The sequence below is a fragment of the Nocardia sp. PE-7 genome (genome assembly GCF_030486425.1).
Taxonomy (GTDB): domain Bacteria; phylum Actinomycetota; class Actinomycetes; order Mycobacteriales; family Mycobacteriaceae; genus Nocardia; species Nocardia salmonicida_A.
This window is the reverse complement of the sequence record NZ_CP129614.1, coordinates 1665081-1894741: the sequence shown is the minus strand read 5'-3', so window position 1 is coordinate 1894741 and position 229661 is coordinate 1665081. Positions and strand designations below refer to the sequence as shown.

The 229661-nt window shown below is 67.5% G+C and carries 218 protein-coding genes, 1 tRNA gene, 5 rRNA genes and 2 pseudogenes (1 of these 226 only partly in view); 85 read left to right on the top strand and 141 right to left on the bottom strand.

What is annotated here, in order from left to right; genetic code table 11:
- Window positions 1-1235 precede the first annotated feature (1235 nt).
- The 9 genes from rrf (QX204_RS08900) to QX204_RS08860 form a co-directional block, all read right to left on the bottom strand.
- A 5S ribosomal RNA gene (gene rrf, locus QX204_RS08900) occupies window positions 1236-1352 on the bottom strand.
- A gap of 137 nt (window positions 1353-1489) precedes the next feature.
- Window positions 1490-4626: ribosomal RNA gene (locus QX204_RS08895) — 23S ribosomal RNA — on the bottom strand.
- A 333-nt stretch (window positions 4627-4959) separates the two neighbouring features.
- Window positions 4960-6476, bottom strand: a 16S ribosomal RNA gene (locus QX204_RS08890).
- Together the 16S, 23S and 5S rRNA genes form the textbook arrangement of a ribosomal RNA operon.
- A gap of 554 nt (window positions 6477-7030) precedes the next feature.
- Window positions 7031-8317: a tyrosine--tRNA ligase gene (tyrS, locus tag QX204_RS08885; RefSeq protein ID WP_301906107.1), complete on the bottom strand. Its 1287-nt coding sequence runs from the start codon at window positions 8315-8317 to the stop codon at window positions 7031-7033.
- A 28-nt stretch (window positions 8318-8345) separates the two neighbouring features.
- A complete protein-coding gene (locus QX204_RS08880; RefSeq protein WP_301906106.1) occupies window positions 8346-9194 on the bottom strand; it encodes an alpha/beta hydrolase in 849 nt (282 codons plus the stop codon).
- Between the two features lie 203 nt (window positions 9195-9397).
- On the bottom strand, window positions 9398-9823 hold the full coding sequence (locus QX204_RS08875) for a DoxX family protein (protein WP_301906105.1): 426 nt from the start codon (window positions 9821-9823) through the stop codon (window positions 9398-9400).
- A gap of 108 nt (window positions 9824-9931) precedes the next feature.
- Window positions 9932-10546 carry a DNA-3-methyladenine glycosylase gene (locus QX204_RS08870; RefSeq protein WP_301906104.1) on the bottom strand — a complete coding sequence of 205 codons (615 nt, stop codon included), beginning with the start codon at window positions 10544-10546 and terminating at the stop codon, window positions 9932-9934.
- 338 nt (window positions 10547-10884) lie between these two features.
- The gene (locus tag QX204_RS08865) at window positions 10885-11763 is read right to left on the bottom strand and encodes an RNA polymerase sigma-70 factor (protein WP_301906103.1); all 879 of its coding nucleotides are present in this window, start codon (window positions 11761-11763) and stop codon (window positions 10885-10887) included.
- 14 nt (window positions 11764-11777) lie between these two features.
- Entirely contained in the window at window positions 11778-12953 is a 1176-nt protein-coding gene (locus QX204_RS08860) for an NAD(P)/FAD-dependent oxidoreductase (protein ID WP_301906102.1), read from the bottom strand.
- A gap of 165 nt (window positions 12954-13118) precedes the next feature.
- Between QX204_RS08860 and QX204_RS08855 the strand changes: the two genes are divergently transcribed.
- The 4 genes from QX204_RS08855 (at window position 13119) to QX204_RS08840 (ending at window position 16861) form a co-directional block, all read left to right on the top strand.
- Window positions 13119-14630 (top strand): multicopper oxidase family protein, encoded by a 1512-nt coding sequence (locus QX204_RS08855; protein ID WP_301906101.1) that lies wholly within the window; start codon window positions 13119-13121, stop codon window positions 14628-14630.
- A gap of 72 nt (window positions 14631-14702) precedes the next feature.
- On the top strand, window positions 14703-15437 hold the full coding sequence (locus tag QX204_RS08850) for an ABC transporter ATP-binding protein (protein ID WP_301906100.1): 735 nt from the start codon (window positions 14703-14705) through the stop codon (window positions 15435-15437).
- Window positions 15434-16195, top strand: a complete 762-nt coding sequence (locus QX204_RS08845) for an ABC transporter permease (RefSeq protein ID WP_301906098.1) — start codon at window positions 15434-15436, stop codon at window positions 16193-16195. Before QX204_RS08850 ends, QX204_RS08845 begins: the two co-directional genes overlap by 4 nt.
- A gap of 30 nt (window positions 16196-16225) precedes the next feature.
- Window positions 16226-16861 carry a TetR/AcrR family transcriptional regulator gene (locus QX204_RS08840; protein WP_301906096.1) on the top strand — a complete coding sequence of 212 codons (636 nt, stop codon included), beginning with the start codon at window positions 16226-16228 and terminating at the stop codon, window positions 16859-16861.
- Window positions 16862-16867: 6 nt separating this feature from the next.
- Here the strand turns inward: QX204_RS08840 and QX204_RS08835 are convergent, their stop codons facing one another.
- Genes QX204_RS08835 through QX204_RS08825 form a run of 3 tightly spaced genes read right to left on the bottom strand, consistent with a single transcriptional unit; the run spans window position 16868 to window position 19747 of the window.
- Window positions 16868-17092 carry a Trm112 family protein gene (locus tag QX204_RS08835; protein WP_301906095.1) on the bottom strand — a complete coding sequence of 75 codons (225 nt, stop codon included), beginning with the start codon at window positions 17090-17092 and terminating at the stop codon, window positions 16868-16870.
- Between the two features lie 10 nt (window positions 17093-17102).
- Entirely contained in the window at window positions 17103-17570 is a 468-nt protein-coding gene (locus QX204_RS08830; RefSeq protein ID WP_301906094.1) for a GtrA family protein, read from the bottom strand.
- On the bottom strand, window positions 17567-19747 hold the full coding sequence (locus QX204_RS08825) for a hypothetical protein (protein ID WP_301907952.1): 2181 nt from the start codon (window positions 19745-19747) through the stop codon (window positions 17567-17569). Before QX204_RS08825 ends, QX204_RS08830 begins: the two co-directional genes overlap by 4 nt.
- Before the next feature lie 259 nt (window positions 19748-20006).
- Between QX204_RS08825 and QX204_RS08820 the strand changes: the two genes are divergently transcribed.
- Window positions 20007-21095 (top strand): glycosyltransferase, encoded by a 1089-nt coding sequence (locus tag QX204_RS08820; protein ID WP_301906093.1) that lies wholly within the window; start codon window positions 20007-20009, stop codon window positions 21093-21095.
- Window positions 21085-22224 (top strand): dTDP-4-amino-4,6-dideoxygalactose transaminase, encoded by a 1140-nt coding sequence (gene rffA, locus QX204_RS08815; protein WP_301906092.1) that lies wholly within the window; start codon window positions 21085-21087, stop codon window positions 22222-22224. Before QX204_RS08820 ends, rffA begins: the two co-directional genes overlap by 11 nt.
- 1 nt (window position 22225) lies before the next feature.
- Here rffA and QX204_RS08810 read toward each other — a convergent pair whose 3' ends face one another.
- Window positions 22226-22825 carry a class I SAM-dependent methyltransferase gene (locus QX204_RS08810; RefSeq protein ID WP_301906091.1) on the bottom strand — a complete coding sequence of 200 codons (600 nt, stop codon included), beginning with the start codon at window positions 22823-22825 and terminating at the stop codon, window positions 22226-22228.
- A 99-nt stretch (window positions 22826-22924) separates the two neighbouring features.
- The gene (locus QX204_RS08805) at window positions 22925-25876 is read right to left on the bottom strand and encodes an AMP-binding protein (protein ID WP_301906090.1); all 2952 of its coding nucleotides are present in this window, start codon (window positions 25874-25876) and stop codon (window positions 22925-22927) included.
- Between the two features lie 576 nt (window positions 25877-26452).
- Here QX204_RS08805 and QX204_RS08800 point away from each other — a divergent pair.
- The 3 genes from QX204_RS08800 to QX204_RS08790 all read left to right on the top strand — a co-directional run bounded on the left by QX204_RS08800 (window position 26453) and on the right by QX204_RS08790 (window position 27704).
- The gene (locus QX204_RS08800; protein WP_301906089.1) at window positions 26453-26605 is read left to right on the top strand and encodes a hypothetical protein; all 153 of its coding nucleotides are present in this window, start codon (window positions 26453-26455) and stop codon (window positions 26603-26605) included.
- Window positions 26602-27162, top strand: a complete 561-nt coding sequence (gene idi, locus QX204_RS08795) for an isopentenyl-diphosphate Delta-isomerase (protein ID WP_301906088.1) — start codon at window positions 26602-26604, stop codon at window positions 27160-27162. The genes QX204_RS08800 and idi overlap by 4 nt, the downstream gene beginning before the upstream one ends.
- A 170-nt stretch (window positions 27163-27332) precedes the next feature.
- Window positions 27333-27704, top strand: a complete 372-nt coding sequence (locus QX204_RS08790; RefSeq protein ID WP_301906087.1) for a hypothetical protein — start codon at window positions 27333-27335, stop codon at window positions 27702-27704.
- Between the two features lie 8 nt (window positions 27705-27712).
- Here the strand turns inward: QX204_RS08790 and QX204_RS08785 are convergent, their stop codons facing one another.
- The 3 genes from QX204_RS08785 to QX204_RS08775 all read right to left on the bottom strand — a co-directional run bounded on the left by QX204_RS08785 (window position 27713) and on the right by QX204_RS08775 (window position 30734).
- A complete protein-coding gene (locus QX204_RS08785) occupies window positions 27713-28441 on the bottom strand; it encodes an aspartate/glutamate racemase family protein (RefSeq protein ID WP_301906086.1) in 729 nt (242 codons plus the stop codon).
- Window positions 28441-29928 (bottom strand): NCS1 family nucleobase:cation symporter-1, encoded by a 1488-nt coding sequence (locus QX204_RS08780; protein ID WP_301906085.1) that lies wholly within the window; start codon window positions 29926-29928, stop codon window positions 28441-28443. The genes QX204_RS08785 and QX204_RS08780 overlap by 1 nt, the downstream gene beginning before the upstream one ends.
- Before the next feature lie 83 nt (window positions 29929-30011).
- A complete protein-coding gene (locus QX204_RS08775; RefSeq protein WP_301906084.1) occupies window positions 30012-30734 on the bottom strand; it encodes a GntR family transcriptional regulator in 723 nt (240 codons plus the stop codon).
- 106 nt (window positions 30735-30840) lie between these two features.
- On the opposite strand from QX204_RS08775, the gene QX204_RS08770 reads away from it, so the two are divergent.
- A complete protein-coding gene (locus QX204_RS08770; RefSeq protein ID WP_301906083.1) occupies window positions 30841-32019 on the top strand; it encodes a serine hydrolase domain-containing protein in 1179 nt (392 codons plus the stop codon).
- A 61-nt stretch (window positions 32020-32080) separates the two neighbouring features.
- Window positions 32081-33304, top strand: coding sequence for a threonine ammonia-lyase (gene ilvA, locus QX204_RS08765; protein ID WP_301906082.1), 1224 nt, complete (start codon window positions 32081-32083; stop codon window positions 33302-33304).
- Between the two features lie 33 nt (window positions 33305-33337).
- On the opposite strand, the gene QX204_RS08760 is transcribed toward ilvA, so the two are convergent.
- Window positions 33338-33961 carry a TetR-like C-terminal domain-containing protein gene (locus QX204_RS08760; RefSeq protein WP_301906081.1) on the bottom strand — a complete coding sequence of 208 codons (624 nt, stop codon included), beginning with the start codon at window positions 33959-33961 and terminating at the stop codon, window positions 33338-33340.
- Window positions 33962-34010: 49 nt separating this feature from the next.
- Between QX204_RS08760 and QX204_RS08755 the strand changes: the two genes are divergently transcribed.
- Genes QX204_RS08755 through QX204_RS08745 form a run of 3 tightly spaced genes read left to right on the top strand, consistent with a single transcriptional unit; the run spans window position 34011 to window position 38495 of the window.
- Entirely contained in the window at window positions 34011-35126 is a 1116-nt protein-coding gene (locus tag QX204_RS08755) for an Rv3169 family protein (protein WP_301906080.1), read from the top strand.
- A 10-nt stretch (window positions 35127-35136) separates the two neighbouring features.
- A complete protein-coding gene (locus QX204_RS08750; protein ID WP_301906079.1) occupies window positions 35137-36129 on the top strand; it encodes a TIGR03617 family F420-dependent LLM class oxidoreductase in 993 nt (330 codons plus the stop codon).
- The gene (locus QX204_RS08745; RefSeq protein WP_301906078.1) at window positions 36120-38495 is read left to right on the top strand and encodes a PEP/pyruvate-binding domain-containing protein; all 2376 of its coding nucleotides are present in this window, start codon (window positions 36120-36122) and stop codon (window positions 38493-38495) included. The genes QX204_RS08750 and QX204_RS08745 overlap by 10 nt, the downstream gene beginning before the upstream one ends.
- A 3-nt stretch (window positions 38496-38498) precedes the next feature.
- Here QX204_RS08745 and argH read toward each other — a convergent pair whose 3' ends face one another.
- The gene (gene argH, locus QX204_RS08740; protein ID WP_301906077.1) at window positions 38499-39917 is read right to left on the bottom strand and encodes an argininosuccinate lyase; all 1419 of its coding nucleotides are present in this window, start codon (window positions 39915-39917) and stop codon (window positions 38499-38501) included.
- A 105-nt stretch (window positions 39918-40022) separates the two neighbouring features.
- Window positions 40023-41225 carry an argininosuccinate synthase gene (locus tag QX204_RS08735; protein ID WP_056824327.1) on the bottom strand — a complete coding sequence of 401 codons (1203 nt, stop codon included), beginning with the start codon at window positions 41223-41225 and terminating at the stop codon, window positions 40023-40025.
- A 270-nt stretch (window positions 41226-41495) separates the two neighbouring features.
- Here QX204_RS08735 and QX204_RS08730 point away from each other — a divergent pair, with 270 nt between their 5' ends.
- The 5 genes from QX204_RS08730 (at window position 41496) to QX204_RS08710 (ending at window position 43756) form a co-directional block, all read left to right on the top strand.
- The gene (locus QX204_RS08730) at window positions 41496-41636 is read left to right on the top strand and encodes a hypothetical protein (protein WP_165610251.1); all 141 of its coding nucleotides are present in this window, start codon (window positions 41496-41498) and stop codon (window positions 41634-41636) included.
- Between the two features lie 30 nt (window positions 41637-41666).
- Window positions 41667-41798 (top strand): hypothetical protein, encoded by a 132-nt coding sequence (locus QX204_RS08725; protein WP_301906076.1) that lies wholly within the window; start codon window positions 41667-41669, stop codon window positions 41796-41798.
- A gap of 62 nt (window positions 41799-41860) precedes the next feature.
- Complete coding sequence (locus tag QX204_RS08720) at window positions 41861-42016, top strand: hypothetical protein (protein WP_301906075.1); 156 nt, start codon at window positions 41861-41863, stop codon at window positions 42014-42016.
- A gap of 66 nt (window positions 42017-42082) precedes the next feature.
- Window positions 42083-42874: an aldose epimerase family protein gene (locus QX204_RS08715; protein WP_301906074.1), complete on the top strand. Its 792-nt coding sequence runs from the start codon at window positions 42083-42085 to the stop codon at window positions 42872-42874.
- Window positions 42875-42934: 60 nt separating this feature from the next.
- The gene (locus tag QX204_RS08710; RefSeq protein ID WP_301906073.1) at window positions 42935-43756 is read left to right on the top strand and encodes a DUF4184 family protein; all 822 of its coding nucleotides are present in this window, start codon (window positions 42935-42937) and stop codon (window positions 43754-43756) included.
- Here the strand turns inward: QX204_RS08710 and QX204_RS08705 are convergent.
- A complete protein-coding gene (locus QX204_RS08705; RefSeq protein WP_301906072.1) occupies window positions 43640-45055 on the bottom strand; it encodes an MFS transporter in 1416 nt (471 codons plus the stop codon). The two genes, QX204_RS08710 and QX204_RS08705, sit on opposite strands and share 117 nt — an antisense overlap.
- Window positions 45056-45181: 126 nt before the next feature.
- Here QX204_RS08705 and QX204_RS08700 point away from each other — a divergent pair, with 126 nt between their 5' ends.
- Window positions 45182-45745 carry a TetR/AcrR family transcriptional regulator gene (locus QX204_RS08700; protein ID WP_301906070.1) on the top strand — a complete coding sequence of 188 codons (564 nt, stop codon included), beginning with the start codon at window positions 45182-45184 and terminating at the stop codon, window positions 45743-45745.
- Between the two features lie 6 nt (window positions 45746-45751).
- Here the strand turns inward: QX204_RS08700 and QX204_RS08695 are convergent, their stop codons facing one another.
- From QX204_RS08695 to QX204_RS08660, 8 genes are all read right to left on the bottom strand, one after another.
- Window positions 45752-46255 carry an arginine repressor gene (locus QX204_RS08695; RefSeq protein WP_056824335.1) on the bottom strand — a complete coding sequence of 168 codons (504 nt, stop codon included), beginning with the start codon at window positions 46253-46255 and terminating at the stop codon, window positions 45752-45754.
- Window positions 46256-46369: 114 nt separating this feature from the next.
- Window positions 46370-47302 carry an ornithine carbamoyltransferase gene (argF, locus tag QX204_RS08690; RefSeq protein ID WP_301906069.1) on the bottom strand — a complete coding sequence of 311 codons (933 nt, stop codon included), beginning with the start codon at window positions 47300-47302 and terminating at the stop codon, window positions 46370-46372.
- Window positions 47299-48501 (bottom strand): acetylornithine transaminase, encoded by a 1203-nt coding sequence (locus tag QX204_RS08685; RefSeq protein WP_062985613.1) that lies wholly within the window; start codon window positions 48499-48501, stop codon window positions 47299-47301. The genes argF and QX204_RS08685 overlap by 4 nt, the downstream gene beginning before the upstream one ends.
- A complete protein-coding gene (argB, locus tag QX204_RS08680; RefSeq protein ID WP_301906067.1) occupies window positions 48498-49406 on the bottom strand; it encodes an acetylglutamate kinase in 909 nt (302 codons plus the stop codon). Before argB ends, QX204_RS08685 begins: the two co-directional genes overlap by 4 nt.
- Window positions 49403-50629: a bifunctional glutamate N-acetyltransferase/amino-acid acetyltransferase ArgJ gene (gene argJ / locus QX204_RS08675; protein ID WP_301906065.1), complete on the bottom strand. Its 1227-nt coding sequence runs from the start codon at window positions 50627-50629 to the stop codon at window positions 49403-49405. Before argJ ends, argB begins: the two co-directional genes overlap by 4 nt.
- A complete protein-coding gene (argC, locus tag QX204_RS08670; RefSeq protein WP_301906064.1) occupies window positions 50626-51684 on the bottom strand; it encodes an N-acetyl-gamma-glutamyl-phosphate reductase in 1059 nt (352 codons plus the stop codon). Before argC ends, argJ begins: the two co-directional genes overlap by 4 nt.
- Window positions 51685-51711: 27 nt before the next feature.
- Window positions 51712-52935, bottom strand: coding sequence for a cation:proton antiporter (locus tag QX204_RS08665; RefSeq protein WP_301906063.1), 1224 nt, complete (start codon window positions 52933-52935; stop codon window positions 51712-51714).
- A gap of 164 nt (window positions 52936-53099) precedes the next feature.
- Entirely contained in the window at window positions 53100-53588 is a 489-nt protein-coding gene (locus tag QX204_RS08660) for a pyridoxamine 5'-phosphate oxidase family protein (protein ID WP_301906062.1), read from the bottom strand.
- Between the two features lie 63 nt (window positions 53589-53651).
- On the opposite strand from QX204_RS08660, the gene QX204_RS08655 reads away from it, so the two are divergent.
- Window positions 53652-54650 (top strand): helix-turn-helix transcriptional regulator, encoded by a 999-nt coding sequence (locus QX204_RS08655; RefSeq protein ID WP_301906061.1) that lies wholly within the window; start codon window positions 53652-53654, stop codon window positions 54648-54650.
- On the opposite strand, the gene QX204_RS08650 is transcribed toward QX204_RS08655, so the two are convergent.
- Complete coding sequence (locus tag QX204_RS08650; RefSeq protein ID WP_301906060.1) at window positions 54628-55026, bottom strand: MerR family transcriptional regulator; 399 nt, start codon at window positions 55024-55026, stop codon at window positions 54628-54630. The two genes, QX204_RS08655 and QX204_RS08650, sit on opposite strands and share 23 nt — an antisense overlap.
- A gap of 47 nt (window positions 55027-55073) precedes the next feature.
- Between QX204_RS08650 and QX204_RS08645 the strand changes: the two genes are divergently transcribed.
- A complete protein-coding gene (locus QX204_RS08645) occupies window positions 55074-56060 on the top strand; it encodes an MBL fold metallo-hydrolase (RefSeq protein WP_301906059.1) in 987 nt (328 codons plus the stop codon).
- Between the two features lie 32 nt (window positions 56061-56092).
- Here QX204_RS08645 and QX204_RS08640 read toward each other — a convergent pair whose 3' ends face one another.
- Complete coding sequence (locus tag QX204_RS08640) at window positions 56093-57190, bottom strand: FAD-dependent monooxygenase (protein ID WP_301906058.1); 1098 nt, start codon at window positions 57188-57190, stop codon at window positions 56093-56095.
- Window positions 57191-57289: 99 nt separating this feature from the next.
- Here QX204_RS08640 and QX204_RS08635 point away from each other — a divergent pair, with 99 nt between their 5' ends.
- Window positions 57290-57838 (top strand): TetR/AcrR family transcriptional regulator, encoded by a 549-nt coding sequence (locus QX204_RS08635; protein ID WP_301906057.1) that lies wholly within the window; start codon window positions 57290-57292, stop codon window positions 57836-57838.
- A 39-nt stretch (window positions 57839-57877) separates the two neighbouring features.
- On the opposite strand, the gene QX204_RS08630 is transcribed toward QX204_RS08635, so the two are convergent.
- From QX204_RS08630 to QX204_RS08615, 4 genes are read right to left on the bottom strand one after another with little or no spacing between them, the layout of a single operon-like run.
- Complete coding sequence (locus QX204_RS08630) at window positions 57878-59305, bottom strand: GntP family permease (RefSeq protein WP_301906056.1); 1428 nt, start codon at window positions 59303-59305, stop codon at window positions 57878-57880.
- 11 nt (window positions 59306-59316) lie between these two features.
- Window positions 59317-59958 carry a bifunctional 4-hydroxy-2-oxoglutarate aldolase/2-dehydro-3-deoxy-phosphogluconate aldolase gene (locus QX204_RS08625; protein WP_301906055.1) on the bottom strand — a complete coding sequence of 214 codons (642 nt, stop codon included), beginning with the start codon at window positions 59956-59958 and terminating at the stop codon, window positions 59317-59319.
- The gene (locus QX204_RS08620; protein ID WP_301906054.1) at window positions 59955-61568 is read right to left on the bottom strand and encodes an N-acyl-D-amino-acid deacylase family protein; all 1614 of its coding nucleotides are present in this window, start codon (window positions 61566-61568) and stop codon (window positions 59955-59957) included. Before QX204_RS08620 ends, QX204_RS08625 begins: the two co-directional genes overlap by 4 nt.
- Window positions 61569-61577: 9 nt before the next feature.
- Window positions 61578-62873 (bottom strand): type III PLP-dependent enzyme domain-containing protein, encoded by a 1296-nt coding sequence (locus tag QX204_RS08615; RefSeq protein WP_301906053.1) that lies wholly within the window; start codon window positions 62871-62873, stop codon window positions 61578-61580.
- 154 nt (window positions 62874-63027) lie between these two features.
- Between QX204_RS08615 and QX204_RS08610 the strand changes: the two genes are divergently transcribed.
- From QX204_RS08610 to QX204_RS08595, 4 genes are all read left to right on the top strand, one after another.
- Window positions 63028-64062 (top strand): sugar kinase, encoded by a 1035-nt coding sequence (locus QX204_RS08610; protein ID WP_301906052.1) that lies wholly within the window; start codon window positions 63028-63030, stop codon window positions 64060-64062.
- Entirely contained in the window at window positions 64059-64829 is a 771-nt protein-coding gene (locus QX204_RS08605) for an IclR family transcriptional regulator (RefSeq protein ID WP_301906050.1), read from the top strand. The genes QX204_RS08610 and QX204_RS08605 overlap by 4 nt, the downstream gene beginning before the upstream one ends.
- Before the next feature lie 3 nt (window positions 64830-64832).
- On the top strand, window positions 64833-65240 hold the full coding sequence (locus QX204_RS08600) for a RidA family protein (RefSeq protein ID WP_301906049.1): 408 nt from the start codon (window positions 64833-64835) through the stop codon (window positions 65238-65240).
- Between the two features lie 107 nt (window positions 65241-65347).
- Window positions 65348-65515 carry a hypothetical protein gene (locus tag QX204_RS08595; protein ID WP_301906048.1) on the top strand — a complete coding sequence of 56 codons (168 nt, stop codon included), beginning with the start codon at window positions 65348-65350 and terminating at the stop codon, window positions 65513-65515.
- A 3-nt stretch (window positions 65516-65518) separates the two neighbouring features.
- Here the strand turns inward: QX204_RS08595 and ppc are convergent, their stop codons facing one another.
- The 4 genes from ppc to QX204_RS08575 all read right to left on the bottom strand — a co-directional run bounded on the left by ppc (window position 65519) and on the right by QX204_RS08575 (window position 70533).
- Window positions 65519-68290: a phosphoenolpyruvate carboxylase gene (gene ppc, locus QX204_RS08590; protein WP_301906047.1), complete on the bottom strand. Its 2772-nt coding sequence runs from the start codon at window positions 68288-68290 to the stop codon at window positions 65519-65521.
- A 66-nt stretch (window positions 68291-68356) separates the two neighbouring features.
- Window positions 68357-68779, bottom strand: coding sequence for a VOC family protein (locus tag QX204_RS08585; protein WP_301906046.1), 423 nt, complete (start codon window positions 68777-68779; stop codon window positions 68357-68359).
- Window positions 68780-68853: 74 nt separating this feature from the next.
- Window positions 68854-69411 carry a sugar O-acetyltransferase gene (locus QX204_RS08580; protein WP_301906045.1) on the bottom strand — a complete coding sequence of 186 codons (558 nt, stop codon included), beginning with the start codon at window positions 69409-69411 and terminating at the stop codon, window positions 68854-68856.
- A 54-nt stretch (window positions 69412-69465) separates the two neighbouring features.
- Window positions 69466-70533 carry an ABC transporter substrate-binding protein gene (locus tag QX204_RS08575; protein WP_301906044.1) on the bottom strand — a complete coding sequence of 356 codons (1068 nt, stop codon included), beginning with the start codon at window positions 70531-70533 and terminating at the stop codon, window positions 69466-69468.
- 83 nt (window positions 70534-70616) lie between these two features.
- Here QX204_RS08575 and QX204_RS08570 point away from each other — a divergent pair, with 83 nt between their 5' ends.
- The 7 genes from QX204_RS08570 to QX204_RS08540 all read left to right on the top strand — a co-directional run bounded on the left by QX204_RS08570 (window position 70617) and on the right by QX204_RS08540 (window position 77900).
- Complete coding sequence (locus QX204_RS08570; protein WP_301906043.1) at window positions 70617-71648, top strand: FecCD family ABC transporter permease; 1032 nt, start codon at window positions 70617-70619, stop codon at window positions 71646-71648.
- The gene (locus QX204_RS08565; RefSeq protein WP_301906042.1) at window positions 71645-72727 is read left to right on the top strand and encodes a FecCD family ABC transporter permease; all 1083 of its coding nucleotides are present in this window, start codon (window positions 71645-71647) and stop codon (window positions 72725-72727) included. Before QX204_RS08570 ends, QX204_RS08565 begins: the two co-directional genes overlap by 4 nt.
- A complete protein-coding gene (locus tag QX204_RS08560) occupies window positions 72727-73536 on the top strand; it encodes an ABC transporter ATP-binding protein (protein ID WP_301906040.1) in 810 nt (269 codons plus the stop codon). The genes QX204_RS08565 and QX204_RS08560 overlap by 1 nt, the downstream gene beginning before the upstream one ends.
- A 16-nt stretch (window positions 73537-73552) precedes the next feature.
- Window positions 73553-74194, top strand: coding sequence for a TetR/AcrR family transcriptional regulator (locus QX204_RS08555; protein WP_301906039.1), 642 nt, complete (start codon window positions 73553-73555; stop codon window positions 74192-74194).
- A 79-nt stretch (window positions 74195-74273) separates the two neighbouring features.
- Window positions 74274-75659, top strand: coding sequence for a lipase family protein (locus QX204_RS08550; protein WP_301906038.1), 1386 nt, complete (start codon window positions 74274-74276; stop codon window positions 75657-75659).
- An 88-nt stretch (window positions 75660-75747) separates the two neighbouring features.
- Window positions 75748-76374, top strand: coding sequence for an AF_1327 family membrane protein (locus tag QX204_RS08545; protein WP_301906037.1), 627 nt, complete (start codon window positions 75748-75750; stop codon window positions 76372-76374).
- Window positions 76371-77900 (top strand): hypothetical protein, encoded by a 1530-nt coding sequence (locus tag QX204_RS08540; RefSeq protein WP_301906036.1) that lies wholly within the window; start codon window positions 76371-76373, stop codon window positions 77898-77900. The genes QX204_RS08545 and QX204_RS08540 overlap by 4 nt, the downstream gene beginning before the upstream one ends.
- Window positions 77901-77918: 18 nt before the next feature.
- Here the strand turns inward: QX204_RS08540 and QX204_RS08535 are convergent, their stop codons facing one another.
- The 10 genes from QX204_RS08535 to pheS form a co-directional block, all read right to left on the bottom strand.
- A complete protein-coding gene (locus QX204_RS08535; RefSeq protein WP_301906035.1) occupies window positions 77919-78485 on the bottom strand; it encodes a GTP-binding protein in 567 nt (188 codons plus the stop codon).
- 10 nt (window positions 78486-78495) lie between these two features.
- Window positions 78496-78936, bottom strand: a complete 441-nt coding sequence (locus QX204_RS08530) for a DUF742 domain-containing protein (protein WP_301906034.1) — start codon at window positions 78934-78936, stop codon at window positions 78496-78498.
- Window positions 78933-79361, bottom strand: a complete 429-nt coding sequence (locus QX204_RS08525; RefSeq protein WP_056824424.1) for a roadblock/LC7 domain-containing protein — start codon at window positions 79359-79361, stop codon at window positions 78933-78935. Before QX204_RS08525 ends, QX204_RS08530 begins: the two co-directional genes overlap by 4 nt.
- 27 nt (window positions 79362-79388) lie before the next feature.
- Window positions 79389-82178: a nitrate- and nitrite sensing domain-containing protein gene (locus QX204_RS08520; RefSeq protein WP_301906033.1), complete on the bottom strand. Its 2790-nt coding sequence runs from the start codon at window positions 82176-82178 to the stop codon at window positions 79389-79391.
- Window positions 82179-82555: 377 nt separating this feature from the next.
- The gene (locus QX204_RS08515) at window positions 82556-83581 is read right to left on the bottom strand and encodes a hypothetical protein (RefSeq protein ID WP_301906032.1); all 1026 of its coding nucleotides are present in this window, start codon (window positions 83579-83581) and stop codon (window positions 82556-82558) included.
- Window positions 83582-83628: 47 nt separating this feature from the next.
- Window positions 83629-84129, bottom strand: coding sequence for a PspA/IM30 family protein (locus QX204_RS08510; RefSeq protein WP_301906031.1), 501 nt, complete (start codon window positions 84127-84129; stop codon window positions 83629-83631).
- Between the two features lie 39 nt (window positions 84130-84168).
- Complete coding sequence (locus QX204_RS08505; RefSeq protein ID WP_301906030.1) at window positions 84169-84927, bottom strand: alpha/beta hydrolase; 759 nt, start codon at window positions 84925-84927, stop codon at window positions 84169-84171.
- Window positions 84924-86318, bottom strand: a complete 1395-nt coding sequence (locus tag QX204_RS08500) for a TerD family protein (protein WP_301907951.1) — start codon at window positions 86316-86318, stop codon at window positions 84924-84926. The genes QX204_RS08505 and QX204_RS08500 overlap by 4 nt, the downstream gene beginning before the upstream one ends.
- A 130-nt stretch (window positions 86319-86448) precedes the next feature.
- Window positions 86449-88950 (bottom strand): phenylalanine--tRNA ligase subunit beta, encoded by a 2502-nt coding sequence (pheT, locus tag QX204_RS08495; protein WP_301906029.1) that lies wholly within the window; start codon window positions 88948-88950, stop codon window positions 86449-86451.
- 19 nt (window positions 88951-88969) lie between these two features.
- Window positions 88970-90076 carry a phenylalanine--tRNA ligase subunit alpha gene (pheS, locus tag QX204_RS08490; RefSeq protein ID WP_301906028.1) on the bottom strand — a complete coding sequence of 369 codons (1107 nt, stop codon included), beginning with the start codon at window positions 90074-90076 and terminating at the stop codon, window positions 88970-88972.
- A gap of 779 nt (window positions 90077-90855) precedes the next feature.
- Between pheS and QX204_RS08485 the strand changes: the two genes are divergently transcribed.
- Window positions 90856-91284 carry a hypothetical protein gene (locus QX204_RS08485; protein WP_301906027.1) on the top strand — a complete coding sequence of 143 codons (429 nt, stop codon included), beginning with the start codon at window positions 90856-90858 and terminating at the stop codon, window positions 91282-91284.
- On the opposite strand, the gene QX204_RS08480 is transcribed toward QX204_RS08485, so the two are convergent.
- Window positions 91263-92696 carry a DHA2 family efflux MFS transporter permease subunit gene (locus QX204_RS08480; protein ID WP_301906026.1) on the bottom strand — a complete coding sequence of 478 codons (1434 nt, stop codon included), beginning with the start codon at window positions 92694-92696 and terminating at the stop codon, window positions 91263-91265. The genes QX204_RS08485 and QX204_RS08480 overlap by 22 nt on opposite strands.
- Window positions 92697-92796: 100 nt before the next feature.
- Between QX204_RS08480 and QX204_RS08475 the strand changes: the two genes are divergently transcribed.
- Window positions 92797-93369 carry a TetR/AcrR family transcriptional regulator gene (locus QX204_RS08475; RefSeq protein ID WP_301906025.1) on the top strand — a complete coding sequence of 191 codons (573 nt, stop codon included), beginning with the start codon at window positions 92797-92799 and terminating at the stop codon, window positions 93367-93369.
- Between the two features lie 31 nt (window positions 93370-93400).
- Here the strand turns inward: QX204_RS08475 and QX204_RS08470 are convergent, their stop codons facing one another.
- The 5 genes from QX204_RS08470 to infC all read right to left on the bottom strand — a co-directional run bounded on the left by QX204_RS08470 (window position 93401) and on the right by infC (window position 96378).
- A complete protein-coding gene (locus tag QX204_RS08470; protein WP_301906024.1) occupies window positions 93401-93991 on the bottom strand; it encodes a DUF1707 SHOCT-like domain-containing protein in 591 nt (196 codons plus the stop codon).
- A gap of 92 nt (window positions 93992-94083) precedes the next feature.
- A complete protein-coding gene (locus tag QX204_RS08465) occupies window positions 94084-94881 on the bottom strand; it encodes a TrmH family RNA methyltransferase (RefSeq protein WP_301906023.1) in 798 nt (265 codons plus the stop codon).
- A 35-nt stretch (window positions 94882-94916) separates the two neighbouring features.
- The gene (gene rplT / locus QX204_RS08460) at window positions 94917-95303 is read right to left on the bottom strand and encodes a 50S ribosomal protein L20 (RefSeq protein WP_019046423.1); all 387 of its coding nucleotides are present in this window, start codon (window positions 95301-95303) and stop codon (window positions 94917-94919) included.
- A gap of 116 nt (window positions 95304-95419) precedes the next feature.
- Window positions 95420-95617 (bottom strand): 50S ribosomal protein L35, encoded by a 198-nt coding sequence (gene rpmI, locus QX204_RS08455; RefSeq protein ID WP_056824456.1) that lies wholly within the window; start codon window positions 95615-95617, stop codon window positions 95420-95422.
- Between the two features lie 29 nt (window positions 95618-95646).
- Complete coding sequence (gene infC, locus QX204_RS08450; protein WP_056824840.1) at window positions 95647-96378, bottom strand: translation initiation factor IF-3; 732 nt, start codon at window positions 96376-96378, stop codon at window positions 95647-95649.
- 335 nt (window positions 96379-96713) lie between these two features.
- Here infC and QX204_RS08445 point away from each other — a divergent pair, with 335 nt between their 5' ends.
- Window positions 96714-97055, top strand: coding sequence for a DUF1844 domain-containing protein (locus tag QX204_RS08445; protein WP_301906022.1), 342 nt, complete (start codon window positions 96714-96716; stop codon window positions 97053-97055).
- A gap of 464 nt (window positions 97056-97519) precedes the next feature.
- Here QX204_RS08445 and uvrA read toward each other — a convergent pair whose 3' ends face one another.
- Complete coding sequence (uvrA, locus tag QX204_RS08440; protein ID WP_301906021.1) at window positions 97520-100510, bottom strand: excinuclease ABC subunit UvrA; 2991 nt, start codon at window positions 100508-100510, stop codon at window positions 97520-97522.
- Between the two features lie 320 nt (window positions 100511-100830).
- Here uvrA and QX204_RS08435 point away from each other — a divergent pair, with 320 nt between their 5' ends.
- Window positions 100831-101463 carry a response regulator transcription factor gene (locus QX204_RS08435; protein ID WP_056824462.1) on the top strand — a complete coding sequence of 211 codons (633 nt, stop codon included), beginning with the start codon at window positions 100831-100833 and terminating at the stop codon, window positions 101461-101463.
- Window positions 101464-101467: 4 nt separating this feature from the next.
- On the opposite strand, the gene QX204_RS08430 is transcribed toward QX204_RS08435, so the two are convergent.
- Window positions 101468-102250, bottom strand: a complete 783-nt coding sequence (locus tag QX204_RS08430; protein WP_062985545.1) for a sigma 54 modulation/S30EA ribosomal C-terminal domain-containing protein — start codon at window positions 102248-102250, stop codon at window positions 101468-101470.
- 139 nt (window positions 102251-102389) lie between these two features.
- Here QX204_RS08430 and QX204_RS08425 point away from each other — a divergent pair, with 139 nt between their 5' ends.
- A complete protein-coding gene (locus QX204_RS08425; protein WP_301906018.1) occupies window positions 102390-104213 on the top strand; it encodes a sensor histidine kinase in 1824 nt (607 codons plus the stop codon).
- Window position 104214: 1 nt separating this feature from the next.
- Here the strand turns inward: QX204_RS08425 and QX204_RS08420 are convergent, their stop codons facing one another.
- A complete protein-coding gene (locus QX204_RS08420) occupies window positions 104215-105360 on the bottom strand; it encodes a beta-ketoacyl synthase N-terminal-like domain-containing protein (protein WP_301906017.1) in 1146 nt (381 codons plus the stop codon).
- A gap of 94 nt (window positions 105361-105454) precedes the next feature.
- On the opposite strand from QX204_RS08420, the gene QX204_RS08415 reads away from it, so the two are divergent.
- Genes QX204_RS08415 through QX204_RS08405 form a run of 3 tightly spaced genes read left to right on the top strand, consistent with a single transcriptional unit; the run spans window position 105455 to window position 109510 of the window.
- Complete coding sequence (locus QX204_RS08415; RefSeq protein WP_301906016.1) at window positions 105455-106831, top strand: diguanylate cyclase domain-containing protein; 1377 nt, start codon at window positions 105455-105457, stop codon at window positions 106829-106831.
- A gap of 13 nt (window positions 106832-106844) precedes the next feature.
- A complete protein-coding gene (locus QX204_RS08410) occupies window positions 106845-107180 on the top strand; it encodes an antibiotic biosynthesis monooxygenase family protein (protein WP_301906015.1) in 336 nt (111 codons plus the stop codon).
- A gap of 44 nt (window positions 107181-107224) precedes the next feature.
- A complete protein-coding gene (locus QX204_RS08405; protein ID WP_301906014.1) occupies window positions 107225-109510 on the top strand; it encodes a HelD family protein in 2286 nt (761 codons plus the stop codon).
- 3 nt (window positions 109511-109513) lie between these two features.
- Here the strand turns inward: QX204_RS08405 and QX204_RS08400 are convergent, their stop codons facing one another.
- The gene (locus QX204_RS08400; RefSeq protein WP_301906013.1) at window positions 109514-110137 is read right to left on the bottom strand and encodes a TetR/AcrR family transcriptional regulator; all 624 of its coding nucleotides are present in this window, start codon (window positions 110135-110137) and stop codon (window positions 109514-109516) included.
- Between the two features lie 117 nt (window positions 110138-110254).
- Here QX204_RS08400 and QX204_RS08395 point away from each other — a divergent pair, with 117 nt between their 5' ends.
- Both QX204_RS08395 and QX204_RS08390 read left to right on the top strand, forming a co-directional pair.
- Entirely contained in the window at window positions 110255-111691 is a 1437-nt protein-coding gene (locus QX204_RS08395) for an MFS transporter (RefSeq protein ID WP_301906012.1), read from the top strand.
- Between the two features lie 11 nt (window positions 111692-111702).
- Window positions 111703-112083, top strand: a complete 381-nt coding sequence (locus tag QX204_RS08390) for a cupin domain-containing protein (RefSeq protein WP_301906011.1) — start codon at window positions 111703-111705, stop codon at window positions 112081-112083.
- 76 nt (window positions 112084-112159) lie between these two features.
- Here QX204_RS08390 and QX204_RS08385 read toward each other — a convergent pair whose 3' ends face one another.
- The 3 genes from QX204_RS08385 to QX204_RS08375 all read right to left on the bottom strand — a co-directional run bounded on the left by QX204_RS08385 (window position 112160) and on the right by QX204_RS08375 (window position 114281).
- Window positions 112160-112612: a universal stress protein gene (locus tag QX204_RS08385; protein ID WP_062985536.1), complete on the bottom strand. Its 453-nt coding sequence runs from the start codon at window positions 112610-112612 to the stop codon at window positions 112160-112162.
- 268 nt (window positions 112613-112880) lie between these two features.
- Window positions 112881-113312 carry a hypothetical protein gene (locus QX204_RS08380; protein ID WP_301906010.1) on the bottom strand — a complete coding sequence of 144 codons (432 nt, stop codon included), beginning with the start codon at window positions 113310-113312 and terminating at the stop codon, window positions 112881-112883.
- A gap of 129 nt (window positions 113313-113441) precedes the next feature.
- On the bottom strand, window positions 113442-114281 hold the full coding sequence (locus QX204_RS08375; protein ID WP_301906009.1) for a helix-turn-helix domain-containing protein: 840 nt from the start codon (window positions 114279-114281) through the stop codon (window positions 113442-113444).
- 62 nt (window positions 114282-114343) lie between these two features.
- On the opposite strand from QX204_RS08375, the gene QX204_RS08370 reads away from it, so the two are divergent.
- Entirely contained in the window at window positions 114344-114811 is a 468-nt protein-coding gene (locus QX204_RS08370) for a VOC family protein (protein WP_301906008.1), read from the top strand.
- Between the two features lie 107 nt (window positions 114812-114918).
- Here the strand turns inward: QX204_RS08370 and uvrB are convergent, their stop codons facing one another.
- On the bottom strand, window positions 114919-117096 hold the full coding sequence (uvrB, locus tag QX204_RS08365; protein WP_301906006.1) for an excinuclease ABC subunit UvrB: 2178 nt from the start codon (window positions 117094-117096) through the stop codon (window positions 114919-114921).
- Between the two features lie 373 nt (window positions 117097-117469).
- Between uvrB and QX204_RS08360 the strand changes: the two genes are divergently transcribed.
- Together QX204_RS08360 and QX204_RS08355 are read left to right on the top strand one after the other, a co-directional pair.
- Window positions 117470-118090, top strand: coding sequence for a ribonuclease FAU-1 family protein (locus QX204_RS08360; protein ID WP_301906005.1), 621 nt, complete (start codon window positions 117470-117472; stop codon window positions 118088-118090).
- A 46-nt stretch (window positions 118091-118136) separates the two neighbouring features.
- On the top strand, window positions 118137-118688 hold the full coding sequence (locus tag QX204_RS08355) for a ribonuclease FAU-1 family protein (protein WP_301906004.1): 552 nt from the start codon (window positions 118137-118139) through the stop codon (window positions 118686-118688).
- A 26-nt stretch (window positions 118689-118714) separates the two neighbouring features.
- On the opposite strand, the gene QX204_RS08350 is transcribed toward QX204_RS08355, so the two are convergent.
- Together QX204_RS08350 and coaE are read right to left on the bottom strand one after the other, a co-directional pair.
- Window positions 118715-119146 carry a hypothetical protein gene (locus QX204_RS08350; RefSeq protein ID WP_301906003.1) on the bottom strand — a complete coding sequence of 144 codons (432 nt, stop codon included), beginning with the start codon at window positions 119144-119146 and terminating at the stop codon, window positions 118715-118717.
- 120 nt (window positions 119147-119266) lie between these two features.
- Window positions 119267-120469 (bottom strand): dephospho-CoA kinase, encoded by a 1203-nt coding sequence (gene coaE / locus QX204_RS08345; protein ID WP_301906002.1) that lies wholly within the window; start codon window positions 120467-120469, stop codon window positions 119267-119269.
- 149 nt (window positions 120470-120618) lie between these two features.
- On the opposite strand from coaE, the gene QX204_RS08340 reads away from it, so the two are divergent.
- Window positions 120619-120834 (top strand): hypothetical protein, encoded by a 216-nt coding sequence (locus QX204_RS08340; protein WP_062985677.1) that lies wholly within the window; start codon window positions 120619-120621, stop codon window positions 120832-120834.
- A gap of 37 nt (window positions 120835-120871) precedes the next feature.
- On the opposite strand, the gene QX204_RS08335 is transcribed toward QX204_RS08340, so the two are convergent.
- The 3 genes from QX204_RS08335 to QX204_RS08325 form a co-directional block, all read right to left on the bottom strand.
- A complete protein-coding gene (locus tag QX204_RS08335; RefSeq protein ID WP_301906001.1) occupies window positions 120872-122413 on the bottom strand; it encodes a phospholipase C in 1542 nt (513 codons plus the stop codon).
- 138 nt (window positions 122414-122551) lie between these two features.
- On the bottom strand, window positions 122552-124030 hold the full coding sequence (gene rpsA, locus QX204_RS08330; protein ID WP_056824523.1) for a 30S ribosomal protein S1: 1479 nt from the start codon (window positions 124028-124030) through the stop codon (window positions 122552-122554).
- Between the two features lie 216 nt (window positions 124031-124246).
- Window positions 124247-125041, bottom strand: a complete 795-nt coding sequence (locus QX204_RS08325; RefSeq protein ID WP_301905999.1) for a DUF6585 family protein — start codon at window positions 125039-125041, stop codon at window positions 124247-124249.
- 103 nt (window positions 125042-125144) lie between these two features.
- Between QX204_RS08325 and QX204_RS08320 the strand changes: the two genes are divergently transcribed.
- On the top strand, window positions 125145-125993 hold the full coding sequence (locus QX204_RS08320; RefSeq protein WP_301905998.1) for a class I SAM-dependent methyltransferase: 849 nt from the start codon (window positions 125145-125147) through the stop codon (window positions 125991-125993).
- Here QX204_RS08320 and QX204_RS08315 read toward each other — a convergent pair.
- Both QX204_RS08315 and QX204_RS08310 read right to left on the bottom strand, forming a co-directional pair.
- On the bottom strand, window positions 125990-126544 hold the full coding sequence (locus QX204_RS08315) for a hypothetical protein (RefSeq protein ID WP_301905997.1): 555 nt from the start codon (window positions 126542-126544) through the stop codon (window positions 125990-125992). The genes QX204_RS08320 and QX204_RS08315 overlap by 4 nt on opposite strands.
- A gap of 87 nt (window positions 126545-126631) precedes the next feature.
- Window positions 126632-126925, bottom strand: a complete 294-nt coding sequence (locus QX204_RS08310; RefSeq protein WP_301905996.1) for a hypothetical protein — start codon at window positions 126923-126925, stop codon at window positions 126632-126634.
- Window positions 126926-127029: 104 nt separating this feature from the next.
- Between QX204_RS08310 and QX204_RS08305 the strand changes: the two genes are divergently transcribed.
- On the top strand, window positions 127030-128061 hold the full coding sequence (locus QX204_RS08305; RefSeq protein WP_301905995.1) for a helix-turn-helix transcriptional regulator: 1032 nt from the start codon (window positions 127030-127032) through the stop codon (window positions 128059-128061).
- A 20-nt stretch (window positions 128062-128081) separates the two neighbouring features.
- On the opposite strand, the gene QX204_RS08300 is transcribed toward QX204_RS08305, so the two are convergent.
- From QX204_RS08300 to QX204_RS08290, 3 genes are all read right to left on the bottom strand, one after another.
- Entirely contained in the window at window positions 128082-128252 is a 171-nt protein-coding gene (locus QX204_RS08300) for a type II toxin-antitoxin system antitoxin (RefSeq protein ID WP_131816700.1), read from the bottom strand.
- Between the two features lie 8 nt (window positions 128253-128260).
- Window positions 128261-129148 (bottom strand): SPFH domain-containing protein, encoded by an 888-nt coding sequence (locus QX204_RS08295; protein ID WP_301905994.1) that lies wholly within the window; start codon window positions 129146-129148, stop codon window positions 128261-128263.
- Between the two features lie 66 nt (window positions 129149-129214).
- The gene (locus tag QX204_RS08290; RefSeq protein WP_301905993.1) at window positions 129215-130558 is read right to left on the bottom strand and encodes an FAD-binding oxidoreductase; all 1344 of its coding nucleotides are present in this window, start codon (window positions 130556-130558) and stop codon (window positions 129215-129217) included.
- 71 nt (window positions 130559-130629) lie between these two features.
- On the opposite strand from QX204_RS08290, the gene QX204_RS08285 reads away from it, so the two are divergent.
- Window positions 130630-131541, top strand: coding sequence for a LysR family transcriptional regulator (locus QX204_RS08285; RefSeq protein WP_301905992.1), 912 nt, complete (start codon window positions 130630-130632; stop codon window positions 131539-131541).
- A gap of 25 nt (window positions 131542-131566) precedes the next feature.
- On the opposite strand, the gene QX204_RS08280 is transcribed toward QX204_RS08285, so the two are convergent.
- Window positions 131567-132238 carry a pyridoxamine 5'-phosphate oxidase family protein gene (locus QX204_RS08280; protein ID WP_301905991.1) on the bottom strand — a complete coding sequence of 224 codons (672 nt, stop codon included), beginning with the start codon at window positions 132236-132238 and terminating at the stop codon, window positions 131567-131569.
- A gap of 132 nt (window positions 132239-132370) precedes the next feature.
- On the opposite strand from QX204_RS08280, the gene QX204_RS08275 reads away from it, so the two are divergent.
- Complete coding sequence (locus tag QX204_RS08275) at window positions 132371-133918, top strand: acyl-CoA carboxylase subunit beta (RefSeq protein WP_301907950.1); 1548 nt, start codon at window positions 132371-132373, stop codon at window positions 133916-133918.
- A 39-nt stretch (window positions 133919-133957) separates the two neighbouring features.
- On the opposite strand, the gene QX204_RS08270 is transcribed toward QX204_RS08275, so the two are convergent.
- Together QX204_RS08270 and QX204_RS08265 are read right to left on the bottom strand one after the other, a co-directional pair.
- Window positions 133958-134419, bottom strand: a complete 462-nt coding sequence (locus QX204_RS08270) for an ABA4-like family protein (RefSeq protein WP_301905990.1) — start codon at window positions 134417-134419, stop codon at window positions 133958-133960.
- Window positions 134416-135363 carry a hypothetical protein gene (locus tag QX204_RS08265; RefSeq protein ID WP_301905988.1) on the bottom strand — a complete coding sequence of 316 codons (948 nt, stop codon included), beginning with the start codon at window positions 135361-135363 and terminating at the stop codon, window positions 134416-134418. The genes QX204_RS08270 and QX204_RS08265 overlap by 4 nt, the downstream gene beginning before the upstream one ends.
- Before the next feature lie 101 nt (window positions 135364-135464).
- Here QX204_RS08265 and QX204_RS08260 point away from each other — a divergent pair, with 101 nt between their 5' ends.
- Window positions 135465-136106, top strand: a complete 642-nt coding sequence (locus QX204_RS08260) for a MerR family transcriptional regulator (RefSeq protein WP_301905987.1) — start codon at window positions 135465-135467, stop codon at window positions 136104-136106.
- Between the two features lie 53 nt (window positions 136107-136159).
- Here the strand turns inward: QX204_RS08260 and QX204_RS08255 are convergent, their stop codons facing one another.
- The 4 genes from QX204_RS08255 to QX204_RS08240 all read right to left on the bottom strand — a co-directional run bounded on the left by QX204_RS08255 (window position 136160) and on the right by QX204_RS08240 (window position 139990).
- On the bottom strand, window positions 136160-136912 hold the full coding sequence (locus QX204_RS08255) for an amino acid ABC transporter ATP-binding protein (protein WP_056824568.1): 753 nt from the start codon (window positions 136910-136912) through the stop codon (window positions 136160-136162).
- Between the two features lie 26 nt (window positions 136913-136938).
- A complete protein-coding gene (locus QX204_RS08250; RefSeq protein ID WP_301905986.1) occupies window positions 136939-137877 on the bottom strand; it encodes an amino acid ABC transporter permease in 939 nt (312 codons plus the stop codon).
- A gap of 1 nt (window position 137878) precedes the next feature.
- A complete protein-coding gene (locus QX204_RS08245; RefSeq protein WP_301905985.1) occupies window positions 137879-138784 on the bottom strand; it encodes an ABC transporter substrate-binding protein in 906 nt (301 codons plus the stop codon).
- 126 nt (window positions 138785-138910) lie between these two features.
- Window positions 138911-139990 carry an isocitrate/isopropylmalate dehydrogenase family protein gene (locus QX204_RS08240; protein WP_301905984.1) on the bottom strand — a complete coding sequence of 360 codons (1080 nt, stop codon included), beginning with the start codon at window positions 139988-139990 and terminating at the stop codon, window positions 138911-138913.
- A gap of 197 nt (window positions 139991-140187) precedes the next feature.
- On the opposite strand from QX204_RS08240, the gene trxA reads away from it, so the two are divergent.
- Entirely contained in the window at window positions 140188-140565 is a 378-nt protein-coding gene (gene trxA, locus QX204_RS08235) for a thioredoxin (protein WP_056824580.1), read from the top strand.
- A gap of 82 nt (window positions 140566-140647) precedes the next feature.
- On the opposite strand, the gene QX204_RS08230 is transcribed toward trxA, so the two are convergent.
- On the bottom strand, window positions 140648-141067 hold the full coding sequence (locus QX204_RS08230; RefSeq protein ID WP_301905983.1) for a 2-keto-3-deoxygluconate kinase: 420 nt from the start codon (window positions 141065-141067) through the stop codon (window positions 140648-140650).
- A gap of 356 nt (window positions 141068-141423) precedes the next feature.
- Between QX204_RS08230 and QX204_RS08225 the strand changes: the two genes are divergently transcribed.
- Window positions 141424-141735 (top strand): DUF6191 domain-containing protein, encoded by a 312-nt coding sequence (locus QX204_RS08225; RefSeq protein WP_301905982.1) that lies wholly within the window; start codon window positions 141424-141426, stop codon window positions 141733-141735.
- Between the two features lie 77 nt (window positions 141736-141812).
- On the opposite strand, the gene QX204_RS08220 is transcribed toward QX204_RS08225, so the two are convergent.
- Window positions 141813-142577 (bottom strand): acyl-[acyl-carrier-protein] thioesterase, encoded by a 765-nt coding sequence (locus tag QX204_RS08220; protein ID WP_301905981.1) that lies wholly within the window; start codon window positions 142575-142577, stop codon window positions 141813-141815.
- A 193-nt stretch (window positions 142578-142770) separates the two neighbouring features.
- On the opposite strand from QX204_RS08220, the gene QX204_RS08215 reads away from it, so the two are divergent.
- Together QX204_RS08215 and QX204_RS08210 are read left to right on the top strand one after the other, a co-directional pair.
- Window positions 142771-143631, top strand: a complete 861-nt coding sequence (locus QX204_RS08215) for a haloalkane dehalogenase (RefSeq protein ID WP_301905980.1) — start codon at window positions 142771-142773, stop codon at window positions 143629-143631.
- 170 nt (window positions 143632-143801) lie between these two features.
- Entirely contained in the window at window positions 143802-144140 is a 339-nt protein-coding gene (locus QX204_RS08210) for an LGFP repeat-containing protein (protein WP_056824593.1), read from the top strand.
- Between the two features lie 66 nt (window positions 144141-144206).
- Here QX204_RS08210 and polA read toward each other — a convergent pair whose 3' ends face one another.
- The 8 genes and pseudogenes from polA to QX204_RS08170 all read right to left on the bottom strand — a co-directional run bounded on the left by polA (window position 144207) and on the right by QX204_RS08170 (window position 153657).
- Window positions 144207-146945 carry a DNA polymerase I gene (gene polA, locus QX204_RS08205; protein WP_301905979.1) on the bottom strand — a complete coding sequence of 913 codons (2739 nt, stop codon included), beginning with the start codon at window positions 146943-146945 and terminating at the stop codon, window positions 144207-144209.
- An 81-nt stretch (window positions 146946-147026) separates the two neighbouring features.
- On the bottom strand, window positions 147027-147722 hold the full coding sequence (locus QX204_RS08200) for an ABC transporter ATP-binding protein (protein WP_255284566.1): 696 nt from the start codon (window positions 147720-147722) through the stop codon (window positions 147027-147029).
- A gap of 192 nt (window positions 147723-147914) precedes the next feature.
- Window positions 147915-148778: pseudogene (locus QX204_RS08195) on the bottom strand (ABC transporter ATP-binding protein); the annotation flags it as partial.
- Window positions 148779-148819: 41 nt separating this feature from the next.
- Window positions 148820-150256: a branched-chain amino acid ABC transporter permease gene (locus QX204_RS08190; RefSeq protein WP_301905978.1), complete on the bottom strand. Its 1437-nt coding sequence runs from the start codon at window positions 150254-150256 to the stop codon at window positions 148820-148822.
- Window positions 150253-151290, bottom strand: a complete 1038-nt coding sequence (locus tag QX204_RS08185) for a branched-chain amino acid ABC transporter permease (protein WP_056824606.1) — start codon at window positions 151288-151290, stop codon at window positions 150253-150255. The genes QX204_RS08190 and QX204_RS08185 overlap by 4 nt, the downstream gene beginning before the upstream one ends.
- 73 nt (window positions 151291-151363) lie before the next feature.
- Window positions 151364-152521, bottom strand: coding sequence for a branched-chain amino acid ABC transporter substrate-binding protein (locus QX204_RS08180; RefSeq protein ID WP_301905976.1), 1158 nt, complete (start codon window positions 152519-152521; stop codon window positions 151364-151366).
- Between the two features lie 272 nt (window positions 152522-152793).
- The gene (locus QX204_RS08175; protein WP_056824610.1) at window positions 152794-153405 is read right to left on the bottom strand and encodes a two-component system response regulator PdtaR; all 612 of its coding nucleotides are present in this window, start codon (window positions 153403-153405) and stop codon (window positions 152794-152796) included.
- A gap of 165 nt (window positions 153406-153570) precedes the next feature.
- Window positions 153571-153657, bottom strand: a tRNA-Leu gene (locus tag QX204_RS08170).
- 112 nt (window positions 153658-153769) lie between these two features.
- Between QX204_RS08170 and QX204_RS08165 the strand changes: the two genes are divergently transcribed.
- From QX204_RS08165 to QX204_RS08155, 3 genes are all read left to right on the top strand, one after another.
- Entirely contained in the window at window positions 153770-154279 is a 510-nt protein-coding gene (locus tag QX204_RS08165) for a monooxygenase family protein (RefSeq protein ID WP_056824613.1), read from the top strand.
- 185 nt (window positions 154280-154464) lie between these two features.
- Window positions 154465-155088: an arsenate reductase/protein-tyrosine-phosphatase family protein gene (locus QX204_RS08160; RefSeq protein ID WP_301905972.1), complete on the top strand. Its 624-nt coding sequence runs from the start codon at window positions 154465-154467 to the stop codon at window positions 155086-155088.
- Window positions 155089-155228: 140 nt separating this feature from the next.
- Complete coding sequence (locus QX204_RS08155; RefSeq protein ID WP_301905970.1) at window positions 155229-155585, top strand: hypothetical protein; 357 nt, start codon at window positions 155229-155231, stop codon at window positions 155583-155585.
- Window positions 155586-155616: 31 nt separating this feature from the next.
- Here the strand turns inward: QX204_RS08155 and QX204_RS08150 are convergent, their stop codons facing one another.
- From QX204_RS08150 to QX204_RS08100, 11 genes are all read right to left on the bottom strand, one after another.
- Complete coding sequence (locus QX204_RS08150; RefSeq protein ID WP_235569919.1) at window positions 155617-156513, bottom strand: acyl-CoA thioesterase; 897 nt, start codon at window positions 156511-156513, stop codon at window positions 155617-155619.
- A 2-nt stretch (window positions 156514-156515) separates the two neighbouring features.
- Complete coding sequence (pyk, locus tag QX204_RS08145; RefSeq protein ID WP_301905966.1) at window positions 156516-157934, bottom strand: pyruvate kinase; 1419 nt, start codon at window positions 157932-157934, stop codon at window positions 156516-156518.
- A gap of 88 nt (window positions 157935-158022) precedes the next feature.
- The gene (locus QX204_RS08140; protein ID WP_301905964.1) at window positions 158023-158694 is read right to left on the bottom strand and encodes an amino acid ABC transporter permease; all 672 of its coding nucleotides are present in this window, start codon (window positions 158692-158694) and stop codon (window positions 158023-158025) included.
- Between the two features lie 3 nt (window positions 158695-158697).
- The gene (locus QX204_RS08135; RefSeq protein ID WP_367620198.1) at window positions 158698-159450 is read right to left on the bottom strand and encodes an amino acid ABC transporter substrate-binding protein; all 753 of its coding nucleotides are present in this window, start codon (window positions 159448-159450) and stop codon (window positions 158698-158700) included.
- A 177-nt stretch (window positions 159451-159627) separates the two neighbouring features.
- Window positions 159628-160155 (bottom strand): TM2 domain-containing protein, encoded by a 528-nt coding sequence (locus QX204_RS08130; protein ID WP_301905960.1) that lies wholly within the window; start codon window positions 160153-160155, stop codon window positions 159628-159630.
- Window positions 160156-160379: 224 nt separating this feature from the next.
- Window positions 160380-161489 (bottom strand): prolipoprotein diacylglyceryl transferase, encoded by a 1110-nt coding sequence (gene lgt, locus QX204_RS08125; protein WP_301905958.1) that lies wholly within the window; start codon window positions 161487-161489, stop codon window positions 160380-160382.
- Between the two features lie 122 nt (window positions 161490-161611).
- Entirely contained in the window at window positions 161612-162412 is an 801-nt protein-coding gene (gene trpA, locus QX204_RS08120) for a tryptophan synthase subunit alpha (protein WP_301905956.1), read from the bottom strand.
- A 73-nt stretch (window positions 162413-162485) separates the two neighbouring features.
- On the bottom strand, window positions 162486-163754 hold the full coding sequence (gene trpB / locus QX204_RS08115) for a tryptophan synthase subunit beta (RefSeq protein ID WP_301905954.1): 1269 nt from the start codon (window positions 163752-163754) through the stop codon (window positions 162486-162488).
- Window positions 163751-164572: an indole-3-glycerol phosphate synthase TrpC gene (gene trpC / locus QX204_RS08110; RefSeq protein WP_056824640.1), complete on the bottom strand. Its 822-nt coding sequence runs from the start codon at window positions 164570-164572 to the stop codon at window positions 163751-163753. The genes trpB and trpC overlap by 4 nt, the downstream gene beginning before the upstream one ends.
- A 124-nt stretch (window positions 164573-164696) precedes the next feature.
- Window positions 164697-165446: a TIGR02234 family membrane protein gene (locus QX204_RS08105; RefSeq protein WP_301905949.1), complete on the bottom strand. Its 750-nt coding sequence runs from the start codon at window positions 165444-165446 to the stop codon at window positions 164697-164699.
- Window positions 165443-166981 (bottom strand): anthranilate synthase component I, encoded by a 1539-nt coding sequence (locus tag QX204_RS08100; RefSeq protein ID WP_301905948.1) that lies wholly within the window; start codon window positions 166979-166981, stop codon window positions 165443-165445. The genes QX204_RS08105 and QX204_RS08100 overlap by 4 nt, the downstream gene beginning before the upstream one ends.
- A 133-nt stretch (window positions 166982-167114) precedes the next feature.
- On the opposite strand from QX204_RS08100, the gene QX204_RS08095 reads away from it, so the two are divergent.
- The 4 genes from QX204_RS08095 to QX204_RS08080 all read left to right on the top strand — a co-directional run bounded on the left by QX204_RS08095 (window position 167115) and on the right by QX204_RS08080 (window position 169189).
- Window positions 167115-167393: a hypothetical protein gene (locus QX204_RS08095; RefSeq protein WP_301905946.1), complete on the top strand. Its 279-nt coding sequence runs from the start codon at window positions 167115-167117 to the stop codon at window positions 167391-167393.
- A gap of 73 nt (window positions 167394-167466) precedes the next feature.
- Window positions 167467-167937: a peroxiredoxin gene (locus tag QX204_RS08090; protein ID WP_301905944.1), complete on the top strand. Its 471-nt coding sequence runs from the start codon at window positions 167467-167469 to the stop codon at window positions 167935-167937.
- 67 nt (window positions 167938-168004) lie between these two features.
- Entirely contained in the window at window positions 168005-168577 is a 573-nt protein-coding gene (locus tag QX204_RS08085; RefSeq protein ID WP_301905942.1) for a permease, read from the top strand.
- Between the two features lie 144 nt (window positions 168578-168721).
- Window positions 168722-169189, top strand: coding sequence for a MarR family winged helix-turn-helix transcriptional regulator (locus QX204_RS08080; RefSeq protein ID WP_301905941.1), 468 nt, complete (start codon window positions 168722-168724; stop codon window positions 169187-169189).
- Here QX204_RS08080 and hisI read toward each other — a convergent pair.
- On the bottom strand, window positions 169186-169530 hold the full coding sequence (gene hisI / locus QX204_RS08075) for a phosphoribosyl-AMP cyclohydrolase (protein ID WP_301905940.1): 345 nt from the start codon (window positions 169528-169530) through the stop codon (window positions 169186-169188). The two genes, QX204_RS08080 and hisI, sit on opposite strands and share 4 nt — an antisense overlap.
- On the bottom strand, window positions 169527-170816 hold the full coding sequence (locus tag QX204_RS08070; RefSeq protein WP_301905939.1) for a PucR family transcriptional regulator: 1290 nt from the start codon (window positions 170814-170816) through the stop codon (window positions 169527-169529). Before QX204_RS08070 ends, hisI begins: the two co-directional genes overlap by 4 nt.
- A gap of 134 nt (window positions 170817-170950) precedes the next feature.
- Here QX204_RS08070 and QX204_RS08065 point away from each other — a divergent pair, with 134 nt between their 5' ends.
- The 7 genes from QX204_RS08065 (at window position 170951) to QX204_RS08035 (ending at window position 177689) form a co-directional block, all read left to right on the top strand.
- Entirely contained in the window at window positions 170951-171709 is a 759-nt protein-coding gene (locus QX204_RS08065; protein WP_301905938.1) for an ABC transporter ATP-binding protein, read from the top strand.
- Window positions 171706-172455 (top strand): ABC transporter ATP-binding protein, encoded by a 750-nt coding sequence (locus QX204_RS08060; RefSeq protein WP_301905937.1) that lies wholly within the window; start codon window positions 171706-171708, stop codon window positions 172453-172455. Before QX204_RS08065 ends, QX204_RS08060 begins: the two co-directional genes overlap by 4 nt.
- On the top strand, window positions 172452-173330 hold the full coding sequence (locus tag QX204_RS08055; RefSeq protein ID WP_301905936.1) for a branched-chain amino acid ABC transporter permease: 879 nt from the start codon (window positions 172452-172454) through the stop codon (window positions 173328-173330). Before QX204_RS08060 ends, QX204_RS08055 begins: the two co-directional genes overlap by 4 nt.
- Entirely contained in the window at window positions 173327-174379 is a 1053-nt protein-coding gene (locus QX204_RS08050) for a branched-chain amino acid ABC transporter permease (RefSeq protein WP_301905935.1), read from the top strand. The genes QX204_RS08055 and QX204_RS08050 overlap by 4 nt, the downstream gene beginning before the upstream one ends.
- The gene (locus tag QX204_RS08045) at window positions 174369-175625 is read left to right on the top strand and encodes an ABC transporter substrate-binding protein (protein ID WP_301905934.1); all 1257 of its coding nucleotides are present in this window, start codon (window positions 174369-174371) and stop codon (window positions 175623-175625) included. The genes QX204_RS08050 and QX204_RS08045 overlap by 11 nt, the downstream gene beginning before the upstream one ends.
- A gap of 74 nt (window positions 175626-175699) precedes the next feature.
- The gene (locus tag QX204_RS08040; protein ID WP_301905933.1) at window positions 175700-176446 is read left to right on the top strand and encodes a DUF8020 domain-containing protein; all 747 of its coding nucleotides are present in this window, start codon (window positions 175700-175702) and stop codon (window positions 176444-176446) included.
- Window positions 176447-176531: 85 nt separating this feature from the next.
- Window positions 176532-177689 (top strand): acyl-CoA dehydrogenase family protein, encoded by a 1158-nt coding sequence (locus tag QX204_RS08035; protein ID WP_301905932.1) that lies wholly within the window; start codon window positions 176532-176534, stop codon window positions 177687-177689.
- Window positions 177690-177696: 7 nt separating this feature from the next.
- Here QX204_RS08035 and QX204_RS08030 read toward each other — a convergent pair whose 3' ends face one another.
- The 4 genes from QX204_RS08030 to priA all read right to left on the bottom strand — a co-directional run bounded on the left by QX204_RS08030 (window position 177697) and on the right by priA (window position 181159).
- Window positions 177697-178635: a TIGR03564 family F420-dependent LLM class oxidoreductase gene (locus QX204_RS08030; RefSeq protein WP_301905931.1), complete on the bottom strand. Its 939-nt coding sequence runs from the start codon at window positions 178633-178635 to the stop codon at window positions 177697-177699.
- Between the two features lie 141 nt (window positions 178636-178776).
- Window positions 178777-179592 (bottom strand): imidazole glycerol phosphate synthase subunit HisF, encoded by an 816-nt coding sequence (hisF, locus tag QX204_RS08025; RefSeq protein ID WP_301905930.1) that lies wholly within the window; start codon window positions 179590-179592, stop codon window positions 178777-178779.
- Between the two features lie 5 nt (window positions 179593-179597).
- On the bottom strand, window positions 179598-180419 hold the full coding sequence (locus QX204_RS08020; RefSeq protein WP_301905929.1) for an inositol monophosphatase family protein: 822 nt from the start codon (window positions 180417-180419) through the stop codon (window positions 179598-179600).
- Window positions 180420-180427: 8 nt separating this feature from the next.
- Window positions 180428-181159, bottom strand: a complete 732-nt coding sequence (gene priA, locus QX204_RS08015) for a bifunctional 1-(5-phosphoribosyl)-5-((5-phosphoribosylamino)methylideneamino)imidazole-4-carboxamide isomerase/phosphoribosylanthranilate isomerase PriA (protein WP_056824696.1) — start codon at window positions 181157-181159, stop codon at window positions 180428-180430.
- Between the two features lie 384 nt (window positions 181160-181543).
- On the opposite strand from priA, the gene QX204_RS08010 reads away from it, so the two are divergent.
- The gene (locus tag QX204_RS08010) at window positions 181544-182080 is read left to right on the top strand and encodes a hypothetical protein (protein WP_301905928.1); all 537 of its coding nucleotides are present in this window, start codon (window positions 181544-181546) and stop codon (window positions 182078-182080) included.
- Here the strand turns inward: QX204_RS08010 and QX204_RS08005 are convergent, their stop codons facing one another.
- Complete coding sequence (locus tag QX204_RS08005) at window positions 182081-182683, bottom strand: maleylpyruvate isomerase family mycothiol-dependent enzyme (RefSeq protein WP_301905927.1); 603 nt, start codon at window positions 182681-182683, stop codon at window positions 182081-182083.
- Between the two features lie 144 nt (window positions 182684-182827).
- On the opposite strand from QX204_RS08005, the gene QX204_RS08000 reads away from it, so the two are divergent.
- Window positions 182828-184129 carry a DUF2786 domain-containing protein gene (locus tag QX204_RS08000; protein WP_301905926.1) on the top strand — a complete coding sequence of 434 codons (1302 nt, stop codon included), beginning with the start codon at window positions 182828-182830 and terminating at the stop codon, window positions 184127-184129.
- Between the two features lie 30 nt (window positions 184130-184159).
- Here QX204_RS08000 and hisH read toward each other — a convergent pair whose 3' ends face one another.
- The 11 genes and pseudogenes from hisH to QX204_RS07945 form a co-directional block, all read right to left on the bottom strand.
- Entirely contained in the window at window positions 184160-184789 is a 630-nt protein-coding gene (hisH, locus tag QX204_RS07995; protein ID WP_301905925.1) for an imidazole glycerol phosphate synthase subunit HisH, read from the bottom strand.
- Window positions 184786-185400: an imidazoleglycerol-phosphate dehydratase HisB gene (hisB, locus tag QX204_RS07990; protein ID WP_056824871.1), complete on the bottom strand. Its 615-nt coding sequence runs from the start codon at window positions 185398-185400 to the stop codon at window positions 184786-184788. Before hisB ends, hisH begins: the two co-directional genes overlap by 4 nt.
- A 23-nt stretch (window positions 185401-185423) precedes the next feature.
- Window positions 185424-186551 (bottom strand): histidinol-phosphate transaminase, encoded by a 1128-nt coding sequence (locus tag QX204_RS07985; protein ID WP_301905924.1) that lies wholly within the window; start codon window positions 186549-186551, stop codon window positions 185424-185426.
- Entirely contained in the window at window positions 186548-187885 is a 1338-nt protein-coding gene (gene hisD, locus QX204_RS07980) for a histidinol dehydrogenase (protein WP_301905923.1), read from the bottom strand. Before hisD ends, QX204_RS07985 begins: the two co-directional genes overlap by 4 nt.
- 130 nt (window positions 187886-188015) lie before the next feature.
- Window positions 188016-189614 carry a serine/threonine-protein kinase gene (locus tag QX204_RS07975; RefSeq protein WP_301905921.1) on the bottom strand — a complete coding sequence of 533 codons (1599 nt, stop codon included), beginning with the start codon at window positions 189612-189614 and terminating at the stop codon, window positions 188016-188018.
- 89 nt (window positions 189615-189703) lie between these two features.
- Window positions 189704-191444: pseudogene (locus QX204_RS07970) on the bottom strand (penicillin-binding transpeptidase domain-containing protein).
- Between the two features lie 67 nt (window positions 191445-191511).
- Entirely contained in the window at window positions 191512-193569 is a 2058-nt protein-coding gene (locus QX204_RS07965; protein WP_301905920.1) for an acyltransferase family protein, read from the bottom strand.
- A gap of 111 nt (window positions 193570-193680) precedes the next feature.
- Window positions 193681-194541, bottom strand: a complete 861-nt coding sequence (locus QX204_RS07960) for an arylamine N-acetyltransferase family protein (protein ID WP_301905919.1) — start codon at window positions 194539-194541, stop codon at window positions 193681-193683.
- A 66-nt stretch (window positions 194542-194607) separates the two neighbouring features.
- Complete coding sequence (locus QX204_RS07955) at window positions 194608-195600, bottom strand: alpha/beta hydrolase family protein (protein ID WP_301905918.1); 993 nt, start codon at window positions 195598-195600, stop codon at window positions 194608-194610.
- 151 nt (window positions 195601-195751) lie between these two features.
- Window positions 195752-196732: a TAXI family TRAP transporter solute-binding subunit gene (locus QX204_RS07950; RefSeq protein WP_301905917.1), complete on the bottom strand. Its 981-nt coding sequence runs from the start codon at window positions 196730-196732 to the stop codon at window positions 195752-195754.
- Between the two features lie 47 nt (window positions 196733-196779).
- Window positions 196780-198960, bottom strand: a complete 2181-nt coding sequence (locus QX204_RS07945) for a TRAP transporter permease (protein ID WP_301905916.1) — start codon at window positions 198958-198960, stop codon at window positions 196780-196782.
- 204 nt (window positions 198961-199164) lie between these two features.
- Here QX204_RS07945 and QX204_RS07940 point away from each other — a divergent pair, with 204 nt between their 5' ends.
- Both QX204_RS07940 and QX204_RS07935 read left to right on the top strand, forming a co-directional pair.
- A complete protein-coding gene (locus QX204_RS07940; RefSeq protein WP_301905915.1) occupies window positions 199165-199716 on the top strand; it encodes a P-loop NTPase family protein in 552 nt (183 codons plus the stop codon).
- Window positions 199717-199799: 83 nt separating this feature from the next.
- A complete protein-coding gene (locus tag QX204_RS07935; protein ID WP_301905914.1) occupies window positions 199800-200978 on the top strand; it encodes a winged helix DNA-binding domain-containing protein in 1179 nt (392 codons plus the stop codon).
- Window positions 200979-201025: 47 nt separating this feature from the next.
- Here the strand turns inward: QX204_RS07935 and QX204_RS07930 are convergent, their stop codons facing one another.
- A complete protein-coding gene (locus QX204_RS07930) occupies window positions 201026-201385 on the bottom strand; it encodes an Rv2640c family ArsR-like transcriptional regulator (protein ID WP_301905913.1) in 360 nt (119 codons plus the stop codon).
- A gap of 99 nt (window positions 201386-201484) precedes the next feature.
- Here QX204_RS07930 and QX204_RS07925 point away from each other — a divergent pair, with 99 nt between their 5' ends.
- The 4 genes from QX204_RS07925 (at window position 201485) to QX204_RS07910 (ending at window position 203957) form a co-directional block, all read left to right on the top strand.
- The gene (locus QX204_RS07925; RefSeq protein ID WP_301905912.1) at window positions 201485-202003 is read left to right on the top strand and encodes an ArsI/CadI family heavy metal resistance metalloenzyme; all 519 of its coding nucleotides are present in this window, start codon (window positions 201485-201487) and stop codon (window positions 202001-202003) included.
- 146 nt (window positions 202004-202149) lie between these two features.
- Entirely contained in the window at window positions 202150-202449 is a 300-nt protein-coding gene (locus QX204_RS07920) for an ArsR/SmtB family transcription factor (RefSeq protein WP_301907949.1), read from the top strand.
- The gene (gene arsB, locus QX204_RS07915) at window positions 202446-203531 is read left to right on the top strand and encodes an ACR3 family arsenite efflux transporter (RefSeq protein ID WP_301905911.1); all 1086 of its coding nucleotides are present in this window, start codon (window positions 202446-202448) and stop codon (window positions 203529-203531) included. Before QX204_RS07920 ends, arsB begins: the two co-directional genes overlap by 4 nt.
- A gap of 15 nt (window positions 203532-203546) precedes the next feature.
- On the top strand, window positions 203547-203957 hold the full coding sequence (locus QX204_RS07910; protein ID WP_301905910.1) for an arsenate reductase ArsC: 411 nt from the start codon (window positions 203547-203549) through the stop codon (window positions 203955-203957).
- A gap of 9 nt (window positions 203958-203966) precedes the next feature.
- Here the strand turns inward: QX204_RS07910 and QX204_RS07905 are convergent, their stop codons facing one another.
- The gene (locus QX204_RS07905; RefSeq protein WP_301905909.1) at window positions 203967-204683 is read right to left on the bottom strand and encodes an NUDIX hydrolase; all 717 of its coding nucleotides are present in this window, start codon (window positions 204681-204683) and stop codon (window positions 203967-203969) included.
- Window positions 204684-204761: 78 nt separating this feature from the next.
- Here QX204_RS07905 and nadA point away from each other — a divergent pair, with 78 nt between their 5' ends.
- The 4 genes from nadA (at window position 204762) to QX204_RS07885 (ending at window position 208828) form a co-directional block, all read left to right on the top strand.
- Window positions 204762-205799: a quinolinate synthase NadA gene (gene nadA, locus QX204_RS07900; RefSeq protein ID WP_301905908.1), complete on the top strand. Its 1038-nt coding sequence runs from the start codon at window positions 204762-204764 to the stop codon at window positions 205797-205799.
- A gap of 31 nt (window positions 205800-205830) precedes the next feature.
- Window positions 205831-207444 carry an L-aspartate oxidase gene (locus QX204_RS07895; RefSeq protein ID WP_301905907.1) on the top strand — a complete coding sequence of 538 codons (1614 nt, stop codon included), beginning with the start codon at window positions 205831-205833 and terminating at the stop codon, window positions 207442-207444.
- 101 nt (window positions 207445-207545) lie between these two features.
- Window positions 207546-208406 (top strand): carboxylating nicotinate-nucleotide diphosphorylase, encoded by an 861-nt coding sequence (gene nadC, locus QX204_RS07890; protein WP_301905906.1) that lies wholly within the window; start codon window positions 207546-207548, stop codon window positions 208404-208406.
- 38 nt (window positions 208407-208444) lie between these two features.
- On the top strand, window positions 208445-208828 hold the full coding sequence (locus tag QX204_RS07885) for a hypothetical protein (RefSeq protein ID WP_301905905.1): 384 nt from the start codon (window positions 208445-208447) through the stop codon (window positions 208826-208828).
- 39 nt (window positions 208829-208867) lie between these two features.
- Here QX204_RS07885 and QX204_RS07880 read toward each other — a convergent pair whose 3' ends face one another.
- The 6 genes from QX204_RS07880 to bioB form a co-directional block, all read right to left on the bottom strand.
- Window positions 208868-209035, bottom strand: a complete 168-nt coding sequence (locus tag QX204_RS07880; protein ID WP_301905904.1) for a hypothetical protein — start codon at window positions 209033-209035, stop codon at window positions 208868-208870.
- Between the two features lie 97 nt (window positions 209036-209132).
- Entirely contained in the window at window positions 209133-210272 is a 1140-nt protein-coding gene (locus tag QX204_RS07875) for an AI-2E family transporter (RefSeq protein WP_301905903.1), read from the bottom strand.
- 61 nt (window positions 210273-210333) lie between these two features.
- Window positions 210334-210867 (bottom strand): DUF1353 domain-containing protein, encoded by a 534-nt coding sequence (locus QX204_RS07870; protein WP_301905902.1) that lies wholly within the window; start codon window positions 210865-210867, stop codon window positions 210334-210336.
- Between the two features lie 71 nt (window positions 210868-210938).
- Window positions 210939-211562 carry a DUF2567 domain-containing protein gene (locus tag QX204_RS07865; RefSeq protein WP_301905901.1) on the bottom strand — a complete coding sequence of 208 codons (624 nt, stop codon included), beginning with the start codon at window positions 211560-211562 and terminating at the stop codon, window positions 210939-210941.
- A gap of 26 nt (window positions 211563-211588) precedes the next feature.
- A complete protein-coding gene (locus QX204_RS07860) occupies window positions 211589-211864 on the bottom strand; it encodes a biotin synthase auxiliary protein BsaP (RefSeq protein WP_301908240.1) in 276 nt (91 codons plus the stop codon).
- 6 nt (window positions 211865-211870) lie between these two features.
- Window positions 211871-212884 (bottom strand): biotin synthase BioB, encoded by a 1014-nt coding sequence (gene bioB, locus QX204_RS07855; protein ID WP_301905900.1) that lies wholly within the window; start codon window positions 212882-212884, stop codon window positions 211871-211873.
- 150 nt (window positions 212885-213034) lie between these two features.
- Here bioB and QX204_RS07850 point away from each other — a divergent pair, with 150 nt between their 5' ends.
- Window positions 213035-213619 carry a TetR/AcrR family transcriptional regulator C-terminal domain-containing protein gene (locus QX204_RS07850; RefSeq protein WP_063005105.1) on the top strand — a complete coding sequence of 195 codons (585 nt, stop codon included), beginning with the start codon at window positions 213035-213037 and terminating at the stop codon, window positions 213617-213619.
- Here the strand turns inward: QX204_RS07850 and QX204_RS07845 are convergent, their stop codons facing one another.
- Together QX204_RS07845 and QX204_RS07840 are read right to left on the bottom strand one after the other, a co-directional pair.
- Window positions 213620-214765, bottom strand: coding sequence for an alpha/beta fold hydrolase (locus QX204_RS07845; RefSeq protein ID WP_301905899.1), 1146 nt, complete (start codon window positions 214763-214765; stop codon window positions 213620-213622). It lies immediately after the preceding gene.
- 52 nt (window positions 214766-214817) lie between these two features.
- Window positions 214818-215567, bottom strand: a complete 750-nt coding sequence (locus QX204_RS07840; RefSeq protein WP_301905898.1) for a helix-turn-helix domain-containing protein — start codon at window positions 215565-215567, stop codon at window positions 214818-214820.
- Between the two features lie 61 nt (window positions 215568-215628).
- Here QX204_RS07840 and QX204_RS07835 point away from each other — a divergent pair, with 61 nt between their 5' ends.
- Entirely contained in the window at window positions 215629-216207 is a 579-nt protein-coding gene (locus tag QX204_RS07835) for a TIGR03086 family metal-binding protein (protein ID WP_301905897.1), read from the top strand.
- A 10-nt stretch (window positions 216208-216217) separates the two neighbouring features.
- Here the strand turns inward: QX204_RS07835 and QX204_RS07830 are convergent, their stop codons facing one another.
- The 12 genes from QX204_RS07830 to QX204_RS07775 form a co-directional block, all read right to left on the bottom strand.
- Window positions 216218-217441 (bottom strand): MFS transporter, encoded by a 1224-nt coding sequence (locus tag QX204_RS07830; RefSeq protein ID WP_301905896.1) that lies wholly within the window; start codon window positions 217439-217441, stop codon window positions 216218-216220.
- A gap of 49 nt (window positions 217442-217490) precedes the next feature.
- Window positions 217491-218840 carry an LLM class flavin-dependent oxidoreductase gene (locus QX204_RS07825; protein ID WP_301905895.1) on the bottom strand — a complete coding sequence of 450 codons (1350 nt, stop codon included), beginning with the start codon at window positions 218838-218840 and terminating at the stop codon, window positions 217491-217493.
- The gene (locus tag QX204_RS07820; RefSeq protein WP_301905893.1) at window positions 218837-219601 is read right to left on the bottom strand and encodes an ABC transporter ATP-binding protein; all 765 of its coding nucleotides are present in this window, start codon (window positions 219599-219601) and stop codon (window positions 218837-218839) included. Before QX204_RS07820 ends, QX204_RS07825 begins: the two co-directional genes overlap by 4 nt.
- The gene (locus QX204_RS07815; protein ID WP_301905892.1) at window positions 219577-220437 is read right to left on the bottom strand and encodes an ABC transporter permease; all 861 of its coding nucleotides are present in this window, start codon (window positions 220435-220437) and stop codon (window positions 219577-219579) included. Before QX204_RS07815 ends, QX204_RS07820 begins: the two co-directional genes overlap by 25 nt.
- Window positions 220437-221528, bottom strand: a complete 1092-nt coding sequence (locus tag QX204_RS07810; RefSeq protein ID WP_301905891.1) for an ABC transporter substrate-binding protein — start codon at window positions 221526-221528, stop codon at window positions 220437-220439. The genes QX204_RS07815 and QX204_RS07810 overlap by 1 nt, the downstream gene beginning before the upstream one ends.
- Window positions 221529-221653: 125 nt before the next feature.
- A complete protein-coding gene (locus QX204_RS07805) occupies window positions 221654-222121 on the bottom strand; it encodes an SRPBCC domain-containing protein (RefSeq protein WP_301905890.1) in 468 nt (155 codons plus the stop codon).
- A 35-nt stretch (window positions 222122-222156) separates the two neighbouring features.
- Window positions 222157-223353 (bottom strand): ROK family transcriptional regulator, encoded by a 1197-nt coding sequence (locus tag QX204_RS07800; protein ID WP_301905889.1) that lies wholly within the window; start codon window positions 223351-223353, stop codon window positions 222157-222159.
- A 25-nt stretch (window positions 223354-223378) separates the two neighbouring features.
- The gene (locus QX204_RS07795) at window positions 223379-224620 is read right to left on the bottom strand and encodes a sugar ABC transporter permease (RefSeq protein ID WP_301905888.1); all 1242 of its coding nucleotides are present in this window, start codon (window positions 224618-224620) and stop codon (window positions 223379-223381) included.
- Window positions 224617-225381, bottom strand: a complete 765-nt coding sequence (locus tag QX204_RS07790; RefSeq protein WP_301905887.1) for an ATP-binding cassette domain-containing protein — start codon at window positions 225379-225381, stop codon at window positions 224617-224619. Before QX204_RS07790 ends, QX204_RS07795 begins: the two co-directional genes overlap by 4 nt.
- Complete coding sequence (locus QX204_RS07785) at window positions 225381-226463, bottom strand: sugar ABC transporter substrate-binding protein (RefSeq protein WP_301905886.1); 1083 nt, start codon at window positions 226461-226463, stop codon at window positions 225381-225383. Before QX204_RS07785 ends, QX204_RS07790 begins: the two co-directional genes overlap by 1 nt.
- Window positions 226464-226644: 181 nt before the next feature.
- Window positions 226645-226761, bottom strand: a 5S ribosomal RNA gene (gene rrf, locus QX204_RS07780).
- 136 nt (window positions 226762-226897) lie between these two features.
- Window positions 226898-229661: ribosomal RNA gene (locus tag QX204_RS07775) — 23S ribosomal RNA — on the bottom strand; it runs 374 nt beyond the window's last position.

Here is a 229661-nt window from a genome sequence, read left to right as displayed (position 1 = left end):
CGTCATCGCGGCGCTGGTAGCCGCCGCGGTCGCCACTGTCACTGCGCTTGAATCCACCGCGATCGTTGTCGTCTCGCTTGGAGTAGCCCCCACGACCTGTGTCATCGCGCTTGGGGTAGCCGCCACGACCGGCGTCGTCGCGCTTGGGGTAGCCGCCCTTGTTGCTGTCGTCCCGGCGCTGGTAGCCACCGCGATCGGAGGAGCCGCCGCGATCCGAGCCGCCACGGGGGCGGTCGTCGTTGTTGCCGCGGTATCCACCACGGTCACCGCCGCGATCGTATCCACCGGACGGACGGTCGCTGCCGCCTTCATTCCGCTTGAATCCACCACGATCGCTCGAGCCGCCACGACCGGCGTCATCGCGACGCGGATAGCCCCCACGGTCGCCACTGTCACTGCGCTTGAAACCACCACGGTCACTGCTGCCACCGCGATCGTCACGGTTGTATCCGCCACGATCGTTGTCGTCGCGCCGCTGGTAACCGCCGCTACGACCGGCGTCGTCGCGCTTGGGGTAGCCGCCCTTGTTGCCGTCGTCGCGTCGCTGGTAACCACCGCGATCCGAACTGGCACCACGATCGGAACCACCACGGGGACGGTCGTCGTTGTTGCCGCGGTATCCACCACGGTCACCGCCGCGATCAGCGGAGCCGCTCCGACCGGCGTCATCGCGGCGCGGATAGCCGCCACGGTCGCCACTGTCACTGCGCTTGAAGCCGCCACGGTCGCTGCTGCCACCGCGATCATCGCGGTTGTATCCGCCGCGCTGGCCCTCGGGACGACCGGAGCCGCGATTGTCGTCATTGCGACCGGAGCCGCGATTGTCGTCATTGCGACGGAATCCACCCCGATCGGAGCTGCCACGATCGGAACCACCACGCCCGGCGCTGCTTCCCCGGCTGCCGGCGTCGTCACGGCGGAATCCGCCGCCTTCGCCACGGCCCGAGCCGCGAGTTTCACCGTGTCCGCCGCGGGGGCGATCGGTCGGTTCGCCTCGCCGGCCGAAACCGGGGGCGTCTCCGTCCCGGCGGAAAGGCTTCCGTCCGTCGTTGTGTTCCGACACGGCGATCCCTCTCTAGGTTCCCCGGCCTCCGGGGAGTGTTGTCATGGCCCCGCCACTAAGAATTCAACCACGGACGAAGGACGGGGCATCGTCCGCCTGGCGTACCGAACTCGCATCGAGCCCACAAACGCCGATAGGGGACCCAAATAAGGGTCCCCTATCGCGAAGGATGTTCCGGCAGTGTCCTACTCTCCCACACCCTGTCGAGTGCAGTACCATCGGCGCAGGTGGCCTTAGCTTCCGGGTTCGGAATGGGACCGGGCGTTTCCCCACCGCTATAACTACCGTAACTCTATGAAACTGTCACACAGAGAGCCACCACCAGAAAATCCAAACCCTCCCTCACGGGAAAGCATGAACAACTGGTCGTTGTCTCCATGATCTGTGTGCTGTTTCAGAAACCGCACAGTGGACGCGTAACACCTTTGTAGTAAGCCCTCGGCCTATTAGTACCAGTCACCTACACCAGTTACCTGGCTTCCAATTCTGGCCTATCAACCCCATGGTCTGTAGGGGGCCTTAACCCATCAAGTGGGAGAGAAACCTCATCTTGGAACAGGCTTCCCGCTTAGATGCTTTCAGCGGTTATCCCTTCCGAACGTAGCCAACCAGCAGTGCTCCTGGCGGAACAACTGGCACACCAGAGGTTCGTCCGTCCCGGTCCTCTCGTACTAGGGACAGCCTTCCTCAAGTTTCTTACGCGCGCGGCGGATAGAGACCGAACTGTCTCACGACGTTCTAAACCCAGCTCGCGTGCCGCTTTAATGGGCGAACAGCCCAACCCTTGGGACCTACTCCAGCCCCAGGATGCGACGAGCCGACATCGAGGTGCCAAACCATCCCGTCGATATGGACTCTTGGGGAAGATCAGCCTGTTATCCCCGGGGTACCTTTTATCCGTTGAGCGACACCGCTTCCACTTGCCGGTGCCGGATCACTAGTCCCGACTTTCGTCCCTGCTCGACCTGTCAGTCTCACAGTCAAGCTCCCTTGTGCACTTGCACTCAACACCTGATTGCCAACCAGGCTGAGGGAACCTTTGGGCGCCTCCGTTACATTTTGGGAGGCAACCGCCCCAGTTAAACTACCCACCAGGCACTGTCCCTGAACCAGATCATGGTCCGAGGTTAGAAGTCCAATACGATCAGAGTGGTATTTCAACGACGACTCCACAAACACTAGCGTGCCCGCTTCACAGTCTCCCACCTATCCTACACAAACCGTACCGAACACCAATACCAAGCTATAGTGAAGGTCCCGGGGTCTTTTCGTCCTGCCGCGCGTAACGAGCATCTTTACTCGTAATGCAATTTCGCCGAGTCTGTGGTTGAGACAGCAGAGAAGTCGTTACGCCATTCGTGCAGGTCGGAACTTACCCGACAAGGAATTTCGCTACCTTAGGATGGTTATAGTTACCACCGCCGTTTACCGGGGCTTAAATTCTCAGCTTCGCGGATAAATCCGCTAACCGGTCCTCTTAACCTTCCGGCACCGGGCAGGCGTCAGTCCGTATACATCGTCTTACGACTTCGCACGGACCTGTGTTTTTAGTAAACAGTCGCTTCTCTCTGGTCTCTGCGACCCCACCCAGCTCCAACCGCAAGGGTTATCACCGGGCGTGGTCCCCCTTCTCCCGAAGTTACGGGGGCATTTTGCCGAGTTCCTTAACCACAGTTCTCTCGATCGCCTTAGTATTCTCTACCTGACCACCTGTGTCGGTTTGGGGTACGGGCCGTGTACCAGCTCGCTAGAGGCTTTTCTCGGCAGCATAGGATCACTGAATTCCCCTCAACGGGTACGCATCACCTCTCAGGCTATATGAGACACGGATTTGCCTATGTCTCGCCCTACAGGCTTACACCAGGACTTCCATCACCTGGCCCAGCTACCTTCCTGCGTCACCCCATCGCTTACCTACTACAGCCAGGGTCGTATGCAGCCGTCCCTCTTCTCACCCGAAGGCTCGATAGAGAAACATTTGGATACTTAGCACAACTGATTCAGCATTGGGCGCGGATACACGGGTACGGGAATATCAACCCGTTGTCCATCGACTACGCCTGTCGGCCTCGCCTTAGGTCCCGACTCACCCTGGGCGGATTAACCTGGCCCAGGAACCCTTGGTCATTCGGCGGACGAGTTTCTCACTCGTCTTTCGCTACTCATGCCTGCATTCTCACTCCCGTGGCCTCCACAGCTAGTTCACACTGCTGCTTCCACGGCCACAGGACGCTCCCCTACCCATCCACACACCTGGCCTGAATCCGAAGAAACAGACGGGCTATTGTGTGAATGCCGCGGCTTCGGCGGTGTACTTGAGCCCCGCTACATTGTCGGCGCAGGATCACTTGACCAGTGAGCTATTACGCACTCTTTCAAGGGTGGCTGCTTCTAAGCCAACCTCCTGGTTGTCTAAGCGACCCCACATCCTTTTCCACTTAGTACACGCTTAGGGGCCTTAGCCGGCGATCTGGGCTGTTTCCCTCTCGACTACGAAGCTTATCCCCCGCAGTCTCACTGCCACGCTCTCACACACCGGCATTCGGAGTTTGGCTGACTTCGGTAAGCTTGTAGGCCCCCTAGGCCATCCAGTAGCTCTACCTCCGATGTGAAACACGTGACGCTGCACCTAAATGCATTTCGGGGAGAACCAGCTATCACGGAGTTTGATTGGCCTTTCACCCCTACCCACAGCTCATCCCCTCAGTTTTCAACCTAAGTGGGTTCGGGCCTCCACGACGTCTTACCGTCGCTTCACCCTGGCCATGGGTAGATCACTCCGCTTCGGGTCCATAATGTGCGACTAAAATTTCGCCCTATTCAGACTCGCTTTCGCTACGGCTACCCCTCGACGGGTTAACCTCGCCACACACCGATGACTCGCAGGCTCATTCTTCAAAAGGCACGCCATCACCCCACACATCCGAAGATGGAAGGCTTTGACGGATTGTAAGCGCACGGTTTCAGGTACTATTTCACTCCCCTCCCGGGGTACTTTTCACCTTTCCCTCACGGTACTAGTCCGCTATCGGTCACCAGGGAGTATTCAGGCTTACCGGGTGGTCCCGGCAGATTCACAGCAGATTTCACGGGCCCGCTGCTACTCGGGAGACATCCACAACAGCCAAGAAGTTTTCGTTTACCGGACTATCACCGTCTATGGCAGGCCGTTCCAGACCACTTCAACTAACCACTTGGTTTCTTACTGTTGCCCTGATCGGCAGATCAGAGAAGAATGTTCCCACTACCCCAGCTAGACAACGACTGCCGTCTATCACATCTAACTGGTTTAGCCTCATCCGCTTTCGCTCGCCACTACTCACGGAATCACTGTTGTTTTCTCTTCCTGTGGGTACTGAGATGTTTCACTTCCCCACGTTCCCTCCACACACCCTATATATTCAGATGCGGGTAACACGACATCACTCGTGCTGGGTTTCCCCATTCGGAAATCCTCGGATCTCAGCTCGGTTGACAGCTCCCCGAGGCTTATCGCAGCCTCCTACGTCCTTCATCGGCTCCTGGTGCCAAGGCATCCACCGTACGCTCTTAAACACTTACTAACAAAGATGCTCGCGTCCACTGTGCAGTTCTCAAACAACACACCCCAGAAAGTTCCGTACCCAGACCTACCCAACCCTCGCGGGCCGGCGGTTTCGAGGAAAACTCTCTCGGATCGTTTGTTTTGCCATGAAAAAACACTTCGCGTGTTCTTTCAGGACCCAATAGTGTGTCGGTATACCCATCGCGGATGATCACTGAGGACCATCCGTATGCGATGAAAGTTGTCAGCGTTCCACCCATGAGCTCCAGCCGGACCACGAATGGGTCCGAAACTGTCTCTGCCAGCAGCGATCTCGACTCTTCGAGACACTCACTGGAGAATTGCTCCTTAGAAAGGAGGTGATCCAGCCGCACCTTCCGGTACGGCTACCTTGTTACGACTTCGTCCCAATCGCCGATCCCACCTTCGACGGCTCCCTCCACAAGGGTTAGGCCACCGGCTTCGGGTGTTACCGACTTTCATGACGTGACGGGCGGTGTGTACAAGGCCCGGGAACGTATTCACCGCAGCGTTGCTGATCTGCGATTACTAGCGACTCCAACTTCACGGGGTCGAGTTGCAGACCCCGATCCGAACTGAGACCGGCTTTAAGGGATTCGCTCCACCTCGCGGTATCGCAGCCCTCTGTACCGGCCATTGTAGCATGTGTGAAGCCCTGGACATAAGGGGCATGATGACTTGACGTCGTCCCCACCTTCCTCCGAGTTGACCCCGGCAGTCTCTCACGAGTCCCCGCCATTACGCGCTGGCAACATAAGATAAGGGTTGCGCTCGTTGCGGGACTTAACCCAACATCTCACGACACGAGCTGACGACAGCCATGCACCACCTGTACACCGACCACAAGGGGGCCTACATCTCTGCAGGTTTCCGGTGTATGTCAAACCCAGGTAAGGTTCTTCGCGTTGCATCGAATTAATCCACATGCTCCGCCGCTTGTGCGGGCCCCCGTCAATTTCTTTGAGTTTTAGCCTTGCGGCCGTACTCCCCAGGCGGGGTACTTAATGCGTTAGCTACGGCACGGAGTCCGTGGAAGGAGCCCCACACCTAGTACCCACCGTTTACGGCATGGACTACCAGGGTATCTAATCCTGTTTGCTACCCATGCTTTCGCTTCTCAGCGTCAGTTACTTCCCAGAGACCCGCCTTCGCCACCGGTGTTCCTCCTGATATCTGCGCATTTCACCGCTACACCAGGAATTCCAGTCTCCCCTGAAGTACTCTAGTCCGCCCGTATCGCCTGCAAGCTTAAGGTTGAGCCCCAAGTTTTCACAAACGACGCGACGAACCGCCTACAAGCTCTTTACGCCCAGTAATTCCGGACAACGCTCGGACCCTACGTATTACCGCGGCTGCTGGCACGTAGTTGGCCGGTCCTTATTCTACAGGTACAGTCACTTGCGCTTCGTCCCTGTCAAAAGCGGTTTACAACCCGAAGGCCGTCATCCCGCACGCGGCGTCGCTGCATCAGGCTTGCGCCCATTGTGCAATATTCCCCACTGCTGCCTCCCGTAGGAGTCTGGGCCGTGTCTCAGTCCCAGTGTGGCCGGTCACCCTCTCAGGTCGGCTACCCGTCGTCGCCTTGGTGAGCCGTTACCTCACCAACAAGCTGATAGGCCGCGGGCCCATCTCGCACCGATAAATCTTTCCACCACCGAACATGCATTCAGAGGTCATATCCGGTATTAGACCCAGTTTCCCAGGCTTATCCCGAAGTGCAAGGTAGATCACCCACGTGTTACTCACCCGTTCGCCGCTCGTGTACCCCGAAGGGCCTTACCGCTCGACTTGCATGTGTTAAGCACGCCGCTAGCGTTCGTCCTGAGCCAGAATCAAACTCTCCGTTGAAGACTCTCGAAACAACCCTCCCAAAGGGAGAGCGAATCAAAATTATCTAACTAGAGTCCGAAAACCTAGCAAATGCGAACACCAGCAAAAAAATTCGCTGTTGTTCAATGTCCAACCTCCCACGACCGGGGGGTACATGAAAGATTGGAACCAATAATAATTATTGGCACTGACATTCATCGACACACTATTGAGTTCTCAAAGAACACACGCACAAACGGAATGACCGGATCTTTCCGGATCTTCCGAAGGGCAACTGTTCCAGCCTAACCTCACGTCCAGACGATGTCAATCGTAAGCCTGGTCACAAGATCTTCAGCTCCGTCAGGCGCTTTCCCCGTACTACCGCGTTTCCCTTGGCCCGCCAGCCTCTCGGGCTAGCGTCTCGGCTCCGGGTTGGTGTCCGTGTCGCTCTGACTTCCAATAAGTTACGCGCCGGATAACGCCGCGTCAAATCGCCTGGACAACACCGGATCTCCGCAGGTCACGGCAGTGCGCTCAGCCGCTGCGCCGGCCTGAATCACACGCATGTGACTCAGGCCTCCGCAACGACGTCAGGCTATCCGATGCACGCCCGCCATGTTCTTCTTTCCGCGCCGCAGCACCAGCCACTCACCGTGCAGGTAGTCGGCATCGGACGGAGTCCATTCGACGTCGCTCACCCGCTGGTTGTTCACCGACGCGCCGCCTTCGTTGACCACCCGGCGGGCCGCTCCCTTGCTCTCGCACAGCCCGGACGCGACGAGCAGATCGACGATCGTGTTCGGTTCACCGGGCACGACCTCGGCCACCTTGCCGTCCACCGCGGTTTCGCGCAGTGCCGCACCGAGCGTGGACAGCGGAAGTTCACCCAGCTCACCGCGACCGAACAGCGCCCCGCTGGCCAGTTCCACCGCGCGGGTCTCGTCCGCGCCGTGCACCAACGTGGTCATCTCCGCCGCCAGGCGCTTCTGTGCCTCGCGGGCGAACGGACGTTCCGCCGTCGCCTGCTCGAGTTCGTCGAGTTCTTCGCGGCTCAGGAAGGTGAACCAGCGCAGGTAGCGCACGACGTCGGCGTCAGCGGTGTTCACGAAGTACTGGTACCAGGCGTAGGGGCTGGTCAGTTCCGGGTCGAGCCACAGGCTGCCGCCACCGGTGGACTTGCCGAACTTCTTGCCGTCGGCCGAGGTCACCAGCGGCACGGTAAGCGCGTGCACATGCGCGCCGTCGACTCGCCGGTTCAGCTCGACGCCGGCGATGATGTTGCCCCACTGATCGGAGCCACCGACCTGCAACGTGCAGCCGTGCTCGCGCCGCAACTGCAGGTAGTCGTTGGCCTGCAGCAGCATGTAGCTGAACTCGGTGTAGGAGATGCCGTCGCCTTCGAGGCGCCGCTTGACGGTGTCGCGGGCGAGCATGACGTTCACCGAGAAGTGCTTGCCGATGTCGCGCAGGAAGTCGACGGTCGACAGCGGGCCCGTCCAGTCCATGTTGTTGACGATGACCGCCCCGGTCGGCGATTCGTCGAGGTCGACGAAACGCTCGAGCTGGCCCCTGATCCGCTGTGCCCACTCGGCCACGGTGTCGGTCGAGTTCATGGTGCGTTCGCCCACGTCACGCGGGTCACCGATCATGCCGGTCGCGCCGCCGGCGAGCACGATCGGCCGATGTCCGGCCAGCTGGAAGCGCTTGAGCGCGAGCAGCGGGACGAGGTGGCCGGCGTGCAGGCTGGCGGCGGTCGGGTCGAAGCCGGCATAGAGCGTCAGGGGTGCGGCGGCTGCGGCAGCGCGCAGCTCGTCCAGGTCGGTGGACTGCGCGATCAGGCCGCGCCAGGTCAGTTCGTCGAAGATGTCGCCGGTCACGCTGACCTATCTTTCCGCATGCGGTTCGTCAGTCGCGTGCGCGGGTGATCCAGGCGAGCAGATCCGCTTCGACCTCGTCGCGGTTGGTTTCGTTGAGGACTTCGTGGCGGGCATCCGGGTAGACCTGGTAGGTGAGGTCGTCCAGGCCCGCGTCGCGGTACCGCTGCACGAGCAGATCGGACAGCCGCAGCTTGTTGTTGAGCGGGTCCTTGTCGCCCACCATCACATAGATCGGCAGGTCGGAGCGCACGGTGCTCGGGTTCGAGAGCCGAGTCTGGGCGTTGGCCGCGAGCAGACCCATGTTGGTGTCGTCGATAGCGAAACCACACCAGGGGTCGGCGTTGTAGGCGTCGACCTGGGCTTCGTCGCGGCTGATCCAGTCGGCCTCGGTGCGGGTGGGCTGGAATTCGGCGTTGAAGAAGCCGATGAGGTCACCGCCTGCGGCCGCGATCTCGCCGAACAGCCCGTCGACGGCGGTCGTGCCGCTCAGGACGACCTCGTCGACGAGGTCGGAGTGGTCGAGCAGGTACTGCTGCACGGCGAACGAGCCGAGGCTGTGGCCGATCAGGGTGACGGGCAGACCGGGGTGACGTTCGCGCAGGATCTCGGTGAGCGCGACCTCGTCGGCGACGAGCAGGTTCCAGCCGTCGGGGCCGAGCTCACCGGGGACCGGGCCCATGCTGAGACCGTGGCCGCGATGATCGTCGGCGTAGACGGCGAATCCGAGGCCGGCGAGTCGTTCGGCGAGATGGCCGTAACGGTCGGAGTGCTCGCCCATGCCGTGCGCGATCTGCACGACACCGCGCGGCTCGGCATCCGTGGGGACCCAGCTCCGCACATGGATGGCGGTGCCGTCGCTGCTGGGGAAAGTGAACACGGGCGCTCCTGCTCGTACGGTCTTTCGACGTGGTCTTCGATCGTCGCATTCCGGCCCGGTTCGCCCAATTGGATTCGCCGACGAGATCGGTGGGGCGATCTTGGCTCCGCGACCGAACTCCTCGTCGGCCGAAACTCCTCGGCACGCCGATAATCGCCGGAACCCCGTGGGCTCCGGCGATCGTCAGCGTGTCGAGTCGCGGATCAGCGCACCAGCGCGGTGATGGTGGCGCGACGTTCGTAGGCGATCCAGGCGAAGATCGCGGCCAGCACCAGCGGGAAGATTCCCATCGCGGGCTTGTCGGCGATGAAGGCCTGCGTCGCGGCGGCGAGCACGGTGAGTACGGACAGACCCGCGGCGGCCAGACCGCTGAGTCGCGGCACCATCAGGCCGATACCGCCCGCTACCTCGACGACTCCGATGAAGATCAGCAGCCCGAGGGGGATTGTCAGGTTCTCGGGGGCGTTCTCCATCAAGGTGTTCGGAATGACGAGCTTCGGACCGCCCGAAGCGATGATGAAGAACAGGCCGAGCACTACCTGCAGGGTCCACAGGACGCGGTTGCGGATCTTGCCGGGGCGGTAGGAGGCGGCGTCGGAGAAGTTCGCGGAGGGGGTTGCGGTGGTCATTTCGTGTCCTTCGGGTCGGTCGCGCTCGGTCGGTAGCGCGTTCACCAGATAAGACGGACCATCGCCCACGAACTCATCGCTGTCGGCGAAGGATTTTCACCACGGGTGCTAAGCCCTCGGTTCGGGCGCGCGTGGGCTGCGCCGATAGACCGAGACGGCGGGCGAGGCCGGAAGCCAGAACCGCCATGGCACCTCGGCCGCGACGCTGACCCCGACGCGCGGACCCGAAGAGATATCTTCTTGTGGCACAGGCAGTTTCAGTTCGAGGTGCAGGGCGGAGAAGGGATCGAACAGTTCGGTTCCGTAGTCGGACATGCTGACGCCGAGCGCGCTACCGACATTGCCCGGTCCCCTGGCCAGATCGGCGTCTTTGCGGGCAGCGGGCCTGCGCTCGCGCGCGAGATCGATGCCGTCGACCACTTCCGCCGCTCGAACGAGCACCGCACCGGCCGCACCGTCGTAGCCACCGGTCACGTTCACACACAGGTGAATTCCGTACGAGCGATAGACGTAGAGCCGCCCGGCCGGACCGAACATCACCGCGTTGCGGGCTGTCGGTCCTGGCCAGGAGTGGGCGGCCGGATCCGGCCACGGACCGCCGGGATCGCTGCCGTAGGCCTCGACCTCCACGATCCGCAGCGCTACCGGACCCGCTCGCAGGATCGCGCCGAGCAAACGGTGCGCGGCGGCGGGCGGATCGACGGCCAGTTCCTGGGCGGACACACCGTCATTCTCGCCCGAACCGTCGCGCCCGAGGCTGCCGGGTCAGGCGTAGGCGCTGTGCCTGCCCTCCCGCAGAATGCGCCGGTCGTCGACGATCACCACTGTGTAGGCGAGCGCGGCGAGTTGCCCCCGAACGAGCCGATACACCCCGGGGCTCAGGACCTATAGGGCGAAAGCCGCTGCCCAGAGTAGGTACTGCGGCGGCAGGTGGGTGAATCCGCCGACGACGACCATGGTGGCCTATCCGCGTTGAGCGGGCAGATCCGCCGGATCGCCAGGGCCAGCCGCCCGTTCCCGCGAACCCAGCGCGAGGAGCGAATCCGCCCGGTGTCAGCCTGTCAGCCGAGGAGGTCGGTGCCGCGGTACAGACCAGCGAGTTTGCCGGGGTTGACCTGGAACCGCAGGTTCTGGATGTGTCCGTCGACGAGATCGAAAGTGAAGGCTGCGCCGGGGTTTCCGGCGAAGGACGCCAGGGCGCCGAGCTCGCCGTTGATCTCGGCCGCGGTGAGTTCGAAGCCGGTGGAGGACGGTTTGGCGAGGACACCGAGGATCCAGCGGGCGACATGGTCGGGACCGTGCAGCGGGCGACGCGCGGCGGTGACCACGCCGCCGCCGTCGGACCAACACGTGACATCGGGGGCGAGTAGGTCCATCAGGGCATTGAGGTCACCACCGGCGCAGGCGGCCATGAATCGGTCGGTGACCCGGGCGCGAGCGGATTTGTCGGTATCGAATCGTGGGCGGCGCGACTGGACGTGACGCTTCGCGCGATGCGCGATCTGGCGCACACTCGCTTCGGAACGGTCAAGGGCTTCGGCGATCTCGGCGTGCGAGTAGCCGAACACCTCGCGCAGCAGGAACACCGCGCGTTCGACGGGGGTGAGGGTTTCCAGCACGACGAGCATGGCGGTGGAGACGGTATCGGCCAATTCGGTGTCCTCGGCGATATCGGGCGAGGTCAGCACCGGCTCGGGAAGCCAAGGGCCGACGTAGCTTTCGCGGGTCGCGCGGGCGGAGGTGAGCCGGTTGAGCGAGAGATTGGTGACCGTGCGGACCAGGTAGGCCCTGGGGTGGGTGACCGCGGCGCGGTCGGTGTCGTTCCACTCGAGCCAGGTGTCCTGCAGGACGTCCTCGGCATCGGTGACGGTGCCGAGCATGCGATAGGCGGTCGCGAACAACAGGCGACGGTGTTCGAGGAACGGATCCTGGTCAGCCACGGCGTCAACCTACTTCACGCGGCGGCGCGGGTTGCGCTACCGCCCTTGGACAATTGCACGGTCATGGTCATCCTCTTGCTGGCCTTGAAGGTCGGCACGGGACTGCTGCTGACCATCTCCTTGTAGGTGCGCGCGGCCCAGCCGGTCAGGTAGAAGCGGCGCGGACTGTCGTCGGCCTTGGTGAACTGGATGACCGCGTCGCGGCGGCCCAGACTGACCGGCTGGTGGAAGTAGCCGAAACGGAACGGACGGATCTTCTTGCCGCGCAGTTCGGCGGCGATCACGTCGGCGGTGTAGGCGGCGGTGGGCAGTCCGCTCTGGCAGGTGCCGTGTACCCGACCCCACGCCTGACGGACGGCGGCGGCGTCACCGATCGCGTGAACCTCGGGGTGCGACACCGACTTCAGTGTGGGGTCGACGACGATCAGTCCACGCGCGTCGGTCTCGATGCCCGCCTCGGTGGCCAGCGGCGAGACCCGCACGCCGGTGGTCCAGAGGGTGAGGTCGGCGTCGATCACCGTGCCGTCCGCGAGCTCGACCGCGTCGGGCCGCACTTCGGCGGCCCGCGCGCCGATCTCACGGACGACACCGAGCCGATCCAGCGTCTTGTTCAGATGCGCGCGGGCCTTGTCGCCCATCATCGCGCCCGGCTCGCCCGAGCTGATCAGCGTGACGCGCAGGCCGGGGTGGCTCTCGGCGATCTCGGAGGCGGCTTCGATACCGGTGAGACCGCCACCGCAGACGGCGACGGAACCGCCCTCGGTAGCGAGAGTGGCCAGCTTGCCTGCGAATTCATGGGCGCGACGCGGGTCGTCGAGGGTCATGGCGTGCTCGGCGACGCCGGGCACCAGGGTCGTCTCGGCGGTGCTGCCGAGGGCGTAGACCAGTTTGTCGTAGGCGAGTTCGCCGATGCTGTCGACCTGGACGCGCTTTGCGGCGGGGTCGATCGCGGTGACCCAGCCCTGGACGAATTCGATGCCGGTACCGTCGATGATTTCCGGGATGTCGTGGTGCGCGAGTTCCTGACCTGCGGCGATCTGGTGCATCCGCAGCCGCTCGGTGAAGCGGGCCGACGGGTTGACCAAGGTGATCGCCACATCCAGCTTCCTGGTGCGCCGCGCCAGGCGGATCGCGGCCAGCATGCCGGTGTAGCCGGCGCCGAGAACGACGATGCGGTGCGTGGTGGTCATTGCGGTGCTCCTTGTCGATGGGATGTGCATAGGACAAGTGAGCCGTGCCGAACGTGACAGCCTTGAATGTGACCTGCATCACCCCCCTGCCTCGGGGTGCTTCCAGGGTGAAGATGGGGGCGCTTCCCGATGTGCGGGGAGGGTCTGAATTCCTACCGTCGGTGCATGTCTTCTCGTGCTCGCCCGCGACGCATTCTGCTCGGTGTCGCCGTTGTCGCCCTCGCCCTGATCACCGCGATCGCAGGCGCGGTGAGCTGGACATGGGCCTCCGCCGATGTCTCCACCGTGGGGACAACGGAATTCACTCGGCCACTGGCCATTCCACCGCTGGCCGAGTCGTCCCTCGACGCCGACGGCGCCCGGACGTTCTCTCTCGATATGCAGTCCGGGACAACGACCTTCGAGCCCGGGCGCGCCACCGAGACCTGGGGTTTCAACGGCAGCTATCTCGGCCCGACACTGCGCGCGGCCCGCGGCGAGCGCGTGCGGGTCCAGGTGCGCAACCAGTTGCCCGAGGCATCGACGGTGCACTGGCACGGCATGCACCTACCCGCCGCCATGGACGGCGGGCCACACCAGATGGTCGATCCCGGTGGGTCATGGACGCCGGAATGGACTGTCGACCAACCTGCTTCGACTCTCTGGTATCACCCACACCCCCACGGTGCGACCGAGGACCACGTGCGGCGCGGCCTGGCGGGGATGTTCCTGATCGACGACCTCCCTAGCGCGCACCTGCCGCTGCCGAGCACCTACGGCGTCGACGACATCCCGGTGATCGTGCAGGACATGCGCCTGCGCGGGCGCCGTCTCGACGGCGCGCACGCGATCTTCCGCGATACCGGGTTTCTCGGCGATCGCACCATGGTGAACGGCACCCTGGCTCCCTATCAGGAGGTCGGCGACGAATCGGTGCGGCTGCGCCTGCTCAATGCCTCGACCGCGCGGATCTACACCTTCGCCTTCGACGACGCCCGCCCGTTCACCATGATCGGTTCCGACGGCGGTCTGCTCGAACGGCCCGCCACGCTGGATCGGATCCGCCTCTCCCCTGGTGAACGCGCGGAGATCGTGGTGCGGATGCTGCCCGGCGAACGCACCGTGTTGCGCAGCGAGAAGCTCGACGCGGGCCTCGGCTTCTGGTCGAACCGTTTCTCCGGTGGCGACGACACCTTCGATGTCCTCGAACTGCGCGCCGCCGCCACCTTGCGACCCTCCCCCGCACTACCGGATGCCCTTGTGCCGCCGTCGATTCCCGACAGCGCGGACTCGGTCGTGCAGCGTCGCTTCGACCTGACCCTCGGCGGCATCAACGGTGAGCGCATGGACATGAGCCGCATCGACACCACCGTCACCCGGGGCACCACCGAGACCTGGGTGGTGCACAACATCGACGGCATGGCACACAACTTTCACGTCCACGATGTGCAGTTCCGGGTGCTCGACTACGACGGCGCACCGCCCCCGCCCGAGCTGACCGGCGCCAAAGACACGATTTTCCTGCCGCCCGACACGGCCGCGACTCTGGTTCTGCGCTTCGACGGACCGGCCGATCCGACGACGCCGTACATGTATCACTGCCACCTCCTGTGGCACGAAGATGTCGGAATGATGGGCCAGTTCACCGTCGTCGAACCTGGTCAGCAGGCCGAAACACCCACGGGACACGCCCACTGACCTTGCCACACCGACACCATCGCGCTAAATTCATCGCGTAGTGAATTCAACACTCGATGAATTGAGGCGACCATGTCGCACACCGCACCGCCACCGATCGCCGTCCAGGTCGCGGGCCTGACCGTTCAGCGCGGAAAACGCCCCGTCCTGCGGGGTCTGACCCTGGACATTCCGCGCGGCTCGATCACCGGCTTGCTCGGTCCTTCCGGCTGCGGGAAGACCACCCTGCTGCGCAGCATCGTGGGAACGCAGCTGGTGGAGTCGGGCACTGTCACCGTGCTCGGGGAGCCGGCCGGCAGCGCCGGGTTACGCCGTCGGGTCGGCTATGTCACCCAGGCGCCGAGCATCTACGCCGACATCAGCGTCCGCGACAACGTGGCCTACTACGCCGCGCTCTACGGGCGCGGCCGCGACGACACCGAATCCGCGCTCGGCGCAGTCGGTCTGGCCGATCACGCCGATCAGCTCGGCGATCAGCTCTCGGGCGGGCAGAAGACCAGGGCGTCGCTGGCGTGCGCGCTCGTCGGCAAGCCCGAGCTGCTCGTACTCGACGAACCGACGGTGGGCCTGGATCCGGTGTTGCGCGTGGAGCTGTGGAAGCAGTTCCGCGAATTGGCCGCGGCGGGAACGACTTTGCTGGTGTCGAGTCACGTGATGGACGAGGCCGAACACTGCGACAAGCTGCTGCTGATGCGCGAGGGCGAACTGCTCGCCCAGCTCAGCCCCGACGAACTGCGCGAGCGTACCGACGAACAGAACCTCGAGGCCGCTTTCCTGACCTTGATCACGATGGGAGAGCACCGATGACCACCCTGCGCCCCTACACCGCGACCACCGGCCGGATTCTGCGACAACTACGCAACGATCACCGCACCGTGGCGATGATCCTGGTCGTTCCCGCCCTGCTCATGACCCTGCTGTACTTCATCTATCAGGACGCACCCCGCGCGCCGCACTCCCCGCTCACGATGTTCGACCGGGTGGGCATCACCATGCTGGGGATCCTGCCGTTCATCGTGATGTTCCTGATCACCGCGATCGCGATGCAGCGCGAACGCACATCGGGCACCCTCGAACGGCTGCTCACCACTCCGCTGAGCAAGCTCGATCTGCTCGCCGGGTACGGCAGCGCGTTCTCCTTGGCCGCGGGCGCACAGGCCGCGGTCGCCTGCGTGGTCGCGTTCTGGCTGCTCGGGCTCGATGCCGCGGGCAGCCCCGGGTGGGTCATGCTGATCGCGATGGTCGACGCGATCTGCGGGGTCGGGCTCGGACTGCTGGCGAGCGCCTTCGCGCGCACCGAGTTCCAGGCCGTGCAGTTCATGCCGGTGATCGTCGCGCCGCAGATCTTCCTGTGCGGGCTGTTGGTTCCGCGCGATCGGCTACCCGAATGGCTCGAGGCGATCAGCAATGTGATGCCGTTGAGCTACGCGGTGGACGCGCTGCAGCAGGTGTCGGTGCACGCCGAGCCGACGGGCGCGATGTGGCGCGATATCGCTGTCGTCGCCGGGTTCGCGGTGGTGGCGCTCGGCCTCGCCGCGGCTACTCTGCGTCGACGCACCCCCTAGCGATGCCAGGCAACGACGAGAGGATCACTCATGAGTGACGGCGAATCCGGTTCCGGCACAGCGAAATCCGGTCGCACGGGGCGCAGGCCGGGTAATGCCGACACCCGGCTGGCGATTCTCGACGCGGCGCGGGTGCGGTTCGCGGGCACCGGGTTCGACAAGACATCGATCCGCGCGATCGCGGCCGACGCCGATGTCGACCCGGCGCTGGTGCATCACTATTTCGGCAACAAGCAACAACTGTTCGCCGCCGCGGTGGACTTCCCGGTCGACCCGGACACGACGCTGCTCGCCGTCGACGCCGCACCGCTCGACGAGCTCGGGCAGACCATCGTGCGCGCGGTCGTCACGGTGTGGGATTCCCCCGCCGGACCCGGCATCGTGGCCATGGTGCGCAGCATTTTCGCGGGCGGCGATCAGAATCTCGCGCGGTCTTTCCTGCTCCAAGTGGTGCTGGAACGGGTTCGCGTGCGGATCGCTACCCCCGCTGACGACGGACGCGCCAGGGTCTCGCTGGCCGCTGCCCAGATGGTGGGGGTATTGACCGCCCGCAAGATCATCGCACTGGAACCGCTGGCCTCGATGCCGATCGATCTCGTGGTCGATGCTGTGGGCCCGGTTGTCCAGCGCTATCTGACGGGCGATCTCGACACCGGCAGGTGGTGAGGCCGGTCAGGATTCGGCGACGAAGAATTCGTGTTCGGCGGCGGTGACGTCGCGGGCCTCGTCGACCAGCAGCACCGGGATGCCGTTGTCGATCGGGTAGGCCCGGCGCAGCCGGGGGTTGTAGAGCACACTCACATCGGCTTCGGTACGCACCAGCTGCAGCGGGCCCTTGTCCTGGGGGCAGGCCAGCAGGCCGAGCAGGGTTGCGTCGATGGTGGATTCGTGCGCCATAACCGACAACCTACCCCGCCGTCGCCGACGCCGGAGAATCCGTGCCACGGCGGAACGAGATGTGGCGGTGTCCGAAGTAGCTGCCGACCGCGACCAGGCCGAGCACGACGACCGCCGACGGCATTCGCGGCAACCCGAACACCGAGACCGCGAGCGAGAGCAGCGCCATATTCAGCACGAGTCCGCCCGAGTTCACGACGACGAACCCGAGGAAGTCGCGCAGCACGTGACCGCGCACCCGGAACACCAGCGTCCGGTGCAGCACGAACGCGCTGACGAGGCCGATGCTGTAGGCCAGCGCCACCGCGACCGCGGGCGGCACGGAATCTCCGAGGACGGCCATCCACGCCACGGTGAGCACGATGCCGAGGACGGTGTTGAAGCCGCCGATCAGCGCGAACGCGAGTTCCTGGCGACGCACGACACGCAACAGCAGGCCGGTCGGCGCGTCGGCTACCTCTGGCGAGTCGGCTGTCACGAGCGCACGTCCACCATTTCGGGTTCAACGGGTTCGGCGGGATCGGCACTCGGTTCGGGGGTATCGGTCTCGACACCGCGACGACGTCCACGCACGTGAACCCACTGCGCGACACCGAGTCCGGCCAACCCGGCGAGGGCCGCCGCGATGCCGATCTTCCACCCCGGCGGACGCCAGGTGACGTCGAGTTCAGCCTTGTCGGTGCCCGCCGGAATGTCCACCGCGACGATCGACTTCGCGATCTGCGTCATCGGAATCGGGGCGCCGTTCAGGGTGGCCCGGTAGCCGGGCCACGCCAGGCGCCCGAGCACGATCCGGCCGCCGGTCGGCGAACTGACCTGCATCCGGCTGTTCGTGTAGCTCTCCGACAGCGAGGTCGCGGTGACGCCGGCGGCATCGGTGATCCGACCGTTCTCGCTCGAGATCGGCCCGTCGACCCGCTCGAGCACACCGATGTAGGCCTCGTGGCCCGGGTAGTCGACCCACTTCCACCCGGCGGGCGGTTCCTGGTTGACCACGTCGGGGAACAACGCCTTCTGCACGACGACCCGGTCCAGGTTCATCAGATCCACCAACGGCCGCCCGGTGGTGGCCTCCGGCGCGAACATCCGCCGATAGGCGTCGGGGCAGACGCTGCTGTCCCAGCGCATGCAGAGCAGTTCGCCGAAATAGAAGTGCCCGGTCGGGGTGTAGCCGTTCACGTAGTTCAGGCCGAGGCCTTTGGCCGAGTTGCCGAAGACGAGCGACCCGTACGCTCCGTCGACGCTCTTGTCTTTCGGCTGGAGCAGCCCACGGTCACCGAGCTGGATGGTGTTGCCGGTGAAATCCGGGAACTTCGCCGCGGCCTCGGACCGCGAGGCGGGCAGGTTCCACGACATCGGCGTCGGCTGCGCGTCCCGCACCTGCAAGTAGACGATCGGGAACATCGCGGTGATGGCGAGCAGGCACGCGACGGCGACGCCACGGGTCTTGTCCAGCCAGATCAGGCCGGCGCCGAGCGCACCGATCGCGGCTGCCGACAGCAGGTGCCAGTACCAGTCGTCGGGCGCGGCCGAGAACGACCGAACCCACAGCAACAGGATCAGCACACCGGCGGCGATACCACGATTCTTCAGGTCCTTGGTCGTGCCGTAGCGACCGAGCAGCACACAGACCAGCACGAGCAGACCGATCGCGAGCATCGGCAGCACCCGCACCGGCCAACGCAGCGGCCCGACTGTGCCGGGCCCGGCCGTCCACATCAGCATCATGATCGCGAAGATCCCGACGGCGCTGAGTTCACGCCAGCAGTCCTTCGCCCTGCGCCAGTCGATGAAGGCGAGCGCCGGCACCAGGAACCACGCGATATAGGTGACCGGCATCGGCTGGATGTAGCCCCACCACGACGTGAACGCGGGCAGCGTGCTCGGCAGGCTCGCGTTCAGCGACTCCGACCACGGCACGGTGAGGAACTGGTCGTTGATGATCTGCGCGGTACCACGCCAGGTCACCTTCGCCGAGAGCATGCTCGGCAGGTACGTCAGCAGACCGGCGAGTCCGGCACACAGCGACACCAGCGCCAACCGCAGCACCGGCCGCCATGCGCGCTGGTAGATGATCTCGCCGACGGCGACAGCGAACAGCATCAACGCCGCTTCGACGGCCGGGAAGATGTATTGCACCGAAATCGTCAGATACAAGAAGACGAAAACCGGGATCGGACCGCCGGTCCCCCGCGCGTAGCGCACCGACGACGCCCACGCGTGCACCATCCACGCGGTGCCGGTGAGCGCGGTCATCCAGCTCGCCGTATCGAAGAACAGGAAGAAGCCGGAGAGCGGGAACGCGACGCCCGCCACCGCCGACCATGCCGGTCGACCGCCATAGGCCAGGCAGATCCGGTACACACCGAGGCCCGCGATGATCGAGAAGATCAATTTCACCACGGTCGCGTAGAGCGCGATGTTGTCCACCGACGGCGCGATCAGGTCGATCAGCAGCTGCGGCGGATTGAACAGCCCCGCGTCGTCCATCGTGTTGTTGCCCGACATCCACTGTTCGGGAACCATCGTCGGGAACCGGCCCGCGCGCAGCTCGCGACCCAGCGTCACCCACAGCGAGGTGTACTGCGACTCGGTGTCGTCGGTGAAGAAATGGCGTGCGTTGGCCAACAGCACGGCGACGTACCCGAGGATCACCCCGATCGTCGTGACGAGCCCCCATCGCACGACATCGCGTCGCGAATCGGGGTCTCTACGCGCATCGAGTACAGCACTGTCGGTCACGAGTCCCAGACCCTACATCGACCGGCCCTTCATGGTGCAGTGGGTCGGGCGAGTTTCCCTCGGCGCAGCACCGAGAACGCCACGCTGTACCGTGTTAAAGTTCACCGGCTCGGACTCTGCTGTCACGCCAGGGAGTACCGGCACGCACCGTCTTCGAAAGTCGATCCAGCTGATGCCGATTCCCACCCCGCCGACCTACCGCTCCGCTCCTCCGACGCCGAACGGTCATGCCGACGCGTCCGGCGGCCCTCGGCCGCACCGGGTTTCGGTCGTCGTGCCGATCTACCGCGGCGAGGACACCATCAGCGCCCTGGTCGGTGAACTGCACAAGCTGAACCAACCGACCGAAACACCCGGTGGCGTCACATTCGTTGTCGACGAGGTCGTCCTCGTCCACGATCACGGCCCCGACCACTCCGATGTGGTGCTCCAGGAACTGGAACACATCTTCGACGAGGTTCGTACCGTGTGGTTGAGCCGCAACTTCGGCCAGGACGCGGCGACCATCGCGGGCATGTCGGCGGCGAGCGGTGACTGGATCATCACCATGGATGAAGACGGTCAGCACGATCCCGCCTTCATCGGCCGGTTCCTCGACGCGGCGCTCACCGAGCGGGCCGACCTCGTGTACTCGAAGCCGGTGAACACCCGCCCGCACGGTTTCCTGCGCAACATCACCTCGCGCGGGGCGAAGATCGTCTTGGCGACACTGTTCGCCTTCCCCGACTCCAGCCGATTCGAGAGCTACCGACTCATCCGCGGCGATATCGGTCGCCAGCTCGCCGGGGTCGCGTCCAACGGCGTGTACCTCGACGTCGCGCTCACCTGGGTGGTCGGCACGGTCGCGCAGGTGCCGGTCGAGCTGCGGGCCGAGGGCCGAGACGAGTCCGGGTACAACTACCGTCGACTGTTCTCGCTGTTCTGGAAGATGGTGTTGTGCAGCGGCACCCGTGGCCTGCGGCTGGTCAGCATGCTCGGCGTGACCCTCGCGCTCGGTGGGCTCGTGTTCGCCGCGGTGATCGTCGGCCAGCATCTCACCGGGGACGGTGCGCCCGAAGGGTGGGCGTCGATCATCGTCGTGCTGCTGCTGTGCTCGGGTGCGACCTTGTTCTCGCTCGGGTTGATCGCCGAATACCTCGGCGTCGCGCTGCATGTCCTCGTGGGTAAACCGTTGTACCTCACCGTCGATTCACCGACTCCGCGTCCCGGTCAGCGGGAAGCGACCACCGCAAAGAGAGAGACCGACCGGGTTGAGCAGTGACCGCATCATCTTCAGTCGACCGTTTCGGGCGCGCCAGGAATTGGCCAACCTCGAGGCGGTGCTGAACTCTGATCACAGTCACGGCGACGGCGCGTTCACCGCGTCGGCCACTGCGAAGATCAAGGCCATCACCGAGGCTCCCCACGCGCTGCTGACCACCTCGTGCACCTCCGCGCTCGAAATGGCGGGCCTGCTGCTCGAATTGGGCCCCGACGACGAAGTGATCGTGCCGAGCTTCGCGTTCACCTCGACCGCCACGTCGATGGCCTTGCGCGGAGTGACCTGCGTTTTCGCCGATATCGATCTCTCGACCGGCAACCTCGATCCCGCTTCGGTCGCCGCCGCGCTCACGCCGCGCACCAAGGCAGTGGTCGTCATCCACTACGGCGGCGTCGCCGCGGACATGGCCGAGCTGCTCGCGCTCGCCGACACACACGGCTTCGCGATCATCGAGGACAACGCGCACGGCCTCGGCGGTCGCTGGCGTGGGCAGTCCCTCGGCACCATCGGCACACTCGGCACACTGAGCTTCCACGACACCAAGAACGTGCATTGCGGTGAAGGTGGCGCGCTGCTGCTCACCGACGAGATCTTGATGGCACGCGCCGAGATCATCCGGGAGAAGGGCACCGACCGGGCCCGTTTCCTACGCGGCGCGGTCGACAAATACTCCTGGCAGGACATCGGTTCCAGCTACCTGCCGAGCGAACTCAACGCGGCGGTCCTCGACGCGCAGCTCGCGGAATTCGACGTCATCCAGGCCGGCCGTCACCGGGTGTGGAACGGCTACGCGAGCGCGCTGCCGGACTGGGCCGCGCGCAACGATATTCGCCTGATGACGGTCCCCGACGACCGTGAGCACACCGCGCACCTGTACTACCTGCGCACCCCGACCGAGGCCCGACGCGACGATCTGATCAGCCACCTCGGCGCTCTCGGGATCTCCGCGCCGTTCCACTACGTACCGCTCGATTCGAGCCCGGCCGGGTTCAAACTCGGCCGGACCCCGAATCCGTGCGTGCGCAGTGCCGAGTTCTCCGGCACGGTCGTCCGGCTCCCGCTGTGGCCCGATCTGAGCGACGCGCAGGTCGCTCGGGTCGTCGACGCGGTCACCGCGTTCACCGTCTGACTCAGACGTCGAGAACGTAGAGCTTCTCCCGACCGCCCGCGATCAACGCGCGGTAGGACACCCGTGACCCGTACCGACGGAAGAAGGCGTCCAGACTCGGCTCGGTGAAGCGGGCTTCCTGGGCGCCGTCGCCCGCGTTGGTGAACCGCCTACCGATCGTGGCCAGCACTCGATTGTCGCTGGTCGCGAGGTTGCGCACCGGCTCGGCGATGATCACCTGGGTTCGGGCCGCCGCGAGCATGCGATCGATGACCGGCCCCGGGTCGGGCAGGAAGTGGTAGAGGCTGGCCTGCATGATCAGGTAGTCGGCGGGCGGCAGCGGGTCGTCGGCGTGCACATTCCAGACCTCGCCGCGTCCGCCGGCTCTGGCCAGTTCGGCGACGAAACCCTCGTTGAGATCGAGCCCGCGATAGTCGACGGATTTTTCCTGCAAATGTTTGGTGAACAGGGTCGCCGGGCCGCAACAGACATCGACGACGCTGGCCCCCACTGGTATCAGGGCGGAAATCGGTTGAAAACGCCCGTCGTAGTGACGTCCGTACAACCCCCGCATCAGGACTTCGTAGACGGTTCCGCTGCGATAGATCAGGCTGGTGCTCACGAAAAGATCCTCTGGAACATCGGTGAAACGACTAGCCCACGCGATGTTACGGAAGATTCGGTGTCCCCGCCGATCGAGTGATGGCCGGCGGGGACTCGCTCAGCTCAGCAACCGCGCCGCGTCCGACGCGGTGAGCACCTCGTAGGCCTCGGTTTCCCGGTTGTAGATCCAGGTGCCCGGGCCCGCCTCGGGCAGACCCGCGGCCTGTACCGCCGACGCCGAGGGGCGGAAGCTGGCGCTACGCGGGATCTCGTCGACGACGTAGACCAGGTCGGGACGCTGGGAATCCTCCAGCCCGCGCATCGCCTCGGTGATATCGCTCGGTTCGATCCGGAACCCGTGACGCACGCTCAGCGCGGCCGCGGCGATGACCCCGACCGAGGTCTTCAGTCCGAACGCGACCTCCATGTCGACCGGGGTGATGTCGTTGAGCATGTCCACGATCGGCTGGGTGAACACCGGGCCGCGCGCGGTGCGGATCACCGTGTCGCGGCGGTCGACCAGCCAGTAGTCACCGTCGCTGTCGCGCCGGAACAGATTCTCCGTCGGCCACCAGGCGTCACCGGCCCGGAATACGCCGCGCAGCCCGCCGTCGGAGATGTCGCCACCGTCGACGGCCTTGCCGAGCAGCAGGCCGGGTTCGTTATCGGCGCAGCGGCGCGCGAATCCGTCGTCGCCGACGAGGATCTGCTCGCTGATCGGGTCGTAGGCGACCAGTTCCACGCGTGCGGTGCCGGGCACGGGCCTGCCCTTGGAGCCGATCTTGGCGCCGGTGACATTCGCCAGCACCACATCACCGTCGATCGAGGCGTAGAACTCGAGCACCCTGGCCGGGACGAACTGTTCGACGGTGCGCCGCCAGAGTCCAGCGGGCATACCGGAGCCGATGAACAAGCGGATCGGGTGGTTGTGGCCCGCGGGGAAGACCTTGGCATCGAGCAGATCGCGCAGCATGGTCCAGGTGTAGGTGACGACCGTGACGCCGTAGCGATGCACCTCTTCGGCGAAGCGGTTCGGGTCCATGTCCACCGGCCTGGCCAGCGCGATCCTGCTGCCACCGGCGATCGCCCCACCGAGGCTCACCAACAGCCCCGACGAATGATGCAGTGGCGCAAGGCAGTACACGGTGTCGCGACGGTCCAGATCGGCCGCGCTCGCGGTGCCGAACGCCGACAGCGCCCAGCGATGGTTGGTGATGTACTTCGCCTCGAGGCGCTCGCCCGAGCCGAGCACGAGGACGAACGCGAGTTCGCGCGCCAGCCCCGGGTTCGGCCGGTACCACGCGGGCACCCTGACCTTCGCCGGGTCGATCTGCTCCAGGTCGACCACCCGGTCGCTGGTGGCCACCGCGAGCGAACGACTGTCGCCGCCGCCGAGCACGAGCACCCTGGCGGCGGTCGCGGCGGCCGAGCGCAGGTTCTCCGGGTCGGTGATCAGCGTCTGCACGCCGGTCAGTTCGATGGCGCGGTCGAGTTCGGCGCCGGGCGCGAGCAGCACCGCGACAGCGCCGATCCGCGACAGCGCGGCCACCGAGGCCAGCGCGCTCGGTCGCGTCTCCATCATCACGCCGACCCGCATCGCGGGCCGGATGCCGACGGAGATCAGGCCGCGCACCACATTGTCGACGCGCTCCTCGACCGCGGCGTTGGTGTGCACCCGGTCGTCGAAGAGCACCAGGTCCTTCTGCGGCGCGCGGGAGGCGTGCTCGCTGAGCAGTTTGCCGAGCGAGATACGGGTGTGCGGCTGGATCATCCCGAGCCGCGTCAGCCGAGGCAACGCACGCGCGGCCTCGCCCGCCATCTCGATCGATCCTCGAATCGTGTTGCCCGCGATGCCTTCCAGCGCCTTGCCGACGCCCGCGCCCGCCTCGGCCAACCCGGCGGCGGTGTGCACCATCCGGGTGGCGGCGGTGCGCGGCGCGTTGCTGGAGACGTGTTCCTGCATGGGCACGATCTGTTCGGGCAACGCGCCGTTGCCGTCCATCCACGTGATCCAGTCGCGCACCATCGGCCACGTGTGATTGGTGGCCGTCGAACCGGCGACGAGCCCGAAGTGGCCTGCCACCAAACTGGCTTCGTACACCTCGGCATTGGGCGCGGCCCGGACGATGCCACGCACGGCGGCGGGCTGACCGATGTCGTCGACCTCGCCGACGAACGCGAGGATCGGGCACTTCAGCTCGGCGAGCGACACCGGATGGTCGCGAATCACGAAGCCGCCGAGCATCATCCGGTTGTGGGCGACGAACTGCTTGAGCAGATCGGCCACCGCCGGGCCCGCATAGCCCACCCAGCCGTCGCTGTTGAGGAATCGGCGCTGTCGTTCCTTGGGCAGCAACGCTTCCCGATCGTGCAGTTGCAGCAGGAAGTCGATGCGCGACTTGGCGGTCTTCATCGGGTCGAGCATCTGGAAGCCGATGCGCACCATCGATTCGGTGATCGGCAGCCGGTGCATCACGTGGTCGGCGAGGAAATCGGCGACTTCGGAAACCAGACCGTAGGGCAGGCCGAACGGCATCCCGTTGACGATGTCGACGGGGCTACCGAAGGTGACGATGGAGGCCACGCCCTTGCCGAAGCGGTAGGCGGCGGTCTGGTAGGCGAACATGCCGCCCTGGGAGTACCCCATCAGGTGCACCTGCGCGCCGGTGGCCTCACAGACGGAGTCGATGGCGGAGTTCACCGCGAGTACATGGTCGGCCAGGTCGCGTTCCCAGCCGCCCTCCTCGGTCGCGGGAGAGCCGAAATCGATGACCCAGCAGTCGATTCCGCTGGCGTGCAAAATGCCGACCGCACCGCCCTCGGCGTTCACGTCCCAGATGTCGGCGTTCACCATCAACGGCGGCACCAGCAGCGCCACCGGACGGCCCGGCGTCGAATCATCGGGGAAGTAGTGCCGTAGCCGATACATGCGGCGACGCTCGACGACCTCGAAGGGCGAGGACTCGACATCGTGTGACAATCCGCCGAAGCGGATCACCTCCAGCCCGTTCTGCGCGGTAGCCAGCAACCGCTGCACCGAACCGACCACACCTTTTGGACTGATATCCACCGTTCCCACCTGGCCCTACTGCTTAAAGTGACACACCTCACACACCCCGATGTGCTCATATGAGCTAACCACATCGGACCTCCATTATGTGTCGGCTGTGACAGGCCGCATGTTCCGGCGATTCGAATCACATGCCCCGCTCCACGGTCGATCACGCCGAGGTCACAACTCTCCTACGGTTCGCTGTCACGTCGCGACGAGGCCGAGCAGCGGCCCAACGGACACCGCCGATCCCGCACAGCATTCGATGCCGACGACTTCGGCCGGCTCGTCGTGTCGCCCGTGGACCGACCCCGGACAGCACTGTGTCCGCAATCTCCTCCCGTACAAGGGATCTCCCGGTCAGCACCACGTTTTACCGAATACCCGACGGACGGTCACTTCGAGCACCTACCATCGTCGACGTCCGGAACGTACTGACGCACATCAGATTTCGTGTAACACCGTTTCACCAGCCCGGTTGCCGGGCGGGACCGTTCGCTTCGCACTGTTACCCACCCCCAGCCTGTCGCGCGCTTCTCGAGCCGTACAGGCCGATTCGCCGTGCCGAATTCCACCCAGGTGAGGACACATGCCATGACTCTCGGATCCGAACCACAGATGCGGGCCACCGGCTCGCGCCGCCCGGCAGTCGAACGCGCCGTCGACGTACGCCGAGCGATCACCCAGCAACCGCGCGGGGGCAGCTTCGCGTGCCTCATGATCGTCGCCGATAGGGTGGCCAGGTGACCGAACAGCTCGCCGACCCGTCGACCGACCGTGAAGCACTGCCCGTGGAGTTGGTCGACGACGCAGGTGTGGCGATCGGGGCGTGCTCGGTGGCCGACGCTCATCGGCCACCGGGCACGCTGCACCGCGCCTTCTCCGTGCTGCTGTTCGACCGGCACGGGCACGTCCTGCTCCAGCAGCGCGCAGCGGTGAAGACCAGGTTCCCACTGCAGTGGGCCAACACCTGCTGCGGGCATCCGACGCCAGGTCAGGCGGTGACGGAGGCGGCCGCGATCCGGTTGCGCGAGGAGTTCGGGATGGCGGCCGAGCTCACCGAAGTCGGCACGTTCACCTACCGGGCCGGCGACGAGACGACCGGCCGGGTCGAATACGAATACGACCACGTCCTGATCGGTGCCGTCGGCGATCCGGCCCCGCGGCCGGACCCGACCGAGATCGCGCACTGGGCGTGGCTCGCTCCGCAGGCTGTGCGTGCCGATCTGGCGGCGAACCCCGGCAAGTTCACGCCGTGGCTGGCACAGGTGCTCGAGATCGCCGGACAGGCCCACCGCCCCTGACCGGGCCCGTCCGTGCGATCTCTTTTTCGTTTCCGCTCGTCATCGCGGCAGACCAGATAGATGCGCATATCTACATCAGTCCATGTTTTCAATTCCTTGGCTAACTCACAGGCTCACCACAGTCCGCGAACAGGCCGCCCGACAAAGCTGAACAGCGAACGGTCCGCACGATGGCGAGTGAGGTAACGATGGTCGAGGTCGAGATCAACGACGACACGGTGACGGTCAATGTGCTCGGTGGGCATCGCCTGCTCGCCCTACGCCAGCAGGTCGTGATCGACCGCGCCGCGATCACCGAGATCGTCAGCGCCGAAGTGGACCTTCGGCCGCCGTGGGTCCGCGCCCCCGGCACCTTCATTCCCGGCGTGATCGCCGCGGGCGTCTACCGCGGCAAGGGCCGCAAAGAGTTCTGGGACACCACTTTCGGCGGCAGCGCGGTGCGCATCGACCTGGACGGGCCCGATTTCACCCGCCTGGTGGTCGACGTCGACGATCTCGACGCGGTGCTGAACGCACTGGCCACCGAGACCGCCGGCGTCTGAAACGGCCTTCACGAACCGAAGGATTCCAGCAGGCCCACATAGGTCTTCGCGGGCGGTGTCGCGAACTCTCCCCTACCCGACTTGCGCAGTCCCATCGTCAGCAGCGACTGCACGGTCAACGTCGCCGCCGCGACACCGTCGATCACCGGCACCCCGATCTCGGCACGAATGTGCGCGCACAGATCGGCCATGCCCGCGCACCCGAGCACCACAGCGTCGGACCCGTCCTGTGCGACGGCCACCCGGCACGCCTCGGTGACTATCTTGCGCGCGTCCGGGTCGGTATCGAGTGCGAGTACCGGTATCTCACACGCGTGTATCCCCCGGCAGAACCGCTGCATCCCATAGTGTTCGGCAAGATCCGCCGCCCGCCCGATGGTGCGGTCGAGCGTCGTGACGACACTGAATCCGCGACCCAGGTGACTCGCGGTGCGCATGGCCGCCTCGGCGATCCCGATCACCGGTCCCGCGGCCAGTTCCCGTGCCGCGTCCAATCCCGGATCACCGAAGCAGGCGATGACATAGCCGTCCACGCCGTCGGTCTCACCCTGCCGGATCGCGGCGAGCAGGCCGGGCACGCTCATCGCCTCGTCGTAGTGGCTCTCGATCGAGGTGGGCCCGATCTCGGAGGTGACCGCGTCGAGCAGTGTGCCCCGGCCCGCGACGGCCAGCGCGCACTGCTCGATCGTGTCGGTCATCGCCCGCGTGGTGTTCGGGTTGACGACCCTGATGCGCATCAGACACCGACCTCCTCGGCAGCGGCCGCGCGCCTGGCGCCGGTCAGCAGGTAGTAGACGACGAAGCCGATGCCGCAGCCGATGAACCAGCTGTACTGGGCGGCGGTGTGCATGCCGGGCAGGCTGTTGGCCAGCACCGGGAACACCGCGACAACGGCGGCGACGGCGGTCGCGATGATCGCGGCCGGGTGGTAGCCCTTCGTGTAGTAGTAGCTCCCGGCCTCCGACATCGTGAACAGATCGTCGACGATCACCTTCTGCTTGCGCACCAGGTAGTAATCGCAGATCAGGACCCCGAACAGCGGGCCGATGAAGGCGCCGAGCACCTCGAGGGTGTAGTGGATGACGTCGGGATTGTTGTACAGATTCCAGGGTGTGATCAGCACCGAACCGACCGCCGCGATCATGCCGCCCGCTCGCCAGCTGATCCGCTGCGGACTCACGTTCGAGAAGTCGAAAGCCGGTGAGATGAAGTTGGCGACGATATTGATCCCGATGGTGGCGATGGTGAAGGTGAGCGCGCCGAGCACGATCGCGAAGGTGGAATCGATCTCGGCGACGGTGGCGACCGGATCGGTGATGAGTTCGCCGTACACCGGCAAGGTCAGGGAGGCGGTGACCACGACCAGCACCGAGAAGAGCAGGAAATTCACCGGAAGCCCGAGGAAGTTGCCTTTCTTCACCGCGGCGAAACTCTTGCCGTATCGGGAGAAGTCGCCGAAGTTGAGCATCGGACCCGAGAAATACGAGACGACGAGCGCGATCGCGCCGAGCATCACCGGCACCGAGGCCCAGCCGGTGTATTTCACATCGCCGAGATTCAGGTCGATGGCACTCCAGCCCGCCTTCGCGATGAGGTAGCCGCAGAGCAGGAACATGACGACATACACAGCGGGACCGCAGAAGTCGATGAACTTGCGGATCGATTCCATGCCGCGCCAGAACACGCACGCCTGCACCACCCACAGCAGCAGAAAGCTGCCCCAGCCCAGGGCCGACAGGCCGAGGAACCCGTAGTCGGCGGTGACGGCATAGGGCGCCAATCCTGGAAACAGTTTCACCAGAACGACATCCAAGGCCGCCGACGCGAGGAACGTCTGAATGCCGTACCAGGCCACCGCGATCAACCCGCGGATGATCGCGGGAATGTTCGCGCCGAGCACGCCGAACGCGCTGCGGCAGATCACCGGATAGGGCACACCGGTGATCTGACTCGGTTTCGCCACCAGATTGCAGAAGAAATACACGATGGTGATGCCGAGGAGCAGCGCGGCGAGTACCTGCCAACTGGCCAGACCGAGCGCGAAAAGGCTTCCCGCCGTGACATATCCACCTACGCTGTGCACGTCCGACATCCAGAACGCGAAGATGTTGTACGTGCCCCAACTCTGCTTGCGCAGCGGCGCCAGATCATCGTTGGTCAGCCGCGGATCATAAGTGGGAGGTTCGTCGGCGAGAGCCGCCGAGGACGTAATGGTGTCGGTCATGATCGTTCCCGTCCGAAGGGTACATCTGCTGAGCTGACGGTAGGTTTCAGCAGTTGCCCTGCGGTTTCCCGGGAATTTCGCGGCTATTGCACTGAAGATATATCTTCCGGCGCGAGCAGCCCGGTATCGGTCGGCAGGGTCGCGACCACCGTCTCCAACCTGCGGTGGTGCTCGTCGGCGGCCGCGAGCAGACGGTCGATATCGCGCGCGAGGAACGCGTCGAGCATGGCGATGTGGTCGCTGTGCAGCCGCTCGCGATCGAGCCGGTCGATATGGACCATCGACTGCACCGGCTCGGTGACATTCCACGCGGCTTCGAGCATCTGCAGCAGCCGGAACATCCGCGACGGCCGCGTCAGCGCCACATGGAAGCTGCGGGACTGCCGCTGGTAAGCCTCGGGATCGTCGTCGAGGATGGCGCGTTCGAGTAGGTCGTTCACCGCGAGCAGGTGCGCGCGTTCGGGCTCGTCGGCGTGCATCGCGGCCGCGGCGAGCGACGCCGTCTCCAACGTGTCACGCACGATGTACATTTCGCGCAGTTCACGGGCGGTGAGTTGGGCCACCTGATAACCGCGCTGCGGGCGGTGGGTGACCAGCCCCTCTCCGATCAGCGTCTTGAGCGCCTCACGGACCGGGATATGACTCACCCCGAACAGCTCGGCGACTTCACGCAGCGGGATCACGGTGCACGGCGGTATGGCGCCGTCGAGGATCACCCGGCGCAATTCGCCGAGGATCACCTGCGGTCGGCCTGGCTCATCGACCACAAGCCTTGCGAGCAGCGCCGATCGTCGTCTCGAGGACATGCGGACATGCTATGGCCGGAGTATTGCGCGCGGGCTGCCCGATGTGACGGTTGGGAAACGATCACCGTACCGACCGGTCCCCAGTGTGCGATGGCATGCTCGAGTCATGGGAGTTACCACAACACAGACGGTGGATCGCCGTTTCGTCCGCTTGGTCGCCGTCTTCGACCATCTGTTCCGCAAACCCGCACACGGTGGCGGCGCACTGTGTGTCTATCTGCACGGCGAGCCGGTCGTGGACGTGTGGGCGGGCTACGCGAGTCCGGGTGTGCCGTGGACGGCGGAGTCGGTGGCCTTGGGTTTCTCCACCGGGAAAGGCGTGGCCTCCACGGTGATCCACCAGCTGGCCGATCGCGGGCAGCTCGACTACGACAGCCCCGTCGCCGAGTACTGGCCGGAGTTCGCCGCCGCGGGCAAGGCCGACATCACCGTGCGCGATGTGCTCACCCACCGCGCAGGCCTGCACCGTCTGCGCGGTCTGCTGCCCGGTCCGATCGAGAGTTTCCTCGATGACGAAGCCGTCACCGCCGCGCTGGCCGCGGCCACTCCCGACCCTCGGCACCGGATCACCAGCGGCTATCACGGAATCAGCTACGGGCACTTGGCCGCCGAGATCGTCCAGCGGGTCACCGGCCGCGATTTCGTCGATGTGGTGCGCACCGAACTCGCCGAACCCCTCGACGCCGAAGAGCTCTGGTTCCGGGTGCCGCACGACCAGCGCCACCGCATCGCCACCACCTTCCCGCGCCTGCGCGCCGCGGGCATGGACTGGGACACCGGCTCCGACCTGCTCACCCGCACCCGCTTCAGCGCCGCCGCCGAAACCACCCCGCGCGGTTTCGCCGACCTGATCGTCGATGCGCGCGTGCATGATTCGGTGATGCCCGGGGTGAACGGCGTCTTCTCCGCGCGCGCCCTGGCCCGCCTCTACGCCGCCCTCGCCAACGGCGGCGAACTCGAGGGCACCCGCATCCTGTCCCCCGACTCGATTCCGCGCTTGGCCACCCGCCAGGTCTTCACCCCCGACTATGTCCTGGCGTTTCGTATCCCGTGGGCCCTCGGCTTCCACGGCGTCCCCATGAAACCCTCCAAGGCCGACCCCATCTCCGCCTTCGGCCACTTCGGCCTCGGCGGCTCCGGCGCCTTCGCCGACCCCGCGACCGGCCTGTCCCTCGCCTTCGTCACCAACCGTCTCGGCGGCAGACTCACCCCGTTGGGCGATGCCCGCCTCACCCGCCTCGGCGCCATCGCCCACAACATCGCCAAGACCGAGCCTGGCACCTGACACTGCCCGGATCCGAGGCGGTCCCGGAACCTACGCCTGGCACCCGGTCGGGCCTGGCACTATGTGGCGGATGGAGACCGTTGGGCTGGAACGGATCGAGGAAGCCGCGCATCTGTTGGAGCCGGTGATCCGGCGGACGCCGATCGTGGGATCGCGAGTGTTGTCGGAGCGGGCAGGCACGCAGGTCCTGCTCAAATGTGAGAACTTGCAGCGGACCGGGTCGTTCAAGCCGCGCGGCGCCTACAACCGGATCGCGCACCTTCCCGCGGCCGATCGGGCGCGGGGAGTGGTGGCGGCCAGCGCGGGCAACCACGCGCAAGGGGTGGCGTGGGCGGCGAGCGAGCTCGGAATCGCCTCGACGGTGTTCATGCCGGTCGGGGCCTCGCTGCCGAAGCTGGTCGCTACGCGCGCCTACGGTGCCGACGTGCATCTGGTGGGCGACACGATCGATGAATCCCTGGTCGCCGCACAGGAATTCGCCGATCGGACGGGCGCGACTCTGATCCATCCCTTCGACCATCCCGACATCGTCGCCGGTCAGGCGACGGTCGCGCTGGAGATTCTCGAACAGGTCCCCGACGTGGGCACGGTCGTCGTGCCGACCGGTGGCGGTGGGCTGCTCGCGGGGGTCGCGGTGGCATTGCACGCGTTGGCGCCGAAGGTCCGGGTGATCGGCGTGCAGGCGGCCGAGGCGGCGGCATGGCCGGATTCGCTGGCGGCGGGCCGACCGGTTCGCGTGCCGAGGATGTCGACGATGGCCGACGGTATCGCGGTCGGGCTGCCCGGCGCGGTGCCGTTCGTCCATATCGCCGAGCTGGTGTCCGAGATCGTGACCGTCGACGAGGACACCCTGTCGAGAGCACTGCTGCTCTGCCTCGAACGGGCCAAACTCGTCGTCGAGCCCGCGGGCGCGGCGGGCGTCGCCGCCGTGCTCGCCTCCGCGCTCCAGGATCTGCCCGGCCCCGTGGTGACCATCTTGTCGGGCGGAAATATCGACCCACTGTTGCTCACGCGCGTGATCGGCCACGGTCTCAGCGCCGCGGGCCGCTACCTGGCTATGCACGTCACGATCGATGACCGCCCGGGAGCCCTGTCCGCACTGCTCGCCGTGGTCGGGCGCGCGGGCGCGAGCGTGGTGGACGTCGTGCACTCGCGGACGGGTCCGTGGCTGGCCGTCGACGAGGTCGAGGTGTCACTCACCGTGGAGACCCGAGGTGCCGCGCACCGCGACGACGTCCTCGACGCGCTGCGTGCCGCGGGTTTCCGCGTCCACGCCGAGCTCTAGGAACGGGGCGCGCCGACAAGCCACAAGCGCACGCTAGCTGTCGCCCTCGCGCGCTCGGTCCGGAGGCCAGCGGTCGGTGATCAATTCGGTCATCTGGTCCACCCAGGTGTCGTCGAGGGCGGCGTCGTGGCGGATGAGAATGCGGAAGATCGCGGTGCCCGCTACGACTTCGGCGAGCATGGGGAGTTGATCGTCGGCGCGGCGTTCGTGGCCGAAGCGGGATTCGAAGGCGGCGAGGTCGCCTGCCAGTCGGTCGATCATCATCGTGTGCACTTCGGGGGCGGCGACGGTGTCCGCGATCAATCCCGGCAGCGCCGAGCGCACCTCGGGGCTGTCGAACATCGTGCGGACCGTCTCGACCAGCGCCCGGATGTCGGCGCGGATATCGCCGCCCGAAACCTCCGGTGGCGCAATGACTTCGGCGGACAGCACGGCCTCGTGGACGAGCTGGGCCTTGTTCGACCATCGCCGGTAGATGGCGGCCGTGGTCGTGCCGGCGCGCGCGGCGATCGCCGACAGCGACAGCGCGGGGTAACCCATGTCGAGGATCAGCTCTCTGGTGGCCGCGATGATCGCGGCATCGATTCGGCTGTCGCGTGGGCGCCCCGGGGTGGATGGCGCAGACCTCTTGCCTTCGCTCCCGCCTTCTGTTGTCATGGTCACAGCATAATTCCAATACGGCATGCATCATATTTGAGGAACGCCTGTGAATCTGAGCCCCCTCGACGAGTACCCGCTGCATCAGGCGGCGGCGCCCCTCACCTGGCCGGCCGCCTCCGATCGGAACTTCTACGATCGGTCCTACTTCAACGTGCTCGACCGGGAGGGACGCTTCATGGCGCTCACCGGGATCGGCTATTACCCGCGCCTCGGGGTCAAGGACGCGTACTTCGTCGTCCGCCGGGGCGACACCCAGACCGCGGTGCGGCTGAGCGACGCCATCGATGACGACCGCCTGCACCAACATGTCAACGGCTACCGGATCGATGTCGTCGAACCCCTGCAGGAGCTACGCCTGACCTTGGCCGAGACCGAGGGCATCGCCGCGGATCTGACCTGGCGCGGGCTGTTCCCCGCCGCGCTGGAGCGGCCGCACGAGATGCTGACCGAGCGGCGAGTGACGTTGCAGGCGTGCCGCTTCGCCCAGGTCGGGACGTGGGAGGGCTGGATCGAGGTCGACGGCGAACGGTTGACGGTCGAGCACGACACCAGTGTGGCGAGCCGTGATCGCTCGTGGGGCATCCGCCCGATCGGCGCACCCGAGCCCGCCGGTCGCCCGGATGTCGCGTTCCGCGGCATGTGGTGGCTGTATCTGCCGCTCGCGTTCGACGACTACCAGCTGTTCCTGATCCTGCAAGAGGATCCCGACGGTCACCGCAGCCTCTACGACTGCACCCGCCGCTGGCGCGACGGTCGCGTCGAGCAGCTCGACGGTGTGCGCGCGACCATCCACTACCGGCCCGGGACGCGGATCCCGACGGGCGCGCACGTGGAGTTCATGAACCGGGCGGGTGATCGGATCGAACTCGACGTCGAATCGAGGTTGTTCGCGCCCATCGCCTTCGGCTCGGGTTACGGCGGCGACTCCTCGTGGGCACACGGCACCTGGAAGGACGGCCCGTTCGCCGAACGCGTCAGCTACGACATGACCGATCCGGAGGTCATGGCCAGAGCGCCGTTCAGTCTCATCGACCACGTGGGCCGGGCGGTGTGCACGGAAGCCGACGGGCAGACGCGCGAGGGCGCGGGCCTGTTCGAGCACGGCGTGATCGGACCGCACTATCCGTCGGGGTTCTCCGACTGGACCGACGTGGCGAAATAGGCACGGTGCCATGAAGATCATGACAGCGCTCTACGGGCCTACGGATGCGGTCGAACGCGCGACCGTGCTCCAGGAGGCGGGCGCATCCGGGGTATTCACCTTCGAAGGACCGTTCGACGTGTTCACGCCGCTGGTGCTCGCATCGGCGGTCAAGGGGCTCGATGTGATGTCCAACGTCGCGATCGCGCTGCCCCGCAATCCGATTCAGCTGGCACACCAGGCCAACGATCTGCAACTGCTCAGCGAGGGACGGTTCATCCTCGGCTTGGGCACGCAGGTGCGCGCGCAGATCGAGAAGCGTTACGGGGTCGAGTTCGACCGCCCGGTCGCGCGCATGAAGGAAATGGTGGGGGCGTTGCGCGCGATCTTCGCCGCCTGGAACGACGGTGCGCGACTGGACTTTCGCGGCGAGTACTACCGACACACCCTGATGACGCCGACCTTCGTCCCAGGGCCGAACCCGTACGGTCCGCCACCGATCTATCTCGGTGCGCTCGGGCCGCGGTTGACCGCAGCCACCGCGGAGGTGGCCGACGGTCTGCTGGTGATGCCGTTCGGCACGAAACGGTTCCTGCACGAGTCGACGTTGCCTGCTGTACGGGCCGGTCTGTCGGCTGCCGGACGCTGCGAGGACGACTTCGAGGTGGTGCCGGAGATCATCGTCTCGGTCGGTGAGGACCACACCTCGACCCGGATGCTCTTGGCGTTCTACGGTTCCACCCCGGCCTACCGGCCGGTGCTCGACGCCCACGGCTGGGGTGATCTGCAGCCGGAGCTCAACGCGATGTCCAAGCAGGGACGGTGGCGGGAGATGGCCGCCCTGATCGACGACGACATCCTCCACACCATCGCCGCGTGCGGCACTCCGGCCGAGGTGGCCGCGCATATTCGCGATCGGGTCGACGGTGTGTCGGACCGGCTCTGCCTCTATCAGCCGGGGCCCATCGCTGTCGACGCGCTCGCCGAGATCGTCGACGCGCTGAAAGGATCCACATGTCGCTGACAACGATCGAATTCGACCAGGTCGTCGACGACAGCTACGGCGGCAAGGCGGCCGGGCTGGCCGAACTGCGCCGTCTCGGACTCGCTGTGCCGGTCGGCTTCGTCATCGCCGACGCATCCGCACAGGGCGGCATCGATGCGGTGACGGAGCGGTTCTCGGAGCTCGCCGCCGACGCGACGTCCGTGGCGGTCCGTTCCTCCGCGGTCGGGGAGGACGGGGACGACCAGTCCTTCGCCGGCCAGTACGACACGGTGCTCGGAGTCGACTCCGTCGATGCCTTCGCCGCGGCCGTGCGCGAGTGCGCCGCGTCCGTCCATTCCCGGCGAGCCGCGTCCTACAGCGAAAAAGCTCCCGCCACTATGCATCTGGTGGTGCAGCAGATGGTCGACGCGCGTGCCGCGGGCGTGGTGTTCACCGCGGATCCGGCGACCGGGCGGCGCGACCTCATGGTAATCGACGCCATCGCGGGGCTCGGCGAAGCGCTCGTCGACGGTACGGCATCGCCCGACCACATCGTCCTCGATTCCCATGGCGATACCGTCGTGTCCGAGGTCGGCACGGATCCCGTGCTGTCGCAGGAGGAGATCGCGGAGATTCGGTCCGATGCGCTGCGCGCCGCGCGACACTGGGGCAGGCCGATGGACCTCGAGTGGGCGATCGACCGCTCCGGCACGCTGTGGTGGCTGCAGGCCCGACCGATCACCACCCTGCCCGGCGACCTCAACGAGATGGATTCACCGCTCGCGGGCGCCGACCACGTGTACACACGCTGCAACATCGGCGAGATGATGCCGGGCGCCTTCTGCCCGTTGACCGCCGCGGTGTCCGGCTATGCCATCGACTACGCGATGCAGATGACGCAGGTCGTGGCGCGGGCACAGCCGAGGTACGAGCGGCCGTGGCTGCAGGTCGGCTATTTCTACGGGCACATGTTCCTGAACCTGACCGAGGGCACGGCACTGAGCTCGGGCCTGCTCGGCAACTCGCTGGAGCAGTTCTCCACGTCGATCTGCGGCCGGGTCGTCGAGGAGCTGAAGGCCGAACCGCCGAAACCGTTCGCCCGCAGACTCGTCAACACGATCCGGCTGACCACGCACGCGTTGTCCGCCGGGCCCGCGATCCGCCGCCTGGACGACAAGATCGCCGGCTTCGTGATTCCGACCGGCGACGACCCGCGAGAAATACTGCGCCAGTTGGAGTTCGGTGTCGAACAGTATTGCGACATCACGCTGACTCATGTGCGGTCCTCGTCCCGCGCGGCTGTCGCGGCCAACATTCTCGAGGGCGTGCTGACCAAACAGGCGGTCGAGAACGGTCTCGACGCGGACGAGGGTCGTGCCGAGGCCACCCGGCTGATGGCAGGCGCGTCCGATGTCGAGAGCGCGCTCATGGTGGAGGAGCTCGACGCGGTGGTGCGAACCGTCGCCGCCGATCACGCGGCCGCCGAGAGGTTCCTCGCGGCGGAGCCTGCCGACGCGGTGATCGAGCTGCGAACGGCGAGTAACCCCGGCGGCGAGGCGTTGCGACAGTTCTCGGCTCGACACGGTCACCGCGGGTATCGCGAGCTGTGCATGCGCGATCCGTCCTGGGCCGAGGACCCCGGCGGGCTGGGAGCGATGATGCAGGTCATGCTGCGCTCGGCACTGGATCCGGCCCACCGCACACCGCTGCCCGCGCCCGAGAAGACCGCCGGCTCGGCGACAATCCGGTTTCTCGCTCGGCTGGCGCAGGGCGGCGCCCGCGGACGCGAGAGAACGAAATCGAAGATGGCGCTGATGGCGCACGCGCTGAAGCGGGGCTACCGCCACCTGGGAGCGGTGCTGGCCGAGTCGGGGCGACTGCCCGATGCCGACCTCGTCTTCTTCTTCGACCGTGCCGAGTTGGCTCGCGTCGTGGGCACCGATGACATCGCCGACCTCGTGCGGTGCGCGCGGCAGCGCCGAGAAGCACTGGCGTACCAGAACTCCCTCGAGTTCGACGACGTGTCGGTGGGCAGGCCGACGCCGCGGCTCGCGCCGCCGCCGCACGCGATCACCGATGACCAGATCGTGGGCAGGCCGGCGAGCCGGGGCAGCGTCGAAGGCGTTGTGCGCGTGGCGAAGTCGATCGTCGACGCGCGAGAAGTGCGGCCCGGCGAGATCCTGGTCGCCCCGGTCACCGACGTGGGGTGGACACCGTACTTCACCGTTATCGGCGCGCTGGTCACCGACATCGGCAGCTCGGTGTCACACGGCGCTGTGGTGGCGCGCGAATACGGTCTCCCGTGCGTGGTCAACACCCTGGTGGCCACGACGGTGTTGCGCACCGGAGACCGGGTGCGGGTGGACGGGGACCGAGGTCTGGTCACCCGGCTCGGACCGCCCTGACGATCAGCTCAACCAGGCGCGGGCGTCGGCGGCGGTCTCGCGGACCTCGTCGAGCTGTTCGGCCACGCGCACACCGGCGGTGCCACCACGGGCGTTACGCGATGCGATCGAGCCCTGAACCGTGAGGACCTCGCGCACACCGGCGGTGAGCGCGGGGTCGACGGCGGCGAACTCCTCGTCGGTCAGCTCGTCGAGACCGACACCGCGCGTCTCGGCGACGCGCACGCACGCACCGGCCGCCTCGTGGGCGACGCGGAACGGAACACCTTGGCGCACCATCCATTCCGCGATATCGGTGGCGAGGGTGAACCCGGCGGGTGCGAGTTCGGCCATGCGGTCGGTGTGGAAGGTCAGGGTGCCGACCAGACCCGCGATGGCAGGCAGGAGCAATTCGAGCTGGGCGACCGAATCGAAGACCGGCTCTTTGTCTTCCTGCAGGTCCCGGTTGTACGCCAGCGGTTGGGCTTTCAAGGTGGCGAGCAGTCCGGTCAGGTTGCCGATCAGACGGCCCGCCTTGCCACGGGTGAGCTCCGAGACATCCGGGTTCTTCTTCTGCGGCATGATCGATGAACCGGTGGACCAGGCGTCGGCCAGGGTCACGTAGCCGAATTCCGGTGTGCTCCAGATGATGACCTCTTCGGCCATCCGGCTCAGATCGACACCGATCATGGCCAGCACGAACGCGGCCTCGGCGGCGAAGTCGCGCGAGGACGTCGCGTCGATCGAATTGGCCGCGGAGGCGGTGAAATCCAGTTCGGCGGCGATCTGCTCGGGGTCGAGGCCGAGTGAGGAACCGGCCAGCGCGCCCGAACCGTACGGGGAGATGGCGGCGCGCTTGTCGAAATCACGCAGACGTTCCAGATCACGCAGCAGCGGATGCGCGTGGGCGAGCAGGTGATGCGCGAGGAGCACCGGCTGGGCGGCCTGCAGGTGGGTCTTGCCCGGCATCACGGCGTCGGGATGTGCGGCGGCCTGGGCGACGAGCGCGTCGACCACGTCGAGCACACCGGCCGCCACACGGCGGACGCCGTCCCGCAGCCACATCCGGAACAGGGTCGCCACCTGGTCGTTGCGCGAGCGACCGGCCCGCAGTCGACCGCCGAGTTCGGTGCCGACCCGCTCGATCAGCCCGCGCTCGAGCGCGCCGTGCACGTCCTCGTCGGAGTCGGCGGGGCCGTAGGCGCCCGAGGCGACGTCGGCGGCGAGTGCGTCCAGCCCGGCCAGCATGGCGGGCAGGTCGTCGTCGGCGAGCAGCCCCGCCTTGTGCAGCACACGGGCATGCGCCTTGGACGCGCGGATGTCGTAGGGAGCCAGCACCCAGTCGAAGTGGGTCGACTTACTCAACGCCGCCATCGCCTCGGCCGGACCGGAAGCGAAGCGCCCACCCCAGAGCGCACCTTCGTTGGTTCCACTGTGGCTCATGGTCGATGTCTCCTCCGGTCGGTATGGCGGGCACAGCTGGTCACGACACCGGCCGATCCGTGGGGACCGGCCGGTGTCGAGACTACGAGGGTGACTCTGTGCTTATTACTTCTGGTTCAGGTCGCGGCGGGCGGCGACCTTCGAGGACAGGCCGTGGATCTGGACGAAGCCCTTGGCCAGCGACTGGTCGAAGGTGTCGCCCTCGTCGTAGGTGGCCAGGTTGAAGTCGTAGAGCGACTGCTCGGAGCGACGGCCGTTGACCACCGCGGACCCGCCGTGCAGCACCATCCGGATCTCGCCGGTGACGGTCTGCTGGGTGTCGGAGATGAAGGCGTCGAGCGCACGCTTGAGCGGGGAGTACCACAGGCCGTCGTAGGCCAGCTCGCCCCAGCGCTGCTCGACCTGCCGCTTGTAGCGGGCCAGCTCACGCTCGACGGTGACGGCTTCGAGGGCCTGGTGCGCGGTGATCAGCGCGATGGCGCCCGGCGCCTCGTAGATCTCGCGGCTCTTGATGCCGACGAGCCGGTCCTCGACCATGTCGAGACGACCGACACCCTGACGGCCCGCGCGGGTGTTCATCTCCTCGATGGCCTGCAGCACCGAGACCGGGCGGCCGTCGATGGCGACCGGCACACCCTTCTCGAAGGTGATGATGACCTCGTCGGGCGCCTCGAAGTTCACCGTCGGGTCGGCGGTGTAGTCGTAGACGTCCTTGGTCGGCGCGTTCCACAGGTCCTCGAGGAACCCGGTCTCGACCGCGCGGCCCCACACGTTCTGGTCGATGGAGAACGGCGACTTCTTGGTGACATTGATCGGCAGGCTGTTCTGCTCGGCGAAGGCGATGGCCTTCTCGCGGGTCCAGGCGTAGTCACGGACCGGGGCGATGACCTCGAGGTCGGGCGCGAGCGCGCCGATGCCGACCTCGAAGCGGACCTGGTCGTTGCCCTTGCCGGTGCAGCCGTGCGAGACGGTGGTGGCGTTGTGGAACTTCGCGGCCTCGACGAGGTGCTTGACGATCAGCGGACGGCTGATGGCCGAGACGAGCGGGTACTGGCCCATGTACATGGCGTTGGCCTGGATGGTGGGCAGGCAGTACTCGTCGGCGAACTCGTCGCGCGCGTCGACCACGATGGCCTCCACGGCGCCGCAGTCCAGTGCGCGCTGTCGGATCGCGCTCATGTCCTCGCCGCCCTGGCCCAGGTCGATGGCCACGGCCACCACCTCGGAACCGGTCTCCTTCGCGATCCAGCTGATGGCGACGGAGGTGTCAAGCCCACCGGAGTAGGCGAGTACGACGCGATCGGACATGTCTGTTGTGCTCCTCGAAGTCTGGTACGTAAAAGGGCTGCCCTGAGCAGTATGAATGCTCCGGCCGCCGGTCGGCTCACGCCGTTGCTACAAATGATTATGCATGATGATGCAATCTCATTCATAACCGGGGGGTGCGGCCCCGGGCCGACTCCAGCGAAATAGCCGATCACCTGCGACGACACCGTCGCCACCCTAGGCGAGTACGCTCAGCTATGAGACGCTGGTCACAGCAGATAGCCATTGGGTCGGGACCGAAGGAGAGCCATCATGCAGTCGCTACGTGATTTCGCCGAGGCCAACTACGACCTGATCGGCACGGTGGTCATCGGACTCGGAAACCTCGGCCTGACGGTGGCCAAGGCCGTCATCGACCTCGGCACTCCCCTGCTCCAGGGATTCTTCGCCTGACCCACCGACCTCGAATCCAGGGAGCACATCATGGATGAAGTCCTGCAGTTCCTCTCCGACAATTACGAAGCGGGCGCCAATCTCGGCCTCTATATCGGCCGCGCCGTCTTCGAGATCACCGCCCCACTGACCCTGCTGATCCTGAACTTCCTCAACTCCTGACACCTCACCTGTGGCACTCTGGGAGAGCACTATTCGGCTCGCCACACGTGAGGACGAACAAGATGCTCCATTACATCGCGCAGGAATTCTCGACCCTCGGCAACGGTGTTCTCGATGTCGGCAGAGCCGTCGTCGACCTGGTCCAGAACATCATCGACATCGCTGTTCCGAACAATCGCGGCGGCGGCGCGGGCGGTGGGCAGTACCCGTTCAACTGACGGCGCGTCCCCACTTTCGGTGTGAGGTACCGCTGAGGGCAGAGCCGCGCGGCTAGTGTGCGAATCATGACCGACGATGTGCGGCTCGACACAGGCTCCGCGGGTCTCACGATCGCCCCCGACGACGGCGGCGCGATCCACAGCCTCACCGTCGACGGCACCGAACTGCTCCGGCAGGATCCGGGCACCGGCTGTTTCGTCATGGCGCCGTGGGCCGGTCGGCTCGGCAACGGCGAACTGACCGTCGGCGACCACACGTATCGGATGCCGATCAACAACCCGCCGCACAGCATTCACGGCACCGCCCGCGACGGAGCGTGGGAGGTGGTCGCGGCTTCGCCGACCGAGGCGACGATCAGCCATCGTCTCAGCGATCCGTGGCCGTTCGCGGGCACGGTCACCCAGACGTTCACCCTCACCGACACCGGCCTCACCCTGGCGATGCGCATCGCCACCGATCACGACTCCTTTCCCGCCCAGGGCGGCTGGCATCCGTGGTTCCTGCGCGAAGTCCCGCCCGCGACCGGGCCGGTGCGGCTCGCTTTCGACCCGGCGTGGCAGTACGAACGCGGCGAGGACTACCTGCCCACCGGCCGCGAGATCGCCCCGACGCCGCCACCGTGGGACGACTGCTTCGCCATGCCCAACGGCGTTCTCGCCCACCTCACCTGGCCCGGATTCCTGGAATTCACCATCACCAGCCCCGTCCACGACGTTGTCGTCTGGACCCTGCCGGAACAATCCCTGTCGGTGGAGGCCCAGTCCGGCCCACCCAACGGCCTCAATACCGAACCACGGATGGTCACGCCCGACTCGCCACTCGATGTGCGCGTCGACTGGACCTGGCAGCGCCTGTAGCGGAACCGCACGACTCCGCGGCCCGAGTAGCCCGGCAGCACAGCCGATTACGGTGAATCCGTGCCGATTACGTTCGCCCATCCCGTCGCGGTGCTGCCCTTCGCTCGATATCTCCCCCTGACCGCACTCGTCGCGGGATCCATCGCCCCCGACGTGGTCTACTACCTGCCTGGCCCTCTGTCCGGCACCACAACCCACTCGGTTGTCGGCGTCCTGTGCTGGGACCTGCTGATCGGCCTCGTGTTGCTCGTCGCCTTCCGACTTTCCGCCGGCCCTGCCTCGGCCCTGCTCCGCCTGGCGCCCTCCTCTTCCCCTGATCCCAGATCAGCCGGGCGCGAGGTGGTTTCGACGGTCACCGCCATCGTGCTCGGTGCCGCAACTCACGTTGTCTGGGATTCCTTCACCCAGACAACAGGTTTCGCGGTCCAGCACGCGGCGCTGTTGCGGACGTCGGTCATCGAGCCGCACAAGACCTACAACGTCCTCGGCTATCTCTCCTCGCTCCTGGGAACAGCGGCCCTCACCTACCTCGTAGTGCGTCGCGCCCGGCGCACCGTCCGCACTCCTACGTGGGCGCACCGGGCCGTCGTCGCCGCCTTGCTCGCCGCGCCCGTCATCGGTGCGGTGCTCGCCGTCGACGACCCGGTCACCCGGGTCAGCACCTACGACCTGGTCCGGCACACGATCGTCGGTGCGGCTCAGGCGATGATTGTCGCCTGGGCCGCCTACACCGTGCTGTGGCATCTCGGCACGGGTCGGGTGCGCTCACTGCGACGAGCGGACGCTGCGGAAGGTGAGCGCGACGAAGAAGGTCAGGGCGGCGATGACGGCGGCTGCCGTGAAGGCGGCGGTCATGCCGCCGACCAGGGCGTGGGTCGGTGAGCCGCCCGCGTCTCGCGCGGCGGTGCCGAAGATCGTCACCAGGATGGCCAAGCCCAGCGCGCCGCCGGTCTGCTGCATGGTCTGCAGGGCGCCGCCCGCCGCACCCGCCTCGTCGGGCGAGACCGTGGACATGATGATCACGTTCAGCGGCGAGAACGCCAGCCCGATACCGCAACCCATCGCGACCATCGCCACGAACAGCAGCGGGAAATAGCCGGAGTTCTCCGACAGCCGGGTCAGCAGTACGAGTCCGATGACCATCGCGACGGAGCCGGTGAGCGTCACCGGCTTCGGGCCCGAGCGTGCCAGCAGCCGCGGAATCAGCCGGATCATGGTGAACATCAGCACCGCCGTGGGCAGGAACGCGAAACCCGTTGCCAACGAGCTCATTCCCAGCACATCCTGCAGATACTGCGTGAGGAAGAAGAACATCGACATGCCTGCCATCGGCCCGAGGAACATGTTCAGATAGGCGGCGCCGCGGTTGCGATCGGCGAACAGGTGCAGGGGAAGAAGTGGTTGTGGCGCACGCAGTTCGATCGCGATGAAGGCCGCCAGCAAGGCCGTCCCGACCGCGAGCCAGATGTCGGTGCCCGCCGCGCCCCAACCGTGCGAGGCGGCACTGATGAAACCGTAGACCAGGGCGGCCACGCCCGCGGTCGCCGTCACCGCTCCCGGCAGGTCGAGCCGGGCTGCGCGACGCGGCAAGTCGGGCAGGTACCGCAGTGCGAGCACCGCGATGACCAGGCCGAACGGCACGTTGATGAACAGCACCGAGCGCCAGCCGAACCATTCGGTGAGCAACCCGCCGACGATCAAGCCGATCGCGAATCCGGCGCTGGACATTCCGGAGAACAGGGCGAGCACCCGGATTCGAGCCTTGGGTTCGGTGAACGTCGTGGTCAGTAGCGCAAGGGTATTCGGCCCGGCCATGGCGCCGCCGATGCCCTGGAGCACGCGGGCCGCGAGCAACCACCCGGCCGACGGCGCCAGGCCGCCGGCCAGTGAGGCCACGGTGAACAGCACCACGCCCGCGATGAACATGGTGCGCCTGCCGAACAGGTCGCCCGCGCGGCCGCCGAGCAGCAACAGGCCGCCGAAGACGAGCGTGTAGGAGTTCATCACCCAGGACAGGCCGGTCGCGCTGAACTCCAGGTCTGTCCTGATGTGCGGCAGCGCCACATTCATCACGGTGATGTCGAGAATGATCATGAGCTGGCAGGTCAGCAGGGTGACAAGCACGATCCGTGGCCGAACGCGTTCGACCCGATCGATGTCGGAGAGTGTGGGGGTAGTCAAGAACGCTCCATCAACAAGGAACTCAAACGGAGAGAGTCTCCGTTTATGACAGAGTTAGCATAGGGAGAAAGTCTCCGGTTCCGCAAGACTAAACGGAGACTTCATCCGTTTCCAATGGAGGATCTTGTGGACGCACCGTCGCGGCCGATGCGCGCCGACGCACGCCGCAATTACGAGCGCATCGTCGACTGCGCCCGCGACGCGTTCGCCGAGCACGGCACCGACGCACCGCTGGACGACATCGCGCGACGCGCGGGAGTCGGTCCCGGCACGCTGTATCGCCACTTCCCGAATCGCACCACGCTGATGGAAGCGGTGTATCGCGCCAATATCGAGACACTCGCCGCACGCGCGGACGAACTACGCCGAACGCACGCCACCCTCGACGCGTTCGACGCCTGGTTCGGCGAACTGGTCACCTACATCCTCGAAAAGCACGGCCTGGCAACCACTCTCAAAGCCGCCATCGACCGAACCTCGGACACTTTCACCGCCTGCTCCACCCTGCTGGCCGAGGCCGCGGCTGCTGTGCTGATCCCGGCGCAGGAGGCAGGCGCGATCCGCCCCGAGGTGAGCCCCCGCGACATCCTGCGCCTCGGCCACGGCATCGGCGCGGGCTGCCAGGCCGCCCCGGAGTCGGCCCCCCTGCTCACCGACGTGGCGCTGGCCGGCCTCCGCGCCCAGCGCTAGCGGCGCTCAGGCCAGATCTTCGATCTTAGCCGCCAGTTCGGCGCCGGTGAGCGGCTCGCGGGCGATGACGGCGATGGTGTCGTCGCCGGCGATCGTGCCGACGATGTAGGGCAGAGCGGCGCGGTCTAGGGCGCTGGCCAGGAAGTGGGCGGCGCCGGGCGGGGTGCGCAGGACGGCGAGGTTACCGCTGGCATCGGTGGAGACGAGCAGGTCACCGAGGAGTTTGGACAGGCGGCCGGTGCCGCCGGTGACCCCACGCACGGGGCTGCCGTCCTCGGGAACGATGTAGACGCCCGCGCCACCGTCGGCCGCTCGCAGTTTCACCGCACCCAGTTCGTCGAGGTCACGCGACAGGGTGGCCTGGGTGGTTTCGATGCCCTCGGCCGACAGCAGGGCGGCGAGCTCGGTCTGACTGCGCACCGAGTGCGAGGTCAGCAGCTCGATGATGCGGGACTGGCGGCCGGCGCGGGTGCGGGCGATGGCGGGCGAGCCCTTCTCGGGCGCGCTCATGCCTGCGCCTCGCTGTCGCTCGGCTCCGGCATGACCGCACGGGCGGCTGTGTTTTCCGGCCGCTCGCTGCGCTCGCTCATCGCCCGGCCCCCACGCCGGCCCCGGTTCGCGGTCTCACGCGGCGGCTTTCGCGAGCAGCCACACCAGCAGCGCCTTCTGGGCGTGCAGACGGTTCTCGGCTTCGTCCCAGACCACGCTGTGTTCGCCGTCGAGCACCTCGTCGGTGATCTCCTCGCCACGGTGCGCCGGAAGACAGTGCAGCACAATCGCTTCCGCAGCCGCGTGGGCGAGCAGCTCGGTATTGAGCTGGAACGGACGGAACGGGCCGACACGGTCGAGGCCGTCGTTCTCCTGCCCCATGGAGGTCCAGGTGTCGGTGACGAGCACGTCCGCGCCGGTCGCGCCGACCACCGGGTCACCCGTGACCGACACGGTCGCACCGGTTTCCGCGGCGCGCTTGGCGGCGGCGTCCAGGATCCACGGCAGCGGTTCGAAGCCCGCGGGCGCGGCCACGGTCACGTTCATGCCCGCCGTCACACCACCGAGCAACAGCGAGTGCGCCATATTGTTGGCGCCGTCGCCGAAGTAGGTGAGGTTCAGCCCGGCCGGCGATCCCTTGCGCTCGCTGATCGTCTGCAGATCGGCGAGCACCTGGCAGGGGTGGAACTCGTTGGACAGCGCGTTCACCACGGGAACCGTTGCGGTGACCGCCATCTCGTCGAGGCGGGACTGTTCGAAGGTCCGCCACACGATGGCGTCGACGTAGCGCGAGAGCACGCTGCCGGTGTCGCCGAGGGTTTCCTCACGGCCCAACTGGGTGTCGCGGCCGTCGACGACCACCGCGTGGCCGCCGAGCTGGGCGATGCCCAGTTCGAACGAGAAGCGGGTGCGGGTGGAGTTCTTCTCGAAGATCACGCCGACCCCGCGCGGGCCGTCCAGCGGCCGGTGCAGGAACGGGTCCTTCTTCAATGCGGCGGCGATGGCGAGGATTTCGGCCTGTTCGGCCTGGGTCACATCGTCGTCGCGCAAGAAATGACGCAGGGTCACTTGGTCGCTCCCTTAGCATCGGCGGCGGCCTTGTCGAGGATCTCGGGCAGGTCGGCGACGAAATTATCGGCCTGGGTTTCGGTGAGCACCAGTGGCGGCGCCAACCGGATCACGTCGGGCTTGGCGGGGTTGAGCAGGTAGCCGGCCTCGCGCGCCCGTTCGTCGACATAGGCGGAGATGTTGTTCTTGAGCACGATGCCGATGAGCAGACCCGCACCACGCACGTGGTCGATCTCGGGATGCTCGAGCAAGGCGATGCCGTCGCTGAGCTTCTTGCCCACCCACTCCACGTGGGTCAGCAGGTTGTCGGAGTCGATCGTGCGCAGCACGGCCAGAGCCGCCGCGGCGCAGACGGGGTTGCCGCCGAAGGTGGTGCCGTGCAGACCCGGTGTGAGCAGTTCGGCGGCCCGGCCCTGGGCCAGCACGGCGCCGATCGGCAGACCACCACCGAGGCCCTTGGCCAGGGTGATCGCGTCGGGCACGATGCCCGCCGCCTGATGCGCGAAAAACGTTCCGGTGCGCCCGATTCCGGTCTGCACCTCGTCGAGGATCAGCAGCGCCCCGGCCCGTGAGGTGATCTCGCGCGCCTTGGCCAGGTAGTCGAACGGCGGGACGACCACACCGCTCTCCCCCATCATCGGCTCGAGGAATACCGCGGCGGTGTCGGAATCGACCACGGCTTCGAGCGCGGCGGCGTCACCGTAGGGCACGTGCACGACGCCGGGCGGCATCGGCTCGAACGGCGTGCGCTTGGCCGGCTGACCGGTCAGGGCGAGCGCGCCCATGGTGCGTCCGTGGAACGCCTCCTCGGCGGCGACGATCTTGGACCGTCCGGTGAGTCGCGCGATCTTGAACGCGGCCTCGTTGGCCTCGGTGCCGGAGTTGCAGAAGAACGCCTTGCCCTCACCGTCGCCGAAGTGGGCCAGCAGCTTCTCGGCCAGCTCGATCACGGGCTCGCTGGCGTACAGGTTCGACACGTGGCCGAGCGTGCCCAGCTGCTGGGTGACCGCTTCCAGGATCGCGGGGTGGGCGTGGCCGAGACTGTTGACCGCGATGCCACCGAGGAAGTCGATGTAGCGCTTGCCGTCGGCGTCGTAGAGCACCGCACCGGCGCCGCGCACCAGCGCGACCTTCGGGGTGCCGTAGTTGTCCATCATCGCGGCCGACCACCGCTGCTGCAGCTTCTCTACTTCGCTCATGATTGCGTTCCATCCGGCGACCCGGCGGGGGTCACCATGGTTCCGATTCCTTCTCCGGTGAACAGTTCCAGTAGTACCGAATGCGGCACGCGCCCGTCGATCACGTGGGCACTGGGGACCCCGCCGAGCACGGCGCGCAAGCACGCTTCCATCTTCGGCACCATGCCCGCATCCAGGCGCGGCAGCAACTTCGCCAACGCGTCGGCGTCGATCTGACTGGTCAGCGAGGAGCGGTCCGGCCAGTCGGTGTAGAGGCCCTCGACGTCGGTGAGCACCACGAGCTTCTCCGCGCCGATGCCCTCGGCCAGTGCGGCGGCGGCGGTGTCGGCGTTGATGTTGTGCACCACGCCGTCGGCGTCGGGGGCGATGGTGGAGACCACCGGGATGCGGCCCGCGTCGATCAGGTCGAGTACGGCGCCGGGGTTGACCTCGGTGACGTCGCCTACCAGGCCGATGTCGGTGGCGACGCCCTCGACGGCGACGGTGCGCCGGGTGGCGGTGAACAGGTGCGCGTCCTCGCCGGAGATCCCGACCGCGTACGGGCCGTGCGCGTTGATCAGCCCGACGAGCTCACGGCCGACCTGACCGAACAGCACCATCCGCACCACGTCCATCACCTCGGGGGTGGTGACGCGGAAGCCGCCGCGGAATTCGCCTGCCATACCGAGCCTTTTCAGCATGGCGTTGATCTGCGGGCCACCGCCGTGCACGACCACGGGGTGCACGCCGACGGTGCGCAGGAACGCCATGTCGGCGGCGAAGGCGGCCTTGAGTTCGTCGTCGACCATGGCGTTGCCGCCGTACTTCACGACCACGATCTTGTCGCGGAACTTCTGCAGCCACGGCAGCGCGCCGGCGAGCACGTGCGCTTTGTCCAGCGCCGACAGGCTGTTCACGACGCTCATGAGCTGTACGCCGAGTTCTCTTCGACGTAGGCGTGCGAGAGGTCAGTGGTGCGCACCATCGCGGTGCCCTCGCCCACATGGAGCTCGATCAGCACGTCGATGTCTTCGCCGGACAGGTCGACCTCGCGGGCGCCGGGCGCGCCGACACTGTCGACGCAGACCGGATTGCCGTTGAACGACACCGCGATCCGGTTCGGGTCGAGGGTCACCGGCGCGATGCCGACGGCGGCGAGCACGCGACCCCAGTTCGGGTCGGAACCGAACAGCGCGGTCTTGACCAGACTGTCGCGGGCGACGGCGCGGGCGACGGTGAGCGCCTCGTCCTCGGAGGCCGCGCCGGCGACGGTGACCTGGACCCGCTTGGTGACGCCCTCGGCATCGGCCATCAACTGGGCGGCCAGGTCGTCACACACGGTGAACACCGCGGCGTCGAGATCCTCCTGCGAGGGCGCGACGCCACTGGCGCCGTTGGCCAGCAACAGCACGGTGTCGTTGGTGGAGCAGGAGCCGTCGACATCGAGCCGGTCGAAGGTGTACTTCGTGGCCTTGCGCAGCGCGGAGTCGAGCTGCTCGGGTGTGGCCACGGCATCGGTGGTGAGCACGACGAGCATGGTGGCCAGCGACGGTGCGAGCATCCCCGCGCCCTTGGCCATGCCGCCGACATTCCACTTGTCCTCGCTGTGGAACGCCGACTCCTTCGGCACGGTGTCGGTGGTCATGATGGCATGGGCGGCATCGGAGCCACCCGACATGCCGCCGCCCATCTCGTGCACGATCTCGGTGATGCCGGGGACGAGCTTGTCCATCGGCAGACGGTCACCGATGAGCCCCGTCGAGCAGACCGCGATCTCGCCCGCGCCGGTCTCGGTGCCCCAATTGCTCAGTGCCGCGGCGAGTTCCTCGGCGGTCTTGTGGGTGTCCTGGAAGCCGCCGTGGCCGGTACAGGCGTTCGCGCCGCCGGAATTCAGGATCACCGCGCGCACGTGACCAGTCTTGAGCACCTGCTGCGACCACAGCACCGGCGCGGCCTTGACCTGGTTGCTGGTGAACACGCCGGCGGCCGAGTACTCGGGGCCCTCGTTGAGCACCAGCGCGAGGTCCGGCTTGCCGCTGGCCTTGATACCGGCCGCGATACCCGCCGCACGGAAGCCGAGCGGCGCGGTGACGCCCTGGGTGTGGATCAGTTTGCCGTGGTCCGGGGTGTGCGGATCAGGGGTCGTCACGGTGCCACTCCTACGGTGGAAAGTCCTGCGGTCTCGTCGAATCCGACGGCCAGATTCATCGATTGCACCGCGGCGCCCGCGGTGCCCTTGGTCAAGTTGTCGATCGCGCCGATCACCACGAGCAGACCCGCGTCGGCATCGACGGTCACCTGCAGGGTGATGGCGTTGGAGCCGAGTACCGAACCGGTCTGCGGCAGTACGCCTTCGGGCAGCAGGTGCACGAACGGTTCGTCGGCATAAGCCTTGTCGTAGACGGCGCGCGCCTGTGCGGCATCGACCTTCGTCGGGGCGGTGCAGGTGGCGAGGATGCCACGCGGCATCGGCGCCAGCACCGGGGTGAACGACACCGAGACATCCACGCCGCCCGCGGCTTTCAGGTTCTGCGCGATCTCGGGGGTGTGCCGGTGCGCGCCCGCGATGCCGTAGGCCCGAACGCTGCCCATCACCTCGGAACCGAGCAGGCCGACATCGAGTTTGCGACCGGCGCCCGAAGTGCCGCTCACCGCAACGACATTCACGGCGGGTTCGATGATCCCGGCGGCGATCGCCGGGGCCAGCGCCACACTGGACACGGTCGGGTAGCAGCCGGGCACCGCGATCCGCCGGGCGCCGGTGAGCTTCGCCCGTCCACCGGGCAGTTCGGGCAGACCGTAGGGCCAGCTGCCCGCATGAGGGCTGCCGTAGTACTTCTCCCAGGCGGCGGCGTCGGTGAGCCGGTAGTCGGCGCCGCAGTCGATGATGACCGTCTCGTCCGACAGCGCCTGGGCGATCGCGCCCGACTGACCGTGCGGGAGGCCGAGGAACACGATGTCGTGACCGGCCAGGATTTCAGGGGTGGTCTCGTCGAGGATCCGGTCGGCCAGCGGCAGCAGGTGCGGCTGTAGCGCGCCCAGCGCGGTGCCCGCGTTGGAACCGGCGGTCAGCGCCCCGATCTCGAGGCGCCCGGCTCGGTATTCGGGATGCCCGAGCAGTAGACGCAACACTTCGCCACCGGCGTATCCACTCGCACCGGCAACCGCCACCCGCAACACGGGTCCTCCCGACGAATCAACCATGTGATGATTATGCACGACTGTGCAAGCTCATTCATGAGCGGGTGTGACCGACTTCGCCTCCGACGCCCCGATCAGGCGCGCTACCAGCGGAAATACCAAAACGGTCGTCGCGCCCGCCGCGACCAGGATCGAGGCGACATCAGCGGTCAGCAGCCCCGCCTGGGTGGCTACCTGGGTCACCGCGACGATGATCGGCAGGCCCGTCGCGGCATAGAGGGCCAATTCGATCCGCTCGCGTCCGGTCGGCAGGTTGTCCCCGCGCGGCATGAATCGCTCACTCAGCCAGACGGGCACGCCCCGGGCGATCGCGATGATGACCACGAACCACAACCACAGCCCCGGGTTGCGGCCGACCGCCGACACATCGATGCCCATCCCCGACACCACGAAGAACACCGGGATCAGCAACCCGTACCCGATGGCCTCCAGCGACGAGTCCACATCCGGGTGACCCGCCGCGATGAGCCGCCGCAAGATCATGCCCGCGGCGAAGGCGCCGAGCACCACATCCAGATCGAATTCCTCGGCGACCACCATCAGCACCAACAGCAACAGCACCACCCCACGCACCGGCAGCTGCGAGGTACCGCCCCCCAGTTTGCCCAGCGCGGCGCCGAGATCGGGCATGCGGTCGAGCATTCGCAACGGCACGAATCCGACGACAAGGGCCGCCACCGCGAACATCAAGACGATCACCACCGCGCTCCCGGGACTTCTACTGGTGAGCAGCGCCGACATCGCCACGATCGGCCCCAGCTCACCCACGGCGCCGTGCGTCATCACCGCGCGCCCCAGTGGCGAATCGACGACTCCGGACTGCTTCAGGATCGGCAGCAGGGTGCCCAGGGCGGTGGAGGTCAACGCGATAGCGACCGCGACACGCGTGCCTGTCGACTTGTCCGCAGCCAGCACGGCGATCGCGAACGCGAACAGCAGGCACACGATCCACACGATCCACGCTGTGTGCCCCGATCGGCCACGCAGCAACCGCGGATCGAGCTCGTAGCCCGCCAGCAGGAACAGCATCCCCAGCCCCAACTCGCTGACCAGGTCGACGCCACCCGCGCTACTCGCCCACCCGAGCACATGCGGCCCGACCACCGCCCCTGCCACCAGCAGGATCACCACATCCGGCAGGTACCCGCGCACCAGCCGCGACAGCAGCGGCGCGACCACCGCGATGAGCGCGATCCAGAACAGCGAGACGATCGGCGAGGGATCGCCGACGCCGGCGGAAGCGAGCAGATCCATGCGGCTCATCGTGGCACAGCGCCACCACCGATCCGCGAATTCGCGCGCGGCCGATCCTCACCCCGCCGGACGAGGCGTGATGGGCGGATCGTCGGCGGCGGCGCCCGGTCGGGGCAGGAGATGAGCGCGGAAGAGGTCGATCGACGGGACCGGTCCGACTCAGCTCATTTGTGGACGATCGTTTCACCCGCACCGGGCTTCCAGACGGTGATGTCGAGGCGGTCGTCGACGACTTCGACCGTGGAGGCGCCGGTGAGGTCGGCGATGTAGAAGTGGTCGAACTTCTCGCCGCGGATGTCGAAACCGCTGTCGTCGAACAGCTTTTGGGCGAAACGGGCGTGGACGGTTTCATCCTGGAGGTCGGTCACGGTGCCGAAGAGTTTCGCGTCGCCGTCGGAGACCCTGGTGTCGACGGTGGCGGTGTGCAGGCAGAAGCGCGGGTCGCGGGCGAGGTCGTCGAATTTTCGGGTGTTCGGCATGCCGGCCAGGACGAGCATGCCTTCGAAAACCACCGGTTCGATCGGGCTGATTCGTGGCCATCCGTCGGCACGCAGGGTGGCGAGCATGCACAGCTTGCCGGTGGCCTGATGCCGACGCAGGAACAGGGCGGCGACGTTCGGTGCTACTTCGGTGAACTGGCTCCACGTGGTCATATCTCGCACGGTACGACCAAACCTTGACATCTCGTGTCAGGTTTTGCGGCTAGTCTCGAGAATATGCGGGCGAGCAGGTTGGTGCAGTTACTGCTGCTGTTGCAAGCGGGCGGCGGGGCGACCGCGAGCGAGTTGGCACGGCAGCTCGAGGTCTCGGTGCGCACGGTCTATCGGGACGTGGAGGCGCTGTCGGAGGCGGGCGTTCCGGTGTACAGCGAACCGGGGCGCGGTGGCGGTGTGCGATTGATCGACGGCTACCGCACCCGACTCACCGGCCTCACCTCCGACGAAGCCGACGCCGTCCTGCTCGCCGGCCTACCCGGCGCCGCCGCCGACCTCGGCCTCGGCACCGTGCTGGCCACCGCCCAGCTGAAGATGCTCGCCGCCCTCCCGCCGGAACTGCGCGGCCGGGCCACCCGCATCGCCGAACGCGTCCACATCGACATGCCCGGTTGGTTCGCACGCCCCGACGAAACTCCCACGCTCGCCACGGTTGCCGACGCCCTCTGGCACGACCGCCGCCTCGCGATCACCTACCACCGCCGCGACCGCACGGTGGAACGAACCCTCGACCCGCTCGGCCTGGTCATGAAGGCAGGCACCTGGTACCTGATCGCCCGCGAGCACTCCGACATCCGCTCATACCGGGCCGGCCGGATCGCCACAGCCGTATCCACCGGCGAATCCTTCACCCGGCCTGCCGATTTCGACCTCGCCGCGCACTGGCAGGACTCGGCCGAGCAGTTCGCGCGATCGATGCTGCGCGTCAGCGCCCACTGCCGGATCTCCACCGCCCACCTGAGCCTGCTGCGTCTGATGAACGATCCGGCCGCGGTGCGCGAGGCCCTCGCCTCCGCGGGTCCACCCGACGCCGACAGCTGGGCCGACATCACGATTCCCGCCGAGTCCTACGAGGTCCTCGCCCACGCCCTGCTCCCGTTGGGACAGCACGTCGAGGTCCTCGACCCACCCGAGCTGCGCGCGAGCATGACCGCCACCGCCGCCGCCATGCTCGCGCGCTATCACCGCCGGATGCCGCTCACCGCTGAGCCGACCGGCTGAACTCGACGCAGTCCGGGCACTCGTCCACGATCGGGTGGGTGCAGCGCAGGACATGGGCGAGAAAGTCGATGGTTCGGGTGAGGTCGTCGACGCGAGTGCGCAATTCGGCTTGTTTGTCCGCGAACACCGCCACGCGGCGGGTACGAGATCGGGCGGCGAACAGATCCTTGATCTCGGCCAGCGACAGCCCGGCTCGTTGACAGAGCTGGACGAGACGGGCTCGCACGATCAGGTCGCCGCCATAGATCCGTTGTCCGCCGGGCGCGCGGGGTGCAACGAGGACTCCCACGTCCTCCCAGTGGCGCAGGACATGGGTGGCGACACCCAGCTCGGCGGCGACATCGCCGATGCGGCGCGACTCGGCGGTATTCGACACATTCGCCCCTTTACTTCAGGTCGACCTGAAGTTTTAGCGTAGTTCGCATGGGACACAACGACAATCGGACGCAGTCGATCGACCCAGTCGCGTCGCCGGACCTGTGGCGGTGTTGCCGATCGGTGGGGTCGGCGGTGACCGGCGCCCTGCGACCACGCCGACCCGACCACAGGTTCCTGACCTCGCTGCCCGACAACGGCCTCCCCCGCGGCACCACGACGGTCGAGCTGACGGTTCTGGCGCAGAACGCCAAGCGGGTACCGACGGCGGCCGTCGTCGAAGGCGTGTTCGCCCCGCGCCGGATCGAATCCGCGATGACGGCCTTCGTCGTCCGGCATCCGAAGGCCACCTTTCTCGTCGACCCCGGCATCTGCGTGGATGTTCAGGACCAAGCGGTGGCCGAGCTCCCCCGCGTTCTGCGCGTCGCGGTGACGCCACCGAGCGACATCATCGATATCCGAGACTCTCTGCACCGCAGTGGAATCGCCGCCGACGACATCGACTTCGCGCTACCGACGCATCTGCACTGGGACCATATCGCCGGGCTCCTCGATCTGCCCGAGTTGGCACTGCGGCTGCACCGGCCCGAGCACGACTGGGCAATGGTGGGTCCGGTGGCACCGGTCGGCGGCGTGCGGCGAGCCGTTCGCGACAGGCCTCTCGATGTCTACGACCTCGACGGTCCACCTGTTCTCACCTTCTCCGGCAGCCACGACCTGTTCGGAGACGGCGCCGTGGTCCTGGTCGATCTGTCCGGCCACACGCCGGGCAGCGTCGGCTTGCTCTTGCGCACCGAGCGCGGCCCGGTCCTGCTCGCGGGCGACGCGGTCTGGCACAACCTCCAGGTCGAGGAGCTGCGTCAGAAGTCGGGCTATCCGGGCATGCTGGCCGACAACGACCGCACCGAGACCTGGCGAACCGTCCATCGCCTGCACGCGATCCGCGACGCCGTCCGCATCATTCCCAGTCACGATCATCGGGCGGCGTGCGTGTGGACGCAGGACCCACACGCCTCCCGATCGAGCCAGATCTGAGGCAGTCGAGGTTCGCCGACGCCCAACGCGGATCAACAGGTCCAGTCGAGAATCTCCGCCATGGCACGGAGCTGGGTCGAGGTTGGAGTGAGGCGCAGTGCCGTGTTGCGAAGAGCGACCAGGGGCCGTGCGGACAGTTGGCCGACGATGCCGATCCGGGCGGAGCGCGCGGTGATCATCTCGGTCCGGGGGCGGCGTTCCCGGTCGTAGCGAGCGAGGCCGTCGGGCTCGCCCGCCAGCTTTGCCAGCACCACGGCGTCTTCGAGGGCTTGGCAGCCGCCTTGGCCGAGGTTCGGCGTCATGGCGTGGGCGGCGTCGCCGAGCAGGGCGATGCGGCCCGCGGTGAAGGTCGGTAGGGCGGGCAGATCGTAGATATCGTTGTGCAGCACCGTGTCCGGGTCGGCGGCGGCGAGCAGGGCCGGGATCGGATGGTGCCAGTTCGCGAAGAGATCGCGGACTTCGGCGAGACTGCCGGTGGCGTTCTCGACGGCGTTGTAGACCGCGAAGCAGTAGACGCGGCCGTCCGCGAGCGGAGCCATGCCGAAACGCGCGCCCCGGCCCCAGGTTTCACCGAACTCGGTGAGCGCCTCGTCGATGTCGACCACCGCACGCCAGGCGGTGTAGCCGGCATAGCGCGGTGCGACGTCGCCGCAGACGGCACGCCGGACGACGCTGCGGATCCCGTCGGCACCGACGACCAGATCAGCGGAGGAGGTGCCTGCGGAGTGGACCACCATCCCGTCAGCGGTCACTTCGCGAACCGTGACGCCGGTGCGCACGATGCCGTCATCGAGCGCTGTCCGCAAAATGTCCAGCAGCCGGGCACGGTGGATCACCACCGGAGCTCCGAAGCGCTCGCGCAGCGTCGCCACGTCGGTGCGCGAGAGCCATCGCCCACGGTCGTCTCGAATTCCGGCCGACACCTCCGCCATTCCCTGCGCACGGACCGTGTCGCCCACGCCCAGAGCATCCAGCGCGCGTAAAGCGTTGGACCACAGAGAAATTCCGGATCCCACCGCCGCGACTTCCGGCGCTCGCTCCAACACCTCGACAGACCAGCCCCTCCCGGCAAGCGCGAGCGCCGCGGCCATTCCGCCGATTCCGCCGCCGACGACGATTGCTGTGGACATCGCACACTCCCTCGTTCCGGTATCCCCGTGACCGTACTACGCCTGTAGTGACAAACACTACGAATGTAGTGCGACTCACTACGGGCGTAGTATCGGCACGTGCCCACCAAACGCGAACAGGTCCTCGACGCCGCCATCGAGGTACTGGGCACCGGCGGATCGCGTGCGCTGACCCACCGCGCGGTCGACGGGGCCGCCGACCTGCCGCCGGGTTCGACATCGAACTATTTCCGTACTCGCGAGGCTCTGCTCTGCGGTGTCGCCGAACGCCTCGAGCAGCGCGATCACGCCGACTGGGAGACCCTGAACCGCGCACTCGGCCCCGCTACCGTCGAGCACCTCATCGACGGTCTCGCCCTGTTCGTCACTCATGCGACAACCACCGACCGCATCCGCACGCAGGCACGCCTGGCCCTGTTCGGCGAGTCGCAGACGATGCCCGCGCTCGCCGAATCACTGCAGCGCGGGCACCGGCGGCTGCGGGCCTGGGCGGTCGAGATGGCCGCTGCCGTCGGCGTGGCCGCCACCGATACCGGCATCCTCGTCGACTATCTCGACGGCGCGGTCGTCCACCGGCTGACCGGCGCGGAGGACGGCAAGGATCCCCGCGAAGCGCTCGCCCGGCTCACGCGCGCGCTACTCGACTGATCGACCGGCGATCTCGCCCGGAGATTACCGGCTCTGCGTTCAGACGATCGAGAACAGCAAGGCCGCGACCGTGAAACTCACCACGGACAGAATGGTTTCCAGGACAGTCCAGGTCTGCAGCGTCTGTTTGACGGTCATGTTGAAGTACTTCGCGATGATCCAGAAGCCACCGTCGTTCACGTGGCTGAGAATGATCGAGCCCGCCGCGATCGCCATGGCGATCAACGCGATCGACATCTGTGAGTAGCCCTGCTCGGCAACCAGTGGGGCGACGATGCCGCCCGTGGTGACGATGGCGACCGTCGCCGAACCCTGTGCGATCCGCAACCCGCAGCTGATCAGGTAGGCGAGCACGATGATCGGCAGACCGGCCGCCGACATCGTGTCGGCCAGCGCCGTGCCGATGCCGGTGGCCGAGATGACCTTGCCGAAGAAGGCGCCCGCACCGACCACCAGCAGCACCATGCCCACCGGTTTGAGCGATTCGGCGGTGATGGTGCTCAGTTCCTGCACCGTCGAACCGCGCCGGATCCCGAGGAGATAGAACGCGACGAGCACGGTGATGAGCAGCGCGACCGCGGGGGTACCGAAGAAGGTGAGCACCTGCAGCAGTGCCGAATTCTTGTCCAGGAGTTGGTACCCGAAGGTGGCGCCCAGGATCAAGACCAGCGGGATCGCGATGATGCCACCGATCAACCCGACCGAGGGCGGCGCCTTCGTGATCACCGCGGTCCCGCCCGAACCTTCAGCCGGCTCCGGCTCCGGCTCCAAGGGCACGAACTCATCCGGCACCGAAACCTGCACGCGCTTGCCGATATAGGAGCCCCAGACGATGCCCGCGGCGAGGAAACCCGGGATGCCACAGACGAAGCCCATGAGGATCAGCCAGCCCAGGCTCACCCCGAGCAGCCCACCGAGCGCGACGGGACCGGGGTGTGGCGGCAGGAACGCGTGCGTCATCGACAGACCCGCGAGCATCGGCATGGCGTAGAGGACCAGCGATCGCCCACCGCGCTTGGCCGCGACGTAGACCAGCGGCGCGAGCACGAAGATGCCGATATCGAAGAACACGGGGATACCGAAGATGAGGCCGAGCAGGCCCATCGCGACGGGAGCGCCCTTCTCGCCGAACATCTTCAGCAGCTTGTCGGTGAGAACGTCGGCACCACCGGATCTTTCGAGGATCGCGCCGAGTACGGTGCCGAGCCCGATGATCACCGCGATGTGGCCGAGGATGCCGCCGAAACCTGTTTCCAGCAGTGACTCACCGGCTTTCAGCGGTGTACCGACGATCTGGGAGATCGGCAGTCCGGCGGCCAGCGCCAGCAGCAGTCCGGTCAGCAGCAGCGCGATGAACGGCTCCAGTTTGACCTTGATGATGGCGATGAGTAGCACAGCGATCGCGAGACCGCACAGCACCAGCAACCCGGGGGTGGTGGTGCGCAACCAGTCGATGGTGGCGCCCATGGAAGAACCTCTCAATCAAGCGAATGAACGAAATGCGCGGCTTTGGAGCCGATGTGGGACCAGCGCGCGGCCTCGACGTCGGACGGGGACACCACTTCGGTGCCCGCGGTGACGGCGATCGCGCCCGCTCGGAGAAAGTCGCGGGCGTTGTGGGAATCGACGCCGCCGGAGGGGATCAGGAACATGTGTGGGAACGGGCCGAGCAGATCTTTGACGTACTGCGGACCGAGCGCGCGAGCGGGGAAGATCTTCACCGCCGCCGCCCCCATCTCCGCCGCGGCGAGGACCTCCGAGGGCGTGAACGCGCCCATGATCACCGGAACCGCGCGCGCTACAGCCACTTCCGCGACCTCCGGACGCAGTGCGGGCGTCACCAGGAACCGGGCGCCGACCTCGATGGCCGCTTCGGCCTGCTCGCGGGTGGTCACGGTGCCGACCCCGATCACGGCGTCGGTGACCGCGGCGGCCCTGCTGATCGCGTCGAGCACACCGAGGGTGGTGAAGGTCAGTTCGACCGCCCGCAGCCCGGCGCCCGCGAGCGCGGCGGCGAGCGCGGCCGGGTCGGGGATGTCGGGGGCGCGGACGACGGTGAGGGCCCGGTCCGCGCGGATCACGTCCATGGCCTCCGACGACGAGCTGAGCATCGGGTTCATCGAGTTTCCTCCTTCGTGGTGTCCAGACGTAGGGCGCGTCCGGCGCGCACGCCCGTCGCGGTGCCGTTCTCCAGCGCGAATTCGCCGTTGACCAGCACGTGCTCGATACCGCGTGCCTGCTGTTGGGGATGGTCGAAGGTCGCCGTGTCGTGGATCGTCGCCGGATCGAAGACGACGAGGTCGGCGGCGTACCCGGCCCGGATAAGGCCACGCTCGGCCAGGCGCAGGCGCGCGGCCGGTCGGCCGGTGAGGTGATGCACGCAGTCCTCGAGGCCGAGAACGCCCAGTTCCCGGACGTAGCGCGACAGGTAGCGCGGAAAGGTGCCCCAGGCGCGCGGGTGCGGTCGGGCCCCGACGAGCAGACCGTCGCTGCCGCCCATGTGGCCGGGATCGACCATGATGGCGCGCACGTTCTCCTCGTGTCCGACGTGCTGCAGGATCGTGGTGGCGAGTTGGTCGCGGCGCAGCAGATCGAAGAACACTGCCACCGGGGCGATGCCGCGCGCCGCTGCGATCTCGGCGACCGTGCGGCCGACCACGTCCGACAGCGCGTCGTCGCCGACGCCGCTGATCTGGATGGTCTCCCATTCGACGGTGACACCGTGGCAGCCGTCCGAGCCGTTGACGTCGACATCGGCGGTGATCCTGGCCCGCTCGGCCGGATCATCCAGTCGAGCCAGTGCGGCGTCGGGGCCGCCCGACATCGCCCAGCTGGGCAGCAACGCCGACAGGGTGGTCGAGCCGGGCAGATAGGGATAGGTGTCGAGGGTGATGTCGCAGCCGTCGGCGCGGGCCGCGGCCAGCAACGCGAGAAATTCCGGTGCGCGGCCACGGTTCACGCCGAAGTTCATGGTGGCGTGGGTCAGGTGCAGCGCGCAGCCGGTGGCCTTCGCCAGGCCGATCATCTCCGCGTAGGCCTCGAGCGCACCCGCGCCGTAGGAGCGGGTGTGCGGTGCGTAGAAGCCGCCATAAGAGGCGACCACCGCGCACAGCGCGGCGAGTTCGCCGGTGTCGGCATACATTCCGGGTGTATAGGTGAGTCCGCTGGACATCCCGACCGCGCCCTGATCGAAGCCCTCGGCCAGCAGCGCGCACATCCGGTCGATCTCGGCGGTGGTGGCGACCCGCTGTTCGCTGCCGACCACCAGCATGCGCAGCGTGCCCTGCGGGACGAGGTAGGCGGCGTTGGGCGTGATGCCCTGGTCGAGGCGGTCCAGGTATTGCGCGACAGTGCGCCAGCTGAAATCGAAGTCCGCCGGGTTGCCGTTCCAGCCCGCGATCTGCTTGCGCACCACCGCGAGTGCGGCCTTGTCGATGGGCGCGTAGGACAGCCCGTCCTGGCCGATCACCTCGGTGGTGACCCCCTGGGTGATCTTCGGGAAATGGTCGGGATGGGTGAGCAGATACAGGTCGGAATGTGCGTGCATGTCGATGAATCCGGGCGCGAGGACCGAACCGGGCTGCACCGCGACGACTCTCGCATCGGCTGCGATGGTGCCCGGTGGCGCGATCTCGGCGATGCGGTCCCCGCGGACCAGAACGTCGCCGCGGGTGCGTGGGTCGCCGGTGCCGTCGACGATGTCGATGTCACGGAAGAGCAAGTGCGTCATGGTCATCCGTCAGAAGTGGGTGCGGATCAGGTCGACCACGCGCGGGTCGGGCGCATCGGCGCTGTCGAGCACCGGGATGCGGCGCCACTTGTCGAACGCGGTGCAGGGGTGTGAGAGGCCGAGCCGCACGACGGAGCCGACCGGCAGATCGGCCGGATCCGCGCCGGGCATGCGCAGGAAGGTGTGCTGATCGTTCAGCGCGGTGACCACCGCGTTCGGCGGAAGCGTGCCGCCGAGGACCTGCTGGGGCACCGGCAGGCCTTCGTCGAAGGGGAAATCGCGTTTGCCCCCGTCGAGCAGGGCCAGTTCCGGTTCGGGTCGCGAGACCACCCGAGCCCAGCCGTGCATGGCCGAACGAAGGCCGGGTTCCTGCGCGGGCGCGGCGAGCGGGGAGATCCCCGCGTAGAAGCCGTCGTCGTGGACGAGGTAGGCGCCGCTGCGCAGGACCACGGTGGTCGCCACGCCGCGCGCACCCTCGGGATCGGCCAGTCCGGCGAGTGCGTCGACGACGAGTTCGGGGTAGGCACTGCCGCCGGCGGTGACGACCGCCGGACCCGAATAGGCCCCCGCCGCGGCGAGTTCGGTGTGCAGCGCGGCCAGTTCGCCGAGATAGCCGCGTACCGCCGCGACGCCCTCGGTGCTGCGATCGTGCGCCAGCGCGCCCTCGTAGCCCGCGACACCGGCCAGGCTCAATCGCGCACTCGCGCCGACAGCGGCGGCGACCGCGCGCGCTTCGGCGCGGGTGCGGGCGCCGGTGCGGCCGTGCGGTCCGCCCAGTTCGGCCAGCACCCGCACGCGCGGACCAGGGGCGGTCTCGCGCAGGATCTTGTCCATCAGTTCGACGGTGGCGACGCCGTCTACCCAGCAGTACAGCTCGAAGTCGGGATCGCGTGCCGATTCCGCTGCGGCCCACGCCAATCCGACCGGATCGAGCAGCGTATTGGCGAGCACGATCCGGCCGACGCCGAACGAGCGCGCGAGCTGCGCCTGCCACGCGGTGGCCAGGGTGATCCCCCACGACCCGGCCACGAGCTGCTCGCGCCACAGCTGCGGCGCCATCGTCGTCTTGCCGTGCGGGGCCAGCGCGACGCCCGCGTGGGTGGTCCACTCGGCCATGAGGTCGCGGTTCGCGTCGAGCCTGCCGCGGTCGAGGGTGAGCAACGGCGTCTGCCACTGATCCAGACGCGGTGCGCCGTCGAGGTATTCGCGCACGGTGCTCCCCCACGCCGCGGGCGGCGCGCTCTTGTCCTGGGGTCCGAGCACCTCGCCGGCGAGGGCGTCGACGACGCCGTTGTCGATGATCACAGCATCCCTTTCTCCTCGACCGAACCCGGGTGGCGGCTCGATCGGTCATGTCGGATATACATTGCGTAATATGCAACGATGGTTGCGCTGAATGTTTCTGCTCGTTATTGTGCATCCCGAGGGCAGTGACCGCAAGCACGAAAGGGCGAACAAGGTGACCCAAGCAACAACCACTCGGCGCAGGGCGGTCACCGTCGGCGAGGGCCTGGCTGTGCTGATCGCGGGCGCGGGGCCCCTGGAACAGTCCACGCGGTTCGAGCGCGGAGCGGGCGGCGCGGAGGCCAATGTGGCCGTGGTGCTGGCCCAGCTCGGCGTATCGGCGGCGTGGCTCTCACGGGTCGGCGACGACGGCTTCGGGCGATACCTCGTTGCCGAACTCGGCGCGCAGGGGGTGGACGTCGGGGCGGTCGCCGTCGATCCGACGCGGCCGACCGGGCTCTACGTCAAGGAACGCGGTGCTGGCTCCGGTGCGGCCAACGACCTGGGCGCCGACGCCAGCCGGATGCACTACTACCGCACCGGTTCGGCCGCCAGCGCGCTGTCCACCGCCGACCTCGCGGCCCAGGCGTCGCTGCTCGACGGCGCCGATCTCGTGCACTTCACCGGCATCACCCCGGCGCTGTCGGAGTCGGCGACCGAACTCACCCGCGCCCTGCTCGCCCGGCCACGGCGCGGACTGGTCAGCTTCGACCTGAATTACCGTCCGGCGGTGTGGGGTTCGCGCGTCGACGAAGCCGCCGACGAGCTCGACGCGCACATTCGCGGCGCCGACGTGGTGTTCCTCGGCGCCGACGAGGCCGAGGAGATCTTCGGCACCGGCGACCCGGCCGCCTTGCGCGCGTTGTTCCCCGAGCCCGCCCAGCTGATCGTCAAGAACGACAAGCACACCGTCACCGGCTACGACGGCGAGCTCTCGATCGAGGCACCGGCACTGGCCCTGGCGATCACCGAACGCATCGGCGCCGGTGACGCCTTCGCCGGCGGCTACCTCGCCGCCCTGCTGCACGGCGCGGACCTGCGCACGCGCCTGCGGTACGGCCATCTGTGCGCGGCGGCGGCGCTGACCGCGACCGGCGATGCGGCGAAACTGCCACCGCCGGAAGATATTCAGCGCCTCGCGCTGCTCCCGGACGATATCTGGGCCACGCTGCGCTATCCGGCGGCTCTGGATGAAACGATCAGCGCATGAGTCAAAGCGTGTCGCGGGCCCTGTCCATTCTCATCGCCCTCGGCGAGAGCTCGCAGTCCCTCGATGAGCTGGCCGTCCGGCTCGGCGTCCACAAGTCGACAGTGCTGCGGCTGCTGCAGACCATGCAGACCGATCGTTTCGTCGTGCGCGACAACGCGCACCGCTACTCGCTCGGCACCAGGATGTTCGAATTGGCCAGTCGCGCACTGGAGAACCGTGATGTGCGTACCGTCGCCCGCCCGCACCTGAGCGCGCTGGGCGCGGCCACCGGGCAGACCGTACATCTGGCCGCCTACGAATCCGGCGACGCTGTCTACATCGACAAGGTCGACGCCGAGCAGGCGGTGCGGATGTACTCGCGCATCGGCAGGCCCGCGCCGCTGCACTGCACCGCCGTCGGCAAGGTGCTCGTCGCCGCGCTGCCCCGCAGCGAATGGCCCGCGGTGGCAGCGCGATTGGACTTCCACCCCTTCACCACCCGCACCCTGCGAACCCCCGAGCGGTATCTGGCCGAACTGGATCTCGTCGCCGCGCAGGGGTTCGCCGAAGACCACGAGGAACACGAGAGCTTCGTCAACTGCATCGGCGTCGGCGTGCGCGACGGGATCGGTTCCGTTGTCGCCGCGGTGTCGGTCTCGGTTCCCGATGTGCTGCTCGACCACGATCAAGTGCTGGCCCTGTTGCCACAGGTCAGGGCGACGGCCGAGGCCATCTCCACCGAACTCGGCTGGGACCCCCGCCGAGACGTCCCCGCGAGGAAAGGCTGAACCATGTCCGACAAGACCGCCGTGCGCACCGCCGACGCCCCGGCGCCCGCCCACACCTTCTCCCAGGGCGTGCGCAAGGGCCCGTTCGTCCAGGTGTCCGGTCAGGGCCCGGTGGATCCCGAGACCAACGAGTACCTGCATTCCGGCGACGTCGCCGCCCAGACCACCCGCACCCTGATGAACGTCAAGGCGATCATCGACGCCTCCGGCGCTACCTTCGACGATGTGCTGATGCTGCGGGTCTACCTCACCAAACGTGAGGACTTCGCGATCATGAACGAGGCGTACGGCGAGTTCGTCACGAAGCACACCAGCAACGGCGTACTGCCCTCGCGCACCACCGTTTTCACCGGCCTGCCCCGCGCGGAGATGCTGGTCGAGATCGACGCGATCGCCGTCGTAACCGACTGAGCCACGGCGATTCCCACCATGTCGTGGACGCCGTCGGTGCGTGCGTGTTGTGATGGGGCGCCCCCACACGGGGGTGTTCAGCCCGTCCTACCCCCGAGGATCAGCCTATGTTCGCCAAGTTCGCCCGCCCGCTCGCCGTTGCCGCCCTCGCCGTGTCCGTGACCGCGATCGGCGCCGGAACCGCCTCGGCCGCCCCCGCGCAGCCGGTCGTCGGCTCGGTGTCGATCTGCACCGGCATCCCGGTCGGACCGTTCACCATCAGCGTCTGCCTCTGAGTGTTATCCCGAGTTGCGCAGGGCGGTGGCCAGGCCGTTCATGGTGAGCAGGATGCCCCGCTTCACCAGTTCGGAATCGTCACCGCCGCGCAGCCGGGCCAGCAGGTCGACCTGGAGCTGGTTCAGCGGCTCCAGGTAGGGGAAGCGGTTGTGGATCGATTCGGCCAGTGACGGGTTGTCGCTGAGGAGTTCGGTGTGGCCGGTGACCGCCAGGTACATGCGGATGGTGCGCGCGTGTTCGTCGGCGATCATGGCGAAGATGTCGGCGCGCAGGGTTTTGTCGGTGACGAGCTCGGCGTAGCGCGCGGCGATGTCGAGGTCGCTCTTGGCCATCACCTGGGCCAGGTTCGACAGCACGGTGTTGAAGAACGGCCAGCGCTGGTAGAGGTCGGTGAGACGCGCGAGGCGGGCCGGGTCGTCGCCGACCCAGTCTTCGAGGGCGGTGCCGGTGCCGTACCAGCCGGGCAGCATGACCCTGGCCTGACTCCAGGCCATCACCCACGGGATGGCGCGCAGGTCCGAGACCGAGTTGGTGGGTTTGCGGGAGGCGGGGCGACTGCCGATATTGAGGTCGCCGACCTCGGCGACCGGAGTGGATTCGCGGAAGTACTCGACGAAGCCCGGGGTGTCGTGCACCAGGTTCGCGTAGGCGGCACGCGCGCGGGCGGCGAGGTCGTCGAGCAGTTCGTAGGCCGGTTCGGCGTCGTCGCCGAGGCCCTCCACGTCCAGCAGCGTCGACTCGAGCGTGCCCGCGATCAGTGATTCCAGATTGCGATGTGCCGCACCGGATTCGGAATACTTCGCGGCGATCACCTCGCCCTGTTCGGTCAGTCGCAGCGATCCGCGCACCGCGCCCACCGGCTGCGCCAGGATGGCGTCGTAGCTGCGGCCGCCACCGCGACCGACAGTGCCGCCGCGACCGTGGAACAGCCGCAACCGGATCCCCGCTTGCCTGGCCACCTCCACCAGGTCGAGTTCCGCGCGGTAGAGGGCCCAGTTCGCGGCGAGGTAGCCGCCGTCCTTGTTGGAATCGGAGTAGCCGAGCATCACTTCCTGGCGCATGCCCGCCGCCTCGACCAACTCGCGGTAGACCGGAACCTCCAGCACCGCGGCCAGCGTCGCCGAACCGGCGCTCAGGTCCTCGATGGTTTCGAACAGCGGGACGATGCCGACGGGACAGCTGGGCGCGGTGTCGGCGCTGCCCGGGTCGAGAATGCCCGCTTCCTTCAGCAGCAACGCCGCTTCGAGCATGTCGCTGACCGAGGTGCACATGCTGATGATGTAGTTCGGGATGGCGGCGGCGCCGAAGGTCTCGATGACCTCCTTGGCGGCGCCCAGGACCCCCAGCTCCTTGGTGGCGAGCTCGCTCAGCTGCGCGTTCGGCCCGAGAAGTGGTCGGCGCGTGCGCAATTCGGCGGCCAGCAACTCCACGCGCTCGGCCTCGGACAGGCTCGGATAGTCGGGGTGCACACCCGACCACGCCAGCAGTTCGGTGACGACCTGTTCGTGCACCTCGGAGTTCTGGCGCATGTCGAGGCCCTGCAGGTGGAAGCCGAAGGTCTCGATGGCGTGGCGCAGCGCGGCGAGGCGGTCGTCGGCGAGCAGTCCGTCGCCGCTGGCGCGCATGGACTCGTCGATCGCGTCGAGGTCGTCGAGGACGGCTTGAGGTGTCGAATAGGGGGCGGCGCCGGCATCGAGGCCCTGCTCGGGCAGTTCGCCCAGCGCCTGCTCGGCGGTGGCACTGAGCCGCCCCCGAATCGCGTGCAGCGCACGGCGATACGGTTCGTCGGCGAACAGGCCGGGGTCGGGATACCCCGCGGCCGAGAGCTCCGCCACGAGGGGCGACACCTGCACCAGCCGCGCCGATTGCGACAGGGTCTTCTCCAGTTCGACCAGTTCGTCCAGGTACCGGCCGAAAACGTAGGCGGCGGCCTGTTCGGCTGCCGTGTGCACGACCTCCGCTGTGACGAACGGGTTTCCGTCGCGGTCGCCGCCGATCCACGATCCGGGCCGCAGGATCGGGCGCGGCAGGAGTTCCTTCTCGGGCCAGCGCGCCCGCAGCGCGTCCCGCACCTGCGCGTTGATCGCGGGGATCACGTCGTAGAGAGTCAGGTCGTAGTAGCGCAGCCCGACCGAGATCTCGTCCTGGATCCGCAAGCGCGCCAATCGGATCAGCGCCGTGCGCCACAGCGTGAGTACCTCGCGCCGGATCCGCAGTTCGGATTCGTCGAGACCGGACTCCCCTGGTTCGAGGCGGCGACGAAGGCGCATGAGCTCGGTGATCTTGGACTGCACGTCGAAGACGGTGCGCCTGCGGGTTTCGGTCGGATGGGCCGTGATCACCGGGGAGACGAGCGCGTCGGTGAGCAGGTCGGCCACCACCGAACCGTCGAGCCCGGCCGCGTCGAGCTTGTCGTAGGTGGCGGCCAGCGAGGAATCCTGCGGCGGCTCACCCGCCGCCACGTGCGCGGCGCGGCGTCGATCACGCTGGATGTCCTCGGCCAGATTGGCCAGCAGCACGAAGTAGCTGAACGCCCGGATCAGCGGGATCGCGACCTCGGTGGGCGTGCCGTCGAGCATATCGGCGACGGCGCTGCGCTCGACCTCCTCGCGGCGCACCCGGAACGCCTCGATCCGGACGCGCTCGATCAGGTCGAACACCTCGGGACCTTCGTGGTCGCGGATGGTGTCGCCCAGGATGCCGCCGAGGAAGCGGATGTCCTCGCGCAGCGGCCGGGTTGCTTCGGGTTCCATCTCGATTCGCGATTCGCCCATGGTCAGACAGTATTGCCGCGGGCCCGCGGGCGCGACCCGACGCCGCACCCGCCCCGCATGTCGCGCTCAGCCGTGGTGGCGGGCGGTGAAGCGGATCTGGTTGCCCCACGGGTCACGGAACGCGCAGTCGCGGCCGTATTGCTGGTTCACGATCTCCTGGGCGACCTCTGCCCCGGCGTCGCGAATCCGGGCGAAGGTGGCGTCGACGTCGTCGGTGGCGAAGATGACGGTGGATTGGGCGCCGCCGTCGATGCGCGCCTGTGCGGCCGCCCGGTAGGCGGCGTCGGGGGACATCTCGGGGACCTCGAGCACGAATTCCAGATTCTTCTGGTCGACCGGACCGACCGTCAGCCAGCGGGTGTTGTCGCCGAACGGCATGTCGGTGCGGACCTGAAGGCCGATCAGGTCGCGATAGAAGGTGAGAGCCTCGTCCTGGTTGCCCACGAGCAGCATGACGTGGGTGAGGGAGAGATCTTCGCCGTGGCGCATACGGTCTCCTCTGGTCGGGCACGGATGGGCGCGCCGACGTTGTCGGCGCCTGCCGTCCAGAGTAGCCAGCAAACCTAGAGTTGCCGGATCACCCGCGCCGGATTGCCCGCCGCGAACACCCGGTCCGGCAGATCGCGGGTCACCACGCTGCCCGCGCCGACCACCACATCGTCGCCGATCGTCACGCCGGGGCACACGATCACCCCGCCGCCGAACCACACGTTGTCACCGATCCGGATCGGCGCCGCGGATTCCCACCGCTGCCTGCGCTTTTCGTGATCCTGCATCGGATGCAGTGCGGTGAGCAGTTGGCAGCGCGGCCCGATCGAACAGTCTTTCCCGATGGTGATCGGCGCGCAATCGAGCAGGATCGCGTCGTAGTTGAGAAAGCTGTTCGATCCGATCTCGATCAGGTAGCCGTAGTCGCACTGGAACCGCGGCATAATCCACGACCCCTCCCCCAGCTTGCCGAGGAGATCGCCCAGCAACTCGGTCCGCCGCCCGGTCTCGTCGGGTCCGGTGCGGTTGAACTCGTCGCACAATCGTTGCGCCCGTTGCCGTTCGGCCACGAGTTCTGGATCGTTGTCCCGATACAGCTCCCCGGCCAGCATCCGCTGCTTCTGTTCGCCCACCCCGCCGAGTGTAGGGGCGGGCGAACAGGGCCCGAGTGCACTGCTAGCGGCGATCTACTTCGCCGGGTCGACCCCGAAGGTCTTCGCGATGTCGTCGAGCACCGCGTGCGCGCCGGTGAGTCCGACCGAGGTCAACCACACCAGGTCGTCGACCGGAGTGACCTTGCCACGCAGCTGATTCCACAGCGGATTGGCCGCGGCGGCCGCCTTGCGCTGGGCGGCGGCGTCCTCGCCGTTGCTGGTGAGGAAGATGTAGTCGGCGTCGGCGTCGAGCAGACGCTCCGGGCTCAGCGTGATCGAGAAGTCGTTCTTCGGATCGTCGGACTTGTCGAGTTGGTTCAGGCCGGTGTCGGCGAAGATGTCGCCGACGAAGCTGACCCGCTGCATCAGCCGGTCCTCCTTGGGCAGGAAGCGCAGCAGCGACACGGTGGGCGCGTTGCCGCCGTTCTTCTCCTTGATCGCCGCGCCGATCTTGGCCGCACGGTCCTGGTACGCCGCGAGCTTGGCCTCGGCGAGGTTCTCCTTGTCGACCGCCTTGGCGAGCAGCAGGAGATTTTCCTTCCAGGTGGCGCCGGTGGTCTGGCTGAACACGACCGGGACCGTGCCTGATCCGAGCTTGATGCCCTTGAACTGCTCGTACTGCTTCTCGTGACGCACCTTCGCCGACACGATCAGATCCGGTCGGGCGCCTGCCAGCTTCTCGATGTCGGGGGTCTGCAGGTTGCCGATGTTCACCGCCCGCCCGCCGCAGGTCTGGGCGGCCGCGCCCAAGAACGCGGGCAACTTCTCACCCATGGACTGGTACGTCGTGTACGCGACGACTTCGGTGTTCAGCACCAGGGCGGCGTCGACGAATGTCTGGTCGAGGGCGGCGATCCGGACCGGTCGGGTGGTGATGGTGGCCGGGTCGACCACCGTGCCGACATTCGCGCCCGCCTTGTCCTTGACCGCCCCCGCCTCGATGGTGCGCGGGTAGGCGCCGCCGTCGAGGTTGCTCGCGGTATCGCAATCGCTGCCCGCGGCGCCGGTGTCCGACCGGTTCTGGCCACACGCGGACAGGCTCAGTACGGCGGCGGCGACTGCCGCGGCGGCGGCGAGCCGACGGCTCAGTGGGGTGTTCATCGAGGTCTCCCGGGTGGTTCAGAGTTCTTTAGGGTTGCTAACCTAGCGAAGCCTTACCTAATTACCAACTATGAAGAGGGATAGTGCCCGCATCGCCGCCCGGAGTCGTGTTCGCCAACACGCGGTCTCGCCGGTTGCTACTCATCGCCGGACTCTTGGCCGCGGTGTTCGCGGCCGTTCTGCTCAGTTTGGCCATCGGCTCGAAATTCATTGCTCCCCTTGATGTTCTGCACGCGCTCGGCGGCACGACCGACACCGAGACCGGCGCCATCGTCAACGGCCTCCGCCTGCCGCGCACGCTGCTCGGCGTCCTGGCCGGTCTCGCGCTCGGCATCGCGGGCGCGGTGATCCAGGGGCACACCAGAAACCCCCTGGCCGATCCGGCGTTGCTCGGCATCACCCAGGGTGCGGCTCTCGGCATCGTGCTCGCGGTGATGATCGGCGGCATCTCGAGCCTGTTCGGTTACGTGTGGTTCGGCTTCGCCGGTGCGCTGATCGCCACCATCACCGTGTTCGTCATCGGCGCGACAGGCCGAGGCGGACCCACGCCGGTGACCCTCGCCTTGGCCGGCGCCGCTGTCAGCTACCTGCTGCAGGGGCTGATCTCGGCGGTGGTGCTGTTCGACACCGATGTCACCGACATCTACCGCTTCTGGAAGGCCGGGTCGCTGGTCGGGTCCAACCTCGACGTGCTCGGCAAGGCGACACCGTTCGTCCTCGTCGGGATCGTCCTCGCCCTGGCCAACACCTCCGCGCTCAACGCGCTCGGCCTCGGCGAGGACACCGCCCGCTCGCTCGGCCATCGAGTCTTCCTGGCGCGCACTGTCGGCATCGGGTCGATCGTGCTGTTGACCGGTGCGGTCGTGGCGATCGCCGGGCCGTTGGGTTTTGTCGGGCTCGTCGTTCCGCACCTGGCGCGCGGCATCACCGGGCCCGACTACCGCTGGCTGGTGCCCGTCGCCGGACTGCTCGGCGTGGTCATGGTGTTGGTCGCCGACATCGCGGGACGGCTGGTCCTGGACAAGGGCGAACTGCCCGCGGGCATCATGCTCGCCTTCGTCGGCGTCCCGTTCTTCATCGTGCTGGTCCGCCGCCGAAAGCTGGTGAGCATATGAGTACCGTCCGGGCGGTCCGGCTGGGACCGGTGTCATGGCAACTGCGACTACGCACGACGGCGGTCCTGTTGCTCGGACTCGCGATACTCGCCGCCGCGGCCTGTGTCGCGCTCGCGCTGGGCACCTACACGATGCCCGACGGAGGTCCTGTCACGCCGTGGGATGTGCTCGCGGTGCTCACCGGTGGTGGCGACGACGGCCTCGCCTATGTGGTGTGGGACCTACGGCTGCCGCGGATTCTCACCGGCGCGCTGGTCGGCGCGGCACTCGCGTTGTCCGGCGCGATCACCCAGGGCATCGCTCGGAACCCGTTGTCCAGTCCCGATATCCTCGGCGTCACCGCGGGTTCGAGCGTAGCCGCGGTCGCGGTGATCGCCCTGTCCGGCAGCCGCGGCCAGATCAGCGGAGCCGCCGCCGAGATCGGGGTGCCCGTGGCCTCCATGCTGGGCGGATTGCTCGCCGCGCTGTGCGTTTTCGTGCTGGCCTGGCGAGGCGGGATCGAAGGCTATCGGCTCGTGCTCGTCGGCCTCGGCGCCGGCTCGCTGCTCTCGAGCGTGACCTTCTGGCTGCTCAGCGTCGGCGACGTCGATGTCGCGACGCGAGCGGTGACCTGGCTGACCGGCAGCCTCAACGGCAGCAGTTGGATCCAGGTGACACCGGTGGCGATCGCCTTGGCGATCTTGGTGCCGGTGGTGCTCGCGGGCACCCACCTGCTCGGCGCGCTGCACTTCGGCGACGACACCGCCCGCTCGCTCGGCGTGCGGCTCAACGCCGCCCGCCTGACGCTGCTGGTCCTGGCCGTGCTGCTCGCCGGAGTCGCCACCGCCTCGGCGGGCGCCATCATCTTCATCGCGCTCGCGGTACCGCAGGTGGCGCTGCGCCTGACCGGTTCGGCGCAACCCCCGCTGCTCACCTCGGTGGTGCTCGGCGCGGCCTTCACCGTCGCCGCCGATCTCGTCGCCCGCACCCTGCTGCCCGCGGGCGAACTCCCTGTCGGGGTGATCACCGCCGTCCTCGGCGCGCCCTATCTGATCTATCTGTTGATGCGGCGCAACCGTGCCGGGAAAGCGGGCGCGTGATGACCGTTCGACTACAGGCCGGCGAGCTGACCCTCGGCTACGGACCGACCACCGTCGTCGACGGTCTCGACCTGGACATCACCGGCGGCACCGTCACCGCGGTGATCGGACCCAACGGTTGCGGCAAATCAACGCTCCTGCGCGCGATGGCGCGGTTGATGCGCCCCACCGGTGGCCACGTCCACCTGGACGGCAAGCGGATCGACCGCATGTCGACCAAGGAAGTGGCGCGCGTGCTCGGCATCCTGCCCCAATCACCGCTCGCCCCCGAAGGTCTCACCGTCGCCGACCTGGTCGCGCGCGGCAGACATCCGCACCAGCGCTGGTACCGCCAGTGGTCCGACGACGACGAATCCGCCATCAACGAGGCCCTGACCTGGACCGACATGGTCGCGTTCGCCGATCGCCCACTCGACGAGCTGTCCGGCGGGCAACGCCAGCGCGCGTGGATCTCGATGGCGCTGGCCCAGAACACCGACCTGCTGCTGCTCGACGAACCCACGACCTTCCTCGATCTCGCCCACCAGATCGAAGTGCTCGACCTGGTCCGGCGCCTGCACGCCGAAGCGGGCCGGACGGTGGTGATGGTGCTGCACGACTTGAATCTCGCCGCGCGCTACGCCCATCGGCTGGTCGCGATGCGCGCGGGCCGGGTGGTTGCCGCGGGAACGCCGGCCGAAGTTCTCACCGAGGAGGTGGTGGCGGAGGTATTCGGGCTACGCGCGAAAGTGATCGAGGACCCGGTCACCGGAACCCCCTTGGTGGTCCCGATCGGCCCCGTCGACACCGATGCCTCGACCGAATCGTGAACAGTAGGGTCATGGGGTGACATCTGGGCGGACGCGACACAACTACACCGGCACCTCGGTGGCCGAACGACAGGTCGAGCGCCGGGCGCTGTTCATCGACGCGGGACTGACCGTGTTCGCGGAGAAGTCGTACGCCAACAGTTCGCTGACCGATGTGTGCGCGGTCGCGGGGTTGTCGCGTCGGCAGTTCTACGAACAGTTCGCCGGGCGCGAGGAACTGCTCGTCGCGGTATACGACGCCGTGCAGGACAAGGCCGGGGCGGCGGTGGCCGAGGCACTGGCGACGGTGGAATCCGACGATGTGCGCGCACTCGTCGACGCGGCGATGCGGGCGTACACGAAGGCGATCACCGACGACATCCGGTGCGCCAAAGTCGCTTTCGTCGACATCGTCGGGGTGAGTCCCGAGATCGAGAAGTACCGGGCGCAGGTCAGGGATCGATGGGGCGAGGTGGTCGCCGCGATCGCGGCCGGGCGCGACGGGGTGCGGATGCCACCCGGCGGATGGCGGGTGCCGATGGCGGCGTTCATCGGCGCCGTCAACGGCGCCGTCCACCAATGGAGCCTGGACGACCCTCGACCGCCCGTCGACGAGCTGGTCGATGTCTTCTCCACCATCCTGAACAGCCTGATCTCGGCGGCGCCCTCCGATAGCTGATTGCGATCCACGCCACACTCATGTCATAGTTGCCGCAATTGAGACGAAGGAGTCTCAATAGATGTGAGGACTGTGCGCGATGAGATCTCCTTTCGTTCAGCGATGGCTCGCCCTTGCCACCGGCTTGCTCGCGGCGGCAACAGTGGTGACGGCCGGGCCGGTATCGGCCGAGCCGGCGGCCCCGCCGCCCCCGCCGGTGATTCCGCTGCCGCCCGAGTTGGATCCGGGCTTCTACCTACCGCCCGCCGACCTCGTAGCGGCGACGGCGCCGGGCGCGATCATCGCGGTTCGACAGGTTCGGATCGCCGATTTCGGCCTGCTGCCGATCGATGTCGACGCCTGGCAGGTGTCGTACCGATCCAACAACAGTCGTGACGAGGCGATCCCCGCGGTCGCCACCCTGATCAAACCGCGCGGGCAGGCGCCCTCGCCGCGCAAGCTGCTGTCGGTACAGCTGGCCGAGGACTCGACCGCGGGCTACTGCGCGCCGTCCTATGCGCTGCAACATCTTTCGGTGGCCGCGGTGGCGGGCCAGATCGTGGTGCCCGCCGAATTCCTGTTCGCGCAAGCCGCGCTGTCGCAGGGCTGGGCCGTGGTCGTCCCGGACCATCAGGGTCCGAATTCGGCCTACGCGGCCGGACCGCTGGCAGGCCGGATCACCCTGGACGGCATCCGCGCGGCGACCAGCTTCGCCCCGCTCGAGGCGGGACCGACCGCGCCGGTGGGGCTCTACGGCTACTCCGGCGGTTCCATCGCGACCGGCCATGCCGCCGAACTGCGCAGCACCTACGCGCCCGAACTCAACATCGTCGGCGCGGCCGAAGGCGGCGTCGGCGCCGATCTCAGTGCCGCCCTGACCATGGCGAACAACCAGCTCACCTCGGGTCTCGTCTTCGCCGCAGTTCTCGGGCTCACCCGCGAGTACCCCGATTTCGCCGCCTATCTCGACGAACGGCTCGACCCGCTCGGCAAAGCGCTGACCGCGATCAAATCGCCGCTGTGCGTGCAATATCAGTCAGCGCTGCTGCCGGGCCTGAATCTGACCGGCATGATCGGCTCCGACGGCAATCCCCTCGATGATCCGCCGGTCGCGGCCATGCTCGCCGACACCCGCATGGGCAAGTCGGTCCCCGATATGCCGCTGTTCGTCTGGCATTCCGCGTGGGACGAGATCCTGCCGCTCGCCGCCACCGACACCCTGGTCGACACCTACTGCCGCGATCCGAACACGTCGCTGACCTACACCCGCGACCACGCCAGCGAGCACATCGTCGCCGAAGTGGTCGGCGGTCCGGCCGCGCTGCTCTGGCTCCGCGACCGCCTCGACGGCGTCGCGGCTCCCACCGGCTGCACCATTTCCGACGCGGGCACCATGGCCGCCACCCCCGGCGCCCTCGACTTCCTCGGCGACTCGCTCGCCGCGAAGTTCGCCTCCCTGTTCGGCATGCCGCTCGGTAGCCGCTGACTCGTCAACTCGGCGATACACATTGACGTTTGACGTCGATTTGTATCATACTCGCCGGGTTCGTCGATCATGAGCAGGAGGTGCCCCGTTGACCGACAACGCCCGGGCCGCGCTGGAGATTCTTCGCGATGCGAGCCAGTTCAAGTGGTATGTCATTCCGCTGTTGCTCCTGGTCGTCTACATCTACGCGGTCGAGGTCGAGCGGCGTAATTGGAATGTGCTGTTCGCCGGGCTCGCGCTGTGGGGCATGGACTGGTTCAACGAGATCTGGAACGCGCTGGTCTTCCACTTCACCGAGCGGGCTCCGGTCTGGGCGGCGAGCGGACCGACGGCCTATCAGATCCTGATCGGGCTGAATATCGAGATCTGCTTCATGTTCGCGATCATGGGCATCGCGGCGGCGAAGATGTTGCCGCCCAAGCAGACCCGGATCTTCGGGTTGCCGAACCGACCGGTGCTCATCGCGCTCAACTCGGTCGCGGCAGTGGGTGTGGAGGTCCTGCTGAACAAGGCGGGAGTTCTCACCTGGGATTGGTCGTGGTGGCAGCCGAGCTTCCCGTTCCTGATCTGGATCATCGGGTACGTGCCGTTCTTCGCGGCCTGCTTCTTCGTGCACGATCTGCCGAGCGTGCGAAGCAAAGCGCTGGTGGTCGGCGCCATCTTCGGGATCGACGCGATCGCTCTCATCGGTTTCGGCGCGGCGGGGTGGCTGTGAGGCGCCGGCTCCGGCGCTCGGCGCTGATCGCGGCGGCCGGGCTGGTATTCGCCGGGGTGACAACACAATCGGCGGTAGTGGCGGACCCGGGGTGCCTGCCGGTGGGTACCGTCGGCACGCCGGAGGTGACAGTCGACGAATCCACCGCCGGCCTCGCGGCGTTCACCCCGGCGACGGTCGCGCTCCCCGAGCAGGTGCATCTGCGCACCACCACCGAGTCGTTCAACCGGCGCTGGAGCTTCGCCGCGCGCGACGGTCAGGCGTATGTGAAAGAGGCTGCTGCCCTGGGTGGTTGGCGCACGGTCGCACTGCCGGGCTGCCTGGCGGGCACGATCACCGGCGTCTCGGCCGACGACGACGAAGTGATGATGATCGACCGCGACGGCCGGTTCATCACGATGGACCACGCGCTCAGCGCCCCCGCGGACTGGAACTGGAGCAGCCGCTACGGCACTCCGCTGTGGACCGGCCCCGGCAACACCTTGCCGCCCGGCGCCTCGACCTGGTCGTGGTCGGTGCTCTCGCCCGACGAAGATCACCGGTGGACCGACACCGCGGGCAACGAGCATCCGGTCGGCGGCGCGAAGGTGTCGCATGTGTTCGCGCTGACCCACGGCGGTCAGCGGATCCAGTACGTCGACCCGTGGCTGCCGGTGGATCACAGCTACGAGATGGGCACTCCGCTCGGTGGGCGGTTCCAGGCCGTCGCGTTGTCCACCAGCGCGTCGACCTCGATGGTGGTCAACCGGTACGGCGACTTCTACACGCGCCTCTACGATTTCGACATCTCCGGCGCGGACAAGGTCTTCTTCCGCTACTCCTACGAAGACCAGCGCGGCCTGCCCGAAGCGCCGGACATGCTCTCCGAGCGCATCGACCCCCGCTTCGCGGCCATCCAGTTGCCCGCACCGGACTGGGTCGCGCAGCCGAAGGTGCCCGGCGAGATCACCGACCGGATCTCCGTGCACCGGACCGGGCCCGGCTCGGCGGCGCGGGAGTTGCGCGCCGAAGGTCGCGACGGTGGCCGGACCGGGTTCTGGCGCAAGATGCTCACCGACGAGTCGTGGAGCTTCGTCGCCACCGATCAGCCGCTTTCCGGTGCGGTGCTGGAGAACTCGCCGGTGAACCGCGCGCGGGAGACGCTCGGTCCCGTGTCGCCCTACGACTACCAGGGCGTCTCGCCCCAGGGGCGGACCGCGCGGATCCAGTCCTTCGATCCGGCCGTCTCCCCCACACCGCTACGGATCGAATTCGGTGACGGGAGCGGGCTCGACGTCGTGCTGCACACCGTCGACGGCTTGCGCCAGACGCCGCAGCAGCCCGGGATCACCGGTCAGCCGCGGTTCTTCGACGGGACCGTCGAGGTGTCGCGGGAACTGCTGGCCACGTTGGATGCGCAGCCGCCCACCGTCCGTGATTTCGTGCGGAACACGCTGGGCGGGCACAGGTTCACCGATACCTCCGTCGATGTCACCGACGCGCGGTTTCATCTGGCTCTGTCGGATCTCACCCTGATTCGGCGCTGATCACCGCCGGGGGTGGACTCAGCTCACCTCCCGGTGGCGGGGTTGGACGCGGTGCAGCAGAACCTGCTCGAGGAGCGCGACGAGGACATCACGGACGGAGTCGCGGTCGCGGGCATCGCAGTCCAGCACCGGGATCCAGTCGTCGAGGCCGAGGGCCTCGCGAACCTCACCGAGGTCGAAGCGAGTGGCGTCGGCGAAGCGGTTGACCACCACGACGAAGGGCGTGTGGTGTTCTTCGAAGTAGTCCAGGACCGGATAGCAGTCCTCCACCCGGCCGGTGTCGACGACGATGACCGCGCCGAGAGCGCCGTCGACCAGGTCGTCCCACAGGAACACGAACCGGTCCTGACCGGGCGTCCCGAACAGGTAGAGGATCAGGGATTGCTCGAGGGTGATGCGACCGAAGTCCAAAGCCACTGTGGTCGCGGTCTTTTCGGCGCGATGACCGGGATCGTCGATACCGAGGGAGACCTCGGTCATCGAGGCTTCGGTGACCAACGGCTCGATCTCGGAGATGGCGCCGATGAAGGTGGTCTTCCCGACGCCGAAGCCGCCGCTGACCACGATCTTCACCGAAGACGGCATTGCTGGTGCCTTAAAGTGCGCGGACAAGGTCGCGGATCCTCTCGATGGCGGCGGTCGACAGTTCGGGCGCGTCACGGACGGTGACATGTCCCGCCGCTGCCAGATCGCTGACGATCACCTTGGCGATGCCGATCGGAACACGCAGGGCGGCCCCGATTTCGGCGATGGAGTGCGGTGTCAGGCACAGCTGCACAACGGTGCGCTCCTCGAACCGCAGCGGCGCCGACAGCGCGGACGGCGGTGCCTGGACGAGGGTTTCGATGCGCAGGCCGTCCAGCACCGGGACGGTGCGGCCCGCGGTGAGCACGAACGGGCGAACGAAGCGGTCGTCGACGTCGTCGTGGGCGGTGGGGGTCACCGGCACCGACGGCAGGGGGCCACGCCAGCCCGCGGGCCGGCTCATCGGGATCATGCGCGGGTCGGGCAGCCGCGGGAGATCGGGATCTCTCATCTGCGCAGCGACTCTCGCAATTCGCTGATCAGCAGCGGGTCGAGCAGTGATCCGGCGCGTTCGGCGAGGACGGCCATCTCGTAGCCGACCAGGCCGACATCGCAACCGCCGTCGGCGATCACGCCGAGGCAGCTGCCGTCGCCCAGTGCCGACACCAGCAGGAAGCCGCGCTTCATCTCGATCATGATCAGCTTCAGACCGTCGAAATCGTAACTGCGCGAGGCACTGCGGGCGAGGCTGGACAGACCCGAGACCATCGCGGCGAGCCGGTCGGCGCCGGTGCGGTCGAGCCCGTCCGACATCGCGATCAGCAATCCGTCGGAGGAGACGGCGACGGTGTCGCGCACGCCGTCGGTGTTGCGGACGAAGTTGCCGAGCAGCCAGTTGAAGGTGTGCGGATCGGTGGTCGGTAGGTGGGTGGTCACCGGGTCTCCTTGGGTCTGGTCCGATCGTCAGCGGGTGGGATCGAGTGGGGTGGCGGTGGATTCGGTCTCGCCGCCGCGTTCGTGGCCGGTGCGGAACGAGGAGAGCATGCTGCGGGTCTGGTCGGGGGTCCGTTCGACGACCGGCGGCCGGGCCTGCTCGACGGTCGGATCGCGGCGGGGTCGCTCCGGTGCGCCGGTGATCTTGGCGCGTTTGCTGCGTTTGACCAGGCCGTTGCGTGTGCGTTCGACGGCAGGGGCACCGGCGGGTAGCTCGCGCGGCTGCTCTAGCGTCGAGCCGTTGTGGCCTCGGGGGGCTCCCTCGGAACGCTCCGGAATCGCCGCGCTGTGGCTATCGTCGGCCGATGATCCGTTACGGACCACACCGTCGCGCGGTGAGTGCGCGGAATCAGGTGCGCTGCTGAGGAATTGCACGTAGACGGAGTCGTTGGACGAATGGTTCGCCGAGGTCTGACCGTAGTCACTGCTCGGTCCGGACTCGGCGTCGCGGCTGTGCCGAGGTCGGCCGTTGGTGCCGGGCCACGTGGCGCCGTCGCCGGGGAGGGAGCGGGAGGAACCCGAACCTGCCACCCCGGCGGGGATCTCGTGGCGTCGCGGCGTCGTCGAGCCGGCTGTGACGCCGTTGCGGGCCTGCCCCACCGAGTGGCCTGCGGCATCACCATGCCCGGCGATCGCCACCGCGCTCCTGCCCGTGGCGACCGCACCGTTGCGCGTCGGTGTTGCCTCGGCACCGGCCGAATGCGCGTCCACCACGACGGTGGCATCGTGCGCCGGCGCCACGAGGTCCGCCGAGCCCGTACCCACGCCGGAGCCTCGGGTGGCCCCGTTTCTCGAATCACCTGTCTGCCCGGCCTTTTCGTCGGCGAGTAGCGACGGCGGGAGGAGTAAGCGGGCGACGATGCCGCTGACCGGCGACGTATTCAGTTCCACGTCGATGCCGAGTCGACCCGCCAGTCGACCGACCACGTAGTGGCCGAGGTAGCGGGTGGAGGCGACGATGAAGTCCTGCTCGCCGCGCAGCCGGGCGTTGGCTTCGGCGAGTTGTTCGGCGGGCATGCCGACACCGTGGTCGACGACGGCGAGCAGGTAGCCGCCCGCCACCTTGCGGCCGTACACCTCGACTTCGAGATCGGGCGGGGAGAAAGCGAGCCCGTTCTCGATGAGTTCGGCCAGGATGTGCGCGAGTTCGCTGACAACGGCGCCGGTCACCGCGATGTCGTCGATCCGGCGCAGCACCACCCGCCGGTAGTCGTCGACCTCGGACAGACCGGCGCGGATCACGTCGGTGAGCGCGATCGGTTCGGCCCATCGCCGGGGGCTGGCCTCGCCGACCAACACCAGCAGGCTTTCGGCGTTGCGCCGCATGCGGGTGGCCAGGTGGTCGAGTTCGAACAGGTTCGACAGTGCCTTCGGGTCGAGTTCCTCGCGCTCGAACTCACTGATCAATCCCAGCTGACGCCGCACCAGGTTCTGATTGCGGCGGGCCAGGTTCGCCATCGATTCGGTGGTGTTGCGCCGCACCAGCGCCTGCTCGGAGGCGAGGTCGAACGCGGTGGTCTGCACCCGGTCCAACGCGCTCGCGACAGCGGCGATCTCGATGCTCGCACCGCGCGGCGTGCGCACCGGCGCGGGCGGATCCGGATGGGCGTCGGCGGCGCTGTGCCAGGCTTCGATCACCTCGGGCAGTCGCGTGGAGGCGACATCGTCGGCCTCGGTGGCCAACCGGGCCAGGGGGCGGACGATGGCCCTGATGCTGGCGAGGACGAGCGCGAACTCGGCCGCGATCGCCGACAGCGCGGCCGCGGCGAAAGCGGCCAGCATCAGCGCGGCGTCCAGACGGAGCTTCTCCGCCCGCGTGCCGACGTCGTCGCCGATGACCTGCTGCACGGTCCGCTGCTCGTCGATGACCGCGGTCATCTGTGCCCACCACATGGCCGGGTCGACCGGCTGGGTCAGTGGTCCCAGCGTCGAGGCGATCGCGATGTTCTCCGATTCGGTTGCCCGCATGGCGTCTTCACTCGCCAGTACCGCGTCGAGCCGAGCCTGCTGGGCGGGCGTCACGTCGTGGCCGAAGGCGGTGAGCGCGGCATTGCGGGCGGCCCGGATGTCGAGGAACTGCACGTACTCCCCCGACGCGAATTCCCCGGCGGCGAAAACGCCGTTGAGGAACCCGCGCTCGCGGGCCGTGAATTCCTTCGCGTCGCCGAGGGCGTAGAGCGCTTGCAGGCCGTGCCGGACGGCCGGGTCACGCGCCTGGTCCAGCCCGAGCGAGAGACGGTTCAGCGCGTCGATGCCGTCGGTGTAGAACTGGAACGCCGCCTGCCGGGTGACATTACGATTGTCGACCTGGGAACGGATCGCGGGCAGCCCCGCCAGATGGCCCAGCGCCGAGCGCACCTCCCCCGCACCGGGCGGCTCGCCCACGATGGCGTTCACCAGGGCGCGCAGGGCGGCGTCGGTGCCCGCACGCTGGTCGGTGACGGGTTGACGCAGGCGTTGATCACCGCCGAGCAAACCGTTGCTCAGCCCTCGCTCACGCTGCACCTGCTGCACGAGGTCCTGCGCCGCCAGCGCGACCGCCACGGCGTCCACGGCTTCCCCGCTGCGACGGTAGGCGCTGACCTGTGTCGCCATGGTCAGCCCGAGCAGCGCGAGCACCAACACCAGCGACACCACCAGGATCCGGGCGAGCTGACCGGAGATGGTGCGCGGCCGGATCAGCCCGGCGCCGGGCCGCCGCCCTCGAGCGTCACCGTCCGATCGAGTTCCGGTCGGGTTCGGCCGGGAACGTGCACGCACACCTACTCCTTTGCAATGCCACCGCAACGTCGGTCGCGGTGGCCCACGGAAAGTCAGGTGCAAACTTGCACTCCGCGCGGTGCGCGGTCAATGCGGAACGGTGTAAAGCAGCAATTCGTGCACTGATCTAAACATGCCGGAAATCCAGCGGGCTTCGTGTAGCCGAATGCTCACAGTCGTATCGTCAGCGAGTTGGCCGACCGGTTCACTGACGGATACATACAGGTCACCAGAGATCGTGACGCGCAACACATTTGACGCGGATGCTCAGCGGGACAATTCGAATGCTGGACTCGATACCAGTTGCGACGATGGCGCGCAAATCGAAAAGCAAAGTCGAATCGGTCGATTCGCATTGCCAAACGGTATTCGCGGAATTACTCGCCGCCGAGAATTCCCAGCACCTGATCCGAGTAGAAGAAAGGCTCCAGGCGCTCCCTGATCAGCCCGGCCAGCACCCCGTTGCGCTTGGCGGCCTCGATGACGGCCGGACCGTAGCGCAGGATCTCGGCACTGATGTCGTCGGCGTCGAGGCCGAGTTCGGGCAGCATCGCCGAGAGGGTGTGGTTGCCGTACTTGGTGTAGAACACCTCGACGCATTCGCGCACGAGCAGGCCGAAGTACTCCTTCTCCCTGGTCGTCACCGCGATCTCGTAGCAGATCTGGACCAGTTCGTTGAGGTCCTTCTGGGTGAGGTATTCGCGCAGGCCCGCGACGGGCTCGTCGGCGTGCAGGTCCCAGAATTCCATCGCGGCCGAGTGCACCGGGGCGTCACGCAGCATGTCGCGGATCGCGTTGTTGGTGCGCTTGAGCGCGAACAGCGCGCCCTTGCCCGCGAGGTCACCGACGAAGGTGCTGTCGGCCGCGACCTTCTTGGCCCGATTGGCCGCGGTCTGACCCAGCGACATCAGCGAGGAGACGCCCGGAATCTTCTCGGCGCGTTCACGATTGGCCTGCATGAAGTCGCCGATCAGCTTGTCGACGAAACGCGAGGCCACGGTGGCGACGAGCGGGCTCTCGGTGAGCCGGTCCAGGATCCGCTCCTGCGCCTGGTGCATGCCGAAGATCTTCTCCAGCAGCGCTTCCACCGGTTCGCGGTCGACGACGTCGCCGAGGGTGTATTCGGTGTTCGACGCGATGTGGTCGTAGATCGCGTCGGAGAAGATGCCGACGGTATCGGCGATCACGGGGCTGCCGCCGATGCGGTCGAACACCGTGGCCACCGTCTGCTCGCCCTGCTCGAGGGAGACCACGTCGCCGAACCGAATCGTCTCGCCGACCGCCAGCACGGCGGCCACGTCGCGGGCGATCACCTCGGCAAACCGGTCACCGGTCACCTCGGCGAGCAGGAATTCCACCTGCGCGTCGAGCAGTCGGTCGGCAATCTGGCGCGCCTGCGTCATTTGTGTGTCCACCCATCACGGTCGTTGCTGGAGGGGAGGACGCGTGGCTACTTGTCGCCGGAATCGTTGCCCTGCACCGATTTCCGGATCTGATCCAGCCGCTCACGCGCGGCCTTTTCCCGCGCCTCCCATTGTTCGTCGACGCTCCGCCCCGCGGGAGTCTGCCGGTCGAGCTCGTCCATTCCCTGCGCGGTGCCGAAACGCTGCTCGACCTTATCCCGAACCGAGTCGAATGTCGGCACTCCGGAAGTGGAATATCCGCCGGTGGCGGTAGGTGCGCCGGTCACCGGCAGTCCGGACGGTACCGGCGGTACCGGGATCGCGCCTCCGACCTGCCCGGATGCGATGGGCACCACATCGGCGTCGACGACATCGGTGTCCAGAGTCACAGGTGATCCGGTATCGGCATGACCGATGTCGGCCTGGGCCAGTGCGGCGGCGACCGCGACGAGCCCGGGACGTCCGGCGACCGCGGCGCGCAGCACCGAAACCAGCTCGTGGTCGGGTAGCGCGGCCATGCGGCCGAGGAGTTCGCTCGTTTCGCTCATACCGCCAGGCTACGCAGCATCGGTGACCGCCGACCAGCGTTATCGCGCCGCCCAGTCGGCGATGATCTTCGCCCACTCGGCGCCGAGGGTGTCGATCACATCGTTGTGGCCCGCGCCGGGGACCACGATCAGCTGTTTCGGGTCCTGTGCCGCCGCGTACAGGCGTTCGGCGTGGCGCAGTGGCAGGAGTTCGTCGCGGTCGCCGTGCATCATCAGCACCGGGACGCGCAGGTTCGCGATGTGTCGCAGGCTCGGGTACGCGTTCGGGATCAGCGGGGCGGGCAGGAACGGGTAGACCGAACGCGCGGCGGCGCGCATGCCGCTGAACGTCGACATGAGGATCATGCCCGCGGGCGGATATTCGCCCGCCAGTTCGAGCAGCACCCCGCCGCCGAGGGATTTGCCCAGGTAGTAGACCCGCTCGGGATCGACCTCCGGTTGGTCGAGCAAGGCTCGGCGGGCGGCTCTGGCGTCGAGGTAGGTGCCCTGTTCGCTCGGGGTGCCCGTGCTGCGGCCGAAGCCGCGGTAGTCGAACGCCAGGACGTCGAAACCGGCTTCGACCAGCAGCGCGATGATCGAGACGCGGTCGCCGATGGTGCCCGCGTTGCCGTGCGCGTAGAGGATGTGGCCGCGTGGGCGCTCGGCGCGCACGAACCAGCCGTGGACCTCGATGCCGTCGGCGGTGCGCATGGTCAGATCGCGGTAGTCCAGACCCTGTGCCGCCGGGGTCTGGGCGAGGTGTTTCTCGGGGTGGTAGACCAGCGCGTTGAGAACGCGGGTCGCGGGGTGGCGGATCACTTGCCGCGACCTGCCTGGAAACCGAAGTCCCAGTTGTAGAGGCGGGCGATCTCCACGACGCCACCACCCGGTTGACCGGCGGGCGGTCGGACGAAGGCGCCTTCACGCCGTACCACGAACTCGCCGTTGACGTTCTCCAGCACGAACAGCACCGCGTCGCGGGAGTTGTCGGTGCAGCCGTCGAGCGTCATCTCGATGGGCGCGGAATTCACCGTGGTGAGGGTGACGGTGGCGTGCACATTGCGGAAATCGCTGGCACCGTCGTAGATCGAGGCGAACACGAGGATGCGCCGGATGAACTGGGTGTAGTCGAGGTTCACCGACAGGTTCTCGCCGGTGATGCTGGCGCCGGTGCGGTCGTCCTGGTCGAGGTGGATGAACGGCGGTTCGTAGAGGGCGCCGAAGCGGCGGTCGAGGGCTCGCACGGAACCGATGGCGCCGTTGACCAGTTCGAAGAAGCAGCACAGGTCCAGGTCGATGTTCTTGCCGCGGAGTTTGCCGAACAGACGGCCGGTGGCGGCCATCGAGGTCCAGTTGAGATTCACGCGCATGACGCCGCCGGTGGCGCCGTGTTTGGTCAGCGAGACAGACGGGGCTTCTTTGGTGAGCGAGACCTTGGCCAGATTGACCGGAGGTGGTGGGGGCGGGGCGAATTGGGGTTGCTGCGACGGCGGGACGTGAGACTGCGGCGGCGGCGTGTACTGATTCGGCGGGAAAGCGGGAGTCGGCGGCGTGGGCGGTGGAGTGACGGGCCGGTTCGGCTGCGGCGCCGGGATGAACGGCTGCGTCGGCGGTGCGTAGGACTGTTGCTGGTTCGGCCGGCCAGAGGCGACCGACTGTCCCTGCGGCTGCGGGGGCGCGGGCGGTGCCGCGGGGGCATCGTCGACGGAGATGCCGAAATCGGTAGCGAGCCCGGCCAATCCGCTGTCGTAGCCCTGCCCGACCGCGCGGAATTTCCACGCACCCTGGCGTCGGTACAGCTCACCGAGCACGAAGGCGGTTTCGGTGGTCGCCCCGCTGCTGTCGAAGCGCGCGACCTCGGCGCCGTTGGCGGCATCGATCACCCGGATGTAGAGCCCACGGAACTGCCCGAACGTTCCCCCGTCGGCGGAGGCGGCGAGCACGATCGTCTCGATCTGCGGCTCGACCTGCCCGAGATTCACCGACAGGGCGTCGACAACGTTCTGCCCCTGCTGTTTTCCTTCGTACCGAACGGCCCCCGAGGGATGCACGGCCTGGTTGTAGAACACGAAGTCGTCATCGGAGCGCACCTTAGCCCCGGCGAGCAGCAACGCGGAGGCATCGGCATCGGGCACACCCTGCCCCGACTGCCAACCCAATTCGACGCGGACCGCGGAGGCAGGCACCGCAACATTGGCGCCTTTCATCATCGACACACCGTCCAACCTATCCCGCGCCCGACCCGTCGCCCCTACTCCCCCGCGATCTGGCGCGAGGGACAAGCACTCACGACGAAGGCCGCCCGGTGGAGCCGGACGGCCTTCGGGTGTCGAGTGCGGATCAGCCGCGCAGTTCGGCGCCGACGGCGGTGGTGGCCGAGGCGACGGCGGCGTCGCGGGCGGCGCTCGCCTCGTCTTCGGTGAGGGTGCGGTCGGGGGCACGGAAGCGCAGGGCGTAGGTGAGGGATTTGCGGCCCTCGCCTGCCTGGGCGCCTTCGTAGACGTCGAACAGGGCGATGCTTTCGAGCAGGTCGCCACCGCCGGTGCGGAGCGCGGTTTCCACCTGCGCGGCGGGCACGGTCTTCTCGACGCTGATCGACACGTCCTGCAGGACGGCCGGGAAGGCCGAGATCGTCGGGGCGGGCAGGGACTCGTTCAGCGGGAGGGCGTCGAGATCGACTTCCAGCGCGCAGGTGCGCGGCGGCAGACCGGCACGCTCCAGGACAGCCGGATGCAGTTCGCCCGCGTGACCGACGACCACACCGTCGACGAGCAGTTCGGCGCAGCGGCCGGGATGCCACGGCAGGTAGTTGGCGGATCGGCGTTCGATGACGATTCCGGCCGCGTCGGCGATGTCGTCGACCAGCGCGAAGGCGTCGGCCGCCTCGGCCGCACGGCCCGGCCCCCACGGCCCACGCGGGTCGTGCTTGCCGCTGAGCACCGCGGCCACGTGCACCGGCTGGGCGGGCAGCGAGGCTTTGAGCTCGGCGATCTGCTCGTCGGTGGGACGACGATCCACCGGCAGCGCTTCGACCGAGTGGGTCTGCGCGCCGGGCCGCACCACCTGGGCGATGCCGTAGATGGTCAGGTCGCGCGCACCGCGGGAGATATTGCGGATGGCCACTTCCAGCAGGCCCGGCAGCAACGTGGTCGCCAGTTCGGGGCGGTCGCTGTCGAGGGGGTTCAGCACGCGGGTGGTGTTGCGACGCGGGTCGTCGGCGTCCAGACCCCACACCTCGAACACCCCACCGGGCAGGAAGGCGGGCGGCGGCACCTCGACGGCGCCGGCGAACGCCAGCGCCCGGCTCACCGCACGACGTCGCCGCTGCTGCGCGGTCAGACCGCGGCCGCCGGGTGCGGTCGGCAGGATGGACGGGATCTGCTCGAGCCCTTCCAGCCGCAGGACCTCTTCGACCAGGTCGGCGGGCTGGGCGAGGTCGGGGCGCCAGCTCGGCGGGGTCACCAGCAGCTGGGTCTTGCCCGCGTCGTTGACCTCGATCTCGACGCCCGCGCCGATCTGGGCGAGCCTGCGCACGGAGGTGCCCGCCGGGTAGGTGACGCCGGCGACGCGGTCGGGCAGGTCGATGTCCATCGCGATCGGCGCGACCGGCTCCAGGGGCACCCGGATGTCGGTGAGCGCGGATTCGATGGTGCCGCCGGTGATGTCGGCGAGCAGGGTCGCGGCGCGGTCGAGCGCGGCGATATTGATCTCGGGATCGACGACCCGTTCGTAGCGCTTGCCCGCCTCCGAGGAGAGCTTGTGACGGCGCGAGGTGCGGTACACCCGCAACGGGTTCCAGACGGCGGCTTCCAGGACCACATCGGTGGTCTCGGCGCCGACCTCGGTGCTCGCACCACCCATGACACCGGCGAGGGAGATCACGCCGGAATCATCGGCGATCACCACGTCCTCGGCGTCGAGGGTGCGCTCGGTGTCGTCGAGGGTGCGCAGGGTCTCGCCCTTGTGCGCCGAGCGAACGACCAGGCCGCCGTGCAGCTTCGCCGCATCGAAGGCGTGCAGCGGCTGACCTAGCTCGAGCATCACGTAGTTGGTGACGTCGACGGCCGGGGAGATCGGGCGCATGCCCGACAGCATCAGCCTGCGCTGCAACCACAGCGGGCTCACCGCGTTCGGGTCGATCCCGGTGACGCGGCGCGCGCCGAAGCGGGTGCAGTCCGAATCGTCGTCCAGGCGCACCGCCCAGGCGAGCGCTTCGGCCTCGGGCAGCGTGCGCACAGCGGGGTCGGCGTACTCGAGGTCGAAGCCGCACGCCAGTTCGCGGGCCAGCCCGCGTACCGAGAAGCAGTAGCCGCGATCGGGAGTGATGTTGAGTTCGATGATGGTGTCATCGGTGCCGAGCAGCACATTCGCGTCGTCGCCGGGCTGCGCGGAGCCCGGCTCGAGCACCAGGATGCCGTCGTGATCCTTGCCGATGCCGAGTTCGGCGACCGAGCAGATCATGCCGTTGGAGGTGTGACCGTAGGTCTTGCGCGAGGAGATCTTGAACCCGCCGGGCAGCTCACCACCGGGCAGCACGACCACGACGAGGTCGCCGACCGCGAAATTGCGTGCGCCACAGACGATTTCCTGCAACTCGGGGTTGCCGACATCGACCTTGCAGAAGCGGATCGGCTTCTTGAACTCGGTCAGTTCGGTGATCTCGGCGACGCGACCGACGACCAGCGGCTTGTCGATGTCACCGCCGATCGGCTCGAGCTTGTCGACCTCTTCGACTTCCAGACCCACCCGGACGAAGCCCGCGTCGAGCTCTTCCGCCGACACCGACCACTCGGGGGTGGTGCGCTGCAGGATCTCGGTCAGCCAGGACTGTGCTACTCGCACTTGACGTTTCGCTCTCTCTCTAAGACCGGATACCGAAGGGCAGGGTGAACCGCACATCACCCTCGACGATGTCGCGCATGTCGGCGATGGTGGTCTGGAACTGCAGGGTGCGTTCCATGCCCATGCCGAACGCGAACCCGGAATACACCTCGGGGTCGATGCCGCTGGCGATGAGGACCTTCGGGTTGACCATGCCGCAGCCGCCCCACTCGATCCAGCCCGCGCCGCCCTTCTTGTTCGGGAACCACACGTCGACCTCGGCCGAGGGCTCGGTGAAGGGGAAGTAGTTCGGGCGCATGCGCGTACGGGTCTCGGGGCCGAACATGGCCTGCGCGAACGCGTCGAGGACACCGCGCAGGTGCGCCATGGTCAGGCCCTTGTCGATCGCCAGACCCTCCACCTGGGAGAACACCGGGGTGTGGGTGGCGTCGAGCTCGTCGGTGCGGAAGGTGCGACCGGGGCACGCGACATAGATCGGCACCTCACGCTCGAGCATGGACCGCACCTGCACCGGGGAGGTGTGCGTGCGCAGCACCTGGCGCGAACCCTCCGGGGCGATGTGGAAGGTGTCCTGCATGGTGCGCGCCGGGTGATCGGGCAGGAAGTTCAGCGCGTCGAAGTTGAAGTGCTCGGTCTCCACCTCGGGACCCTCGGCGACCTCCCAGCCCATCCCGACAAAGAAGTCGGCGATCTGCTCGGAGATGACGGTGATCGGGTGCCGGGCGCCGACGGGCTGACGACGGGCGGGCAGCGTGACGTCGATCTTCTCGGAGATGAGCACCGCCTGGTCGCGCTCCGCCAAGAGCGCGGCACGGCGCGCCTCGAACGCGTCCGATACCCGCTTGCGCGCGACGTTGACCCGCTTACCGGCCTCGGCCTTCTCCTCCTTGGGCACACTGCCCAGCCCACGCTGCGCGAGCGCGATCGGCGACTTGCCGCCGATGAAGTCGGTCTTGGCGACCGCCAGCGCATCCAGATCAGCCGCCGCGGCAAACGCCTTCTCGGCCTCCGCCGCCGCTGCCGCGAGTGCCTCCTCGGTCAAAGAGGCGTTTTGCTCGACTCCGCTGTTGTCGTCGGCCACGATCTTCTCGACTCTCCCCTGGGGATCGGTTCGCGGGCGCGTCATTGCCATCCCGCATCGGTGCTGCGTAAATCCTATGGGATGGGGTTCGCGCGATTCATCCGGATTACTCGCGAGCCGATCGTCGCTGGTCCACGGGTCCGAGTGCGGACCGACCAGTCCAGGTCAGGACGATGATCGACCGACTCGCGCGCTGAGCTCTGACCGCCCGCCGCCGAACTGACGCAGCCGTCCGGGGCCGCGCGACTCTGCGCGCCGCCGATTGGGCGACTCGGTCGACAACCGTCGAGCCCACGACCCGCGATAGTTTCCGCACCGACTCCCAGCAGGTCGACGACGAGCAGTTCTCAGCCGAGTCGGCGGGGTAGCCGAACCCCTCGACCACATCATGTTGCCCACCTGCCCCAACCACACAGTTAAGTGCGGAGAGATCCGTACAGCCTGTGGCGCCCAGCCCGAAATCGTCTGTTTCTCAGGGCAATCGGAAAGCGATCGGAATCGGAGGGAACCGAATGGGTTCGGGGCGCGTCCAAATGATCAAACACACCAGCGTGTTCGACTCGAGAACAGGACGACTCGATGGCTGAACAGACCTGCGATCCAACGCCTCCGCAGGGGCGGCGTGCCCGGCGTACCGCTCCTGGAAGCGGTCTTGCGTTGTGTGGCTTCGGGATACGACCCGCGGGGCGACATTCGTCTCCGCGCGTGGAGAGTTTGTGCGCGCGTCGTCCCGAACGGCGCGAGGCCGCCCCCGAGCAGGGGCAGCACCCGGACGGTGTCGGGTGACGGGGGTCGGCGACCGTCGGGGCAGATCGGCGGCCGGTTTGTCCTACATTCGGTTCCAAGCCGCCCAGCCCGATCGGCACGGCCGCTATCCAGGCGTGTTCGGGCTGGTGAACGGGTTGTGGATGGAGGGGCAGTTGAGCGCCGAGGAGGTGCGGTTCCGGCGCTCGGGCAATGATTGGTTCAGTGAGAATCTGACGAATCCGAGCGATGTGGATCCACACGTGTACGACCGCGACCTGCATCCGGGGGCGGCCTCGTGGTTCAAGTCGAGCGCGGTGTCGATGATCGAGCGCGTCGGTGGCTATCTCGCGATTCTCGACGCCCACGGAATCGAATGGGAGCGGCGGGAGTCCGACGCGCCGGGAACCGTCATCTATGACGATGCCCAGCAGGTGGTCGTGCGGCCGAACCGCAGTCGGCCGGGGCAGCCGACTGCGGTCGGTAACTATTCCGCGGGCGCGCTGTGACGCGGAAGGAAAACCGCTACCACCGCGGCGAAGGCGACTAGAGCCGCGCCTACCCACACCGCGGGAACCAGCCCGTCGACGTAGGACTGGGGGTCGGTGTAGGAGCCGTAGGAGGCGAACACCGAGGCCAGCACGGCGATGCCCATGGCCACGCCCACCTCGCGGACGGTGCTGCTGATGCCCGATGCCATGCCCTGATCGGCGGGTGAAGCGCTGGCCATGACGATGGTGGACGAGGGGGCGAAGGTGAGACCCATGCCGATGCCGCCGAGGACGAAGGGGGCGACGAAGGCGAGGTAGGGGACGTCGGCGGTGGTGATCATCGCCATCCAGGCGAGCGACACCGCCAGGCAGAGCTGGCCGATCGCGATGAGCGTTCGGGCGCCGACGCGGTCGACGATCAAGCCGGCCAGTGGCGCGACGACCATCGGAACCATCGTCCACGGCATCGTGCGGATGCCCGATTCCAGCGGCGAGTAGCCCTGCACCACCTGGAAGAACTGAGCGAGCAGGAAGATCGAGCCGAAGACGCCGGCCGAGAAGCCGAACGACACGATGAAGCTCAGGCTCAGACCGCGGGATCTGAACATGCGCAGCGGGAGCATCGGGTCGGTGACGTAGGTTTCCCAGGCGACGAACGCGACGAGCAGCGCGACGCCGCCGATCAGGGCGGTGAGCACCTGCGGTGCGGTCCAGCCGTCGTCGGCACCGTGGATGACACCCCACACGAGCGCGAGCACTCCACCGGCCGAGAGCAGCACACCCAGGTAGTCGAGTTTCCTTGCGGCGCCCCGTGATTCGGAGAGCATACGCGCGGCGAACGGCAGCGCCAGCAGACCGATCGGGACATTGAGCCAGAAGATCCACTGCCAGTTCAGGCCGTCGACCACCGCACCACCGACGACCGGCCCGACCGCCACACCCAGACCGGCGATGCCGCCCCAGATGCCGATCGCGGCGCTGCGCATCGTCGCGGGCACCGCGGCGGCGAGCAGGGTGAGCGACAACGGCATCACGGCCGCACCACCGACGCCCTGCACCGCACGGGCCGCGATCAACATCCACGGTTCGGTGGCCAGCGCGCACGCGCCGGACGCGACGACGAAGATGCCGATACCGGCCAGGAACACCCGGCGTCGGCCGATCCGGTCACCGAGGGCCGAAGCCGACAGCAGCAGCGCGGCGAAGGACAGCGTGTACGCGTTGATGAACCACTGCAGGTCCGAAAGTGATGCTCCCAATTCGGCTTTGATCACCGGCAGCGCGTTGGTGACGACCAGATTATCCAGCGTCACCATGAACATCGGGATACCGACGGCGGCGATGACCGCGCCGAGCGGTTTGTTCTTCGCCCCGGAGATCGGCGGCACTTCGGCGGCGTGCGCGTCGCCGGATTCGAGTGTTTGCGTCATGCCCAGCCCTTAGTTGTTATTGACTGATAACTACATGCTCATGGTTATGCATCGACTGATAACATGTCAAGAGGCAACCGAACGAGGAGGCACTGGCGCCATGACGAGAACCCGGATGACCGCGACCGAGCGCAGCGCCCAGGTCCTCGAAGCCGCGATCCACGCGTTCGCCGAAACTGGTTATGCCGCAACGAAGACCGACGAGATCGCCCGGCGGGCGGGAGTTTCGCAGCCCTATGTGATCCGCCTGTTCGGGACCAAGCAGCAGTTGTTCATCGCCTGCATGCTCGAGGTGTGCACCCGCATCGAGCAGGTGTTCCGCGACGCCGAGATCGCCCCGGGCGCCGACACCGCGGAGGCATTGCACTCCCTCGGCAACGGCTTCGACATCTTCCTGAACGAACGCGAACTGCCCCTCATCCTGCTGCACGGCGCCGCCGCCAGCGCTGATCCGGCGATCGGCGACCACATGCGAGAGCGGTTCGGGCGCATCTATCGTCTGATCGGCGAACTCACCGGCGCCGATACCTCGCAATCGCGCCACTTCGTCGCCACCGGCATGCTGCTCACCATCATGACGGCGATGCAGGTCGCGGGCAGCGACGCGATCCCCCTCCCCTGGGCCACCGAAATCCTCGCCGACCTGGGCGGCGCTGTCACGCCATCATCCTGACTCCTGCGCACTCCGCGATGCGAGGGGCCGACTACTTCTGGCCGCTTTCCAGCTCCCGGATTCGTTTCGCGGCCTCCGCCAGCCGCTTCTTCCTTGCCTCGTTGTCGGTCTTCTTCAGATCCTCATAGACCTTTTCGTCGGAATCGCTGAACCGCAGGATCATTCGCGGAATGCTCAGCGTGATGATCAGCGACGGCCACACGATCCAGGCGTAGTCCCACCCGACGATCACCTGCAGCACGAGAAAACCGATCAGGGTGATACCGACGATGATCCAGTCGATCGAGGCGACCATGTCACCGCGGGCACGCAGGGCGGAGAGTTCGGCCGCCGCGGTGGAGACCGCGACCGGTCCATCGCCGCTCTTCGTCACGGCGTCGTCGGCAGTGGGCACTGCGAGCAACCGCCCGTCCAGCCTGGTCAGCGGCACGCCGCCCGGCAAACCGCGGAACGGTTCGGTGAGTTCCGCGAAGGTGCGGGCGGCGGCGACGGTGCCCGAGCGGTCGTAGAACTCTGCGACGTCGAGCCGCCCGTCGGCGAAATGCTTGCCGAGCACGTCGAGCGCGTGCGTCCGTTCACCGTCGCTGAGACGCAGTCCGTCGGGATCGGGAGTCGCGGGCATAGCAGCACTTCCTCGGTAGCGCAGGACGTCGTTCATCGAGTCTAGTGCCGCTTCCACCCCTGCGCGATCGATACCGAGCGCGGCCCTTCGCCCTACTTCGCGTGCTGGACGCGTGCGCCGGCGTAGAGGCAGATAGCCGCTGCCGCAGCCAGATTCAGGCTTTCGGCGCGGCCGTGAATGGGGATGCGGATGCGGTGATCGGCGCGGGCGGCGACGGCGGGGTCGAGGCCGTGGGCCTCGTTGCCGAAGAGCCAGGCGACCGGTCCGCTGAGGATGTCGTCGGCGTCGTCGAGGTCGACCTCACCGGTGGCGGCGGTCGCGAGGATCGTCACGCCGGCGGCGGAGATCGCGTCCAGCGTCGCGGTGATATCGCGGCTGCGAGCCACGGGGACGTGGAACAGGCTGCCCGCGCTGGCGCGCACGCATTTGCCGTTGTGCGGGTCGACGGTCTCGCCCGCCAGCACCACACCGTCGGCGCCGACGGCATCGGCGACCCGGATCAGGGTGCCCGCGTTACCGGGTTCGGCGATCTCGACCGGGACGGCGAGCATGCGCGGGCCACGGTCGAGGATCTCGCCGAGCGGCACGTCGACGAGTTCGCACACCGCGACGAGGCCGGGCGCGGTGACGGTTTCGCCGAGATGTTCGGCGGCGCGATCGCTGACCAGGGTGGTGCGGACGCCGTCGGCGGCGGCACCGGCGATCAGCGTGTTCTCCCGGCCGGCGGCCGCGAGTGAATAGAAGATCTCCCGGACGCGACCGGTCTCCAGGGCGGCGGACACGGCGTTGGCGCCCTCGGCGAGGAACAGGCCGGACTTGCGGCGCTGCGCCGCGCGCTGGAGCTTGACAGCGGAAACGACCCGCGGGTTGCGCTCGGAGAGCGCGTCCACGGGTCGTTCCGACAGATCGCTATGTGTTGTCAAGCTCAGGCAGCGGTGGCCGGGGCGTTGACGTCGGCCGGCAGTGCGGCCTTGGCGACAGCCACCAGGCCGGCGAAGGCCTCGGCGTCGGAGACCGCGAGCTCGGCGAGGATCTTGCGGTCGACCTCGACACCCGCGGCCTTGAGGCCCTGGATGAAGCGGTTGTAGGTGATGTCGTTCAGACGCGCGGCGGCGTTGATACGAGCAATCCACAGCTTGCGGAAGTCACCCTTGCGCGCCTTGCGGTCGCGGTAGGCGTAGGTCAGCGAGTGGAGCTGCTGTTCCTTGGCCTTGCGGTACAGGCGCGAACGCTGGCCCCGGTAGCCCTTGGAGGCCTCGAGGATGGAACGGCGCTTCTTCTGAGCGTTGACGGCCCTTTTGACGCGTGCCACTTTGGTAGTCCTTGATCATCTGGGGGCGCGGCGGCGCCCGAATTCGGTAGTTGTCGGCGTCCGGTTATCCCGGCCGCGGAATCGTCGGGTTGCGACGGTCGAGCTGACCGGAAAGGTCAGGCGAGACCGAGCAGCCGCTTCACGCGGGGGACGTCGACGGAAGCGACGGACTCCGTGCCTTCCAGACGACGAGTCCGGCGAGAGGACTTGTGCTCCAGGAGGTGGCGACGGTTCGCCTGCTCACGAAGCAGCTTGCCCCGGCCGGTCACCTTGAATCGCTTCTTGGCGCCGCTGTGGGTCTTGTTCTTCGGCATGGATTCCTCTATCTAGTCGTTGAAATCGTTTACTGCGGGTCGGCCGGCGCAGCCTGCTCGGCAGGCGCGGCCTGCTCGACCGGTGCGGCCGTCTCGACCAGCGCGGCCGGTTCGGCACTGGCGGGACCGGTCGGCAGCGGCTGACGTGTCGCCGCCGGCGCCGAGGAGTCCTGCTGGGCCTTCACCCGCGTCTTCGCGCCCTTGTGGGGAGCGAGGACCATGGTCATGTTGCGGCCGTCCTGCTTGGCCGAGGTCTCGACGAACCCGAGATCGGCCACGTCGGAGCCCAGACGCTGGAGCAACCGGAAGCCGAGTTCGGGACGCGACTGCTCACGACCGCGGAACATGATCGTGACCTTGACCTTGGACCCGGCTTCGAGGAAGCGAACGACGTTGCGCTTCTTGGTCTCGTAGTCGTGGTCGTCGATCTTCGGACGGAGCTTCTGCTCCTTGATCACGGTCTGGACCTGGTTCTTACGGGACTCGCGCGCCTTCTGCGCGGTCTCGTACTTGAACTTGCCGTAGTCCATGATCTTGCAGACCGGCGGACGGGCATCGGGTGCTACCTCGACGAGGTCGAGGTCGGCTTCGAGCGCGACGCGTAGTGCATCTTCAACACGCACGATCCCAACCTGTTCGCCGCCGGGTCCGATGAGACGAACCTCGGGAACACGGATGCGATCGTTGATGCGGGTCTCAGTGCTGATGGGGCCTCCTAGGTCAAGCGGTGTCGTCTTAACGACCGCACGCAATAACTGCAACCCCTGTTTCAACACGAAAGCCCCGGTGCGGTATTTCTCCGCCACGGGGCCCGATGTCGACCGATCGCCCACAGCCGAAGCCCTCACGGGCTCGGTTGTCGACCCCCGCGTGCCAGGCACACGGGAAACCCACCACAATGAGCGGGTGACCGGGACCGTTTATCCGAACGAATGCTCGCCGGTAACGGTGGGAGTCGGGCTCCACTTATCTGCCCCACGGATGCATGACACATCCAGGGGCGGTCGTCAGCGAACAGCCTAGCATGGCGTTGGGCTATGACCGAATCGCACCTGGCCCGAGCATCCGGAATCCGGCTCGCTATAGCCTGATCAGCATGACTGACGAGCTCGATCCTCCTGTGCGCGACCTGGCCGACATCCCCGCCGTCGAGGTGATCAGCCGAGCTGCCGTGATGCTGATGAGCTCGGCCGCGGAGAAGCTGGGCCTGGCCGAGGAGAGCCCGAATTCGGGTGCGGGCGTCGACCTCGACGAGGCGCGCCGGGTGATCACCGCGCTGGCCGGGCTGGTCACCGCGTCGGTGGAGTACCTCGGCCCGCACGCGGGTCCGATCCGCGAGGGCCTGCAGGCGCTGCAGCGCGCGTTCCGCGAGGCGTCGTCGGTGCCGGACGCGCCGGGGACGGGCCCCGGCGAGAAGTACACCGGCCCGGTGCACTGAGAGTTCTGTCAACGAAAAGATCCGCCGACGCAGTGCGTCGGCGGATCTTTTCTGTGCTGCGAACGAACGTCGCGACTCAGACCACGGGGGTCGGCGTGGGGCCACCGGGGGTGACCGACACGGCCGATCCGGAGGAGATCATGTTCGCGAGTGCGGTGAGCAGGGCGGCGCTTCCGGTATCCATTACAGGCGTTCCTTTCGAATCCAGGTCAGACGGTCGGCTTGGTGGGCTCGTAAGCCAACGAGGACCCGCCGGCGAGGAAACCGAGAATCTGGGCGATGAGCGCCGTGGTGGCTTCATCCATGAGGACGTTCCTTTCGAACTACACGACGATCGAGCCGTCGACAAACCGCTACGACCCGGCGATCCGGGGACGGTGAGGCGAATGTTACCTACGACTGTTTCACTTCGTGGCGCTTTAGGAAAGTCCCTTTCGGGATGTCTCGAAAGAAGGTAGCCGGGTTCAGCGCAGCGCGGCCGCCTTTCGGGCCAACCGCTTGGCCGCGGCCGTCTCCGCCGGTGCCTTCTTGGCCGCGGGGGCGGCTTTCTCGGCAGCCTTCTTCGGTGCGGTCTTCTTCGCCGCGGGCTTCTTCGGTGCGGGCGCGGCCAGTACCTCTTTGAGGAACTGTCCGGTGTAGCTGTCCGACGCCGCGGCGATGTCTTCGGGGGTGCCGGTGGCGACCACGGTGCCGCCGCCGGAACCACCCTCGGGGCCCATGTCGACGACCCAGTCGGCGGTCTTGATGACATCGAGGTTGTGCTCGATGACGATCACCGTGTTGCCCTTGTCGACCAGTCCGTTGATCACCTTGAGCAGCTTGCGGATGTCCTCGAAGTGCAGCCCCGTGGTCGGCTCGTCGAGGATGTAGACGGTGCGCCCCATCGACCGCTTCTGTAGTTCGGCGGCCAGTTTCACGCGCTGGGCCTCACCGCCGGACAGGGTCGGCGCGCTCTGGCCGAGGCGCACATAACCCAGGCCGACCTCGACGAGGGTCTTGAGGTAGCGGTGGATCGAGGTGATCGCCTCGAAGAAGTCGGCGGCCTCGTCGATCGGCATGTCGAGAACCTCGGCGATGGTCTTGCCCTTGTAGTGCACCTCGAGGGTTTCCCGGTTGTAGCGGGCGCCGTGGCAGACCTCACAGGGGACGTAGACGTCCGGGAGGAAGTTCATCTCGATCTTGAGCGTGCCGTCGCCCGAGCAGGCCTCGCAGCGACCGCCCTTGACGTTGAACGAGAACCGGCCGGGCTGATAGCCGCGCACCTTCGCCTCGGTGGTGGAGGCGAACAGGGTGCGGATCTTGTCGAAGACGCCGGTGTAGGTGGCCGGATTCGAGCGGGGGGTACGACCGATCGGCGACTGGTCGACCTGCACCAGTTTGTCGAGGTTGTCGAGACCGTTGATTCTGGTGTGCCTGCCCGGCACCTGACGGGCGCCGTTGAGCTTGTTGGCCAGGACGGTGGCCAGGATGTCGTTGACCAGGGTCGACTTGCCCGAACCCGAGACACCGGTGACCGCGGTGAGCACCCCCAGCGGGAACGCCACGTCGACATTGCGCAGATTGTGCTCGGTGGCGCCGACGACGGTGAGCCTGCGCTTCTTGTCGATCGCGCGGCGCACCAACGGCAGCTCGATCTGCTCGCGACCGGAAAGGTAAGCGCCGGTGAGGGATTCGGGCACGTCGAGCAGTTCGGCGTAGGTGCCGCTGTGCACAACCCGGCCACCGTGTTCGCCGGCGAGCGGACCGATGTCGACCACCCAGTCCGACGCCCGGATGGTGTCCTCGTCGTGCTCGACGACGATCAGGGTGTTGCCCAGCTTCTTCAAGCGCAGCAGCGTCTCGATGAGCCTGCGGTTGTCGCGCTGGTGCAGGCCGATCGAGGGCTCGTCGAGGACATAGAGGACACCGACCAGGCCCGAACCGATCTGGGTGGCCAGCCGGATGCGCTGGGCCTCACCACCGGACAGGGTCGCGGCGGCGCGCGAGAGCGTGAGATATTCCAGGCCGACATCGAGCAGGAAGCCGAGCCTGGCCTGGATCTCCTTGAGCACCTGACCGGCGATCGCGGTCTCGCGCTCCCCCAGCGTGAGCGAGTTCAGGAAGTGCGCGCAGTCGCCGATGGACAGCTCGCTGACCTCGGCGATCGACTTGTCGGTGCCGTCGGCGGCGAGGGTGACGGCCAGGATCTCCGGGCGCAGTCGTGAACCGTTGCAGACCGGGCACGCCACATCGCGCATATAGCCGTCGTAGTGCTCTTTCATCTGCTCGGACTCGGTGTTCTCCATGCGCCGCTGCAGGAACGGCATCACGCCTTCGAAATCGGCGTAGTAGGAGCGCTTGCGGCCGTAGCGGTTGGTGTAGGCGACGTGTACCTGGTCGGAGCTGCCTTCCAGCACGGCCTTACGTGCCTTCGCGGGCAGATCGCGCCACGGGGTGTCCATGGAGAAGCCGACCGCCTCGGCCAAGCCGGAGAGCAATCGGTTGAAGTACTCGGCGGTCTGCCCGCGCGACCACGGAGCGATCGCGCCGTCGGCCAGGCTCAGGTCCGGATCGGGCACCACGAGTTCCGGGTCGACTTCCTTGCGGATGCCGAGGCCGGTGCAGTCGGGGCAGGCGCCGTAGGGCGAGTTGAAGGAGAACGAGCGCGGCTCGAGGTCTTCGATGTCGAGGGGGTGACCGTTGGGGCAGGCCAGGCGCTCGGAGAAGCGGCGCTCGCGGTCGTGGGCGTGCTCGTCGCGGTCGACGAAATCGAGCACGACGATGCCGTCGGCCAGGCGCAGCGCGGTCTCGATCGAGTCGGTGAGGCGCTGCTTGGAGGCGGCCTTGACCGAGAGGCGGTCGATGACCACCTCGACGTCGTGCTTCTCCTGCTTCTTCAGCTTCGGCGGATCGGTGAGCGGATACACCACCCCGTCGACCCGCACGCGCGAGTAACCCTGGGTCTTGAGCTGGTCGAACAGGTCGACGAACTCACCCTTGCGGGTACGCACCACCGGCGCGAGCACCTGGAACTTGAGGCCGTCGTCCATGGCGAGCACCTGGTCGACGATCTGCTGCGGGCTCTGCTTGGCGATCAGCTCGTGACACACCGGGCAGTGCGGCGTGCCCGCGCGGGCGTAGAGCAGGCGCAGGTAGTCGTAGACCTCGGTGATGGTGCCGACCGTGGACCGCGGGTTGCGGTTGGTCGACTTCTGGTCGATCGACACCGCGGGCGAGAGACCCTCGATGAAGTCGACATCCGGCTTGTCCATCTGCCCGAGGAACTGTCGCGCGTAGGCCGACAGCGATTCGACGTAGCGGCGCTGCCCCTCGGCGAAGATCGTGTCGAACGCCAGGCTCGACTTCCCGGAACCGGACAGACCGGTGAACACGATCAGGCTGTCGCGCGGCAAATCCAGGTCTACACCTTTCAGGTTGTGTTCCCGAGCTCCGCGCACAGTGAGGCGTTCCGCCACCTGGTGAATCCCTTCTCCATCGTCATCCGCCGATCGGACATAATCCCCCGCCGACAATGCTAGGCCGGGGGTCCGACAGGTTTGGCTGGAGCGCGGGTGCGCTCGCGTTCGCGGCCACTCCCGTCCTGTGGATCAGGCGCCGTTGCCCGCTCCTTCCGCACCGACGCGACGGCACCGGATCGACGGCACGGCCGCGAACCTCCGACCTTCCTCGCGGTCGGGTCGTCGTCGTCGAGTTTCGGCTCTACGCCCACGATTTCGGTGATGCGGATTATGTTTGACGCCAGGGGGGAATCGTTCGACATGATGAAGGAGCCGGCGTGCTCGAGGTATTCCTGGTCGACGACCACGAGATCGTGCGGCGAGGGTTGATCGACCTGCTCGAGGGTGATCCAGAACTCACTGTGATCGGTCAGGCAGGCGGCGTCGCCGAGGCGATGGTGCGCATCCGCGAGGCCCGCCCCGACGTCGCGGTCCTCGACGTGCGGCTACCCGACGGCAACGGCATCGAACTGTGCCGCAACCTGCTCGCGGAGTTCGACGACCTGCACTGCCTGATCCTGACCTCGTTCTCCGACGAGCACGCCATGCTCGACGCCATCCTGGCCGGCGCCAGCGGCTATGTGGTGAAGAACATCGACGGGATGAAACTGGCCGACGCGATCAAACAGGTGGGCGCGGGCCACTCGCTGCTCGATACCCGAGCGGCCGACGCGCTGCGCGCCCGTCTGCGCCGCAGCGCCGAACCATCGGGGCCGCTGGCCGGGCTCACCGACCAGGAACGCCGACTACTCGAACTGCTCGGCGAGGGCCTGACCAACCGGCAGATCGCCGCGCGCATGTTCCTCGCGGAGAAAACGGTCAAGAACTACGTATCGCGACTGCTGGCGAAACTGGGTGTGGAGCGACGCACCCAGGCCGCCGTCCTGGCGACGAAACTGCGCGAGCCGTGAGGGCTCAGGACGGGACGACGATGGTGAGGTCGCCGTCGTAGCGGCGGTAGAGCAGGTTCCCGCGGCCGCTGTGGCTGTCGGTGAAGAACAGGTAGGGCAGCCCGGCGGCGCACAACGCGTCGGAGGCTTCGTCCTCGGCGAAGATGGGAGCCGCGTCCTGAACCACGCGCACCGGCATCGCGCTCGCGGTCAGCGGCAGCTCGGCCGACGAGTCCGCCGCGGCGGTGTGCCGCTGCCTGGCCAGCGCGACACCGTGCGGGTCCGCCCAGGTGACGATGGCGTCCTCGCCGGTGTCGGCATCGGTGAACAGGTAGGCGTCGTAGTCCATCGCGTCCAGGACGGTGCTGGCTTCCAGCGGGGTGCCGGTCATCAGCGCACAGTCCTTGCGGCGGATGATCGGTCGCGTCTCGGTGATCTGGGCCAGCGGGCGACGGGCCGGATCGGGCCACGCGCCGCGCGCTTCCTTGCCCGCGCGCCGGGCGAGCTGACGGTCGAGCCGTTCGGCGGCGAAGGTGACCGCGAAACCGCCGGGCCCGGTGACCTGGACGCGGGTGAAGGTGTCGTTGGTACGGATATTGGCCTGCACCAGAGTCGGCTCGTCGTAGCCCTGCGGCGCGGTGACGCGCACCCTGGCCGGACTGTCGAGGTGGTGCCTGCGCATCACGCGGGTGATGGCGCGAACAGCACGGGTGACATCCTGGGCCGGCACTTCGCCGCGGGTGGTCACGGCGAGCTCCGGGTCCGCGGCGGTCGTCCAGTGCTGGGTGCTCGACAACGAATTCATCATGTGCCCCACTTCTCGATCCCAATTCCCGGTGCCCAATGCCACCACTACCGCCGGTGCGAGTGAAGGGCCGAAAGTCCCCTCATTGCGGACTAGACTTCGAATGGACTCACTCGAGGAGCTGCGAAGACGGGGTACTGCGATGGCGAACGACGGTCGGGGCGGCCGCTATTCGGCTGACCAGACGGTGTCGCGGCAGATGTTGCGCAGCCTGCTCGGCGAGGTCGCCGATCGGGTCGAAGTGATGATCGGTTCGCGCGATCGGATGGACGGTCTCGTCGAGGCCATGCTCACGGTCACCGCGGGTCTGGACCTGGACGAAACCCTGCGCACCATCGTGCGGACCGCGATGAACCTCGTCGACGCCCGCTACGGCGCGCTGGCGGTGCGCGGCCACGATCAGCAGGTCGCGCAGTTCATCGACGAGGGCATGCCGGATCAGATCCGCGACCGGATCGCGCGATTACCCGCGGGCCACGGCGTGCTCGGCGCGGTGTTCGCCCACAAGGCGCCGCTGCGGCTGGCCGATCTCACCCAGCACGAATCCTCGATCGGTTTCCCGGCGGGACATCCGCCGATGCACACCTTTCTCGGTGTGCCCGTACGTATTCGGGACGAAGTCTTCGGCAGCCTCTATCTCACCGAAAAATCCGACGGGCAGCCGTTCACCGAGGAAGACGAAGTCCTGGTCCTGGCGTTGGCGGCCGCGGCGGGGATCGCGGTCGACAACGCGCGACTCTACGAGCAGGCACGCACCAGGCAGGCGTGGATCGAGGCCACCCGCGATATCGCGACCGAATTCCTGGCCGGCACCGAATCCGACCGGGTGCTGGGCCATGTGGTCGATCACGCGCGCGGACTGACCGGATCGCATCAGGCCTTCCTCGCCTCGGTGCCGGTGCCCGACGAATTGCCCGGTGAAATCAGCGAGTTGGTGGTCACACAGTGGACCGGCCCCGACGCGGGCCAGGACTGGCAGACCATTCCGATCGCGGGGACGGTGGTGGGCGACGCGTTCAGCAGGCGGACGCCACTGCGCTTCGACGATGTGTCGAAGGTCTCGCTCGGCGTCGAGTTCCCCGTGGCCGAACTACCCGGTGCCGGACCGGCTCTCGTGCTGCCGCTGTGCACGCCCGATGCCACCCTCGGGGTCCTGGTGACGTTCCGGCCGCCGGGTTTCGCACCCTATTCCGACGAGATGCTCGAGCTGACCGCGGCGTTCTGCGATCAGGCCGCGTTGGCGGTGCGGTTGGCCGACGCGCAGCAGCGGATGCGCGAACTCGACCTCGTCGCCGACCGCGATCGGATCGCGCGCGACCTGCACGATCATGTGATCCAGCGACTGTTCGCGATCGGCCTCACCGTACAGGCGACCATGCCCAAAGCAGTGGTTCCCGAAGTGCGGCAACGACTTTCGACGGTAATCATGGATCTGCAAGAAGTGGTCCAGGAGATCCGCACCTCCATCTTCGATCTGCACGCGGGCAGCTCCGGCCACAGCGAGGGACTACAGCAGCGTCTCGAAGTGGCGATCCGGCGCCAGACCGCCGACATCGCCCTGCGCGCGACGATCCAGGTATCGGGCCCACTGTCGGTGCTCGATCCGCAACTGGCCGACCACGCCGAGGCGGTGGTGCGCGAGGCGGTGAGCAACGCGGTGCGCCACTCCGGCGCCGACACCGTCGCCATCGTGATCGAGGTGGCCGACGATCTGGTGATCATGGTGTCCGACAACGGCTGGGGCATCCCCGCCCACGTCATCCGCAGCGGGCTGCGCAATCTCGAACAACGCGCGCAGGAGGCGGGCGGGAACTTCGAGATCGGTCCGGCCGAGCGCCCCGACGCCGACGGCAACCACCCCGAGATGCCGGGCACGCAGCTGCGCTGGGCGGTGCCGCTGCCCCAGGACGCGCCGACGACCGGCGGGTTCGCCCTCGCGGCCGGACCCGAGACGGGCGAGGACTGAGTCAGGCGGGGGCCAGGACCACGGCGGCGTTGTTGCCGCCCATTCCCATCGACAGTTTCACCGTCGGGCCCTCGATCAGCGGGGTCGGGCCGTCGAGCAGTCGCGGGTGCGCGGGCGCCACGATCGGCGCCGACGCGACGATGCCCCGCTCATAGGACAGTGCGATCGTGGCGACCTCGATCGCCGCGCACGCGCCCTGACAGTGCCCGGTGAGGGGTTTGAGCGCGGCGATGACGGGCCGGTCGTCGAAAACGGTGGTCAACACATCGCGTTCGGCGGCATCGCATTGCCTGGTCCCGGTGCCGTGCGCGTTGTAGTACGCCACGTCGGCGGCGTCGATCCCGGCGTCGGCCAGTGCGCGCTGCACGCACGCGATGATCTGGGCGTGGCCGGGATCGACCGAGACGACATGGAAGGCGTCGTTGGTCATCGCGCCGCCGAGCAGTCGCGCGTAGGGCAGCTCGACCGCGTCGGTGAGCAGCAGCGCCACCGACGCCTCCGCCATGGTGAAACCGAGCGAGCCCTCCTGGAAGGGTCTGCAGGCGGTGAACGGTTCCGCCTCGGCGATCGCGGCGCCGAGGCCGACGAAATGTTCGAGCATGTCCGGGGTGGCGGAGAGGTCGGTTGTGACACACAACACATCGTCGACCAGACCGGCGTCACGCCACATCTTCGCCGTCAGCAGGGCGACGTTGCCCGAACTGCACGCCGCCGACACATTCATCGCGGGCCCGTGGAAGCCGAACTCCTGCATCACCACCGAAATGGGTGTCGACGGCAGCATCCGCAGGTAATCGCGCGAGCGCCGATGGCCGTCGTCGCGACGGTAGAAATCGCGCCAGTCGGCGACATCACCCAGGGTGAACGCGTGGATGAGGCCCACGGTGCGGCCTTCGCGGCGCCACCCACGGGCCTGCGCGTCGTCGATCGCCTCGGCGGCCGCGGCGTAGACGGCACGCCCGAACAGGCCGGTTCCGTGCGCCGCGTCACCACCGTCGGGTATCCGCCCGACCCAGGCATGCTCATCGCGTCGGGGCCCGTAACCGGGGTACAAACGGGCAGCCGGTTTTCCCCCCAACAATCCCTGCCAGAGCAATTCGCGACCCCACCCGTAACTCGAGACAACACCGATTCCGGCAAGCGACATAGAATCGGTTCGGTGGGTCATGCCGCCCGTGAGCACATCCGGTGTCACATCGCTCCTCGCGGATTTTCATGAAGGATCACCAGACTAGTCCGGTATGCCGTTCGCAGACCAGGCCCAGATCGGGGGTTTCGCAGTGGGAGAAGGAAGGACCGACGCGGCGAGCGCCGAACAGCTCGCGCAGCGCTACCGGTCGCTGGTCGAACACACTCCCGATGCCATCTGTGTGCACGAGTCCGGGACGATCGTCTACGTCAATCCGGCCATGGTGCGCCTGCTCGGCGCCCGCTCGGCCGACGACGTGATCGGCTTGTCGATCACCGTGTTCGTCCACCCCGATTCTGTGGCGGCCATGCTCGAACGGATCGACCAGCTCACCGCCGAGGGTTCGGCATCGCCGCCCGCCGATATGGACCTCGTCCGGGTGGACGGGCGAACGGTCCCGGTGCAGACGGTGTCGGTCCTGACCGTGTGGCAGGGCGAACCGGCCTACCAGGTGGTCGTGCACGACCTCACCGCACAGCGGGCGGCCGAGGCATCGGCGCGGCGGGCGGAATCGTATTTCACGACCGTGGTGTCCCAGCTCGAGGAAGGCGTGCTCGTCGTGGATCGGCGGGGTCGCCTGGAGTCGATCAACCCCGCGGGCAAACGCATATTCGGCATCGCCGACGACGAGGAGGTCATCGGGCGTCTCTTCGGCGACCTGCCGATGAAGATGCTCGACAGCGCCGGGCAGCCGTTGCCGCCGGGCAAGCATCCGATGGCGCACACCCTCGCGACCGGCGAGGTGGTCACCCAGTTCGTCTTCGGTGTCGAGCGCGCCGACGGACACCAGGTGTGGGTGTCGTGTAACTGCCGCTTGCTCAACCCGGAAAGCCCGGATTCCTCCGGGGTGTCCTCGTTCTCCGACATCACCGCGTACCGGGCCAGCAGGCGCCAGCTCGAGTTCCAGGCCACCCACGACGCACTGACCGGGCTCGCCAATCGTTCCCTGATCCTGTCGCAGCTGGCCTCGGCGCTGGCACACGAGGGCGGCAGCATGGTCACCACGGTGCTGTTCATCGACCTCGACGGCTTCAAGGCGATCAACGACACCCTGGGGCACGCCATCGGCGACACGGTGCTGCAGATCGTCGCCCAGCGGCTGCAGCAGGCGCTGCGCAGCGAGGACCTGGTCGGACGACTCGGCGGCGACGAATTCCTGGTGCTGCTGGCGGGCCATCCACAGCGCGCCGACCTGCCCGCACTGGTGGAGCGGCTGCGCATCACGATGGCGGACCCGATCATCGCCAGCGGTCACCGCCTCGAGGTGAGCGCCTCGGTCGGCATCACCGAACTCGGCCCGCACGAGAACCGCACGCCCGAGGCCGTGCTGCACGACGCCGACCTGGCGATGTACCGCGACAAGCCGTCGGCGCATCGTGAGCTCGGTCTCGGTCAGAATCGACGCTCGAACAACACCCACGCCTCCTGACAGACTGGTCGGCGTGATCGTCGAACACGTGCTGCTCCCCGTGCGTCCCGGTGTCGCCGCCGATTTCGAGGCCGCCTTCGCGCAGGCGTATCCGATCATCGCGGCAATGCCCGGTTTCGGCGGGTTGTCGTTGTCGCGCTGCGTCGAGCGGCCCGACGCCTATCTGCTGCTGGTGCGGTGGGCACAGTTGACCGACCACACGGTGGGATTCCGTGAGTCGCCGGAATACCAGCGCTGGCGTGCGCTGTTGCACCACTTCTACGAGCCTTTCCCGGTGGTCGAACACTTCACACCGGTCCTCGGTGACGAAGTCTTCCCGGTCGCGGCGGCCACGCCCGCGGACACGTAGACTCGACAACTCTGTTCTCAACGCGGTGACAAAGGAGTCCTGTTTTGCCCGACCGCCTCGCCGACGTCTCCCCCGCCGCGAACAACCGCGAGATCGAACAGGAGCAGCAGTACCTCTCGGTGCTCTACCACCGGCTCGACGCCATGCGCGAGTACGCGCAGAACCGGCTCAAGACCGTGCTCCTGGAATCCGGTGGCACGCCGCAGGCGCGCAGTGAGCGCGAGTCGTTCACCCAGCTCTACAACGAGGACCTGTCCAAATACGACGCCGCCGAGCACGGGCTGTGCTTCGGCCGAATCGATCTCGAGGGCACCGAGGACGAGGCGCGCTACATCGGCAGGCTCGGCATCCTCGACGAGGACAACGACTACGAGCCGCTGCTGCTCGACTGGCGCGCCCCGCTGGCCCGCCCGTTCTATCTGGCCACCACCGCCAATCCCGAAGACGTCACCCGACGCAGGCACATCCGCTCGCGCAATCGCGCGGTGACCGCGATCAACGACGAGTACCTCGATCTCGATGCGGCCCGACGCGACGGTGTGGTCGGCGTCGATGACGGTGTCGGCGGCGAGAGCGCGCTGTTGGCGGCGCTCAACGCCGCGCGCACCGGGCACATGAACGACATCGTCGAGACGATCCAGAGCGAGCAGGACGCGATCATCCGCTCCGAGCACAAGAGCGTGCTCGTGGTGCAGGGCGGGCCGGGTACCGGCAAGACCGCGGTCGCGCTGCATCGCGCGGCGTTCTTGCTCTACACCTACCGTCAGCAGCTGGCCAAGAGCGGCGTGCTGATCATCGGCCCGAACGCCACCTTCCTCGACTACATCGGTCAGGTGCTGCCCTCGCTCGGTGAGACCGGTGTGCTGCTGTCGACCATCGGCGACCTGTATCCGGGTGTGAAGGCGGTGCGCGAGGATTCGCTGCGCGCGGGGGAGATCAAGGGCTCACTGGACATGCTCGAGGTGCTCAAGCAGGCGGTGCGCGACCGTCAGGAAGTGCCGTCGGAGCCGGTTCGCCTCGCTTTCGACGGCTATCCGGTGACCCTGGATCGCAAGATCGCGACCAGGGCGCGCGGTCGGGCCCGCTCCTCGCGGCGCCCGCACAACCTGGCCAGGCCGATCTTCGCGTCGGCGGTGATCGACGCGCTCACCGATCAGCTCGCCGCGACGATGGGCGCCGATCTGTCCGGTGGCACGAGCCTGCTCAGTTCCGCCGACCTCAGCGAGATCGGCGACGAGATGCGCGCCGACCCGCACGTGCAGGCCGCGATCAGCGCGTTGTGGCCGGTGCTGTCGCCCCAGGACGTGCTCGCGGATCTGCTCGCCGACCCGGCCCGCCTCGACCGCGCGGCCAAGACGCTGAGCGCGCAGGATCGCGCCGAGTTGGTGCGTTCCGACGACGGCATGTTCGGCGCGGCCGACGCCCCGCTGCTCGACGAGCTGGCCGAACTGCTCGGCGTCGACGACACCGAGGAGCGCGAACGCTCGCGTCGCCGGTGGCGGGCCCAGATCGAGGAGGCCCAGGACGCCCTCGACATCCTCACCGGTTCCGCACCACAGGACATCGAGGACGAACTCGATCCCGAGATCCTGATGGCCTACGACCTCATCGACGCCTCCCAGCTGGCTCAACGCCAGGAGTTCGGCAACCGGCAGACCACCGCCGAACGCGCGGCGGGCGACCGGACCTGGACCTACGGGCACGTGATCGTCGACGAGGCACAGGAACTCTCGGAGATGGCGTGGCGAATGGTGATGCGCCGCATCCCGAATCGCTGGATCACCGTCGTCGGCGATGTCGCCCAGACCGGCGATCCGGCGGGCGCGTCGTCGTGGCAGCGGGTGCTGGAACCCTATGTGGCACAACGCTGGAAGCTCACCGAGCTCACGGTGAACTACCGCACCCCCGCCGAGATCATGGCGGTCGCGGCCGACGTGCTCGCCGCGATCGATCCGGGCGCCGAGGCGCCGCGTTCGGTTCGCGAGACCGGCAATCCCCCGCGCGCCTACCGGGTGCCGCCCGCCGACGTGGTGGGCGAGGTCGCCCGGTTGCTCGAAGCCGAGCACGGTCCCGGCACCTCCGCGGTCCTGGCACCCGCGGCCTGGGTGCCCGAATTGTCCTCGCTGGCAGGCGAATCCGTTCAGGTGCTCACCGTGCACGACGCGAAGGGCCTCGAGTTCGACCGCGTGTACCTGGTGGAGCCGCAAGCGATCCTGGACGAGTCCCCGCGCGGACTCAACGACCTGTATGTCGCGCTCACCCGCGCGACCCAGCGGCTGGCCGTGGTGCACACCGAGCAGCTTCCCGAGGTGCTGTCCTCGTTGGGCTAGCGGTCACGACCGGAGCGCCGTTGACGCGAGCAAGCCGGTGACCAGCGCCTCCAGCCCGGCGGCGTAGGTGCTGTCGACGTCGAATTCGGTCCAGCGGGAACCGATCTCGGCCAACCGGGGCAGTTGCTCGGGGTCGAGGTTCGCGAAGACCTCCGCGCGGTAGGTCGGCCCTTCCTCGGCGCGCCGCGCCGCTCGGCCGGTGACGATCAGCTCGCCCGCCGTGTAATGCCAGATGGTGCGGTACGCGGCCACCGCGCGCTCGAGGGGAAGGCCGGCGGTGATCGCCGCGTCGATGATGGTCTCGGGGAACCACAGCGCCGAGCGGCCGAGCAGGTCGCCGTCGGCGAGCACGTCCACGATCCACGAGTGGGCCGAGAGGGCGTCGCGCATCGCGGTGGCGGCCACCAGGATTCGCTGCCGCGGGTCGTCCGGAAGCGCGGGCCAGGTAATCGCGTCGGCGTAGTCGTCGAGGAGCAGGCGCAGCAGGTCCTGTTTGTCGCGGACGTGGTGGTAGAGCGCCATCGGCGTGCAGCCGAGTTCGGTGGCGAGCCTGCGCATCGTCAGCTTCTCCACGCCGTCGGCGCCGATCACCCGATGCGCCGCCGCGACGATGTCCGCGCGGGACATGCGCGCAGGTCTACCGGTACGCGCTGGTTGGTCCGACTGGGAGGTGGGCATGGTCCCATCTTGCCCAGGCGAAGCCAGGGTGTGGACAAGGGGCTGCGGCGGAGTTAGTTTTTATACGTGTATAGAAACACTTCTCCCCCTCGTCCCGGCACCGCGCTGACCGCGGTCGCCATCGCACAGTTCGTGATCGCTCTCGATATGGCGGTCGTGAATGTGGCGCTCCCGTCGATCGGCGACGCGCTCGGCTTCGCACCGCTCGACCTGGCCTGGGTGGTGCACATCTACGCCCTGACCTTCGGCGGTTTCCTGCTGCTCGGCGGCAAGGCGTGTGACCTGTACGGACGGCGCAGGCTGTTCGCGGGCGGACTGCTCTTCTTCGCGATCGCTTCGCTCGCGGGCGGATTCGCGCAGGAGCCATGGCAACTGGTGGCCGCGCGTGCCGCACAGGGCATCGGGGCCGCGGCTATCGCACCGGCCGCACTCGCCACGCTCACCACGACCTTTTCCGAAGGGCGGGCCCGCGTCCGAGCGCTCGGCGTCTGGGGTGGGGTCAACGCCGCGGGTGGCGCGCTCGGCGTGCTCGTCGGCGGACTACTCACCGAGTACGCGAATTGGCGCTGGGTGATGCTGGTCAATATCCCGATCGTCGCGATCGCGGGGTTCGCCTTGATCAGGGGCGTACCCGCCGACGCACCGACGGGTAGGCGGACCCCGCTCGATATCGCCGGCGCGGTGCTGGCGACGGGCGGTATCGGACTACTCGTCACCGGCGTGATCCGCACCGACCGCTACGGCTGGGCTTCTCCCGAGACAGGCGTGACCCTCGCCGTAGCGGCAGCGCTGCTCGCGGGCTTCCTCGTGGTCGAGGCACGCTCGACGAACCCGCTGTTGCGGCTGGGCCTTTTCGCCAACCGCTGGGTGAGCGGTGCCGGTTTGTTCGTCTTCTGCGCCGCCGCGGGTCAATTCTCCGCCTTCTACCTGGTGTCGCTGTATATGCAGCAGGTACTGCACATGAGCGCGGGAGCCACCGGGGCCGCCTTCCTCCCGTTCTCGGTGTGCGTCATCGTGGGCACCCTCGTCGCGACCCGAATGGGCGTCCATATCTCCCCCAAGCCATTGCTGGTCGGCGGCGGTCTGCTGACCGCCGTCGGCATCGGCTGGTTCGCACTGATCAGCCCCGACGGCGGCTTCCTCACCGATGTCCTCGGGCCGTCGATCGTCGGCGGCTTCGGGCTCGGACTCTGCCTCGCCCCCGTCGCGGTGGCAGCCGTCAGCGGCGTGGCACCCGGCGAAGCAGGGATGGCCTCCGGCGCCTTCAACAGTGCCCGCCAACTCGGCGGCAGCGTCGGCGTCGCCGTACTGGCCACGCTTGCGGCGGGTCGCACCGGCGCGAGCGCCGATCCGGTCGCGCTCAACAACGGCTACGCCCTCGCGTTGGCGATCGCCGCTGTGCTGTTCGCCGCCGCCGCGGTAGTCGCGGCCACCGTCCTACCCACCCGGCTCGACCGCACCGAAAACCCGGTCCGCGAGGACATTCCCGCGGTGACCCCATGAAAGGAACCCCGATGACACCCATCGATCTGTTCGCCGGCGCCCTGCACTTCCAGCCGGAAGGCGCGGTGCGATCGGGCCCGCGCCGCATGGCCGCCGCGTCGGGCGGCTGGCAACTGGCCGCCTTCCATGTCGACACCGACGCCGACGTCCACGCCGACCAGTGGGAGATGCACCCCTCCAGCGAGGAAGCGGTGTGCTGCCTCGCCGGTTCGCTGCGGCTCTATCTGCGGCCGGAGCGTCCGGACGAGGCGGAAACCGCGGTGCGGCTCACGGCGGGAACCGCGTTCCTCGTGCCGCGCAACCGCTGGCACAGAATCGAACTCGACGAACCGTCCGACATCATGTCGATCGGGCTGCGCGGTGGCACCAGGCAGGAGCCCGTCGCACGCTAACCGGCGGCTACCCGCCGAAAAAGGTCGAGGGCGCCGGTTTCCCGGCGCCCTCGACCTTTTCAGTACCGACAGTGAACTAGCGGACGGTGTGCACGATCAGCACGTCCGAACGGGACTTGCGGGCTACATCCGAGGGGACGGAGCCGAGCAGGCGCCCGGTGAGGGTGTTGAGGCCTCGGTTGCCGACGACGAGCAGGTCCGCGTCCACCTCGTTGACGAGGTCGAGCAGCGAATCCACCGGCTCACCGACGATCGCGCGATCGACGATGTTCTTCGCACCGGCGGCCACGGCCTTCTCCCGGGCGACAAGCAGGATCTCGTTGGTCGGGGCCGAGCCACGGACCTGGTAGGCCTCGTCCTTGAGCACATCGGCGGCGGCGGCGACGTCGCGATCGTCGGTCGGGAAGAAGGCGCAGGCCAGCACGAGAGTTGCCCCAGCGTCCCCGGCGAGCGCCGCGGCCTTCTCCACCGCCACGTACGACGAATCCGAGCCATCAGTACCGACGACAATGGTCCGGTAGGCGGTCATCTCTCCTCCAACTTGGTCGGTGCCAGCACCGAACCACTCGGGAATCGAGCGTCAGCGCGGCAATTGGCTCGACCCTAACGCCAAATCCGGCCGATTTATCAGAAATCGCAACAGATCACACCGGGAGTGTTGACGCCGCTACCCGTTGTCACGGTGGCCTTCGCGACAGTGGAGAAGATCGACCTGCGGCAATAAGACCGCAGGTCGAAGAAATTGTGGCCTATCACAACACAATCAACACCGCAGTGCGCCTGGGACTTTGATCACATCAGCCGGAGAAACTCGGGAGCCCGCAGGCGGCGCTTCCGGTACCGGTATTCGGGGCGACGGTCACCGAGGCGGGGGTGATCCACCAGGACCGGTTGAAACTGTCGACCTTCGCCGTCACCTCGTGCGCGCCGGCGGCGGTGGGACGCCACGAGGTCTTGGTCTCGCCGATCGTCGGGACCTCGACCGTGCCGATCACCACGCCGTTGTCGTAGAAGGTCACCGGCGCGCCGGTATTGCCGGAGCTGTAGCCGACGACGTTGACCGCGACCAGGGTGTAGGAACAGCCGACCTGCGGATCGGAGCTCGATACGCCGACCCATTGGCCGTCCGAGATATCGGCGTGCGCGCCCGGTGCGAGCAAGGCCGTGGCGGCCAATGCGGTCGCGAGAGCCCCGCCGAAACGCGAGGTCCGTTCGAAAGATGTTGTCACTGTTGATGTCCTGACTTCTCCACGCAGCAGCTGCCGCTGCGAATGCGCAGACACTATCGACGAACGCCACCGTCTTTAGTTTGAATGACAATATTTCAGACCCCCTACTTCTTGGGTCTGTACGCACGATCACCGCGCGGCGGGGACCGCGCTCACCGCTTGTGCGCTGCGGGCATATTCCATCGGCGACATCCCGATCTCGGCGGTGAATTCACGACTGAAATGTGCCTGGTCGAAATAGCCGAGCTCGGCGGCCAGTACCGCGAGATCAGGGCGGCCGCGTGCGAGCAGATCTGCGGCATCTTGCAACCGGAACCGGCACAGCACCCATTTCGGACCGGCCCCGACATAGCGGCGGAACAGCCGCTGCAGGGTGCGGATCGGGATCGCGAACCGATCGGTGACCTGGTCGACCCTGGTCAGCTCCGGATCCTCGGCCATGGCCGTGACGATGCGCGTCACCAGCGCGTAGTGCGGATCGTCGGTGCGTCCACGGCCCGCGAAGAATTCCTCGACGATGACCCGTCTGCGCTCGTCGGACTGTTCGGTCAGCACTTGCTCGGCCAGCTCCGCAGCCTCGGGTATCACCGCGCCCAGCGGCGCCGAATCATCACGCAGGGCTCCCACATTTATGCCGGTGAACGCACCGAAGCCGCCGGGGGCGAACCGGATTCCGAAGGTCTCGCCTTCCCCGGCGAGTTCACGCACGTATTTCGTCGTGCACACACCGTTGACGAAACCGCCGGTGCGAGTGGTGCTGCGCTCGAAGGTGACATTCACGCACGGAAACGACAGCACCTCGGCCGAATAACTGGGCTGCCCGCGCAGATCCCAGCGCACCACCCAATACCGGTCCGCGAACTCGGCCAGCGCGGGTCCGACCCCGAGCCGGTTCAACGATCGGTGTCTGGCCTGCTCCTCGGGGTGCAGAATTCCTTTCACATCACCGGGATCCGGTGCCGCCGTCATCACCGGCCGATCTGTCGTGTTCTTACAAGACGGGCTGTCGGCGCCGGAGCAGGATCGGAGTCATGACCGATCCCGTTGCGCCCATTCCCGAGGGCTACCACTCCATCACCTGTTTCCTGGCCGTACCGGACGGAAACGCGGCCATCGACTTCTACACCGCGGTCTTCGAGGCGAAGGTGCTCAGCCGCGCCGATCAGCCCGACGGCCAGCCCGCGCACGCCGAACTGCTCATCGGTGATTCCACCCTGCAGCTCGGAATGCCCATCCCCGACAGCAATGTTCGCGCGCCGCAGGACTGGGTGCACACCTCGGTGGTGCACTACTGCCCCGATGTGGACGCGGTGATCGCCCGTGCGCTCGAACACGGTGCCCGCAGCGCCGAGGAGCCGCAGACCTTTGTCACCGGCGACCGCTACGGCGTGGTGATCGACCCCTTCGGCCACCGCTGGGCGGTGATCACCCGCGTCGAGGACGTCTCGAAGGAAGAGGCCGACCGCCGTGTCGCCGCGTGGATGGCCGAGCAGGCGTAACGACCGACCGGGCCGGGTCCACAGTGGCCTCGCCTCCGAGCAGCACGCGCGCGATCGGGCGCGCGGCTCGGAGGCGGGGCAGCCCGGAGGCCGTGGCGTCGGCATGGTCAGGAAATCCCCGCGGCGTCCATCCCGCGCAGCTCCTTCTTCAGGTCAGCGATCTCGTCACGCAACCGGCCAGCCAGTTCGAACTGCAATTCGCGGGCGGCGTTCATCATCTGCGCGGTGAGTTCGGTGACCAGGGCAGCCAATTCGGCCCGAGGCATCGACTTCACATCGCGTTCGGCGTAGATGCCCGAACTGGCCCGGCCCGGCTCACCCTGAGCGCGCCTGCCGCGGCTGGCATTGCGGCCCGATCCGCCGACCGCCACCTCGTCCTCGGCCTCGGTGTACACCTGGTCGAGGATGTCGGCGATCTTCTTGCGCAGCGGCTGCGGGTCGAGGCCGTGTTCGGTGTTGTAGGCGATCTGTTTTGCCCGGCGACGGTCGGTCTCCTCGATGGCGTGCTGCATCGAGTCGGTGATCTTGTCCGCGTACATGTGTACTTCGCCGGACACATTGCGCGCCGCGCGGCCGATGGTCTGGATGAGGCTGGTGCTCGACCGCAGGAAGCCTTCCTTGTCGGCGTCGAGGATCGCCACCAGCGACACCTCGGGCAGGTCGAGGCCCTCGCGCAGCAGGTTGATGCCGACGAGCACGTCGTATTCGCCCAGGCGCAGCTGCCGGAGCAGTTCCACGCGGCGCAGCGTGTCGATCTCGGAGTGCAGGTAGCGGACCTTCACGCCGAGGCCGAGCAGGTAATCGGTGAGGTCTTCGGACATCTTCTTGGTGAGCGTGGTGACCAGGACCCGCTCGTTGCGCTCCGCGCGCTCGCGGATCTCGTGCACCAGGTCGTCGATCTGCCCCTTGGTGGGCTTGACCACGACCTTCGGGTCGACCAGGCCGGTCGGGCGGATGACCTGCTCGACCACCTCGCCACCGACCTGACCCAGCTCGTAGTTGCCGGGAGTCGCCGACAGATACACCGCCTGACCGATGCGTCCGGCGAATTCCTCCCAGGTCAGTGGACGGTTGTCGACTGCCGAGGGCAACCGGAAACCGAAATCGACCAGGTTGCGCTTGCGCGACATGTCACCTTCGAACATGCCGCCGATCTGCGGCACCGTGACGTGCGATTCGTCGATCACCAGCAGGAAATCGTCGGGGAAGTAGTCGAGCAGGGTGGCCGGCGCCGAACCTGCCGGACGCCCATCGATGTGGCGCGAATAGTTCTCGATACCCGAGCAGAAGCCGACCTGACGGATCATCTCCAGGTCGTATTCGGTGCGCATGCGCAACCGCTGCGCCTCGAGCAACTTGCCCTGACGCTCGAATTCCTCGAGCCGCGCGGCCAGTTCGGCCTCGATGTCGCCGACCGCCCGCTCCATCCGCTCCGGGCCCGCCACGTAGTGGGTGGCCGGGAAGATGCGCGCCGAATCGACTTGGCGCACAACATCACCGGTGAGCGGATGCAGGTAGTAGAGCGCCTCGATCTCGTCACCGAAGAACTCGATGCGGATCGCCAGCTCCTCATAGGACGGGATGATCTCGACGGTGTCGCCGCGCACCCGGAACGAGCCACGGGTGAAGGCCATGTCGTTGCGGGTGTACTGCACGTCGACGAGCAGGCGTAGCAACGCGTCGCGGTCGATCTCGCCGCCGACTTCGAGCTGCACCGACCGATCCAGGTACGACTGCGGGGTGCCGAGTCCGTAGATGCACGACACCGACGCGACCACGACGACATCGCGACGCGAGAGCAGACTCGAGGTCGCCGAGTGCCGCAGCCGCTCGACGTCGTCGTTGATCGAGCTGTCCTTCTCGATGTAGGTGTCGGTCTGGGCGATGTACGCCTCGGGCTGGTAGTAGTCGTAGTACGAGACGAAGTACTCGACCGCGTTGTTGGGCAGCATCTCGCGCAGCTCGTTGGCGAGCTGCGCGGCGAGGGTCTTGTTCGGCGCCATCACCAGGGTGGGCCGCTGCAATTTCTCGATCAGCCACGCCGTGGTCGCCGATTTACCGGTACCGGTGGCACCGAGCAGGACGACGTCCTTCTCCCCCGCGTTCACCCGGCGCTCGAGCTCCGCGATGGCCGCGGGCTGGTCGCCGGCGGGTGAGTACTCGCTGACCACCTCGAACCGGGCGCCCGAGCGCTCGATCGTGCCGACGGGGCGGTGTTCGGAATGGGCGATCGGGTGACCCCGCTCTTCGTACCCTTCCGTCGGGATCTCGGTTGCGAATGCCATGGACCCAGCTTAGGCGCGACCACTGACACGTTCTGGCTCCGGCGAGCAGGGCTCCCGTTCGCCACACCACGCGCCGCGCCGACGACCGTCGGTCACCTCGTTGTCGTTCCCGTGAACTTCTGCTCATCGATACCGTCACAGCGCTGCGCGATGATGACGACGACCACAGGCACGCAAACCGGCGGCGACTGCCGTTTCCCCTGGTATAGGCGATGACGTTCGAACGCGGCGAATGCCCGGCATTGCGCCCGATGTCCGAAAAGTCCTTTGTACCAAGGATATTCGACGATGGTGGTCTCGAATCGAACCCGCCACTGACCCCGACCCGGGCGTACCCTGAGCTGATCATCGGCACGTGGTGAAGGACAAGGCCATGAGCGTTCTGCTTCCCCTGCTCGTCGCGGCTCCAGCGGTAACCGGGTTCGCCGGCTATTTCGCCAGAGAGATACGCGGCCCGCACGCACCGCCCACTGATCCGACGCCCGTCGCACCGTCCGCCAGACCCCGGGTCGAGTACTTCGACCTCGCCGAGCTGTCCAGCACCGACGCCAAGGGCTACATCCACGCGGTCGACCGGTACGAGGTCCAACCGTGGGGGATCTACCTGGCCCGCATCCTCGACCGGCCGCACGGTCGCTACGAGGAGTCGTGGATGTTGCCCGGCCACGCCGTTCGCGCCACCATCAGCCACGATCGGCCGGGCCATCACCGCAGCCACGACTACGTGCTCGACATCGTCGAGTTCGTCCAGGTCGGGCCGAAACGGTGGCGGGCCACCGACTACTTCCTCGACATCGCAGTGCGGCGCGGCCGGTCGTCGACGCTGTCCGGGTCGAGTGAACTGCTCGCCGCGCACGCCGCGGGCCATGTCGACACCGAGCACGCCGATCGGGCCTTCGAACGCGCCGCGCGCGTGCTCGACGGCTTGGCCGCCAACGACCACGATGTCGAACAGTGGTTGCGCTCCCGCGACATCACGCTGACCTGGATGTAGCCGGCGATCGGGCGAGGGTCGGCACGCGCCGGTAGATTCTGCGCTCATGACGCAGGCATCCACCGTGCACGTGCATCCACCCAAGGTGGAGTACTTCGACGTCGCGGCCAGAACGAACACCGACCCCAAGGGCTTCGTCCGGCCGGTGGAGACCTACCGGGTGGAGCCGTGGGGCCTGTACATGGGTCGCCACTCCGATCACGCACACTTCCACTACCTGGAATCGTGGGTGCTGCCCGATCTGTCGCTGCGGGCGTCGAAGCTCCACTACAACCCCGGCGTCGAGCAGTGGCAGGACATCTATGTCGATGTCGGCGCGTTCACCAGGGAGTCGCCGACGCTGTGGCGCTCGGTCGACCACTATCTCGATCTGCTGGTGCGCACCCGACGTGACGTGCGGCTCGTCGATGTCGACGAGCTGCTGGCCGCGCACACCGACGGCCTGCTCGACGCCGCGCAATGCCAGGCCGCGATCGAACACGCGACCGCCGCGATCGACGGGATCGCGGCACACGGGTATTCCCTCGAGGACTGGTTGAGCACCTTCGGGATGACCCTGACCTGGCGCCGAAACGACGAACCGCCCGGCCCTCGGTAGGGTCCGGGCGGTTCGCGGAGCCGGTGTCAGCCCGCCGACAGGCTCGGCAACAGATCCGCGAGGCCGCCGCCGCACGACGCGCTGCCGGTGCTGCCCGCCGGGCCGACAGTGACGGTGATCGTGTCACTGATCAGCAGCTGCCGAGCCTCGAGCTTGTGCTGGCCCGCCGTGGTCGGCTTCCAGGTGATGCTCACCGTGCCCGACACCAGCGACGGCGACACCGGGCTGCCCGGGATATCCACCCCGTTGTCGGTGAACTTCACCGAGGTCAGCCGGTCGACCTCGACGCTCGCCGTCAACTTGTAGCTGCAACCGACCTTGTGGTCGGTTCCGGCCACGGCGAGATTGCCGACCCAGGCCGAGGCCTGCGGAGCGGCCAGCACGACGCTGGCGGCCACGGCGCCGAGGGCGGTGATGCCGAAGCCCGCACGGCCGAACTGACGGTGATGTGTTGTCATAGGCGCTACAACTTCCCTGTGAATCGAGTCACCCTGTAGTGACTTCGCACAATTTACACAGCGCGCTGTAGCGTGCGGACAGTTTCCGAAACATTGATGTTTAACAGATTGGTGCGCGGTTCACGCGCGGGCGCGGGCCCACTCGGTGACCACCGGATAGACGGCGTCGAACCACGGTTCCTTCACCACGTAGTAGGCATCACCGGCCGCGTCATAGGTCAGATCCGCCGCCGCGAGTTCGGCCCCGCGCTTGACCGCCAGATACTCCGCCCGCGCGCTGTCGTTCGCCCGCAACCAGTCGCGCAGGTCCAGCGCGAACCGCTGGCCCAGTGAATCCTGCACGCGCAGATGGATATTGGCGGGTCGGCCGGGGTCGGCATTGCCGTGCAGGCGTTTTCCCCACCGGGTGAGGTCGGTGCCGTCGGGATCGCCCTCGCTCGGCTTCGGATTGTCGTGGGTCACCCGAGTGGCCGGTGGGAACCCGCCCGTCGTGAGCGCGTCGGTCAGCGATTCGGCCGTGGCCATGTCGGCCACCGTCACCTGGATGTCGATGATGTCCTTGGCGGGCAGGCCGTGCACCGCGGTCGATCCGACGTGATCGATGCGCACCGCCGACGCGCCGCACGCCAGATGCAGCCGCGCGATGATCCTGCGCGCCTGCACGTCCCATTCCGGGTCGGTGACGAGGCGGTACTCGGCGCGCGCGCGGACGCCCTCCCGCTGATTGCGCTCGAACGGCACCAACCGTCGCGTCCACAGGTCCCGGACCTGCTCCTCGACCACCTCCGGTGCGCCGTTGTTGTCGAGCCACACATCGGCGACCGCACGGCGCTGTTCGTCGGTGGCCTGCGCGGCGATCCTGGCGCGCGCGTCCGCTTCGGCCACCCCGCGGTGTTCGACCAGTCTGCGCAGCCTGGTCTCCTCCTCGGCCCCGACAACCACGACGAGCTGCATCAACGGCGCGAGCCCGTTCTCGACGAGCAGCGGAATATCCTGCACCACAATGGCATCCGCGGCCGCGTCGCCGATCAGTTCCGCGGTGCGGGCACCGACCAGCGGGTGGGTGATGGCGTTGAGCTTGCCCCGCGACACGTCATCGGCGAAGGCGACCGCGGCCAGCGCGGGCCGGTCGAGACTGCCGTCGGGGCTCAGGATTCGCTCACCGAACTCCTCGACCAGCGCGGTCAGGCCCGGCGTGCCGGGGGCGACGACCTCGCGGGCGATCGCGTCGGAGTCGATGAGCACCGCCCCTAGCTCGACCAGTGTCCGCGCCACTGTGGATTTACCCGCTCCCATGCCTCCGGTGAGGCCGATCCGCAACATGGGCCCAGTCTCGCATCCCGACCGACGGGCCGGGGCAGGTCCCACGACACGCCCACGCGCGCAGCGGCGGGAGATCCCCGGCCGGGCGCGTCGAGTGGATTAATCTACCGCGCAGGCGAGAAGGCCGCACGACTACCGACGGGATGATCATGGGTACCAGGAACGACCGGACGGCTCGCCACCGTCTCGGCATGCCGGGCGGTGTGCACTGCATCGAATTCCCGGCCGTGGCGGCAACTCTCGCCGAATACCGACGCTCCTGGTTCAGTACCCTGCTCTCCCCGGCCAGACACAGCTTCGCCGCGATGCGCAAACGCCCCAGGATGGCCACCGGCTACTGGTCGCCCGCCGCGGCCGCGAATTGATCGGTGGGCCCGGCGCATCGCCGAGCCCACCACCGGCTCACGCCCCGACGAGACCACTCGGCGCGCGCCGGGTTCCCGGCTGTTGCGTCGGCATCGCATTCGGCGGCACCGGGTACGGCACGCCCCGCCCCAGGCTGCCCGCCGCGATATTCGGACCACACTGCACGATCGCCGCGTCGGCCTTGGGCCGCGGGTCGGGCAGCACCGGTTTCGCGGCATTCGGCGCCGCCGCGAAGTCGAACGTGGAGGTCATGTCGCCGGTGATGCCGCGTCGCCAGGCAGTCAGGTTCGGCACGTCGACCCCGAATCTGGTTTCCAGCAAACGCAATTGGGACGTGTGGTCGAAGGTCTGCGAGGCCACCAGCCCACCGCGACTGTACGGCGAGATCACCATGCACGGCACCCGGTAGCCCAGTCCGATCGGGCCGGCGATCCCGCCCGCCGCGGGCACCCGGTCCAATGGCACCGTCAGGAATTCACCCGGGGTGCCGGGCGGTGGGGTCGGTGGGGTGACGTGGTCGAAGAAGCCCCCGTTCTCGTCGTAGCTGATGATCAGCGCGGTCTTCTCCCACACCGCCGGATTCGAGGTGAGGATATCGAGCAGTTGCACGATCCCGAGCGCGCCGAAAGCCGCGGGCAGCGCGGGATGTTCGCAGTGCAGTAGCGACGGCACCACCCAGGACACCGCGGGCAGGGTGTTATTTGCGACGTCGGCCTGGAAGTCGTTCGGGTAGATCGGTGCGATACCACGGCGCGCCAGTTCGGAATTCGGGTCGGCGGCCTGCGTGAAGCAACCCATCATGCCGTCGAGGATCATCGACGAGGCCGGACCGGCATCGCGATTGCTGTAGATCTTCCACGGGACCCCGCCCTCGGACAGGTTCTCCGGGTAGGTGCGCCAGCTGTAGACGTTCTTCGGGATCAGCGTCGGCGTCTCCACCAGCGGACCGCCCGCCGAGCCGTCGGGGTCGATGCTCGCGCTCATCCAGTACAGCCGGTTGGGGTCGGTGGGGCCGAGCACCGAGCAGTGGTAGTTGTCGCAGAGGGTGAATGCCTGCGCGAGCTCGGTGTGGATCGGAATGTCCTCCGGCAGGTAGTAACCCATCGCCGCGGGCGCGTTGTCGGGCCCGACCGAGGCCACCGACATCGGCATCCAGCCGTCGTTGCGCCCGTCGGCGAAGGCCTTGTGCATGCCGGGCCAGGTGTGGTCGGGGTCGTTGATGCACTCCCCGTCCAGCGTCGCGCCACGAGTGGTGTCGAGCCGGAACGGTTCGACGAAACCCGTTGCGGTGGGCCCGATTCCGGGCGACCACCCGTACTGACGCCACGACGTGGACGCCTCGCCGAACCCGCGTACCCCCGACATCGTGCCGAAATAGTGGTCGAAGGAGCGGTTCTCCTGCATGAGCAAGACGAAATGCTCGATATCGCCGAGCCCGCCCATGCCGACCGGATCAGCGGCGAAGGCCCGATCGATAATCGGATTCGCCCAGGTGGCAAGCGTTCCCACGGCACCGGCGGCCATGGCCTTCGCAAGGAATTGTCGCCGGTTGAGACCGGCGAAGGGACCAGAACTCATCGTGGGTGGAGCACCTTTCCCGTAGGGGATGGAGCAATCGCGCACACGCTACACCCACCGGAAAAGGCCGAAGGCCCCGGTCCGTGTGGACCGGGGCCTTCGGTAATGCAGTTGTCGATTCAGCCGTGACCGACTGAATCAGGCGTTGCCGGAAAGCTTCTCCCGCAGAGCCGCGAGCTGGGCATCGCTGGCCAGCGAGCCGCCCGTGGACTCGGCCGGACCGGAGGTGGACGCAGCCGCGCTGCCACCGGTCTCGGAGGAGTAGTTGCCCGCGACGGGACCACCAGCGGCGGCCTCGGCGGCAGCGTCGGCTGCCATCTTCTCCATCTGGGCAGTGTGCATCTTGTGGCGACGCTCGGCCTCGGCGTAACGGCCTTCCCACTCTTCACGCTGCTTGTCGAACCCGTCGAGCCATTCGTTGGTCTCGGGATCGAAGCCCTCGGGGAAGATGTAGTTGCCCGCATCGTCGTAGCTGTCGGCCATGCCGTACTTCGACGGGTCGAACTCGGCGTTGTAGTCCTCGTTCGCCTGCTTCAGCGACAGCGAGATACGACGACGCTCGAGGTCGATGTCGATGACCTTGACCATGGCGTCGTCGCCGACGGCCACAACCTGGTCCGGGACCTCGACGTGGCGCTCGGCCAGCTCGGAGATGTGAACCAGGCCCTCGATGCCCTCTTCGACGCGCACGAAGGCACCGAAGGGAACCAGCTTGGTGACCTTGCCGGGCACGATCTGGCCGATGGCGTGGGTCCGGGCGAACTGACGCCACGGGTCTTCCTGAGTCGCCTTGAGCGACAGGGAGACGCGCTCGCGGTCCAGATCGACGTCGAGAACCTCGACGGTGACCTCGTTGCCGACCTCGACGACCTCGGACGGGTGGTCGATGTGCTTCCAGGACAGCTCGGAGACGTGCACCAGGCCGTCGACGCCACCCAGGTCCACGAAGGCACCGAAGTTGACGATGGAGGACACGACGCCCTTGCGGACCTGGCCCTTCTGGAGCTGGTGCAGGAACTCGCTGCGGACCTCGGACTGGGTCTGCTCGAGCCAGGCGCGACGCGACAGAACCACGTTGTTGCGGTTCTTGTCGAGCTCGATGATCTTGGCCTCGATCTCCTTGCCGACGTACGGCTGGAGGTCGCGGACACGACGCATCTCGACGAGCGAGGCGGGCAGGAAGCCACGGAGACCGATGTCGAGGATCAGGCCGCCCTTGACGACCTCGATGACGGTGCCCTTGACGGCCTCGTCCTTCTCCTTGAGCTCCTCGATCGTGCCCCACGCGCGCTCGTACTGCGCCCGCTTCTTCGACAGGATCAGGCGGCCTTCCTTGTCCTCCTTCGTGAGGACCAGGGCCTCGACCGCGTCGCCCACGGAAACGACCTCGTTCGGGTCGACGTCGTGCTTGATGGAGAGCTCGCGGGAGGGGATGACACCTTCGGTCTTGTAACCGATGTCGAGCAGGACCTCGTCACGATCGACCTTGACGATGGTGCCTTCGACGATGTCACCATCGTTGAAGTACTTGATCGTTGCGTCGATGGCGGCCAGGAAATCCTCGGCGGAGCCAATGTCGTTAATGGCTACCTGCGGCGAGGTGACGGTGGTGGGCATATGTGGGTTTGCTCCGGACGGATTGTGGTCGGTTGCGGACATTGGAACTTTCGGAACGCTGCGAAATCACCGCGACGATGCGACGATGGGGATACGGGTAAGTATCGCACGGACCGCCGCACTTGCCGCTAGATCAACTCAGCGTGCATGAGCTTACGCGACCGTGGGCGAGCCGGGCAAACCACCCCCGCGCCACGCCGACACGGCGCGCTGCCGTCAGATCGGCTCTCCGCGCAAGTGGTCGACGAGCGCATGGAACACGACGAAGTCGGGCGTCTTGCGGACCTTCGAGAGGACCACTCGCCGACGTCCGACCTCGGCGAACACAGCGTCACCGAGGGCTACGAATATCCTCGTGATCTCGGCGATGGGCACTCGTTTCGCGCGGTTTCCGACCTCGGTCGCGGTGACCCACAGCTCCCCGAATTCCGCTCGACCGCCCGCACCGATCACCGCTAGGGCGCTCGGCAGTTTGCCGGCCACAACCCCAGCCTCGATGGCGGGCACCCATACTCGCTGACCATCGTAGCCGGGGTTCAGCGCGAGCCGTTCGCCGTCACTGCCGATGAGGGTCAGCGTGACGGCATCCACGCCCGCCCTCCGGTGCGATCGAAAGTGCTTCCGCTCGAGCAGTTGGATCGCGTCGTACCGAACCGCCCGTGGCCGACCCCGCAGGGAGCGAACGACACCATGGTCGAACAGGTCGAGTCGCGAATTCGTCCCATAGGCCAGGCGGTCATACCCCAGGGTTGCAGCCCCGAAGCCCAAAGCCATCCACAGGGTCGCCAAGAAGTACCCGAGCACCCACACCGAGCCCTCGTCTCCGTATATATACAAGTAGATCGCCAACGCGGTGATCGCGATGAATGGCAGAGCGAATTTCGCGAGACGCCCGATGGACGTGGGCGCGATGCGGTGTAGCGATCGGTGTGCGCCGAGGCCCGCCTGATCGGCTTCGGCCTGAATCCGCGCGCCCAGCGTCGCATCGATCGACAACGGTCGACTTGTCATCACGCGATCCCCCGAACCTGCTCACTCTCGCCAGGATCGTACGCCGATGCAGTCGGGGTCAACGGCCGAAACGGCCGGTTTCGGGCCTCGCTAGGCTTGGGCCGTGTCAGACGATGAACGCCACGCCCAAGCCAACGCGTTGCTCGGAACCTCGGCCACCACGCGAACCAAGGTCGACTCGGTCGCGAGCGAACGGGCCAACCGGCGCTGGTGGGACGCCGACGCCGAGCAGTACCACCAGACCCACGCCGACTTCCTCGGCGTCGACTCCCCTGGCGGGGAGTTCGTGTGGTGCCCGGAGGGCCTGCACGAGGGTGACATGGGCTTCCTCGGCGACGTGACCGGCAAGACGATCCTGGAGATCGGGTGCGGTTCGGCGCCGTGCTCGCGATGGTTGGCAGGCCACGGCGCGTTCCCGGTCGGGCTCGATGTGTCGATGGGGATGCTGGAGCGTGGCGTGGCCGCGATGGAGCAGGGCGGGCCGCGGGTGCCGCTCGTCCAGGCCGGGGCCGAGGCGCTGCCCTTCGCCGACGCGTCGTTCGACCTGGCCTGCTCGGCATTCGGCGGCGTGCCGTTCGTCGCCGACTCCGCGCTGGTGATGCGCGAGGTGGCACGGGTGTTGCGGCCGGGCGGGCGCTGGGTGTTCTCGGTGAACCATCCGATGCGCTGGATCTTCCCCGACGATCCGGGCGAGGCGGGTCTGACCGCCACGATCCCGTACTTCGACCGCACTCCCTATGTAGAGGTCGACGGCGACGGCGTGCCGACCTATGTCGAGCACCACCGCACGATCGGTGATCGCGTCCGCGAGATCGTCGGCGCCGGCCTGCACGTGGTCGACATCGTCGAACCGGATTGGCCGGAATGGCTCGACCGCGAATGGGGTCAGTGGTCGCCGCTGCGCGGGCAGATCTTCCCCGGCACCGCCATCTTCATCGCCGAGAAGCCCTAGAACTCCGGGAGCGCGGCGAACGACGGATCGACGCGCACGTTCGGCACCGTGTCGGCGACCCAGCGACGCGCCCTGGTCAGGGCATGGTCGGGGAACTCGGCATCGAAGCGGACGTCGTCGGACAGCAGATAGGGCAGCCGTCCGCGCAGGCCGGGCGCGTACGGGTGGGGCGGGCACATCTCGTCGCGCCGCACTTGCCGCCCGATCAGGGTCTCCCGCGCACCGGGCACGCCGGTCTCGGGGCAGATGATCTGGAACACCGCCGAGCACCGATCCTTGGGCACCACGATCGACGCCGCGAAGACGAGTTCCCCGCGTGGTCCCCCCAGCTGGGTCTTCTCCACTCGCAACAGGGCGGGCAACTCGTCGACCCACACCACGAAGGCCTCGATCAGGCAGCCGGTCCGCGCGTGGTGCTCGGCCAGCCGCCTGCGTAACCGTTTCAGGTCGTCGAGTCGGGCGGGCAGGTCGGGCACGCCGTTGACATAGTTCAGCGCGACGACGTCACGAGTGGCCGGATTCCCCCAGGTCGTGTCGTCCAACTGTTGCATTCCAGGAATGTCGAACGAGATGGGCACCGGATCAATTTACCGGCGCTGTCGACTTCGGTTGTCCCCGTGCGGCGCTCGGCGCGTCGATCAGGGAAAATCGCGCTCTTCGACCACATCGACGAGCCAGGCTTGGTGACCGATCACCATCGCGCGGCTGCGCGGGGTGGCGAGCACCGACGCCAACGCGGTGCCGAACGCCTCGGCGGTCGTCCGGTCGTCGAAGTCGAGATCGATGAGCACCCGCTGTGGCGTGCCCTCGACACGGCCGACGCGGTAGCGACGCACCCCGTTGTCGGCGCGGAATCGCTCGTACTGGTCGAACGCGGCCTTCCAGTCGTCGTAGTCGTGAACGGTGTTGTCGATGTGCAAGGTGACGGTCATGATGGCCTCCGTTGTCGTGCCGATGGGGATATCTCGATCATCGGCCCGTCCGAAGCGCCGCGACATCCCTGATCCTGAGGGTATTCCGCCGTAGGCTGGGACATGTGCCGAGTACCTTGGCCGACCGGATCGGCCGTCTGTGCCGGGCCGATCACTCCGCCAAACGACTGCGTGAACTCGTCCTGGTCGAGATCCGCGCGACGATTCCGTTCGCCGGTCATGTCTTCGCGCTCACCGATCCCGTCACCGCGGTCGCGACGGCGCCGCTCGCCGACGTCCCCGGCCTCGACTTCGGGCTCCTGCCGGACTTGATCCGCGCCCGCTACCTCACCCCGCTCAATCGCTGGGACACCGTGCGCGGCACCGGCGCTCACTCTTTGCTCGGCGCGACCGACGGCGACCCGAACCGGTCCCCGCTGTGGCGCACCGCTCAGCGCGATCTCGGCGTCACCGACTCCGCCACCGTCACGTTCGCCGACCGCTACGGCTGCTGGGGTTTTCTCGAACTGCTCCGCTACACCGAATCCCCCTTCACCACAGCGGAACTCGACGCACTGGGCACGCTGACGCCCACGGTCACCGTCGGCCTGCGTCGTACCGTCGGGGCCACGTTCGTCGAATCCGAGGCCCGCCTTCCACCCCTCGGCCCCGCGGTCGTCCTCCTCGACAACGCCCTGCGCGTGCGCTCGCAAACAGCGGCCGCCGCGGATTCCCTGCTCCGGCTACTCCCCCCGGACGAACCGATGCCGCCTGTCCCCGCCTCGGTCTACAACGCGGCCGCCGCCCTGCTCGCCATCGAGGCAGACACACCCCTCGGCCCCGCGACATCACGCATACACCTGGGTGGCAATCGGTGGCTCACCGTCAAAGCCGACCGTATCGGCGCCGACATCGCGGTGGCCCTGGAACCGAGCACCGCCACCGAACGCCTCGACCTGTTCGCCCGGGCCCACGGACTCTCCACCCGCGAATCCCAGGTCCTGACCCTCCTGGCGACCGGCCTGGATTCCCACGAACTGGCCACAGAGCTGTTCCTGTCCGAACACACGGTCAACGACCACGTCAAAGCCATCCTCGCCAAATCCGACACCCGAACCCGCCAACGCCTGCTGTCCCGCGTCCTCGGGGTCGGTTGATCGGCCGTGCGATCGATCCGCTAGTCGCGCTTCGGCTTTCGACCCGCTTGGTCGAGGGCCAGGCGCAGGGCGTATTCGATTTGGGAGTTGATGCTGCGCAGGTCGTCGGCCGCCCACTTGGCTATTGCCTCGTGGACGGCCGGGTCGAGCCGCAGCAGGATCTTTTTGGGGTCCCTCTTCGGCTGGGTCATCGGGCGGCTCAGGAGTAGAGCGATCCGGCGTTGACCACCGGCTGGGTGGCGCGGTCACCGCAGAGGACGACGAGCAGGTTGGAGACCATGTTGGCCTTGCGCTCCTCGTCGAGTTCGACGGTGCCCTGTTCGGCGAGGCGATCGAGCGCGAGGGCCACCATGCCGACAGCGCCCTCGACGATCTGGGTGCGGGCCGCGACGACCTGGGCGGCCTGCTGACGAACGAGCATGGCCTGGGCGATCTCCGGGGCGTAGGCGAGGTGGGTGATGCGGGCCTCGATGACCTCGATGCCCGCGGTGAGCGTGCGTTCACGCAGCTCGACGGTCAGTTCCTCGGCGACCTCGGCGCCGTCGCGCAAGCTGGTGCGGGCGTCGTCGTGGGCATCGTAGGGGTGGGTCGTGGCGAGGTGCCGTACCGCGGCCTCGGACTGGGTCTCGACGTATTCCTCGTAGTCGTCGACGGCGAAGGCGGCCTTGAAGCTGTCGACCACCTTGTAGACGACGACGGCCGCGATCTCGACGGGGTTGCCGTCGGCGTCGTTGACCTTGAGCTTCTGGGTTTCGAAGTTGCGCACCCGCAGTGAGATGGATTTGCGGTCGGTGAGCGGAACCACCGAGAAGAATCCCGGGTCACTGACCGAGCCGATGTAGCGGCCGAAGAAGGTGACGACCTTGGCCTCGTTGGGGTTGACGATGATCAGCCCGGTGGCGAGCAACCACACGACAAGGACCACCACGACGGCGGCGACCGCGCCTGCCCAGGCCAGTGCGCCACCGTTGTGCTGGGTGGCGGCGATGAACGCGAGAACGGCAGCGCCCCCGAACAACAGGGTGAACACCAGCCACCCCAGCACGACGACGAATCCGTTGGCGCGGAATGCGGACCGCAGCTCCATGACATCCTCCCGATATCTGAGTGATATCACTAAGATAGTAGATATCGGGAGGACGGGCAAGGGGCGTCAGGAACCGGGGACGATGTTGCGGTTGGCCCGAAACATGTTCCGGGGGTCGTATTTCGCCTTCGCCGCCGTCAATCGGTGGTAGGTGTCCGGGGAGTATCCGGCCGCGGTCTGGGCCGCGTCCGCCGCACCGCCCGCGCCGTAGAGGAACGCGAGGCTGTGTCCGATCGTCCACGGCGCCAATGCTTCTCGAACCGCGGCCAGTCCTTCGGGCGCGGCGTCGCCGGCACCGGGTCCGGTGATCACCCGCACGATGTATTCGGCATCTCGATGATCGATCGACGCCGGGCCACCGTGCCGCAGGGCGGCGCCGAGATGGCGGATGTCGACCACGGCGTCGACGCGGCCGCCCGGCGCGGTCAACGCGCGCAGCGCGGACAGGCCCTGCGACGTCAGCTCCGAGAGCAGCGCGTTGGTCGCGGCGTAGGCGTGCGGGAAGGGCGGATCGCTGTGGATGGTGTGCGATTCGGCGTAGGGCATCGTGCGCAGATCCTCGTGCAGACGAGGTCCGATCCGCCGCAACGGCGCCACCCACTGCGCGCCCTCCTCGTCGGTCCCGTCGTAGGCGATCCGGATCGAGGCAACGTGGCGGCCCCGCAGCGATTCCGGCACGGGCGGGATGTCGGGATAGGTCAGCACCGCGATCGTGGAGGTCAGCGCGCTCGGCACGGTCGCGGTCCATTCCCGCCACGCCGCCAGCGCCGCATCGACGAGTGGCGCGTCGAAAACCAGCTGACCACCATAGATTTCGGCGACGGGGACGAGGTCGAGTTCGAGCCCGGTCACCACGCCGAAGTTCCCACCCGAACCCAGTACCGCCCCGAACAATTCGTCGTCCGGGCCGAGTGAGCGCACTCGGCCGTCGGCGGTGACCAGTTCGATGCGGCGGACATGATCGGCGGCATAGCCGAATTCACGCGCCAGCAGTCCGAGCCCGCCGCCGAGCACATACCCGACGACGCCCACCGACGGCGACGACCCGTTCAAGGGCGCCAACCCGTGCCGAGCGGCCGCCTCGACCAACGCCCCCGCACGTACCCCCGCACCGATGCGGGCGGTCCGGGCCAGCCGGTCGATGGTGATGGTGTCCATGCGTCCGGTCGTGATGAGCACCCCTCCGTCGGCAGCGACGGACAGGCCGTGCCCGGTCGCCTGCACAGCGACCGCCAGCCCACGCCGGGCGGCGAATTCCACCGCGGCGCGCACGTCCTGGCCGTGCAACGCGCCGACCACGAACGCCGGGCGGTGCGTGTAGGCGGTTTGGAAGCCGGCGACCTCCTCGGCGTACCCGGGGTCGTCCGGCGTGAATACGGGACCAGCGAACTTCGTTGCGATATCGGTCATGTCTTCGACTCTGCGCCGACCGGAAGAATAAGTACAACAGATAGTTCTTCTCCTACCTATAATTGACAGTTATGGAACTGCGGCAGCTGCGCTACTTCGTGACGGTCGTCGACGAAGGCGGGTTCACCAGGGCCGCCGAGCGGCTGCACCTGACGCAGCCCGGCCTCAGCACTCAGATCCGGCAACTCGAACGCGAACTCGGACAGCGCCTGCTCGACCGCGGCGCTCGCACCGTGACGCTGACCGATGTCGGGGCCGCCGTGCTCGAGCACGCGCGCGCCGCCCTGGCCGCCGTCGATCGGATCGGGGACACGGTCGGGGAGTTCACGGGTTTGCTGCGCGGGCAGGTCCGGGTCGGCATGATCTCCGGAGCGGCGTCGGAGGTCTTCGATGTGGCGGGGGTGCTCGCCGATTTCCACCACGACCATCCGCAGGTCGGGATCAGCCTCACCGAGGACACCGCCGAACGGATGCTCGCCGCCGTCGAGCACGGCGAGCTCGATATCGCCTTGACCGGATTGACCGGCGCCCCAATAGATTCCAGCATCGGTCTGCACGTGATCCTGCACACCGCACTCGTCGCCGCCGTCGCTCGCGACGAACCCGTCGACCCCGCCGAATCGGCGGGCTCCATCGCCTTGCACGCCCTCGCTGATCGCCGCCTCATCTGCCTCACCCGGGGCACCGGCCTGCGCGGCGTCTTCGAACGTTCTTGTGCCGCTGCCGGTTTCACGCCGGACATCGCCTTCGAGGCCGCCGCTCCCCCGCTACTCCTCGAACTCGCCGCGCGCGGACTGGGAACCGCCATTGTCCCCGCCCTCACCCCCGCCGAAGCAGACGCCTTCGGTGTGCGAACCCTCGATATCGTCGAGCCCACCCTCCACGGCCGACTGGCCCTGGCCTGGCGCACCGACCCCCCACCCGGTCCGGCGGCGAAGGTGCTGCTCGGGCAGTTGCGCATCGCCTTCGGTGGTCACGCCTGAGCCGTCGTCCGAGTGGCGCGACCGGTCAGGATGGGGATCTCAGACGGGCGATTTCGGCTTCGAGCTCGGCGTTGTGCTGTCGGAGCCGGTCGATTTCGGCTTCGAGTGGAGCGCGTCCGGCGCGGGCGTAGTCCTGGATCCACTCGGTGCGGTAGCGGGGAGTGATGTTCTTGGTGCAGTTGCGGTCGAACGCCTCGATCCGCACCACGAACGCCCGGTCCGAGCGCGCGTCGATCGGGCCCGCCGACGTGGTCAGGAGTCGGTCGAGGAGCTCGGGATCATCGGCGCGTTCGACGACCTCGGCACGGCCGAAGATCTTGACCCTGGTGCGCGTCGGGTAATCGATGAAGAACAGCGCGACCCGATCGTCGGTGTCGAGATTGCCCAGTGTGACGAACTGGTTGTTACCCGGGTATTCGGCCCATGCGATGGTCGCGGCATCGAGCACGTGCACGAAACCCGGTGGTCCGCCCCGATGTTGGATGTAGGGCCAGCCGGAGCCGGTGACGGTCGCGAGGTAGAACGAGTCGGCCGCCCGGATCAGGCCCGCCACTGGCGGCTCCAGTTCTTCGGGCTCGCCGATGTCGGCGCCGTGGGCCATCCGCCTGCCGTGGACGGTGAAACCACCACCGCTGTGCTGGCGGCGCGCGGTGGCCGCGGAGAAAGCGATGGCTCCGTATCGGGTCGGCTTGTTCACCCCACCCACGGTACGACTCGTGATTCGTCAAGGATCGGTCCGCCGTGCCGCTGATGTCGGCGCGGGGGTCAGCGCTACGCTTTGGCTAACCGATGAAGGAGAGCTCGACCAGGACGAGGAAGGGCGTGCGTGGTGGAGTCGACTACTGCTGCGAAACTGCAAGAGCTGCGGGACAATCTGACGGCGGCGCGGGAACCCGCGGGGGATGCGGGTATCGCCAAGCGTGCGGCGAAAGGAATACCGGGCCCACGCGAACGCATCGAAATACTTCTCGACCAGGGCAGTTTCACCGAAATCGGCGCGCTGGTGAAACAGCCGGGCGCGGCCGAGGGCCTCTACGGTGACGGTGTGGTCACCGGACACGGCAGGATCGACGGGCGACCGGTGGTGGTGATCGCCCACGACCAGACCGTATTCGGCGGTTCGGTGGGTGAGATGTTCGGGCGCAAGGTCGCGATGGCGATGGATCTGGCGGCCGATATCGCCTGCCCGTTCGTGGCGATCAACGACTCCGGCGGTGCGCGGGTACAGGACGCGGTCACCTCGCTGGCCTGGTACGCGGAGATGAGCAGGCGGCAGACCCGGCTGTCCGGGGTGGTGCCGCAGGTGTCGGTGATGCTGGGCAAATGCGCTGCGGGCGCGGTGTATTCGCCGATCAATACCGATGTGCTGATCGCGACCGAGTCGGCGTACATGTTCGTGACCGGTCCCGAGATCATTCGCGAGACCACCGGCGAGGAAGTGACCCTCGACGAGCTCGGCGGCGCGTTCAATCAGGCGCACAACGGCAATATCCACCACGTGGCAGCGGACGAGAAGTCCGCATTCGATTGGGCGCGTAATTATTTGAGCTTCATGCCGTCGAACTGCTACGAGCGGGCGCCGCTGGTGAATCCCGGTCTGGAACCGGAGATCACCGACTCCGATCGCGAACTCGACGCACTGATACCGGATTCCGATCGCATGGGTTATGACATGTACGAGGTGCTGCTGCGGATCTTCGACGACGGGGAGTTCCACGAGATCGGCGACGGCGCCGCCCGCAACCTGATCACCGGGTTCGCGCGGGTCGACGGGCGCAGTGTCGGCGTCGTCGCCAATCAGCCGCTGGTGGCCAGCGGCGCGATCGATGCGCGCGGGTCGGACAAGGCGGCGCACTTCATCCGGCTCTGCGACGCGTTCGACATTCCGCTGGTGTTCGTCGTCGATACGCCGGGCGTGCTGCCCGGGGTCGAGGAGGAGAAGATCGGCGTCATCAAACGTGGCGGCCGGTTCTTCTACGCGGTGGTCGAGGCGACCGTTCCGATCGTCACCGTCGTGGTCCGCAAGGCCTATGGCGGCGGCTACGCGGTGATGGGGTGCAAGCAACTCGGTGGCGACATCAACCTCGCGTGGCCGACCGCGCGGATCGCCGTGATGGGCGCCGAAGCCGCGGTGGGCCTGACCCAGCGCAAGCAGCTCGCCGCCGTTCCCGAGGCCGACCGGCCCGCTGTGCGTCAGCAGATGGTCGACTTCTACAACGCCGCCGTCGCCACCCCGTGGATCGCCGCCGAACGCGGCTATATCGACGCGGTCATCGAGCCGTCGAACACTCGCCTGGAAATTCGTAAAGCGTTGCGCCTGCTCGGTGACAAGCACATCGAGCAGGCGCCGCGCAAACATCGCCTGATGCCGTTGTAGCGGTTCCGTGAGCCGGACTTCCGAGCCCGGCTCACGGGGTTACGCCCCGACCGGATCTTTTTGTGCCACAGCAGCACTCCCGACTCGGGGCCGCCGAGCGATTTCACGAACGAGCAGATAGATCGGGAAGGCGATGGGCGACAACAGGATGGTGCCGACCAGCAGCGGGCCCATCAGCAGCGGATGGACGTCGCGCTCGCGACTGTCGAGGTAGACCCAGCGCCCGAGGAACAGATCCCACGCGATGATCTGTGCCCACAGAGCGGTGAGCACAGCGGGATCGGCGGTGGCTTCGGTGATGGCGGCCAGCGACGGGGACGTCACCAACGACCACATCGCGCCCAATACCGGTACCGCGACGATCGCCCAGACCACCAAGGGCACCAGCACGATCCACGGTGAGGAGATGATCGTGCGGGTCCAGCGCCAGGTCGGGGCGAAGACCATCAACGCCCAGAACGGCACCGTGACGAAGAACGACAGGTCGAACAGCGTGCTCATGCGGTGGCTACCTTTCGAGTGCCGGTCGCGCTCGCGACCGAGATCATTACTCCGACAACAACTCCGGTGACGATCGCGGCCGCGGCGGTGAGCGTGGCCTGATCGGGATGGATCAACGGCTGCCCACGCAGCGCCTGCCAGGTGACCAGCGCGAGCACCGCCGCGTAACCCGCCGACGCGGTGATGATCAGGCCGAGCCGAACACGCACCGACCGCAGCAGCGCGATCCTCGGCGCCAGCACAATCAGCAGTGCCGCGAGCAACGGCAGCGCCTGGAGGGCGTGCATGCCGAAGAAGTGCGGAATGCGCAGGTCGCCGTGGGTCGTGCTCCACCCGGTCAGCGGCATGCCGGGCGTACCGTCGGGCGCTCCCACCGTGTGCGCGCCCGCGATTCCCTCGACGCCGGATTCCCGCTGCGGCATCAGATTTCCCAGCGCCAACCCGACCAAGGTGATCGCGATGCCGAGACGAATCGACCAGGTGATCGAGGCGTCGCCGAGGCGTGCGCGCATCAGTCCGATCCCGATCACCAGGGTTGCCAGGAACAGGATGACGATGGTCGACCCCATGATCACCCAGAGGGTGCCGTCCAGGGCGGTGGTCATGTTGTAGTGGCTGCGAGTCCCGCGGATCACCTGCCCGAAGATGATCACCTGCTCGATCACCCCGGCGACCACGATCACCGTGGCCATCCGTGCGGCGAGCCGAGAAGCATTGGGCCGCAACGACATCAACCAAGCAAGCGCCACGCTGTAGAAGACGAACGAGATCGCGAACTTGGCCGGCTTGAACCAGGCGGTCGACCCGGCGATCATCCGGTCGTCGACCAGCATCCCGATCAGGCCGACCACGACGAGCGCGGCGTTGACGGCGGCGAAATACATCAGCGGTCGATGCAGACGAGTTCGAGGGCGGGGCAGCGAGGGAACGGTGAGAACTGACATCGAATCTCCCAAAGATAGATAGCTATACTATCCGTTATGGATAGCTAGACTATCCGCTATGGGTGACGTAGGCAAGGGGTAGGAACACAACGGAGGTAAGAGTGCGAATCTCGGAGTTGAGTGAACGCAGCGGCATCGCGGTGGCCACCATCAAGTACTACCTGCGCGAGGGACTACTGCCCCCGGGTGAACGCAGCAGCCCCAATCAGGCCAGCTACGGCGAAGACCACCTGCGTCGACTGCGCCTGATCCGCGCGCTGATCGAGGTGGGCGGGATACCGGTCGCCACCGTCTCCGATGTCCTCGCCGCGATCGACTCCCCCGAGATGCCCCTGTTCCACGTGCTCGGGGTGACGCAGGACAGTCTGGCCACACCCGTGCCCGCCGCCCACGACGCCGAATGGGACCGCGCGTTCGAGGCCGTGCGCGCGGAGATGGACCGGCGCGGCTGGGACATGAAACCCAGTCCACAGGCCATCGACACGCTCACCGGAGTGATCGTTCGACTCGCCCAACTCGGCTACCGGGACTGGGCAACCACCACCCTGCCCACCTATTTCGACAGCACCCGCGCGGTCGCGGAGAACGACGTGGCGTCGGCCCTGTCCGCGGGCGGACGCGACGACATCATCGACGCGGTCGTCGTACTCACCGTCCTCGGCGACACCGCACTGGCCGCCATCCGCCGTATCGCCCAGGCCCAGGTCTCCCTGGAACGCCTGAAGAACCAGGAAACCCCCTGAGAAAACCTCAGGGGGTCAACTGATCTCGCCGAAATACGCGGGAAGACGGGCAGTCAGAGCAGACGTGACAGGAAAGCCTGCGTCCGCTCCTGTTGTGGATTGGCCAGCAGTTCACGCGGCGGACCCGACTCCACGACCACACCGGCATCCATGAACACCAGTTCGTCGGCGACCTCGCGGGCGAAGCCCATCTCGTGGGTCACCACCAGCATGGTCATGCCCGAATCGGCCAGCTCCCGCATCACGGCGAGCACCTCACCGACCAGCTCGGGGTCCAGTGCCGAGGTCGGCTCGTCGAACAGCATCAGCTTGGGATCCATCGCCAGCGCTCGCGCGATGGCGACGCGCTGCTGCTGACCACCGGACAACTGCGCGGGGTAGGCGTTGCGCTTGGCGGAGAGCCCGACCCGCTCGAGCAGGTCCTCGGCCCTGGCGATCGCCTCGGATTTGCGGATCCCGCGCACCTGGATGGGCGCCTCGATCACGTTCTCCAGCGCCGTACGGTGCGGGAACAGGTTGAAATGCTGGAACACCATGCCGATATCGCGACGCTGCACGGCGGCATCGCGCTCGTGCATCTCGTAGAGCTTGCCGTTCTTCTCCCGGTAGCCCACGAGATCGCCGTCGACATAGAGCCTGCCCGCGTTCACCTGCTCGAGGTGATTGATGCACCGCAGGAACGTCGACTTGCCCGAGCCGGACGGCCCGACCAGGGTGAGCACCTTGCCGCGCTGCACCTCGAGCGAGATGCCCTTGAGCACCTGCAGCGCGCCGAAGTTCTTGCACACCCGGTCGGCCAGCACCATCGGCGGGACTGCCACTTGTGGTTCGGTCATTTCGCCTTCACCGCCGCCTGCGCCGTGGCCAGTTCCTGGAGCTGCTTGGCCGTCAGCTGCCGGGTGGCACCGCGCGAGTAATAGCGTTCCAAGTAGTACTGACCGACCATGAGGATGCTGGTGATCGCCAGGTACCAGGTGGCACAGACGAGCAGCAGCGGGATCGGCTGGAAGTTCACGCCGTAGATGTCACGGGCGCGGCCGAACAGGTCGGTACTCAAGGGAATCGCGGTGACCAGCGAGGTCGTCTTGAGCATGCCGATCAGCTCGTTGCCGGTGGGCGGGATGATCACCCGCATGGCCTGCGGCAGCACCGTGCGGCGCATGGTCTGTGTCCACGACATACCCAGCGCCACCGACGCTTCGCGCTGACCCTCACCGACGGAGTTGATGCCCGCGCGCACGATCTCGGCCATGTACGCGGCCTCGTTGAGTCCGAGGCCGATCACCGCGAACAGGAACGCGGCCTGCAGGTTCTGCACATCGACGTGGAAGAACTGCGGACCGAACGGCACGCCGAGATCGATCTGCTTGTACAGCGAGGGCACCAGACCCCAGAACACCAACTGCACGAACACCGGAGTGCCACGGAAGATCCACAGGTAGATCCACGCGGCCGTGCGCAGCACCGGGTTCGGCGACAGGCGCATCACCGCCAGCACCGTGCCCAGACCCACCGCGATCGCCATCGCGAGCACGGTGAGTTCCAGGGTGACGATCGCACCCTGGGTGATGCGGGTGTCGAACAGATACTTGCCGTAGGTATCCCACCGGTAGGCGGGATTGGTAGCAGCACCGTAGACGAACAATCCCACCAGGATCAGGATGATTGCCGCCGCGATCCAGCGGCCCGGCCTGCGCAGCGGGACCGCTTTGATCGGTTCGGGTTCGGTGCCCGGTCCGGGCACCTCCACCGTGTCTTTCTCGTCGGTCACGTCAGCTCACTGCGCCGTTGATCACCGAGGTCTTGATCTGACCGTCCTGCACACCCCAGTTGGTGGTGATCTCGCCGTACTTGCCGTTGTCGATCAGGTGCTGCAGCGCCTTCTGCAACGACACCGCCAGCGGCGAGGTCTTCTGCACGGCCCAGCCGTAGGGCGCGGAGTCGAACAGCGGGCCCGCCGCCTCGATCTTGCCTTCGCTCTGCTTGATCGCGTACGCGGTCACCGGGGAATCGGCCGACATCGCGTCGACCTGGCCGAGCATCAATGCGTTGGTCGCGGCGCTCTGCTCGTCGAATGCCTTCATATCGATAGCGGGCTTACCCTCGGCGACACACTTGGCGCTCTTGGCGGGAATCTCGTCGGTGTGCTCGACCGTAGTGGCCTGTACGGCGACTTTCAGGCCGCACGCATTGTTCGGATCGATCGTTTTACCGGTTTGCTGGGCCCACTGGATGCCCGCGGAGAAATAGGTCGTGAAATCGACCTGCTGCTCACGTTCGCGCGAATCGGTGATCGAGGACATACCCACGTCGTAGGTCCCTGCCTGAATGGCGGGAATGATCTTCTCGAACGAGGATTCGACATAGTCGACCTTCAGTCCGAGGGTGCTCGCGACGGCGTCGAGGAGGTCCACATCGAAGCCGACGATCTTGCCGCTCGCGTCCTTGTACTCATTGGGCTGGTACGGCACGTTCACGCCGACGACCAACTTGCCTGCTTGCTTCACTTTGTCGGGGACCGCCGCGGCGAGCGCGTCGACCTTCTCCGCCGACACCTTGTCCACCGAGGCGCCGTCGCCCTCGGTGTTCTCGGCGCAGCCGGTCAACAACAAGGCACCGCCGGCGACGGTACACAGCAGCCGCACGGCGCCACGGCCGAGGACAGTTCGAACAGACAAAGGAGCCTCCACATTTCACGTCGACGCCGGCCACGTGTCAGCGCCTGTTTGGCAATGTATGCGAACCGGACACAGCGTGGTGCGACAGTAACCGAAGATTAATCAGCCGATGTGAAAGGGGTCCCTTCACCTCCGGTGCACACGGGCACTGACCTGTTCGGTGAATTCGCTGGTGGAAGCCAGTCCGCCGAGATCCGCGGTCGCGATTCCGGCCGCGAACGTCGCCGCCACGGCACGGGTAATCCGATCGGCGGCATCATGGAGAAAACGATTGTCGTCACGAACTGCCAACCAGCGCAACAGCATTGCCGCCGACAATTGCAGCGCGGCGGGATTGGCCCGATTATGTCCGGCCAGACCCGGCGCCGCGCCGTGCACGGCCTGTGCCATCGCGCGCGTGTCGGAGCAGTTGAGCGAGGCGGCCATACCGAGGGAACCGCTGAGCTCACCGGCCAGATCGGAGAGGATGTCGCCGAACAGGTTCTCGGTGACGATCACGTCGTACTCGGCGGGTGAGCGCACCAGGTGCGCCGCCATCGCGTCGACGTGTTCGTCGTCGACGGTCACGTCCGGATACTGCTCGGCCACCGCGTAGCAGACGTCACGGAACAGGCCGGTCGTCATCGGCAGCACATTGGCCTTGTGTACCACGGTGACCCGCTTGCGCCGACCCCGCGCCAGGCGCAGCGCCTGATGCGCGATCCGCTCGCACGCCTGGCGCGTGATCACCGCGACCGCCATCGCCACGTCCTCGGTGGGACGGAACTCCCCCGAGCCCGCGAACATGTTGCGATCCGCGTAGAAGCCCTCGCTGTTCTCCCGAACGATCACCAGATCGAAATCGGGCGCCATCGCGCGCACCCCGGTGAACGCGACGGCGGGGCGGATGTTCGCGTAGAGCCCTAGGCGTTTGCGGATGACGCCACCCGGCGCCACCCGCATGTCCGACGGGTAGGAGGCGTTGTCGTGGGGGCCCAGGATCCAGGCGTCGAGATCCTCGAGGGCGGTCAGCGTCTGTTCCGGCAGCGGGTTGCCGTAGGCGGCGATCGCGTCGTGCCCGATCACCAGCGGAACCCACTGCACCGGGGCGAGCCCGGCCGCGCCGATCGCCTCATCGACGACCGCTCGGGTCGCGGCTACCACCTCGGGGCCGATTCCGTCGCCGTCGATCACTCCGAGTCGCAGGCTCGCCTTCGTCGCGTTCACTCCGCTATCTTCGCGCGCACCCGCCCGGCGGTGACCACGCGGGCCGTGCTGACACGCGGCCTGGACCGAATTTCTGGCCGTTGTAGTGCGGATTCACTGCCCGACCGGGCCGTGACGGCCGGAGCCTCGCGCGATCGGGGGAAGATAGTAGGACGCCGCGGCGTTACAGCCGAGGACACCGACAAGGAGAGGACGTCATGGCCACCCAGACGCTGACCCAGCAGAACTTCGACGAAGTCATCACCGGAAACGACGTGGTCCTCGTCGATTTCTGGGCTTCCTGGTGCGGTCCGTGCCGCAGTTTCGCGCCGACCTACGAGACCTCGTCGGAAAAGCACACCGACGTCGTCTACGGCAAGGTCGATACCGAGGCCGAGCAGGGACTCGCCGCTGCCGCCAACATCCAGTCGATCCCGACCATCATGGCCTTCCGCGAGGGCGTGCTCGTCTTCGCCCAGCCCGGCGCGTTGCCGCCTGCCGCGCTCGAGGATCTGGTGACCCAGATCAAGGACCTGGACATGGACGAGGTGCGCAAGCAGATCGCCGAGCAGCAGGAGTCCTCCCCCGCCGAGTAGTTCGGCGCCGCGTCTTTCGCGCGCAACGCCAAGGGCCCGTTCACCTTTCGCGGTGAACGGGCCCTTGGATGTTCGGGTGGTGTCAGCCCGCGAGCAGGTTGACGCCGGCGATCATGGCGCGCACGGTCGATTCCGCGCTGTCGGCGGCTGTCGCCACCGCCCAGCCACGCCTGCCGTTGATCTCGCAGTGCATGAACGTGGCGATGCCGTCGGTGGTCGGGCGCTGATGGAAGCGCAGGATCTCGAGGGGGTAGCCCTCGTCGTAGAGCGCGGAGGTCATCGCGGCAACGGGGCTGCCGGTGGCGATGACGGTGCGGAGGTGGTCGCCGAATTCCAGGGTGGCGGTGAAATCCGTTCCGGAACAAGACCATTCGCGAAGCGCGATGGATCCGTCGGCACGGGTGTACCGGTCGAGGAAGGCGGCGGGGTCGAGGTCGGTGAGCTCGGCGCGCAGGCCCTTGGGGGCGGCGTCGAACAGGGCATGGTCCAGTGTCAGCGTCATTGCAGGTGAGGTCTTCCCGAAGATGTCTTCGTTGGCAGGATGGGACCAGCAGAACGATGAAAAACAGCCCGCAGCGTAGGGGCTGGTCCGAATCAGACCCCGCTACGGCGGATTACTACGGGAAGAATTCGCCGTGAAGCTACCTGCGCGGTCTGCGCAGCAGCGACCGCGAGGTCGCGGTCAGCGACTAGCAGCGCGGCACAGCGGGCGGGATTCGGCACGCAGTCGAGGATAGGGCGATCGCTTCGAATCCGCAACCTGGTTCACCGCCCGGAGTGTCTACCGGTGAGTACCATCACCGCAGCTCAGCATCGGTAACATCGCCCCCGGCTACGGCGATGGGTACCGTATCGGGTATGGGGCTGCTCATGGCGATGACGATTCCCGGGCTCGCGTGTCTGCTGATCCTGTTGGCGTTCGTCGAGGTGGCGATCAACCGGGTCGCCGGGACACGTTTTCTGCCGTGGACGCGCAAGCGTGGCGGCACGGTCGCGTCGGCCACCGGATTCGAACATCTCACCGCGATGTTCCAGGGGTCCAAGCACCACGAGTTCGAGCAGCGCCAGAGCACGCTCATGCATCGGGAGAACCCGTCGGAGGGTGCGCCGCCGCGAGATCGGGTGGATCTGGCCGGCGGGTCGGCATCGCTGGTCGCCCGCGAGCGCTGACGCCGTTCGTAGCGCACGTTGCAGACGAAAGCCTCAGCGCGCCCTAGGTTTTCGACGACACCGCCGCCGCTGCTCGATCAGCGCCCCGGCAGGGGCTCGACCGAGGCGAGAGCCCGCGCCGAACCGTTGACATCGACCTGCACGCGCAGGCTGTCGGGCTGCGAGCTCGTCCGCAACACCACCTTGTCGCCCATCATCACCGGACCGACGTGTTCGACGATCGCCCGGTACGGCAACCGGTGGCGGTCCGGGTGCGCCGCGAGCGCCTCCTCGACCGCTTCCCAGTAGACGGCGTTGTTGACGTGGCCGAGCCGGTCGACATCGGTGACGCGCAGCGGGAACGGCACCGACTCCACGTGTGGGTCGTCGAGTTCGGTGAGGGCAGCCTTCCAGCGGAGGCGGTGCTCGGTGGTGCTGGCCAGCATCGGCGCCATGAACGCCTCGCTCATCCGGGCGGGCCGACCGGCGACAGGGTCGATGTGGATCAGGAAGGCCGCGGCCTCGATGTGCCCACTCTTCTCCCCGCGCAGCTGAATTCGCATGTCGCACCAGCGATTCGAGAGCGCATCGGCCCAGCGGCGTAGCTGCACGCGGTCGCCGAACACGATCGGCTCGTACACGTCGATGACGGTGCGTCGCACGATCCACGCCTGATGGGTGTGGCCGTCCTCGACGGCATCGAGGTGGTCGAACCCGATGTCCTGCAGGTACCGTGCCACCGCGTCGAGCCGCAACCGGTCGTCGCCGTCGGTATCACCCAACCGCACCGGCCATGACATCGCGAAGGCCTGCTCGATATCGGGGCAGTCGGGCAGCGGGGTCGCGATGACGTCAGCAGTCATAGGGCCGATGCTGCCACAGTTGGCCACGCCCGCCCCGATCCGACGGACCCGGGCACGAACCGGCCGCGGTCGGCCCGAGCCCGGTCCCCGTACGACGTGGCGAGCCTCTCAGCGGCCCACCGACCGAAAGCATTGAATCGCAGAACTTTTCGTCCGTAAGGTCGGTGCGAAGCCCCCGGAAAGGACGGATGCGATGCTGATCGACTTCACACCGGACACAGCGCTCTATCCCTTCGAGTCCCGCTGGTTCGATTCCTCCGCCGGCCGGGTGCACTACATCGATGAGGGCTCCGGGATCCCGATCCTGTTCTGCCACGGCAGCCCCACGTGGAGCTTTCTCTATCGCAAGATCATCATGCGACTGGGTGACCGGTTTCGTTGCGTAGCAGTCGATTACCCGGGCTTCGGCCTGTCCGAGCGGCCACCGGGCTACGGCTACACCATCGCCGAACACTCCACTGTCGTCGGCGAGCTCGTCGACCGTCTCGGACTCGACCGGTTCGTGATCATGGGCCAGGACTGGGGCGGGCCGATCGGTACCGCGGTGGGCGCCGACCGCGCCGACCGGGTTCGCGGGCTGGTACTCGGCAACACCCTGTTGTGGCCGACGGATACCTGGCCGCAGAAGGCATTCAGCCGGGTCATGGGCAGCGCGCCTATGCAGCGGCGGATCTTGCGTGACAACCTGCTCGTCGAGCGTTTTCTGCTGCGTGAGCTGCGCAACACCATCAGTGACGCCGAGGCCGAGCACTATCGCGCGGTGCAGCCCTCGCCGGAAGCCAGGCAGGGCATCGCCGCGATGCCCGGACAGATCCTGGCTGCCCGCCCCTTTCTCGAGCAGCTGGCCACCGACGTGCCCGCCCGACTCGCGGCCACCCCGACGCTACTGATCTGGGGCATGAAGGACATGGCTTTCCGCCCTGCGTCGTTCCTGCCACGGATGCGCGCCACGTTCACCGATCACCAGGTCGTCGAGTTGCCCGACGCCGGACACTTCGTCCCCGAACACGAGCCCGGCACGATCGCCGAAGCTATCGTCCAGCGTTTTCGCTAGCGCCGCCTGGACAGTGCGCCGGTTCCAGTCGTCGAGACCGAGCGAATCTCTGGCTAATAAAATGTGACCAGATCGTGAATCTCCCGCGCGTCGCCGCCTGGAACCGGCGATCGCACTGTAGCGTCGCCGCCGCTAGGCCAATTGTTACTGCGTGAAAGGAATTGTTCGACATGGCATTCGAAGTCACTGGGGCTATCGGCGATCACTACAACGAAGCCGGTGGCGCGTCCAGCCCGCTGGGTGAGCCGACCTCGGCAGAGCAGGACGCCCCCAACGGTGGCAAGTTCCAGGAATTCACCGGCGGAGTCATCTACTTCAAGCTCCCGACCGGGGCCAAGACCGTGTACGGCGCCATCCGTCTGGCGTGGGAAGCCGAAGGCGGCGCGGGCGGCCGACTGGGCTACCCGACCACCGACGAGCAGGACATCGACGGCGGCAAGATCAGCCAGTTCGAGAACGGCTCGATCAGCTACTCGATCGCCGACGATGCGGTAACGGTCAACGCGTAATCAGCGTTGCCTGACGATGGGCACCTACCCGCGCGGGTAGGTGCCCATCGTGGCGTCTCGGCTGCCTCAGTGCGCGGCCGCGTCCCAGCTGCGGCCGGTGCCGACGGAGACGGTGAGCGGCACCGAGAGCTCGATCGCGGCCGACATCTGTTCGCGGGCAAGGGCTTCGAGCGCGTCGCGTTCGCCCTCGACCACCTCGAAGACGAGTTCGTCGTGGATCTGCAGGAGCATGCGCGAGCGCAGTCCGGCGTCGTGGATCGCGTTCTGCACGTTGATCATCGCGACCTTGATGATGTCGGCGGCGGTGCCCTGGATGGGAGCGTTGAGCGCCATCCGCTCGGCGGATTCGCGGCGCTGGCGGTTGCTGGAGTCCAGGTCGGGCAGGTAGCGGCGGCGACCGAACAGGGTTTGGGTGTAGCCGACCTTGCGGGCCTGATCGACGACGTCGGACAGGTAGTCGCGAATGCCGCCGAAGCGGTCGAAGTAGACGTCCATCTGCTCTTTGGCCTCGGTCGTGCTGATCTTGAGCTGGGCGCTCAGCCCGTAGGAACTGAGACCGTAGGCCAGGCCGTAGGACATGGCCTTGATCCGGCGGCGCAGCTCGGGGCTCACCTCCGCGATCGGGATGTCGAAGGCCTTCGATGCGACGAAGGTGTGCAGGTCCTCGCCGGAGTTGAACGCCTCGATCAGACCGGCGTCGCCGGACAGGTGCGCCATGATGCGCATCTCGATCTGGCTGTAGTCGGCGGTCATGAGTTCGGCGAAGCCGGGGCCGACCACGAACGTGTCGCGGATCTGGCGGCCGGTGTCGGTGCGGATCGGGATGTTCTGCAGGTTCGGCTCGGTCGAGGACAGGCGGCCGGTCGCGGCGATGGTCTGGTTGAACGTGGTGTGCACGCGGCCGTCGTCGGAGACCGACTTGAGCAGGCCGTCGACGGTCACCTTGAGCCGGGTCGCGTCGCGGTGGGCGAGCAGGTGCTCCAGGAACGCGTGGCCGGTCTTCTCGAACAGTGATTCCAGCGCGTCGGCGTCGGTGGTGTAGCCGGTCTTGGTGCGCTTGGTCTTCGGCATGTCGAGCTCGTCGAACAGCACCACCTGCAGCTGCTTGGGTGAGCCGAGGTTGATCTGCTTGCCGATCACGTCGTAGGCGGAGTTCGCCGCCTCGGTGACACGGTCGGCGAACTGCTGCTGGAGGTTTTCGAGCTGGGCGACGTCGACCGCGATGCCCGCTTCCTCGAGCTGACCGAGCACCCCGAGCAGCGGCAGCTCCATCTCCGTGAGCAGCGGGGTCGATTCGATCGCCTCGAGTTCGGTATCCAGGGCCACGGCCAGGTCGGCGACCGCGCGGGCGCGCAGCATCTCCTCGCGCGCGATATCGGCGGCGACGGTGTCCTCGTCGTCGAGCAGGGAGAGCTGGCCGGTGTCGCCGGTCTCGACGCGCAGTTCGCGCTTGAGGTAGCGCAGGGACAGGTCGTCGAGGTTGAAGCTGCGCTGGCCGGGGCGCACCAGGTAGGCGGACAGGGCGGTGTCGGTGGCGAGCCCGCCCAGGGTGAAGCCGCGCCCGCGCAGGGCGTGACCGGCGGACTTGGCCTCGTGCAGGGCCTTGAGCACCTCGGGGTCTGCCAGCCACGTCGCCAGCGCCGTCTCGTCCTCGGGGGTGAGCACGGTCAGATCGATGTAGCCACCCTCGCCGTCGGCGGCGGCGATGGCCAGCGCTCGCGCGTCGCCGTGCACCGGGGTGCCGGTCCCGACGATCGAGAGGCCGTGGCGCACACCGGCTTTCGCATGCTCGGCCAGCCAGTCGGCGACCGCGCCCTGATCGAGGGCGCCACCGCTGATCTCGAAACCCGATTCGGCTTCCGGCTCGGGGGAACCGAGGGTGTCGAAGAGCCGGTCGCGCAGGACCCGGAACTCGAGGTCGTCGAAGAGCTGGTGGATCTTGTCGCGGTCCCACGGAGCCTTGGCCAGCTGATCGGGGCTGTAGGGCAGCGGCACCTCGCGCACCATCTCGGTGAGCTGGCGATTGAGCACCACGCTGGACAGGTTCGCGCGCAGCGATTCGCCGACCTTGCCCTTCACCTGGTCGACCCGGTCGACCAGGGTGGCGAGGTCACCGTATTCGCGGATCCACTTGGCGGCGGTCTTCTCCCCCACCCCGGGAATGCCGGGCAGGTTGTCGCTCGGGTCGCCGCGCAGGGCCGCGTAGTCGGGGTACTGGGCGGGCGTGAGTCCGTACTTGGTCTCCACCTCGGCCGGGGTGAAGCGGGTGAGATCCGACACGCCCTTCTTCGGGTAGAGCACGGTGACGTCGTCGTTGACCAGCTGGATCGCGTCGCGGTCGCCGGTGACGATGAGGACCCGGAAGCCCTGGGTCATCGCCTGGGTGGTGAGGGTGGCGATCACATCGTCGGCCTCGTAGCCGTCGATGGCCATCACCGGGATGCCCATCGCGCCGAGCACGTCCTTGGTGAGTTCGACCTGCCCACGGAACTCGTCGGGGGTGGCGCTGCGATTGGCCTTGTACTCGGGGTACGCCTCGGTGCGGAACGTCTTGCGCGACACGTCGAACGCCGCGGCGACATGGCTCGGCTTCTCGTCGCGCAGCAGATTGATCAGCATCGAGGTGAATCCGTACACCGCGTTGGTGGTCTGACCCGTCACGGTCTTGAAGTTCTCCGCCGGTAGCGCGAAGAACGCGCGATAGGCGATCGAGTGCCCGTCCAGGAGCAGCAGCGTAGGCCGCTCGCCATCGGGGGCAGTGGTCGTTGTCGATGCCTGCGCAGTCGTCGGTGAACTCACGCGCATGAGTCTAGGCACCCCCACCGACAGAACCGGCCCCGCATCGCCCGAGAGCGATGCGGGGCCGGACACTCGCCGAATCCCCGGTCAGTCGACGCCGAGGTAGGCCGACTTCACCGCGGAGTCGGTCAACAACGCCGCACCCGGGCCGGACTTGGTCACCTCACCGGTTTCCAGGATGTAGGCGCGATCGCTGCGGGTCAGAGCCTGTTGGGCGTTCTGTTCCACGAGCAACACGGTGGTGCCCTGGCGGTTGATCTCGCTGATGATCCGGAAGATCTGCTGGATCACCATGGGAGCCAGACCCATCGAGGGCTCGTCGAGCAGCAGCAGCTTGGGCCGGGCCATGAGGGCGCGCCCGATCGCGAGCATCTGCTGTTCGCCGCCCGACATCGTGCCGCCGACCTGCTTGCGGCGTTCGGCCAGGCGCGGAAACAGCTCGAAGACCCAGTCGAGGGTCTGCTGGTACTCGGTCTTCTTCTCGAAAGGTCTGCCGTAGCAGCCCATGTCGAGATTCTCCGCGACCGTCATGCCGGGGAACACCCCGCGACCTTCGGGCGCCTGGATCAGACCCTCGACCACCCGATCGTGGGCCTTCATCGTGGTGATGTCTCTGCCCTGGAACAGGATTCGACCCGAAGTGAGCGGCAGCAGACCCGACAGCGCCCGCATGGTGGTGGTCTTGCCCGCGCCGTTGGCACCGAGCAGGGTCACCAGTTCGCCCGGGGCGACCGAGAGCGAAATGCCGTGCAGCGCTTCGATCCGGCCGTAGTTCACGACCATGTCCTGCACCTCGAGCAGCGGCGCCACCGACTCGACAGCGGCTGGTGGCTCCTCCTCACGCTCGTGCGCCGACACGGTGACGGGCTCCGAAGGCGAGGTCACCCCCTCCGACGCGGCTGCCACGGAGCCCTCGCGCACCTCTTCGACGGTGTCCGCGTCGGGAACGCCGAGGTAGGCCGCGATCACCGCCGGGTCCTCGCGCACCTCGGTGGGCAGGCCGTCGGCGATCTTGCGCCCGAACTCCAGGACCACGATCCGGTCCGTCACGCCCATCACCAGGCGCATGTCGTGCTCGATGAGCAGCACGGTGTAGCCGTCGTCGCGGATCTTGCGGATCAGATCCATCAGCGCCGACTTCTCGCTGGGGTTGAAACCGGCAGCGGGCTCGTCGAGGCACAGCAATTTGGGCTCGGTGGCCAGCGCCCGCGCGATCTCGAGCCTGCGCTGGTCGCCGTAGGACAGGTTGCGGGCCTTCTCCACCGCGCGCGGTGCGATGCCGACGAACTCGAGCAACGCCATGCCGCGTTCGATGGCGTCGCGTTCCTCGCGCTTGAACTTCGGCGTACGGAACACCGCGCCGGGCACCGACGTGGTGTGGCGAGCGTCGGTGCCGACGACGACGTTCTCGAGCGCCGTCATCTCGCCGAACAACCGCACGTTCTGGAACGTGCGCGCGATACCCATGCGGGTGATCTCGTTGCGCTTGGTCTTGGCCAGTGGCTGACCGTCGAAGTGCACGCTGCCCGACGCCGGCTTGTAGACACCGGTGATCGCGTTGAAGCAGGTGGTCTTGCCCGCGCCGTTGGGGCCGATCAGGCCGAGGATCTCGCCGCGGCGGATCTCGAAACTGACCCCGTCGAGCGCGGTCAGACCGCCGAATTTGACGGTCAGACCGTCGGTACGCAGCAGCGGTTCGCCGACGGCGGTCTCGATCGCGCGATGCGGCGCGACCACCTCGGCGACCGTCTCGGCGTCGGCGAGTTCGGGCAGCACCGCGGTGACGTCGACCTCGCCCGCGGGCTCGACCTCGGGCGGCGGCCGGTAACCGGCCTTCATGTCTTCGTTGTCGTACAGCGCGTCTCCCGCGCCCGGCCCCGTCATTGCCCTGCTCCGATCGATTCGGCCGCCGGCTCGCGCACCGGTGTGCGCGTCACGGCCTGGTACACCTGTCTGCCGTAGGCGAGCAGCTTCTGCCGCACCGGGAACAAACCCTGTGGCCGCAGAATCATCATCACCACGAGCGCGATGCCGAAGTAGAGGTACTTCAGGTCACCGAGGTTCTGCGCGCCGCCCGGACGGAACAGCAACACACTGCCCAACAGCAGCAAACCGAGGACCACCCCGACGATCGCCACTCCGATCACCACCCGCCGGACCCACACGCCCAGCGACTCCTTCTTCCACCGCCACAGCAGCCACAGTCCGATCAGCAGCGCGACATCGAGGCCGAGCATCAGATAGCCGGTCGACTCGCTGGACACCAACTGCACCGACTGCAACCGCATCGGCAGGTAGGCGATGAGGAACGCGCCGACGATCACGCCGAGTTTGTTGCCCGAACCACCGAGCACCACCGCGCACAGGAACAGCATCGACAAGATGATGTCGAACTGTTTGGGGTTGACGTAGGTGACCTGACCGGCGTACATCGCGCCGGACAGTCCGCCGACCGAGGCCCCGATCACGAACGCCCACAGCTTGAACTTGAAGGTCGGCACGCCCATGATCTCGGCGGCGTCCTCGTCTTCGCGGATGGCGACCCAGGAGCGGCCGACCCGGCTGCGCTCGAGGTTGCCGATGATCAGCAGCACCACGATCACGAAGGCCATGCCGAGCCAGAACCACCAGGTGCCGTTGCTCGCCCGCTGGAAGGGATTCCAGCTGCTGGTGTCGCCGAGGTTGCCCGGGGAGAAGAAGCCGCCGGGGTGCGCCTCGGATTCGCCGACCGCGGGGTACGCGATCTTGGAGAGCCCGAGGCTGCCGTTGGTCAGCTCGGTCAGGTTGTCGGCCATCAGCCGGACGATCTCGCCGAAGCCCAGCGTCACGATCGCGAGGTAGTCACCGCGCAGGCGCAGCGTCGGCGCACCGAGGATCAGCCCGGCCAGCGCGGTCAGCGCGATCGCGATCGGCAGGCAGGCCACCCACGCCCAGCCGGGTTCCAGCCAGCCGCCGTCGGTTTGGTTCCACGGACTGTTCGGACTGGTGAGCAGGCCGACCGTATAGGCGCCGACGGCGTAGAAGCCGACGTAACCGAGGTCGAGCAGACCGGTCTGGCCAACCACCACGTTCAGGCCGATGGCGATCAGCGCGTACATGGCGAATTGCGCCATCACCCCGCCGAAGCTCACACCCGGAGTGTCGAGCAGCGGGGGCGGGAACAGCGGCATCAGCGCCAGCAAGGCGATGATCGGCACGCCGACGGCCCACTGGGCCGGACGCGAGAGCCCGTCCCACCAGACCCGGATAGCGTCGCCGACGCCACGTCGATCCTGGTGCGCGACAGGTGCTTTCGGGGTTTTCGTCAGGTCGGTCATGCGCGTGCCCTCCCCAGGCTCTCGCCGAGGATGCCGGTCGGCCGGAACATCAGCACGGTCACCAACAGGACGAACGCCACCACGTCACGCCATTCGGTACCGAACAGGATCTGTCCGTACTGCTCGGCGACGCCGAGGATCAACCCGCCCAGCAGCGCGCCACGCAGGTTGCCGATGCCACCGAGCACCGCGGCGCTGAAGGCCTTGATACCGAGGATGAAGCCGCCGGAGAAGATGATGCCGGTGGGGATGTAGAGCGTGTACAACATCGCGGCGGCGCCTGCCAGCAGCCCGCCGATGAGGAAGGTCAAGACGATGACCCGCTCACGCGAGACGCCCATCAGGGTGGCGGTGTCGGGGTCCTGGGCCACCGCGCGGATGGCGCGGCCGAATTTGGTTCTGTTGATGACGATCTCGGTGGTGACCGCGAGCACGATGGCCGCGGCGAAGATCACCAGCGCCACATTGGTGACCGGCGCGCCGAGGAAGGTGAACTGCACCTTCGGCTCCACGAGCCGGATACCGGTCTGGGCGTTGGACCCGCCGAGACCGGGCTTGATCTTGGGCAGGATGTAGTGGACGAACTCCTGGATCACGAACGACATACCGATCGCGGTGATCAGGAAGGCCAGCGGTTTCGCGCCCCGCCTGCGCAGCGGCCGGTAGGCAACCCGTTCGAGCCCCACCGCCGCGATGCCGGAGACGAGCATGCCGAACAGCATCGCCAGGCCAAGATACAGAACCGTCAGCCCGACACCCTGGGAATACACGTTGCCGCTGGGCGCGAAGCCGAGCAGTTCCAGTCCCACATAGGTGCCGAACATGCCGAGCATGAAGATCTCGGAGTGGGCGAAGTTGATCAATCGCAGCACGCCGTAGACCAGCGTGTAGCCGACAGCGACCAGAGCATAGATCGAGCCGTAGGTGAGGCCGTCCACGGTCAATCGCCAGAACTGGTCGATCACCCCGGAGACGTTGAAATCGATGGACCCCTCGGCTAACAGGGATACACCGAGCGAAGCCGCTGATGTCATGGTTACTCTCGCGTCAGGCGAGCGGTGCGCGTGGCATCTACAGCCACGCGCACCGCTGCGCACATCGTCTGAACTACTTGACCTGGTACATCCAGATCTGGATGTTGGCCAACTCGCCGGTCTCGCCCCACTTGTACTGGCGGGCGACACCGGTGCCGTCGTAGTTACGGACATAGTCGACGAGCTCGGCGCGGGTGACCTTGCCGGAATCGATTCCCTTGAGCAGGATCGTGGTCAGGTCGTAGCCCTCGACGGAGTAGACGCCGGGCGCCTGGCCGTTGAGCGCCTTGTAGTCGGCGGCGAACTTCTCCGGCGCGGGGCTGCACGGGCACGACAGCAGCGCGTCCTTGGACGAGGAACCGGCCTGCCGGACGAACTCGGGATCGTTGGTGCCGTCGGCGGAAACGAAGGCCGCGGTCACGCCACCGGAACGCAGCTGCTGCACGAACGGCGCCGCCTCGGCGTAGTAACCGGCGTAGAAGATGGCGTCGGGCTTGGCCGCGGACAGCTTCGAGACCGCTGCCGAGAAGTCCTTGTCACCTTCCTTGACGCTCGTCCCGCAGGAGGCGTCGGCCGCGGGACCCGCGGCGGTGATGAAGGCCTTCGCCAGACCGGCACCGTAGTCGGTGTTGTCCTGCACGACGCAGATCTTCTTGAAGCCCTTCTCGCCGGTCAGGTAGTTGGCCACGGCCGGACCCTGCGAGTCGTCGTTGCCGAGACCGCGGAAGAAGGTCTTCCACCCGTTCTGGGTGAGCGTGGGGTTGGTGGCCGACGCCGTCAGCGTGGGCATGCCTGCCTCGCTGAGGATCTGGCCGGTCGCCTTGGTCTCACCCGAGAAGGTCGGGCCGACCAGCGCCACGATGTTCGGGTCGGCGACGATCGTCGGAACCACCTGGCTCGCGATCTGCGGCTTGCCCTCGGTGTCGAACTGCTTCACCGACACCTGACAGTCCGGGTTGGCCTTGTTGTGCTGGTCGAGCGCGAGCTTCACGCCCATGATGATGTTGATGCCGAGGGCGGCGTTGCCGCCGGTCAGCGGGCCCGCCATGCCGAGGGTCAGCGGCGCGCACTTGGCCTTGCCGTCGCCTGCGGGGTCCGCGGCCGCACCGGCGTCGGTTGTCGCGACGGCCTTACCCTGGGTATCGAGCTGAACGACCGACTGGATGGAGAGATCGGTGTTGCCGCCACCGCCGCCATCGGACGACTTGTCACTGCATCCGGACAACACCAACGACGCGGCAGCTCCGATAACCAGAACTCCTCGCGTCGACCGACTGCGCCATGTCGAACTGAGCACGTCTCACCTCTATGTCCTGTGCTCCCCGGGTTCACCGAGGGGGCCGACCACGTTCAGCCCGCAGAGAACATATCGCCGCTTTGTTAGATCCGCATCACATTCGCATCATGTCGGACGCCTCTTGTCCAGCAATAGTTCACATTATTGTTTCGCTTGCGTAAACATTTCCTGCTTTCGGCCCGCGAGGCAGCGAGAGCCGAACCGTGTCACTGCGGGGTGAGGTTCTCCAGCACGACTTCGGCGACCGCCTTCATGGTGGTGCGGCGATCCATCGCGGTGCGCTGAATCCATTTGAACGCTTGCGGTTCCGACAGCCCCTGGGTCTGCATGAGCACGCCCTTGGCCCGCTCCACCAGTTTGCGCGTCTCCAAACGGTCCGACAGATTCGCTACTTCTGTTTCCAGCGCGGTGATTTCGTGAAAACGACTGGCCGCGAGTTCGATCGCGGGGACCAGATCGGATTTGGTGAACGGCTTGACCAGATAGGCCATCGCGCCGGCGTCCCGTGCTCGCTCGACCAGGTCGCGCTGACTGAACGCGGTCAGAATCACCACGGGCGCAACACGTTTCGACGCGATCTCGGCGGCGGCATCGATGCCGTCACGGCGCGGCATCTTCACGTCCATGATGACCAGATCGGGGCGCAGCTCCTCGGCGAGCTCGACGGCCTGCTGCCCGTCGCCCGCTTCGCCGACGACGTCGTAGCCCTCTTCCTTGAGCATCTCGACGAGATCCATCCGGATCAAGGCCTCATCCTCGGCGACGACGACCCGCTTGGCCGCGGCCTCACGCGTGGCGCCGGCTGCATTCGTGCTCATAGGTTCGACCCCTCTGGATTCTGATGCCTGTCGATCACACCACGACCGGCGTTGTAAAGAGTACCTTTTGCTTCCGCGCAGAGAACGCGCCTGCGATGAGATCGCGCACACCCTGCGCCGGATACTCCCCCGCGGAGCGCGGCTGCTTGCGCCGCGCTTCCGCCGTGGTGCCGAGTGTGGGACTCGAACCCACACGTCCTTCCGGACAACGGTTTTTGAGACCGTCGCGTCTGCCAGTTCCGCCAACCCGGCGCACCGCGGTCACTATAGCGTCTCGGCGCGCCGGGAAGCCAACCGCCGGTCGAACCGGACCCCGGCCTGGCCCGTAGTACCTCGTAAGGGCACCACGGAAGGGGCTGCGATCATGCGCGTGCACAGAACTACGGTCGACCTGGACGCCTACCCCGACCTGGTGATGATCCTGCTCGGCATGCGGGTGCGCACCCCGCGCGGCGTGCTGCGACTACTCGGGGTCGGCCCGAAGTTGTATCGCTCACATACCGACCGGCCAGACGGATTACTCCGGCACGAAGACATCGTGTGGTCGATGTTCCCACCCCACTGGGGCGCCAGGCAGTACTGGCGCGATCTGGATTCGCTCGAGCGCTGGACGCGATCGGAACCACACCGGCAGTGGTGGCGGGAATTCCTCCGCGATTCCGGCGGCACCGGCTTCTGGCACGAGGCCTACTTCCGCCGTGGCGGGATCGACGCGGTCTACGACGACATGTCGACCACGACCGGACTGGCGGCGTTCGCGCCGGTCGTACCCGCGCGTGGCCCGATGTTCTCCACCAGAGGCCGCGTGCACGGCACCCCACCGGCCGTGCCGCCGGTTATTACCGAATCGAATTATTATGACCGGAAAGAGTGACGGCCGACACATATCATTGCGAGGTTTCCCACCCCTATCTCGCGGGTATCACGGTCACACACAACAGATTTGCGCATCGTGAATGATGTACGGAATTCAACCGAAAGGTGAATAGGTAGTACCGCGCTTGTGATGGTTACAATTCCGGCCTACTCCGTGACAATCGACCCGATTACGGTGTCGGTATGCACGTGCTCTTCGTCTGCAACTCCAATGTCTGCCGGTCGGTGATCGCCGAACGGCTCACCCGGGCGTTCGCGACAGAGCACCGACTACCCGGCCTCACCGCGGAAAGCGCGGGTACTCGCGCCCTGGTCGGTTTTCCACCCGAGCCGATGGCCGTGGAAACCATCCAGGGCCTCGGCGGCGACACCGCCGGATTCAAGGCCAGAAAGCTCCGGCCCGAGATGGTCGATCGCGCCGATCTGGTGCTGACGATGACCGATTCCTTACGCGACCAGGTCGGCGAACTGGCTTTCGGCGCCGCACCGCGCACCTTCACCCTCGCCGAGGCATATCGCATCGCCAAGGTCACCGGCGCGAAATCCATTGCCGCCCTGCATCATGCGCGCAACAACCTGGCCTATGTCGGCCGGGAGAACATCGCCGATCCGATCGGCCTCTCGCCGGAAGCCTTCCTCGAGGTCGGCGACCGCATCGCCGAATTGCTGTTCCCCGTCCTGGGAGCGCTCGCCCCGCACGAGCAGACGAAACTTGCCGGCGAGGGCGATCGCCCCGGCCTGGTAATCGCACCCGGCGCGCCTGCCGGGCCCCTGTCGGCCTTCCTCGCCGCGCAGCGCGGGCGCTGAGTCCTCGCTAGGTCTGTTCGCCAGGGCGCGCAGGGATTAGACTTCGGCGCGGACGTGGGTGGTTACCCCTTGCAGGTTCGACACACGACGGGACTACAGACTTGCCGAAACGCATTTCGGATGTTTCGCTCCATGTGTACGTGACGCCGGAGATCCTCGACCGCATCGTCGCCAGTGTTCGAACGGTCCTCGACGACCACGTGCACGACCGCGATATCTATGCCTGGCGGTTCACCATGCCTGTCGACGCGAGTGATCCGATTCATCGTGATCTCGAATCACAATGGCGCGCAAGCTTTCCCGGCTGCGAGCCGAGCGCGGAGAGCACCTACGAGATCGCGCTGAGTCTGGTCGGCGATCCGGCCGATCTCACCGACGCCGATATCGCCGACCTCGAGCGCGGGCTGGCACTGGCCGTGTACGGCGTGCCCTTCACCTTGCGCGCCGATCAGCGCACCGACGTCGTCGCACCCGAACTCGACCACGAACTGCGGTGAGCTGTCCGCCCGCATGGGCCTTCAGCGGAACTCAGCGCGCCGGGAAATGCCGGATGACGCCTTCCTGCACGGTGGTGGCGATCAATTCGCCGGTGCGTGAATAGAACCGGCCCGTCGCCAACCCGCGCGAACCCGCCGCGACCGGCGACTCGGTGGCGTAGAGAACCCACTCGTCGAAACGGAACGGGCGATGGAACCAGATCGAATGGTTCACCGTCGCCGCGAGAATTCGGTCCAGCCCCCACGACAAACCGTGCGTGGTGATGATCGAATCGAGCACGGTGGTGTCGGAGGAATAACCCAGCGCGGCGGTGTGCAGCAGCGGATCGGCGGGCAACGTGCCGTCGGTACGCATCCAGACGCGGTTGTGATTGAGCTTCTCGCCGGTGCCCTTGAGGATCCACGCCGGATCATTGGTGTAGCGCATGTCGATCGGGTGCGGCGCCTTGATGAACATCTCCAGCTTGTCCTCGAAGCCGGCGAAGCTCTCCTCCACCCGGGGCAGGGTTTCGGGATCGGGCACGTCGGGGCCCTCGTGGGAGTGCTCGAGGCCCTTGCCGAAGTCCTGGAACGCGGCCAGCATGACGAACAGCTCCTGGCCGTCCTGGCTGGCCGTCACCGTCCGGTTGGCCAGCGCGCGACCGTCACGGTGACGCTGCACGTGATATTCGATCGGCTTCTTCACGTCGCCGCCGCGCACGAAATGCGCGTTGATCGCGTGCAGCGGCCGATCCCCCGCCGTCCGACCGGCCGCGATGATGGCCTGCGAGACCAACTGCCCGCCGAACGTGCGGCTCCACACCTTCTCCGGGTGCTTGCCGAGGAAGGTGTCCTCGCCGATCAACTCGAGGTCGAGCAGGTCGAGCAACACCCGCAGATCGGGTGTCGGCTCGCCCTGGGTGGTCTCGAGTTCGATCGAACTGTTCACTACTAGTGGTCCTCTTCGCCGATGCGGTGCACGTGGATCAGGTTGGTGGAACCGACGGTACCCGGAGGGGAACCGGCGACGATGACCACCAGGTCACCCTTGCGATAACGCTCCAGCGACAGTAGCGCCTGATCCACCTGGTGGATCATCGCGTCGGTGGTGTCCACCATCGGCACGATGAACGTCTCGGTGCCCCAGGTCAGCGTGAGCTGGCTGCGGACCTCCGGCATCGGGGTGAAGGCCAGCAGCGGCAGCGGGGTGTGCAGGCGGGCGAGACGACGCACGGTGTCACCGGACTGGGTGAAGGCCACCAGCGCCTTGGCGTTGAGCCGCTCGCCGATATCGCGGGCGGCGTAGGAGATCACGCCACGCTTGGTGCGGGGCACGTGGGTCAGGGGTGGCACCCGCGACGTCTCGGACTCGACCGCGGTCACGATGCGGGCCATGGTGCGCACCGCGTCGATCGGCCAGGCGCCGACCGAGGTCTCACCCGACAGCATCACCGCGTCGGCGCCGTCGAGCACCGCGTTGGCGACATCGGAGGCTTCCGCGCGGGTGGGGCGCGAGTTCTCGATCATCGACTCGAGCATCTGGGTGGCGACGATGACCGGCTTGGCGTTCTCGCGCGCCATCTGGATCGCGCGCTTCTGCACCAGCGGCACCTGCTCGAGCGGCAGCTCCACACCGAGGTCACCGCGGGCGACCATCACCGCGTCGAAGGCCAGCACGATCGCCTCGAGGTTCTCGATCGCCTCCGGCTTCTCCAGCTTGGCGATCACCGGGACCCGGCGGCCCACGCGGTCCATGATGTCGTGCACGAGTTCGATGTCGGACGGCGAGCGCACGAACGACAGCGCGATGAAGTCGACGCCCAGCTCCAGGGCGAATTCCAGGTCGGCGATGTCCTTTTCGGACAGGGCGGGCACCGACACGTTCATGCCGGGCAGCGACAGGCCCTTGTTGTTGCTCACCGGGCCGCCCTCGGTCACCCGGCAGACGACGTCGTTGCCCTCGACGGCTTCCACCGTGAGGCCGACCTTGCCGTCGTCGACGAGCAGCCGGTCACCGGCCTTGGCGTCCTTGGCGAGCTCTTTGTAGGTGGTCGAGACGCGGTCGTGGGTGCCGTCGACCTCGTCGACGGTGATCCGCACCTGCTCGCCGTTGGCCCACACGGTCTTGCCGTCGGCGAAGCGGCCGAGGCGGATCTTGGGGCCCTGGAGATCGGCGAGGATGCCGACCGCGCGGCCGGTCTCGTCGGAGGCCGCGCGAACCATCTTGTAGTTGTCGGCGTGGTCGGCGTGGTCGCCGTGGCTGAAGTTCAGCCGGGCCACATCCATGCCGCTTTCGACGAGCTCACGAATACGATCCTGGGTGGCAGTGGCCGGGCCCAGGGTGCACACAATCTTCGTCCGTCGCATCACGGCCCCTAGCCTAGTACTCGGGCCGCGCCGCGTCTTTTCGCCTGCCGGGTAGCACGCCGAGTTCGACTCGTGTTCACGAAAACGCTTGCTACCGAACGGCAACGTGGCGCGACAGCCGTGTCTCGAGACGGCTCTGGCCGAAGCCCAGGATCAGGCAGATCGCCCAGTAGTAGAGCGCCGCGACACCGTAGAGGGCGAAGAAGTCGAAGGTGGGCGCGGCGGCCAGCTGGGCGGTGCGCAGCAGTTCGGTGACCAGGATGGTCGAAGCCAGCGAAGTGTCCTTGACCAGCGAGATCAGCGTGTTCGACAGCGGGGGTACCGCGATCCGGGCGGCCTGCGGGAACACGATGTCCCAGAGCGTCTGGACATAGGACATGCCCAGCGATTGCGCGGCCTCCCACTGTCCGTGCGCCACGCTCATGATCGACGAGCGCACCACCTCCGCCGCGTACCCGCCGACATTGAGGCTGAACGCGATCACCGCCGCCGGGAACGGATCGATGACGATCCCGAACTGGGGCAGCGCGTAGAACACGATGAACAACTGCACCAGCAGCGGGGTGCCGCGGATGATCGAGATGTAGAAGCGGGCGGGCACCGACAGCACCCGCCGGGTCGACATCCTCGCCAGCGCGACACCCACCGCGATGGCGAGGCCGATGACGAAACTGATCGCGGTCAGCGGCAACGTCATCGTCACCGTGGCCTTCAGCATCGGCACCAGGTTGTGCCGGATCAGCTCCCAGGTAGCCGGATCCATTCGCTATTTGCTGACGTCGGTGCCGAAGTACTTCTCCGACAACCGGGCCAGGGTGCCGTCGGCCCGCAACTCCGCGAGCGCCTTGTCGACGTCGGTGATCAACGCGGTGTCGTCCTTGCGCGCGGCGAAGGCCTGCTTGCTGGTCTCGCCGGTCCGGGCCGCGACCTTGATGCCGGTGTCACCGGTCTTCTTGGTGTACTCACCCACGGCGAGCGTGTCGTTGACGGTGGCGTCGACCCGACCGGCCTTCAACAGCTGTACCGCCTGCACGAACCCTTCCACCGCTTCGACTTTCGCGCCGGCGCCCGCGGCGACCTTGCTCCAGTTGCTGGTGGCCGACTGCGCGGTGGTCTTGCCCGCCAGGCTCGCCAGCGAGGTGATGGTGGTGTTGTCGGATTTGGTGACGATCACGCCCTCGGAGGTCGTGTACGGCTGTGACAACGCGTACTTGGCCGTGCGCTCGGGGTTCACGGTGACCTGATTGGCGACAAGGTCGAAACGCCTGGACTCGAGACCGGCGAAGATCGAGTCCCACGGGGTCTGCACGAATTCCACCTGCTTGCCGAGCTTCTCGCCGACCGCGCGGGCGACCTCGACGTCGTAGCCGGTGAGCGTGCCGCCCTCCTGGTAACTGAACGGCGCGTAAGTGCCCTCGGTGCCGACCTTCAGCACATTCGGATCCGAGGCGGACGAGCAGGCCGACAGGCCCGTCGCGGCGACGACAGCGAGTACGGCGGCGGCAATGAATTTGCGCACGGACATCCCTTTCTCCGCTGCGCGTACGGGGGTACACGCAGGCCCAGCGACGCTACGGCGCCGCCACAGACCGACACAGAGTATCGCTCACTGTGATCGCAATCCCGGTGGGGAAACGCGAAAACGGGCGCTCCGCGTGAGCAGAGCACCCGTCTACATCCCCATGTGGGCGACGAATCAGTCGCGCAGCGGTCGACCCTGCGCATCGGGCACCTTGCCGGTGAGCATCATGATGCCGTCGATCAGCGGCCAGATGGCGCCGAGGCCGCAGGTCAGCCAGGTGACCGCGATCTGGGCGATGCCGAGGCCGGTGTAGCCGAGGTAGAAGCGACCCACACCGAAGCTGCCGAGGAAGATCTGCAGCAGACCGGCCATCAGCTTCTGCTTGTCCGAGAAGGGCACGCCGTACATGTCCCGGCCGTAGGGCGCTTCCGGATCGTTCGGGTTGTAGCCCTGCGGCATGGCCCCGTACGGCGCGGCACCGTAACCCGGCTGCGGCTGCTGGGCGTACGGGTCGGCGGGCTGACCGTACTGCGGCTGCGGCGCACCGTACTGCGGCTGGCCGTAACCCGGCTGCGGCTGCTGGGCGTACGGATCCGACGGCTGACCGTAGGCCGGCTGACCGTACTGCGGGTGCGCGCCGCTGTCCTGCGGCTTGCTCAGGTCAGGGCCGTACTGGGGATTGGGGTTGTAGGGGTCGGTCACTCATGTCCTCCATCATTCGTGCGGGTACCCATCGTGGCCCCCGGCCAGTGGCGATCGGCCGAACGGCGGTGCGCCCGCGACGATCACGCCGACATTGTTGCCGGTACTGCCCTGTGTTGTCTTGTCGGGTGCCACCGATCGGCGCGCGCCATACATTCGGAATATCGCGGCGGGCGTCCGCAATGTTGCCGGACGCCCGCCGAAGCCACGAAAACTGTCGTGGATCAGGACTTCTTCGCACCTGATTTCGTCGACTCCGCGGAGTCGTCGGTCGCGGACGTGGAGTCCTCACCGACCGCCTCCGCCGCGGCCTTTTCGTCGGCCGCATCGTCTGAATCCTGTTTCACCGCAGCCGAATCCGACTTCTTCGTGACATCGACGGCCGCGGTCTCGGCGTCCGTCGCCGCCACGGTGTCGTCGGCCGCACCGGCCGCCCGCAGCGCGGCGAACTGCCACGGCCACGGACGCGGCTCAGCATCGGGCTGCAACTGCGCCGGTGTCTCGCGGCCCTTGGTCGCCAGCGCGAAGTAGGCCATGGCGCCGAGGAAGACGAGCGCGGAGGTGAACGAGTTGATCCTGATGCCGAGAATGTGGGTGGCTTCGTCGCTGCGCAGCAGTTCGACGAAGAAACGGCCGAAGCTGTAGCCCGCGACATAGAGCGCGAACAGGCGACCGTGACCGATCTTGTAGCGCTTGTCGAGCAGCACCAGCGCGATGACGACCAGCACGTTCCAGACGAGCTCGTAGAGGAACGTCGGCTGCACGACCTCGAGCACGCGCCCGGTCGACACCCCGTTCATCATGTCGCGCGCGCCGGTCTCCGGGTCGAACCGCTCGTAGATCTCGAGACCCCACGGGACCTCGGTGGCGCGTCCGTAGAGCTCCTGATTGAAGTAGTTGCCGAGCCGGCCGATCGCCTGTGCCAGCAGCACCGCGGGCGCCACCGAGTCGCCGAGCGCGGGCAGCGGGATCTTGTATATCCGGCAGCCGATCCAGGCGCCGATGGCGCCGAAGAACACCGCACCCCAGATGCCGAGGCCGCCCTGCCAGATATAGAGCGCCTCGACGGGGTGCTTGCCCTCGCCGAAGTACTTCTGCCAGTCGGTGGCCACGTGGTAGATCCGCCCGCCGACCAGGCCGAACGGCACCGCGAACATCGCGACATCGAGCACGGCGCCCGGCTGACCACCGCGCTCGCGCCACCGCCGTTCCCCCCACCAGATGGCGACGACGATGCCGAGAATGATGAACAGTGCGTATGCCCGCAGCGGGAAGGGTCCGAGTTGCCAGACCCCCTGGGGCGGACTCGGAATATAGGCCAGGACTGAGTTCACCCGGCCCACGTTAGTGGAGAGTCTTACGGGCGTGTTGCCGCGACCCGGATGGCGGACGGCGGGCCGGTGACAAGCGATGGGCCCGGCCGCTGATCAGCAGCCGGGCCCATCGCTTGTCACTTCTAGGATCGAACGGTCGCCGAACGCACACCCTCGGCCAGTTCGGCCGTCAGCGCGCGGACCGCGTCGAGGCCCTCGGGGACCGCCGAGACCAGCGCCGAACCGACGATGACGCCGTCGGCGTACGCGGCGATCTCGGCGGCCTGCGCACCCGAACGCACGCCGAGGCCGACGCCGATCGGGATGTCGGAATGCGCGCGGATGCGCGAGCACAGCGCGGGGGCGGCCGAGGAGACCGCGTCGCGCGCACCGGTCACACCCATGGTCGAGGCCGCGTAGATGAAGCCACGCGAGGCTTCCAGGGTCTTGACCAGACGCTCTTCGGTCGAGGACGGTGCGACCAGGAAGATGCGATCCAGATTGTGGGTGGACGAGGCGACGAACCAGTCGTCGGCCTCGTCGGGAATCAGGTTCGGGGTGATCATCCCGGCGCCGCCGGCCGCGGCCAGGTCGCGGGCGAAGGTGTCGACGCCGTAGCTGAGCACCGGGTTCCAGTAGCTCATCACCACGGCCTGACCACCGGCGTCGGCGATCGCCTCGACGACGGAGAACACGTCGCGCACCCGCACCCCGCTGCGCAGCGCCTGCTCGGCGGCGGCCTGGATGACCGGGCCGTCCATCACCGGATCGGAGTAGGCGACGCCCACTTCGACGATGTCGCAACCGGCTTCGACCAGGGCACGGCAGGCGGCGATGGATCCGGCGAGGTCGGGAAAGCCCGCGGGCAGGTACCCGATCAGGGCGGCCCGACCTTCGCTACGCGCGGCGGCGAAGGTGTTCGCGAGACGGGACTGCTGACTCACGGCCGTTCCTCGCTGACGCTCGTCGCGGCCGACGTCACGGACGCTGTGTTGTTGGTTCGCTCGCTGCGCTCGCTCACTGCTTGTTCTCCTCGGCGGCGTCGTCATCGAACAGGCCGAACCAGCGGCCCGCGGTGTCCATGTCCTTGTCGCCACGACCGGACAGGTTGACCAGGATGACCGCGCCCTCGCCGAGTTCCTTGCCCAGCTTCAACGCGCCCGCCACCGCGTGCGCGGACTCGATCGCCGGGATGATGCCCTCGGTGCGCGAGAGCAACAGCAGCGCGTCCATCGCCTCGGTGTCGGTGATCGGCCGGTATTCGGCGCGGCCGATGTCCTTGAGGTGGGCGTGCTCGGGGCCGACGCCCGGGTAGTCGAGACCGGCCGAGATCGAATGCGATTCGATGGTCTGGCCGTCCTCGTCCTGCAGCAGGTACGAGTACGCGCCCTGGAACGCGCCGGGGGTGCCGCCGGTGAAGGTGGCGGCGTGGCGGCCGGTTTCGACGCCGTCACCGGCCGCTTCGAAACCGACGAGGCGCACGCCCGCGTCGGGAATGAACGCGTGGAAGATGCCGATGGCGTTGGAACCGCCGCCGACGCAGGCCACGACGGCATCGGGCAGCCTGCCCGCCTGCTCCGTGGACTGGATCTGCTCGTGCGCCTCCAAGCCGATCACGCGCTGGAAATCACGCACCAGCAGCGGGAACGGGTGCGGGCCCGCGGCGGTGCCGAAGCAGTAGAACGTGTCGTCGGCGTTGCTGACCCAGTCGCGCAACGCCTCGTTGATGGCGTCCTTGAGGGTCTGCGAGCCCGAAGTCACCGGAATCACCTCGGCGCCGAGCAGCCGCATGCGGGCCACGTTCAGCGCCTGGCGGGCGGTGTCGACCGCGCCCATGTAGATCACGCAGTCGAGGCCGAGCAGCGCGCACGCGGTGGCGGTCGCGACGCCGTGCTGGCCCGCACCGGTCTCGGCGATGACGCGGGTCTTGCCCATTCGCTTGGCGAGCAGGGCCTGGCCGAGCACATTGTTGATCTTGTGCGAGCCGGTGTGGTTGAGGTCCTCGCGCTTGAGGAAGATCCGCGCGCCACCGGCGTGCTCGGCCAGCCGGGTGCATTCGAACACCGGCGACGGACGGCCGGTGTAGTCGCGCTGCAACCGGTCGAGCTCGTCGAGGAAGGTGCGATCGGTGCGGATCTTGTCGTACTCGGCGGTGACCTCTTCGATCACGGCCATCAGCGCCTCGGGGACGTGGCGTCCGCCGTAGACGCCGAAGTGGCCGCCCGCGTCGGGTTCGTAGTCGGAGTGCTGGGCGACGCCGGCGCTCGCCGGGGGAAGCACCGTCACCGGATGCTCCGGCGGGCCGGCTTCGGGCAGGACGGGTGCGTGCCCGCGGTCACCAGTTCGGACACGGCCGAACGCGGGTTACCGCTGGTCACCAGGCCCTCGCCGACGAGCACGGCATCGGCGCCTGCGCCGGCGTAGGCCAGCAGGTCGGCGGTGCCGCGGATGCCGGACTCGGCCACCCGGATGACCTCGGAGGGCAGGCCCGGCGCGATCCGAGCGAACACATCGCGGTCGACCTCGAGGGTCTTGAGGTTGCGCGCGTTGATGCCGATCACCGTCGCACCGGCTTCGAGGGCGCGGTCGGCCTCTTCCTCGGTGTGCACTTCCACCAGGGCGGTCATGCCGAGGGATTCGGTGCGGTCGATCAGCGAGGCCAGCACGTCCTGTTCGAGCGCGGCCACGATCAGCAGGATCACGTCCGCGCCGTGGGCACGGGCCTCGTGGATCTGGTACGGACCGACGACGAAGTCCTTGCGCAGCACCGGGATGTTCACGGCGGCGCGCACGGCGTCGAGATCGTCGAGCGATCCGCCGAAGCGGCGGCCCTCGGTGAGCACGCTGATGATGCGCGCGCCACCGTCTTCGTAGGCCTTGGCCAGCACGGCGGGATCGGGGATGTCGGCCAGCGCGCCCTTGGAGGGGCTGGCTCGCTTCACCTCGGCGATGACACCGATTCCGTCCTCGTGCAGCGCGGCGTGTGCGTCCAGCGGTCCCTTGACCGCGGCGGCAGCAGCTTTGATCGCTTGAAAATCGAGGAGGGCTTCGCGAGCGGCAACATCCGCTCGGACCCCGTCGAGAATCGAGTCGAGTACCGTCATCTGGCTCGAATCCTTTCTGGGGAGACGCACTTCTCGCCCGAGAGTCCCCTCAGGCGCTGTCTCACCGATGCTGGTAAAGAATAAATGCCCGTCGCGCGTGTCACTGCGGCGGGGGTGCTGCCGGTCACTTGTTTCCCTCGGCCGGACGCTGGTCGGCGCCCGCGGTGTCGGAGGTGTCGGTCGGGTCGGTGCCCGCGTCGAGCGCGTCCCACAGCACCCGGTCCGACAGTGGCGCCGCGGTTCCGGTCTCCGCGTTCTGCTTGCTCACCGCGGCGCTGGCGTCGGCCTTGCGGAACACGGGGTTGTCGTATCTGTCGGAGACCTCGGCGCGTTCACCGGGGCGGCGCGTGAGCAGGATGCCCGCGGCCAGTGCCAGGCTCGCCGCGACGATCGACAGGATCGCGGGGGCGAGGTGCGTCTCGGCGGAGCTGACCACCGCGCGCACCGGCAGCTCGGCCAGCGTGCCCGCGCGTTCGGCGGTCCTACCCGCCCCGACGGCCAGCGCGAAGCCCGGCACCGCGGCGGCCGCGGCCACCACCGAGATCACCACCCCGAGCAGCTGACGCAGCACACCCTTGACCGCGAAGACCGCTGCGATCGAGGCGACCAGTACCAGCGCGAGCGGGGTGAGGGCGCCGAACCACACGCCACCGTCGAGGTCGTCGGTGCGCGGTTCGGTGAGTCCGTCGGCCGAGTGCACCGTCACCCACGTCATCCGCGAGGACGCCCACAGACCGGCGGCCGCCAGCGCGAGCAAGACGACCGGAACGATCGGCTTCGCTGGCGGGGCGGGCGTGGCGCTCGTCGCCGACACGTCGGTGTCAGCCGCGTCGACGGACCGACCGGCGTCGTCTTCTCCTGGTGTGGCCGTCATAAGGCCCCGCCTTCGTAGGTGCGCAGCGTCTGTGCCGCCGCGATCGCCTTGAGGACCGCCATGGCCTTGTTGCGGGCCTCGGTGTCCTCGGCGATCGGGTCGGAGTCGGCGACCACGCCCGCGCCCGCCTGGACATAGGCGGTGCCGTCCTTGAGCAGGGCGGTGCGGATGGCGATAGCGGTGTCGGCGTCGCCGGCGAAGTCGAGGTAGCCGACCACGCCGCCGTAGATGCCGCGACGGGTGGGTTCCAGTTCCTCGATCAGTTCCATCGCCCGCACCTTCGGCGCTCCCGACAACGTGCCCGCGGGGAAGCAGGCCCGCACCGCGTCGAGCGCGTCCTTGCCCTCGGCGAGCAGCCCCGACACCGTCGAAACCAGGTGCATCACGTGGCTGTACCGCTCCACGTGGCGGTACTGGGTGACCTTCACCGTGCCGGGACGGCAGACCCGTCCGAGATCGTTGCGACCGAGGTCGACGAGCATCAGGTGCTCGGCGTTCTCCTTCTCGTCGGCGAGCAGATCCTTCTCGAGCAGGACGTCGTCCTCGGCACTCTCGCCACGCCAGCGGGTGCCCGCGATCGGATGTGTCGTGGCCACCCCGTCTTTCACGGTGACCAGCGATTCGGGACTCGATCCGACGATGGAGAACGCGGTGCCGCCCTCACCGTCGGGGATGTGCATCAGATACATGTACGGGCTCGGGTTCGAGGCCCGCAGCATCCGGTAGACCGCGAGCGGGGACCCGGTGTAGTCCATTTCGAAGCGCTGCGAGAGCACCACCTGGAACGCCTCGCCCGCCTCGATCTCCTTGATCAGGCGGCGCACGCCCGCACCGAATTCCTCGGTGGTCCGTCGGCGCAGGAACTGCGGTTCGGGCTGGTCGAAGACCGACACCGTCGAAGGCGCCGGGGTGGCCAGCGCGGCGGTCATCCGGTCGAGCCGGGCGACGGCGTCGTCGTAGGCGGCGTCGACGCGGGAGTCGGTGCCGTCCCAGTTCACCGCGTTGGCGATGAGGGTGATCGCACCCTCGTGGTGGTCGAACGCGGCCAAATCGGTGGCCAGCATGAGCACCAGCTCGGGAACTTGCAGATCGTCGGTGGCGAGTTCGGGCAGCCGTTCGATCCGGCGCACCGCGTCGTAGCCGAGAAAGCCGACCATGCCGCCGGTGAGCGGCGGGAGACCGGGCAGCCGTTCGGTGCGCAGCAGTTCGAGCGTCTCGTGCAGCACGCGCAGCGGATCACCGCCGGTGGGTGCGTCGGCGGGCACCGTACCCAGCCAGGCGGCTTCCCCGTCGACGACGGTGAGCGCGGACGGGCTGCCCGCGCCGATGAACGACCAGCGCGACCACGAACGCCCGTTCTCCGCGGATTCGAACAGGAAGGTCCCAGGCCGGTCGCCGGCCAGTTTGGAATAGGCCGAGAGCGGAGTTTCGGAGTCCGCCAGCACCTTTCGGGTCACCGGGACGACCCGGTGCTCGGCGGCGAGCAGCCGGAACTGTTCGCGGGTCGTGGTGGTTGGTGTCGACGCGCCCTGCATGTGCCCATCATCCCAGGCGTGCCGCCGCCGACGCGCGCGGACCCGACCCCGCGCCGAATCAGGCGGTGACCGGCATCACTACACTCTCGCGCGTTCCATGTCGCATGCGGTAATCCCCTTTCCGAGAGGAGCAATGTTGTACCCCTCGCACCAGGGCGCACAGGACGGCCGGCTGGCTGTCCCGTCGCAGCAGCACTACGGTCCCGGCCAGCAGGCGGTGTCCACGAGCGCGCTCAATTCGTTCGTCACCTACGCCAAGGCCATCCAGGACCTCGACAAGAAGAACTTCCCCGACGAGTACGCCGGGCACAGCGACCGAATCCGTGAGCTGGAACCCCTCCTGCGCGCGCACGGCATCCTCGACGTGATGCAGATCCGCAATCCCGACATCGCGGCGCTGCTCGACAAGTAGGCCGCGCGGATCCCCGCTCGTCTGCGTGAGCGGGGATCTTCCTTACCGGGTCGCTGATCGTTACTGTCTGGGCATGCAGCCAGGCCAGCGCGCTCCGCAGTTCGAGCTCCCCGATCAGTCCGCCCAGCTCCGCTCACTCGACGACTTGCTCGCCGACGGCCCGGTGGTGCTGTTCTTCTACCCCGCCGCCAATACCCCGGTGTGCACCGCGGAAGCCTGCCACTTCCGGGATCTGAGCGGCGAGTTCGCCGCGCTCGGCGCCTCGTGCGTCGGCATCAGCACCGACAGCACCGAGGTGCAGGCCGGTTTCGCCACCAAGCAGCGCCTCGATTACCCCGTGCTGTCCGATCACGACGGCGCGGTGGCCGCCGAATTCGGCGTCAAGCGTGGACTGCTGGGCAAACTCGCCCCCGTCAAACGGCACACCTTCGTCATCGACACCGACCGCACCATCCTGAAGATCATCACCGGTGAACTGCGCGCGGCCGTGCACGCCGACGACGCCCTGGCTTTCCTGCGCGAACGCAGCCACACCCCGGAGTAGTACCGATCGACGAATCGCCGGGCGACGGATCGCCGCCCGGCGACCTCGACGCACATACGCTGACCAGATGACAACCGGCGAGGTGCAGTCGAGCGGTCAGAAATCCACAGCCGTCATCTGGCGCAACCGGGCGATCATGACGCTCGCCACGGTGGTCGTGCTGGTGATCGCCTACTTCGTGCTTTCCTCGTTCATCCCCCGATGGTGGGCGCAGCGACTGGCCAACACCGTGCACGGCAGTTTCAGCTCGGGCATCTGGTGGGGACTGGTCTATGGATTCGTCTTCACCCTGCTGCCACTGCTGCTGCTGATATTCGCGGTGCGGGTCTGGAAGCGCAAGGGCGGCAAGTTCATGGCGGGCGCGGCGGTGATCGTCGCACTGGCCTGCTCGCTGCCGAATCTGATGACCTTGACGATCGTGCTCGGCGGCAACAATGCCGCACACGCCGGTCAACGCATTCTGGATGTCGACGCACCGGCCTTCCGCGGGGCCTGCCTGGTGGGCGCCATCCTCGCGGCGGTGGTGTTCGCACTGGCGCTCGCGCTGCTGGGCAAGCGTGGATTCAGCCGTCACCGGGCCGCCAAGGCCGCCGCCTCGACGCCGGAGCCCGTCACCCCGCCGATGACCGGCGATCGATAGCCTTCACACACTCCCCCGCGGTGATGTGAGTGACCTCACGACCACCACCAACTCGCGGACGCCACAGCGACGTCGTGGCAAACTCTTTCTTGTGCGCGCCCAACTCCACCATGTCCGCCGTCCGGCCGCGAGGCAGTTACGGCCATGACTCAGTGGCTCGACCCCGTCGAACAACGCGCATGGCACGCGATCGTCGCGCTCATGACCCGGATTCCCGGCGCGCTGGACACCCGGCTGCAACGCGAGTCCGGGCTCACCCATTTCGAGTTCCGAGTGCTCAGCGTGCTCTCGGAGGAGCCGGGCCATCGTCTGCAGTTGAGTGATCTCGCCCACAAGGCAAATGCGTCGCTATCGCGACTGTCGCATGTGGTGTCGAAGCTGGAACGACTCGGCTGGGCGCGACGCGACACCACCGCGGGTCGACGCGGCGTGCACGCGGTACTCACCGACGCGGGTTTCGAGAAGGTGATCGAAGCCGCCCCCGGCTATGTCGACGCCGTGCGCAAGCTCGTGCTCGACGGTCTCACCGATCAGCAGACCGCGCAACTGGCGGTGCTCGGGGAAGCTCTGTCCGACCGGTTGAATCGCATCCTGGCCGAAGACGACGACTAGTCCGCGGCGAGCAGGACGTCGGCGTCGAAGCAGGTGTGGGTGCCGGTGTGGCAGGCCGCGCCTTCCTGGTCGACGATCAGCAGCAGTGTGTCGCCGTCGCAGTCGAGGCGCACCTCGTGCACGTACTGGGTGTGCCCGGAGGTCTCGCCCTTGACCCAGTACTGCTGCCGCGAGCGCGAATAGTAGGTCGCCCGACGGGTTTTCAGGGTGCGGGCCAGCGCCTCGTCGTCCATCCACGCCATCATCAGCACGTCACCGGTCGCCTTCTCCTGCGCGATCGCGGCGATCAGTCCGTCCTCGGTGCGCTTGAGGCGGGCGGCGATGGCAGGGTCGAGGCTCATGCCTCGTTTATAACAGCAGCCAGTTCGATGGCCACCAGCAGTTCGACGAGGTCGTTCACGCTGCGCACATTGCGACCGGTGAGTTCCTGGATCCGGCCGAGGCGGTATTTGGCCGTATTGAGGTGGATGTGGAGGGTGTCGGCGGCCTCGCGCAGATTCATGTCGGCGGCGGCGAAGGCGCGGATCGTCTCGGCCAGGGTCCCGCCGCGAACACGGTCCTCGGCCAGCGCGCTGCCGATGCGCGGGTCGACCAGCTGGCGGGTCGTGTCGTCGGCACGCAAGAGCAGGTATTTGAATGGCGTGATCTGCGGCAACGCGAGTACCCCACCCCCTTCGGGCAGGAGCTCGAGCGCGGCCTGCGCCTGCCGGTAGGCGCGCGGAATCTGGGCGACCTCGGTCACCGTGGTGCTCACCCCGATGGCGAGGGTGATGCCCTCGGCGCCCAGTTCGTCCTGCATCGCGCGCAGCCGCTCGCACAGTCCGTCGGCCGCGGCGCCCGCACCGAGCGCGGGCACCGCGACGATCTCGGATCCGCGCACCACCGACAGGGTCCGCAGTCCGTTGACCGTGCAGCGGGCAAGCGCCGCGGACACCAATTGCCTTGCCTGGAGCAGACTTTCGGACGAGTCCTCGCCCCGGTCCAGGACCACCGCGGTGACGACGACCACCGGCGTGGCGCGTTCGGCCCCGATGCCGTGCGCGGTGGCCACCGACAGGTGCGGACCGCTCGCGGGCAACGCGCCGTCGAGCAACGCGTCCATCAGAGCCTGCGAGTCGCGCCCCGATTCGGCGGCCACGTACTGCTGGAATTCCAGATAGGCGTCGGTGGCCTGGGTACTGATCAGATCGGTGTAGCGCGCCAGCGGGCCCGCCAGCGACAGCACGGCCGCGCGGCCCGCCTCGGAATCGCCCGCGTGCGCGAGCAGCGATTTCCAGATGGCGCGCTGGCCGAGCCGGAACGCGGCGATGTAGTCGACCAGCGGCAGCCCGGTACGGGCCCGCCGCGCCGCCGCCTGCCGCGCGTAGGCGACGTCGGACGGGCAGACGCGTCGGTGCTCGAGCAACGCACCGAGCCCGGTGCGGCTCAGCCGGGCGAGCTGATCGTGCACGTCATCGAGCAGACCGGGACCCGCGGTGGCGTAGCCGGGCAGCTCGGCGCGGATCTTGGCCATCACATCGTCGGCGATCTCGTCGGCGTGGTCGTAAGCGGCGCCCGCTATCCGGTGACGCTCGGCCCGCACCTGATCGGACTCGGTCGAAACGGATAAAAGTGATCCAGCTGACATATTTCGGGAGTGTGCATGCAACGCGCCCACAGTGTCAACCACGTCACACTGTCCGCAGCGGACGAGCACCGGCCGAATTTCTTGGTCCGCAACGTCCGATGTGGGCTCCGACCTGCGGTCTTAGTGTTCGTCACATGCTCGAGATAACCAACCTGACGGTGCGCTTCGGCGGCATCACCGCTTTACAGGACGTCGGGTTCACGGTCGCTCCCGGCGAGATGGTCGGCCTGATCGGACCCAACGGCGCCGGCAAGACCACCCTGTTCAACTGCATGACCCGGCGCAATCGGCTGACGTCGGGCACCATGCGTTACCTCGACACCGATCTGTCCACGGTGCGGCCCGACGCGCTTGCCTCGCTCGGCATCGCCCGCACGTTTCAGAACCTCGGCCTGTTCCCCCGCCTCTCGGTGCGCGAGAACGTCCTCGTCGGCGCGCACCACCGGGCCTGCGCGGGCTTCGTCTCAGCCGGCCTGCGGTTGCCGAAGGTCCGCAAGGAGGAAAAGCTGCTGCGCGCCGAGGCCGACGAACTGCTCGAACGCCTCGACCTGACCGCGGTCGCCGACCACCCGGCCGCCGGCCTGCCCTTCGGCACCCTCAAACGCATCGAACTCGCCAGAGCGCTGGCGGTGCGGCCACAACTGCTGCTACTCGACGAACCGGTGAACGGCTTGAGCCACGGGGAAGTCGACGAATTCGCCGCCCGCCTGCGTGGCCTGCAAGCCGACCTCGCGCTCACCGTGATCGTCGTCGAACACCACATGGGTTTCGTGATGGGCACCTGCGACCGGGTGATCTGCCTCGAATTCGGCCAGGTGATCGCCGAGGGCGAACCCGAAGCGGTGCAGCAGGATCCGGCCGTCATCCGCGCGTACCTGGGGGCTTCGGCATGAGCGAGCACTGGCCGACGGCCGACAACGCGTTTCTGACAGTCACCGATCTGCATGCCGGTTACGGTGCGGCGAAAGTCCTGCACGGCGTCAGCTTCTCGGTCGAGCAGGGCGCCGTGTGCGCGATCCTCGGCCCCAACGGCGCCGGTAAGACCACCCTGCTGCGCGCCCTGTGCGGGATGATCAAGGTTCGCGGCAGCCTGATTCTCGACGGTGACGAAGTATCCGGTCGCGCACCGGAATCGATGGCGCGCCTCGGCGTCGCCCACGTCCCCGAGGGACGCGGCACCTTCGCCCCGCTCACCGTCGAGGAGAACCTGCGTCTCGGCGCCTACACCCGCCGTGACCGCGCCGCCGTCGACACCGACCTGCGCCGCGTCTACGACTACTTCCCGATCCTGCGCGACAAACAGCGCGACGCCGCGGGCGGCCTGTCCGGCGGCCAGCAGCAGATGCTCGCCATCGGCCGAGCGCTGATGCTGCGCCCACGCATGCTGCTGCTCGACGAACCCTCGCTCGGCCTCTCACCGCTGGTCACCCAGGAGTTGTTCAGGATCGTCGCCACCATCAACGAAGAGGAACGCACCACGGTGATCGTCGTCGAACAGAACGCCCACCTCGCGCTCGGTGTCGCCCAACAGGCGCACGTCCTGGAAACCGGGCGCATCGTGTTGTCGGGCACCGCCGCCCAGATCAGGGCCGATGAGCAGGTCACCCGCTCCTACCTGGGAATCCAGGTGAAGCCGTGATCGAATTCCTGCAGCAACTCGTCGAAGGCCTGTCCGCGGGCGCTATCTACGCGGGTCTCGCGCTGGCGCTGGTGCTCATCTACCGATTCACCGGGATCGTCAACTTCGCCCAGGGCGAGCTGGCCATGTTCTCGGCGTTCCTGGCCTGGCAGCTGAGCCAGATCATGCCGTTCTGGGCAGCGCTGATCCTCACCCTCGTCATCTCGTTCGCCGGCGGCATGCTGATCGAACGGGTGGTGATCCGTCCGGTCGAGGGCGCACCCGAGATCACCCTGGTGATCGTCACCGTCGGTCTGTTCTTCACCATCCACGCCGCCGCGGGCTGGATCTGGTCGTATCAGACCAAATCGTTCCCGAATCCCTTCCCCGAGGGGGCTCTCCGTGGTGGCGGCCTGAGCGTGGGCTACGGCAGTCTCGGTATCCTGCTCGTCGTCGCCGTGGTCATGGCGCTGCTGTATCTGCTGTTCCGCTACACCAGGATCGGCCTGGCGATGCGGGCGGTGGCGTGTAACCCGCAGTCGGCCAAACTCGTCGGCATCCGGGTCGGCACCGTGCTCGCGCTCGGCTGGGGACTGGCCGCGCTGGTCGGTGCGGTCTCGGGGGTGCTGTCGGCGCCGCTGCTGTTCCTCGACCCCAACATGATGGGCGGAGTCCTCATCTACGCCTTCGCCGCGGCGACGCTGGGCGGGTTCGATTCGCCCGGCGGCGCGGTGGCGGGCGGTCTGATCGTCGGCGTCGCCGAAACCCTCACCGGCGCTTACGTCGACGCGATCGGCACCGAACTCAAGATCGGTGTCCCGCTGGTGATCATCCTGGGCGTGCTGTTGCTGCGCCCGCAAGGTCTGTTCGGACACGCGGCGGTGGAAAGAGTATGAGCGAAACCAACATTGCGGCAACGCCTTCGGCAGCTCCTTCGGCAACGCCGGTCGCGAAACCGATCCCGCACCGGCTGACGACGCTGCGCTGGCCGCTCCTCGCGACGGCCGCAGTGCTCCTGCTGGCCTGCCTCGCCCCCTTCCAGCTGGTGCCCTTCCACACCTTCCAGCTGGCCATGGCGATGATCTACGCGGTCACCCTGCTCGGCCTGAACCTGCTGGTCGGTCACACCGGCCAGATCTCGCTCGGCCACGGGGCCTTCTTCGCGGTCGGCGCCTACACCGCCGCGATCGCGATGGAGCGCTGGGACCTACCGTATCTCGCGACCATCCCGATCGCCGCGGCCGTCACCTTCGTCCTCGGTTTCGCTCTCGGCGTCCCGGCGCTGCGACTGCGCGGGCTGTACCTGGCGCTGGTCACCCTGGCCATCGCGATCTTCCTGGTCCCCCTGCTCAAGCGGTTCGACGGCCTGACCGGCGGCTCGATGGGACTCGTCGTCGACAAGCCGGTGCCGCCCGCGTGGACCGGCCTCGCCGAGGACCAGTGGCTGTACTTCCTGGCGCTGGCCACCACTGTGCTCAGCTTCGTGTTGGTCGCCGGGATGCTGCGCTCGCGAGTGGGCCGCGCGCTGCACGCGGTGCGCGACAACGAGATCGCCGCCGAGGTGCTCGGGGTGAACCTGGCCCACTACAAAACGCTCGCCTTCGCCTGGAGCGCGCTGCTCGCCGGCATCGCGGGCGCGGTCTACACCTGGGTGATCGCGTTCGTCTCGCCTGATTCGTTCGCGCTGACGTTGTCGATCACGCTGCTGGCCGGGCTGGTCGTCGGCGGGCTCGGCACCACCTGGGGCCCGCTGCTGGGCGGACTGTTCGTGATGTTCGTGCCCAGCTTCGCCCAGGACGTCAACCAAGCCGCACCCGGCGTCATCTTCGGACTGCTGATCATCGCGGTCATGTACCTCGCGCCGAAGGGTTTGGCCGGCCTGGCCACCCAGTGGACGCAATGGCTCGGACATCGTGTCCGGAAAGGGAAAACTCATGCGCACTAGGGCAATCCGCTCCATCGGGGTCACGGCCGCGCTTCTCGCGACCCTCACCGCGTGTGGTGGTCGTGGCGAGGAGACCGGCTCCGTCGGTCAAGGCGACTGCCAGGGCCAGCAGACCACCGGCATCACCGACACCACCATCAAACTCGGCGGGGCCTACCCACTGTCGGGTCCGGCCTCGGCCTACAGCGAAGTCCCCAAGGGCGCCAAAGCCTACTTCGACTACATCAACGCCGAACAGGGCGGCATCGACGGCCGCAAAGTCGAATACATCGTCCGCGACGACGGCTACCAACCGCCCAAGACCGTCGAGGAGACCCGCCGCCTGGTCGAACAGGACCAGGTCTTCGCGGTATTCCAAACCCTCGGCACGGCAACCTCGTCGGCGGTCACCGACTACCTCAACCAGCGCAAGGTCCCCCAGGTCTTCGTCGCCACCGGGGCGAACAAGTTCGGTGCGGGCACCGAGCACCCGTGGACCATCGGTTGGCAGCCCAGCTACCGCACCGAGGGTCTGGCCTACGCCCAGTACGTGAAGGCGCAGCGGCCCAACGCCACCGTGGCGGTGCTCTACCAGAACGACGACTTCGGCAAGGACCTGCTCGCGGCGTTCACCGAGGGCGTCGCCGGCAGCGGGGTGAAGGTGGTCGCCGAGCAGAGCTTCGAGGTCACCGACCCCACCGTCGACGCCCAGGTGCGCAACCTGGCCAACTCCAAAGCCGATGTGCTGCTGAACTTCTCGACGCCGAAGTTCGCCTCGCAGGCGCTCGCCGCCGATGTGCGCAACGCCGACTGGAATCCGTTGCACGTGCTCGCCGTGGTCTCCAACACCATGGCCACCCTGCGTCCGGTGGGCCTGCCCAACGTCCAGGGCACGGTGACCGCGGCCTTCCTCAAGGACGCCGCCGACCCGCGCTGGGCCTCCGACTCGGGCATGCAGACCTACCGATCCAAGCTGGCGCAGTACGCCCCCGGCGCCGATCCGGAGAACCAGCACGCCATGGCCGGATGGACGATGGCCGAGAGCTTCCGCAAGACCATGGAAGCGGCGAAGTGCCCGACGCGCGAGGGCCTGCGTGACGCGATGCGCTCGCTCGACAACGTCTCCGCCGACCTGATGCTGCCCGGCATCTCGATGAAAACCGGTGCCGACGACGGCTATCCGCTCCAGGCCGTCGGTATCCAGACCTTCGTCGGCGAGCACTGGTCGCTCACCGACGGCGGCCTGATCGACACCAGCGGCAAGTAGTCGCCCCTCGATGTTGCGCAGCGCAGCCCAGCGTGCGCGGCTTCTCGAAATATCCGAACGATGAGGATCCGAATATGAAGTTGTCAACCACTCTGGCCACGGCGGCCATGACCGCGCTGGCGCTGTGCGTCAGCACCGGGACCGGCAATGCCGATCCGGCACCGCAGACCGAGGTGCGCTACGAGGTGAGCAGGCAGGGTGACTCGGCGGTGTTGTCCACCGACGGCAAACTGCACATCGTCGACGGCCAGCTGCTGCTCACCACCGGCGCCGACACCCCGGTCGCCGCGCTGCCGCTGACCTACCGCATGGACGACAAGGTGTTCCCGATCGCGGCCACCATCGACGGCGGCACCGCGACTCTGACACCGTCCAAGGAGAACGGCGCCCCGGTGGCCGCGGCCACGAACGTGATCACCCAGGACGCGGCCGCGCAGCAGATCGCCGAGTCCTTCACCCCGCGTGATCAAGCCGCGCTCGGCGTGCTCAGCCAGCGCCTCGGCGTCGGCGGCGCCGTGGCGGCCATCGTCGGCGCGGTGGTCGGCGGCGGCATCGGCTGTCTGGTCGGCGGTGCCGCGGGTGCGACCATCGCCAGCCCGGTGATCGTGCTGCTGGTGCCGTGGGTCGGCGCCACGGTGGCCGGTTGTGTGCTCGGCGCGGCCACGCTCGGCGCGGTCGGCACGATGCTGGGCCTGGTCACCGTCGGTGGCCCGCTGGCGGTCTTCTCCGCCTACCAGTACTTCTCGACGATTCTCGCGCCGTGCCCGGCCGAGCTCGGAGCGTACTGCAAGGACCCCGCGGTTCCCACACCGCCGAAGTAGTCTCCCACCGCCGTTCTCGCCGGCCCGCCCGATCAACTCGTCGGGCGGGCCGGCTCGTGGCCGTTTCCGGCCGGTTAGGAATCTCATGCGCAGAACAGTTTTCGATGCCGAGCACCGCGCCTTCCGGGCGTCGATGCGCGCGTTCATCGAGGACGAAGTCGTGCCGAGTTTCGGCAGGTGGTACGACGAGGGACGGGTGCCGCGCGAATTCTATTACCGGCTGGGCGAACTCGGGATCCTCGGCTTGGAGGTGCCCGTCGAGTACGGCGGCTCCGGCCTCGCGTCGATCCGCTACCGCGCCGTGCTCGCCGAGGAGATCGCGCGCGCCGCAGTGTCTTTCGGTGGTTCGAGCGCCCATGTGTCGCGCTGTCTGCCGCTGCTCGACGCGCTGGCGACCGCCGAACAGCGGCAGCGTTGGCTGCCGGGATTCGTCACCGGTGAGACGATGTTCGCGCTCGCGGTCGCCGAGCCGGGGACCGATACGGAGCCCGCCGGCATGCGGACCACCGCGCCGTTGTCGCTGGACGGCACCGAATACCTGCTCAACGGTTCGAAGACCTTCGTGATCGGTGGTGTACACGCCGACCGTGTCATCGTGTGCGCGCGCACCGCGTCCCCGAATTCCTCCGACCCCTCCTACGGCCTGTCGCTGCTCGTGGTCGATGCCACCGCGCCCGGGTTCCGGGTGGGTCGCGCACTCGACACTCTCGGCCGAAAGGTCTCCGACACAGCCGAACTCACTTTCACCGATGTACGGGTGCCGGTGAGCGATCGCCTCGGCCAGGCGCATCGCGGCCATGCTCATCTCGCCACGCAGCTGCCACGGGAACGTCTGACCATCGCCGTCGGCGCCCACGCGCAGGCCAGGGCGGCGGTCCGTTTCGCCCACCGCTTCACCACCGAGCGCACCGCGTCGGCGCACTCGGTGGCGAGTTTCCAGAACACCGGGTTCGAACTGGCTGCCTGCCGCGCCGAGGTCGATGCCGTCGAGGCGGTCGTCGACCGCGCGCTGGCCGCCCACGATCGCGGCGACCTGACTCCCGCCGACGCGGCCGCGGCCAAACTGTTCTGCACCGAGTCGGCGGGGCGGGTGATCGACCGTTGCCTCCAATTGCACGGCGGCATCGGCTATCTCGCGGACTCCCCCATCGCCCGCCTCTACGCCGACCACCGGATCGACCGCATCATGGGCGGCACCAGCGACGTCCTTCGCACGATCATCGCCGCCGAGATGGGCCTGTGAGACCGGGTCAGCGGGCGCGGTTCAGCTCCCCGAGCAGGCGCCAGGTGCGCTGCTGGTCTTCGGGCGTGGTCAGATCGGTCTGCGAGAACACCACATCGGTGGCGCCCGCGGCGAAGTAGTCGGCCACCCGTGCGGCGACCGTCTCCTCGTCGCCGATCACCACCAGTTCGGCGGCCCGCTGCGCGCCCGAGAGCGCGACCACCCGCTGATAGGACGGAATCGTGTCGTAGAAGGCGGTTTTCGCCGCGGCGATGTCGCGCGCCGCGGCGACGTCGCTGGTGACGACACCGGGAACCATCGCGACGATGCGAGGTCGCGGCCTGCCTGCCTCCGCCGCGGCGGCCCGCAACGGCGCGACGATGTGCTCGGCCAGCGCCTCGGGACCGACCAGGAAGGGCAGGGTGCCGTCGGCCAGTTCGCCGGTGGCCCGCAGCGCCTGCGGCCCCATGGCCGCGACCAGCACCGGCACCGTCGGGTCGGCGCCCGCCACCGCCGTGGGCATCGGATTGGCGGCCGTCAGCGTCTCACCGCGGAAGTCGACCTCACCCGTGTCGAGAATCGACCGCAGCGCGGTGAGGAATTCACGCAGCCGCAGGGCGGGCCGGTCGAACGGCCCGCCGAACGCGCGCTCGGACAGCGATCGGGCGCCGAGCCCCAGCCCGAGTACGAACCGGCCGCCGGTCGCCGCCTGCGCGGTCTGCGCCTGGCCCGCCACCAGCAGCGGATGCCTGCCCGGTACCGGCACCACCGAGGTCCCCACTTCGATCGCGGGCACCGCCCGGCCGATCAAGGCCGCCAACAGGATCGAATCACTACTGAAAGCCTGTCCCGACCACACCGAGCTCAGCCCGACCTCAGCGGCCACCCTTGCTTGGTGGACGGCCGTGTCCACGCTATTGGCGGATGGGTCGAGAGTGGACGGGGACAATGCGATTCCGATGCTCATCCCGGTGACAACACCGTCCACCACGGATCCCAACGCGATCGACGCACGCTGATTCCATCGTCCGCGCAGCGATGGATCGTGGTGCGTAGCCACCGAAAGTTCTCGGTATCAGGCGAATTCGGCCCGCGACCCGAGTTCGTGTCAGCGGACGGTGATGCCGTCCGCGCGCATCGCGTCTTTCACCTGACCGATGGTGAGGTCGCCGAAGTGGAAGACGCTCGCGGCGAGTACCGCGTCGGCGCCGGCGTGGACGGCGGGCGGGAAGTGCCCCACCGCACCGGCGCCGCCGCTGGCGATCACCGGTACGCGCACCGCCGCGCGCACCGCGGTGATCATCGGCAGATCGAAACCGGCCTTGGTGCCGTCGGCGTCCATCGAGTTCAGCAGGATCTCGCCCACGCCGAGTTCGGCGCCGCGGATGGCCCATTCGACGGCGTCGATGCCGGTGCCGCGCTTGCCGCCGTGCGTGGTGACCTCCCAGCCGGACGGGGTGTCGGGCGCACCGTCGGGCACGGTGCGCGCGTCGACCGAGAGCACGATGCACTGCGCGCCGAAGCGCTGCGACATCTCGAACAGCACTTCGGGGCGCGCGATGGCGGCGGTGTTCACCGACACCTTGTCCGCGCCCGCGCGCAGCAACCGGTCGACGTCGTCGACCGTGCGCACGCCGCCGCCGACGGTGAGCGGGATGAAGATCTGTTCGGCGGTGCGGGTCACCACGTCGAGCATGGTGCCGCGGTCGCCGGTGGAGGCGGTGACGTCGAGGAAGGTCAGCTCGTCGGCGCCCTGGGCGTCATAGGTCGCGGCCAGTTCCACCGGATCACCCGCGTCGCGCAGGTTCTGGAAGTTCACGCCCTTCACCACACGACCGGCGTCGACGTCCAGGCACGGGATCACGCGGACGGCCAGGGTGCTCGGCGCGGTGGTGCTCGCTCGTTCGTCGGTGCGCGGTGTCATGCGGTTCACCCTCGTTCTTCTTCGCTGACGGTGCAAATCATTTCCAGCAGTTCCTCGTGCACGCCCGGCGCTGCGGCCAGCACCGAACCGGAGGTGATGGTCCACGGCGCGCCGGCGAGGTCGGTGACCACGCCGCCCGCGGCGCGCACCAGCGCGACCCCGGCCGCGTTGTCCCACGGATGGTGCCCGAACACGACCGCGCCGCCGAGCACCCCGGACGCGGTGAACGCCAGGTCGATGCCGGTCGCGCCGTGCATCCGCACCCGCGAGGACAACCGGCTCAGCGCACCGAGCAGGTCGAATCGGAACTGGCCGGGGATGCGGCCCGCCGAGTCGAGGTTGAAGGCGCCGAACCCGATCATGGAGTCGGCGAGTTTGCCCGGCGCCAGTGGCGGCAACGCCACACCGTCGAGGTATACCGGTCCACCGGTCACCGCGGCGTAGCGACGGCCGAGCATGGGCAGCCAGGTCAGGCCGATCACCGGCTCGCCCTCGTGCACCAGTGCCAGCAGCGTGCCCGACATGGGGTGGCCGGAGGAGTAGTTGAAGGTGCCGTCGATCGGATCGAGCACCCAAGCCGTGCCCGAGGTGAGCGCGGGCCCACCGAATTCCTCGCCGTGCACCGCGATCCCGGTGCGTTGCTGGAGCTCGGCGGAGATGGTGCGTTCCAGCTCGAGATCCAGTTCGGTGGCGAAGTCGTTGCGGCCCTTGGTCACCGCGCTCGGCGCGCCGAGGCCCTCGACGAAACGCGGCACCACGCCGTCCAGGATCTGGGTGGCGACGGTCAGCAGGTCGGTCAGTTCGGCAGTGCTCGGCGTGGCGGTCATCAGTGGGGTCAGCGCACCGCGGCCAGCGCTTGCGGCAGCGTGAACCGGCCCGCGTACAACGCCTTGCCGATGATCGCGCCCTCCACACCGTCGTCGGCCAGGCCCGCGATGGCGACGAGGTCGTCGAGCACCGAGATACCGCCGGAGGCGACCACCGGCGCCTCGGCGGCGTTGGCGACCTCGCTCAGCAGTTCCAGGTTCGGCCCGGTCAGGGTGCCGTCCTTGGAGACGTCGGTGACGACATAGCGCGCGCACCCGTCGCGTTCGAGGCGTTCGAGCACCTCCCACAGGTCGCCGCCGTCGGTCACCCAGCCGCGACCGCGCAGGCGCCACTGCCCGTCGATCTGCTTGACGTCGAGCCCGACCGCGATCCGGTCGCCGTACTCGCCGAGCACCCGGGCACACCACTGCGGGTTCTCGATCGCCGCGGTGCCGATGTTCACCCGCGCGCACCCGGTCGCCAGCGCCGCCTTCAGCGAGTCGTCGTCACGGATACCACCGGACAGTTCGACCTTCACATCGAGCTCGCCGACGACCTGGGCGATCAGTTCGCGATTGCTTCCCTTACCGAAGGCCGCGTCCAGATCGACCAGATGCACCCACTCCGCGCCCGCTTGCTGCCACGCCAACGCCGCGTCCCGAGGCGACCCATAGCTCGTTTCGCTACCGGCCTCCCCTTGCACAAGGCGCACGGCCTCACCATTGGCGACATCGACAGCGGGCAACAGCACAAGACTCACCCATTCAGACTAGTAGGTCTGTGTCCGCGTTCCCGCAACGGTCCGCGGCGGTGAGGCCCGTGTCACGCGAACCCCGCCGTGCGCGCTCGGTCGGCCGCGGCGACGATCGGCGACGAGATGCCTGTCGAACCCGACCCAGCTCAACAGCCACCCGGCCCTGATCCTTCGATTCGACGGCGTCATCGACGCAGTCTTCGCGGTACGCGTCGAGGACCGTCTCATCACCGGGCTGCTACTCCGTGCGCGATCCCGGACTCCGTGCGCGATCCCGACAAGCTGTCGCGGACGGATACCGCGATCACGCTGCGACGTTCGACCCGGCCGGTATTCGCCACGCCGCCGCGCTTGCGCCGAATCCTGTTGAGCGGGCGTTGATTACATCTGATGTCGGTGGTTCTGAATACAGTTCGCTGCGACGCGCGGATCCGCGTCGGCTGGACCGATCAAAGGAAAATTGTGTTCCGTACAGGTGTACTGGGTAGCTTGCTGGGTTCGATCGCGATGGCGGCGGTGATCGTAGCGCCGAATGCGGCAGCGGACGCCCCGGACGCGGCGCGGCTCGCGGGCTGCGATTTCGGCCGTGAAGTGTCGACCTACGACCACGCACACGACCTCGACGGCTACTTCGAGCGTGTCCTCGCCCGGAGCACGGGCGCATTCCATGCCGAGTTCACCGAGTCCAGGGGCGCGCTGGCAGCAGCCATGCGTCAAGCGGAGGTTCGCTCCACCGCCGAAAACATCACCTGCGGTGCGGTGAGCGGCGATTTTCTCAACGCGGACGTTCTGGTGACGATGACACAGATCCGTTCCAACGCGAACACTCCCGAACCCCAGCGCCTGAACATGGTCATCAACGTCAAGCTGACCAATGTCTGGGGCCGCTGGCTCTTGCACGAACTCGATTCCCCGCTGCTGAAGTAGTCAGCCGAGGCGGCGGCGGAGTTCGGGGAGTCCGTCGCCGGTGAGGTCGTCGAGGGCGACGGTACGGCCGACGACGGCCAGGGCGATGGCCTCGCCCGGGCCGCGCACTTCCGGGCCCTCGCCCGAGGACCACGACACGTCGGTGGCGACGAAACGCAGATTCTTGGTGAATCTGCCGGGGAAGGCGAAGGGGTCGGGGTAGGACAGCACCGCGATGAGGCGGTCGGCGGGGATCGTGCGGGGACGACCCAGCGGGCGCCGGATGTCCTGGTGGTGGACCACGAGGTCGGAGAGCATGAGCCGGGGCGAATACTTCGACAGCCGACCCGACTCCTTGTCGAGTTTGTCCACCAACTGCTCGGTGGAGATGCCCGAGAACGATTGCGCGAGAGCATTATTGGTGCGCTTCACCGAGCCGCGACTCTTCAGCACCACCCCCGCGTAGCTCAGCGGACTCAGCGTGTCCTGCATCAGATGCCCCACGACATCGCGAACCCGCCACCCCGCGCACAGCGACGGCGTCTCCCATTCCCGCTCGCTCAACCCCCGCAGCAGTTCGACCAGTTCGGCCCGTTCGTCGACCAACATCCCCCGATAACTCATACCGCCACCCTAATCGGGCCGACCGCCTCGGCGAATCCTTCCACGGTCGGATTCTCCTGGGCGAGCGATGATGACCGACCGTGATCCGTCCAGCTCCGCTGACCTGGACCGACGCGGTGAAGCCGACCGCACGACCGTGCCGCGATGCGCGACAATGAACGCCGCGAACTTCTCCTCCACCTCCACGAACAGGATCGGCGAACCTTGGCCAAGCAGAATCGTCGGCGCCGGACCGGTCGCAAGCCGACAGCCGCTCCCGGACTTCCGATCGATGCCGCGGTGTCGGGCGATCCGTCGCAGGTGGCCGATGCGATCGCGACCGTCGCCTTCCTGGCCGCACAGGGCGACAAGAGCGCGATCAAGAGTTTCGTAGAACAGGTATCGGGCGCGGTGTCGGCCGCCGGGGTCCAGCTCGCCGCGCGACGAATCATCGCCCGCGCCTTCGAGTTCGGCTGGTTGCCGATGGATGTTCACGAGGCCGCGCGCAGACGGGTCGACGAGTTCGCGGTCGGCTATCTGACCGACCTGCTGGCCGGCCACCGGGTCGGCTTCGGGGCCGAGTCGGTCGACGAGATCTGGCAGGCCCAACTGGACGAACTGGGCGCCACGGTGTGGTGGACAGCCGAGCGCCCCCACCTCGAACAGTGGGCCGATCGCGCACTGCTCACCGCCGACGAGGCCCTCGAATCAGCCCTCACCGCCCTGGCCCTGCTCATCCAACTTCCGAAACTCGAGCAGATCGTTCCCCTCCCCGGCACCCGGACGCAGACCGTCGCCCACCACCACGTCGACGAGAAAACCCTCGGCCGGGTTCGCGGCCTCCTCGCCAAAGCCGAGTCGACGTCCTTCGCCGAGGAAGCCGAAACCCTGTCCGCCAAGGCGCAGGAACTCATGACCAAGTACGCGATCGACCGCGCCCTGATCGATTCCCAGCGCACCGACCCCGACCTCCCCGCCGCCCGCCGTCTCTGGCTCGAAACCCCCTACACCGACGCCAAAGCCCTGCTCATCGACATGGTCACCCGAGCCAACCGCTCCCGCGCGATCTTCGTCGCCGACTGGGGTTTCGTCACGATCGTCGGCGACGACCCCGACCTCGACGCCGTGGAAATCCTGTCGACGTCCCTGCTCGTCCAAGCCACCCGCACCATGATCGACAACGCCGCCACCGAGGAATCCCGCTCCCGCCATTACCGCAAGGCCTTCCTCACCGCCTACGCCACCCGCATCGGCGAACGCCTCGCCGAGGCCGCCGAGGCGACCATCGCCGACTCCCCCGACCCCACCCGCCTACTCCCGGTTTTGGCTACCCACCAGCAACGAGTGGACAAAGCCTTCGACGCCTACTTCCCCACCGTCCGCACCCGCGGCATCACCATCCGCAGCGCCGAGGGCTGGACCGCCGGCACCGAGGCCGCCGACCGCGCCGACGTCGACAATCCCTGACCCGACAATGGCTCGATGCCCTCGCTCGAGCTACAGCGATCCGATCCAGTTGCGCAGCAGCTGAGCACCCGCGTCGCCGGACTTCTCCGGGTGGAACTGCGTAGCCGACAGCGGCCCGTTCTCCACCGCGGCCAGGAACGGCACACCGTGCTCGGCCCAGGTGAGCTTCGGGGCGGCGATGTGCTCGTTGTCGGGCAGTTCCCACTGTTGGGCCGCGTAGGAGTGGACGAAGTAGAAGCGGGTGTCGGCGTCCATGCCGGCGAACAGGGTGCTGTCGGCGGGGGCCTTCACCGTGTTCCAGCCCATGTGCGGCAGGACGGGGGCGTCGAGGCCCGCGACCGTGCCGGGCCATTCGCCGCAGCCTTCGGTCTCGACGCCGAACTCGACGCCGCGGTCGAACATGACCTGCATGCCGACGCAGATGCCGAGCACCGGACGCCCACCGGCCAGGCGCTGGCCGATGATCCGGTCACCGCGCACCGCGAGCAGCCCGGCCATGCAGGCCGCGTACGCGCCGACGCCGGGAACGACGAGTCCGTCGGCCGCCAACGCGGCCTGCGGATCGGCGGTGACCTCAACCTGCGCTCCCGCCCTCACCAGCGCGCGTTCGGCGGAGTGCAGGTTGCCGGAACCGTAGTCGAGCAGAACAACCGATCTCACAGCACACCCTTCGTGGACGGCACACCGCTGACCCGCGGGTCGATCTCGACGGCGGCGCGCAGAGCCCGCGCCACAGCCTTGAACTCGGCCTCGGTGATGTGGTGCTGGTCGCGGCCGTAGAGCACCCGCACGTGCAGGGCGATCCGGGCGTTCTGCGCGATCGACTCGAAGACGTGCTTGTTGAGCACGGTCGAGTATGAGGCGCCGGGGCCCGCACTGGGAATGATGGTGTGCACCAGGTGCTCCGGCTCGCCGGTGAACACGCAGTAGGGGCGACCGGACACGTCGACGGCGGCGTGCGCGAGGGTCTCGTCCATCGGGATGAACGCGTCGCCGAAGCGGCGGATGCCCTTCTTGTCGCCCAGTGCCTGGCCGAGCGCCTGACCCAGCACGATCGCGGTGTCCTCGACCGTGTGGTGGGCTTCGATCTCGATGTCGCCCTCGGCCCGCACGACCAGGTCGAACCCGGCGTGCGCGCCCAGTGCGGTCAGCATGTGGTCGTAGAACGGCACCCCGGTGGAGATCTCGGTCTGCCCGGTGCCGTCGAGGTTCAGCTCCACCAGAATCGAGGACTCTTTGGTGACGCGTTCCACCCGCGCTGTTCTGCTCATGATGTGTTCCTCCACAGGTGGATTCAGTGAGTAAGGTCGGTGCCCGCGATATCGCGGCTCACGCGCAGGAATTCGTCGTTCTCGGCGGCCAGGCCGATGGTGGCGCGCAGGTAACCGGGGATACCGACGTCGCGGATCAGCACGCCCGCGTCCAGGTAGTGCTGCCACGCCGCGCCCGCATCGGTGAACCGGCCGAACAGCACGAAATTGGCGTCGCTGGGGATCACCTCGAAGTCGAGCGCCGCCAGCGCGGCGGCGACCCGGTCGCGCTGAGCGGCCAGTTCCGCGACGCTGCCGAGGGTTTCGTCGGCATGGCGCAGGGCGGCGCGCGCCGCGGCCTGGGTGACGACCGACAGGTGATACGGCAACCGCACCAGCAGAATCGCGTCGATCACCGCGGGCGAGGCGGCCAGGTAACCCAGGCGCCCACCCGCGAAGGCGAACGCCTTGCTCATGGTCCGGGTGACCACCAGCTTGGTCGGGAACCGGTCGATCAACGTGATCGCGCTCGGAGCCGCCGAGAACTCGCCGTAGGCCTCGTCCACGACGACGATGCCGGGCGCGACATCGAGAATCCGCTCGAGCTCGTCGATCGGAATGCTGTGCCCGGTCGGGTTGTTCGGACTCGTCACGAACACCACATCGGGGCGGCGTTCGGCGATCTGGGCCACCGCGTAGTCGATGTCGAGCGAGAAGTCACCGCTGCGCTTGGCCTCGACCCACTCGGTGTCGATGCCCTCCGAGATGATCGGGTGCATCGAGTACGACGGCACGAAACCCAGTGCGCTGCGACCGGGCCCGCCGAAGGCCTGCAGCAGCTGCTGCAGAATCTCGTTGGAGCCGTTGGCCGCCCACACGTTCGCGGTGTCGACAGCGACGCCGGTCTGGCGGGTCAGGTACTCGGCCAGGTCGTGACGCAGTGCGACGGCGTCGCGATCGGGGTACCGGTGCAGGTCCGCGGCGGCGGCCCGCACCGATTCGGCGACGTCGTCGATCAGCGCCTTGCTCGGCGGGTGGGGGTTCTCATTGGTATTGAGCTGGACGGGCACCGTCAATTGCGGTGCGCCATAAGGCGATTTGCCCCGCAGGTTGTCGCGCAGCGGCAGCTGGTCCAGGGTCGCCGAGGCGCCGGGCACGGTGGGAGTGCTCACGACAGCGCCTCGAAACGCGCCTGCACAGCCTGGCCGTGCGCGGGCAGATCCTCCGCGTCGGCCAAGGCGACAACATGTCCGGCGACATCCTTCAACGCCGCCTCGGTGTACTCCACGATGTGGATGCCGCGCAGGAACGTCTGCACGCTCAGCCCGGAGGAGTGGCGCGCGCAGCCCGCGGTCGGCAGCACGTGATTGGAGCCCGCGCAGTAGTCACCCAGGCTGACGGGCGCCCACGGACCGACGAAGATCGCGCCCGCGCTGCGCACCCGCGCGGCGACCGCGGCGGCGTCGACGGTCTGGATCTCGAGGTGCTCGGCGGCATAGGCGTCGACCACCCGAAGGCCCTGCGCGATGTCGTCGACGAGCACGATCCCGGACTGCTTGCCGCTCAACGCCTCCCACACGCGATCGTGGTGCTTGACCACGGCGAGTTGAGCATTGAGCGCGGCGTCGACCGCGTCGGCCAGCGCGACGGAATCGGTGACGAGCACACTCGCCGCGAGCACATCGTGCTCGGCCTGGCTGATCAGATCAGCGGCCACATGTACCGGATCGGCCGTGGCATCGGCCAGCACCGCGATCTCGGTCGGGCCCGCCTCGGCATCGATGCCGACCAGCCCGCGGCACAGCCGCTTGGCCGCGGTGACATAGATATTGCCGGGGCCGGTGATGAGATCGACGGGCTCGAGCGCCCCACCGTCGGTATCGATACCGCCGTAGGACAGCAACGCCACCGCCTGCGCACCACCGACCGCCCACACCTCGTCGACGCCGAGCAGCGCGGCGGCCGCCATGATCGTCGGGTGCGGCAGCCCGCCGAACTGCGCCTGCGGCGGCGAGGCCACCACCAGCGACTCGACGCCGGCGGCCTGCGCGGGCACCACGTTCATCACGACCGAGGACGGATACACCGCGTTGCCGCCGGGCACATACAGCCCGACCCGCTCCACCGGCAGCCACTTCTCGGTGACGGTGCCGCCGGGCACGACCTCGGTCACCGTGTCGGTACGCCGCTGATCAGCGTGGACCTTCCTGGTCCGCTCGATCGCCACCTCGAGTGCGGCGCGCACAGCCGGGTCCAGCTCGGCCAGCGCCTTGGTCAGTTCGCCGACCGGAACCCGCACCACGGCGGGCCGCACGCCGTCGAACTTCTCGCTGTAGTCCAGCGCCGCCGCGGCGCCCCGATCGCGGATGTCCTCGACGACCGGCCGCACATGATGCAGCACCGAGTCCACGTCGACCCCTCCGCGCGGCAGCGCGGTGCGCAGCTCGGCAGCGGAAGGAGTACGACCGCGCAGATCGACGCGGGCGAGCTCGATGCGGGGAGTCATATCGGGGTACGGTCCTGTTCTGTGGTGGGGCTCAGGTCAGGTACCAGCCTAATGGTCGCCCGCCATCGGTTTTCCACCCACATCCCGCCGAGGCGACGGACCCGTCCCTCGGATCCGTCGCACGTACCAGCTAGCGGGTGTCCCCGTCGATCCGCAGACTGCCGCCCGAGCTCACCACGCGCATGACCATGGCCTTCGTCGAGCCGTTGATGGTAATGCTGGCCAGGCGCATATTCGTGGAGCCGTCGGCATTGTTGCCACTGACCGCGGTGATGCTGGCGAAGTTCTCGACGGTGCGGTCGTTCCAGTATTCGCGGAACGCGGACTCACTGCCGTACACGTCCTGCGCGGCGGGGGTGAGCAGCGACCACGAACCACCCGGATTGCTGAAGAAGTTCTCGACCAGCAGACCGGCCGAACCGATGTCGACGGTGCCGACATTGCTGGCCTGCCCGAGCGGCGGAACCGCCGCGCTCGGCTTGGGAGCCGCCGAGGCCTGCACCGAAGTCGGCGGACTCGCCTGCGGGCGCGGTGAATCGGAATCGGAGCTGCTCAGCGCGCTGACGGCGACGGCGATCGCCGCGATGAGCGCGCCGACACCGGATCCGATCAGCACCGCACGCCCCTTGCCCGCCTGCTTGCGCGGGGGGGCGGGCATGGGATGGGCCTGGGTCTGCGGGTGCGCCGCGGTGTCCTGCCGGACCTGCGGACGCGGGTTCGAGCGGATCTGACGGGTCGTGGCTGTGGACGCGCCGGCATGGGAGGCCCGGCGACCGGACTGCCGGATCACCTGGGTGGTCGCCGCGGAGTTACGGCGATTGAAAGCCTCACTGGCAGGCACGAATCCGGCGGGGACCGCGTCGTCCTCGGCGAAGGAGGCCAGCGCGTCGCGGGCTTCGGTCATCGTCGGACGGTCGAGCGGATCCGGGCTGAGCAGATCGAGCAGGAAGTCGGTGGCGGGGCCCGCGTTGTGGGGCTCGCGCACCTGACCGTTGGCGGCGGCGTAGAGCACCGCGAGGGGGTTGGCGTTGGCGCCGTAGGGCGGTTCGCCTTCCAGCGCGTGGAAAAGCGTTGCGCCGAGGGCGAATACGTCGGCGGCGGGCGTGGGATCGGAGCCGCGCGCCACTTCGGGGGCCAGATAAGCGGCAGTTCCGCAGATCAGCCCGGTCTCGGTGAGCGTCACGTCGCCGGCCGCACGGGAGATGCCGAAGTCGGTGATCTTCACCTCACCGTGGTCGCCGAGCAGGATATTGCCCGGTTTCACGTCGCGGTGCACCAAACCGGCCTGGTGCGCGGCGATCAGCGAAGAAGCGACCATCTCACCGATGCGGGCGACCTCGAGCAGTGGCAGCGGGCCCTTCTGGCCCAGTTCCCCTGCGAGGCTGACCGACTTGAGGTACTCCATCACCAGGCACGGATCACCGTTGTGCTCGGTGATGTCGAATACCACGATGGCATTGGGATGCTGGAAGCGCGCAGCGTTGCGAGCTTCCCGAATCGCGCGCTGGCGCAACACATCCCGCTCGCCCTCGGGCAAGCTGGGTTTGATATGGATCTGCTTCACTGCCACGGAGCGTTGGAGGCGTTCGTCGACAGCACGCCATACAACGCCTGTGCCGCCGCTACCAATACGCTCGACCAGGCGGTAATGCTCCGCGATCTTCTGACCGGTATCGATGGCGCCTACTCCGAACCTTCTCGAAATTGTGACATCCCGCGTATTGACCATGGGTATGGTCCGCCGCCGAGTGTAGCTGGCGCAGTGGTGACCGCGTGCGGCAGCGGGGGGATTGCTCGCCTGCGGGGGGGAAAGACGACTCATGGTGTCACACGTAGCATCCGTCCCGCTGCCTCGACCGCCGGTCCGGAGCTTCCGGCGTCCGCGACGAACACCGCGAACGCCAGATCACCCTCGATGCCGACGAACCAGCCGTGGGCATGAGTGTCGTCGAGATACTCCGCGGTACCGGTCTTGCCGAGCAGACCGGGGATGTCGCGCAGCGCGGTGGCTGTGCCCGCACTCACCGTCTCCCCCATCATGGTCTCTAGCTGCGACGTCACCGTCGCGGGCACCGGCGGCGACGTCCGATCCGGGGTGCCGGGACGGCCGCGGATGAGGCTCGGCGCGGGCGCGGAACCGTGCGCGAGGGAGGCCGCGACGAGCGCCATCCCGAACGGCGAGGCGGTCACCGTGCCCTGTCCGATGCTCGATTCGACCCGTTGCGCCGGATTTTCGGCGGGTGGAACTTTCCCTGTGACAGTCGTCAAGGCGGGTGTCACATAATCCACCCCGAGGCCGAGCTGCTGGGCGGCCGCGGTCAATCCGTCGGCGGGCAATTTCACTCCCAACTCGGCCATCGTGGTGTTGCACGAACGCGCGAACGCGGTGTGCAGGGGCACCATACCCAGGTCGAAGCCGTTGTCGTTGGGAATCGTGCGGCCCTCGATGGTGGCCCGGCCCGGGCAGGGCAGCACAGTGTCCGGGGTGACGCCGCCCGCTTGCAGGGCCGCCGAGACCGTGACGGTCTTGAACGTGGAGCCCGGCGGGTAGAGCCCGGTCAGCGCGATCGGGCCCTGGGCGTCGGCGGGCGCGTTCTGGGCGACGGCCAGCACCTCGCCGGTCGAGGGTCGCAGCGCGACGATGGCGGACGGGGTGGCGATCGGGGTCAGTGCGTCCTCCGCCGCGTGCTGGAGGTCGATGTCGAGGGTGCTGGCGATGTCGGGAGTCGGCTTCGCGTCGGGTCCGGCGATGCGCTGGGTGCCCTCGGCGGTCTGCGCGCGGATCGCCCAGCCCGCGGCGGTGTCGGCTTGGTCCTGCCAGACCTCGGCGAGTCCCCCGATGGTGGGTCCGGCCAGCGTCTTGTCGACGGTGAGCAGCCGGGTCTGTGGCGCGAGCGTCACGCCGCGCACGCCGGTCAGCGCCTGCTGCACGGGCGCGATGTCGGCATCGCGCAGGGCGACGGCGGTGATCGGTTTGCCCTGTGCCGCAGCCAGATCCGTCCGTAAGGTGGCCTCGCTGACGCCCTGGGGCGCTAACAGCGCGGCGACGGCGGGCAGGTCGGCATCAGGTGCGACGTTCACCAGCGTGACCACCTGCTGGGTCATCAGGTCACCACCGGAGGCGTCGAGCACTCTGGCCGGTCGCGGCGACCGGGCTGTAGCTGAGCGGACCCAGGTCGAGGCCGGGCGCGACCGTGGTCGGCTGCCAGGCGATCTTCCACCCGTCGTCGCCGGTGGTGGTTCCGGCACTCGAGTAGGTCCACGCGTTGCGGCCGTCGGGGCCGAATCTCCAGGTGGATTCCAGCGTGAACGACGTGTCGTCGGTGGACGACACCCGGACCGTGTCGTTCTTGCCGAGGTTGTCGAACAGCGCCGTCAGGACCGGGCGGGCCGCCTCGGGCGCGTCGGTGAGTTCGGCAGCGGCGGCGGCGTCTCCGCTGGTCAGCGCGGCGGCGAAGGACTCGGCGACGGTCTGTGGTTGGTCGGGTCCCGACGAGCAGGCCAGGGGCAGCGCAGCGAGCGCGACGAGTAGGACCGATGCCTTCCGTGGAGTGCGCACGGGTCCGAGACTAGCTCGCTCCGTGGTGCCGGTGGGGTTGTCGTTTCTGCTGTGACGAGCCCATCGGCTACCACCACCCGGTGATCGCCCCGATCTGGCGGCCGAGTTCGGGAGCCAGCGAGCGAGCATAACTGGCGGTCAGGTGGTGCTCGTCGCGATAGATGAGCACATTGCCCTCGACCACCCGGCAGCGCTGCGGTCGGCAGACGGCATCGGACAGGTCGAGCGGATGGATATTCGGGTAGCCGGCCGCCGGCACCTCGGCGGGATCGTGCGGGTCGAGGACCTCGCCGCGATCGAGCCCGCAGCTGTCGGGGTCACCGCGGTGGGCCAGGCAATCGGTGGCTCGGTAGAGAACGCCGTCGCGGCGCAGTCGTGGGGTGTCACGCAGCGCGAGCACGTTGAAGCCCCGGTCCTGCATCGCCGTCCACACCTCGAGGTATTCGGCGGGCACCTCATCACCCACACCGTTCATGCGGTAGCGGGTGGACAGGGTCAGCACCCAGTCCGGCGGTTCGGCCGACAGCCGGTCGAGCACCTCCACCGACCATTCGTGGCACTCCGGGAACGGCCACTCGGCGTAAGACGGCTGATCGGCGAGGACCACCGGGCATCCTTCCTTGAGATAGGACACCACCCGGAACCCGTGTTCCACGGCGAGCGGTTCCAGCGCGGGCAACCAGTGTTCGGAGTGCGAGCCGCCGACCAGTGCGATCGAGCGGGTGGCGGTGGGGTCGCCGTAGGTACAGACGCGGACTTCACGATTGGGCGTGATACAACCGTCGGTGGTCGGTGCCGGGGTGTCGGCCTGGCCTTCGAAGACCGTGGGGCGCATGGGTTCCGGGGAGTACTCGGCGCCGGTGTACAGGGCGGCGGCGCCCGGATAGCGGTGGGTGTCCAGTGCCTGCGGCGGCACCGCCGGGTTGGCCACCAGCACCACCTGCCATCCCACCGAGGCGATCAGGACCGCCACCGCCGTAGCGGTGACCAGGGCGCCGGCCGCCTTGCGAGTTTCCGCCCGCTCACCCCGAGGCGGCATCCGCAGCGGCGTCTCGATCAGCCGAGTGGTCGCGTAGGCCAGCACCAGCGAGGCGCCGATCACCACCAGCCCGTCGACGAGCCCGGCATTCGCGCGCCCGGTCTCGCCCAGGTAGAAGATCAGGATCGGCCAGTGCCACAGATACAGCGGGTAGGCCAGCGCGCCGAGTTCGGTACACACACGTCCGGCCAGCAGCCGGTTCGGCCACGCCTGTGTTGCCGCCGCGAACCCCGAGGCGATCACCAGGCAGGCGGCCGCCACCGGCCACAGCGCCGCGACGCCGGGGAACTGATTCGCGCCGTCGAACAGCGGTCCGCACGACAGCACCATCGCCAGCCCGAGCGCGGCCGCGAGCCCACGCAACCGATTCGGTAACCGCAACCAGGGTGCCGCGACGGCCAGCATCGCACCGGCCAGCAGCTCCCAGCCGCGCGCGACGCTGTCGTAGTAGGTCCACGCTTGGTGCTGCCCGGTCCCCGAAACGGCGTACCAGAACGACAGCGACGCCAGCCCGCCCAGCACGACCACCAGTGCGATCCGCCCGGCCGAGCCTCGTCTGCGCAACCAGGCCCACCCCGCCAGCAGCGCGAGGATCACCAGGTAGAACTGCCCCTGCACCGACATCGACCACAGGTGCTGCAACGGGCTCACCGAGGGATCGGGTGAGAGATAGTCGAGCTCGGCCGTGGCCAGATACCAGTTCTGGCCGTAGAACATCGAGGCCAACGTCTGCGCGGCGGCCTCGCCCAGCTGGGTATACGGCCGCATCACCACCGTGGCGAGCAGAATCGCCCCTAACACCACGACCAACGACGGCATCAGCCTGCGCACGGTCCGTCGCGCCGTCTCCTTGGCCGACACCGCGCCGCTGCGCTCCACCCCGCGCACCACAGCGCCGGTGAAGAAGAACCCCGACAGCACGAGGAAGACGTCGACTCCGCCGGATACGCGGCCCGCCCACACGTGGAACGCCACCACGAGCGCGATCGCTACCCCGCGCAGCCCGTCCAGATCCTGGCGCCGTTCGACGGTGCCGCGATCCGCCGCACCCGGCACGAGCGGCGATGCGGTCCGGATATTCGGCACCAACGACCCCACAGAATCGGCCCCCACAACAGATTTGTTTCCCGGCAAGTAACCATCAATTTGCCGTAGGGACACCCAGGAAGCAAACCGCCGTGCCGCGCGGAGCGGGTGCTATCCCGTTCGCCAGGGTGTGGTCGCCAGCGTGGCCGCGTCGGCTTCGTCGAGGTCGATGTCGAACACTTCGGCCAGTACCTTGGTCAGCTCGCTGGGATCGAGGTCACGCGAAGTGGCGGTGCCGTCGGGGTATTCCGAACTCAGCGTCAGGTCGTCGAGCACATGGTGGACCTCGGGCAGGAATCGCTGGAGGAAGGGGCGGGTGGTGAACGGTGAGCGTGGCGAGGTCGACACGAAGTGGTTGCCGACCGCGTAGTCGATGCGGAACTGCGGGTTCTCGGTGAAGGTGTAGCGGTCAATCCAGCCGTCGCGGCTGAACTGGTACAGCACCCACAGGTCACCGGCCCGGTGTTCCAGCCGGTAGCGCCAGTCGCCGAGCGAGAATTCGCCGCCGCTGTCGATCAGTTCGAACGGTTCCAGCGGTCCGAAACCGAATCCGACATCGCAGATCCAGACGCGATCGTCGTCAGGGGTGCGCACGCGCAGCAGGGCATGGGTCGCCGGCCGCAGTACGCCGGTATCGGCCACGCCGTAGGTGACCCGCCCGCTGAGTCCGCTGACCTCGAAACCGAACCGTTCGAGCGCGGCGGCGAACACCCCGACGTTCTCGTAGCAGTAACCACCGCGACGCTGACGGATCAGCTTGCTCTGCAGCGAGTCGAGGTCGAGCGGGATGCCACGTCCGAGGATGATCTCGAGATTCTCGAAGGGGATCGAGGTCGTGTGGGCGCGCACGAGTGCGCGCAGGGTGTCGACCGACGCGGTGCGCGGCCCGGTATAGCCGATTCGGGCCAGGTAGGCGTCCAGGTCGAGCTCGGCGCCGCGCCAGCCGTGATCGTCGGGCACTGGGTCGGTCATCGCATCCTCGTTCCGGTCGGTGTCTTTCGCACAACCGTGGCTCAGCGAACGTTGTTCCCCGGCGCCTCAGGCCGCGCACTTCGCGCCCGCGGGCGCCGGGGGCGCGGTGACCAGGTCGCGCCCGACATCGACGACATAGTCGCTGACCTGCGGCGCGAGCGGCTCGGTCCCCGCGAGCAGCCGCAACACCACACACCCGCCCTCGAACAGCGCGGGCCCCACATCGTGGTCACCGGGGACGATCGCGCCGGTCAGATCGCGCCCGCTGACCACGGTGTAGAAGGAGAACGGTTTGCCCGCCGCGGTCAGCGCCGCGCGCAGTTCCACGCTGGTGGCGAAGGGGACGATGGCATCGGCGGTGCCGTGGATCAGGAAGGCCCTGCGCATGCTCATCCGGTCGGCGAGCAGCGCGGGCGAGCGCTCGATGTAGGCGAGCGGGCAGATCATCGGTGTGCAGCCGCCCGCGTCACGTTCGATCTGTCGCGGCAGGGCCGGGTTCACCGACCCGCTGGCCGCCCACATGGTGAAATCGTCGGCGGGGCCGTAGTTGTCGACCCAGTAGTCGAACAGTCCGGGCGGACCGTGTGCCACCGCGAGCCCGCTGGTGATGCCGCCCTGACTCCATCCCCACAGGACGGTGGACGCGATATCGGGATGCTCGCCGCGATACCACTGCGTCGCCGCCACCAGGTCGTGCCAGCCCGCCCACAGATTCCAGTCACCGGTGCGCCACGGGCCGTCGGCGCTGCGCAGATCCATGAGCAGAATCGGCGACCCGCCCGTCCGGGCGAGCGCGGACATATACGGCGCGAAATCGGCCGAGGACCCGCCGTGACCGTGGACCGCGACCACCAATTTCGTGATCGGGATATCGCCGGGGACACAGCGATACGGCTCGTACACGCGCCCGGTCGCACGCTCGCCGTCCACCGTGATCGCGACCTGTCGCAGATCTACGCCCATGGTGCACGGCGATTGAGCGCGCGAGGCGGGGCCGACCGAGGCCGCCATCGCGCACAGCAACGCGCACACCGCCACGACGACTCCGACCCGCTTCATGCCGCGATTGTCCGCTACCGGTCGGCGGGGGTCCAGCACATCCTCACGCGCTCCCACCCTCACATGACACGGTCCTCGCGACCTCTACAGTTGCAGGGGTCGCGAGGACCGCCGGAATCCGAGTATCGGTGCGGGTCCGTCCGAGGTGACCTCAGCGCAGCGCGACCTCCGACCCGCGATGCAACTGCACCGGCGCCGTCTTGCTCGCGGTGTCGGCGTTGATCCCCTTGGCGGCCGAATTCGCCTGTTCCAGTTGGGGTTTGCGATCCAGCAACGTTGTCGTGAGCACGCAGGCCAGGTTCGCGTCGAGGTCGTCGCGCACCACCAGCAGGTTGGGCACCACGATGGTCGGCGTGTCGGCGGACAGGCCGTAGGTGGCGGCCGGGATCGAGCCCGTCTCGTAGACCGGGTTGATCTCCTTCAGTTTCGGCAGCACCCCGGTGATGTCGAGGAAGCGGACCTTGTCCTTGGCGGTGGTGAACAGGTCGGTGATGCCCGGCGTCGGCAGGCCACCGGACCAGAACATGGCGTCGATGGACCCGTCCTTGAGCCCGTCGACGGTCTTGGTCAGGTCGAGGCGCTGGGCGGAGACATCGCTGTCCGGGTTGAGCCCCGCGGCTTGCAGCACGCGCTGGGCGATCACCTCGGTGCCCGATTTCGGCGAGCCGGTGGAGACCCGTTTGCCGCGCAGGTCGGCGAGGGAGTTGATGCCCGCGTCGGTGCGCACGATGACCTGGGTGTAGTTGTCGTAGAGCCGGGCCAGTGCGCGAATCGGCTGCGCGCTGGTGAAGCTGCCCTTGCCCGCGACCGCGTCGGCCGCGGAGTCGGCGAGCGAGAAGCCGACCTGATAGGTGCCGCCGACGACCTGCTGGATGTTCTGCACCGAGGCGCCGGTCTCGGCCGCGGTCGCCTTCACGGTGCCGCCGGTGGCGGCGGAGACCTGCTCGGCGTAGGCGTTGCCCAGCGCGAAGTACACCCCGGTCGCGTTGCCGGTGGCGATGCCGATCCTGGTGTCCTGCTTCACCGCACAGCTCACCTCACCGCCCGTGTCGGCCGTCGGGGTGTCCTGACGTCCACCGCAGCCGGTGAGTAGCGCGGCGGCCGCGACCACGGCGACAACTGTTCTGACCATGAGGTCCCCTTTCGTCGACGGCGAGGCCGCCTGCCTGTTCCCGCGGATCACGGTGTGTCCGTGGATGTTCTGTTCGCCCGTTCGACCAGGCCCGCCACCGCGGCGAGGACCAGCAGTCCGAGCCCGATCCCGGTGGCGACCGGATTCGGGTACAGCAGGGTCAGCCCCGCCGCGGCGGCGATCGCGCGCGCGATCGGGCCGATCGCCCCGATGCCGAACAACCATCCGCCCGTCGCCGCGGCCAGCGCCGCGACACCCACGCAGGCGGCCGCGCTGACCCAGAGCACGTCGAGCACCGCGCCGAGTCCGAGCAGATGCTGTCCGGAGTCGGTGAGCACGAACATCAGCGGCACCAGGAACGCGGGCAGCGCATAACGCAGGGCGTGCCACATCGTCGGCATCGCCTTCGCGCCGGTCACGGCGGCCGCGCCGACGGCGGCGAGCGCGGTCGGCGGCGTCACCTCCGAGAGCACCGAGAAGTAGAAGACGAACATGGCGGCGGCGGGTGCGGCCACGTGCAGGTCGAGCAGCGCGGGCCCGATGATCACCCAGCCGATGACGAACGACGCCGTCACCGGCACGGCGAGGCCGAGCAGCGACAAGGCGATCGCCGCCAGCACCGCGGTGGTCGCCAGCACCACGGCGGGGTCGTCGGACAGGACCGATCCGGCCTTGACCAGCAGCGCGGCCAGTTGGGCACCGAGGCCGGTCTTGGTGGTCATCGCGGTGATCACGCCGGCGGCGGCACACACCGCGACCACGGGCAGCGCCGAGCGCATGCCATACGACAGCGCGCGCAATGCCTCGATCACGAACTGCCCCACGCTCTTCCGTGACCAGCTGAACCCACCGGCCTTCGGAGCGGAGCCACGGTCAGCGATCGCATCGTCAGCCGTTTCCGCAACCCCCTGTCCGGCGGGTGTTTTCGTGAGATCGGCGACCGCGGGGCTCGTACTCTCGTCGGAGGTGGTCCGCAGCATCCGGTCCGGGATCGCGAGCAGCAGGGCGAGCACCGTCGCGTAGACGACCGCGCGGGTGGCGCTCACGCCGGCCAGCAAGAGCACGACGATCACGAGCAGCGACGAGAAGTGGTAACCGAAGCGCCCCAGCAGCTTCCACCACGGCGTCGGCAGTGGCCCTTCGGCCAGATCCGCGGGCGCGCGGCCTTCCGCGTGGATGCGGCGCGCGTCGATCTCGACCGACAGCAGGATGCCGAGGTAGTACAGCAATGTCGGGATCAGCGCCCACCCGAGCACCGTCACGTACGACACGTCGAGGTACTCGGCGACGATGAACGCCGCGACGCCCAGCGTCGGCGGCGACAGAATCGCACCGACACCCGCCGCTGCCAGCATCCCGCCCGCCTGCTCGGGCCGGTACCCGGCCTTGCGCAGAATCGGCCAGGTCACCGCGCCGGTGCTCACCGCCGTCGCGGTCCCCGACCCCGAGACCGTGCCGAGCAGAAACCCTGACGCCACCGCCGTCCGCCCCGCCGCACTGTGCGAGCGACGGAACAACGACACCGACAGATCGACGAAGAACCTGGCGGCACCGGAGAATTCGAGCACGGCCCCGTAGAGCGTGAACAACACGATGTAGCTGGCGGCCACGTCCAGCGGTGTGCCGTAGAAGCCGCTGCCGGAGTTGTAGAGCGCGTCGACGATCTGATCGACATCGAGCCCCGCGTGCGCGATCGACCAATCCTGCGGCAACAGCCCGCCGTAGTACCCGTACCCGAGGAACACCAGACACACGATCGGCAAGATCACCCCGGTGGTACGCCTGCACGCCTCGAGCACCAGCACCAGCAGCAGCCCGCCCATCACCACATCGAGCGGCGCCAGCATCCCCTGGCGATCGAGGAAGGCGTCGTATCCCCCGCCCGCGTCACCGATCCGGATCGGCAGCACCGGATACAGACACACCACCACCGTGATTCCGGCCAGCACCCAGTCGAGCACCGAGGGCCTATCAGCCCGATCGAGGGGACCCCACCACGACCGATAGCTCAGATACACCAGCGGCAGCGCGACAGCCAGAAAAATGACCAGGTAGTACTGGCTGCCCTGCGCCAACGGCCGAAACACCTGCCACACCGACAACAGCGCGAGCCCGAGCGCGACGACACCGACCAGCCGACCGGGAAATCCGGAGAGCACCCGCGCGGGCCGCTCTTCGTCGTCCACCCCCAGATCAGCCGCAGAGACAACAGGTGGCGCCGCGTTCATGAGCGGACGATAGCAACGAGATTCCTGCCCGGTGACGAAATCGACAACCGCACAGTCTGTACAAAATGGACACTACGCGCGGGTGACGATCACCCTTGCCCCACAACGGGATCCGCCTCGTAACCGCTCTGGTCCACACCGGGCGCCCCGAATAACCCCCTCGATCCCTGCCGAACCGGGGTGGATACTGTCATGGTGGCTGGGATGCGACGAATCGTCGTGGTGGGGACATCGGGGTCGGGCAAGAGCACGCTGGCCCGACGGATCTCGGCCCGGCTCGACATCCCGCACATCGAGCTGGACGCGATCCATCATCAACCGAACTGGACGCCGATGCCCGCCCCCGATTTTCGGGCCGCCGTCGCCGAGCGGATCACCGAGGATGCCTGGGTGGTCGACGGCGGATATCGAAGCAAACTCGGCGATCTGGTGTGGCGACAGGCCGATACAGTGGCCTGGTTCGATCTGCCCCGGTCGCTGGTCATGCGCCAGATCGGCCGCCGGACGGTGGGCCGCGCACTGGCCGGGCGCGAGCTGTGGAACGGCAATCGAGAACGCTGGAGCCAGATGTTCTCGCTCGACCCGCAACGATCGGTGATCATGTGGGCTTGGACGACCCATGCGAGGAACCGGGCGAATTACCTTGCGGCACAATCCGACCCGGCATTTCAGAATCTCACCTTCATTCGGCTCGGCTCACATCGCGAGGCCGCGGCGTTCCTCGACAGGCTCACCCCCGCACCACCGCCGAGCTGACACGCCCTCGCCGTCACGGCCGAGCCGACCCGCTCGCGCAGCACATGCGCGTGGTTGTCGGTGTCCCCGCATACCATCCGCTCATGCTCTCGATCGATACCGCGCAGCGTCGCGCCAGACTGGCGACCAGGCATCGCCTCGCGCCGTCGGCCCGCTCGAACGACCCGGTCGACATCGCGCGCTCGATGGTGGTGCTGCACGCCACCGACCCGGCGACGGTGTTCCTTTCGGTCGGCGCCCGTGGCCTCGATCTCACCCCGGCCGATGTCGAGAGGGCGCTGTACGACGACCGCGCCCTGATTCGCATGCTCGCCATGCGCCGCACGATGTTCGTCGCGCCGACCGAGTTGCTGCCCGTACTGCAGGCATCCACCTGCGATGCGCTGGCCCACAAGCAACGCCGCACCTACGGCCGCTACATCGAACAGGCCGGCGTCGTCGACGGTGACATCTCGACGTGGCTCGCCGACGTGGAAGCCGAGACCCACGCGGCCTTGCTGACTCGCGGCGCGGCGACCGGCGTCCAACTGAGCAAAGATGTGCCACGGCTGCGCACCCAGATAGACACCGCGCCCGGCAAGTCCTATTCCAAACCGACCAGCATCACCACCTGGGTTCTGGTCGTCCTCGGCGCCGAGGGCCGCATCGTGCGCGGCCGCCCGAACGGCAGCTGGACCAGCAGCCAGTACACCTGGGCCCCCGTGGAAACCTGGCTACCCGATGGGTTTTCACCGTTGCCGGCCGCGCAGGCCCGCGTCGAACTGGTGCGTCAGTGGTTGCGCACCTTCGGTCCGGCCCCCGTCACCGACCTGAAATGGTGGACCGGCTGGACGCTCGGTGAAGTCCGAAAAGCCTTGGCGGAACTCGACACAGTCGAAGTAGACCTCGACGGCGCCCCCGGCATCATCCTCGCCGACGACCTCGCGCCCGTCCCCACCCCTGAACCCTGGGCAGCCCTACTCCCCGCCCTCGACCCGACCCCCATGGGCTGGCAATCCCGAGCGTGGTTCCTCGGCCCGCACACCCCCGCCCTCTTCGACACCAACGGCAACATCGGCCCCACCATCTGGGCCGACGGCCGCATAGTGGGCGGCTGGGCCCAACGCTCCGACGGTGAAGTAGTGACCCGTCTGCTCGAAGATGTGGGCGCCGACACCGCAAAACTCATCGACGCCGAAATCGACCGCACCACAACCTGGTTCGGCGATGTCCGAGCCATCCCCCGCTTCCGCACCCCCTTGCAACGCGAGCTCACCGCCTGAGGACGGTCCAACCCACGGCGAAGCGCGAACGGGTGGATCGCGCAAGACTATGTGCAGCAGTTGGGATCGAGCACCGTGCACAGCGCGGACAGTGCGTCGCGACGGGCGCGGTGGATGGTGTTCATCCCTCGCCGTTCGGACTCCACCAGACCCGCTTTACGCAATTGGCCGAGATGGTGCGAGACCGTGGACTCGCTCAGACCGACCGCGGCGGCGAGATCGCCGCCGTTCTCCTCACCGAGCGGGCTGGTGAGCAGCAGTGACAGCAATCTGACCCTGGCCGGGTCGGCGATCGCCTTGAGCCGCAATGCCACCTCCAGCGCGGCGGCCTCGTCGACGGGCCCCGCCGCCACGGGCGCGCAGCAGACGGGGGCGGACATATCGATCATCGGTAGCGCCTTCGGCATGACATCGACCCTACTCGCGGTATTGACATATGTCGAAAAGGTGAGCAGACTCGACCTCACAAGTTCTTCGATATATGTCACACAAGTGGAGGTTCGATCATGTCTCGTATCCAACTGGCCCTCAATGTCGACGACCTCGACACCGCCGTGCGGTTCTATTCCACTCTGTTCGCCACCGAGCCGGCCAAGCGCAAGCCCGGCTACGCCAACTTCGCGATCGCCGAGCCCCCGCTCAAGCTCGTCCTGATCGAGAACGCGGGCAAGGGCGGGTCCATCAACCACCTCGGGGTCGAGGTCGAATCCTCCGAGCAGGTCCACGGCGAGATCGCCCGACTCTCGCGAGCGGGCCTGTTCACCGAGGAGCAGATCGCGACCACCTGCTGCTTCGCCACCCAGGACAAGGTGTGGGTGACCGGGCCGGGCGCCGAACGGTGGGAGGTCTACACGGTGCTGTCCGACAGCGAAACCTTCGGCACCGCACCCGAGCTCGGCCGCACCGACGCCGAAGCGGTCGACGTCTGCTGCGGCACCGCCGCCGAAGCCGAGGCCGAGGGCGCCTGCTGCGGCACCGAGGCCAAGGCGAAGGCGGTCGACTCCGGCGCGAGCTGCTGCGGCTGATCCGGACCCCGTCGCGAGCGAGTTCACTCGATGTTCGCTTGCCTTCTTGATTAGACATCGATCAATATCGACGTATGTCGAATCAGGATCTGCCGCTGAGTGTGGCCGCACCCTCGTGTACGGCCACACTCAGCACCCGCGCGCCGATGACCGGCGAGACCGCTACGGAGCTGGCCGTGCTGTTCAAGGCGCTCGCCGACCCGGTTCGACTGCGACTGCTCTCGGCGATCGCGTCACGCGCCGGTGGCGAGGCCTGCGTCTGCGATCTGTCGACGGGGATCGACGTGACCCAACCGACCATCTCCCACCACCTGAAGGTGCTGCGCGAAGCCGGTTTGCTGACCAGCGAACGCCGCGCGTCCTGGGTGTACTACCGGGTCGTCCCGCACGCGTTGGCGCGGCTGTCGGACGTCCTCGCGATCGAGGCCGGAGCGGTGACCCTATGAGCACCGCGACCGAGCATCCCGCCGTCGTGGGCAAACTGTCCACACTCGACCGTTTGCTGCCGGTCTGGATCGGGGTCGCGATGGCCGCCGGTTTGCTGCTCGGGCACCTGATCCCCGGCCTCGGCGACACGGTGAGCGCGGTCGAGATCGACGGCATCTCCCTGCCGATCGCACTCGGCCTGCTGATCATGATGTACCCGGTACTGGCCAAGGTGCGCTACGACCGCATCGACGCGGTCACCGGCGACCGCAAGCTGCTGATCGGCTCGCTGGTCCTGAACTGGGTACTCGGCCCCGCGCTGATGTTCGCCCTGGCCTGGTTGTTCCTGCCCGACCTGCCCGAATACCGCACCGGCCTGATCATCGTCGGCCTGGCCCGCTGCATCGCCATGGTGATCATCTGGAACGACCTGGCCTGCGGCGACCGCGAAGCCGCTGCCGTGCTGGTGGCCCTGAACTCGGTGTTCCAGGTCTTCATGTTCGCCGTGCTCGGCTGGTTCTACCTGTCGGTCCTGCCCGGGTGGCTCGGCCTCGAACAGACCACGATCGACGTCTCCCCCTGGCAGATCGCGAAATCGGTCCTGATCTTCCTCGGCATCCCGCTGCTCGCCGGGTTCCTCTCCCGCCGCCTGGGCGAACGCGCCAGGGGCCGCGACTGGTACGAGCAGAGATTCCTGCCCCGGATCGGCCCATGGGCGCTCTACGGTCTGCTGTTCACCATCGTGATCCTGTTCGCCCTGCAGGGCGAGCAGATCACCGCCCATCCCGTCGACGTCGTGCGCATCGCCCTGCCCTTGCTGGCGTACTTCGCCGTGATGTGGGGCGGCGGCTACGCCCTCGGCGCCGCCATGGGCCTCGGCTACGCCCGCACCACCACCCTCGCCTTCACCGCCGCAGGCAACAACTTCGAACTCGCCATCGCGGTGGCGATCGCCACCTACGGCGCCACCTCGGGCCAAGCGCTCGCCGGAGTCGTGGGCCCCCTGATCGAGGTCCCCGTCCTCGTCGCGCTGGTCTATGTCTCGCTGGCGCTGCGTCAGCGATTTCCCACCACGACGCCCTCGGCCTCCCCGACCCACTGAAAGGCATTGCCCCACATGACCACCAAGCCCAGCGTGTTGTTCGTCTGCGTCCACAACGCCGGTCGCTCCCAGATGGCCGCCGGTTTCCTCACCCACCTCGCCGGTGACGCCGTCGAGGTCAGGTCCGCGGGCAGCGCGCCCGCCGAGACGATCAACCCGGCCGCGGTCGCGGCGATGGCCGAACTCGGCATCGACATCGCCGGCCAGACGCCGAAAATCCTCACCTACGACGCCGTGGAAACCTCCGACGTCGTCATCACCATGGGCTGCGGCGACACCTGTCCCGTATTCCCCGGCGTGAGTTATCGCGACTGGGTCCTGGAAGACCCGGCGGGCAAGGACACGGAGTCGGTGCGCCCGATCCGCGACGAGATCAGGTCCCGCGTCGAAGCCCTTGTCGCCGAATTGGTGCCGACCCACGCCTGAGTCCCGCCCTCACCCCGGTGGCCGGAACGCGGCGAATTCGTCGGTGACGCGCAGCCCGGAGTCGGTGAAGCGATACAGAGCCGCGGGCCGACCTCCCGCCCGACCGGAGGGCGCGGTGTCGCCGGTGGGCGTGATCACCTTGCGGCGGGTGAGAACTCGCTGGAGGTTGGTGGTATCGACGTCGTAGCCGAGTGCGGCGCAATAGATTTCGCGCAAGGTCGACATGGTGAACGTGTCGGGAGCCAGTGCGTAGGCGATGTTGGTGTAGGAGAGTTTGGCGGCCAGGCGGGTGCGGGCGTGGTCGACGACGGTGCGGTGATCGAAGGACATGTCGGGCAGATTCGAGACCGGGTGCCAGGTGGTGTCGGACGGGAGTTCGGGTTCGGTGGTGAGGGGGACGAGGCCGAGGTAGGCCGAGGCGATGCGGCGCGGGGCAGGCACTCGGTCGGGGTTGCTGAACACCGACACCTGCTCGAGGTGGTGCAGATCGCGCACGTCGACCTTCTCGGCAAGCTGGCGCCGGGCCGAGGTGTCGAGGTCTTCGTCGTCGCGCAGGCGGCCGCCGGGTAGCGACCACGTGCCTTTCTGCGGATCGAGCGCACGTTCCCACAGCAGAACCGCCAACTCGGGGTGCTTGGCGCCTCTACCTGCGGAAATACTTGAGGGGAAGCGGCGTACCTGGAACACCGCGGTGAGCGATTCGTGGATGGTGTTACTATGGGGCACGTTTTCGATTATAAGTCGAAAACCTGGTTAGGTGCGAATCGCGGCGATGGAGCCGCTCGCACGATGAAGGGAGCCACCATGGCGACGACGACTGCACAGCGGACGCTGATGGATTCCGTCTTCGACGGACCCACGGGCTACGCGGGTGTCGAGGCGACGCCGGAATGGGCGCAGGAGGTGCGCCGCCTGGCGCGCGAACGCAATGCGACCATCCTCGCGCACAACTACCAGCTGCCCGAGATCCAGGACGTGGCCGACCACGTCGGCGACTCGCTGGCGCTCTCGCGCATCGCGGCCGAGGCCGAAGAGGACACCATCGTGTTCTGCGGCGTGCACTTCATGGCCGAGACCGCCAAGATCCTGAGCCCGGCCAAGACCGTGCTCATCCCGGATCAGCGTGCGGGCTGCTCGCTGGCCGATTCGATCTCCGCCGAGGAACTGCGCGCCTGGAAGGCCGAGCACCCCGAGGCGATGGTGGTGTCGTATGTGAACACCACCGCCGAGGTGAAGGCGCTCACCGACATCTGCTGCACCTCTTCCAACGCCGTCGACGTGGTCGACTCGATCGACCGTGACCGCGAGGTGCTGTTCCTGCCCGACCAGTTCCTCGGCGCGCACGTCAAGCGTGAGACCGGCCGCGAGAACATGCACATCTGGGCGGGCGAATGCCACGTGCACGCCGGGATCAACGGCGACGAGCTCACCGAGCAGGCCCGCACCCACCCCGAGGCCGAGCTGTTCGTGCACCCGGAGTGCGGTTGCGCCACCTCGGCGCTGTATCTGGCCGGCGAGGGCGCGTTCCCGGCCGAGCGGGTGCACATTCTGTCGACCGGCGGGATGATCGATGCGGCGAAGGCCTCGCACTCCAACCAGGTGCTGGTGGCGACCGAGATCGGCATGCTGCACCAGCTGCGCAAGGCGGCGCCCGGGATCGACTTCCAGGCCGTCAACGATCGCGCGTCCTGCAAGTACATGAAGATGATCACCCCGGCCGCGCTGCTGCGCTGCCTGGTCGAGGGCGCCGACGAGGTGCACGTCGACCTGGCGATGGCCGAGGCCGGTCGCGCCTCGGTGCAGCGGATGATCGCCATCGGCAATTCCGGCGGTGGCGAATGACCGCCGCCGCGGTGCCGAGCCGGTAACGACCATGACGGTTCCGGTTTCCTGGGAGGCCGAGGTCGACCTGGTCGTCATCGGCGGGGGCGTGGCCGGTCTCACCGCGGCACGGACGGCGTCGTTGCGTGGGCTGCGGGTGCTCATCCTCAGCAAGGGCGGTCCGACCGATACCTCGACCCAGTACGCGCAGGGCGGCATCGCTGTCGTCGCACCGCTCGGCGACTCGGTGGACTCGCACGTGCTCGACACGGTCGAGGCCGGGGCCGGGCTGTGCGAGGTCGACGCGGTACGTTCGATCGTCGAGGGCGGGCAGGCCGCGGTGGCCGCGCTGACCGATCTCGGCGCGGTCTTCGACCTCGGTCGTGACGGGCAGATCTCGCGTACTCGCGAGGGCGGGCACAGCACGCGTCGCATCATCCACGCCGGCGGCGACGCCACCGGCGCCGAGGTGCAGCGCGCGCTCAACGCGGCGGGACTGCCGGTGGTGTTCGGCGCCGCCGCACTGCGCGTGGTGACCGGCGTCGACGGCGTCCGGGGCGTTATCGCGGTGTCGGACAACGGTTTCGGTGTCGTGCACACACCCGCTGTCCTGCTGGCCACCGGCGGGCTCGGGCAGCTCTACGCGCTGAGTACCAATCCGCCGGGCGCGACCGGTGACGGTGTGGCGCTGGCATTGTGGGCGGGAGCGGCGGTGGCCGATCTCGAGTTCGTGCAGTTCCATCCGACCGTGCTCTACACCCCGGGCGGGGTGGGCAGGCGGCCGTTGATCAGCGAGGCGGTTCGTGGCGAAGGCGCGATACTCGTGGACTCCCACGGGCACTCGGTGACCGAAGGGGTGCATCCGCGAGGTGACCTGGCTCCCCGGGATGTGGTGTCGCGCGCGATCGCCGAGCGCATGCGGACGTCGGGCACCGACCATGTCTTCCTCGACGCGCGCGCCGTCGACGGGTTCGCCCAGCGGTTCCCGACGATCACCGCGTCGTGTCTGGCGGCGGGGATCGACCCCGCGGCACAACTGATCCCGGTCGCGCCCGCCGCGCACTACCAGTGCGGTGGCGTCGTCACCGATACGCACGGGCGCACCGGCGTCGCGGGGCTCTACGCCGCGGGCGAGGTCGCCAGAACGGGCCTGCACGGCGCGAACCGACTGGCCTCCAACAGTTTGCTCGAAGGACTGGTGGTGGGTGAGCGGGCGGGCGCGGCGGCGACCGAACGTGTCGGCACCCGCGCGCGGGTCGACGAGATCTCTTCGTGGACACTGGAATTCGCTGATCGCTCGGTGGTGCAGCAGGCGATGACCGAGCACGCTTCCGTCGTGCGTGACGGCGCCGGACTCACCGAGGCGCTGACGCGTATCGATGCGGCGAGTTCGATCGTGCCGATGCTCGACACTGCCGAGGCTTCGGTGACCGCGGCCCCGCACCTGCGCCGAATCGAGGACGCGGCGCTCACCGTGACGGCGCGCGCCCTGCTGCACGCGGCGGCGGCACGTCAGGAGAGTCGCGGCTGCCACACCCGCTCGGAGTATCCAGGGCCCGTCGACGGGCAGCGGCACAGCATCGCGATCGCTCTCGACGCGCACGGCGCACTCGAGCTGTCCACCGCGGCAGTCGATTTCGCGCCCTTGCCGACCGGGGCGCGGTGACATCGCACGCCCGGTCTGTTGTTCAAGCAATTCCGGCGGAGCGAGACTCGCCCCGCCCGATCGACGCGGCGCACAGTCGCCCGGAGAACAGGAGTGCAGTGATGGCTCTGGACGCCACCCTGGACCGTGATCAGCTGCTGACGCTGATCCGTACCGCTCTCGACGAGGACCTGCGCTACGGGCCCGACGTCACCACGGTCGCCACCGTCGCCGAAGACGCCGTGAGCAAGGCCTCGGTGGTCTCGCGCCAGCACGGCACCGTCGCGGGCATCGACGTCGGGCTGCTCGTGCTCGACGAGGTGCTCGGCGCGGACGCCTACGAGATCACCGCGCGAGTCCCCGACGGCACCCGGGTGGAGCCGGGCACGTCGGTACTGAGCATCGTCGCGCCCACCCGCGGCCTGCTCACCGCCGAACGGACGATGCTCAACCTGGTGTGCCACCTGTCCGGCATCGCCACCGCGACCGCCGCCTGGGTCGACGCGGTCGAGGGCACCGCGTGCAAGATCCGCGACAGCCGGAAAACGTTGCCCGGCCTGCGCGCCCTGCAGAAGTACGCGGTCCGCGTCGGTGGCGGCGTGAACCATCGGATGGGGCTCGGCGATGCCGCGCTGATCAAGGACAACCATGTGGTCGCCGCGGGTTCGGTCGTCGACGCCCTGCGCGCGGTCCGCGCATTGGCCCCGGATATCGCCTGCGAGGTCGAGGTAGACAGCCTCGAACAACTCGACGCGGTGCTCGCCGAGAACGTCGAACTGGTGCTGCTGGACAACTTCGCGCTCTGGCAGACGCAGGCCGCCGTCCAGCGCCGTAACGCGGCGGCTCCCGACACGAAACTCGAGTCCTCCGGCGGACTTTCGCTCGATCAAGCCGCCGAGTACGCGGGCACCGGCGTCGACTACCTCGCCATCGGCGCCCTGACGCACTCCGTGCGCGTACTCGATCTCGGGCTCGATATGTGAAACCGAAGGCCGGTCCCGGCAGTCCGTACAGTCGGAACATGGCATTGCAGTACGACATCCAGCCCGCCCCGCCGTTGCAGCTGACACCGGGCTGCACCGTCTACACCGGCGTAGTGCGGCTCGCCGTCACGGGGAGGTTCCTCCATTCCCTTCGTGCGGCGGCCGACGAGTTCGGCGTATTGATCCCCGATGTGGCGCCCTTGCGCGACATCGCGGACGAACCTCGGGTGTGGGCCGAGGCGTATGTCATGAGCACCGTGTCCTCCCCCGCCGGCGGATTCCCCGCCGGCGTCGACTACGTGCGTGCCACGTTCCTGGCTGATCCGCGCGGCGGCACCGACCGTCGGCTCCACCTCGGCGGCGCCGCGTACATCGGCAAGGGGATCGGCCTCGGCTACCGGATCACCGTGCAGACCGCATAGCCGTGTCGGCAGGACGAAACCGGAACAGCCCGGCCCCGTTCAGGAATCGTGGCGACGATCGCGATGCTTCGACGAGCGCCGATAGGTGCGTCCGCTCGGTACCGCGGTGGCGGCCGACGAGCTGCGCAGGGCATGGCGGCGGCGCCAGGCGACCAGATCGGGTCGCTCGGCGGGCTGCGCTGTGCCCTGCTCGGCTGTGGTCTTCATGGTCAAGGTCCTCCCCCGAAACAACGATGCCGCCAGGATAGGGAGCGGGTACGACCACATTCCACTGGTTTTCGGGTGAACCGATCCACGCGGCCCGCTATTCCTTGTCCACCGCAGGCTCGGCCTGTGCGGGCTTGCCCGGTTCCTCACGCGACACGGGCTTCTTCTCCATCGGCGCACCGATCAACACGTCCGCCCAGCGCGTGGTCGGATCGATGTCGAACAGCAGCGCCTTCACCAGCAATGTCAGCGGAATCGCCAGCAGCGCACCGAGCGCACCGAGCACCCACGCCCAGAACACCAGCGACACGAACGTGATGGTCACCCCGAGACCGACGGCATCACCGACGAACTTGGGTTGAATGATCGACTGGATCACGAAGTTGATCGCCGAATAGACCACGATCACCCAGATCATCAGCTCCGGCCCGCTGTCGAGCAGGGCGAGCAGCGCGGGCGGAATGACGCCGATGACGAACCCGACGTTCGGGATGTAGTTGGTGATGAACGACAGCAGGGCCCACAGGATCGGCAGCGGCACACCCATCAACCACAGTGCGCCACCATCGATCACGGCCACGATCGCTCCGAACACCGTCGACACGATGAGGTATTTGCGTGTCCCGGCAACGAAATCGCCCAGCGCCTGCGCGATCGCGGGCCGCTCGTTGGCCACCATCGCCAGCCGGCGGTTCATCGTCATCCCGTCGACGGCCATGAACAGCAGCAGCGCCAGCACGAAGAACAGATTCGAGAAGACCCCGAGCACGCCGCCGAGTACCTCCTCGATCACACTGGCGGCCTTGCCCATATCGATCCCGCTCAGCGCATTGTGGATCTGATCGGAGCTCACCCCGACACTCGACAGCCAGTCGCGCCCGTGGTCGAGCAATCTGTTGAGTTCGTCGGCATAGTCGGGCAGCAGCGAGGCCAGCTGCACCGCCGACAGCGCCAGCGCGCCACCGATTCCGAACAGAATCGCGACCACCGCCACCAACGCCGCCGCCATGCCGAGCCAGGCGGGCCAGCCCTTGCGTTCCGCCCAGGTCTGGATCGGCTGCACCGCGATCGTCAGCATGAGTGCGAGGAAGATCGGTCCGACCACGCCGGAGAAGGCCTCCAGTCCGGCGATGGTGACCACCATGGCCGCGAGCGACAGCAGCACGATCAGGCCGCGTGGAATCGACCATTCAGCAGGCGGGGCCGTGGTCGCGGGTTCGGTGCTCGGCTCGGACATGCGCCGAACGGTAGCCACGCGACGGTGCGGCCGCCTCCCCCGTTCCGGGTGAGATCCCGGCTCAGGCCGTTTTCATCTGTGGCGTCGGCGGCGGCGCCGCGGTGCTGCGCGTGACCCGACCCAAGGCCCAGAACCCCAGCTCGACCACCCAGAACACCAACAGCGCAGCGGTCACCACCAGCACCGGGACCGCGAGGAAGACCAATGAGGGCACCGCGATCAGCAACCAGCCGAGCACGTCGACCGCACGCGCCCCGCGCAACCGGCTACCGAGGCGCACCGCCGTCCACATCATCCAGCGTCGCGGCACCGACACCCCGGCCTCGTGCAGGCTGCGCCGGAATATCCCGTCCGCGTCGGCGGGTCCGACTTCGGCTGTGCGGCACAGATAGTCGTGCAGGATCGCGGCCCTGGTGTAGGCGCCGTAGCGCGGGATCAGCCACACCAGCGCGCGCGGCACCGAGGCGAAGTCGGTGCGGAATCCGGCAGGCACCGTGAAGGTTTCGACCGCGCCCTGATAGGTGAGCGGTTCGGTGAGCCGCCAGAATTTCGCGTCGAGTTCCTCGACGACCGGACCACCACCGATGAATGCCACGACCGTTCCTCTCACACCAACACCAGGCACCTACCTGGTGTTATGCGAAAATGGTATCGCGCAATGATCGCTCAGCCGCGTGGTTGCGAACTCGGATCGAAATCGCCGCTGGGCCGATACTGTTCGGCTCCGTACGGCAGGCGATAGCCGTCGGGATCGTCGCCGAAATCGGCCGGGCGCAGGTCACCGAGCAGTCCGGCGGCACCGGAACCGAGATCGACGGACGGGTGCAGCGCGGCGAGAAACAACAGCACGAGGGCAGCGAGGAAGGGCTGGATCAGCAGGGCGAGATCGGTGCCGACTTCCGCCGGCAGCGCGATGATCTGGCCGATCGCCGGATCATCGGGACGCGGATGACGCACGCCCGCAACCCATTCCCCGATCCACATCATCAGCGCCGCGCCGAGCCCCGAGGCGAACAGCATGCCGAGCACGAGAGCGGGCCCCCGGGTGGTCCGGACCCGCCAGGCACCGACCGCACTCAGCACCGCGACCACCGCGCCGACGCACAGGAACATCCCGACCGCGTCGAACAGGTGCAGGCTCTCGCCGGTGAGCACGGCGGCGCGGCCGGGCTGGGTCACCCGCAGCCGCTCGGTCGGGGCGAGCAGACCCCACACCACCCCGGCCGCCGCACTCGCCCCCAGCACCGCCGCGACGACGATGCCGACGCCGACGACCTCACGACGCAACACCTCAGGACGCTCCCCGCGGCCGAGCACTACCGACGTTCCAACCGTGCCGATTCGATGACACCGTGGCGCGAGCACTTGGCCCACCAACCATCGGGGCTGATCTGCACGACCATCCGGCGCCCGCACTGCTCGCAGAACCGTGGCGGTTCGAGACCGAGCGCGGCCGACGCGGGCATCGCGTCGTCGAGCCCGGGCACGATCCGCTTACCCGTGAACGGGTTGTAGCGCTCGTCCAATGCTGTTACCGCCTCTGCGAAGTGCGACTCACCTGCCGCGACCTGGGTCGATACTCGATCGTACACAGCGTTTTACAGGGTGTCGTTGAGCGCCTTGATCGGCATGCTCAGCTCACCGAGCAGGTCGAGATCGGACTCGGCGGGGCGGCCGAGGGTGGTGAGGTAGTTGCCGACGATGACGGCGTTGATCCCGCCGAGCATGCCCTGCTTGGCGCCCAGGTCGCCGAGGGTGATCTCGCGACCACCGGCGAAACGCAGGATGGTGCGCGGCATCGCGAGCCGGAACGTGGCGATCGCGCGCAGCGCGTCGGCGGCGGGCAGCACCTCGAGGTCACCGAACGGAGTGCCGGGTCGCGGGTTGAGGAAGTTCAGCGGAACCTCGTCGGGGCTCAGCGCGGCCAGCTGCGTGGCGAACTCCGCGCGCTGCTCGATGGTCTCGCCCATGCCGAGGATGCCGCCACAGCACACCTCCATGCCCGCTTCGCGCACCATCCGCAGGGTCTCGAAGCGCTCCTCGTAGGAGTGGGTGGTGACCACCTTGGGAAAGTGCGACTTGGCGGTCTCGAGATTGTGGTTGTAGCGGTGCACGCCCATCGCGGCGAGCTGGTCGACCTGCTCCTGGTTCAGCATGCCCAGCGAGCACGCCACCTGGATGTCGACCTCGTTGCGGATGGCCTCCACACCGGCGGCGACCTGCGCCATCAGGCGCTCGTCGGGACCACGCACCGCGGCGACGATGCAGAACTCGGTGGCGCCGGTCTTGGCGGTCTGCTTGGCCGCCTCGACCAGGCTGGGGATGTCGAGCCAGGCCGCGCGCACGGGCGACTGGAACAGGCCCGACTGCGAGCAGAAGTGGCAGTCCTCGGGGCAACCGCCGGTCTTGAGGCTGATGATGCCCTCGACCTCGACCTCGGGGCCGCACCACTTCATCCGCACGTCGTGGGCGAGTTCGAGCAGCGCTTCCAGGTGCTCGTCACCCAGGCGCAGTACCTCGACGGCCTGCTGCTCGGTGAGGCCCTCGCCGCGCTCGAGCACCTGCTCACGGGCGATGGCCAGAATATCGGTCTGGACGGGTGCCTGCGTCACGACGTGATGTCCCTTCGACGGGGGTGTGCGCACGAGCCGTGGGTGTGATCCACCCGGCGTGGCCGTGCAACTTGAACGGTGTTCAGGATAGGGTAGCGGCTGCGAGTGAGTCACGACACTCGGGTCGGAAAATCGGACGGAAGGACGCGCGTGCAACTGCGGAAGACGGATGTGGTCGATGCCGCCGTCGCGATTCTCGATCAGTACGGGCTCGCCGACCTGACGATGCGCCGGCTCGCCGGCTCGCTACAGGTACAGCCGGGGGCGCTGTACTGGCACGTCAAGGACAAGCAGTCCCTGCTCGGCGCGGTGGCCGACCGGATTCTCGCGCCGATGGACGAGCCGATCACGGCCACCGAATGGCCCGCGCAGCTCACCGAACTCGCCCACCGACTGCGCGACTGTCTGCTCGCCTATCGCGACGGCGCCGAACTGGTCTCGGCCACCTACGCCTCGCGTCTGACCACGAGCAAGGCGCGTGAACGCCTGGCGGGCATTGTCATCCGCGCCGGAATGACCAGGGAGGAAGCCGATCTCACGGCCTACACCCTGCTCTACTACGTGCTCGGTCAGACCGTCGACGAGCAGTCGCGCATGCAGATGGACTCGGTCGGCGCGCTGCCCGAGGACAACACCCCCTTGCTCGACACTCCCGATCCCACCGCGCGATTCGACTTCGGTCTGCAGCTGTTCATCGCGGGCGTGCGCACCATCCTCGGGGCCCGCGTGCGCTGATCAGGGTGGATCATTGCGATTGGCCTCCTGATAGCGGCGCACGAACGGCAGGACCTGCGCTTCGATGACCTCGTTGTATTCACGGGGTCGCTGAACCGGATTCGCGTGCTCGGTCCGAGTCGGCCGCACCACGGAGAGGTTGCCGTTGACGCCGCCGGACTGTTCGATCAGCACCCGGTGTGAATACTCCACGTCCACCACGTCATCGCGCGACGCCTCGCGGGGCCGGATGAACACGATCGCCGGGTTCCGCTTGTCCGGATGCGGCTTGCCGAGCGCCCGCAGATCCGCCGTGCCGCCGCCTGCCACGATCGCCAGGAACTGCGCCTCGATCAACCCGTTGCTGGCGGCATCACGGGAGAAGATCTTGTCGCGCAATACCTCTGAGGCCGCGTGCCCCATGGCGCGGTAGTCGATGTCGAAGAAGAGTCCGTCCCGCTGCGCGAAACGTTCACGCCGAGCCGACATCTCGACCACGAAGCGCAGGAGTCTGCTCTCCCTCGCCCCGGGCAACCAGCCCACCCACCGCACCAGATCGGCGCCGCGGCTGCGACTCTCGGGTCGGACCGCGTCCAGATCCATCGGCGTGCAGTCCAGCACAACGGCCACCAATCGCCGATCGCTGCCCAGGTGGATATGGCGCGCCACCTCGAGCGCGATGATCCCGCCCATGCTGTGACCGACCAGCACGATATTGCGAACATTGCCGTACCGCGCGGCCCGCACGATCATCTCGGCGATGACCTTGGTGTCGATACCGGCGTTGTCGTAGCGCACCGCCCACACAACCCCGAGGCGGCTGAGCGCGGGCAGGGCTTTGGCGGTCGGTGCCGCGTTGACTCCCCCGAGTCCCACCATATCGACGACCGCGGTATCCCAATCCCGCGCGTCAGCGGGCAGATTCGCGGGCAGCAACTCCGGCGTGGTCTGTGCCAGCCGATCGCGTTCGGGAGCCACATCGTGCACCCAGTACTGCCCGAACACGATCATCGCGACCAGCAGCACCCCGAGAATTCGCAGCACCGCCAGCCTGGTCCGGCGCCAACTGCGCCACCCGTGTCCCAGCCTGGTTTCCCGCAACCGATCCCGCCGACGCGCATCGTCGAAGTCCGCGACGGTGGACGGATGCCGATCGAATGACGACATCCCTCCACTGTAGGCACGCCCGCGCGGTGCTCTGCCCTACCTGGCGCGTCGGCTACCGCTCGTACCGCTGTGCGTAGCTGGTCGGTGGCTCGCCGAAAATCTTGCGGAAATCGCGGCTGAGGTGCGGCTGGTCCGCGTATCCGAGGTCGGCGGCGAGGACCGCCCAGTCGATGTCGACGCCGTCGGCGAGCCGCTCGGTGATCTCGTGCAGGCGGTAGCGACGGATCACCCACTTCGGCCCGATCCCGACATGTTCGGCGAACAGCCGCTGCACCCGGCGCACACTCAACCCGCAGCGGCCCGCGAGCTCGTCGACCGTGGTGAGGCCCGTGTCGTCGGCGATCATCGCCACCATTCGCCCCGCGCGCTCGGCCTCGGGGTCGGCGGCGGGCAGGTGCGCGCGCAGGTGGCCCTCGACCGAACCGACATCGACCGGGTCGGGCGGTTCCGGGCCGAAAACCGTTGCCGCGTCGATCGTTCGATCTCGCAGGTCCGACACCGGCCCGTTCAGGAACGGACGGAACGCCCCGGGCCGGAAGGCCACCCCGAACACCGACCCCGAGCCGGTGAGCTCGCGGTAGACGTGTGACGACGAGGGACCGTGCAGTTCGGCGCGACCGTCGCGGAAGGTCAGGTGCACGTTCGGCAGCGGCACCACCAACTGCCGAAACGGCCGCTCGTAATCCCAGTCGACGGCCCAGTACCGGTCGACATACCGCGCGAGGTCCGCCGAGGGTGCGATGAACCGGTGGCGCTGCGACATCTGCCAGGCACCGCCCAGTTCGCGGGGGTCGCGTTCCACCCGGCGAGTCTATGTCGCGTTTGTTCAAGACAGCGCGGCGTCGCGGTGGTTACCTCGGTACATGTCCGACACCGAACGAGTAGCGCACGCCGCGACGCCACTGTCGAAGCTCATCCACACGGTCGATCCCGCCCGACTGTCCGACCCGACCCCCTGCGCCGAGTTCGATATCCGAGCCCTGCTCAACCACCTGCTCTTCTGGGGTCCATCGCTCGTCGGCGCCGCACGCAAGGAGGCGGTCACACCCCCGGCAGCCGCCGAATCCGACATCGATCTGACTGCGGGCGACTGGGCCGCGGCCCTCGATGCGCACCTCGACGCACTCACCACCGCGTGGACCGACCCCGCCGCGTGGCGGGGAGTCACCCACATGGGCGGGCCGACGGAACTGCCCGCACCGCTGGTCGGCGGGATGGTGGTCGGCGAACTGATCGTCCACGGCTGGGACCTCGCCCGTGCCGTCGGCGCCACGCCACACTGGGACGACGATCTCCTGCGCGCCACCTACGACGAGACGGCCGCCACCGCCGAACAGGGTCGCCAGATGGGCATCTACGGCCCCGAAGTGCCCGTCGACGGCACCGCTCCCCTGTTGGACCGCATCCTCGGCCTCACCGGACGCGACCCCTCCTGGCCGTAGGCGTGCGCGATCAGTTGCTGTCCACCGACTCCCGGGGCTCGCGCAGACCCCGGGTCTGCTGTTCGGGCACCGCGACCGGGGCCACCGGGAGTCCGGGGAACCAGCGATACATCGCGGCCGCTCCACCGAGACCCGCGACAGCGAGCGCGCCCGCCGCCGCGCCGAGCACCGTCACCGCGCTGATCGCGCCGACCGCGATCGGACCCGCGAACATGCCGATGTCATGGGTGAGCCGCCAGGCGCCGAGGAACTCCGCGCGCTGGCCTGGCGGCGCGACATCGGCTCCGACAGTCATGATCACGCCGTTGCTCAACCCGTTGGCGAAGCCGAGCAGCACGGCGACAGCGGTCAGCCCGACCACCGACCCCGCGAACGGCAACGCCGCATACCCCGCCGCGAAGGCAATCATCGCGGGAACGCCGATCGCCCTGCGACCGTAGCGATCCAGCCAGATTCCGGCCGGATACGACATCAGCACGTCCACCGCGCCCGCGATACCGAAAATGATGCTGGTGGTCGCCGCGTCGGCACCGATGTGCACCGCCCACAACGGCAGCAACGATTGCCGTGCCGCCCGTGCCGCGCCCATGAGCAGAGCGCCGAGTCCGAGCGTGCTGAGCAGCCTGCGATGCTCCACCACCACCGCGCGAATCGTGTTGTCGCTGACTACCGTCGGCGAACCATCGGTCTCCGGCATGGCGAACACCAGCGCACCCGCGACGAGCATGGCGACGAGTTGGATCCACAACCCACCGATCGGGCCGAGCCAGTGCACCGCACCCGCCCCGAGGAACGGTCCGGCGAAGAACCCGAAGCGCATCCACCCGGCCAGCGCCGAAAAGGCCCGTCCCCGATCGGCACTCGGCACCACGGCCACGATGTAGGTCTGTCTGGCCAGCCCCCACACCGCACCAGAGGCACCGTTGATCAGCAGCCCGACCGCGAACACGGCGATATTCGGCGCGAGGATGGCCACGAGCAGACCCAGCGCGCAGGTGAAGGAACCGAGCGCGATCGCCCTGCGCTCCCCTGTGCGCGCCACCAGCCAGCCCGCGGGCAGATCGCCGAGGATGAGCCCGAAGCCCATCATGGCGACGACCACGCCCGCGGTGGCGACCGACGCGCCGAGTTCGAGTGCGCGCAGCGGCAGCATGGGAGTCGCTGCGCCCGAACCGATTCCGTAGATGGCCGACGGAACGAAGACCGCCAGCGCCATGGACCGCAGCTGGGTCACGACGCCGCCGCCGACCGGCGAGTGCCGTGTCGGCTGCTACAGCCCACCGTCATCCGGCTAGTGCGGCACTGCGGGCGAACTGACTCTCCGGGCGTGCGAGCCCGAAGTGATCGCGCAACGTGGTTCCGGTGTACTCGGTGCGGAACAGCCCGCGCTCCTGCAGGATCGGCACCACCGTTTCGGCGAATACCTCGAGCCCACCGGGGTAGTACGGCGGCATCACGTTGAAACCGTCCGCCGCGCCCTGGGTGAACCACTCTTCGATGGTGTCGGCCACCTGCTCGGGCGTGCCCGCGAACACCCGGTGGCCGCGCGCGCCGGCCAGCCGGTGCAGCAGCCCACGCAAGGTCGGCCGTTCCCGCTCGACGATGCCCGCCACCACCTGCAATCTGCTGCGCGCGTTGTCGGTGACATCGCCCGCTCCCGCGAACGCTTCCACGGGGACCAACTCGTCGAGGGCGAGGCTGCGCAGCGAGGTGCCGGTGATCGATTCCAGCTGCTTGAGCCCGTATTCGGGCACCGTCAGCTCGTTGAACTCGCGTTCCAAACGCAGTGCCGCGGCCTCGGTATCGGCGATGAACGGGCTGATCCCGGGCAGGATCTTCACCTCGTCGGCGGTACGGCCGAACTCGGTGGCCTTGGACTTGATATCGGCGTAGAAGGACTGCGCGTCCGAAAGCCGTTGATGGGCTGTGAAGATCGCCTCCGCGTACTTGCCCGCGAAGGCACGACCCTCGTTCGACGCCCCGGCCTGCACCAGCACCGGACGGCCCTGCGGTGTCCGCGCGGAGTTGAACGGCCCACGCACACTGAGATGTTCGCCGACGAAGTCGATCGGATGGATCTTGTCCGGATCGGCGTACACACCGGCGGCGCGGTCGAGCACGATCGCGTCGTCCTCCCAGCTGTCCCACAGCCCGACCACCGCGTCGACGAATTCCCGTGCGCGGGCATAGCGTTCGGCGTGATCCGGGTGGCGTTCGAGCCCGAAGTTGGCCGCGGCCAGATCGGTGCCGGTGGTGACGATGTTCCAGCCCGCCCGCCCACCGGAGATGTGGTCGAGCGAGGAGAACAGCCGCGCCAGGTTGTAGGGCTCGTAGTAGGTGGTCGACGCGGTGGCGATCAGGCCGAGATGTGTTGTCGCCGAGGCGATCGCGGTGAGCAGCGTGATCGGCTCCAAGCCGGGCGCGGCGTTGTGCCGAACATCGGTGCGCAGCGCGGGGCCGTCGGCGAAGAACACCGCGTCGAGCTTCGCCGCCTCCGCGGTACGCCCGATCTCCTGGTAGTAGGAGACGTCGTAGATGCGGTCGGGCCTGCTGTCGGGATGCCGCCAGGCGGCCTCATGGTGCCCGGACGGGTAGATGAACGCGTTCAGACTCAGTTGACGCGGTGCACTCATGACGCCTGCTTCACTTTCTCTAAATCTGTCGTGTCGACGCCGAGCCCGGTCAACAGCACTTCCCGCAGCCGGACGAACTCCGGGTGGGCGTGCCTGCGCGGGCGCGGGGTCTCGATGCGCTGATCGATCGTGATCCGGCCCTCGTCGAGGACCAGCACCCGATCGGCGAGCAGCACGGCCTCGTCCACATCGTGGGTCACCAGCAGCACGGCGGGCCGATGCCGCTCGCACAGGGCTTGGAGCAGGGCATGCATCCGAATCCGGGTCAGCGCGTCGAGCGCGCCGAACGGTTCGTCGGCCAGGAGCAGTTCCGGCTCACGCACCAGCGACCTGGCCAAGGCCACCCGCTGCTGTTCACCGCCGGAAAGCTCACGCGGCCAAGCCTTCTCGCGTCCGGCCAACCCGACCTCGGCCAGCGCGGATCGCCCGCGCTGCTGCGCGTCGCGCCCGGTCAGCCCGAGCACCACATTGTCGAGCACCCGCGCCCACGGCAGCAGCCGCGAATCCTGGAACACCACCGCGCGCTGCGTCGGCACCGTCAGGTCACCGGATCCGGGTACTTCGGAATCGAGTTCGGCCAGTGCCCGCAGCAGCGTGCTCTTGCCCGAACCGCTGCGCCCCAGCAGCGCGACGAACTCACCGCGCCGGATCTCGATGTCGATGCCGTTCAGGACGATGCGCTCGCCGAAGCCACGTGTCAGGGCGCGGGTACGTACGACGACCCGCTCGTCGGAGCTCAGTCGCCCAGTGTCTGTCGCCATGCCAGCACCTTTCGTTCCGTTGCCCGCACGGCGAGATCACCGAACAGTCCGAGCAGCCCGTAGATCACCAGACCGACGACGATCACGTCGATCTGGCCGTAGGTGCGCGCCTGGGTCATCAGGTAGCCGATGCCGCTGGTCGCGTTGACCTGCTCCACCACCACCAGCGCCAACCAGGAAATGGTCACCGCCAGCCGCAGCCCGAGGAAGAAGCCCGGCAACGAGCCCGGCAACGCGATGCGCCGCAGGAATCCCCACCGCGACAGCCCGACGGTCTCGGCCAGTTCCACATAGCGCGCGTCGACGCTGCGCAGGTAGGCGTGGGTATTGATGTAGATCGGGATGAGCACGCTGGTGGTGATCACGATCAGTTTCATCTGCTCGCCGATCCCGAACCAGACGATGAACAGCGGAATCAGCGCCAGCGTCGGGATGGCCCGCTTGATCTGCACGGGACCGTCGACCACCGCCTCACCGATCCGGCTCAGCCCCGCGACCAGCGCGAGCACCACGCCGATCGCCACACCGAGAACGAGGCCGATCACGGCGCGCTGCAACGAGGTCAGCAGGTTGGACTGCAACCGGCCGTCGGCGATCAGGTCGCCCGCAGTCTGCGCGACCGTCCACGGCGCGGGCAGGGTCTCCGGGTCGATGGCACCGATCGCGGAACCGATCACCCAGGTACCGATGAGCAGGGCCGGACCGAGGGCGAAGCCGAACGGGATCGGCTTGCCCGGCCCCAGTGTGCGCCTGCCCCGCCCACGCGGGGCGAGCGCCTCGACCGGGGCCGTGCTGGCCCTGAGCTTGCGCAGCGAGCCCGCGTCGATGGTGGCCATCAGCTCGCCGCCGGTGCGAACGCGGCCCCGCTGGCAGTGACGGCCTCACTGACCGCGGCATCGAAGCGCAGGTCGAAACCGTCGACCGCCTTGATCTTCTTCGGCAGCTCGCCCACGGCGTCGATCGCGTCGATCGTGGTCTGCTGCCGGGCGATCAACTGCTGGTCGAGGTGCGGGAAGGTGTAGGTGCCCAGCGATTCGACGATCCGCTTGGCGTCGTCGGCGCTGACCTTCTGGCTTCCGACGTAGTAGCGGGTGGCCCATTCCTCGCGGTGGGTGTTGGTCCACTGCCAGGCCCGCACGAACGCGCCGACCAGAGCACGGGTCGCGGCGGCCTTCGCCGGATCCTGGACCACCGCCCGGCGCGCGTACAGGTAGGCGAGGCCGCTGTAGATGCCCGTGGTCTCCGAGTCCGGGATCAACGAGGCGCCCTCGGTGCGCAGGAACCGGGTCACATTGGGTTCGATCAGCGGCGCGACGTCGACCTGAGCGGTGCGGACCGCGTCGGGGAACTCGGCCAGCTGCAGCCGGACCAGCTCCACATCGGTGGGCTTCAGACCCGCCTTGGTGAGCGCCTTCAACACCGCCGCCTGCTGGGCGGTGCCCTCGGCGTAGGCGATCTTCTTGCCCTTCAGGTCCGTGAGCTTGCTGATCGAACGGCCCGGCGCCACAGCGAGTTTCAGCGCCTGAGGGTTGGTCTGATAGGAACCGATGATCGGCACGTCCTGGCCCGCGGCCAGCGCGTGGATCGGCGGCACATCGCCGACCTGACCGACGTCTGCCGCGCCCGCCCGGAAGGCCTCGAGGATGGCCGGGCCGCCGACGAAGTTGGCGAACTCGATCTTGAACGGCAGCTTGTCCAGTTCGCCGGACAACCGAAGCGCCGACTGCAGACGCTCCGACTGATCGGCGACGACGAGCGTGGTCCCCGGCGGAACCTCGGTGGGCAGTGGCGCGTCGGGGGTGCCGACCGGTGTGTCGTTGCCTTGCGCGCAGCCGGTCAGGCCGAGCGTCGCAACGGTTGCCATCGCGAGGAGTGCGGCGGTGGCGCGGCCACGCAGGCCGGGTCGAAAGGTGTTCGGTCGGTGCATAGGAGGATTCAAGCAACCGCGATCACCCCCGAACACCATTAGCCTTGCCATGATTTGAAGTGCTCGGCTACTTCTCGGCATCGAGTACCGCGACGGAGTCGGACGTCGTCGCGGCGCACCGTGTTTCAGTCGATCGTGCCCCGCTCAGCCAGCGCGACCAGCTTGGCCAACGCCATCTGCCAGGTTCCCTCGTTGTCGGCGAGACTGAGCCCCGGCGGAACCCCTTCGTGCACGACATCGAGGTGGGTGCCGCCGTCCACGTCGGTCAATGTGAAAGTGACCGACTGCGCACCGGTCATGTCCGGCCGCTCCGTGACGAACTCCAGCACCTCGACCACCTGCTCGTCCGGAACGAGCGAACGGAACGTCCCGAAGTAGGCATCGTGCTGCAGATCTGTCTTCTCCGCGTCGGTGGAGGCGTCGTAGGTGATGGTGATCGAGAACGATCCGCCCTCGACCGGCTCGAACCGATGCACCTCGCTGGTCATCCCGTCGGGCACCATCCAGATACCCACCGCGTCGCCGTCGAGCAACAGGCGGTAGACGGTGGAGCGAGGCGCGGTGATGTGCGTACCGATCCTGGTGGTCGCCATGACTTCACGATAGTCGCCACACCGACGTCGATCGATCAACTGCCGCAGGCGCGTGCCAGTGTCTGCAGCGGGTCGGTCAGCACGTCGACGAACGCCAGTTCCGCGGCCCCGATCAGCGGGGCGTCGTCGGCCAGCGCGGAGGTCCGCAGCCGTACGCGCTCACGGACCGCCAACAGCCCGTTCACCGCCAACCGGCTGCGGACCTGCGCGGCCGAGGCGAGGTAGATCTCGCGCAGCACCCCGCCGAACACGACCATCGTCGGGTTGAAGATATTGACCAGGTTGGCCACCCCGAACCCGAGCCAGTCGCCGACCTGGTGCAGCGCGTCGCGGGCGGTCGCGTCACCACGGGCGGCCGCGTCGACGATCGCCTCGACCGCCGCCCGGCCGGTGAGGTCGGCCCGGCCCGCCACCGCGATCAGCGCCAGCTCCCCCGCCTCCGCCTCCAGGCAACCGCGCGAACCACACCGGCACGCCCGGCCGCCGGGGTTCACGATCATGTGCCCCACCTCGCCGCCGTAGCCGCCCTCGCCGCCGAGCAGCTCGCCGCCCATGATGACGCCGCCGCCGATGCCGACTTCACCGTGCAGATAGATCAGATCCGACACCCCGGCGCCGACACCGCGCTCACGCTCGGCCAGCGCGCCCAGGTTGGCATTGTTGCCGACCACGACCCGAACACCGAGCCGCTCGGACAGTTTCGCGCCGACCGGCACATCCACCCAGCCGATATTCGGCCCGTACCGCACCACGCCGTCGCCCTCGCGCACCATGCCACAGAACGCGAGCCCGACACCCACACAGACGCTGTCGGGCCCGGCCGATCCGATCATCGTCTCGGCCATCACCGCCAGTGATTCGATCACCTCGTCGGGATCGAATGCCATACTGTCACGCGGTGTTTCGCGCCGGTCGAGAATCACGCCGCCGAGACCGACCCGCGCTACCGCGAGCCGGTCGGCGCCGACATCCAACGCGAGCACATACACCCGCTCCGACTCGGGCCGCACCACCAGCGACGGCCGTCCGGCCCGGCCCGTCTGGCGTGGCAGTTCCTCACTCACCAGCCCGGCAGCGGCGAGATCGGTGGTCAGGGCCAGAATCGTGCTGCGGTTCAAGCCCATCCGCTCGGCCAGCACCGCCCGCGAGACCGGGCCGCTCACGTGGACGTGGCGCAGCAACGCGGCGAGGTTACGGGTTCGGATCTCGTCCGGGGCGGGTGCAGCCCTCACTCGGCCCAGCCTTCCCGGTCGATGGTCAACTTCCTGGCAGCGAACGCTTGCGCGACAGCGCGTCCACCCCCGCCGCGAGCAGCAGGACAAATCCTGTCACAACGAATTTCGTGCCCGCGCTGTAGCCCATCAGCCCCATCCCGTTGTTGATCACCGCGACCACCGCGGCGCCGAGCACCGCGTCGAGCATCCGGCCGCGACCACCGAACAGGCTGGTACCACCGATCACCGCCGCGCCGACCGCGGTGAGCAGCACATCGGAACCGCCGGTGTTCGGATCGACGGAGTTGGCCCGCGAGGCCGCGATCAACCCGCCGACGGCGGCCATCGTCGAACAGAGGACGAACGCGCTGATCTTGATCCGATCGACCGGAATGCCCGCGCGCCGAGCAGCTTCCACACTGCCGCCGACCGCGTACACATGCCTGCCGAACGAGGTGCGATTGAGCACGAACGTCCACAGCAGCAGCAACGCGATGATGATCGGCACCACGATCGGCATGCCCTGCAGCGAGTTTACCTCCGGGTTGCGGCTGCGCTCGTCATTGAGCACCAGCACCGCCACCCCCGCGACGAGCGCGACCGCCGCGATCCGCAACGCGACCACCGGCGCCGTCTCGCCGGTGAGCCCGAGTGTGTTGCGCGCCCGCAACTTTCGGTACTGCACGAACGAGAACCCGCCGAGCAGCACCAGATACATCACCCAGCCGAGCAGGGGCGGCACGTTCTTGTTGGCGATCGCCAGGATCGTCTCGTCGTGAATGGAGATATTGCGGCCGTTGTCCATGATCTTCAGTGCGACGCCCTGCAGCGCGAGGAACGCGGCCAGCGTCACCACGAACGACGGGACACCGATCTTCACCACGATCGCACCGATCGTCAGCCCGATCACCACGCCGGTGAGCAGCGATACGAGCACCGCCGCGTACCAGGGCCAGCCCTTGTCGGTGAGCAACACCGCGAGCACCGCCGCGCACACACCGCTGGTGAAGCCGGCCGACAGGTCGATCTCCCCGAGCAACAGCACGAAGATCAATCCCATCGCGATCACCGCGATGGCGGCGCCCTGGGTGAGCAGGTTCGCGATATTGCCCTGGGTCATGAACACCGGCCGCGCGATCCAGAACACGACCGACAGCACGACCAGCGCGATAACCGAGGGCAGCGCACCCATGTTGCCGCTGCGAATCCGCTCCACATAGCCGGTGACCAATTCGGTCATCGGCGCGGCGGGCTCGGCGGCCTTGTCCGTTACGACCACACTCATGCCCGCACTCCGATTCCGAGACTTCCGCTGCGGCCGGAGGTGATCAGTTCCACGACCTGCGAATGGGTCACATCGGCAGTCCGCACCTGCGCGGCCATCCGGCCCAGATACAGCGCCGCGATGCGGTCCGACACCGCGAACACGTCGTTCATGTTGTGCGAGATCAGCACCACCGCAAGACCTTTGTCGGCCAGGCGGCGCACCAGCTCGAGGACCTGCTGGGTCTGGGCGACACCGAGCGCCGCGGTCGGCTCGTCCAGAATCACCACCTTGCTGTTCCACAGCACGGCCTTGGCGATGGCGACGGTCTGGCGTTGTCCGCCGGAAAGGCTCGCCACCTTCTGCCGCACGGACTTCACCGTCCGCACCGACAGACCGGCCAGCGTCGCGCCCGCGAGTTCCTCCATGCCGTACTCGTCGAGCACGATGCCGTGCTTCTTCTCGCGGCCGAGGAACATGTTCTGCACGATGTCGAGGTTGTCGCAGAGCGCGAGATCCTGATAGACGATCTCGATCCCCAATTCGGCCGCGTCCCTCGGATTGCCGATCTGCACCGGCTCACCATCGAACAGCACCTCGCCCGCGTCGATGGCATGGGTGCCACCGACGCACTTGACCAGCGTGGACTTGCCTGCGCCGTTGTCGCCGACCAGGGCTGTCACCTCACCGCGGTAGGCGGCGAAGTCGATGTCGTGCAGGACATGAACCGGGCCGAAACTCTTCTCTAATCCGCGCAATTCGATGAGCGGGGTCTCGGTCATCAGCGCACGCCGTTATCGGCGCAGAGCTTGGTGAATTCGCCGGTGCACAGCTCGGCCTTGTCGACGAAACCGTCCGCCACGACGTCGTTCACGTTGTTCTTGAAGATCGCCTTCGGCTCGAGCAGCACCGCGGGCACCTTCGTCTTCGCCTCGGGGTCGTCGACGGTGCTCGGCGCCTCGCCCTTCTCACCATTGGCCAGCGCGATCGCCAGCTTCGCGCCGGCGGCGGCCTCGAGGTTGATCGCCTTGTACACGGTCATGCACTGGTCACCGGCCAAGACGTTCTGCAGACCCTGCACCGTGGCGTCCTGACCCGTCACCGGAATCTGCCCGTTGAGCTTCTGCTTCTTCAGCACCGCGATGGCGGCGTTGGCCAGACCGTCGTTGGCCGCCACGGCGCCACCGAGGTTGGGCGTGCCGGTGAGCATCTGTTCGAAGATGGTGCCCGCCTTGGTGTTGTCCCACTCCGGGACGGCCTGATCCGGGCCCTTCACGAATTCGCCCGCGTCGAACTTCGGCTTCAGCGCGCCGTCGTAACCGCTCTTGAACAGGGCGGCGTTGTTGTCGGTGGGGCCGCCGTTGAGGTAGGCGACCACCGGCTTGGCCGCCTGCTTGTCGGCCAGGCACTTCGCGAGACCGTCGCCCATGAGCTGTCCGACCTTCACGTTGTCGAACGACACATAATACGGCGCACCGCCGCCGAGGGTCAGCCGGTCGTAGTCGATCACGGTGACGCCCTGCGCTTTTGCCTTCTGGATGACGGCCTTACCGGTGCCGCTGTCGAGGTTGGTGATCATCAGCACCGAGGCGCCGTTGGTGATCATCTGATCGGCGATGGTCTGGAAGGCGTTCTTGTCGCCCTGGGCGTTCTGGATGTCCGCCTTGATCCCCGCGGCGTCGAACGCCTGCTGGAGATACTTGCGGTCCGCTGTCTCCCACCTCGCCGAGGTCTTGCTGTCGGGCAGGATCACGCCGATCTTGGCGCCGCCTCCCGAGGAGTTCGTAGTGTCGTCGCCGCAGGCGGTGACCGAGGTGAGAAGTGCGATCGAGACGGCCGCGATGCCGAAGATCCCCTGACGCATGAGCGTGGGCCTTTCGTGGAACCACCGCCTGTGGGCGGTCGTGCTGGAGTGAATGTTGTTCTCGACAACATACTCCAGGGTGACCTAGCCCACTCGTGATTCGGACATAGTGGTCCGACGAGGTTCCCCGGGAACGCAAAAAGGCCCTCCAACCGAAGTTGGAGGGCCTTTCGCAATGATGTTCCGGCAGTGTCCTACTCTCCCACACCCTGTCGAGTGCAGTACCATCGGCGCAGGTGGCCTTAGCTTCCGGGTTCGGAATGGGACCGGGCGTTTCCCCACCGCTATAACTACCGTAACTCTATGAAACTGTCACACAGAGAGCCACCACCAGAAACCCAAACCCTCCCTCACGGGAAGACCTGGACAACCAGTCGTTGTCTCCATGATCTGTGTGCTGTTTCAGAAACCGCACAGTGGACGCGTAACACCTTCGTAGTAAGCCCTCGGCCTATTAGTACCAGTCACCTACACCAGTTACCTGGCTTCCAATTCTGGCCTATCAACCCCATGGTCTGTAGGGGGCCTTAACCCATCAAGTGGGAGAGAAACCTCATCTTGGAACAGGCTTCCCGCTTAGATGCTTTCAGCGGTTATCCCTTCCGAACGTAGCCAACCAGCAGTGCTCCTGGCGGAACAACTGGCACACCAGAGGTTCGTCCGTCCCGGTCCTCTCGTACTAGGGACAGCCTTCCTCAAGTTTCTTACGCGCGCGGCGGATAGAGACCGAACTGTCTCACGACGTTCTAAACCCAGCTCGCGTGCCGCTTTAATGGGCGAACAGCCCAACCCTTGGGACCTACTCCAGCCCCAGGATGCGACGAGCCGACATCGAGGTGCCAAACCATCCCGTCGATATGGACTCTTGGGGAAGATCAGCCTGTTATCCCCGGGGTACCTTTTATCCGTTGAGCGACACCGCTTCCACTTGCCGGTGCCGGATCACTAGTCCCGACTTTCGTCCCTGCTCGACCTGTCAGTCTCACAGTCAAGCTCCCTTGTGCACTTGCACTCAACACCTGATTGCCAACCAGGCTGAGGGAACCTTTGGGCGCCTCCGTTACATTTTGGGAGGCAACCGCCCCAGTTAAACTACCCACCAGGCACTGTCCCTGAACCAGATCATGGTCCGAGGTTAGAAGTCCAATACGATCAGAGTGGTATTTCAACGACGACTCCACAAACACTAGCGTGCCCGCTTCACAGTCTCCCACCTATCCTACACAAACCGTACCGAACACCAATACCAAGCTATAGTGAAGGTCCCGGGGTCTTTTCGTCCTGCCGCGCGTAACGAGCATCTTTACTCGTAATGCAATTTCGCCGAGTCTGTGGTTGAGACAGCAGAGAAGTCGTTACGCCATTCGTGCAGGTCGGAACTTACCCGACAAGGAATTTCGCTACCTTAGGATGGTTATAGTTACCACCGCCGTTTACCGGGGCTTAAATTCTCAGCTTCGCGGATAAATCCGCTAACCGGTCCTCTTAACCTTCCGGCACCGGGCAGGCGTCAGTCCGTATACATCGTCTTACGACTTCGCACGGACCTGTGTTTTTAGTAAACAGTCGCTTCTCTCTGGTCTCTGCGACCCCACCCAGCTCCAACCGCAAGGGTTATCACCGGGCGTGGTCCCCCTTCTCCCGAAGTTACGGGGGCATTTTGCCGAGTTCCTTAACCACAGTTCTCTCGATCGCCTTAGTATTCTCTACCTGACCACCTGTGTCGGTTTGGGGTACGGGCCGTGTACCAGCTCGCTAGAGGCTTTTCTCGGCAGCATAGGATCACTGAATTCCCCTCAACGGGTACGCATCACCTCTCAGGCTATATGAGACACGGATTTGCCTATGTCTCGCCCTACAGGCTTACACCAGGACTTCCATCACCTGGCCCAGCTACCTTCCTGCGTCACCCCATCGCTTACCTACTACAGCCAGGGTCGTATGCAGCCGTCCCTCTTCTCACCCGAAGGCTCGATAAAGAAACATTTGGATACTTAGCACAACTGATTCAGCATTGGGCGCGGATACACGGGTACGGGAATATCAACCCGTTGTCCATCGACTACGCCTGTCGGCCTCGCCTTAGGTCCCGACTCACCCTGGGCGGATTAACCTGGCCCAGGAACCCTTGGTCATTCGGCGGACGAGTTTCTCACTCGTCTTTCGCTACTCATGCCTGCATTCTCACTCCCGTGGCCTCCACAGCTAGTTCACACTGCTGCTTCCACGGCCACAGGACGCTCCCCTACCCATCCACACACCTGGCCCAGACCACTACAGTCTGGACGGGCTATTGTGTGAATGCCGCGGCTTCGGCGGTGTACTTGAGCCCCGCTACATTGTCGGCGCAGGATCACTTGACCAGTGAGCTATTACGCACTCTTTCAAGGGTGGCTGCTTCTAAGCCAACCTCCTGGTTGTCTAAGCGACCCCACATCCTTTTCCACTTAGTACACGCTTAGGGGCCTTAGCCGGCGATCTGGGCTGTTTCCCTCTCGACTACGAAGCTTATCCCCCGCAGTCTCACTGCCACGCTCTCACACACCGGCATTCGGAGTTTGGCTGACTTCGGTAAGCTTGTAGGCCCCCTAGGCCATCCAGTAGCTCTACCTCCGATGTGAAACACGTGACGCTGCACCTAAATGCATTTCGGGGAGAACCAGCTATCACGGAGTTTGATTGGCCTTTCACCCCTACCCACAGCTCATCCCCTCAGTTTTCAACCTAAGTGGGTTCGGGCCTCCACGACGTCTTACCGTCGCTTCACCCTGGCCATGGGTAGATCACTCCGCTTCGGGTCCATAATGTGCGACTAAAATTTCGCCCTATTCAGACTCGCTTTCGCTACGGCTACCCCTCGACGGGTTAACCTCGCCACACACCGATGACTCGCAGGCTCATTCTTCAAAAGGCACGCCATCACCCCACACATCCGAAGATGGAAGGCTTTGACGGATTGTAAGCGCACGGTTTCAGGTACTATTTCACTCCCCTCCCGGGGTACTTTTCACCTTTCCCTCACGGTACTAGTCCGCTATCGGTCACCAGGGAGTATTCAGGCTTACCGGGTGGTCCCGGCAGATTCACAGCAGATTTCACGGGCCCGCTGCTACTCGGGAGACATCCACAACAGCCAAGAAGTTTTCGTTTACCGGACTATCACCGTCTATGGCAGGCCGTTCCAGACCACTTCAACTA

Coding starts and splice junctions, on each gene's coding strand:
- QX204_RS08875 (WP_301906105.1), bottom strand. CDS start 9,823: ATGACCACCGCAACCCCCTCCGCGAACTTCTCCGACGCCGCCTCCTAC.
- QX204_RS08860 (WP_301906102.1), bottom strand. CDS start 12,953: ATGACCACCACGCACCGCATCGTCGTTCTCGGCGCCGGCTACACCGGC.
- QX204_RS08855 (WP_301906101.1), top strand. CDS start 13,119: ATGTCTTCTCGTGCTCGCCCGCGACGCATTCTGCTCGGTGTCGCCGTT.
- QX204_RS08850 (WP_301906100.1), top strand. CDS start 14,703: ATGTCGCACACCGCACCGCCACCGATCGCCGTCCAGGTCGCGGGCCTG.
- QX204_RS08845 (WP_301906098.1), top strand. CDS start 15,434: ATGACCACCCTGCGCCCCTACACCGCGACCACCGGCCGGATTCTGCGA.
- QX204_RS08840 (WP_301906096.1), top strand. CDS start 16,226: ATGAGTGACGGCGAATCCGGTTCCGGCACAGCGAAATCCGGTCGCACG.
- QX204_RS08835 (WP_301906095.1), bottom strand. CDS start 17,092: ATGGCGCACGAATCCACCATCGACGCAACCCTGCTCGGCCTGCTGGCC.
- QX204_RS08820 (WP_301906093.1), top strand. CDS start 20,007: ATGCCGATTCCCACCCCGCCGACCTACCGCTCCGCTCCTCCGACGCCG.
- QX204_RS08800 (WP_301906089.1), top strand. CDS start 26,453: ATGACTCTCGGATCCGAACCACAGATGCGGGCCACCGGCTCGCGCCGC.
- QX204_RS08790 (WP_301906087.1), top strand. CDS start 27,333: ATGGCGAGTGAGGTAACGATGGTCGAGGTCGAGATCAACGACGACACG.
- QX204_RS08785 (WP_301906086.1), bottom strand. CDS start 28,441: ATGCGCATCAGGGTCGTCAACCCGAACACCACGCGGGCGATGACCGAC.
- QX204_RS08780 (WP_301906085.1), bottom strand. CDS start 29,928: ATGACCGACACCATTACGTCCTCGGCGGCTCTCGCCGACGAACCTCCC.
- QX204_RS08775 (WP_301906084.1), bottom strand. CDS start 30,734: ATGTCCTCGAGACGACGATCGGCGCTGCTCGCAAGGCTTGTGGTCGAT.
- QX204_RS08770 (WP_301906083.1), top strand. CDS start 30,841: ATGGGAGTTACCACAACACAGACGGTGGATCGCCGTTTCGTCCGCTTG.
- ilvA (WP_301906082.1), top strand. CDS start 32,081: ATGTGGCGGATGGAGACCGTTGGGCTGGAACGGATCGAGGAAGCCGCG.
- QX204_RS08760 (WP_301906081.1), bottom strand. CDS start 33,961: ATGACAACAGAAGGCGGGAGCGAAGGCAAGAGGTCTGCGCCATCCACC.
- QX204_RS08750 (WP_301906079.1), top strand. CDS start 35,137: ATGAAGATCATGACAGCGCTCTACGGGCCTACGGATGCGGTCGAACGC.
- QX204_RS08745 (WP_301906078.1), top strand. CDS start 36,120: ATGTCGCTGACAACGATCGAATTCGACCAGGTCGTCGACGACAGCTAC.
- argH (WP_301906077.1), bottom strand. CDS start 39,917: ATGAGCCACAGTGGAACCAACGAAGGTGCGCTCTGGGGTGGGCGCTTC.
- QX204_RS08735 (WP_056824327.1), bottom strand. CDS start 41,225: ATGTCCGATCGCGTCGTACTCGCCTACTCCGGTGGGCTTGACACCTCC.
- QX204_RS08730 (WP_165610251.1), top strand. CDS start 41,496: ATGCAGTCGCTACGTGATTTCGCCGAGGCCAACTACGACCTGATCGGC.
- QX204_RS08725 (WP_301906076.1), top strand. CDS start 41,667: ATGGATGAAGTCCTGCAGTTCCTCTCCGACAATTACGAAGCGGGCGCC.
- QX204_RS08720 (WP_301906075.1), top strand. CDS start 41,861: ATGCTCCATTACATCGCGCAGGAATTCTCGACCCTCGGCAACGGTGTT.
- QX204_RS08715 (WP_301906074.1), top strand. CDS start 42,083: ATGACCGACGATGTGCGGCTCGACACAGGCTCCGCGGGTCTCACGATC.
- QX204_RS08695 (WP_056824335.1), bottom strand. CDS start 46,255: ATGAGCGCGCCCGAGAAGGGCTCGCCCGCCATCGCCCGCACCCGCGCC.
- QX204_RS08685 (WP_062985613.1), bottom strand. CDS start 48,501: ATGAGCGAAGTAGAGAAGCTGCAGCAGCGGTGGTCGGCCGCGATGATG.
- argB (WP_301906067.1), bottom strand. CDS start 49,406: ATGAGCGTCGTGAACAGCCTGTCGGCGCTGGACAAAGCGCACGTGCTC.
- argC (WP_301906064.1), bottom strand. CDS start 51,684: ATGGTTGATTCGTCGGGAGGACCCGTGTTGCGGGTGGCGGTTGCCGGT.
- QX204_RS08665 (WP_301906063.1), bottom strand. CDS start 52,935: ATGGATCTGCTCGCTTCCGCCGGCGTCGGCGATCCCTCGCCGATCGTC.
- QX204_RS08660 (WP_301906062.1), bottom strand. CDS start 53,588: ATGACCACGTGGAGCCAGTTCACCGAAGTAGCACCGAACGTCGCCGCC.
- QX204_RS08655 (WP_301906061.1), top strand. CDS start 53,652: ATGCGGGCGAGCAGGTTGGTGCAGTTACTGCTGCTGTTGCAAGCGGGC.
- QX204_RS08645 (WP_301906059.1), top strand. CDS start 55,074: ATGGGACACAACGACAATCGGACGCAGTCGATCGACCCAGTCGCGTCG.
- QX204_RS08640 (WP_301906058.1), bottom strand. CDS start 57,190: ATGTCCACAGCAATCGTCGTCGGCGGCGGAATCGGCGGAATGGCCGCG.
- QX204_RS08630 (WP_301906056.1), bottom strand. CDS start 59,305: ATGGGCGCCACCATCGACTGGTTGCGCACCACCACCCCCGGGTTGCTG.
- QX204_RS08625 (WP_301906055.1), bottom strand. CDS start 59,958: ATGAACCCGATGCTCAGCTCGTCGTCGGAGGCCATGGACGTGATCCGC.
- QX204_RS08620 (WP_301906054.1), bottom strand. CDS start 61,568: ATGACGCACTTGCTCTTCCGTGACATCGACATCGTCGACGGCACCGGC.
- QX204_RS08605 (WP_301906050.1), top strand. CDS start 64,059: ATGAGTCAAAGCGTGTCGCGGGCCCTGTCCATTCTCATCGCCCTCGGC.
- QX204_RS08600 (WP_301906049.1), top strand. CDS start 64,833: ATGTCCGACAAGACCGCCGTGCGCACCGCCGACGCCCCGGCGCCCGCC.
- QX204_RS08595 (WP_301906048.1), top strand. CDS start 65,348: ATGTTCGCCAAGTTCGCCCGCCCGCTCGCCGTTGCCGCCCTCGCCGTG.
- ppc (WP_301906047.1), bottom strand. CDS start 68,290: ATGGGCGAATCGCGAATCGAGATGGAACCCGAAGCAACCCGGCCGCTG.
- QX204_RS08585 (WP_301906046.1), bottom strand. CDS start 68,779: ATGCGCCACGGCGAAGATCTCTCCCTCACCCACGTCATGCTGCTCGTG.
- QX204_RS08575 (WP_301906044.1), bottom strand. CDS start 70,533: ATGAACACCCCACTGAGCCGTCGGCTCGCCGCCGCCGCGGCAGTCGCC.
- QX204_RS08565 (WP_301906042.1), top strand. CDS start 71,645: ATGAGTACCGTCCGGGCGGTCCGGCTGGGACCGGTGTCATGGCAACTG.
- QX204_RS08560 (WP_301906040.1), top strand. CDS start 72,727: ATGACCGTTCGACTACAGGCCGGCGAGCTGACCCTCGGCTACGGACCG.
- QX204_RS08550 (WP_301906038.1), top strand. CDS start 74,274: ATGAGATCTCCTTTCGTTCAGCGATGGCTCGCCCTTGCCACCGGCTTG.
- QX204_RS08535 (WP_301906035.1), bottom strand. CDS start 78,485: ATGCCGTCTTCGGTGAAGATCGTGGTCAGCGGCGGCTTCGGCGTCGGG.
- QX204_RS08530 (WP_301906034.1), bottom strand. CDS start 78,936: ATGAGAGATCCCGATCTCCCGCGGCTGCCCGACCCGCGCATGATCCCG.
- QX204_RS08515 (WP_301906032.1), bottom strand. CDS start 83,581: ATGACGCAGGCGCGCCAGATTGCCGACCGACTGCTCGACGCGCAGGTG.
- QX204_RS08510 (WP_301906031.1), bottom strand. CDS start 84,129: ATGAGCGAAACGAGCGAACTCCTCGGCCGCATGGCCGCGCTACCCGAC.
- QX204_RS08500 (WP_301907951.1), bottom strand. CDS start 86,318: ATGATGAAAGGCGCCAATGTTGCGGTGCCTGCCTCCGCGGTCCGCGTC.
- pheS (WP_301906028.1), bottom strand. CDS start 90,076: ATGACGCGCCCGCGAACCGATCCCCAGGGGAGAGTCGAGAAGATCGTG.
- QX204_RS08480 (WP_301906026.1), bottom strand. CDS start 92,696: ATGACGCAAACACTCGAATCCGGCGACGCGCACGCCGCCGAAGTGCCG.
- QX204_RS08475 (WP_301906025.1), top strand. CDS start 92,797: ATGACGAGAACCCGGATGACCGCGACCGAGCGCAGCGCCCAGGTCCTC.
- QX204_RS08470 (WP_301906024.1), bottom strand. CDS start 93,991: ATGCCCGCGACTCCCGATCCCGACGGACTGCGTCTCAGCGACGGTGAA.
- rpmI (WP_056824456.1), bottom strand. CDS start 95,617: ATGCCGAAGAACAAGACCCACAGCGGCGCCAAGAAGCGATTCAAGGTG.
- QX204_RS08445 (WP_301906022.1), top strand. CDS start 96,714: ATGACTGACGAGCTCGATCCTCCTGTGCGCGACCTGGCCGACATCCCC.
- QX204_RS08430 (WP_062985545.1), bottom strand. CDS start 102,250: ATGATGAATTCGTTGTCGAGCACCCAGCACTGGACGACCGCCGCGGAC.
- QX204_RS08425 (WP_301906018.1), top strand. CDS start 102,390: ATGGCGAACGACGGTCGGGGCGGCCGCTATTCGGCTGACCAGACGGTG.
- QX204_RS08420 (WP_301906017.1), bottom strand. CDS start 105,360: ATGTCGCTTGCCGGAATCGGTGTTGTCTCGAGTTACGGGTGGGGTCGC.
- QX204_RS08415 (WP_301906016.1), top strand. CDS start 105,455: ATGCCGTTCGCAGACCAGGCCCAGATCGGGGGTTTCGCAGTGGGAGAA.
- QX204_RS08400 (WP_301906013.1), bottom strand. CDS start 110,137: ATGTCCCGCGCGGACATCGTCGCGGCGGCGCATCGGGTGATCGGCGCC.
- QX204_RS08390 (WP_301906011.1), top strand. CDS start 111,703: ATGACACCCATCGATCTGTTCGCCGGCGCCCTGCACTTCCAGCCGGAA.
- QX204_RS08385 (WP_062985536.1), bottom strand. CDS start 112,612: ATGACCGCCTACCGGACCATTGTCGTCGGTACTGATGGCTCGGATTCG.
- QX204_RS08375 (WP_301906009.1), bottom strand. CDS start 114,281: ATGACGGCGGCACCGGATCCCGGTGATGTGAAAGGAATTCTGCACCCC.
- QX204_RS08370 (WP_301906008.1), top strand. CDS start 114,344: ATGACCGATCCCGTTGCGCCCATTCCCGAGGGCTACCACTCCATCACC.
- uvrB (WP_301906006.1), bottom strand. CDS start 117,096: ATGGCATTCGCAACCGAGATCCCGACGGAAGGGTACGAAGAGCGGGGT.
- QX204_RS08360 (WP_301906005.1), top strand. CDS start 117,470: ATGAGCGTTCTGCTTCCCCTGCTCGTCGCGGCTCCAGCGGTAACCGGG.
- QX204_RS08355 (WP_301906004.1), top strand. CDS start 118,137: ATGACGCAGGCATCCACCGTGCACGTGCATCCACCCAAGGTGGAGTAC.
- QX204_RS08350 (WP_301906003.1), bottom strand. CDS start 119,146: ATGACAACACATCACCGTCAGTTCGGCCGTGCGGGCTTCGGCATCACC.
- coaE (WP_301906002.1), bottom strand. CDS start 120,469: ATGTTGCGGATCGGCCTCACCGGAGGCATGGGAGCGGGTAAATCCACA.
- QX204_RS08340 (WP_062985677.1), top strand. CDS start 120,619: ATGGGTACCAGGAACGACCGGACGGCTCGCCACCGTCTCGGCATGCCG.
- QX204_RS08335 (WP_301906001.1), bottom strand. CDS start 122,413: ATGAGTTCTGGTCCCTTCGCCGGTCTCAACCGGCGACAATTCCTTGCG.
- rpsA (WP_056824523.1), bottom strand. CDS start 124,030: ATGCCCACCACCGTCACCTCGCCGCAGGTAGCCATTAACGACATTGGC.
- QX204_RS08325 (WP_301905999.1), bottom strand. CDS start 125,041: ATGACAAGTCGACCGTTGTCGATCGATGCGACGCTGGGCGCGCGGATT.
- QX204_RS08315 (WP_301905997.1), bottom strand. CDS start 126,544: ATGCAACAGTTGGACGACACGACCTGGGGGAATCCGGCCACTCGTGAC.
- QX204_RS08310 (WP_301905996.1), bottom strand. CDS start 126,925: ATGACCGTCACCTTGCACATCGACAACACCGTTCACGACTACGACGAC.
- QX204_RS08300 (WP_131816700.1), bottom strand. CDS start 128,252: ATGACCCAGCCGAAGAGGGACCCCAAAAAGATCCTGCTGCGGCTCGAC.
- QX204_RS08295 (WP_301905994.1), bottom strand. CDS start 129,148: ATGGAGCTGCGGTCCGCATTCCGCGCCAACGGATTCGTCGTCGTGCTG.
- QX204_RS08290 (WP_301905993.1), bottom strand. CDS start 130,558: ATGACCGATATCGCAACGAAGTTCGCTGGTCCCGTATTCACGCCGGAC.
- QX204_RS08285 (WP_301905992.1), top strand. CDS start 130,630: ATGGAACTGCGGCAGCTGCGCTACTTCGTGACGGTCGTCGACGAAGGC.
- QX204_RS08270 (WP_301905990.1), bottom strand. CDS start 134,419: ATGAGCACGCTGTTCGACCTGTCGTTCTTCGTCACGGTGCCGTTCTGG.
- QX204_RS08265 (WP_301905988.1), bottom strand. CDS start 135,363: ATGTCAGTTCTCACCGTTCCCTCGCTGCCCCGCCCTCGAACTCGTCTG.
- QX204_RS08255 (WP_056824568.1), bottom strand. CDS start 136,912: ATGGTGCTGGCCGACCGGGTGTGCAAGAACTTCGGCGCGCTGCAGGTG.
- trxA (WP_056824580.1), top strand. CDS start 140,188: ATGGCCACCCAGACGCTGACCCAGCAGAACTTCGACGAAGTCATCACC.
- QX204_RS08230 (WP_301905983.1), bottom strand. CDS start 141,067: ATGACGCTGACACTGGACCATGCCCTGTTCGACGCCGCCCCCAAGGGC.
- QX204_RS08225 (WP_301905982.1), top strand. CDS start 141,424: ATGGGGCTGCTCATGGCGATGACGATTCCCGGGCTCGCGTGTCTGCTG.
- QX204_RS08220 (WP_301905981.1), bottom strand. CDS start 142,577: ATGACTGCTGACGTCATCGCGACCCCGCTGCCCGACTGCCCCGATATC.
- QX204_RS08215 (WP_301905980.1), top strand. CDS start 142,771: ATGCTGATCGACTTCACACCGGACACAGCGCTCTATCCCTTCGAGTCC.
- QX204_RS08210 (WP_056824593.1), top strand. CDS start 143,802: ATGGCATTCGAAGTCACTGGGGCTATCGGCGATCACTACAACGAAGCC.
- polA (WP_301905979.1), bottom strand. CDS start 146,945: ATGCGCGTGAGTTCACCGACGACTGCGCAGGCATCGACAACGACCACT.
- QX204_RS08200 (WP_255284566.1), bottom strand. CDS start 147,722: ATGGTCGTGAACTACGGCCGGATCGAAGCGCTGCACGGCATTTCGCTC.
- QX204_RS08190 (WP_301905978.1), bottom strand. CDS start 150,256: ATGACCGACCTGACGAAAACCCCGAAAGCACCTGTCGCGCACCAGGAT.
- QX204_RS08185 (WP_056824606.1), bottom strand. CDS start 151,290: ATGACATCAGCGGCTTCGCTCGGTGTATCCCTGTTAGCCGAGGGGTCC.
- QX204_RS08175 (WP_056824610.1), bottom strand. CDS start 153,405: ATGAGCACGAATGCAGCCGGCGCCACGCGTGAGGCCGCGGCCAAGCGG.
- QX204_RS08165 (WP_056824613.1), top strand. CDS start 153,770: ATGCGCGTGCACAGAACTACGGTCGACCTGGACGCCTACCCCGACCTG.
- QX204_RS08160 (WP_301905972.1), top strand. CDS start 154,465: ATGCACGTGCTCTTCGTCTGCAACTCCAATGTCTGCCGGTCGGTGATC.
- QX204_RS08140 (WP_301905964.1), bottom strand. CDS start 158,694: ATGGATCCGGCTACCTGGGAGCTGATCCGGCACAACCTGGTGCCGATG.
- trpC (WP_056824640.1), bottom strand. CDS start 164,572: ATGACGGTACTCGACTCGATTCTCGACGGGGTCCGAGCGGATGTTGCC.
- QX204_RS08105 (WP_301905949.1), bottom strand. CDS start 165,446: ATGACGGCCACACCAGGAGAAGACGACGCCGGTCGGTCCGTCGACGCG.
- QX204_RS08100 (WP_301905948.1), bottom strand. CDS start 166,981: ATGCAGGGCGCGTCGACACCAACCACCACGACCCGCGAACAGTTCCGG.
- QX204_RS08095 (WP_301905946.1), top strand. CDS start 167,115: ATGTTGTACCCCTCGCACCAGGGCGCACAGGACGGCCGGCTGGCTGTC.
- QX204_RS08090 (WP_301905944.1), top strand. CDS start 167,467: ATGCAGCCAGGCCAGCGCGCTCCGCAGTTCGAGCTCCCCGATCAGTCC.
- QX204_RS08085 (WP_301905942.1), top strand. CDS start 168,005: ATGACAACCGGCGAGGTGCAGTCGAGCGGTCAGAAATCCACAGCCGTC.
- QX204_RS08080 (WP_301905941.1), top strand. CDS start 168,722: ATGACTCAGTGGCTCGACCCCGTCGAACAACGCGCATGGCACGCGATC.
- hisI (WP_301905940.1), bottom strand. CDS start 169,530: ATGAGCCTCGACCCTGCCATCGCCGCCCGCCTCAAGCGCACCGAGGAC.
- QX204_RS08070 (WP_301905939.1), bottom strand. CDS start 170,816: ATGTCAGCTGGATCACTTTTATCCGTTTCGACCGAGTCCGATCAGGTG.
- QX204_RS08065 (WP_301905938.1), top strand. CDS start 170,951: ATGCTCGAGATAACCAACCTGACGGTGCGCTTCGGCGGCATCACCGCT.
- QX204_RS08060 (WP_301905937.1), top strand. CDS start 171,706: ATGAGCGAGCACTGGCCGACGGCCGACAACGCGTTTCTGACAGTCACC.
- QX204_RS08050 (WP_301905935.1), top strand. CDS start 173,327: ATGAGCGAAACCAACATTGCGGCAACGCCTTCGGCAGCTCCTTCGGCA.
- QX204_RS08045 (WP_301905934.1), top strand. CDS start 174,369: ATGCGCACTAGGGCAATCCGCTCCATCGGGGTCACGGCCGCGCTTCTC.
- QX204_RS08040 (WP_301905933.1), top strand. CDS start 175,700: ATGAAGTTGTCAACCACTCTGGCCACGGCGGCCATGACCGCGCTGGCG.
- QX204_RS08035 (WP_301905932.1), top strand. CDS start 176,532: ATGCGCAGAACAGTTTTCGATGCCGAGCACCGCGCCTTCCGGGCGTCG.
- QX204_RS08030 (WP_301905931.1), bottom strand. CDS start 178,635: ATGAGCATCGGAATCGCATTGTCCCCGTCCACTCTCGACCCATCCGCC.
- hisF (WP_301905930.1), bottom strand. CDS start 179,592: ATGACACCGCGCACCGACGAACGAGCGAGCACCACCGCGCCGAGCACC.
- QX204_RS08020 (WP_301905929.1), bottom strand. CDS start 180,419: ATGACCGCCACGCCGAGCACTGCCGAACTGACCGACCTGCTGACCGTC.
- QX204_RS08010 (WP_301905928.1), top strand. CDS start 181,544: ATGTCGGTGGTTCTGAATACAGTTCGCTGCGACGCGCGGATCCGCGTC.
- QX204_RS08005 (WP_301905927.1), bottom strand. CDS start 182,683: ATGAGTTATCGGGGGATGTTGGTCGACGAACGGGCCGAACTGGTCGAA.
- QX204_RS08000 (WP_301905926.1), top strand. CDS start 182,828: ATGCGCGACAATGAACGCCGCGAACTTCTCCTCCACCTCCACGAACAG.
- hisB (WP_056824871.1), bottom strand. CDS start 185,400: ATGAGCAGAACAGCGCGGGTGGAACGCGTCACCAAAGAGTCCTCGATT.
- hisD (WP_301905923.1), bottom strand. CDS start 187,885: ATGACTCCCCGCATCGAGCTCGCCCGCGTCGATCTGCGCGGTCGTACT.
- QX204_RS07975 (WP_301905921.1), bottom strand. CDS start 189,614: ATGGTCAATACGCGGGATGTCACAATTTCGAGAAGGTTCGGAGTAGGC.
- QX204_RS07960 (WP_301905919.1), bottom strand. CDS start 194,541: ATGACCGACCCAGTGCCCGACGATCACGGCTGGCGCGGCGCCGAGCTC.
- QX204_RS07955 (WP_301905918.1), bottom strand. CDS start 195,600: ATGAAGCGGGTCGGAGTCGTCGTGGCGGTGTGCGCGTTGCTGTGCGCG.
- QX204_RS07950 (WP_301905917.1), bottom strand. CDS start 196,732: ATGGTCAGAACAGTTGTCGCCGTGGTCGCGGCCGCCGCGCTACTCACC.
- QX204_RS07945 (WP_301905916.1), bottom strand. CDS start 198,960: ATGAACGCGGCGCCACCTGTTGTCTCTGCGGCTGATCTGGGGGTGGAC.
- QX204_RS07940 (WP_301905915.1), top strand. CDS start 199,165: ATGCGACGAATCGTCGTGGTGGGGACATCGGGGTCGGGCAAGAGCACG.
- QX204_RS07935 (WP_301905914.1), top strand. CDS start 199,800: ATGCTCTCGATCGATACCGCGCAGCGTCGCGCCAGACTGGCGACCAGG.
- QX204_RS07930 (WP_301905913.1), bottom strand. CDS start 201,385: ATGCCGAAGGCGCTACCGATGATCGATATGTCCGCCCCCGTCTGCTGC.
- QX204_RS07925 (WP_301905912.1), top strand. CDS start 201,485: ATGTCTCGTATCCAACTGGCCCTCAATGTCGACGACCTCGACACCGCC.
- QX204_RS07920 (WP_301907949.1), top strand. CDS start 202,150: ATGACCGGCGAGACCGCTACGGAGCTGGCCGTGCTGTTCAAGGCGCTC.
- arsB (WP_301905911.1), top strand. CDS start 202,446: ATGAGCACCGCGACCGAGCATCCCGCCGTCGTGGGCAAACTGTCCACA.
- QX204_RS07910 (WP_301905910.1), top strand. CDS start 203,547: ATGACCACCAAGCCCAGCGTGTTGTTCGTCTGCGTCCACAACGCCGGT.
- nadA (WP_301905908.1), top strand. CDS start 204,762: ATGGCGACGACGACTGCACAGCGGACGCTGATGGATTCCGTCTTCGAC.
- QX204_RS07895 (WP_301905907.1), top strand. CDS start 205,831: ATGACGGTTCCGGTTTCCTGGGAGGCCGAGGTCGACCTGGTCGTCATC.
- nadC (WP_301905906.1), top strand. CDS start 207,546: ATGGCTCTGGACGCCACCCTGGACCGTGATCAGCTGCTGACGCTGATC.
- QX204_RS07885 (WP_301905905.1), top strand. CDS start 208,445: ATGGCATTGCAGTACGACATCCAGCCCGCCCCGCCGTTGCAGCTGACA.
- QX204_RS07880 (WP_301905904.1), bottom strand. CDS start 209,035: ATGAAGACCACAGCCGAGCAGGGCACAGCGCAGCCCGCCGAGCGACCC.
- QX204_RS07875 (WP_301905903.1), bottom strand. CDS start 210,272: ATGTCCGAGCCGAGCACCGAACCCGCGACCACGGCCCCGCCTGCTGAA.
- QX204_RS07845 (WP_301905899.1), bottom strand. CDS start 214,765: ATGTCGTCATTCGATCGGCATCCGTCCACCGTCGCGGACTTCGACGAT.
- QX204_RS07835 (WP_301905897.1), top strand. CDS start 215,629: ATGTCCGACACCGAACGAGTAGCGCACGCCGCGACGCCACTGTCGAAG.
- QX204_RS07825 (WP_301905895.1), bottom strand. CDS start 218,840: ATGAGTGCACCGCGTCAACTGAGTCTGAACGCGTTCATCTACCCGTCC.
- QX204_RS07820 (WP_301905893.1), bottom strand. CDS start 219,601: ATGGCGACAGACACTGGGCGACTGAGCTCCGACGAGCGGGTCGTCGTA.
- QX204_RS07815 (WP_301905892.1), bottom strand. CDS start 220,437: ATGGCCACCATCGACGCGGGCTCGCTGCGCAAGCTCAGGGCCAGCACG.
- QX204_RS07810 (WP_301905891.1), bottom strand. CDS start 221,528: ATGCACCGACCGAACACCTTTCGACCCGGCCTGCGTGGCCGCGCCACC.
- QX204_RS07805 (WP_301905890.1), bottom strand. CDS start 222,121: ATGGCGACCACCAGGATCGGTACGCACATCACCGCGCCTCGCTCCACC.
- QX204_RS07795 (WP_301905888.1), bottom strand. CDS start 224,620: ATGAGTGTGGTCGTAACGGACAAGGCCGCCGAGCCCGCCGCGCCGATG.
- QX204_RS07790 (WP_301905887.1), bottom strand. CDS start 225,381: ATGACCGAGACCCCGCTCATCGAATTGCGCGGATTAGAGAAGAGTTTC.
- QX204_RS07785 (WP_301905886.1), bottom strand. CDS start 226,463: ATGCGTCAGGGGATCTTCGGCATCGCGGCCGTCTCGATCGCACTTCTC.